The sequence below is a fragment of the Streptomyces inhibens genome (genome assembly GCF_022221585.1).
Taxonomy (GTDB): Bacteria; Actinomycetota; Actinomycetes; order Streptomycetales; family Streptomycetaceae; genus Streptomyces; species Streptomyces inhibens.
This window is the reverse complement of record NZ_CP084681.1, coordinates 57,672-288,357: the sequence shown is the minus strand read 5'-3', so window position 1 is coordinate 288,357 and position 230,686 is coordinate 57,672. Positions and strand designations below refer to the sequence as shown.

The following is a 230,686-nucleotide window of genomic DNA, read 5'->3' as shown; positions in this document are numbered from 1 at the left end:
CTGGATGCGGGTGCCGTTGGCGGACGGGGTCACGCTGATGTCGGTGGGTTTGCCCGCCGCGACGGTCCGTACGGAGGACGTGACGCGGTAGGGCGCGACTTTCGGGCGCCACTCCAGGCGGGCGGGGGCGCCCGCCTTGTCGCCGGGGGAGGTCAGCAGATCGATGACGTTGTCGTTGATGATCAGCGGTGTGGGGGTCGGGTCGAGTACCGGGTCCGGCTGGAAGAGCCGCGCATCGACGATCACGTCGCCGTCGACGCGTCGGATGCCGGAGTCGCGCACCTGCCGCGCCAGGTGGTCGATGCCCGCCAGCGGGTTCTGCGGGGTGAGGGTGGCTCCCGGAATGATGTTGGCGTAGGTGTGGTCGACGGTGGTGAAGGCGACGCTGCCGTCCTTGCGTGTTCTGCCGCCGAGGGTCAGATCACCCTGTGCGACCAGATCCAGATCGCCCTGGAGAGCGTTCTGCCGTAGCCGTCCGACGGCGCGCACCGGCGTGACGAAACGGTGGTCGCCGCCAAGGGTGTGCCATGCGCCGCTGACGCCGAACAGCTTGGCCACCGACCCGGGGACGAAGAACTGGTCGGCGTAACGGGACCGGATCACCTCACCCGTCTCCGGGTTCTGTTGGAACAGCCCCCACTGGGCGTGCCGGTAGTCGGGCTTCCGCATGATCGCGGTGATGCGCGGATCGAGGCCGTCCTCCGGCTTTGACGGCGCCAGCTGGACGAGACCGATGACGACGATGCCGACGACCAGCAGAAGGCCCAGGGTGCCGACGACGCGGCGTCGCTCCCACCTTCGCGTGACGGATGGTGACATGCGGACTCCACCGATGGTGTGTTCCACCAGGTATGTGGTGGGATGCGCCTCTGAAGCTACTGCTCACCGCCACGGGACGGGCATGGCACGTCCGATGGGTCCCTCGGACGCCACAGCGCCGGAGCGCCATAGCGCGACGTCAGCAAAAGTAGACAACCAGACGGACGTTGTCGTCGCCGTGCAACCCGGCCAGCGTGCGCATCACCGAGAAGACGGGCTCCCACTTGTCCGAGTCCTCGAAGACGAGCCGGCGCGGGGTGAACACCACGGGTCGGTACACGTATGCGCCCCACTCGATCTCGGCGCCCTCCGGCCAGTCGTGGGGAGCCGTCCTGTCCTCGCCGAAGCGGTCCGCCGCCGCGTCATGGACGTCGATCGGTGGCCATGCGAACGCGTCGAAGTCGAGCGTGCCGTCGGGGCGGCGGCGCCATCGCTCCAGGTGGTAGAAGGCGGCCCGGCCGTTCTCCATGCACGGCTCGTCCCAGTCGACCGCCGCGATTTCGGCCCAGGTGGCGTAGGAGTGGCTGTGTTCGGCGGATTCCGGGTCCTCGGCGTCCAGGCGGAGCTGTGATGTGGCGTCGGCGGGAAGGCCACGCCGGCCGAAGAGCGGCACGATGTCTTCGGTGGAGGAGTACCCGAAGAGACAGTCCCAGGAGAGCTCGTCGCCTCGGCCGTGACGGAGCTCGTAGAGCGACAGGATCACCTGCCACGGCGAAGCGCTCGCCCACGACTCCTTGCCCCACAGCCGGCACTCGATGACTCCGTGTATGTCCACTCCCATGAGCACCGACTCTATTGGGGCAGTCGGTGCTCCTACGGGTGTTGTCGGTGACGCGGGCCTTGTGACTGCCGCCCGCCGGCGGTGCTTGCCCGCCGGCGGTGGGGCGAGCCGTTCAGCGCCCGGCGACCGCCGCCGCGAGGGCGAGGATCCGGCGGGCGTCCTCGACGTGCAGGTTCTCGATCATCCGGCCGTCGACGGTGACGACTCCGCGGCCTTCGCGGGTGGCCTCGTCGAAGGCGTCAATGATCTTTCGTGCGCGTTCGACCTGCTGTTCCGACGGGGCGAACACCCGGTTGCACGGTGCGACTTGCGAGGGGTGGATGAGCGTTTTCCCGTCGAAGCCGAACTGGCGGCCCTGAACGCACTCGGCCTCGAACCCTTCGAGGTCCTGCACATCGTTGTAGACCCCGTCCAAGATCACCTTGCCGGTTTCGCGGGCCGCCAGCAGCGCCAGCGACAGACCGGTCAGCAGCGGCGCACGGCCGGGGACGTGCTCGGCGTGCAGCTCCTTCGCCAGATCGTTGGTGCCCATCACCAGCACGGTGAGCCGTTCGCTCGCGCCGGCCACCGCGCGGGCGTCCAGCATCGCCCGCGGGGTTTCGACCATCGCCCAGATGGCCGTACGGTCCGGGGCGCCGGCCGCCTCGAGCGCCCGCTCGATCTCCCGTACGGTCTCGGCCGAGTCCACCTTGGGTACGACCACCGCGTCCGGGCCGGCTTCGGCCGCGGCCCTCAGATCGTCGGCGTGCCAGGCGGTACCGGGCCCGTTGACCCGGATGGTCACCTCGCGGTGGCCGTACTCACCCGAGGCCGCCGCGGCGGCGACCCGCTTGCGGGCGTCGGCCTTCGCGTCGGGGGCGACCGCGTCCTCCAGGTCGAGGATGAGCGCGTCGGCCGGGAGGGACTTGGCCTTCTCCAGGGCGCGTTCGTTGGCACCCGGCATGTACAGCACGGAGCGGCGGGGCCGCAGGATCGGGTCGGGCACGGAACTTACTCCTTCTCGGCAGCGTTGTAGGCGTCGCGCAGTTCGGGGTCGCGTGCGGCAAGGGTGTCCGCGAGCTGGGCGACCACCTGGCACTGCTTGTAGGTGGCGTCGTCCTGCATCTTGCCGTCGATCATCACGGCGCCGGTGCCGTCGCCCATCGCCTCGATGACCCGGCGGGCCCAGGCCACATCGGCGGGCGAGGGCGAGAAGACCTTCTTGGCGATGGCGATCTGCACCGGGTGCAGGCTCCATGCGCCGACGCAGCCGAGCAGGAACGCGTTACGGAACTGGTCCTCGCAGGCGGTGGTGTCCTTGATGTCGCCGAACGGCCCGTAGTACGGCAGGATTCCGTGCGCCGCGCAGGCGTCCACCATGCGCGCGATGGTGTAGTGCCACAGATCCTGCTGGAAGGTGGCCCGCGGCGCGTCGGCGTCCTGGGTGTGCGGGTCCTCGCGGACGAGATATCCGGGATGGCCGCCGCCCACCCGCGTGGTCTTCATCCGCCGGCTGGCGGCCAGGTCGGCGGGGCCGAGGGAGATGCCCTGCATACGGGGGCTGGCCCCGGCGATCTCCTCCACGTTGGCGACGCCGCTCGCGGTCTCCAGGATGGCGTGCACCAGGATCGGCCGCTGGATCCCGGCCTTTGCCTCCAGCTGCGCGAGGAGCCGGTCGATGTAGTGGATGTCCTCGGCGCCCTCCACCTTGGGCACCATGATCACATCCAGCTTGTCGCCGATCTCGGTGACCAGCGTCAGCAGGTCGTCCAGCGCCCAGGGCGAGTCCAGGCTGTTGATCCGGGTCCACAGCTGCGTGTCACCGAAGTCGGTGGCCTTGGCGATCTTCACCAGCCCCGACCGGGCGGCCTCCTTGCGGTCGGCGGCGACCGCGTCCTCCAGATTGCCGAGCAGTACGTCAACAGTGGGGGCGATGGACGGCACCTTCGCCGCCATCTTCTCGTTGCCCGGGTCGAAGAAATGGATCATCCGCGACGGCCGGAACGGAACGTCATGCACCGGGGTCGGTGCCCCGACGGCCAGCGGGCGGAAGAAGTCCTTCGGAGAGCGCATGCAGTCTCCCTGATCGGATCGGATCGGAGGGGCGGGAGCCACCGCCGGGCATCCGGCGGGGTCACCGGCGATCACTCTAGAGGTGCGGGACGGTGACGCTACCGGCCAGTACATGTGCTGTTGGTCACCGAGGGCGAGGAAGTCGGCGGACATCGGACCGGTCGGGTGAAGAGCTGCGCACCGAGCCGCGTCCGCATGCCGTGCCGGTGGGCGGTCCCGTCGAGGGTGACCGTACGTCCAATGTGCGGTCACCTCTGGGCGCCTTTGGACGCCGTTTCCTATGGCGGCCCTGCGTCTCGTTGAAAGCGCCCGGCGGCCCGGGAGCAGGCCGAGCGCGGCTGTCAGGGCCATGAGGATTCTGGAGCCGCCTGTAGCCGATGAGTGCTGCGGCTATGCCGACGAAGGCCAGGAAGCGCTCGGCTGTGCGTAGGCTCGACCCGCGTACGTGGGCGTGCCGGGCCCGGCCCTTCGATCCGTCAGAAGGATCGGACCCGCGCCGTGTCGGTACCTCCGCCCGCCCGACCAGGCTCCGCAGGCGCCCGCTTCCTCCTGCAGCCGTAGTCATCACGGAAGAGCGGCCAGAACCCGATGGATGGCCGGTGAGCGATGGAGACGCTGGTCCATGTCGATCGTTGCTCGGGTGGTGCCCGACCGGGTCAGGCCCGATGGACGAGGAGTTCGGTGTTGCGGTCCACCGGGGCGCCCGCCATTACTTCGTGGACGCCGGAGGACATGCCGGCGGCGAGGCCGGGGGCGTTGTAGGACAGCTCGCGGTAGAGGGAGGCGAGGCCGACGGCCGACAGGTCGTCGAAGTCGGTGCGGTGCGGGGCGGCGGACTCGATGAGGGTGGTGAACAGGGACAGGGTCCCGTCGTGGTTGTCGACCAGTTCGATGAGTCGCGCGTGCTGCGGATAGTCCACGTGCGAGGCGGTGTTGACCTCCCAGAAGGAGCGGGCCGCGGTCGGGTGCGGGTGCGGGGTGATGCGGTTGACGTGGCTGTGGCCGTTGATCCATGCCACGACGTTCGGGAACCGGCTCAGCAGGGCGATGACCTCTTCGCCGTCGTGGCGCTTCTCATCCGTGCGCGCGGCATCGGGGCGCCGGGTCATGCTCGGACTGTGGTGGTGGCTGAAGACCAGGATGTGCGCGTCATCGGCCCCGGCGTTGCGTATCAGGCGGCCGTCCGCGTCGTAATGACGGGAACTGTGCGCGGCCAACGTCCGCTCCAGCCATGCGAGTTGCTCACTGCCCAGCGAGCCCTCGAAGTGGCCGCTGCGGTAGGTGGTGTCGATACTGATACCGAGGACGCCCTCCGCGACGGTGAAGGAGTAGTACATCCGGTCGTCGTCCAGGTGGTTCTCGGAGTATCCGTGACCGACCGGCCCCGCTCCGGCGAACGCCGGGTTGAGGTGCGCGCGCAGATAGTCGTGCGGCGTGGCCATCCGTCGGCGCTCGTCGGCCGTCACGGCCCGTGCTCCGGCCTTGTTGCGGTTCAGGATCTCTTTGAGGACGGTGCTCTTGGGGTCGCCGCCCGTCTTCAGCACCTGGGCGAAGGCGGCCGCGTCGGCATCCGGTACGGAGAAGATTTTGCGCGCCCCGGTGATGTATTCCGCCAGCACGGGGTCGTGCGGGGTCAGGCAGCCACCGGGCAGGTCGTCGTGGTTGCCGGGCGTCGAGTACCAGGGAATGCGCAGGCCGGGACTGACCACCGGGCGTATCGCGGCTTGGAGGTAGCCGGGTATCCGCGGCAGGCCACGCCTCTTGTCCTGGTCGCGCAGGGCGTCGTCCGGGTGCCAGTAGAGCGGGAGGCCGGAGCTCTGTACACCTTCGTACGACCCCGGGTCACCGGTGTTGGGGGTGATCCGGCCGCCGCTCATGAGGGTGAGGAACCACTCCAGCTCCACCATGGAGTTGTTGTCGATGTTGTCGCCCGTGGACATCACGAACGCCGCCGGCCGCCCGGTGTGGGGCCCGCCGCCGAGCGCGTTGACCTGCTCCACCAGCGAGACCGCACCGGCCACCGACAACGCCTCCTGCCCCCGCCACGACCCCGGCGACAGACTGCGCAGATACTCCGTACGCAAAGGGCTCTGGACATCGGACACATGGAGGTCGGTGAACTGGACGAAGCACGCCAGGGCGGTCCGCCGGTCCTGTCGTCCGGCCCCGGCGCGGGCGAGTTCGGGCCGGACGACCAGGGGCCATCCGGGACCGGAGGTGAGGCGCCGGTAGGCACCGCTGCCGGCGAGGCGGGCCGCCGTCTGCAGCGTCGTGGTGCCGTACGGTGCCGCCCGCCCGACGTTCGGCCGGGGGGCGGCCGGAGCGGGATCGGCGGCCGGTGGCGCGCTGCTGCGGCGCTGGCCCGGCAGTGCCCACGCGGCAGTGGTTCCGGCAAAAGCGGCACCGGAGGTGAGGAGGAATCGACGACGGTTGGTGGTGGTTTCAATACCGGCCATAAGGCCCTCCGTGCAGGGGTCGGCATGCCCGACCGCAGCGGTGTCACCAAACGGAATTTCTCATTCCGAAGCTTGTCCGGTGAGCGTGGCCAGAAGTTGAACGGGGCCGGAACCCGCAACACCCATCGCCCGTCGGTACGGTCCGCCGGCCGGGCCGCCCCCGGTCGGCAGGGTTTGCGCAACGACAGCACCGTTGCGTCCTGTTCTTGCAATACGGGACGCGGTTCCCGCCGGCCCGGCCCTGGAGCAGGGGCGATGGCACTCACCCCGCCCTGGTAGCGGTGTCGCAACGCTGCGTAACGCCCGCAACGCCTGCGCAACACCTTGCAAGCCCTCCATGCTGGGCACGCCGGTGTTCGCCGGTGGAGCACCGCACACTGCGGTCGGAGCAAAAGGGGCCCGTTGTGAAACGGTCATTGCTGTCGCTGAGGGCAGCCGTCGTGTTGTCGCTCGGCATGGTGGGCGGCGTCGGCGCCGGCACCCTGTCGCTGCTCGCCGGTCACCCGACGGCGGACAGTGCGCTGTGTGCCCTGGCCGGCGCGGGAGCCGTGATCAGCTTCCTCGACCGCGTCATCGCGGCCGACAGGGAAACCACCCCCGAACGCGCCGTGCCCGGCCCGGACGGATCGGAGCAGAGCCGGCGCCATGTCTGAGATGAACCCGCTCCCCGAAGAGCTGAGCGAGGAAGCGCGGGCTCTGGCAACGGCCCTGCGGGAGCTCTTCCAGGGGCTGAATGTGTCCTTGCGCCGCTACTCCAGCAGACGGCACCGCAACGCCGCCACCTTCTCGCGCTACTTCAGCGGCAGGGCCGTCCCGCCCTGGGACGTGGTGATGGACCTCCTGACGGACCTCGCCGAACACCGCGGCAAGCCCACGACACAAGAAGCGATGGACCTGCTGCGCCGTCTGCACCAAGCGGCCATCGCCACATCCTCCTCGCCCAAGCACGCGGTGGAGATCCTCGAACGGCAGCTCGCGGACGCCGATCGCACCGCGCGCAGCACGACCGCGCACAGCGACGTCATCGGCGAAGCGCTCCTGGACCGCCAGCACCGCATCGCCGACCTCGAAGTGCGCCTCACCCACCTGGAGTCCGAATGGAGCGCGGAGCGGGCGCGCGCCGACGCCCTGGAGGCCCACGCCCCCGATATCGCCAATCTGCTGCGCGAACGTGACGCCCTCAGCTCCGAAGTCGCCAGGCTCGCCAAGGAACTCGAACAGGTGCAGGCCCGGCACACCCAGGCCGAGGAGCGCTGCCAGCTGCTGGAGCGACAGATCGACAGCATCGAGGAACAGCGGCGGGCCACCATCGTGATCACCACGGACAAGCCCAGCTCGCCGTGTCTTCCCAAGGTGCTCGTCGTCGACGACCAGGCGGAGAACCTGCTCGCCATGACAGCGGTGCTGGACGGCTTCGACCAGGAGATCGTCGCCGTTTCCAGCGGACGGGAAGCCCTCAAGGCTCTGCTCGACCACGATGACTTCGCCGTGGTGCTCCTGGACGTCCAGATGCCCGAAATGGACGGCTACGAGACGGCGGCGCAGATCAAACGGCGCGCCCGCCACCGCGACCTGCCCATCATCTTCCTCACCGCGATGAACATCGACGCCGACCACTCCGCCCGCGCCTACGCGGCGGGAGCGGTCGACTACATCGCCAAGCCCTTCGACCCTTGGGCACTGCGGGCCAAAGTTGCCGTCTTCACCGAGATCTTTCAGGAGCGACGACGACGGGAACGCTGAGACGGCCGGCGCCCCGACTGCGGCGGAGGCGCCGACCGGGCGCTCCGTGAGTGCGGCGTGGTGACGATCGGCATGACAGGTGGGGGCCGCCGACGCATGAGGTGCACATCGTGGCCAGGCTCGTCTCCGTCAACGTGGGCCTTCCCCAGGATGTCTCCTGGCACGGGCGGACCGTGCACACGGGCAGCTGGAAGCGCCCGGTCACCGGCCCCCGGATGGTCCGGCGGCTGTGGTGGCTGCACGGAGCACGCAACGGCGACAAATCTTCGGCGCCGGCCCCGCGCTCACCCCCGGCCCCGCGCTCACCCCCCCGCATCGCCCCGGCCGAGGCCCGACCGCCCCACCCGCCCGCGGGAGTTGCGGATCTGCTGCGCACGGCCCTGCCAGGACGTCGTCCTGGACCTGTGACGCACAACCGTGCTGCGGCGCAGTTCCCATCAGGGCGCGGTGCCCGTTGAATTACCACGCACATTGCCGCGGCCTCACCGGAGTTGACCGTTGAGGAGCGCGGCGGCCAGTTCGCGCCATTCGCGCTGCGGCGGGACGGCCGGATCGGCGGTGAGGACCTGCAGACAGACATGGTCGGCCCCGGCGTCGAGGTGCTGCTGAACGCGCCGGCGGATCGCTTCGACATCTCCGTAGGCGACGATCGCATCCACCAGCCGGCCGCTCGGACCTCCCACGATGTCGTCGTCGCCGAAGCCCAGCCGCCGCACATTCGCTTCCTGGTGCGCCGCCATGGAGACATAGCCGCCGACATGTGCCGTGGCCACCTCCCGGGCGCGGCCGAGGTCGGTGTCGAGCACCACGGCCTGCTCGACCGCGAGGAAGGCGTCCGGACCCATGATCTGGCGTGCCCGTGCGGTGTGTTCGACGGACACGAAGTACGGGTGGGCGCCCCAGGTGCGTTCGGCCGCGAGACGCAGCATCTTCGGGCCCAGCGCCGCCAACACCCGGCGCGGGGCCGGATCCGGGACGGGGCCGTGCGCGGGAACGGCGTCCATGGCCGCCAGATAGTCGCGCATCGTCGTCACGGCCCTGCCCCGGGCGGGCACGGGATAGCCGTCCACATGATGGATCGTGTCATCGACCCGGTGGCCGCCCAGGCCCAGCAGATAGCGCCCGGGGAACGCCTCGCCGAGCGTGCGCTCCGCGGTGGCCATGGCGATCGGGTCCCGGAAGGCGATGTTGGCGATGCCCGAGGCAATGGTGATGCGTCGGGTGGCCGACAGCAGCAACCATGCCTGCCCCACCGTGTCACGGCCGAACGCCTCCCCGAACCAGAGCGCCCCGTAACCGAGTTCTTCGATCTCCGCCGCCGCGTCGCGTACCTGCCCCGCAGGCAGCCCTTCGAAGGCGAACGTCCAGATGCCGACCCGGCCGAGATCTGCCCGCGCGTCGTCTCTCACCCATTGCTCCTCGGTCACAGAAATACGGAGAGGTTCTCCGTTTCGCGTTCGCTACGATACGGAGAGGTTCTCCGTTTGGCTACCTGCTCCGGAAGAGAGATCGAGGTCGGGATGATGACGGCAATACACGGCGGCATCCCCGGGGAGCGGCGCCAGCGCAATGACGTACGGCGCAATCGCGAGCGCCTCATCGCGGCGGCCCAGGAGACATTCGCCGAAGCCGGACCCGAGGCGTCCCTGAACGAAATCGCACGCCGAGCGGGCGTGGGGCCGGGGACCCTCTACCGGCATTTCCCCACCCGATCCGCCTTGCTGGCGGCGGTGCTCAGCGACCGGGTCCGGACTCTCTGCGGAACGGCGGAGAGGCTGCGGGCCGCCGAATCCGCCGACGACGCCCTGGACACCTGGCTGCGGGCGTTCCTGGCGCATGCCCGGACGAACCAAGGCCTGGGTGGCGCCGCGCTACTCGAGGGGGCCAATGCGCTGGACCTCGACTGCCATCGCCTGATCCTGGAGGCGGCGGCCGGTCTGCTCACCCGCGCCCAACGGCAGGGCACGGCGCGGGCCGACCTGACGCCCGAGGACCTCATCCAACTCGTCGTCGGGATCGCGCTGTCCACGGCCCGCAACGACGACGCCGAGCAATCCGACCGGCTGCTGGGTCTGGTGCTCGACGCCGTGCACGGTGCGCGGGGAGGCGGGCGCGGGTGAGCAGTGGATTCGGTGGGGCAGGAGCGTCGGTGAGTCCGTTCCTACCGACAGCTGCAACTGCCTGCAGCTCGCTCAGGCGGGGGTCTACCGCCTGAGGGCTCGCTGCCTTTCGGCCGGCATCCGGTACACCACACTCCGGCGCAGCGGCCCGTCGGGCACCGTCGGATCGTCGAAGTCGTCGGCCGGATCGTAGGTCATACCGATCCGGCGCATCACCGCCTGTGACCGGAGATTGGTGGCAGCCGTCACCGCGAGGATCTCCGGCAGTTCGAGGGATGCGAAGCCGAAGGCCAAAGCGGCGGTGGCAGCCTCGGTGGCATAGCCGTACCCCCAGGCCGGACGGGCCAGTCGCCAGCCGGCCTCCACTCCGGTGAACGGCATGTCCTCATCCACCGGATCCAGCCCGGTGAACCCGATGAACTCGCCGGTGGCGAGCACCTCAACCGCCCACCATCCCCAGCCCCGCTGGTCGAGATCGTCCTGGAATGCGGCCACGGACGCCTCGCTCTGCTCCCGCGTGAGCACGTCCGGGAAGTACGCGCGGACCTCGGGGTCGGCATTCATCGCCGCCCAGGGTTCGAGGTCGGCCTCCCGCCACCCACGGAGCACAAGACGAGCGGTGCGCAGCTCAGCCATCTCAGACATCGCGCCAACCTAGCCTGCTCGCGCTCCCGCGGCGATCGAATTCTCCACGGTGTTCCGCTGCTTATGGGCAGTCTTGTCAAGGCGCGTCGTCCGACGCCTTGGCGGCCTCGGCGTTGGGAGAAACGGCCTGGCCCCCGGAGCCCGAACGATCCCGTGTTAGCGAGGCGTTAGTCGATCATCAGCGGCGGTGATCAGGGTGTGTTCCGAGGAAACGAACAGGAACTCACCGGCTGGACCCGCTGTCCGGCTCGCCCGTTCCGAGGCGGCCCGAGCGGCCGGCCGGCGGGGGAGCCGACGGGGCGGGCCGGGGGTATTGCACCGACGTTTCTCCGGACAGCCGGAGAAAAGGGAGTTGATGAATTGATGACCATGCCTGGTCTGCGTACCGCGGTCACCGTCACCGCCGCTGCCGCGCTCGCTGTCGGAGCGAGTGCGGGAATGGCGTCCGCCGTATCTGCCGCAGGGGCCGGTGCGGCGGCCGGCTCGTGCCGACCGGGGACGCTGAAGGTCACCACCACCGACGCGGGTTCGAGCCAGGTCGGAATGAGCCACGAGGGTACCTATCTGCGGGTGACCAACACCGGCAGCAGCAGCTGCACGATAAGCGGCTACGCGGGGCTTGCCCTGGAGGGCGCGGGCCACACCGCACTCAAGACCACCGCACGCCATGGTGACACCTACTTCGCCAAGGACCCGGGAGCTCACCCGGTGACCCTGAAGCCGGGCAAGAGCGCCTTCGCCGATCTGGTCTGGACGCACGCCGACGCTTCCCCCGCGCCCGCCAAGTACCTGCAGGTCTCCCCGACGGGCAGCAACGCGCACAGCGTCGTGGCGTTCGACCACGGCGTCGACAACGCCACGCTGTCCGTGACCGCCTGGTCGGCGACCCTGCCGGGCGCCTCCTGACACCCTGACAGTGGCATCCCCCGAAGGCCGGCGCACCCGCGCCGGCCTTCGGGCAGCCCCGGGGCGTCCACCGGAGATCCAGCCGACCCGTGCCCCGGCGAACTCAGCCGGTCTTGCCACCCTTGCGCCCCGCCACCGGCACGTCCAGGGGGCGGGCGATACCCACCACCCCCTCATCGAGGCGCTGGAGATGCCGCAGCACACGGGAGGTGACGGTGCCCGGCTGCCGAGCCGCCGAGCCGTCCGCTTCCAGCATCGAGGCGATGCTGGCGCCGGACTCGACCTCGCCCTCGGCGTTCTCCTCCGTCACCCGCGCGACGATCACATCGATGTTGTGCGCGATGCGCCGCCCGGCCCGCTCCAGTCGTGGATCGGCCGCGACGGTCTTGCTGTACGGCACGAGTTCGGCGGTCGCCGCCAGGGAACGGGCGTGGTAGGCGGAGGTCTCCAGAAGTGCCACCAGATAGCGGGCGGTCTGCCGCCGTACCCGCAACGGGGTGATCGGATGCGTCAACGGCTGGATGGAGGCCCGCAGATCGTCCAGCGCCGTGTCCAGATCGCGCGCTCTGCCCAGCAGATCGACGGCGGGCCCGCCGCTGAGCTGCTCCACCGCCGCGGACACGACCTCTCGCAACCGGACCAGCACCGTGCCCAGTTGCTCGTCCGTACGGCGATCCGTGTGCACCGGCAGCACCAGCACGGCGGCGATGATCCCGCAGGCTGCGCCCAGCGCGGTCTCCTCGATGCGCAGCACCAGCACGGAGAAGCTGTAGGTGTTGAGCAGCGTGTAGAGCAGCCCGAGCATCGCGGTGACGAAGAAGGACATCAGCGCGTACGACAACGGTGCGGTGAAGAACATCCCGAAGATGCACAGCAGAACCAGGGCGAACGCGATCCAGGTGTTGTTGCCGACCACCCCGGCAAGAGCGACACCGGCGACCACACCGAGGACCGTGCCCACCAGCCGGCGGTAGCCCTTGACCAGGATCTCGCCCGTGGACGCGGTGTTGAGGAACACCACCCAGCAGGTCAGCACCGCCCAGTACCAGCGCTGGCTGGACAGGAACTCGCCACCGATGATGGCCAGTGTCGAGCCCACCGCGACCTGGAACGCGGCGCGGGTGGTGGGCCGTTGGAGCCCGGTGCGGTCCTCCTCGGTCTCCTCGCGCTCCTCGGACCCGACGATCGCGAGGTCCTCGGCATCGAACTCTTCGCGTGAGCGTGTGGTAGCCGGTGAGTCGTCGGACTCGTCCTGCGGCCCGTCCAGCGCCAGCCGCAGGCCGAGGACGGAACGCGCGGCCTCGCCGAGACCGCGGAAGGCGTCCTGTACGGCCGGCGAGGCGCGCGGCAGGTTGTCCTCGTCCCGGTAGCCGAGCAGCCTGTTCCGTACGTGCGCGAGCGCCGTGCCGCGATCGTCGGGCGCCCGTCGGGCGACCAGCAGGCTCAGCGCCTGGAGGTCCCGGCGCAGGGTGACGATCGCCTCGTCCTCGGTCTGCGGGCGGTGCACCGTGGCCGGTACCGGCGCATCCGGCAGATGCAGCGTGAGCGTATCCGTGCGCTCGGCGGTGCGGGCATTGAGCAACAGCATCCCCAGCCGTTCGGCGGCGATCTCGGCGTCCGCGATGCGGCGTTGCACCAGTCCCGCCGTGGCCGCGTCACGGGTGCCCTCCTCCAGGCGGCCCTGAATCATCAGTGCCGCCTCGTGCAGCCGGAAGGTACGCCGCCGCAGGTCGTCGAGGACGCTCTCCAGTTCCTGGGGGCCCGCATCCATCAGCTCGACATGGGTCGCCACCAGCTGCGCGAGCCGCGCCCGGAAAGCCTTGCGCAGCCGGCCCAGGGTTCGACGGGGCGTTTCCGGGACGACGGTGAAGCGTACGACCGCGCTGCACACGAAGGCGATGGCCAGGGTCAGAAACAGCTCGGGCAGGGTCGGCACGGTGGCGTGCACGAAGAGCGAGACGAAGTAGACCTGAAAGCCGATCAGCCCGAGTGCCATGCCCCGGTCGCCGAAGCGGCGGGAGTAGACGGCGCCGAAAATCAGGGCGACGAAGAACATGTCACCGGCGATGATCCGGTCGTTGAGCAGTGCGCCCAGCGACATCGCGGCGAGTGCGACGGGCAGGCCGAGCGCGAGCGTGATCGCCTGGCCGCGTACCTGCTTCTCCGTGATCGCGAAGGTCGCGGCCATGGCCGCCATGGCGCCCGCGACCATCAGGGGGATGCTGGTGTGGAGCAGCGCGAGGACGACGAGGGTGAGCACAATCGCCCCGACCGTCCTCAGCCCCGCCATCAGCCGCAGTAGCCCGGGATCGGATGCCGCGAAGCGGTCCCAGGTGCCGGTCCCGGCCCGTCGTATCGCTGCCCTCACGCTGATGTACGCTCCCCATTCTTGCCATCCGCCGGGACGCCCCAGCATCGCACGACCACAATTCCCAGCTCACAGGCGGTCGGGGGAGGGGCCGGGAGCACGAGCCGGAGGGGGCCGGTGATCGCATACGGGCCTGGCACCGGCGGGAGCTTCCGGTCGCACAGGCGCAGCGATGGCAGGGGAGGCAGGAGTCGAACCTGCGGCATCCGGTTTTGGAGACCGGCGCTCTGGCCTCTGAGCTACACCCCTTTGACGTAAGTGAGCTTCGCAGAGTGGCGATCAGGGATCCACTGCTTTTCACAGCGATGAGTAGCCGCCGCCCGCGGAGCGAATCCCGTGCCGTACGGGGCGCCGTAAGATCCGCAGCAAGAGCAGATCCGCGGTCGCCCGCACAAAGAACGGAATGCCCCGTGATCTGTCTGTCAGCGCGAGGAGAAGACGATGACTGACGTGTCCCTTGATGCGTCACCCGCGTCTCTCCACGATCCGGCCGACTTCGCACCGCGCATGGCCGCCGCCTGGGACTGGTTCGGCCTTGCGATCGATGCCCAGCAGGAGGGGGACTGGGTTCTCGACGACGTCGAACGCCAGGTTCTCGCCGACCTCGTAGTGGCGGCCAATCCTCTGCACGGTGGTCGCCTGCCGCCGCACACGCAGGATTCCTTGTATGTGCGAGTGGGGCGCATCAACAAATGGGCCGGCGTGCTGCGCTTGGCGGCGCGTGCCGGAGGCTGGGAACTCTTCCCCGTCGCCGGTGAGGACCCGTCGGTTCTCACCCGTCCCGTCGGTATGGCCGACATGCTGTCAGGCTTTTACGCACTGGCGGAACAAGGCGAGCGCTGGCAGAAACTGATCCTGGCCACCGCCGAAATGCTCAATGCCGATACCGACGGATCTCTGAGGCAGGGACGAACCCTTGAGCAGGTGATCCGTGACCGCAACCCACGTTTCGAGAACGACCTGGCCGCAGCCGAGGCATTCTTCACCGGCCCCGGTTCGCTGGACGACCTGCCCCAGTTCTTCTCTTGATGCCGCTTGGCCTCGTGACGGGCGGACGGCTCAGCCGGGGGACTGTTCGCCGCGCAGGAAGGTTCGTCCGCCGCGCACGCGCCGTACGAGGTCGTCGGCGGCCTCCGGCCACTGGGGGTGGTCGAAGGCGAAGCCCGCTTCGAGCAGGCGGCCGGGCACGACGCGGCGGCTCTTCAGCAGGAGCTCGGTGTCGGAGCGCAGCGCGAACGCGCCGAGTTCGGCCATCCACTTCGTTGCCGGCAGGCCCACCGGGACGCCCCGGGCAGCCCGCAGCGCGCGCATGAACGCGCGCTGCGGCAGGGGAGCGGGGGCGGCGAGATTCACCGGCCCGGTGAGGTCGTCCCTGCCGATCAGGAACTCGACCGCGCGGACGAAATCGCCGTCATGGATCCAGGACACATACTGTGCGCCGCCCGCGACCGGGCCGCCGAGTCCGAGCCGCGCCAGCCACAACAGGACGTCGAAGGCGCCGCCACGATCGGGGCTCATCACCATGGCGGAGCGCAGTGCGACCTTGCGGGTGTGCGGAGTCTCGGCCTGCTCCTGCGCCCGCTCCCAGGATGTGGTGATCTCGACGCTGTAGGCCCAGTGGTCCGGGACGCCGGGTTCGGTGCCGCCGAGCACGCCGGTCGCCTCGTCGTTGGGCGCGTCGAAGCGGTGGGCGTAGAGGGTGGCGGTGCTCATCTGGAGCCAGACGCGGGGAGGCCGGCCGGCGGCCGCGATCGCTTCTCCCACGACTCGGGTGGAGTCCACCCGCGAGTCCATCATGGCCTGCAGATTGGCTGCGGTGTAGCGGCAACTGACGCTGCGTCCGGCCAGGTTGATCACGACATCGCTGCCGTCGAGCGCTTCTGCCCAGGGGCCCGGCGTCTTGCCGTCCCAGCGAACGTCACCGTCGCGCACCGGCCGTCTGGTCAGCACCACGACCTCATGGCCTGCGGCGGTCAGCGCACGCCGCAGAATCCCGCCTACCTGACCGGTCCCCCCGGGTATCACGATCTTCATCAGGCCCCCTCGGTGCAGCGGAACGAGCCTAAGGGCTGTCCCGTAATCCCTGGTGGATCAGCGCACGGCGTCAGATGCACTGCGTTCTCCCCCACGCCTTAAGGGCGCAGGAGGGGCCCCCACCGCTCACTCCGTCTCGGCTCTTCATTCGCTGTACGGATGCCGAGCTGCATCGCAAGGCGGAGGGACGTCCGGATACTGGGTGTATCCGGATGTTCCGACAACGCGGCGTGGGGGCACCTCCCAGCGTTAGCTGGGGGAGTGCCGTAGCTGTCGTCGTGCGCCCGCCAGGGATTACGGGACAGCCCTTAGCCTCCCCGTTCCGCTCGCGGTCGGGCGAGGGGGCCGACCGCTCCCCGGAAGATGCTGAGCCCCCGCCCCTCCTCACCCCGCGTGAACGCTCCGATGGACCAGCCCCGACTGCACCGCACCTTGACCGGTAGTAGGACGGGAGACGACGGGTGCAGCGGTGGGGGGATTCGGCGCGGGTGGCAGAAGTGGTCAGGAGTGGCACGGGATGAACGTCGTCGTTGACCTCAATCGCTGCCAGGGCTATGCCCAGTGCGCGTTCCTCGCCCCTCAGGTGTTCACGATGCATGGCGAGGAGAGCCTGTTGTACACCCCGGTCATCACGGAAGATCAGGACGAACGTGTCCGACGGGCCGCGGCAGCATGCCCCGTGCAGGCCATCCTCGTGGGCAAGGAGGCGGGCCCCGGTGCGCGGTGAACCACGCGACGGCCGGATCGTCATCGTCGGCGCCTCGCTCGCCGGGCTGCGGGCGGCCGAGAAGCTGCGTGCGGAGGGTTTCGCCGGCTCGCTGACCCTCGTCGGAGAAGAACCGCATCCGCCCTATGACAGGCCACCGCTGTCCAAGCAGGTGTTGCTCGGAAAGGTCCCGGCGGAGAACACCGGGCTGCCGCAGCGCCGTGAGGTGGACGCGGAGTGGAGACTCGGGGTGCGTGCCACCGGGCTCGATCCGTTCGGGAAACGGGTACTTCTCGCCGATGGTGAGGAGGTGTCCTTCGACCGGCTGCTGATCGCCACCGGAACCCGTGCCCGGCCCTGGCCGAACCCGGCCGAGGCCGCCTTGGACGGGGTGTTCACCCTCCGCACGAGCGATGACGCGGGCCGTCTCGCCGAGCGTCTCGACGCCGGGCCGCGACGGGTCCTGGTCATCGGTGCCGGATTCACCGGTTCGGAGATCGCCTCCGCCTGTCGGGAGCGCGGTCTTGAGGTGACGGTCGCGGAGCGGGGGCCGGCGCCTCTTGTCGGCGCGCTCGGCGGAACGCTGGGCACGCTGGCCGCGAGGTTGCAGCGCGCGCACGGGGTCGACCTGCGCTGTGGGGTGACGGTCACCGCCCTGGAGGGCAACGGCCGGCTCACCGGCGCGCAGTTCTCCGACGGCACGCGGATCGATGCCGACGTTGCCGTGGTCGCCCTGGGCGCGGTCCGCAACACCGAGTGGCTGGCCGAATCGGGCCTCGCCGCGGGCCCACGCGGGGTGACCTGTGACGCGGGGTGCCGCGCCTTCGACATGTACGGGATCGTCACCGACGACATCTTCGCCGCCGGCGACGTGGCCCGCTTCCCGCACCCGCTCTTCGAATATCAGCTGCTGTCCCTGGAGCACTGGGGCAACGCGGTCGCGCAGGCCGAGGTGGCGGCCCACAACATGGTCAACCCCGGACCGCGCAGACGCCCGCATCTGACCGTTCCGGCCTTCTGGTCGAGCCAGTTCGGCCTCAACATCAAGTCTGTCGGCGTGCCCACCTTCTCCGATCAGGTCGTCATCGCCCAGGGCTCGCTGAGGGACGCCCGTCTGGTCGCCGTCTACGGCTACCGGGGGCGCGTCACCGCGGCGGTGAGCGTGAACCAGGCCAAGTGGCTGGAGTACTACCAGCGCCTGATCGAGACGGCAGCGCCGTTTCCGCCCGTGCCGGGGGCCGCCGACCGGCCCGAGTCGCCGGCCCCCGTCCCCTCCGACGTACCGGATCCGAAGATGCTCTCGCACGGTCCGACCGTCGCGCTCACCGGTCACCTGCCGGACCGTCGTCTGACCGTGGTGCAACCGGCCCGCTGAGACCACCGCCACTCCATCGCGATGAGGAGGCTCCGCCCATGGCTGCGGACACCCTGTTCCGTCGGATCACCGACTACGCCCACCGCGCCGACCCCTATCCGCTCTACGCCGAGCTCCGCGAGGCCGGAGTGGTACGGCAGGAGGACGGCAGCTACCTGGTCGGGACGTACCACGAGATCGCGGCGCTGCTCCACGACCCACGGATCAGTTCGGACCGCCGCAACCGCGCCGTACCGGACGAGACCGCGGCCGGCGAGCAGGGGCTTCCGCCGTCCTTCATCGGGCTCGACGACCCCGAACACCACCGGCTGCGCCGCCTCGCCATGCGCTCCTTCGGCCCGCCTCACACCCCGGGCCGGATCGACGCCATGGAGGGCGAGATCACCCGGATCGTCAAGGACCTCATCACCGGCTTCGAGGGCACGAAGCGGATCGACATCGTCGACGACTTCGCCTACCCGCTCCCCGTCACGGTGATCTGCCGGCTGCTGGGCGTACCGACCGAGGACGAGCCACGGTTCCGCCTCTGGTCGGACACGATCGTCGCCGGGTTCGACCCCACCCCCGGGGAGGACCCCGCCGAGCGTCAACGCGCGGGCTCGGAAGCCCGGAAGGCGATGGGCCTGTATCTGGGAGAACTCGCCGAGAAGCGCCGTAACCGCCCCTCCGACGACATGCTCTCCGCCTTCGTCAACGACGAAAGCCCCGACGGCCGTCTCACCCAGCTCGAAATCATGACCACCGCTGTCCTGCTGCTCATCGCCGGGCACGAGACAACCGTCAACCTGATCACCAACGGCATTCTCACCTTGCTGCGCCACCCCGACGAGCTGGACAGACTCCGCAGCGAACCGGCGTTGATGCCGAAGGCGGTGGAGGAGCTGCTGCGCTACGAGCCACCGGTGCAGATGCTGCCGCAGCGCACCCCGCTGGCCGACATCGAGGTCTTGGGCGTCACCATCCCCAAGGGCGCCCCGCTCATCCTGATGCTCGCCTCCGGCAACCGTGACCCCCAGCGGTTCCGTGACCCGGACCGCTTCGACCCGACCCGCGAGGACAACCAGCACCTCGGGTTCGGCAGCGGCATCCACAGCTGCTTCGGTGCGCCACTGGCCCGGATGGAGACACAGCTCGCCCTGACCGCGCTCATCCAGCACCTCGACAAACCGCGCCTGGTCGAGGACCCGCCTCCGTATCGGCGCAGCCCGGTGCTCCGCGGGCCTCGCCACTTGCTGATCGAAGACGACCGGGCGGGCGCGTGAGGCGCGGCTGTGTCGCGGAGGGCCGAGCGCCGATGAGGCCCCCGGCCGGATTCCGGTCGAGGGCCTCATATGCCTGGTGCGCGGGTGTGGAGGATACGGGAGAGGATGCGAAATCCGGCAGGAGAGCTGAGGGCCGAATTCGTTGTGCCCGTTATCGGGCCGTTCCGAAGTCCTGCGTCCAGTAATCGCCGGGCTGTGCGAGGCCGACGCCGATCTCCTTGAAGGAGCAGTCAAGGATGTTGCGCTTGTGGCCGGGGCTGGACATCCAGCCCGCCATCACGCTCTCGGGAGTGGAGTAGCCGTAGGCGACATTCTCGCCGTAAGCGCTCCAGTTGTAGCCGGCACGCGTGATCCGGTCGTCCGGAGATGACCCGTCGGAGCCCGTGTGCGACATATTCCGATGGTCGGCCATGTCCTTGCTGTGAGCTTGGGCGGCCTTTGTCAGTTTTGCGTTCACGGTCAGCGGTGAACAGCCGGCCTTGCTTCGCTCTTTGTTGACGAGTTCCACCACGCGGGCCGCGGTCTTGGACGCCGGGGCGGCGCTCGCCGAAGCACTGGGCGACGCGGCGGGTGCCTTTGACGCTCCCGCGGTCGGCTTCGAGCTCCATCCGCCCTTTGCCGCCCAGTGATGGGAAGAGGCGTGCTTCCAGTGGCCGTAGGAGTGACCGCCCTTGTTCTCCTGGTGTCCGTCGTCCAGACAGGCCATGGCGACGGAGGGGACGCCCACGGCGCCTATGGCGAAGGCGGCGATGGTTATCTGCCGGTAATGCCTCTTCCTGCGATGCTTCCTCATGCGTGACCTCACTCGGTAATTGCGAAGCGCCCCTGGTATGGCTGGCACGGCACGATCCCTGCGTCTGAGCTGCGGAGATGCCCTGCGGGTCGTCATTCTTGGGCGGCTGCGCACGCACTGCAATGAAGATCGGTACTACCTCGCCTCGTAGTACCGGACGGCTCTTGTCATGTGTGCACGGGCATGCTGGTCCGGATTGTGAAAGATCCGGGAATTCCTGTTGCTCCGTCAGGAGCCCCTATGTGCTGAATGCGCGAGCGAAAATGCCGAGCGGATCGAATGCCGCCCGCCCCCGTGCGAGGTATTCGTTGACCAAGACGGACAAATCCCATATGTCCGCAGGCCGCCATCTACTATCCGGCCTCGTACATGCCGAGGCCGATATGACGGATATCACGAGGCTGCGGCTTGCGGTGGGCGTAGGCCCTTCCGGTGACCCGTCGGCGCCCCGGTCGGCCTCCCCGAGCCCCTGAACCCGGGTCGCCGCCACTGCCCCATAAGGCCTGCCGGCCACTTCCCTCCCCGGGGCGGCATGCGCTCGACTGGCACCTGATCGATCTCCCCCCGCCCTGGAGGTTCGCCGGTGTCCCCCTTAGGCCCGATCCGCCGCACCGCTGATGCCCAGGCCGATGACGCATATCTCCGTGAACTCGGCTACGAACCGGTACTGACCCGCCGCATGGGGTCGTTCGGCAACTTCGCCATCAGCTTCTCCGTGATCTCCGTCCTGAGCGGCTGTATGACCCTGTACGGCTTCGGGCTGGGTACCGGCGGTCCGGCCGTGATGATGTGGGGCTGGCTCGGTGTCGGCCTGATGGTGATGTCCGTCGGCGCGGGGCTGGCGGAAGTGACATCCGCCTATCCCACGTCAGGGGCGCTGTACTTCCAGGCGGAGCAGCTCGGCGGACGCAGATGGGGCTGGTACACCGGCTGGCTGAACCTTCTGGGACTGCTCGGCGCGATCGCCGGCATCGACTACGGCGCGGCGCTGTTCACCGGCGCCTTCCTCAACCTGCAGTTCGGTTTCGTGCCGACCCCGGGCACGATCATGGTGATCTATCTGTGCATCCTCACCCTGCACGCGACCCTGAACCTCTTCGGTGTCCGGTTCGTCAGCATTCTCAACAGCATCAGCGTCTGGTGGCATCTCTGTGGTGTCGCGCTGATCGTCGGCGTCCTGGTCGTCGTGCCCGCGCACCACCGGTCCGCCGCCTTCGTCTTCGGTGCGTTCGTGAACTCCACCGGCTGGTCGTCCTCGGTGTACGTGGTGATGATCGGGCTGCTGCTCGCCCAGTACACGTTCTGCGGCTACGACGCGAGCGCCCATCTGTCGGAGGAGACCACCAACGCGCAGGTGTCCGCGGCCCGTGGCATCATGCGGGCGATCGGCTGGTCGTGGGTGGCGGGATTCGTGCTGCTGGCCGGGCTGACGTTCGCCATCCAGGACTACGCCGCCACTCGCGCCACGGCATCCGGCGTCCCGCCGGCGCAGATCTTCCTCGATGCGCTCGGCGCGGCCGGTGCGAAGGCGCTGCTGCTGGTCGTGATCGCGGCACAGCTGTTCTGCGGCAATGCCGAGACGGCCGCGGCGTCCCGGATGGTGTTCGCGTTCAGCCGGGACGGCGCCCTGCCGGGCTCGGGCCTGTGGCGGCGGGTGCACCCGCGCACCGGCACGCCACGGAACGCCGTATGGCTGTCCGCCGGCTCCGCGGCCCTGCTGGCACTGCCAAGCCTGTACAGCTCGACGGCGTACGCCGCGATCACCAGCATCAATGTCATCGGCATCACCCCGGCCTACGCGATCCCCATCTATCTGCGGATCAAGCACCGCGACCGCTTCCGGCCCGGCCCCTGGAACCTCGGCCGGTGGGGTGTGACCGTCGGCTGCATCGCCGTGACCTGGGTGGCCCTTGTGACGGTGCTGTTCTGCCTGCCGCAGACCCGCCCGGAGACGGGACTGCTCTCCCTCACCACGTTCAACTACGCCCCGGTCGCCCTGCTTTCGGTGCTCGCACTGGCCTGGATCTGGTGGCGGATCGCCGGAAGGCGCACCTACGAGGTTCCTGCCGTCGGCCTGCCGGCCGGCTCACCCCCGGCCGGCAGCGGCAACGGGGCACCGTAGGGCGGAGAGAGACGGTGCCGCCGGCCGCTCCCGGCGCGCTCACGGGTGACGACTTCAGGGACCGGCCGTGGCGAGCGGTGCGTCACCGGATATCGGTCGGCGCCAGCCGCTTTTCGACAAACACCGCTCCACGCAGGCACATCCGTTGACGCCGTGGATGCCGCGGTGTGATGGTACGGCCGCTCGGGTCATGAACATGCCGCCTCCTGCCATGCAACGCACCGGATCGCCGGAGCCGGCAGGACGGCAATCCGCTGCCATGATCCGGCGCTCCACCAGAACCTCCGTCGGCAGAACTCGCTACCCCCTCAAGGAGCCATGGTGTTACGAAGACTCGCGGTGACCGGCGCACTTCTCGCCGTCACCCTCGGAGCGGCTGCGCTGCCCGCAGCCCCCACGGCCGCAGCCACGCCGCAAGCGGATCCGCCCCCCAAACCGCTCGCCCGCGTGCTCCCGGCGGCCGACCATGCCCGCATACCCGTCCCGCACAAGGCGGCGAGCACCATCGCGGCCCCGGACATCGATGTGGCCAAGGTCCAGGCGCATCTGACCGAGCTGAACAACATCGCCACCCGCAACGGCGGTACCCGCAGGTCCAGCGGGCAGGGCTACCGGGACTCCGTCGCCTACGTCAGGAGCAAGCTCCAGGCCGCCGGATACACCGTCACGGAGCAGCCCTGCACCTCCGGTTGTGCCACCGGGGCCGGCCCCAATCTGATCGCCGAATGGCCTCAGGGCGATGCCACCATGGTGTACATGTTCGGCGCTCACCTCGACAGCGTCGGGGCGGGCCCGGGCATCAACGACAACGGCTCCGGCTCGGCCGCGCTGCTGGAGACGGCCCTCACGTTGGCGGAGCAGAATCCCGCCATGGCCGCCCGGGTCAGGTTCGGTTGGTGGACGGACGAGGAGCAGGGCCTCAACGGCTCGGACTTCTACGTCGGTTCCCTCTCGTCCGCCGACCGGTCGAAGATCAAGGCGTACTACAACTTCGACATGATCGCCTCGACCAACGGCGGCTACTTCATCAACCACCTCAACTCCACCGCCGCACAGCCCATGAAGGAGTACTGGGACTCCCTCAGCCTCCAGCCGGAGGAGAACACCGAGGGCGCCGGGCGCTCCGACGACTACTCCTTCGAGCAGGCGGGCATCCCGACCTCCGGATACGCGATGGGCGCCGGCGCCAGAAAGACCTCGGCCCAGGCCACCAAGTGGGGCGGCACCGCCAACCGTGCCTACGACTCCTGCTACCACCAGTCCTGTGACACCACTGGCAACATCAATGCCACCGGACTGAACCGCAGCGTCGACGGCATCGCCTACACCCTCTGGAAGCTCGCCGTCACCAACTCCACCCCGGCGAACGACTTCTCGCTGGCCGTCAGCCCCGCCACCGGCAGCGTCGATCCGGGCACCTCGGCCACCGCGACGGTCTCGACGGCAACCACCGGCGGGTCCGCCCAGACGGTGAAACTGTCGGCCTCGGGCGCTCCGGCCGGTGTCACCGTCTCCTTCAGCCCCACCACGGTGACCTCCGGCAGCAGCTCCACCATGACGGTCGGCACATCGTCGAGCGCGGCACCGGGCACGTACACCCTCACCGTCACCGGCACCGGGTCCGTCACCCACACCACGACCTACACCCTGACGGTCAAGGGAGCCGGCGGCTGCACCGGCCAACAGCTGCTCGTCAACGGCGGGTTCGAGAACGGCACCTCACCGTGGACGGGCAACACCGGAGCGATCGGCGCCTACACGGGCCAGTCCGCCCACAGCGGCAGCAGATTCGCCTGGCTCGGCGGCTACGGCTCCTCCGCCACTGACTCTCTCGGCCAGACCGTGACCGTGCCGTCCGGATGCGGCAAAGCCACCCTGACCTACTGGCTGCACATCGACACCGAGGAAACCCAGAACGTCGCCTACGACACCTTCAAGGTCAAGGTGGGTAACAGCACTCTGGCGACCCTGTCCAACACGGACGCCTCGAACGGCTACACCCAGCGCACCCTGGACCTGAGCCCCTACATCGGACAACGCATCACACTGACCTTCACCGCCACCGAGGACGCCAGCCTCCAGACCAGCTTCGTCGTCGACGACGCCGCCCTGCAGACCGGCTGACACCTCGTGGGCCGCGGCCCACAGCCGCGCAGTTACTCTCGCGCGACACAGAAATACCCCGGACCGAATTGGCGGCCGGGGTATTTCTCTGCGTATATTGGGGGTTTCTATGTCTCAATGCCTAAAAGACATAGTCCCGTTCTTCATTTCGAAGAGTATCGGAGCGGAGTCGAATTGTCAAACGAGGAATTGCGGAATGAGCAGGAATTCATTGATCTGCTCTACGAGCGCCTCGCCGAACTGCGGGCCGGAGTCGAGACGGCGGTGCGCAAAGCCCTGCCACAGGAGGGGAGCAACTTCCAGGCACGACTGGAACGCGATGTGCTGGTGACCGAGCGGTCCCGTCTGTTGGCAGCCTTCGACGCCGGTGAGAACGGCCTGTGCTTCGGCCGGCTCGCATTTCGCGACGGCCGCGATCACCACATCGGCCGTATCGGTATCCGGCGCGATGACGCGGACCGTACGCCGCTTGTCATCGACTGGCGGGCCGAGGTCGCCCGCCCCTTCTATCTCGCGACCGGGCACACTCCGATGGGCCTGCGTCGCAGGCGTCACCTCACCACCGAGGGCCGGCGGGTCACCGCACTGCACGACGAGATCCTGGACCTCGCCGATACCGTACGCACCGGCCACGAGGGAGCCGACGCGGACGCCGTGTTGCTGGCCGCGCTGGACGCGGCGCGCACCGGCCGGATGCACGACATCGTGCAGACCATCCAGGCCGAGCAGGACAGGATCATCCGCGCTCCGCACCACGGCATCCTCGTCGTGGAGGGCGGCCCCGGCACCGGCAAGACCGTCGTCGCACTGCACCGCGCCGCCTATCTGCTCTACGCGCACCGCGAGCAGCTGGCCCGCCGTGCCGTGCTGATCGTCGGTCCCAACCCGGCATTCCTCGGCTATATCGCGGAGGTGCTGCCCTCGCTCGGCGAGACCGGGGTCCTGCTCGCCACACCCGGCGAGCTCTTCCCGGGCGTGACCGCGACCGGGACGGACACCGCCAGGGCCGCCGAGGTCAAGGGCAGTGCTGCGATGGCGGAAGCCCTGGCGCGCTTCGTACGGGACCGGCAGACCCTGCCCGACCCCGTGACCGTCATCGACCACGAGGACGGTGAACTGCGGCTGGACGCGGACACGGCGTACGAGGCACGGCGCCTGGCTCGGGAGACCGGACTGCCGCACAACCTGGCACGCCCTCACTTCGCGTTCCGCGTCATCGACGCGCTCACCGCCCAGCTGGCCGACCGGATCGGCGCGGACCCCTACGGCGGGCCGAACCTCCTGGGCCCCGACGACATCGCCCAGCTCGGCAAGGGCGTGGCCACCAGCCCCGAAGTGCACCGCGCCATCGAGGAGTTGTGGCCTGACCGCACGCCACAGCAGCTGGTCGCCGACTTCCTCGCCGACCCTGTCCACCTCCCGGAGGCCGACGCGGACGCGATCCGCCGCACGGACGGTGACTGGACCCCCGCGGACATTCCCCTGCTGGACGAGGCCGCCGAACTCCTCGGTGAGGACGACTCGGCGGCCCGCGCCGCCGCCGAGGCGCAACGCCAGGAGCGGATCGCGTACGCACAGGGCGTGCTCGACCTCTCCTACGGCTCCCGCACCCAGGAGTTCGAGGACCGGGACGATGAGGATTCCGAGGTGCTGGCCGCGCACGACCTGGTCGACGCCGAACGGCTCGCCGACCGGCACGAGGAGGCCGACCACCGCAGCGCCGCCGAACGCGCCGCCGCCGACCGCACCTGGGCCTTCGGCCACATCATCGTGGACGAGGCGCAGGAGCTCTCCGCGATGATGTGGCGCCTGCTGATGCGTCGCTGCCCGACCCGCTCGATGACGCTGGTCGGCGACCCGGCGCAGACCGCGGAGCCGGGCGGCTGCGGCGCGTGGGAGACGATCCTCGCGCCCTACGTCGACGACCGCTGGCAGCACGTCAGGCTCGGTGTCAACTACCGCACACCGACCGAGATCATGGAAATCGCGGCCCAGGTGCCTCGGGCCACGGACCCCTCCTTCGAACCGCCGCGCTCGATCCGCTCCACGGGCATACGCCCATGGGCGCGCCGTGCCGACGACGTGGCGCGCGCGGTCGCCGAGGCCGTCGCGGGGGAGACCCGCAACGAAGGCCGCCTCGCGGTGATCGCCGCACGCTCCCGCCACGAGGCCCTGTCCGCCGCCCTTCCGGCCGCCTCCACCGGCCCTGCCCCGGATCTGACCGGCCCGGTGGTGCTGATCGACCCGCGGCAGGCCAAGGGCCTGGAATTCGACGCGGTGATCGTCGTGGAACCGCAGGAACTCGGGGACAGCGACCTGTACGTCGCGCTCACCCGGGCGACGCAACGGCTTGGCGTGGTCCATGCGCGGCCGCTGCCGGCGGGCCTGACGACGCTGTCGGCGCCGGACGCCGTCCCGTCCGACCGGTGACGGCCGGATGCGGGGCGCCGCACGACCACATGCGGCGCCCCGCACCCGAGGGCGGGCCGACATCGTCGCCGCGGGCGGGCGTCCTCCAGGAGCTGAGGCCGGAGTCACCCGTTCGGCACAGCGTTCCGGACTGCCATTCGCCGAGAGCGCGGCCTTGGATGCACCCATCTGCCCCGCATCACATGGCACCGTCCGCCGAAGAGCGCAAAATAATCAAAAGTGGGTTGATAACACACATTTGGCGGCAGAGTGGCCGCTTCGTTCCGCCGTGCCGTGATCGTGTCCGCGCGCCCCACGAGAGGGCGCCACCGTCAGAAGGAAGCAATGATGCATGAGGACGGGCAGTACGAACGCTACGCCGGTGGAACGCCCGAGACCGAGCGGCTGCTCGTCGAGCGGCTTGTCCGCGACCTGATGCGGGTGCAGACCAAGATCAAGAAACGGAGCGGGGCGACCGACCTCGCCCGGACCTTCCACGCGAAGGCCGTCCTCGGCGTCGAGAACGCCCGGCTGACGATCCATGACGAGCTGCCCGACGACCTGCGGACAGGTTTCGTCCGGCCCGGCGCCGAGTACCCCGTCACCGTTCGGCTCTCCAATGCCAGCGGCGCAAGCCAGCCCGACTCCACACCCGACCTGCGCGGTGTGGCGCTGCGGATCCAGACGGGGTCCGACGAGGCCCATGACCTCCTCATGACGAGCTTTCCGGTCTCCCACGCCCGCAACGCACACGAGTTCGTCGCGTTCGCGAAAGCCATGGCGGGTGCCGACTCGATGCCCCGCAAGGCGTTCGCGCTGTTCGTCAAGTTGCCCCTCGCGGTCGGCCGGCCCACGGCCGCGCGCATGCGGCGCAACGTACGCGCCGGATCGCGGCGCGAGGTGCGCAGCCTCGCGCTCGAAACGTACTGGAGCCGCGGCGCCGTCCTGTGGGGCGATGCCGGACCGGTGCGTTACCAGCTCCGCCCCGCCGGGGGCGCGCCCCCGGCCCCGTCCCCTTCCCGCTCCCGCAACGACCCCGACCGCCTGCGCAGCGAGCTCGCGCAGCGCCTGGGCGCGGCGGACATCGTCTTCGAGCTGTGCGTACAGCGCTACGTGGACAGCAGGCGCACGCCCATCGAGGACGGGGCCGTCGAGTGGAAGGAGAGCGATACGCCGGTGATCCGGGTGGCAACGCTGACCATCCCGCGCCAGGACGTGAACACCGCCACGGCACGCGCCGCCGCCCTGCGGGTCGAGCAGCTCGCCTTCAACCCGTGGAACACCACCGAGGAGTTCCGCCCCCTGGGCAACCTCAACCGGGCCCGCAAAGCCGCGTATGAGGCCAGCAGCGCCCTGCGCCAGGGGCACCGCTTCCTCACCGAGGAGCCACGCCGCAACGTCGTGCTCGGCATCCCGCTGCGTGCCGGATTCCGTGCTCTCAACCGGTTCGTCCCCTGGCATCGGCTGCCCACGCGGCTGAGCCTGCTCAACCTCGTGGCCCTCCGGCAGGCGCTGCGCCGGGACAACCTGATCGATACCGAGATCCCCGAGGCCCCGCCGAAGACGCAGTCGGTGCCCGAGCCCGTCGATGAGCGACTGCGGGTGGCACGCAGCTACGACGGCACCTACAACGACCTGTCCGCGCCGAAGATGGGCGCCGTCGGTGCCACGTTCGGGCGTAACCTCCCACCGGTCTACCGCCCCGACCAGTTCGACAGCCCCAATCCCGTCACCGTCAGCAAGCAGCTGCTGCACCGTGACACGTTCCTGCCCGCCCGGTCGCTGAACGTCCTGGCCGCCGCGTGGATCCAGTTCCAGGTGCACGACTGGGTCAATCACCAGCGCTACCCGGTCGGCACGAAGAGCGTGGAGGTGCCGCTGCCGCCCGGCTCCACCTGGCGTAATACCCCTGGCGGGCCGTCCGAAAAGGTGATGCGCTTCGCCGAAAACAAGGGCGTGCACGCGCCCGGCAGCCTCGGGCCGCCCGCCCTGTTCGCCGACACCGCCTCCCATTGGTGGGACGGTTCGGAGGTCTACGGCAACGACCGGCAGCTGGCGATGTCCCTGCGGGAGCCGGACGGCGGCGCCGCGCTGCGCCTGGAAGAGGGGCATCTGCCGCTCGGCCCCAACGGCCTCCCGCTGACCGGCTTCAACGAGAGCTGGTGGCTCGGCCTCAGCGTTATGCAGACCCTCTTCGCGCGCGAACACAACGCCGTGTGCGAGGAGTTGAGGCAGGCGTACCCGCATATGGACCAGGACCGGGTCTATCACACGGCGCGGCTCGTCGTCTCCGCCCTCATCGCCAAGATCCACACCATCGACTGGACCCCCGCCATCCTGGCCACCGAGGCGCTGGAGATCGCCTTGACGACCAATTGGCAGGGGCCGCCGAAGAACTGGCTCACCCAGCTGGGCATGTGGCTGATCGAGGCGCAGGCGCTCACCGGCATCCCCAAGAGTCTCCCGGATCAGTACGGCGTGCCGTACTCCCTCACCGAGGACTTCGTCACCGTCTACCGGATGCATCCGCTGATCCCGGACGACTTCGAGATCGTCGACCACCGGTTCGGTCACCGCATCGACACCCTGGGCTTCCGTGATGTGCAGGGCGCCGCCGCGGAACCCCTGATGCGCAAGACCGGCCTGGCGAACTCGCTGTACTCACTCGGCATTGCCAACCCCGGAGCGATCAAGCTGCACAACTTCCCGCGCGCGCTCCAGGAGTTCGAACGGGACGGCGAGGTGATCGACCTGTCCGTGGTCGACCTGGTGCGCACCCGGCGCCGCGGCGTTCCGCGCTACAACGACTTCCGTAGCGGCCTGCACAAATCGCGCATCCGGCGCTTCGAGGACGTGTCCTCCGACAAGGAGACCGTCGCACGGCTCAAGGACGTCTACCGCTCGGTCGACGACATCGACACCATGGTCGGCCTTTTCGCCGAGAATCCGCCCGAGGGATTCGGCTTCAGCGACACCGCATTCCGCATCTTCATCCTGATGGCCACCCGGCGGCTGCGGAGCGACCGCTTCCTCACCGTCGACTTCCGGCCCGAGGTCTACACACCGCTCGGCATGGACTGGATCGAACACAACAACATGACGAGCGTCCTGCTGCGGCACTGCCCCGAGCTGGCGAGCTTCGTGCCGCGCACGGCCAGCGTGTTCGTACCCTGGCGCCCGATCCTGCCGACCCGCAACAACTCCGGGGCCGGCCGCGGCTGACGCTCGCACACCGCCCGTCCGTCAACCGGCGGTGTGCCAGTGGCGATCGTGCATCTGATGGGCCTCGGTCAGCCCGTCGCGGAAGAACCGCTCGTAGTAGCCGTTCTCGACGTGATGGGCCTGCAGCCAGACCCCTGGCGCGTGGATCGTGTCGCAGTGTGCGGGAAAGCGTCCGTGGGTCTCGTAGATGTAGGTGCAGATGTCGCGCGTGCAGGCGATGACATCGGCGGAGTAGTCGCTGGCCTGGCGCAGATACTGGGCGCCGAACTCGCCTCGGTAGATGCGTTCGAACAGCCCCTCGTCGTTGTAGATGCCCATCGGTCCGAACTTGTCCGCTACGACGGCGTCGACCGCGTCACCCATGGTGTCGTAGTTCGGCGGGCACATCGCCTTGATCAGATGCTCCCCGTTGTGACGCAGGCCGACCGTGGTCGCCCGCAGGTCGGCGTAGCGCGGCAAGGGCACCTGCCACCGCAGGAGGTCGGCAGGCCTCCACCGGGGCGTGGTCCAGTCGAAGCCGAGCATCGCACCGTAGGTGGCGCGGAACTTCGGATCGCCCAGCATGATCGGCGGGGCGAGCGAGGCATGGATCCACGCCCCGAGTCCCATGGCATCCGCGGTGAGCATGAGGTTCTGCAGCAGCAGGTCGGCCTCGATCTGCGTGCGCATCGCCCAGATGGTGCCGAGCGGGAGCTTGATGTCCTTGTTCACGAATCCCGACGTCATCCACTTCTTCACGCCCGCGGGGCGGTAGAAGTTCCGGTCGTCGACGATGGTCGGCCGTGCTCCGTCGGGCTGGGTCAGCAGGTACATCATGCCGTTGATGTACTGCCGGGACAGGTCCACCACCGGGAACAGCACGGTGGTGCCCGGCAGGTTCGACAGGAACCGGTTGGAGTCGAGGTAGGCCGGGAAGTCCCGGTTCCCGTGCGGTACGTCGATGCGATGGTCGAGCAGCTGCACCTTCGCCTCGGCGGCGCGTGCGCACAGGGTCTCCACGTCGAACACCGTCGGTGAACCGTCGATGGGAGGCGGCAACTTGCGCAGGAAGTAGGTGCCGGTGTCGTTGATCAGAAAGAAGTGTGTGCCTTGGGCGTTGTCGGGGCTTCCCGCGGTCCGTCCGGCCATGTTGAGGTTGGGTTTGGCCATGATCGGCTTGCCGTTGCGGGGGTCGGCGAACGGACGGTCCGGCATGGTGAGGCCGGTGCACCCTGTCATGGCGATGAGCAGGGCCTCTTCCAGTTCCGTCAGGGGCGTACGCGGTTCGGAGGAGGTCCAGCTCATCGAGCCGGCCTCGACGGAACTGCCGCGGCTGACCCGGTGGGTGCGGCGACGCCAGATCGAGGTGAGCAGTGGGTGGTTCATGAGGGCGTCGAGCCCGGCATGGTGGTGAGTGCGCATCTGGTCGGTCATGCGTATGTCCCTTCACGGCGGCAGCTCAGCCGGCGTGCCCTGGCCCGGGCGGGCACTCGGTCGTCGGCCGGAGCTGGGACGAGGTGGTGGGCTACCGGTCGCGCAAGCGTGCTTCGAGGGTCTCGACGAGACCGGCGATCACGCCGTCGGGCGAGGGGCTGTAGTGCGGGACGGCCCATCGCGTGATCTTGGCGTCGATGACGCTGGGCCGGCCGGAAGCCAATGCCGTACGGAAGGCATCCTCGAACTCGTCGAGCGTCTCGACGCGGTAGCCGTCAGCGCCGCACGCGCGCGCGTACGACGCGAAGTCCGGGTTCTGGAACTCGACGAGACCGGTCTGCCCGTATGTCGTGATCTGAAAAAGCTTGATCAACTTGAACTCCTGGTCGTCGAAGATGACCCAGATCACGGGGATCTCGTGCTCGACGGCCGTCATCAGCTCAAAACCGGACAGCGAGTAGCACCCGTCGCCGCAGCCGACGACGACGGTCCGTTCCGGGTGCGCGACCTTCAGGCCGATGGCGCCGTTGACGTGCCCGGCCATCGGTCCGAACGAACCGGCCTTACGGAAGTTCTGCCCCTCCTCAAGCTCCACGTAGTAGCCGAGCCAGGCCAGATGGGCGCCCGCGTCGGCGAGCAGAACACCTTGCGGCGGCAGCATCCGGCCGATCGCCTGGGCAAGCTCTCCGGGGTGGATGTTCCCGGTCAGATGGGTGATGTGCCGGGCCTCGTAGTCCCGGCCGTCGACCTCGACCGCCGGGACCTCGCCGACTTTCTTCTCCAGCGCCTCGATGAGTGCCGCCACCGCCGGACGCGCATCGGACAGGAGCGGGTAGTCGGGCCGGTAGGCCTTGTGGAACTCGGTCTCGGAGATGTTCACATGGATGAGCAGCTTGTTCTTGAACAGGTCTTCTCGGTAATTGAATGTGGCGTGCTGGTTGAGGGAATTCCCGATGCACAGCACGACGTCGGCCTCGCGGAAGGCCTTCCAAGCGCTTGAGTGACCACTGTCGGCAAAGACGCCCACCGAGAGCGGGTGCCCCTCGGACACGATGCCCTTGCCGTCCAGCGTGGTCAGCAGCGGAATCTGGAACCGTTCGATCAACCGCTTGATCTCCGTCCCCGCTCCACTGCGAACAGCGCCGAATCCGACGAGTGCCACGATCCGCTGCCCCTGTGCGAGGGCGTCCGCCAGCACCGATGCGATCTCCTCCACGCGTGCCGGGTCGGGCAGCACCGGCGCGATGTCGAGCCGGATGGGCCGGAAATTCGTCACCTCGACGCCGTGATGGGTCAAATCCTCGGGCACATGGATGTGCACCGGACCGGGCCTGCCCTCGAAGGCGATATTCACCGCTTCCTCAAGGACGTCGCAGGTGTCGGCGACGTCGGTGAGCAGGAAGGACTTCTTGGTCGTTGCCGCGAACATGGCCTGGGAGTCGGGCGTGCGGTTCATGCCCGAGGTCTCGTTCAGCGAGCCCCAGCCCCGCCAGTTCCGCGCCGCGTATCCCGAGACGGCGAGCACCGGATAGGAGTCGGACATCGCCACGGCCAGCCCGGAGAACAGGTTGAATGCGCCGGGCCCGGCCGTTGCGAAGCAGAAGCCCAGCCGGTTGGTGTACATCGCGTCACCACAGGCCATGAACGACGCGGCCTGCTCGTGTCGCGTGATGACCGGCCGGATCTGCCGCGAATGCTTCAGCGCCAGCATCAGGCCGGCGGCGTTCTCCCCGGCACCACCGAAAGCGGCCTGCACGCCGACGCCTTCCAGCCCCTTGACGATGGCCTCGTAGACTCTCATCGGCACTCCCTCATCCGTGCCCTTCATATGTCCCCGAGGTTCCGGTGTCGCGACCGGTGCGGTGGCCCGCCGCGGCGTTGCCGGTTCCCTCACCCGTGACGGAACCGGTCCTCAAGTGCCTCCCAGATGCCGGGGACCACGCCTTTCGGCGACGAGCTGTAGTGCGGAAGAGCCCACCGGGTGATCTTGGCGTCGATCACTGTCGGTCTGCCCGACGTGAGTGCCGTCTCGAATGCCGCCTCGAACTCCTCCAACGTCTCCACCCGGTGGCCGTCGGCACCGCAGGCCTTGGCGTACGCAGCGAAGTCCGGGTTCTGGAAGTCCACCAAGCCCGATTCGCCGTACGTCGCCACCTGATACAGCTTCACGAGCTTGTACTCGTCGTCGTTGAAGATCACCCAGATCACCGGCACGTCGTTCTGAACGGCGGTCATCAACTCGAAGCCGGACAGCGAGTAGCAGCCGTCGCCGCACCCGACGACGACCGTCCGGTCGGGCTGGGCCAACTTCACGCCGATCGCGCCGTTGACGTGCGCGGCCATCGGCCCGAAGGTGCCCGTCTTACGGAAGTTCTGGCCCTTCTCCAGGTCCACGTAGTAGCCCAGCCACGCCAGATGCGCCCCGGCATCGGCGAGCACCACACCGCGCTCCGGCAACATACGGCCGATCGCCTGCGCCAACCGGCCCGGATGGATCGCGTGGGGATGGCGCGGTATGCGTCGTGCCTCGTAGTCCTGGCCCACGACATCGACGGGCTCGACCGCGCCGACCTTCTTCTCCAGGGCTTCGGTGATCGCCTCGACCGCCAGACGCGCGTCGGAGACGAGTGCGTGCGCAGGGGCGTAGGTCTTGCCGATCTCGCTCGCCGCGATATTGACCTGGATGAGTACCTTCCCGTCGAACAGATCCTTGCGCAGTCCGAACGTCGCATGCTGATTCAGTGAGTTGCCGACGGCCAGGACGACGTCGGCCTCGCGGAACACCTTCCAGGCGCTCGCGTGGCCGCTCTCCGAAAAGACCCCCACCGCCAGCGGGTGGGTTTCGGCGATAACACCTTTGCCGTCCATGGTGGTGACGAGCGGAATCTGGAAACGCTCGACAAAGCGCTGCACCGCCGCCTCCGCGTGACTGCGGATCGTGCCGAAACCGGCGAGGACGACGATCCGGCGCCGGTCCCGCAAGGCGTCCGCCAGCACCCCGGCGATCACCTCGACCTGCTCCGGCTCGGGCCGCACCTGCGCCACGTCCACCCTGACGTCGTGGTAATCGTCCACGGTCACGCCGCGGTACGTGAGGTTCTGCGGAACGTGAATGTGGACCGGACCCGGCCGCCCTTCGAAAGCGAGGTTCACGGCCTCTTCCAGCACATCGCAGGTATCGGCGACATCGGTGATCAGATAGGACCCCTTGGTCGTCGCGGCGAACATCGCCTGCGAGTCGGGCGTACGGTTCACACCGGAGGTGTCGTTCACCGCACCACGCCCGCGCCAGTCGAGAGCGACGAAACCGGTAAGGGCCAACACCGGATAGGAATCCGAGAGTGCGACCGCAAGGCCGGAGAACAGATTGAACGCGCCGGGACCGACGGTCGCGAAGCAGACCCCCAGCCGGTTCGTGTACATCGCGTAGCCACACGCCATGAACGACGCGGCCTGCTCATGCCGGGTCATGATCGGCCGGATCTTCCGCGAATGCTTGAGCGCCAGCATCAAGCTGGCGATGTTCTCACCATTGCCGCCGAAAGCTGTATCGACCCCCGCGCTTTCGAGCCCCTTGACGACAGCCTCGTAGACCTTCATGGCACTCCCATCGATTCACGCCTCCCGCGTCGCCTCGGGGCAGCCCATCGACATTCGGTCCCAGAAACGGAAAAAGCGACACGAGGTCGGAAAGTTATCGGAGCTGTCGGTGCCGTCCGGCTTCTTTATGCATCCGGCCTTGTGCGATGCGCATCAGACGCGCCCGGAGAAGAACCACTCGGGCAATCCCGGAGGGTAACTGGTCATCCCCAAACCTTTCGTGCCCTGCCTGGCCTATCACGGCTGCTCCCAGTGTCGGCCCGGCCTGCTGGGCACGCAATTCGGCTCGGTGGCGGCATTGACAGCCGGTGGTGGCGCTACCGGCGGGCAGCAGACGGCGGGCGCCGGGCAGGGGTTGAAGTACCACTGCCCGGCGCCCTGATCCGCACGGTGCCGACGTCCCCGACTGCCGGCGCTACCCCCCCCGTCCAGCGCCGTGTTGCGTCGGGCGTATCGGTTCGCGGTTGCCGCTGACGACGTCAGCAGTTGTCGCCGGTGTGCGCGAGATACACCGACTTGACGCCGCTGTGGGCGTAGGAATTCCTGGAGTGACCGTCGACGCAGGTCTTGCCGCCGGAACCTCCGCTGCCGGGCGCGACCGCCGCGTCGTCGCCGCGGTTGTCGTAGTACGAGAACGCCTGGGCCGGCAGGTTCTGCCAACGACCCGCGTCGCGATACTGCATCTTGCGCCCCGAGAAGTTCTTGCCGGTCCACAGACACATCCAGCCCTGACCGCAGTCGTTGATGCTGGACGGCTGGGCGTCGGCGGATGCGGTGGGCGTCAGCAGCAGGCCCGCGCTCAGTGCCACGGTGGCGGAAGCCACGGCCAGTCGCCTGATTCCTCGCATGTTCGTGATCCCTTCTTCCTGGTGGTACGGCTCTCCGGCCGGCTCGGCCGGCGAGAAGGCAGGCACCGTCGGGCCGTTGGCGGCTTCGCGGTGCGATGGGGTGGCCTTACGAGGAGCGTGGCACCGGACCACGGGGATCCCGACCTGATTCGGTCTGGCCCGAACAACGACATTCGGGAAGAATTGCCAGGAGCTGTTCAGCATGGGGGGATCGTGGTCTACCGCATCCACTTCACCAGCCACGATCTGGCGCGCACGCGGCTGGCTGAGGCGCCGATGCCGTTGTCGGAGTTGAGCATGGCGGCACGGGTGCTGCAGGACCGTGGTCAGTCCCGGCTGCTGGATACCTGGCGGCGACGCTCGCGCGCGCAGCTGTCAGCCCGTGCGCGGATGGCTCTGTCCCTGATCCCGCCGGTCGGTTGGTCGCCGACCTTCCTCACCCCCGCGCAGGCGGGAGGGCCGGAGGAACTCCTGGAACAGGTGCGCGCCACGCCACGCAAGCTGATCCACGCGGAGATGGCCGTGATCGCAGAGAACCAGCCCGTCCCCGCGTGGGCCCGCCGGCTGTCGGACGACGCGGAGCTCCGGGAGGAGCTCTACGACGGCCTCGGCGACCTCTACACGCAGTTGATGAGCTCCTACTGGACTCAGATCATCGGCCGGTTCACAGCCGATCGAACCGTGCGTGTGCGCCAATTCCTCAGTGGCGGCGTCGAGCGCTTGCTCTGCCAGGCCAATCCGCAATGGGTGCGGTGGAACCCGCCGGTGCTGGAAATCCGGAACAGAATCGAGCACGACCTGCACTTGGAGGGGCAGGGCATTGTGCTGGTGCCGTCGCTGTTCGCCACACGTTCCATCGTCGCCGACGACACCCATGCCCAGTCTCAGCCCACCGTCACCTACCCGGTGGCCCATGACCAGCCCCTGCGCCGGCTCTTCCTCCTTACGGCCAAGCCGACCACGTCGAGTTCCGCGGTCGCACTCTCGGCGCTTCTGGGAAACACCAGAGCGGCGGTGCTGAACGCCATCGCCGAACACCCCGGGTGCTCCACCAAAGAACTCGCCGCTCTCACCGGCATCGCCCCGCCCAGCGCCAGCGAACACGCCACGGTTCTGCGCGAGGCCGGACTGATCAGCACCGTTCGGCATCGCAACACCGCGCTGCACAGCCCCACCAGCCTCGGAATCGCGCTCGTGAACACTGCCGACAGTCCGTCCTGCTGGATCTCCTCAACCAGCCCTGGAAATGACGGCTCCTCAGGAAAATTATTCACTGGCTGACCTACCTGGGCAAACGGCTGGGATCGCGCAAAAAGCAGAACAATTGACTAAGGAATGCAATCTGTGCAGGTGAAGGGGAAGGGCATCGTGGTGGCAGTCGCGGGGGCGGCGCTCACGATGGTTCTGGTGGGGTGCGGCGGCGAGTCCTATCGCGGTGGTGCGAGTCGGGGTAAGAACGAGGCGGACGGCAGGCGGACGGACGCCCGCGCTGTGCTCATGGCGGCGGCCAAGAAGACGGGGAAGCAGACCTCTTACAAGACGGTTCAGACGGGGGAGGGCGGCTCGGACAGGTCCGAGATGCTCTTCCAGAAGGAGCCGGCCGCCACGGTCATCAAGGCGTGGGGAAAGAAATCCCCGATCAACCCCAGCGGTTTCCACCACATGATTTTCCTGGGCGGCGCGACCTATGTGAAGTCGGACAAGGTCCCCGGCAAGAGCTGGTACACCATGGATCTCGGTGGCGACAGCGACTCCAGCGATTCACGGGCGGCGGGATACATCCGTGAGTTCGCCGGTGCACTCGCCGCGACCGAGTCCACCAAGTGGGTCGGCGAGGAAAAGGTCGGCGGCCACCCGGCCGACCACTACCGCGGCACGGTTGTTCTCGATGAGCTGGCCAAGTACACCGGGCCCGCCATCAAGAAGGACGTGCGTGACTACTACGTCGAGCTGGCCAAGAAGCAGGGTATGAACTCGGTCGTCATCGATATGTGGGTCGGCAAGGACGATCTCGTCCTCAAGTCCCAGGAGTCCGGTAAGGGCAAGAAGGGGCAGGAGGCCCTGGTCGAGGAGTACTCGGACTTCGGTGCCGTCCCGAAGATCACGGCGCCTCCTGCGAAGACCGTGGCCACCTGGGACGGGGGTTGAGGAACATCGGAACGAAAACCGGCGCTAAGCCTCGATCGACCCTGGTGGACGGCTGACGGATCGTCGGCGGCCGGACCTGTCTGAAGTCTTCCCGCAGATAACGCCCTATTATCTGTGCCATCGCTGATCGCGGCCTGCGGCGACGTCTGCGGGGCCGTGCACGAAGCGACCCTGTTATCTGTGGCAAGGGGGAAGCGGTGCCCGCCGTCGTACGACCGCCCGCCGGGAAGGCGCTGACCGTACGGACCGCCGCAGACACGTTCCTCGACCCGCTCGACAACCCGAACACCCTCCGCAGCTACAGCACCGGGATCGGCAAGACCGCCGAACGCCTCGGCGAGAACCGGCCGCTCGCGACGATCGCGGATGACGAGATCGGCGAGGCCCTGGAACAGTTGTGGGGCAGCGCGGCGGTCAACACCTGGAACGCCCGTCGCGCGGCGGTGCTTTCCTGGCTTGGCTGGTGCGCCGAACGCGGCTACGACGGCCCTGTGGTCCCGGCCTGGACGAAGCGGCTGCCCCCACCGGACTCCGACACCCCGGCCAGGTCAAAGATGGCGATCGACCGGCTGATCGCCCGCCGTGACGTCCATCTTCGGGAGAAGACTCTGTGGCGGATGCTGTATGAGACGTGCGCGCGGGCGGAGGAGGTCCTCGGCGTCAACATTGAGGAGCTGGACCTGGCCGGCCGCCGAGCCCCGGTGAAGTCGAAGGGCGCCCGGCCTCGCACCCGGCGCCGGGGCGCCCCGCGCGAGGACTTCGTGCTGGAGACTGTGTTCTGGGACGCCGGCACCGCCCGTCTTCTGCCCCGCCTGATCAAGGGCCGCACCCGCGGGCCGGTGTTCGTCACCCACCGCAAGCCGGGCCCCGGCAAGGTCGTCAGCCCGCGCGACGTCTGCCCGGACACCGGACTCGCGCGGCTGTCGTACGGGCAGGCTCGCGCCATGCTCGACGCTCATACGGCACTCGCCGGCGTGCAGGGCGCGGGCTGGGACCTGCACGAATGGCGCCACTCCGGGCTCACTCATCTCGGCGAGGCCGGAGCCAGCCTGCCGATGCTTATGGCCAAGTCACGGCACAAGAAACCGGAGAACGTACGGCGCTATTTCCACCCCTCGGCGGAGGCAATCGCCGAGGTCACCAGCTTGCTTGCCCCTGGAGACAGTCGGCGCTGACCTCGTCAGCGGCAGTCAAGTTGAGCTTCAGTGAAGATCCGACTGGACCTCGGTCAGTCGATGCCTTCGACGATGCGGAAGTCGCGCTCGACGCCGTCGGAGAGGGCGACCAGCGCCTCCTGGTAGGCCGCACTCTCGCGCGCCGCGACGGCCTGCTCGAAGCTGTCGAACTCGACCAGGACGGTGCGCTCGGGCTCGGCGATTCCGGCGTCATGCGCCACGACCCGACCGCCACGGACGAGGGTCCGACCGCCCCCGGCCCGGACGGCCGGACCGGCCAGCTTGTCGTAAGCAGCCAGCTTCTCAGGGTCTGAAATGGTGCGGTAGACGCTGACCCAGTAGCCCTTGGGCATGGAACCTCCAGTGTTGGGATGAGTGCATCTGACTTACGAGTTGGTCTCGGACGAGCGTCGGCGGGCGAGAGCGAGGCTTGTCAGCGTCGTGATCGCCATGGCGCCGATGCCGACCAGCGCCGCGGTGGTGTAGGCGCTGTCGTCGGGGAAGAGGTGGCCGGGGCCGGTGCCCGCGGCGAGGATCAGGCCGCCGATGGCGCTGCCCAGGGAGTACCCGACGCTGCGGACGACGTAGTTGAAGCTCATGGCGCTCGACGTCTCGCTCTTGGGGGTGACGGCCAGGATGACGCCGGGCATCGCGGCCGAGAAGCCGCCGACGCCGAAGCCGAGCACGCCCATCGCCGCGAACAGTTCGGCCAGGTCCGACCGGGCCGCCGCGAACAGGGCGAACCCGCCGCCGACCACGACGGCGCTGCCGGCCAGGAGCAGGGGGTCGGTGATCCGCGTCCGGACCCGCGGCGTGAGCTTGCCGGCGACGAACCCCAGCACCGAGAACGGGATGAGGACCAGCCCGGCGACGAAGGTCGTCAGCCCGAAGCCGTAGCCGGCGCCGTGCGGCGTCTGCGCGTACCGGGTGATGAGCGTGAGCAGGAGGTACATGCCGATCCCGCCGACGAACATGGCGAGGTTCGCCCCGGCGACCGCCGGGTGCCGCACCGCCCGCAGATCGACCAGGGGCGTCGTGCTGCGCAGCTCGATGACGGCCCAGACGCAGAGCAGCACCACCGCGACGACGGCGAGGCCCGCCGCCACGGCGAGGTGCCGGCTCCACAGATTCCGTTCGCCGGCGAGGAACAGCACCAGGAGCAGCGCAGCGGCCAGGACGACCGCGCCTGCCACGTCCACGTGGGCGGAGCGGCCTTCGGGGGCTTCGGGCATGGAGCGCCACGCGGTCAGGAGGGCGGCGGCGGTGACGACCAGGCCGAGGCCGTAGGCGGCCCGTACCCCGCCGAGCTCGGCGAGCAGTGCGGCCAGCGGGTAGCCGACGCCGGCCCCGATGATCGAGACCACCGAGATCAGGGCGATCACGGCCGCGCTGCGCTCCTCGGGGAGGTGGTCCCGGGCCACGCCCATCATCAGCGCCGTCAGCCCGAGCCCGACGCCCTGGGCCGCCCTGCCGGCCAGCAGCCACGCGAACGGCAGCGGCAGCACGGTGAGCGCGCTGCCGGCGACGACGACCGCCAGCGTGGCGAGGATCGTGGCCCGCCGGTGCGGGCCGGCTCCGAGCCGGCCCAGGACCGGCGTGGCGACGGCGCCGCTGAGCAGCGCGACGGTCAGCGTCCACTGCGCGCTGCCGAGCGAGACGTGGAACGAGGTCGCCACGCTGGTGATGAGCGGCGCCCCGAGGCTGGCGACCGCCGCCACGACCAGAGCGATGAACATCAGGGCGGGGACCAGCAGCCGCGCCTCGGAACGCGCCACCGGGAACGCCTTCACCGCGACCCCGCCGACCGGCTGCCCGGTCACTGCTTCGGCCCTTCGCGGTCCTGGCTTTCGAGCTCTGCCAGATGCTTCAGCGCCGGAAGGGCCGCCACCAGCGCCTCGACCTCGTCGCCGGTGAGCTCGCCGATCAACCGCTCGAACGCGTGGACGCCCGCCTGGCGCCGCGTCCGGACATAGGAGGCGCCGGCCTCGGTCAGGCACACCAGCGTGACCCGCTTGTCGGACGCGTCGCCCCGCCGCTCGACCAGGCCGGACTCCTCCATCACCCGGACCAGGGCGGTCATCGCGGGCTGGGTGACGCCCTCGACCGCGGCCAGATCGGTGATGCGCCGCGGGCCGGTCCGGTCCAGGGTGGCCAGGGTGGCGGCGGACGTCAGGCTCATGTCCCGGGGCAGGCGTCGCGCGGCCCTGGTGGCCAGGCCGTAGAGGGCTGCCCCGATGGCGGCGGACGCGCCAGGAGCGGTGTCTTGACGACTCATGCTCGAAGCATAGCACTTTTATATTCATAGTTTATGGAAATGGCCGACTGGCGCGGGCGGCCTCGATCCGCACCCGCGACGGCGGCCGGCCATCGCGCTCGGTGCGCGGCCGGAACCTGCCGCGCCCGTCGACCAGGAAGTGCTCGTCCAGCACCCCCGGCGCGTGGTGGGCCATGGCCGTCTCAGTGCCCGGCGATAGATTGGCGGCCCGCGCGCCCGCCCACGGCGTTCCAGCAGTACCTCGACAAACGAGGACTGCCCCGGCCCCTGTGGTGGAGGCAGGGTGAATGACCCCGAACCTCAAGATTCCCGACAGAGTCGTGGCCCGCGCCCGCGGTTGCGGCCGGCGGATGGGCTCCGGGGCCGGACGGCGCGGCGCGGGAGCGGGCTCGGCGAACACCGTGGCCGCCGGCCCCCACCCGTCGACCGCCGCCGAACCCCGTGCCGGCCTGATGATGGCGGGGACGCTGCTCGTGGGCTGCGCGGGCGCGGCCACGATCGCGCTGGTGCCTACCCTGTGGCTCGCCGTGGTGCTGGCTGCGGTCATCGGACTGTGTGCGGGAGTCTTCGGCAGTCTGGACAACGCCCTCATACAGACGGCGGCGGACCCGGCCTATCTTGGCCGGGTCACCTCCGTCGTCATGCTCACCATGGTCGGTCTCGCCCCCCTCAGCTACCCGCTGGTCGGCGCCGCTATAGGAGGCTGGGGGGCCGCCCCGGTGTTCGTCGGCTGCGACATCTTCGCCAGCCTGGGCGTGGGCATCGCCCTGGCCTCCGAGGCGGTGCGGCACGCCGAACTGCCCCGGCGCCAGCCAGGCGTGACCACCTAAGCAACCCCAACCGCAGCCCCGCCGACCAGCCCGCAGCAGGGGCTGGTCGGCGTCTCCCGATGCGCGGCGGTCACTCGCCGTCTACGGCATCCGGATCACGCAGTGGTCGCACGCCTCCGGGCAGGTCGGGGAGCTGGAAGGAGTACCGGCCGAGCATGTTGATGTGGTGCCGCACGAATGGCGAGAGGCGGGCCACGTCCTCGTCGCGGACGTCGAAGCCGTCCGCGCGCAGCTGGTTTACTGCGGCGTCCGTGTACCGCGTCGTGAACAGCACGAGGGCGTTGAGGGCCAGGCCGAGCGCGCCGAGCTGGTCTTCCATGCCGTCCTGGTAGCGCTGGTAGAGCTGCCCCGAGCGGCCGTGGAAGATCTTCCGGGCGAGGGAGTGGCGGCCCTCCTGGAGGTTGGCCTGCACCTTGATCTGGCGGCGGTAGCCGGGCTCGTCGGCCAGGCGCAGGATGTGCAGGGACTTGGCGATCCGCCCGTAGTGCGCGATCGCGTCGCCGAGCGGGGTGGGGCGCCCGTCGCGCGACAGCATCCGGATCACGTCGTAAGCGCGCACCGCGCCGGTGTGGATCGAGCCGATGATCCGCAGGATGTCCTCCCAGTGCCGCTCGATGCGGGCGAGGTCGACCCGGCCGCGGGCCGCGTCCTGGAAGGCGCCGTAGTCGGCGCTGCGGTCGATGCGCCACATCTTCTGGTCGGGCAGGTCCGCGAGCTGCGGCGCGTACGCGAATCCGGCGAGGGTGAGCAGGCCGAACACGATGTCGCTGTAAGAGGCGGTGTCGGTGACGATCGTCTCGGGGCGCTTGCCGCCGTCGCGATCGTAGAGGACGTCCAGCACGTACAGGGAGTCGCGCGGGGTGCCGGCCGCCACCTTCCCGCCCAGCCCCGCCGCCTGGTCATTGATCATGTTGAGCCAGGTGGCGCCGCGCCGGCGCCCGAAGTACTTCGGGTTCGGCCGCGCGTACACGCTCGGCACTGGCACGACGAACCGCATGCCGTCCACGGAGGCCACCAGCCCGCCGCCCCACGCCTGCGCGAGCGGGATCGACGTCTGGTAGTCGATCAGCGCCGCATTCGCGGCCCGGTACGTCGCCAGCCGCAGACAGGTCTGGTCGACGTGGGACAGGCGCCCGTACTTCAGCGCGTCCGCGGAGCCGAAGACCGGGGTGTAGCCGACGTTGCACGCGTGCGCCACCAGCAGCGCGGCGATCGTCACGTTCAGGTCCTTCAGTCGCGCCTCGCCGCCGGTGACGGACGTGAATGCCTGGTCGGCACCGGTCCACGAGAACTCCTCCAGCAGCACCTCCGGCAGGTCGACGCGGGGCAGCATCGCCTCCACTGCCTCCCGCAGAGCTCGCAGGGAGGCCGGTTCCGGCTCCGGCTCCAGGGCGGCGAAGTGCAGCCGTCCGTCGTCGTCGAACACGATCTGAGAGTTCGCCGGTACCCGCCCCGCAACCTCGCGGTAGGTGCCGTCCAGCAGCGCAGCCCGCGCGGACAGATGCTCCCCGGCCTCGGCGGGCAAGTTGAGGGAGGCGAGCACGGTGGGCTTGGTCTGCTCCCACGCCTCGCCCGCGAGGAGCTTGGCCCGCGGGTCGCCCCACTTGGAGGAGTTCTTCGCGAACAACTCCCGCCGGCGCAGCATCCGGTGCAACTGCTCCAGCACGCAGAACGCGTACGCCTTCCAGTCCACCGTGCCCGGTTCCAGGTGCGGCGCCGACAACACGAGGCGCCGCCAGGACCCGGCGAGCAGGCCGGTGTCGATCTCGGCGGGGCCGACCTTCTTCCTGCCCATCAGGTCCGGCAGGGTCTTCAGCGCCTTCAGGACCGGCAGGCCCTCCGGGGTGGCACCGAAGTCGACCACCGTCACCAGGAGTCCCAGGAACGGCCGCACGGTGCCGAACCGGGTCAGGAGCTGGCTCCGCCAAGCCTCGTCCGCGTCGGAGTCGAGCGGCGGGGTCGGCTCGAACAGCGCGGCGAGTGCGGCGGCCAGCTCGTCACGCGGCACGACCTGCTCGATCTCCGCCCACATCGCCTCCAGGGTCTCCACCTTCGGTGGGGTGATCTCCCCGCTGTCGGTGTCGACTTGCTCGCTCGTGGTGTCGAACACGACCTGGAACGCGGCGGCCAGTTTCGCGCCGGCCCGCTCCACCCGCGGCAGCGTCTTCAGCTTCTCCTTCGCTGTCTCCCGCTCCGCCCTGGCCAGCAGCTTCGTCGCGATGAGCACCTCCAATAGGTCCAGGGCGTCGTCGACCGCGCGGGTCGTCAGGTAAACCGCGGTGGCCAGCAGCGTGGCCAGGCGCCGAGAGTCGCCGTGTCGGCGCAGCAGCGACGCCTTGCCGTCCACCCCGTACCGCGACAGCTCCGCCAACCGCCGCGGCGGTATCGCGGACACATCCACCTCGGCCATTCCGAAATCGGCGATCTCCGCCGCCCGCGCGAGCGCCCACTTCATCTGGGGCCCGGAGATCCTGACCGGGCCCCGCCGCAGCCGGTCCAACTCCGACACCCGCGCCCCCGGCGGCACGGTCAGCAGGGAATCGAGCACGGCCCGCTGACCGGTGCTCAGCAGCCCGTAGAGGGTGTCCCACAGCCGCTGGTTCGCCGCCTCCCGCACCGAGGCGACCAGCCGGGCCAGCGTCGTCACACCGGGCAGCAGCACCCGCCGCCCCCGCAGCCACCCCACCGACGCATCGAACAGCGCCTTCGGGCCCTCCCCGGTCGTCCAGGCCCGCGCGTCCACCCACACCCGCAGCTCCGCCTCCGCCTCGGCGAACTCCGTGTACTCCAGGACCCGCCGCAGCTCACGGACGTGATCGAGCCGAGTGTTCTCCCGATCGCCGTACGTCTTCAGCACCGACGCGTCCGCGATACCGAGCTGCTCGGCGAGATAGTCGGCCACCTCCGCCGGCACGTCGGTCGGGTCGTCCAGGAACACCCCGAGATACCGCGCGGTCGTGAGCTGGGCCGCGAAGCCCAGCCGGTTGTGCGCCCGCCGCTTCGGCTCGATCAGCGCTCGGTCCGCGTCGTCCAGGAAGAAGAACCGCTCCAACTCCGTACGGGACGGTGCCCCGTCGTACGCCGCAGCCTGCGAATCCGTCAGAAACTCGACCGGCACCCTGGACCTCCGGACAGTCAATGATCACCACGACTGCCGAAGGCTCCGCCCCCGTAGAGCCCCAGGTCAAAGCGCTCTCAGGCCCGCGAAGGGCTTAGCGCCGGTTTTCGTTCCGATGTTCCTCGACCCCCGGGACGAGTTCATCGCCGGCAAGGCAAAGGCATAGTGGCCGTCCGCAAGGACGTGAGAGCTCGCAGGCGCGAGCTCGGGAAGGAGAGGGGGCGCTCCCGGTCCGGGAGCGCCCCCTCCGGCTTGCTCCGGGGCGCCGCCCGGTCCCGCGGCTCACTCGGATCACCACGACAGAACATACATTCGAATACGTGGGTACCCTGTAAGCATGTCCATGCATCTTCAGGGCTCGCTCTTCGATCAGGCCGAGGACGTCCGCCTCGGTCCGCTGCGCGGCGTGCGCAGGACCGAGCTGGGCGACGGGGCCTGGATCGATCTGCTGCCCGGGTGGCTGAGCGGCGCCGATGCCCTGTTCGTGCGGCTCGCCGCCGAGGTTCCCTGGCAGGCCGAGCGCCGGCAGATGTACGAGCATGTGGTGGACGTACCGCGGCTGCTCGCCTTCTACCGGTCCGACGACGCACTGCCGCACCCCGTCCTGGAGGAGGCGAGGGACACACTCTCCGCCCACTACGCCGCCGAGCTCGGCGAACCGTTCACCACCGCCGGGCTCTGCTACTACCGGGACGGCCGGGACAGCGTGGCGTGGCACGGCGACCGGATCGGCCGCGGCAGTCGCGAGGACACCATGGTCGCCATCCTGTCCGTGGGGGCGCCGCGCGACCTGCTGCTGCGCCCTTGTGGGGGCGGCGGCACCGTGCGGCGGCCGCTCGGGCACGGGGATCTGATCGTGATGGGCGGATCCTGCCAGCGGACCTGGGAACACGCGATCCCCAAGAGCACACGGGCGGCGGGACCGCGGATCAGCATCCAGTTCCGGCCGCAGGGCGTGCGCTGACGGCAGGCACGCACGCTCCGTTCGATGCGTGAGCGGTGTTCGTGCCCAGGTGCCCAGGTGCTAGGCGGCAGGCGTGGAGCTCTTGCGGCGCTTGCGGAGCGGGCTGAGCAGGGTCGTCCCGCAACACAACCCATGTGAGGGCTCAGATGTCTCCTTGTGCACATGGAATTCAGGAGTCCGCCACATTGGCGGCTCCCAGCACAAGGGGGACCTCCAGATGCGCACAATGCGCCAGACACGCCGGTTGCGCCCGACGAGCGGTGCGGTGCGAATGCTGTCCGCGGTGGCTTGTTCGGGGCTGCTGACCGTCGGACTGGTGTCGGCGGACGCGGGGGTGGCGGCCGCGGCGCCGTCCGGGCCGCGCGGCGACTTCAACGGCGACGGATACGGCGATGTGGTGGCCGCCTCGGACGGCGGCGCCGGGCGGATCACGGTGCTGTACGGGGAGGCGGGCGGCCTCGGCGGCAAGCGGACCGTTATCGACCAGGAGTCGCCCGGGGTGCCGGGGCACAACGAGGACGGGGACGGCTTCGGCCGGGCGCTTACCGCGGCGGACTTCGACGGCGACGGATACGGCGACCTCGCGGTGGGCATCCCGCACGAGGTGACGGGAACGGCCCCGTGGGCGGCCGGCTCGGTGACGATCCTGTGGGGCGGGCCCTCCGGGCTCTCCGGCGGCACCTCGCTGCCGACCGGCGCGCCGGACCCCGAGGGCCCGTACAGCGCGGTCGGGGCGACGCTCGCCGCGGCGGACTTCACCGGCGACGGACACCCGGATCTGGCCGTCGGCCACGAGGGCGGGGTGCGGTTGCTCAAGGGCCCGTTCACCCGCGCCGGGGCGAACGGCGGAGTGACGGTGCACCGGCTCCCCCAGGGGAACGAGTGGATCGACGCCGTCCGGGCCGCCGATGTGAACGGTGACGGCCGCGCCGACCTGCTCGCCGAGGCCAACCCGCAGCCCGAGGACGGCTCCGACACCTCCACCGGCATCTGGTGGTTCGCCGGGGCACCGAGCGGCCTCGCCGAGGGAGTGGTGGTCGACGGGCTGCCCGAGAGCGCGCATTTCGCCGGGGGCAAGGCGTTCGCGGCGGGTGACCTCGACGGCGACGGGCGAGCCGAACTGGCGGTCGGCAGCGGCGGGGGAGTGACGGTCGTGTACGGCGCGGCCGCCGGCCCCGGCACCGGGCGGCCGACCGTCGGCCTGGACCAGAACGCCGAAGGTGTGCCGGGGACGTCCGAACCCGAGGACGTGTTCGGCGCGGCGTTGGCCATCGGCGATGTGGACGGCGACCACTTCGGCGATCTGACGGTCGGTGCCCCGGGCGAAACGCTCGGCTCCGGGCAGACGTCCGTCAAGTCGGCCGGCGCGGTGACCGTGATACGCGGTTCACGGGACGGCGTCACGGCGGCAGGCGCGCAGATGTTCACCCAGGACAGCGCGGGCGTACCAGGTGCCGCCGAGAGCGGCGACCGCTTCGGTGCGGCACTCCTGCTCAGTGACACCGACAAGGACGGTCGGGCGGACCTCGCGGTGGCCGCCGACGGCGAGAACGGTACGGGCATGGTCTGGCGGCTGCCGGGCAGCGCGAACGGTCTGACCGGCACCGGCTCGGAGTTCTTCGGCGCCCCGACGGCCGCCCTGCGCTTCGGACGGCCGCTGGAAGGCTGACAGACGCGGCGGCCGGGCGCGACGATGGCGGCGGACCGGGCGGCTGGCCGTCCGCCCGGCTGGCCGTCCGCCCGGCCGCCGCGAAGAGCCGAGCGAAGTCGGTCCATCGACGATCAACGGCTTCCTTTTCACGACAACTTCACCACCTCAGTGGCCAAATGCCGACAGGCACACAACGCGCTCGCGCGCCCGCTCGTCCTACCGCACGCATCTGAACTCACTTCTTCTTTTGGGGATAAATCATGCGAAGGTTGGGAACAGCGGCCGCGGTGATCGTGCTCGCGGGCGCCGGGCTGGCGAGTACGGCCGGCGTGGCCACCGCCGCGACCGGCCCGGCGGGCAAGGCCAGCCCGGCCGCGGCCTGCTCGACCGTCTGGGGCAGCGCCGACAAGTCCGCCACGGACCCGGGAGGCAAGCCGCTGAAGAACATCAAGACCAGCCAGAGCGCGTGTTACGACCGTATGGTCTTCGATGTCAGCGGTGGCACCGGCAAGTTCGGCTACCACGTCGGCTACGTCGACGCGTTCCATCAGGACGGCTCCGGCGACCGGATACCGGTCAACGGCGGCGCGATCCTCCAGGTCTACGTGTCCGCGCCCAGCTACGACCCGGCGACCGGAAAGCCGTCCTATGCGGGGAAGGCCGGGAAGTCGCTGCCGGGCGTGAACATCGCCGGATACAAGACGTTCAAGGACACCAAGTTCGGGGCGAGTTTCGAAGGACAGACCCAGGTCGCCCTGGGCGTCCGCGCCAAGCTGCCGTTCCGGGTCTTCCAGTCCGGTCATGAGCTGATCGTGGACGTCGCGCACACCTGGTGACACGGCGGACAAGGCCAAGTGCCGCCCCGTCCGCGCCTCTTGGGTGCCGACGGGCGGCACAAGGCCCCGCCGTCTGCCGAGGGTGCACCCGGCCGCGCACCCGTGGACACGGTCATCGCCGCATCGGCGCGGTGAGCAGGCCCTTGAGGTCGGCTTCCGTGGCCGGTCCGAGTGTCGACAGGATGTGCCGGGCGGCGGTCAGTTCGGCGCGGGAGCCTTTCATGGTCACCGTGTGGACCAGCCCGTTGCGCCGCAGCCGCAACTCCTGCCGCTCGTAATCGCCCTCGTAGGCGACCAGCTGGCGCCCCTCGCCGTCGTCCCTACAGTGAATCGTCTCGCCGAAGGGGACGGGGCAGCCGCGGGCATCGGCGCGCCGGGTGTCGTGGCCGATGCGTGCCACATCGAGGTGGAGCGCTGCCGAGCCGGTCCGCTCGTAGTCGGCGCCGAAGCCGTCCCCGCTGGCTCCCAAGGCTCTGAGGGTGTAGCCGGAAGGCGGGTCGCCGACGCGCAGCAGGGCGCGGTCCACGCCGTTGGCGGTGAGCCATTCATCAACGGTGGGTGGCTGCGCGGCCTCCCAGGCGGCGTACGTCGCCCCGGCGGCGAAGACGGCCGCGGCCCCAAGTGCGGCCAGCCGGGCCCGGGCGCCCGGCAGGAAGAACGCGGCGGCCACCGCGTAGCAGACCCCGCCGGACGGGTAGAGCAGGACGCTGCTCTTCAGGCCGTCGGCCTGCTGAAGCACCGCGACGGCCCCGAGGATGCCGGCCGTACCCAGCGCGTACACACCCGCCGCCCACCCCCACAACCCACGCGCCCGCCGGGTGAGCGGCACGACCGGCCGAGCGGTAGCCCCCACGCCCGCGAACAGCGCCACCGACAGCGACACTGCGATGAAGAGCACCGCTGCCGTCGTCGGCGCCCCGCCGGCGAACAGCGCGATCAGGGCTGCCTGGAACTGGACCGCGGTGAGGACACAGCCGACGCACCAGATCGCTGCCAGGTGGGCGACCACAGGGCCCACTTCATTCCTTGGGATCATGTCTCCTGATCACGTGAGGGCGCCGGCCGCGGTTCCCGCACCCGGTTCGGCCGAGCCCATGCACTCGCCCCGAGCGGTGACGTACACCGGGCCGGCGTACGTCGTGTAGTTGCCGGAGTCCACCACCCCGGGGGCCCCACGACCGGCATCGATGTTGAGCGAGACAGCCATCCACACCGGAGCGCCGGGAGTGTTGCGGAGCGTCACGGCGGAGGGTGCGACAGTCGTGGTCGCCCGGGCGCGGCAGATGCGGGTGCGGCGCACGCGGCCACACCGCCGACGGTAACGGTGGCCGGCGTGGCGGCCGTGGCCACGCGACGAGTGAGCTTCATGACGTTCCCTCATGGTGGATGCTCAACCGGTGCTTGCTGCATACGTGTGGTCAGACAAGACGGGCTGGGGGTTGGTTGTGCTCCCTTGTCATGGTTCTGTGACTGCCTACGAGGGCCCTGAGTCGGATGGTCCCTTCAGATCCCGGCCTGCCGCCGCGTGGCGCTCAGCGTGCCGAGCAGAGCGAGCGCGTGTGCGCTGGTGCTGCCCGGTTCGGCCTGGTAGACCACGAGTTGCTGGCCAGGCGCGCCACGTACATCGAAGCTCTGATACGTCAGCGACAGCGCACCGACCTCTGGATGCACCAGTTCCTTGGCGTCCTGGGTCTTCCCGCACTCGCCATGAGTGCGCCAGAGTTCGTCAAAACCCGTGCCGGTCGCGCTCAACTCCCGTACGAGCGCCAGCAGTCGAGGTTCCCGCGGCTCAAAACCTGCCGCCTGTCGCAGACTGGCTACGGTGGCCCGCGCCGCCTGGTCCCAGCGCGCGTGGAACCGCCGGGCCGCCGGGTCGAGGACCAAGGTCATCGAGGCCGAGTCCTCCTACGCCGCCATGCAGCACCACCTCCTCAACATGTCCTTCGAGGTCGAGGGGGACCACGCGACGGGCGTCGGCTACCTGTGGTTCGTCGCCGTTTCCCACCGGAACGGCCCGGGTGAGCCCTACGCCATGGGCGGCCCCTACACATGGGACTACATCAGGAGCACGAACGGCGGCTGGCTCCTGACCCGGCAGCGGCTGGGCGTCTCATGGCACAGCGGGCAAGACGCCACGAGCGCCTTCGACCAGGGCGTGTCCGATGGGTCACGTGACCGTCTTGGATTCTGGTCGTTCCGGTCGGCGTGGGGCGGGGTGACGTGTCGAACGAGGAATGGGCCCGGCTGAGGCCATACTTGCCGAAGAACGTTGGTCGGGGCGGACGTGGGAAGAACCACTGCCAGGTGATCAACGGGATCCTGTTCCGCCAGCGGACCGGCATCCCGTGGCGGGATCTCCCTACTCGGTTCGGCAAGTGGAAGACGGCATACGACAGGCATCGCCGCTGGTCAGCGGATGGCACGCGGGACAGGATCCTGGAGGGGGCCGTCCAGTCCGATGCCGACGCGGAGGGCCGGGTCGACCGGTCCATGGTGAGCGTGGACTCCACCGTATGCCGTGCTCACCAGCACGCTGCCGGCGCCCGCAAGCAGGCGCCACGGAAACCCGGCAAGCGCACCCGCCCTGCCCAACACCATCCCGATGAAGCCCTCGGCCGTACACGCGGCGGGCTGAGCACGAAGGGCGTCGACGCCAAATCGGCCACACCATTCCAGAGCCGGAGAACCAGCGAGCCAAGGCGCCGGCGCCGCGCGAGTGCGGGCGGTCGGCCCGCCGGGTTCGACCCGGCGCGGTACGCCTGTAGGAACGAAGTCGAGCGGCTCATCAACAGGCTGAAGATCAACCGGACCGGGCTGTGGCCACCCGCTTCGACAAGAGGGCATACGTCTTTCAGGGGACGGTGACCGTCGCTGCGATCCGGCTGTGGCGGTGAGTGCGAGCGACAGTCTGACGCCGAAGCCGGGCAGGGCGCCGGTATCAGTAGACGATGGACACGATCTGGCAGGCGGCTTCGGCCAGTTGCCGGTCGCCGTCGACGTGGGCGCGGGCGAGCGCGGTGGCCGGTGTGATGCCGCGGGTGCACAGCCGCCACGCAGATTCCGCGTCCATCTGGACGCGAGCAGCGGTCTGTCCGGCATTCGGCTCGGCCAGCGACCAGCAGTCCCCGGCAGCGGTGACGGTCCAGGTGCCACCGGCCGGGCCGTCGACGCTCACCTGGATCTGCGTGCCGACGGGCGCAGCCGTGTGCCGCAGAGTGTGGGGCAGGGCCCGCATGACGGTGTCCAGGACCACCGAGAGAAGCCGTGGTTCCAGGTCGGTTTCCTGGCCGACGGCGTGACGGATCTGCTGACGGTGGGTCCAGAACTCGGTCAGGTCGCGGGCGCAGTCCAGCCACATCGGCGCCGGGTCGATGCCGGCCCACGACACCCCGAGCGAGGGAGCGCCGGGGTCAGTGGTCTCGAAGAACCGGGCGACCTGCCCGCCGACCAGATCCAAGGTGTCCGTGAGGGCGGCGGGGCTTACCCGCGCCAAGGCGTCGACCCACTCCTGGTTGATGCGGTGGATGAACGCCTCCAGCGTTTCACCCGGCGCGAAGCCGGGCCCTTCCTGGTGGCCGTCACGGTCGCGGGCAAGGCGCCCGTAGAAGTCACCGAGGATGTGCGCGGCGAGAGCGCGCACGGTCCAGCCCGGCACCGCCTCCTTGCTCCAGTCGGCCGGCTCCAGGCCACGCAGCACGGCCATCAGCGCCGCTTGCTCAACAACGAACAAGGGACGGGCGTCGATCGGGGCACCGAGCCAGGAATAGCCCGGATCATGGGCGAGCTGGGGATTCATGGCCAAAGAATTCCAAGCGAATGCCCGACCGGTCACGGAATATCCAATTCAGGCCGTATGCGGCGACAGTAGTCACCCAAAGGAACCGGACTTCGTGATTCGTCGGACACCCCCCAGGCCGGTGCCGGGGTAACCGCCGTCGCCGATTGTCGTCGTGGCGCCGACGGCGGCTTTGGCGCCGGATTCCTCCCACGCTTTGCAGTCATTGCGGTTGCCGGGCACGGGTTGGCCGACCACGACGACGAGACGGGTATCGGCGTCGATGACGACCTGGTGGTTGGTGGAGTACCGATAGTTCTTGGAATGCTCGGCCACCGTGTGGTCGCGGGTGGGCACGAGGGTGCTGTCAACGATCAGCACGGTGCCTCTTCCGAACCGCTTGCGGGGCTCAAGCGCGAGCTTCGGGCCAGGGAAAGACTCCACGGCCGCCCCCGCGGACCTCGTCCGCGTCCGCACGCCCCAACACGGTCACACCTCGGCGCGAACTGGCGCGGGCTCAGTCCGGTGAACGGGGCTGACCAGGACGGCTCCGACGCCGTGATCACACCAGCCACACCGTGATCATCCCACTGCGGTCGATCCGTCCGGACGGGTCCCGGACGCGAAGCCCAGGATGTCGGGGACGGCTTCGCGCAGGCTTCCGAAGTGACGGTGCACGCCAGCCACCCTGATCGGAGCGTTCACCCCCCACACCGTCATGCCGGCCCGCAGTCCTGCCTCGACTCCGGACGGGGCGTCCTCAATGACCAGGCAGTCCTCGGGCTTCGCGCCGAGCTGCTCGGCGGCCAGCAGGTAGGGCACGGGCGACGGTTTGCCCTCCTCCACCGCTGCGGCGTCCACGATGACACGCGGGAACGGCAGGCCCGTTCGAGCAAATCGCCCACGCACCCGGTGCTCGTAGTTCGAGGTCACCAGCGCCCACGACCCTGACGGCAGGGCTTCCAGCAGCTCGGACGCACCGGCGAAGGACGCATAGACGCCCGACCGGACGTCCTCGTCCTCAAGTTCGTGCAGCGCAGCCAGGCACTGCGTTGGATCTTGGTCCGGAGCTACCTGCGCGAAGGTCTCCATCGGCCGCGTCCGCAGCGCCACCCGGTAGATCTCATCCGCGTCCAGCCCGTATCGCTCCGCCCACGTTCTCCAGACCCGGCGCTGGTTGTCCGCGGCGTCGATCAACGTACCGTCGACATCGAAGAGGACGAACTTCCTGGGGCCGGGCTGCACAAGCTCACTGGTCACGACGTGATCATGCCAGGAAGCCTTGAAGGTCATTTACGGGACAGCCCCTGGTCCCGCTGTGCGGGCCCGAGGGCGGGTGGCCATTGGTGGTCCCCGGAGGGGCCGACGTCGCCGTTCTTCCACTCGGGGTCGTAGGCGCAGGGCACGGTGGCGCCGCCGGTGAAGTACTCCCGGTCCGAGAACCAGGTGAAGGACATCCGCTCGGCCCCGTCGTCCCGCTGGACGAACAGGTCCCAGTCCTTGCCCTTCGCGCCCTCACGGTAGGACGTGACCTCCCAGCCGTTGTCCTTGAGGTGCTGGTGCAGTCGGCGGAGGCCGGAGACGGCCCGGCTCGCGGGCACGTGGTCCAGCGCCCAGCTGTGGCTCATCCGGTAGGCGCCGTCGACGGTCTTGTCCTCCAGCCCCAGCAGGCCCCCGTCGTAGCAGAAGCCGGAGCTGAACGTGTTCTCCGTACTGACGCCGATGTCCTCGACTCCTGGTTCTACGGTGCGCTTGAACCCCACGACGTCGTACGCCTCCTGGGAACGCTGGAAGGCGCGGCTCGCCATGTCCTCGGGCGCGACGCGGGGAAAGTCCGTCGACCCCCATGAGCTCCATACGAGCTGGACGACCAGAACGAGTACGACGACGAGCGCGGCGCAGCCGCATCCGCGGGCCCCGAGGATGGAAGAGGGGTACCTGGACCCGGTCGGGGCGGGGGTGGTGTTGGTTGGTGGGGTCTCCTCGGGCATAGGGGGACGGTATGTCAGTGGGGGAGCGCGGCGGATGGGCGCGGTTACCTGGCAAGGAGTGGGTACGCGTACTCAATCTGGGGCGTGATGGAGATGTGATCACAGTGCCTGGCGTAGCAAGGCGAGTCGGACGGTGGCTTCGTAGCGGACGGCGAGTTTCCCGTAACGCGTCGCGAAGCCCCGGACCTGTTTCAGCAGGCTGATCCGGCACACGACGCTGTGCCTGCGTCGGTACATTTCCCGGTCGAAGCCGGGTGGACGACCTCCGGCCGAACCACGGCGGAGGCGGTGTCCGGCCTGGTCACGCTTCTCCGGGATGGTGTGCGGGATCTGCCGTCGGCGCAGAGCTTCGCGGCGACCCGGTCGTCAGTGACCTCTTCGTTCATCGATGATCCGTCGCCGGCCAAGTGGTTCCAGCGGATCCACTGTTCGTCGAAGAGTACGTACGCGCTTCCCTGGTCGGGCTGTTCGCGGGAGGATGTCCTCACGCGTCGTCGGCATGGCCCGCGTTCGCGGGGTGCGGGTGGCCGAGGGGGAGTGGCGTCGCGTGCTGACGGAGACGGTGTTCCGGAGCGAGGATGTACCGGCAGCCGACCGGTTCGAGTGCTGGCGTGACCTGCTGCGTCAGCTGCACGCGCCGCTGGACCTGGACAGTGAGCACCGCTCGGATTTCCGGGCCGAGCAGCGTGTCCTGGAACTGGGCGAGGTGTCTGTGTGGCCGACACGGTTCCAGCCGGTGCGCTTCCTGCGGACCCCGAAGCTGATCCGGCAGTCCGACCCCGAGGGCGTCCACCTCTCCCTGCCCCTGGACGGAGTGCTGCGGGTCACGCGTGGTGACCGGGAGACCGCCTATGGGCCGGACAGCCTGTGCCTCGTGGACACCTCGCGCCCCTTGGACCTGCGCGCGGGTGACGGCTTCAGCCCCCGCCCGCACATCGGGGTGGGCCTCGAAGTTCCCAAGGCGCTGCTCCCTTTGACGTGGGACAGGATCGACCGGCTGACCGCCTGCCGGCTGTCGGCCCGCGAGGGGTTCGGTGGCCTGCTGGCGCAGCTCCTGCACCAGCTCGCCGAGGGTACCGCCGCCTACCGACCGGACGACGGGCCCCGGCTCGGCACGATCGTCGTGGACCTGCTCTCTTCGCTCTTCGCGCACGCCGTCGACGCCGAAGCCTCCCTGACTCCGGAGACCCGGCGCCGGGCCCTGCTGCTGCGCATCCGGGCCTTCGCCCTGGCGCACCTGGGCGACCCTGGCCTCACCCCTTCCGCGCTCGCCGCCGCCCACCACATCTCCATCGGTCACCTGCACCGCCTCTTCCGGGATGAACCCCGCACACCCGCCGCCTGGATCCGGCACCAGCGTCTTGAACACGCCCGCCGCGACCTCGCCGACCCGGCCCAGCACGCCACGCCCGTCCATGTCATCGCGGCCCGCTGGGGCTTTCTCCGTGCCGCCGACTTCACCCGTGCCTTCCGCGCCGCCTACGGCAGCCCTCCCAGGGACTACCGCCACGCATCCAGCTGTGGTGGCAGCGCCGGCCGCACCAGGTAGTGATCAGCGGTCAAGAACCGTACGGGCGGCGGCGACTTGACGCTGTTTCGACTCGGCCAGCTTCTTGAAGTAGCCGGAGTGTTCCCGTATCGCCGCGCGCTGGAGGCCGGCCTCCGCCTCGAGCCACACCTTCACCAGGGCAGTGCGCTGCTTGCAGCGGACGTCCGCCACCGCTACGCCAATCTCCTTCTTGGATGGGCGATCGCTGCCCTTGCTCCACCACCGGTCATCGTTCACGGCCTGACGTGGGGTCGCGTAGCCAAAACCCTTGCGCCGCATGCATTCACCCCACTTTCGCAATGCCTGGGCCACGTCCGGAACCTTCTGTGAATTGGCCATGGCCTGGTCGCCGAGGGCATTGAGCATCTTCGTGCCGACCTCCGCCTCGGCGTCCTTCGCAAGTTTCTTGGAAGCCTTGATGGCGCACCCCGTGTCAGGAGAGTTGGCGGCCCGGGCTTCCTCGGACGACAGTCCCCTGTCCCTGGCCCTTCCCTTCCCGCTGATACCGGAAGGGTCCAAAAGCTCGTCGTTTGCGTGGTAGCCAAACCGTTCGGCCACCGGAATTTCGATGATGCCGTAACGGCGACGGTTCCTCGCCTCGTCCAACTCGGCCGGCCGATTGATGATCTCCCAGTCGAAACCGCTATTACGCATGCACGTGCGGGTGAGTATGTCCCGGGCGTTGGAGACGGTGTAGTAGTCGCTGAGGGAGAGCTCGTAACCGTCAAAAGGAAGAACGATCTCCCGCGCTTGGCGAGAGGGGGGAGGAACGGCCGGGGCGCCGCTGCCCTGGTTCGTGGTCGAAGCGGAACATCCCGCGACGAGCAACAAGAGCAGGATCCGGAGTGAACGGTGGCCTGACACGTGTGAGGTCCCCCTTATCTGACGGTGCGGGGGTACCGGTAGCGCTACCGGTACCCCCGCGAGGTCGGCTGTGCTCAGAGGAACTTGAGCGACTGGGCCAGGTTGTCGAAACCGTTGTTCGTCAGGTCCCCGTCGCTCGAATTGGCCGTGGCGAAATACGTCCTACCGGTGTATCCCCTGTCCGAGTACAGCACGATGTCGTGCGAGGTCTGATTGTTCATCGAGCTGGCACCATCGCTGCACGCGCCGCTGTTGTTCGTCCAGTAGTTGTCGTCGAGGTTGTCGTCACTGTCGGTGAAGGTGCACCAGCCACCTGTGTAGTCGTCGTCGTGATAGATCGTGAATTCCTCGGACTGGACCTTGGTCGTGCTGGAGTCAGCCGCGAGAGCGGACGGAGCAACGATCGCCAAAGCGACGCCCGCTACGACCGTGACACTGAGCGCGGAAAAGATGCTGCGCTTCACGCAATTCCCCCTCGTGTGAAGGGACGCCGGTCTCCTAACGCCCCTCTGGCACCTGACTGCCAGGCACCTTCCTTCAGAATGCCGGGACGCCTCGCGGGCGTCGTTAGCAGAAAGTCATCGGTTCCTTAGCAATGCGTACATACGACGAAGCACGCACCAGCCGTGACAAACAACGCGGCCGTAGCCCATAGAACTACCCCCCGTCATCACGAAGACCGCGGCAGTGCCAGGGCCTGTCCGGTGGGTCGAGTGGCTCATGCCCGGACCTGTCGGGACACGGGCGGAGGTGTATCCGTGTCAAGGCGGGGTCGATGGCGCCTTTCGTTCGTTTTGGCTCTCTATTCCAGGCTTGTGGATGTCCAGGTGGGTGTGGCGTGCGTAGCGTCGTGCTCCGGCCCGGGCCGCTGGGGCGGGCCTTTGGTAGAAGGGCAGGACGTTCATGGCCAGTGGGGATACGACTCCGGAGGAGCGCCTGGAGGGCTGCGGGGGCTGTTAACGGGCACGCGGCGCGACTCCCGCGCGGCGCGGGTGGCCCGGGCAGTCCGAGAAGACGAACGTGCTCTTCGGGGCGGCGTTGCATGCCGCGGACCGGCTGCGGGAGGGGAAGACGGCGACTGACCTGGAGCAGAAGCTGCACGCGGTGCTGAGGTCGGCACTGTCGGACCAGGAGATCAGGGACTGGGGGCGGGGCTGTCGAACCGGGCGCAGCGCGCAGAGGCCGGCGAGGAGACCGAGGCCGGTGAGGGACAGCGGGCTGAGCCCGCCGTGTTCAGGGTGAAGCTGGAGGCGGATTCCTTCCTCGTCAAGCGGGCGGTCGGCGACCAGGGCGGGGGAAGGACGAGATCTACTGGTGTGTTTCGTCCAGCAGCGACAAGAAACCGGGCGACACCGTCTTCCACTCGCAGGAGTTCGGGGCGGCTACGGCGGGCAAGACCTTCACCTTCAGCGCGCCGAAGCGGACGCTCTTCGAGGGGCCGGCGAGCAACGGTGTGGCGCTGGGGTCTACTGCTGGGAAGCCGACCAAAGCACCAGTATGTGGTACGACGCGCTCCACAGAATCCTGCAAGAGCTGAACGACCTTCTGTTCGACACCTCGATGTGGGAGCTGATCACCGGGATCGGCGATGCCGGGCTGATCGGCTATGTCGTCGAGGTCGTCGAGCTCGGCATCTTCTTGATGGATCACCTGCGTAATGAGGACGACCTGTCCTGTTGCCGCGGGCTCTTCATGGACCAGTACGAGTTGGTCATCCTCTCGCACCGCGGAACGAGCGACTATCACTTCAACGGCGACGCCCACCATGTGCTGAAGGTGAAGTCCACCGGCGAGGAGGTGCCCTTCCCGACCGGCACCCTGGAGTACGTCGTGCGCACCGGCGACACGTGGGGAGTGCCGATCGCCATGGAGTGGGAGTCCATGACGCCCCCGGCTCTGGCCTCCTACAACGGCAAGCTCTATGCCGCGTTCGTCCGCCCCGGCGAGAAGGCTGTGATGTGGACCCGCCTGGAGGGGCAGGTTTGGAGCAGCCCGCAGGCGCTCAGCGGCGATCACAGCTACTACGCGCCTGCCCTGGCCGTGGGACTCGGCAAGCTGTTCTACGCTTTCACCGGCGGAGACGGCGGGCTGTACTGGCGCACCTGCACCGAGAGCGGAGGCTGGACGGACAGGGGGTAGTTCCCGAACACATACGAGCCGGAGTTTGCGCCGGCCCTGGCGGAGCACTCGGACCGGATGTGGCTGACGCACCTCGGTGTCAACGAAAAGCTCTGTCTCAACACCCACAACGGCCAAGCCTGGAGCAATAGCACTTCCAACAACCTCGGCTGGCGGGTGCGAAACCCTGTCGCCATGGCTCCCAACAACGGCGGGCTGTGGCGGGTCGCCCGCGGGCAGAACAGCGAGATCTACAACAGCCTGTGGTTCAACAGCTCCTGGCTGCGTGCGGAAACCCCGGCAGGCTGGCGCTCTACCCATGGCCTGGGCCTCGCCGCCCATGAAGGCAAACCATGGACCTTCCTGCGCGGCGAAGACCGTCTTCTGCACACGGCGAGCTACCTGGGGCAGTGGAGCAACGCCACTCTGGTCAGCGGACAGGCAGCCAAACCGATGGACGAGCCGACCGCTGCCTCCCACAAATACAAGCTGTACGTGATGTACCGCGCCGCTAGGGACTGACCGTCCGGCGAGTCAGGTGCGGAGCCATAGGCGTACGGCAGCAACGGTCACGGTGCCCTGGAAGACGTACGCCCTTTTGCCGAAGCGTGTGGCCACGGCCCCCGGTAGACCTTCAACCGGTTGATCAGCCGCTCGACTTCGTTCCTGCGTACGTAGCGTGCCGGGTTGAAGCCGGCGGGCCTGCCGCCGTTGCTGCCACGGCGTTGGCGGTGGTCCTGTTGGTCACGGCGTTCGGGGGTGGTGTGCTTGATCTGCCGGCGCCGCAGGTAACGGCGGTTGCGTCGGGATGAGTACGCTTTGTCGCCGCTCAGGTGATCGGGCCGGGTGCGAGGATGGCCGCCGGCCGGACGGGGCACGCGAATGCGTTCCAGGACCGGGTTCATCTGCGGGGCATCGCCCCACTGCCCAGGCGTGACCAGTATGGCCAACGGCCGCAGTCCGCCCTCACCCGCCAAGTGGATCTTTGTCGTCAGCCCGCCGCGTGAACGGCCGAGGGCTTCATCTGGACGGTGCTGGGCGGGCCAAGTGCGCTTGCCGGGCTTCCTCGGCACCTGCGTGCGTGCGCCGGCGGCATGCTGGTGAGCACGGCACACGGTGGAGTCCACACTCACCATGGACCAGTCGATGCGGCCTTCCGCGTCGGCATCAGCCTGTGTGACGATTCATCGGACAGGCCCTAACAGAATGCGGCCGGAGGCCAAGCCGCCGTACGCCTCGTACAGCTGGGCTATGCCACCGCCGTTCAGGAGCTTGTTGCCGACGACGGCCGGTCGTGGTGGGCCAGCAGCACGTACTGGACCCCTCACGGGTCCCGCCGGGCCGCGCCGCGCTCTGGGTGCAGCTCCAGGAGGTTCCGTTCGCGCCGTCGTCCGATGCCGCGGGCGAGCTGGACGTCTCGGCGGGTTGGGACGACGAGCGGCTGGTCGCGGGCTATGTGGAGCGGGTGCTCGGCCGGATCGAGGTGCATGCCCCGGGCCTGCGCGCCCTGGTAACCCGGTGGAGTGCGGTCAGTCCGGCGGGGATCGCCGCAGCCAACCGCAACGCCGTCCGCGGCGACCCCTACGGCGGCTCCGCCGAGCTCGACCCGAACCTGATCTGGCGGCCGGGGCCGTCGTCGAGCCGCCACCGCACCGCGGTACCCGGACTCTGGCACATCGGTGCCTCGACTCATCCCGGCCCCGGTCTCTCCGGGGGTTCCGGACGCCTGGTCGCCCGGCAGCTGCTCGGCCGTGCCGCACAGCTCCGGGGCCTGATCGCCGCAGGGCGAACGGTCCTGCGGCGATCCCGCGCCCGGGCACGGTTCGACCGGTCGGCGGCAAGGGCCCGGGCTGCTCTAAGGGCCACCCCGGGAACGAGGCGTGCGGACGCTACCGTCCGGTGTAGGTGAACTCGTCGGCCGGGCTGGTGGGAGAGGTGGCCTTGCCGACCGTCACGGTGATGTTCACCGTCTGGTGGTCGTCGAGCTGACCGGGCGCGGTTGCGGTGATCTGGCCGGTGGAGACGAACTTGACCGAATCGGATGCCTTGTCCTTGAAGTGCACGGTGGCGCCAGCGGCGAAGCCCGAGCCGCTGATGGTGACCGGGGTGCCGACCTTTCCGCTGGTCGGGCTGACCGCACTGACCACCACAGGTGCGGGTCCGCCATAGGCGAACTGCCCCATCGCGACGGCCGGGGAGGTGCCGAGGGTGTTGGTGACGCGGACGTGGACGACGCCGGTTCCGTTGGGGACCTGAGCGGTGATCCTGATGCCGGAGGGGTCGATGTCGCGCGTGGTGCAGGCGAACTGGCCGAAGTCGACCATGCTGTCCCGACTGAAACCGGTGCCGTTGATGGTCACCGTGGCGCCTGGTGCGCCGAAGGTGGGGGTCACGTCGGTCACCACCGGCCCGGAAGGGACGGCAGGCGCCCCCACCAGGTCCAGGTAGGTGGAGTTGGCGTGCTGGAAGGCGACCTGCCCGAGGAAGTCCTGGGTGGTCTTGTTGACCAGGTTCTTGGCAAGGCTCGTGTATCCGGTGTTCATCAGGGAGAGCGTGCCGGGCTGGACGTAGACGTTGCCCCTGGTGCGCTTGGAGATCGCCCCGATGAGCAGCTTCACTTCTTCGGTCGCCTGCGGTCCCGGGCTCGGGTACCAGCCGGCGGTGGTGTCGAGATCGGCCCACGCGTGCGGTACCAGGTCGTAGGCGTTGTTCTGGCGCTCGTCGATGACCCACGGCACGGAGTCGAAGTAGTCGACGAAGCTCTGCGTGCCGGCGGTGGGAGCGGCATAGGTGATCACCGCGAACTTCGGCTGTTTCGGCCAGGTCTGTGCCTGCAGGTACGGCGCGAGCATGGTGGCGATGCAACCGCCCAGGCTGTGACCGGTCAGATAGACGGTCGGCTGCGGCGAGGAGGGCGCCGCCTTGAGCGCGACGGCGAGCGCCTGAGCGAGCGTGACGTTCGGGGAGGGTGAGGCGATCGAGCGGGCGTTGACAACCCGTTTGAACGCATCCATCGCCCCCTTGGAAACGGCGATGGGCTTCGGCGATCCGCTTTCGGGGAACGGGACGACTGTGCCGACCTCGAGGTCCTCGAGGATGTCGGTCAGATCGGCGTCCGTTCCGCGAGCGACCACGGCGAACTCGTTCGAGCCGTTGGTGCTCCGTGCGATGTAGGCCATATTGGCGTTGGCCTCGCTCAGGGCGAGCCACACCAGCTTCCACGCGCCCTGCGTCGCAAGGCTGAGATCGCTCAGTTGCGCGTCGATGCCGGTGATGATTCGTTCGGTCTGATGCTCCGGGGTTTCCCCGGACGGACGCGGGGTAGCCCCGGTGGCTGCAAGGGCAGCCAGGGTCATGGTCACCTGGGCGATTGTCGGATCGGGTGCCATCGTCGTTCCTGCTCCTCGGATATTTTGCCGGTGCGGAGTCGGGACGGCCTTTCGGCAGCATCAGGGCAGATCTGTGCCGAACCGACCGTCAGATTGGATCGCGCACAATCAGACCTCCCCTCTGCGTTGTCCGGTGCTTTTCCTGCCTTCAGGTTGACCAGGTTCACCTTGTTGGCCCTTCGTCATACGTGTGTGCGGTACGCCGAGCCACGTGATGCTGAGGCTTTCCACGCCGCCTATCCGCGCGGGCTCATAGTTGGCCAGTTGAGCATGTCTCTCAAGCGGATGCGTGCTCTCAAGGCGCAGGTCAAGCTTGAGCAAGGATTTGGGCCCTTTGACGGCCGTACTGTGCGACCGCTCGCGGCACGTCGTCGAAGTACTCTTCCCAGAACCCAAGTCGTTGCCACTCAGGGGGCGCCAGCGTCAACCGTCCGTCGTCGAGCTGGGCAACCCAGCAGTTCGGAACGCGGTCCACCACGACCGTGAACATGGCCGCGTCCCAAAGCCCGGGACTCTCTCTGGATCCCCCGTTGTAACCCTGCTCTGGAAGTCGCAGGAGGCACCGACCTGCTGTGGTGATGATCTCCAGAACCGGATACTCCTCTCCGATTCGTATGCCGGGATGCTCCGGCACGGTCTCACCACTGGTGGGGCTGATGATCTGGGCGCAGCGAACTATCACAGCCGGAGAGTACGGGGCATTGCTCCGGAACGCTCAGCTGGCCAGATGTCGCGCTCACTGGCCAATTGAAGTAGTCAGCCACAGCGGCTTGTGGCTTTCGCCCTCCGACAAGTACTAGCTGTAGTCGAGCTCCACGTAGTCGATGTCGCTGAACTCGACCAGGAGGCCGTCGGCGCGGCGGCCGCGGTTTTTGAAGTAGATCTCCTGGAGTCCTTCGGCGGCGATGTTCTGCAGCTGCTGCTCGGTGGCGCCGGCGGCTTGGGCGTCGAAGGGCCGGGCCGCGAACTGCGGGGGCAGGTGCTGGCTGATCAGCCGGATCCGCCCGTCATCGGTGGTGACGAGGGCTGCGGTGAAGCCGAAGTGGGCCCGGGCCTCGATGATGATGCCGCCGGTGGACGCGGCGCGCTGCTGAGCCTTCTGGCGCACAAGGTCCACGACGGGACGCCGTGCACGCCCCACCCCGTTAGGGCCTGTGTGATGTCGTGATCAATCTTGCGATCCGGATCCGCCCGGAAGGCGGATCCGGTAGGAAGGCGGTCGTGACGCGTAGCCAACTCACCGACGAGCAGTGGAAGTTGATCGAGCCGTTCCTGCCGATAGGCGAGTACGGCCCGTACCCCGGGCGGCTGCGGGAGCAGTTCGAGGGGGTGATCTGGCGGTTCCGCACCAGCAGTCAGTGGCGGGAGATGCCGCATGAGTTCGGCCCGTGGTCGACGGTCTACGGCCGCTTTCGGGTGTGGAGGGACGCCGGTGTCTTCACCGCACTGCTGGAAGGCGTGATCGCCGAGGCCGCCCGCCAGGGGAAGACGGACTTGTCCCTGGTCAGCGTGGACTCCACTGCCGCCCGCGCCCACCACGACGCCGCCGGGATGCGCATCGGCAAGGAGGTCATGGACGCCCTTGAGGAAGCCGCCGCCGAGCAGGAGCGGGCCCGGCAAAAGGGGGCCGCCGGCCAGAACAGAACGGGCAGGACGGCAATGACGACCCCGAGCAGGAAGAGCGGCGGCGCATCAGGCGACGGCGCAAGCTCCGCTTGAAGGAAGCCCAGCTCGGCAGATCCCGTGGTGGGCTGACGAGCAAGATTCATCTTGCCGCAGACCGCAAGTGCCGTCCGTTGTCACTCGTCCTGACCGCAGGACAGGCCGCCGACAGCCCCCAGTTCGTCCCCGTGCTGCAAAAGGTGAGGGTCCGTCTGCCTGTCGGCCGTCCCCGGACCCGGCCTGCCGCTGTCGCCGCGGACAAAGCCTACTCATCCCGCGCCAACCGCTCCTACCTGCGGAAACGCAACATCAAGGCAGTCATCCCGGAGAAGAAGGACCAAGCCGCCAACCGGAAGAAGAAAGGCAGCCGGGGCGGCCGGCCCACACGCCACAACGCCGATCTCTACAAGGAACGGAATACCGTCGAGCGCCTGATCAACAAGCTGAAGGCCTGGCGGGGCATCGCGACTCGATACGACAAGACGCCCGAGAGCTACCTCGCCGGCCTCCACCTCCGCGCCTCGATGATCTGGATCAACGACCTCCTGAAGCCAACTGGTTGATCACAACATCACACAGGCCCTAGCACGGAGTCGAGAGGACAGATGCATCGCCACCATGCTGGACGGCTGGTTCGATGTGACGCGCCGCTGCTGCCGATGCGGGGCGTGGGCATCGATTCAGGCACTGCAGGAAGACTGGAGCTGCGTGTGCGGACCGTACAGCGTGAACGGTTCCGCCAGCGGTCCTTATGTGGCGGCAAACATGACGCACGCGGATGTCATCCCATTCGTTCTCATCGCAGTGCCCGGATTGCCTCAGCGAGCAGCCTACGAGTCTCATCGATTGGCAGCGCATCGACGGTCAGGCGATCGAAGATAATTCTCCAAGAGTCCGTATCGCGCTGGTTGGTAATAAATTGCGCCGAGCGGGCGGGTCTCCCGCCGTGGCAGATCCGGGCATCGTGCTATGGCGGCTGCGCCCGCAATCCGGCAAGATCCGGCGCCATGGATCAGGGGATGCTGCGGTCTTAGCCGCGAGTGTTGCCGGCATCACAGGTGCTGTCGGTGCGGCTGCCGGAGCTGCGCTCGCCGGACGCGCAACGCGGAATCAGGTGATCAAGGAGTACGCGGCGCAAAGAGCAGCCAGGCTCGAAGAGCAGATACGGCTCGCCTGCGATTCGTTCCACGAGCGGGGAATGGCCGCGCTTCAAGCGGCAAAGGCGTTGGAGGAAGCGATCTGCAATGCACGCAGCGACCGCGTGGAGGAGCAATCCTTCGCGGAGGCCATCAGCGCCGCCCTCGCGGCAACTTCCGCCGTGAGGCGGTGCCTTCCCGAACTCGAACTTCCTGCCCGCGAGTGGTGCGTAGCCATCAAACCAGCAGCAGATGCGGCCCGCGCACTTCGCAGCGATCCAGAGGCAGCGGGTAACCCTCACTCCCCCTGAACCTCCATCGGAAGTCGGCATGGGCCCGCGAAGACTGCGCTCTTCAGGCCTTCTGGAAGCACGTACACGACGCAAAAAAATGATCTGCCTTAGCGCCTGTCTGACGGGTTAGAGACGACGGGGGCGAGGACTCGTTCCAGGGCGTGTGGGGCGGGGTGATCTCAATGACGCGGAGTGGGCCAGGCTGAAGCCGCACTTGCCCAGGAACGTTGGTCGGGGCGGGCGTTGGAAGTGTCACCGCAGAGTGATCAACGGGATTCTGTTCCGGTTACGGACCGGTATCCCGTGGCGCGACCTGCCCGCCCGATTCGGTAAGTGGCAGACGGTATACGACCGGCATCGCCGCTGGTCGGCGGACGGCACGTGGGAGAGGATCCTGCGGGCCGTCCGAGCCGATGCCGATGCCCAAGGGAGAATCGACTGGTCGATGGCGAGCGTGGACTCGACGGTCTGCCGGGCCCACCAGCACGCTGAGGGCGCCCGCCATCAGCCCCCGAAATGGGCGGGCAAGCGAGCCCGGCCTGCCCGCCACCGGGACGACGAAGGGCTCGGCCGATCCCGCGGCGGACTCACCACGAAGATCCACCTAGTTGGGGAAGGCGGCCTGCGGGCCTTGGCCCGGTTGATCACTCCAGGTCAGTGGGGCGACGCACCCCAGATGATTCCGGTCCTGGACGGCATCCGCGTCCCCCGCCCCAACGGCGGGCACCCGCGTACCCGCCCAAACCACCTCAGCGGCGACCGGGCCTACAGCTCTCGGCACAATCGTCGCTACCTGCGGCGCCGTCAGATCAAGCACACCATCCCCGAGCCGAGGAACCGGCAGGCCAACCGCCTGCGGCGTGGCAGCCGTGGCGGTCGGCCCACCGGCTTCCACGAGGCCCGCTATGTCCGCAGGAACGAAGTGGAACGGCTGATCGGGAAATTGAAGATCAACCGGGCGGTTGCCACGAGGTTCGGCAAACGGGCTTATGTCTTTCACGGCCCCGTGACCGTTGCCGCAATTCGCCTGTGGTTTCGTGCAAGACCCGTCAGACGGAACCTAGGGGGCTGCTGCCGTCGGGCCGCGACGGCAGCAGCCCTCCCCGCAGGTTTCACCCCTTGCGGGGGTAGAAACCGCCGCCGGCGTCGCCGTGGGCCGTGCAGTCCATGTCGCGGTAGCGGTCGATGAAGGTGCCGGTGAGGCCGGTGAACGCGTCGTACGTCTGGTCCAGGGGCAGGTCTTTACTCACCCTGAACCGCAGCTGCACGTGGACGGACTCGCGGGGCTTCAGCGTCTTCGGGCCGGGGATGGTGCCGCGGGCGTTTCCATCGGCCTGGCGCAGCGTCTTCCAGGCGCGCTGCGAGGTGTCCCAGTACTGCAGATCGCCGTACGGGCTCAGGTCGCGCTCGCCCTCGTTGTAGACATAACTGCCCAGCTTGGCGCTGAGTTCGAACGACTTCAGCTCCTTCGCCGAGGCGTTGGTGAGCGTGGCGGTGTAGGTCGTCCAGTGAGTGCCGAGAGTGATCGACTTGGGTATGCCGAACGAGCGGCCCGCGAAGGTGTTGTTGTGGTACTGCCCGTAGGCGGTGTCGAGGTCGTAGCACGTCGGGATTTCCGCGGCAGGGGCCGCCTGGGAGGCGGGCGCGGCGGCCACCGCCACGGGGAGCAGGGCGGCCGTCGCGGCCGAGACCGACAGGGCGCGGCGCAGTTTCATGAAGATCTCATTCCTGGCTCTTCGGACCCTTGGAGCCTTTGTTTCCAGCGTCATTGAGCTCTAAGGCCATGGATCCTTGGGTTATCAGGTTCTTAGAGAAATGGTTGGGCTTACACGGTGACGTCCGTGGCGTCCGGACCGGCCACGCCCTTCCGGCGGCGCACGCCGATGACCGCACCCGCGCCGACCACGATCGCGGCTCCGCCGGCGAGAGCGAACGCCGGGAGCGCGGACGAGGAGCCGGTCGCGGCGAGGTGGGCGCCGCCCTGCGGGCTGAGGCCACCGGTGGAATCGGAACCACCCCTACCGCCACCGGACGCGGCGCTCTGGCTGGGCTCGGCCGTGCCACCCGGCTTGCCCGGCTCACTCGGCTTGGTGGTCGGGGGCTGCGTCGGCTTCGCGCCCGCGGGGAGGATGGTGAAGTCGTACCAGGCTTCCTTGGCCGAACCACAGGAACCGCCGCGATTGCGGTAGTCGCCGGCGGCGAGCGCGTACCCGGCGCCGGGCTTGGCGTCCTTGACCACGCGGGTGCGCAGTTGGAGCGTGATGGTGCTGCGCGGACCGACGGCGAAGAAGCCGAACAGGTCGTCGGGCGCCGCGTCATGGAAGGTCTTCCACCGCCCCGTCTTGGCGTCGCGGTACTCGGTCTCCAGCTCCCAGTACGGCCGGTCGACATCTTCGGCGGAGGATACGAGCAGGAAGGGCTGGACCTCCCCCAGGGGCTTGCCGGTGGTGTTGGTGAGCGTCATGGAGAAGGGGGTCCAGGCGCCGCCCGCAGTCAGCTGGGGCGGCAGCCCGTGGACTGCCACGTGCAACTGGTCGGACTCGAACGCGCAGGACTGACCCGCACCATCGGAATCACCGGCGTCCTTGCCTCCACCGGCGGCACCACCCGCGCCGGTGGTCCCCTGAGTGGTCCCTTCGGCGGTCCCGGCGGCTTTCGGCGGCTTCCCTGGGGCGGGACGGGCGGCCCCATCGCGGTCCTGGGATGCTAAGCCACCGGCAGCGGCTTCGCCCGGGCGCCGCGGCTCGTCCGGGTTACCCGTTCCGCCGCCGCTCGTTGCGGAATCCGCTGGCCGGTCCGCCGGTGTTGCGGCATCGGGGGAGTCGGGAGAGGCGGGCGTGCGGGGACCGGCCTCGGACACCGGCTCCGTTGCGAACGCGGCGGCAGGCGCGGCCAGTACGGCGGCGGGCGCTATCACGGCAGCCGCTGCGGCGGCCGTCAGTACACGGCGAATCTTCATCCAGCAGACCTCTCGGATCATCCCAAGTGCCGCCTGGGCGACACAGGTTGACGTTCGTCATGTTCAGGCCATGCATGACGCATGGTGTGCGTGAGTGCGCAGAACGCTTCCGTCTCTGTGGCGGTGGGGCTGCCCCGCCGGCGGTGGCTGCACCGCCACAGCCGGGCGGGTCTTTACTTGTGGGCGCTGATCACACCGCCGGCGCTGAGCACGATGTACACGCCGTTGGCGTCGACCCCCACGTCGTGCCCGTTCGTCTCCAGCGTGGCGGCCACGCCCTCGGAGCCGATGATCTGCGCGCGGTACCGCAGCTCGCCGACCTTCGTGACCTTGGCCGTCCAGCCGCCCGCGAGCTTGAAAGTGCCCGGTCCCTGGTGCTCGCCGCCCATCCAGGAGTGGACCTCGCCGCCCATCGTGAGCACGACGTACATGCCGTTGGCATCGAGCCCGGCGTCGGCGTTCTGCCCCGTCGTCTCCATCGTGGCCACGACCGAACCGTCGCTGACGATCTCGGCGCGGTAGCGCTGGGAGCCGAGGTCGTAGATCTTGGCCGTGCTGCCGTCCACCAGGGTCTGGGTGCGGACCGGGGATCCCGTCTTGGCCCTGGCGGACTGCGCGCCGCCCGACTGCTTGCCCGCAGCGACCGACTTGGTGCCGATCTTGGCATCGGGGCTCGCCTTGCCATCAGAGCTCTGAATTCCGGACCAGCCCGAGGCGGTGGACTTGGCGGCGGCAGAGTTCGTGCTCGTGTGGCCCGCGGACTTCGCGTCGGCGGCGTCCGAGCCGGAGCAGGCGGTCAGGGTGAGGCCGGCGGCTGCGGTCAGGGCCACGGCGGCAATGCGCAGGGTGCGGCGACGGGCGGTGCGGGCAGTGGTGCTGGAGCTCATTTCAGGTCCCCCCGGGGGCAGTCGGTGTCGTTGTCTCCTCGGTACGTCACCCACTCTGGTCTGGGCCACTATCGAGAAGCTGCCGCTCCGCTAACAACCGGCTAACACGGGTGTGAGTGGGGGAAGAGGCCACGCGACCCATCGGACACGTCCAATGGCCTGTCCGGCGGATCTTGTGACCGTCGTGGTCCCGGATCGTTGGCATGGTCATGAGGCGGGGAGATCTGACGAACGCGGAGTGGGTTCGACTCAGGCCACGTCTGCCGAAATCCGGGCAGCGTGGTGGCCGTTGAGCCAGTCATCGCAGGCTCATCAACGGGATCTTGTGCCGGGTTCGCGCCGGGATGCCATGGCGGGATCTGCCTGCACGTTTCGGTCCGTGGAAGGCCGTGTACGAGCGACACAGACGCTGGTCGGCAGACGGCACGTGGGACAAGATCTTCGCGGCCGTCCTGGCCGACGCCGACGCTGAAGGCCGGATCGACTGGTCGATGGTGAACGTCGATTCGACCACCTGCCGGGCCCACCAGCACGCCGCCGGGGCCCGCAGGAGCGTTCCGCGAGTGCCGGGAAAAGACGCACGCCCCGGGAGCACCGCCCCGACGAGGGACTCGGACGCTCCCGGGGCGGCCTGACCTGCAAGATCCATCTCGTCGGTGAGGGCGGGCGCAGCCCGCTGGCCCTGCTGGTCACCCTGGGCCAGTGGGGCGAGGCCCCGCAGCTCATCCCGGTCATGGAACGCATCCGCGTCGGCCGGCCGGGCGGCGGACACCCGCGCACCAGGCCGGACCACCTCGGCGGCGATAGGGCGTACTCGTCCCGCCGCAACCGTCGCCACCTGAGACGACGCCAGATCAAGCACACCATCCCCGAGCCGAAGACGCAGCGGGCCAACCGGCAAGCCCGCGGCAGAAAGGGCGGCCGACCCGTCGGCTTCGACAAGACGATCTACAAGCGCAGGAACGAAGTGGAGCGGACAATCAACACCCTGAAGAACTTCCGGGCAGCGGCCACGAGGTTCGACAAACGCGCCTACATCTTCCACGGCACCGTCATCGTCGCCTCGATCCGACTCCGGCTCCGCTCGTGATCCGCCACTGGCTAGTCGTCAGAGCCGGTAGTCGACGGCGGTACCTCGACGACGAAGAACAGGAAGTTGGGTTTGGTCGAAAGGTCATGGAAGCCGTCGGGGAACAGTTCACAGGCGGCCGGGTCGGGCTGCGGCTCGCTGATGACGGCAAGGCGGAAGCCAGCGGCGGTGAAGGCATCGGTCATCGCGTGCAACGGCCTGCGCCAGAACCTCATCGGGACGGACTGTCCGTTGAACGTCCAGTCGAAGGTATGGCTGGTGGTCGCGAAATAGTCGGGCCGAGGATCCTGGAACGTGTAAGCCGCAACAGGGTGGTCCACCGAAGCGATCAGCCGGCCGCCGGGCCTGAGCACTCGCCGTAGCTCGGCCAGCGTCGGCCCCCAGTCCTCCAGGTAGTGCAGGACCAGCGACGCGACCACGTCGTCGAACGCACCGTCGGCGAACGGCAGGCGGTCGCTCAGGTCGACCACGTGCAGGGCTACGTCGTCACCGAGCCGCCGCCTGGCCAACGCCAGCATCCCGGCGCTGGCGTCGATGCCGGTGACGACCGCACCGCGATCGCGCAGTGCAGCGGACAGGGGGCCTGAGCCACAGCCGGCGTCCAGGATCCGACGGCCGGCCACGTCTCCGGCGAGGGCTAATATCGCGGGCCGCGCGTAGTGCGCGTTCACGAGGTTGTTCTCGGTTTCCGCCGAGTACGCCTCGGCGAAGCTGTCGTAGTCATTCGCCTGGTCCGGATCTGCGGGCTGGGCGAAGCTCTCGGGCACATCGGTTACTCGGTCCGTCGTGGCAGCCTAGTAGTCACATGATCTGCCGGACAGAACCTATCTAGTCCCTGGCTTCCGCCGCCGGTGGCCACGATGATCGACGAACGGGATGAAATTCGCTTGCTTGGTGAACTGTCGCCGTCGAGGAACGGGCCGTACCGGGCGGCGATTCTGGTGCAATCGAGCCGGGGCTCCACGTGTCGGTTGCTACGGAAGCGCAGGTCAGCGGTGGCTCCAAGGCCGGTGGACGCGCTCCGGAAGCCTTCCGGCTGACCACGACTGCGAGCCGCGCCCGTCAGACGGTGACAGCCATGGTCAATGGAGTGGTGTGCTTCGCTGGGCTGTTCACGGTACTGGCCCTGCCGCTCATTATTCTCCATCCCAAACATAGCGTACAGGCGGGCATTAATTTCGCCGGGGATATTCTTTTCGGTACTCCAATTTTCTGAGGGCTACTCATTATCGCCATTGTGGATTTGTTCACCGGAGATGCATTCGACGGTCGCGACCGATTCACGGTGAACGAGCAAGGAATTACTGTCGTAGACGAAAGAAGTATGCGCTGGCAGGACAACTCGTTCTCGCTTACGTGGGAGCGCCTGGAACAGGTCAGCGTAAGTGCCGGCGGCGCCTTCTTCCCTCAATCACGCCGCGATGATCCCGCGGCTTCGTTCTACGTTGGCGAATTTTGGCGGCACCATTTACAGAGAGGAGAGCGAGAGCCGCCGGAGTTCCTCGTAGCCACTGGATCAACAGAGGCAGCCACCGCGTGCGGGCGCGAAGAGTACCGGTAGAGCCTGGCTGGCTCGGCGTCCACGCCGCCCCGCCTGGTCAAGCCGTCGAAACGGAACACTCAGCGGCCAACGCGAACGCTCACTGGCCAGCTGAAGTGCTCATGTCCTGTGACACCGGACTTTGAGCGTGTGCCATCGAAGTCTGAGCGACCGGAGTCACGACGGTGTGAAGGGCTGGTGAGCTAGGGCCTGTCCGATGGGTCGGTGACGGCTTGCATCGTGGACCGTTCGCGGTCGTATGGAGCGGGGTGAGCTGTCCGATGCAGAGTGGGCTCGGTTGAAGCCGCACCTGCCGAACGTCGGGCGGGACAAGGGATGTCAGACCCATGTGCTGTTGTTGGCGGAGTGACGTTCGACGATGTTCGACGCGAAAGGGAAGCGCATGAACCGCGAGCAGTGGCAGCCGTTCCTCAAACTCTGGAGCGAGGAGTGGATCGCCGGGCACGATCCCGAGCGCGACGCGCCCTTGGATGAGGGGGCTGTGCGCAACGGCTGGCTCGGATTCGCCCCGGCGAGTGTGGATGAGGTCGCGGCAGCCGAGGCCCGCCTGGGCCGGGCATTGCCGCCCTCGCTCCGCGAGTTCCTGCTGACCACCAACGGCTGGCGGGAAGCGGGGAACTTCATCTACCGGCTCGCGGGCAGCTCTGAGCTCGCCTGGCTGGCCGATACCGATGACTCCGGCTGGATCGAGGCATACAGCGACACCGAGTTCGCCGACGAGGACGACGAGGACGACGAGGACGACGAGGACGACGAGGACGACGAGGACGACGAGGACGACGAGGACATAGAGCCCGAGGGCGAGATCCTCGCCCGTTCCCTGCGCCTCTCTCTCGAGGGCGACGCCGCCGTCATGCTCCTCGACCCCAAGGACGTCGACGAGCGCGGCGAATGGGCCGGATACTGGCTCGCCTCGTGGTCAGGGATGGGACCGGAACGCTTCGACTCCTTCTACGACCTGATGTACGACCAGTACACCGGGTTCCACAACCTCCGCGAGGGGAGAGGCGAGAGCGCGTCATGAGCGGAGCCAGAGCCGAACCGCAGCCACAGTTACGGTGCCGTGGAAGACATAGGCCCGCTCATCGAATCGGGTCGCTACGGCGCGGAAGCCTTTAAGCGCGTGGATTGTTCGTTCGGCCTCGTTTCTGCGCGTATAGCGGGCCCTGTCGAAACCGGCGGGCCGACCGCCGCGGCCGCCACGCCGCCTGCGGTTGGCCCGCTGGTCCCTCCGCTTGGGAATGGTGTGTCGGATCTGTCTACCGCTTCGTCGGGCCGATGCGGAACGGGTCGGCTGCGTAGTCCCGGTATCCGGTCCGGCCGGTGAAGGGCACCAGCGGCATGCTGGTGGGCACGGCAGATTGTGGAGTCCACGCTCACTACACTCCAGTCGATGCGGCCCTCCACGTCGGCGTCGGCCTGGACGGCCCGCAGAATCCTGTCCCACGTGCCGTCCGCTGACCATCTGCGATGCCTGTCATGAACCGTCTTCCACTTCCCGAACCGCGTCGGCAGATCCCGCCACGGGATGCCGGTCCGCTGACGGAACAGGATTCCGTTGATCACCCGACGGTGGTTCTTCCAACGCCCGCCGCGTCCAACGTCCTTCGGCAAGTGAGGCCCGAGACGGGCCCATTCCTCGTTCGACAGATCACCGCGCCCCACGCCGACCGGAACGATCGCAACGTAGGTCAGTCACGCGGACCCGTCGGACAGGCCCGGGCCGGTCGACGGCGTCCAGGGGGCGGCCTACGCTGAAACGGCGTGCTGGAGCCTCGCCGGCCTCGCGTCGCGCAGTCGCAGCACGCCCCGGGCCGTACAGCCGTGCTCGGGGCCCGGAGCCGGCGTTCCCGCAGTCCGGCCGGGTGCCGGACCCGTCGCACACCCGATTCGCCGACCGGCTCCCCACACCCGATTCGCCGACCGGCTCCTCCCACAACCGATCCGCCGTAGCGACGAGGTGATCTTCATGTCCACCATGCACGCTGTCCGAGCGCACACCCGCGGTGGTCCCGAGCAGCTGGTCTACGAGGCTTCCTCGCGTCCCGAGCCCGGCCGCGGGGAGGCCCTCGTAGCCGTCCGCGCCGCCTCCATCACCGCCGGCGAACTCACCTGGCCCGCCACCTGGACCGACAGCCTCGACGGGAGCGGCCGCGACCGGACCCCGACCATCCCCTCCCATGAGATGTCGGGGGTCGTGGCCGGACTCGGACCCGGGGTGACCACACCTGTGGTCGGCGACGCCGTGTACGGGCTCATCCCGTTCGTGCACGACGGGGCCGCCGCCGAGTACGTCAGCGTGCCGGCGGACATCCTGGCCGCCAAGCCGAAGACCTTGGACCACACCGAGGCCGCAGCCGTACCGCTGGCCGCGCTCACCGTCTGGCAGGCGCTGGTCGACCATGCCGCTCTGGAACCCGGGCAGCAGGTGCTGATCCAGGGTGGTGCCGGAGGGGTCGGCTCGTTCGCCGTGCAGATCGCCGCCGCCTTGGGCGCACGCGTCACCGCGACCGCGTCCACCCGCGACCTCGACTTCGTCGCCCGCCTGGGCGCCGACGAGGTCATCGACTACACGGCCCAACGCTTCGAGGACCACGTCAGAGACGTCGATGTGGTCATCGACCTGGTGGGCGGCGAGACCCAGACGCGCTCATGGAACGTGTTGCGGCCGGGCGGAGTCCTGGTGGGCATCGCCGCCCCGCCGGACCCGGAACAGGCCGCCGCACGGGGAGCCCGCGGAGTCTTCTTCATCGTGGAGCCCTACCGCGACCAGCTGGAAAAGATCACCGAGCTGATCGACGGGGGGAAGCTGCGGCCGATGGTCGACCGGGTGGTCCCGCTGCCCCGTACCCGTGCGGCATACGAGGCCCTGGAGAAGGAGCACCCGCGCGGGAAGATGGTCATCGACATCGCACCGTAGCGAGTCCCGGAGTCCCGGAGTCCCGGAGTCCCGGAGTCCCGGAGTCCCGGAGTCCCTGAGCTCTCGCCGAGATCGCGTCAGCTTGCCCCGGCGCCTACGGCCACAGGGTTCAGATACGACCACCAGGGGACGGGCGGTGGCCCGGCTCCTGTAAAGACAGCTCACACGGACTTCGGAACGCACCACCCTGCGCCACGCCGCGTGTCATGAACGCGTGCTGGACACCACATGGCCCACCTTGAACGAGAGCCCGAGTCCGCAGACCTCGTCACGCGCCTTCTGCGCGACGTCCCCTGCGGGACATTCCCTGTTGCACGCCCCACAGTTGCCCGTAAAGGGTAGACGCGAACTTCTCCCCACCACTCAGAGGAGGAACCGCCATGCCCGATCGGCACACCGCCGACTTCTGGTTCGACCCTTCCTGCCCTTACACCTGGCTCACCTCCCGATGGCTGATAGAGGCGACGAAAGTGCGCCCCCTGGAGGTGAATTGGCGGGTCATGAGCTTGTCCGTGCTCAACGAGGACCGCGATGACGATCCCGAGGGCGACGTGGACGGCTACCTGTGGAGACCGGTGCGCGTCTGCGCGGCGGTTGCGGAGGCGTACGGGCAGGCCGCGTTGGGCCGGCTGTTCACGGCGCTGGGGACGCGACTCCATGAGCGCGGGGAGTGGGGCGCCGTCGAGTCCGCGCTCGACGACGCCGGCCTGCCGGCAGAGCTGGCGCGGGTGGCCGATGCCACGGCGTACGACGCGGCCGTACGCGCCTCGCACGAGGAGGCCATGCGCCTGGTCGGTCCGGAAGTGGGCAGCCCGGTCATCGCCGTTGGGGGTGTGGACAGCGAGCGGGTCGCGTTCTTCGGGCCGGTCGTCGCACCCGTACCCCGCGGTGAGCAGGCCGGCCGATTGTGGGACGGCGCGTTGGCGCTGGCCGCCGTACCCGGCTTCTACGAGCTGAAGCGGTCCCGTCCCCAGCAACCGCCCACCGACGGCAACACCGGAGGAACCCAGCTCGAGGGCCCGACCGCGTAAGGTACGGCTGACCGGACAGGACATGGGCAAGGGCTGTCTGCGCTTCCGCCGGCCCGGCGGCGTCGACTTCGGCCTTGTACGGGATCTGCTGAGGGCTGCCACGGCCGGTCCGGGGCCATCTGCTGAGGGACGCGGGCGCGACGGCGCAGGGGGTTGGGGGCGGCACTTACGGATCAAGGCCGTGGAACGACCCGGGGATAGGGTTTCCGTGTGGATCAGGAGCCGGGATCAGTCGACGGGGAGTTCAGGCCGTCCGCGCGGGCGGCCCGGGCGCTGCGGGTGGTGTCCGCGCTGGTGGTGCTCGGGGTGGCCGGGCCGTCGGTCCTGGTCGTCGGCACCGAGGCGGACTCGGGAGCCGGCCGGCTGACCTTCGCACTGGTGCTCGTCGTGGCGCAGGCCGTGGCACTGTGGTGGGTCATCCGCCGCCCGGCCACCGTGCTGGCGGCGACCGCGGTGATGGGCCTCGCGATGTGGTCGCTGTTCCCGGCGGTAAGTCTGAGCGGGGCGTTGCTGGCGGCGCAGTTCGCCCTCTGCGTGCTGTCGACCGTGCGCCCGGCGCGGGTGTCGCGGTGGTGGCTGCTGGGGGTGCTCGCGCTCGCGCCGCTCGCCCTGGTGGGCGGCGGCACGTTGAGCGTGCCGACGTATGTGCTGGCGGTGACGCTCGCCTGGACCGCCGGCCAGTGGCGCCGGGCCCAGCACGACCGGCTCGTCGCCGAGACCCGCCGCGCGGTGGCGGAGGAGCGCGCCCGTATTGCCCGTGAGGTGCACGATGTGGTCGCCCACACGGTGTCGGTGATGGTGATCCAGGCGGGCGCCGCCGAGGACGTCTTCACCGAGAACCCCGAGCAGGCCCGGCAGGCGCTGCGCGCCATCGACGACGCGGGCCGGTCCGCACTGAGCGAACTGCGGGTACTACTGCACTCGGTCCGCCCTGACCCTGTCGACGACGGGCGGCAGCCGCCGCGCGGTATGGCGCAGCTCGACGAGCTGGCGGCGCCGGTCCGCGCCGCCGGGGTCAGCGTGGAGATCCGCCAGGAGGGGCGGACCGCCGCGCCGGCGGCCGCGGTGGACCTGGCGGGGTATCGGATTGTGCAGGAAGCCCTGACGAACACCCTGCGTCATGCGGTGGACGCCACGGAGGTGCGGGTCTCGGTGTCCTACGATCCCGAGTACGTCCATATCGCGGTGGTCGACAACGGGCGGTGGCCCCCGGGCCGTTCACCGCACTCGGCGGGCGCCGGGCGCGGCCTGATGGGGATGCGGGAGCGGGCGTCGCTGCTCGGCGGGAACCTGGCGGCCGGACCGGGGGAGACCGGCGGTTTCGAGGTACGGGCGGAGCTACCGATAGGCTACGCGCCGTGACGATCCGGGTGGTGGTGGCCGACGATCAGGCGCTGGTTCGCGGCGGATTCCGCATGATCATCGATGCCAGAGACGATCTCGAAGTGGTGGGCGAGGCGGCCGATGGGCAGCACGCGGTGCGGCTGGTACGGCAGATGAGACCTGACGTGGTGTTGATGGATGTCCGGATGCCCGTCATGGACGGCATCGACGCGACCCGGGAGATCGTCGCTTCCGGCAGCGCCGCCCGGGTTCTTGTGCTGACCACCTTCGACCTCGACGAGCATGTGCTGGACGCGCTGCGAGCCGGGGCCAGCGGATTTCTGCTCAAGGACATCAGGCCGGGCGAACTGGCCGACGCCATCCGGGTCACGGCGCGCGGCGACGCCCTGCTGGCCCCGAGCGTGACCCGGCGGATGCTGGACCGCTTCGTGCGCACCGCGGCGCCCGCCGCCCGTCCCGCGCCGGCCGCCCTTGCCGAGCTCTCGGAGCGCGAGATCGAGGTCCTCACCCTCATCGGGCAGGCGCTGTCCAACGCGGAGATCGCCCGGCAGCTGGTGCTGTCGGAGGCGACGGTCAAGAGCCATGTGTCGGCGGTGCTGCGCAAGCTGCAGTTGCGCGACCGGGTGCAGGCGGCGGTCGCCGCGTACGACCACGGGCTGGTCCGCCCGCGCCACGTCTGACGCCGGCGGCACGGAGCGGCTGCTCGCCTGGGCGCCACCACTCATCCTTCAGGATGAGTGGTGACCGTGATCATCCTTTCTGCCCAGTGAGGGTCCATCCGCTGGACGGATCAGCTCTCGGCACGACCGCCGTAGCGTCGTCGTCATGACCGAACCACTGCACCACTGCATGTATCTGACCGCCTACGACACCGCTGCTCAGAACCTCTTCGACCGGCCCCGCACAGGCTTCCTGCTGCGCGCCGCAGTGCTCACTGAACTGGCGATACGCGGTCACCTCACCGAAGTGGAAGGAGCTGCGGCGGTGGCGGCAGCCGGCTCCACGGGAGATTCCGTCCTGGACAAGGCGCTGGGAGACGTCGGGGCGCACCGACGCAGCTGGAAGGCGTGGCTGCGATACGACCGCAAGGAGACTCTGGAAGCGGTCGAGCACCAGCTCGCAGCCCTGGGCGTGCTCACGATCGAGGAGAAGGAGAAATCGTCCTTCGGCCGGGGTTCCAAGAGGCAGCTGACGGTGACGGACCCGGTGGCCGTCAAAGCCCTTCAGGACGGGGCGTCCGCCATCCTCCATGCCCGGGATCCTGCCGATCGGCTCGCTCCTGCCGATGCCGCGCTGTTGGCGCTGGCCGCGGCGGGCGGCATCCCGGCGGTCCTCTCGCGCAAGGACAGCAGGGACCACAAGGACCGCATCGAGGCACTGACGGACCGGCTGGGCGATATCGCACCCGGACTGGACAAGGCGGTTCACTCCCTCCGGATCACCATGATCGCCGCCCAAGGCGGAATGGGGGGTAGCTGAGATGAGGCGTCATACGTCGGCATGGGCGGGCTTAGCGACAGCATTGGCAGGCGCGCTGGCGGTGTCGCTGGCCCTTCCAGCCCAAGCCAGGACCGACACGGCTCCCGTCGTACGGATACAGAGCGGGCAGGCGCGAGGCTCCGCACACACCGGCTACCGAAACTTCAACGGCATTCCCTACGCGGCGCCACCGGTCGGCGCGCTGCGCTGGGCCGCGCCGCGACCGGCCGCCCCTTGGACCGGGGTACGCGACGCGACACGCACCGCGAGCCCCTGCCCCCAGCCGGCCGGTGAGGTCCCGGGCGGCAGCACCAACGAGGACTGTCTATATCTGAACGTCACCACCCCCTCCACACCAACAGGTCACCCACACAAGCCTGTTGTGGTCTGGTTGCACGGCGGCGGCTTCACCACCGGCGCCGGGAGTTCCTACGACCCGCACCGCATGGCCACGGCCGGCGACGTCGTCGTGGTCACCGTCAACTACCGACTCGGAACACTGGGGTTCCTCGGAAACGCGCGGCTCGCGGGTTCCGGCACCTTCGGTCTGGCCGACCAGCAAGCGGCGCTGCGCTGGGTCCGCGCCAACATCGGAGCGTTCGGCGGAGACCCCGGAAATGTCACGCTGGCCGGCCAGTCCGCAGGCGCGTTCAGCGTCTGCGCACAGCTCGCCTCGCCATCGGCCGCGGGCCTGTTCCACCGCGCGATCATCGAAAGCGGAGCGTGCACGGGCCGTCCGGAACATCCCTTCGCCCCCTCGGCGGCCCCACGGTCGACGACGGAGCAGGCAAGCGCGAAACTCGCCACCCGTGTGGGCTGCGGCCACGCCGCGGATGTCGTTGCCTGCCTGCGACGGGTCAAGGTACCCCGGCTGCTCGCCGCACAATCCGTGGACCAACAGCCCTCATACGGAACGCCATTGCTGCCCGAGGACCCCGGCGCGGCCCTCGCCGCGGGCCGGATCCACCGGGTACCGGTACTGATAGGCAACAACCACGACGAGGGCAATGCCTGGTCCGCCGGCATCATCGAAGCAGGAACCAGCATCACCCCCGCGACCTGGCCGGACGTGGCGAAAACCTTCATCCCCGACCCGACAAGAGCCGATGAGGTGGTCCACACCTACCCAGTCACCGAGACAGACGGCGGACCGGTCTTCGGAGCCGTCATCGGAGACTCGAACTTCGCCTGTCCGACCCTGCGCACCGGCTCCCTGCTCGCCGCCCGGACACCGGCCTGGCGCTACGAGTTCGCAGACCCGCACGCCCCTCGCCCCAGCCCGGCCACCCCGCCCTTCCCACTCGGCGCGACACACGCCGCCGAGCTGACCTACCTGTTCGACCTGGGAGGCAAACCCCGAGACATGACACCAGACCAGAAACGACTGGCCGCCACCATGATCGACTACTGGACTCGATTCGCCCGCACAGGCAACCCCAACGGCAGCGACACACCCCACTGGCCACGATCAACGGTCCAATCCCTGGCCCCCGACCACATAGGCCCGACGTACCCCAGCCCAACTCACCACTGCGCACTGTGGTCAACCATGCCGTGACCGAAGGACAACCGAACTCGGCGGCACCCGAAGGACCATGAATCCTCCGAGTCTCATTCCGTAATGAGGCGACTTCTTAGTGCAGACTCATGCCGTTACTGCCGATGATTACGTCGTAGGAGCCTTGCAGGCCGCCGTCGCCGACGTAGCAACGGTATCCACTGGGCTTGTCGACCGGGACCAAGCGGACGGCGGGGATGTCATCGCACCGCAGCGAGTCTCGTGTCTTTCCCCCGAGAGCGCCGTACTGCTTCCAGGCCACGGCGTGCACGCCTTCGCGAGTGACGACTCCGCCCTTGGTCGGCGTGGCTGTGTACTGGATCATGATGAAGCCGCCCTTTGTCTCCACGCGGAAGGGCACTTCGATTCCCATGTACTTGACGGTGCACGTGAACTTCTGCGGCTTGTCGCCGACCGCGTCGGTGTCGCAGGAACTGCTGGTCGGCTTCGGGACCATGCCGCCCATGCGGAGGACTCTGGTTTCCAGGTCGTACTTGATCTTGTCCAACACGGGCGCCTTGTCGCCGGGCGCGGGATGCTGGGGCGAGATCCTCTCGAGTGGTGACGCCGTCGGGCTCGACACTGGTGTGCCCTTGGTCAGCTGCGGGTCCGGCCCGCAGGCGCTGGCCGCCGACACCGCCAGAGCCACTATCGCTGCCACACGCATCCACTTCTTGGAACTCACTGCCGTTTCCCCGTTTCACACTAACTATGGAACGGTTGATCATAGGTTTCCGTCCTGAGTCCGGTCGAACGGGTGTGACTGAGGGCCTTGGAGCCGGGGGACGTCCTCCGGATCGACTGTGCCGGTGAGTTGTTTGTGCCCAACGGAGCGAGCAATGCTCAAGACCTGTGGATCGGCCTCGGGTTGAATGCGAAGGGCGTACCTTCCCGAGTGATCGATTGATGGTCATCGAGTAGGCGGGTGCTGCGAACACCGGTTGGGAAGGCACGCCCGTGCTCAGCGTAGTCAACGCCGACGGCACCACCGCCAATGGCTCCTCGCTTGTCGACGAGATCGTCCGGGAGGGCGCGAGGCGGATGCTCGCGGCCGCTCTGGAGGGCGAAGCCGATGCCTATATAGCTGAGTTGGCTGATGGGAAGGACGAACGTGGGCGGCGGCTCGTGGTCCGCAACGGCCACCACCAGCCCCGGACGGTTACCACCGCTGCCGGGACCGTCGAGGTCAAGGCTCTGCGCGTCAACGACAAGCGCATCGACGAGGCCACCGGCGAGCGCAAGAAGTTCTCCTCGACGATCCTGCCGCCCTGGGCGCGGAAGTCCCCGAAGATCGGCGAGGTGCTGCCACTGCTCTACCTCCACGGCCTGTCCAGCGGGGACTTCGTGCCCGCGCTCGAGCAGTTCCTCGGCTCCTCGGCCGGCCCGTCTGCGGCCACGGTGACCCGGCTCACCCAGCAGTGGCAGGGCGACCACAAGGCGTTCGGCGAGCGCGACCTGTCCGCCACCGACTACGTCTACGTCTGGGCCGACGGCATCCACCTGCGGATACGTCTGCAGGAAGCGAAGGCCGCCGTCCTGGTCGTGATGGGCGTGCGGGCGGACGGCACCAAGGAGCTGATCGCGATGGCGGACGGCTACCGCGAGTCCTCGGAGTCCTGGGCGGGTCTGCTGCGGGACTGCCAGCGCCGCGGTATGCGCGCTCCCGTCCTCGCCGTCGGCGACGGCGCCCTCGGCTTCTGGAACGCGCTCAACGAAGTCTTCCCCGAAACCCGCCACCAAAGGTGCTGGGTTCACAAAACGGCCAACTGCCTCGACGGCCTCCCGAAGTCGGCCCAGCCCGCGGCGAAGAAGGCCATCCAGGACATCTACAACGCCGAAGACAAGGAGCACGCGGCCGCCGCGGTCAAGGCGTTCGCCAAGCAGTACGGCGCGAAGTTCCCCAAGGCAGTCAAGAAGATCGTCGATGACGGGGACGAGCTGCTGGCGTTCTACGACTTCCACGCCGAGCACTGGATCCACTTGCACACCACGAACCCGATCGAGTCGACCTTCGCCACCGTCCGTCTGCGGACCAAGGTCACCAAGGGAGCGGGCAGCCGAGCCGCCGCCCTGGCGATGGTCTTCAAGCTCGTCGAGGCCGCCCAGGCCCGCTGGCGAGCCGTGAACGCACCTCACCTCGTCGCCGTGGTCCGCGCCGGAGCTCGCTTCGAACGCGGTCAGCTCGTCGAGCGGCCCGAGCTCACTGCCGTCTGATGGCACGCCCCCGGCTGGCCCCTGGACCCGTAAGCAGGGCTGGCCGGGTGCGGCGGTGTCAGCCGGTGCCTGCTGCGGGGACGAAGGGTCCGGCCAGGGCAGCCCACTGCAGGAGCAGGATGGTTTTGCCGTCGGTGATGCGTCCGTCGTGGACCATGGCGAGGGCGTCGGCGAAAGGCAGTTCGAGCACTTCGATGTCTTCGCCGTCCTCCTCCAGCCCACCGCCGTTGCCGGTGCGGTCGGCCGGAGTGTAGGGGGCCGCGTAGAAGTGCAGGCGCTCGGTGACCGAGCCAGGGCTCATGTAGGCGTCGAGGACGCGGGTGAGCGGGCCGAGCGTGACGCCGAGTTCCTCGGCGCTCTCGCGCCGGATGGCGGTGGGCGGGTCGTCCGAGTCGAGCAGCCCTGCGGCGGCTTCGATGAGCATGCCGTCCGGGTGGCCATTGACGTAGGCCGGGTAGCGGAACTGGCGGGTGAGCAGTACACGTCCGCGCTCGGCGTCGTACGGCAGGACGACCGCGCCGTTGCCGCGGTCATACGTCTCGCGCTGCTGGGTGACCCAGCGTCCGTCGCGGCGCCGGTAGTCGAAGGTGGTGCGACGCAGTACGTGCCAGCCCTGGGAGGTGAGCTCCACGTCGCGGACCACGACGTTCGGGTTGCGGTCCAGGTCGCGTCCGGCCTGGTCGAGGCCGGTGCGGCCGCGATGGTCGGGGGTGTCGATGCCGGGGCGGGGTGTCACGCGGTCTCCTGCGGGGTGCGATGCGGGATCTCGTCCACGTCGTGGTAGACGGGCAGGCCGCGGCGGCGGGCGGTGGCGACGTCCTGGTCGGCTCCGGCGGAGTCGCCGGGCAGGCGCAGCACGGCGTCGCAATGGGCGAGCAGGCGGTCGGCGGTCGGGTAAAGCACCTGGTCGGCGAGGGGGGCGGTGGGGCCCGCACCGGCGGAGCGCAGGACGGGCAGGGCGATCCATTCCCCGATCACGGGGAGGTGGCCGGCGGCGAAGACCGGCCAGGCGGCGGCTTCGAGGCGGGCGAGGTTGGCGGCCATGGCCTGCGGGTCGCCGCTGGTGCCGGAGCGGTAAGGGCCGGCGATCAGGATGAGCATGGGCTTGTCGGTCATGAGGCGCTACGATACATGCAGAAACGTGCAAGAACAGGAGAGAGTGTGCATGCTGGCTGCTGAACGGCGCGACCACCTGCTCGGTCTGCTCGCTCGCGAGGGCAAGATCGTCGCCAAGGACGTCGCCGCCGAACTGGGGATCTCCGAGGACAGCGTGCGGCGCGACCTGCGTGATCTCGCCTCCGAGGGACTGTGCCAGCGGGTCTACGGCGGCGCGCTGCCGGTTTCGCCGGCGGTGGTCGGCTATGCCGCCCGGCAGACCGTGGCCCCGGACGGCAAGCGGAAGGTCGCCTCGGTGGCCGCCGGGCTGGTGCGGCCGGGCGGTGCGCTGATTCTCGACGGTGGAACCACCGCCCTCGCCGTCGCCCACGAGCTTCCGCGGGACCTCGTCTGCACGGTGATCACCCACAGCCCGACGATCGCCGCGGCTCTGCTCGACCATCCACAGGCGGAGCTCTACCTGCTCGGGGGCCGCGTCTTCAAGCACTCGGCGGTCACCTGCGGTGCCGCTGCGGTCGAGGCAGCACAGAACGTCTCCGCCGACTTCTGCCTGCTCGGCGTCACCGGCGTGCACCCCGAGGCGGGACTGACCACCGGCGACGCCGAGGAGGCCGCGATGAAGCGCGCCCTGGCCGCGCGGGCCGCGGACACCTACATCCTCGCCTCCTCCGAGAAGATCGGCACGGCTTCACGATTCCGCGTCCTGCCCTGGGAGGAGATCAGCGGACTGATCACCGACGCCGACCCCCACGACACGGTCGTCGAGCAGCTCAAGGCCCTCGGCGTGGAGGTCCTGACAGCCGACTGAAACCTACTGGCTGAACATGAGATCACAGGAGACTCAAGGCGCCAGCCCGCCACCGCGGTTCAGTCATCCACAGGAATTGACAATTGCTCCAACGGCGACGGCGCTCCGCTCCCCCCAAAAAAAGGAGATGCACTCGCGCAAAACCTCGAGTCGTCCGGCCGTAGACCGGTGCTGATCCCGGAGTGACCTCGTTGATCAAGACGTGCACCTCTGCACCCCACGTTGGCCGTTGGACAGGCGTCCGGCGTCCGGCGTCCTGCGGCCGGCGTCCGAGGGCGGATCGGCCCGTTCATCGAGATCGAGAGAGTCGCGAAGTGATTGAAGTCAGCCGGGCAGTCGGGCGTCGTTCTCCTCGTCACCGGGCGCCCCACCTGCCTGTGGTAGCACTGTTCCCATGGACGACAAGCCCGTCGAACGCGCCGGTTACCACCATGGCTCTCTCCCGGACGCCCTCACCGCGGCCGCGCTAGAGCTCCTTGACGAGCGTGGCCCGGAGCAGGTGACCGTGCGCGAAGTCGCGCGCCGCGCCGGAGTGTCGCCGGGGGCGCCGTTCCGACACTTCGCCGACCGGCAGGCGTTGCTGACGGCGGTCGTCGGGCGCATTCTGGCCGACTTCGAGCAGTGGCAGCTCACCGCGGTCGCGGAAGATGAGGGACCGGCGATGCGCGCCTTCGGCCTCGGTTTCGTGCGGTACGCGATCCGTCACCCACACCGCTTCGAGCTGATCAGATCCAAGGTGTTCGGCTCTCGCCAGCCGGCTGAGTTGCGCCAGCGCCTCTCCGGTCTCGAGCAGGCCCTGACCGGCATCATCGTCGCGGGCCAGCAGGCGGGGGAGTTGCGCGCAGGTGACCCCGCGGTGGTGGGCCTCGCCGGGCAGGCGTTGGTCTACGGCCTGTCCCAGATGATCGTCGACGGGTATCTGCCGCCGGAGCAGGCGGAGCAGTTGGCCGAGCAGGTCCTGGACACCTGCGGCCTGGGCATCGTCAACTCCGCCAACTTTCAGGGGCCTTGACCCTCGCACTCTCCGCTGATGTAATCAGTGATTACATCAGCGGAGAGGACCCCGATGCGTATACCGCGATTCCCGGACGCCGCGGCCACCGGCACGGTGACCATCCGGGTGTCCCCGGCCGAGGCGTACCGGATCATCAGCGACCCTCCCGTCATGATCGGCTTCGCCGAGGAGGTCCACCGCGCCCGCTGGCTGGGCGGCGCCAAGGTCGCGGCGGTAGGCGCCCGCTTCCGTGGCTACAACCGCAACGGCCTCCGCCGTTGGGTCACGAACTGCCGCGTCACGGACGCTGACCCCGGCCGGCGCTTCGCGTACGAGGTGGTGGCGCCGCTCAAGATCCCCATATCCCGCTGGCAGTACGACATCGAGCCCACCGCCGAGGGCTGTGCCGTCACCGAGACCAACTGGCTGCGGGTCCCGCTGTGGTTCATCCCGTTCGCCATGCTGATCACCGGCGTCTTCGACCGCATCGGCACCAACGACGCCAACATCAGCACCACACTGCATCGCCTCAAGGCGCACTTGGAGACGGCTCCCGCCCAGCGTCCCGATCCGGAAATTCTGGCGCCCTAGCGGCTGTTGGCCTTGATGATCCGGTCGATGGCTCTTGGTTCATGTGAACGGCTCGGAGTTGTTGTGCGTGAGCGGCGGAACGATCTCCTACCGAATTCTCCCGGACGTCAGTCGGTCAAGGGCGGCGTGGCGCTGTTGGGCGTCCCCTTCGTCATCGGACCGGGGCTGGTGCTGGTGTGGATGTCGCAGCGCGGCGGGGATGCCAACGCGATGTGCGACGGCAAGTCGATGAGTGCCGGCGATATCTGCGGCATCTGGCACGGCGCCTTGGTCCACCACGACAGCTAGGGCCTGTGTGATGTTGTGATCAACCAGTTGGCTTCAGGAGGTCGTTGATCCAGATCATCGAGGCGCGGAGGTGGAGGCCGGCGAGGTAGCTCTCGGGCGTCTTGTCGTATCGAGTCGCGATGCCCCGCCAGGCCTTCAGCTTGTTGATCAGGCGCTCGACGGTATTCCGTTCCTTGTAGAGATCGGCGTTGTGGCGTGTGGGCCGGCCGCCCCGGCTGCCTTTCTTCTTCCGGTTGGCGGCTTGGTCCTTCTTCTCCGGGATGACTGCCTTGATGTTGCGTTTCCGCAGGTAGGAGCGGTTGGCGCGGGATGAGTAGGCTTTGTCCGCGGCGACAGCGGCAGGCCGGGTCCGGGGACGGCCGACAGGCAGACGGACCCTCACCTTTTGCAGCACGGGGACGAACTGGGGGCTGTCGGCGGCCTGTCCTGCGGTCAGGACGAGTGACAACGGACGGCACTTGCGGTCTGCGGCAAGATGAATCTTGCTCGTCAGCCCACCACGGGATCTGCCGAGCTGGGCTTCCTTCAAGCGGAGCTTGCGCCGTCGCCTGATGCGCCGCCGCTCTTCCTGCTCGGGGTCGTCATTGCCGTCCTGCCCGTTCTGTTCTGGCCGGCGGCCCCCTTTTGCCGGGCCCGCTCCTGCTCGGCGGCGGCTTCCTCAAGGGCGTCCATGACCTCCTTGCCGATGCGCATCCCGGCGGCGTCGTGGTGGGCGCGGGCGGCAGTGGAGTCCACGCTGACCAGGGACAAGTCCGTCTTCCCCTGGCGGGCGGCCTCGGCGATCACGCCTTCCAGCAGTGCGGTGAAGACACCGGCGTCCCTCCACACCCGAAAGCGGCCGTAGACCGTCGACCACGGGCCGAACTCATGCGGCATCTCCCGCCACTGACTGCTGGTGCGGAACCGCCAGATCACCCCCTCGAACTGCTCCCGCAGCCGCCCGGGGTACGGGCCGTACTCGCCTATCGGCAGGAACGGCTCGATCAACTTCCACTGCTCGTCGGTGAGTTGGCTACGCGTCACGACCGCCTTCCTACCGGATCCGCCTTCCGGGCGGATCCGGATCGCAAGATTGATCACGACATCACACAGGCCCTAGGACTCCGTTAGGTCGGTGTGGGTCTTGGCGGGCGGCGTCTGCCCGATCGTCTGGGCAGGGGGCGCTGGCAGGTGGTTGCAGATACCGGTCCAGCAGTTCAGCAGGCTCTGGGGGGTGTTGAGAACCTGGTAGAGCGTGAGGCCGGTGTGCGGGCTTTTGGGGAGAGGCGGTGTTCGGTGAGGAAGGCGTGGGCGGCAGTGACCAGGGTGACGTGATGGTGCCAGCCGTTCCAGGAGCGGCCCTCGAAGTGGTCCAGGCCGAGGCCGTGCTTGAGTTCCCGGTAGTCGTGCTCGATTCGCCAGCGGCGGGCGGCGAGGTCCTGCCCACCGATTTGGGGATCGCGGTCAACCAGACCGACCCCGGAGTGACCGACCCCGGACTGACCGACTCCGGGGCGGTCATCGGCTCGGCTGGATACATCTCGCTGGAGCGGGCACGCGGCGAGAAGGGACAGGCCCTGGGGGACCTCTCTTCTCGCTCGGGGCGACACTGTACGAGGCTGTCGAAGGTGTCTCGCCGTTCCTCCGTGAAACCCCGGTCGGATCGCTTCACGCGGTCGCGTACGACGAGGCCTCGACGCCGTGGCGCGCGGGACGGCTCGCGCCACGGATCATGAAACTGCTGGCCAAGGATCCGGACGAGCGCCCGACGATCCCTGAGGCGCTCGCCTTGCTCAACTCGCCGGAGTCCACCAAGCCGCAGCCGGTCACCAAGCCCAAGGCGCCCCCCAGGCCCACGTCGGTCAGCAAACCCAAGCCGGTCACCACGCCCAAGTCCGTCGACCCGTCGGCGACGCCGAAGCGGCCCTCCGTCACGGAACCGGCAACGTCGCCGGTGCGGAGCACGCCGGCGAAAGAGGGTGCGGATCAATCAACCGGCTACGGGGGCCTGATCGTCGTTGCTGCCCGGATAGCCGTGTTGCTGTACGGCTACAACCGGCCCTTCGTCGACTGGGTGAGCGAAGGCCTCAACGGCGAGATCTCGACCGCGCAGGTGGGCGACTGCGTGTCGTATGTCTACCCCCAGGGCAACCCGCCGGCTCGGTGGGTCAAGGCTCCGTGCTGGTCGGCGGCCACCGAATACGCCGTCCTCGACCGGTTGGTTCCTGTCGCCATCGCGTCCTCGTCCTCGTTCTCGTCCTCGAGTTACAGCTGCACCACTCACGACCTGGGGTGGAAGAACACCCCCGGCCGCCAGCAGGTCAACTTCCTCAACGCCAGCGATCGGTCCGCCATCCTGTGCGTCGTGCCGAGGTGAGGAGCCGGCTCGCCAGGGGATACGCCTGTCGGCCCCTGCTGAGGCTGCCGTGCAGGGGGCCCGTGAAACGCCCGACCGGATCCTCCGCATCAGGGCATGCCGCGGATGCATCCAGGGCAAATGGTCCGACGACTGTCCCGCCGCCCCACCGGCGCCCTACTGCCCATCCCCCCCAGCCGACCAAGATGAGGGCATACGGCTGCACGCCCAGGCTCGCCCGCCCGCCGCCCGCCGCCCGCCGCCCGCCGCCCGCCGCCCGCCGCCCCCCGCCCGCCGCCGCCCGCCGAGCCGCTGTTCGCCACGCGCAGTAGCGCTCCACCTGCCGAACGTCATACTTCTTCCCGGGTTCGGACGGGTGTCCGGGAGATGCGGTCACACGGGCTATGGTGGCCGCCGCGATTCTTGAGCGGTGGTACGAGTAAGGGGTTCGACGTGTCCGATCCGGGGGGTCTTCTGGTCGGCCGCTACAGGCTGGCCGAGCGCGTGGGTCGGGGCGGCATGGGAACGGTTTGGCGGGCCGAGGACGTGCTTCTGGGCCGCGATGTCGCGGTCAAGAAGCTGATTGTTCCCCCGCACCTGGACGACGACGAGGTCCGGATCCTGCACGAGCGGATGCGCCGCGAGGCCCGCAGCGCTGCGCGGATCACGCATCCCAACGTGGTCGTCGTCCACGATGTCGTCGACGACGACGGCCTGCCGTGCATTGTCATGGAGTACATCCCCTCGATCACTCTGGGTGATGCGATCAAGGAACGTGGTCCGCTCGGGCCCGGCGAAGCCGCACGCATCGGGTGCGCCGTGGCCGCCGCGCTGCGTGCGGCGCACGATGCCGGAGTCCTCCACCGGGACGTCAAGCCCGCCAACGTCCTGCTCGGGCATGACGGCCGGGTCATCCTCACCGACTTCGGGATCGCTCTGGCGGCCGGGACGCCCTCTCTGACCACAACCGGCGAGTGGGTCGGGTCGATGGACTACGTCGCTCCCGAGCGCCTCACGAGCAGGGCGGGTGATCCGGGCCCCGCCTCCGACCTGTGGGCCCTGGGCGCGACCTTGTACCAAGCCGTGGAGGGGCGCCCCCCGTTCAGGCGGGCCACGCCCTTCGCCACCGCGCACGCCATCGCGTTCGACGAGCTCGAGCCCCCGCGCGGGGCAGGGGAGCTCTCCCGAGTGATCGAGGGCCTGCTGGCCAAGGAGCCTGGTGCGCGCATGGACGCCCCTCAGGTCGAACGCCTCTTGGCCCAGGCGGTCGGGGAACAGACCGCACCCAGTGGGCCGCCTCCCTTGGCGGTCGACGCCGCGTCACGTACAGCGTCGAATACACACACGGTTCCCAGGGCACCTACGGCCGCGAAACCGGGCCGCGGTCGGCAGGTGGCGCTGGTCTCCCTGGCGGCCGTCGCCGTCGCTGCCGCGGTGGCCGGCGGGCCCCTGCTCGTCAACGGCTACGGCGGCTCCGACGAGCCGAAGGACCCCGCCTCCGGCAGCTCTACGGCCGGTCCGCACAGCTCACCTCCTCCCTCACCCTCGCCCGTTCCCGCCGGCTACCGTCTCCGCAAGGAGGACATGGGCCTGTCGGTTCCGGTCCCGGACGGCTGGCGCCGGACGACCACCAACAACGGCGAGGTCGCGTATGTGGACCCGTCCAGCCTGGTAGGGCTGCGGCTCACCGCCGAACGGTTCGCCGGCTCCGATGCGCTGCGGCACTGGCGAGAGGTCGAGGAGGCCCAGACACGCCGGGACAACCCGGGGTACGAGCGGGTGCGTATGAGCGCGACGAAATTCCGGGGCAATCCTGCCGGATACTGGGAATTCACATTCAAGGGCAGAACGCGGGACTTCCGGGCAGTGGAACTGGCCTTTACGGGCTCCGACGGCACCCAGTACGTGATCTATCTCAGCGCTCCCACGGCGCAGTGGACCACATACCGCCCGGTCTTCGACAACGCCGTCAACGGAATCCGTTTTCAGGGATAACGGCCCGTGCGCGCGATCGGCGGTCGACTTTGCCGAGCCGCCGAGCCGCCGAGCCGCCGAGCCGCCGAGCCGCCGAGCCGCCGAGCCGCCGATCGCGCGAGATAGCGCCCATCAGGAGCGCCAGATCGAATACGCCGACCCCGACCGTTTTGCGCACTCTCCTTCCACGTCCCGGCCGGGTGGGCGAAACCGCCGGTCACATAGGCAGCGATAGCAAGCGCACGGGCCCCTCGGGCCAGCTGGCGCCGTCGTGCAACGGCGTCCACATGGTCCGCAGCGGCATGACCACGGGACCTTCGGGCTGTTCAACGTGTACGTCCTGTTGGAGCGTTCGCCACCCGAGCCGCTGATACAGGGGGACGAGAGGCGGTCGGCAGAAGAGCAGCCCGTGCTGCGGCCCCATCGTGCGGGCGTGTGTCAGGGCGGCCGTGACGACCATCCGCGCCAGGCCATGCCCCCGCAACTCCGGTGTGACGGCGACCCCGCCGAGGCCTACGACCTTGGTCTCGACCCCGCCGATCGAAAGGGGCACCATCAACAGACCGGCGTGCGCCACGAGGCGGCCATCGCGCCTGATGCCGAAATGCTCCTCCTTGGGCAGCCAGCTCAGGCCGGCCTCCGCGACGCCGAACGGGTCGTCGCCGTCTCCCAGAATCTCGCTGAAATCCGTCTTCGTATACTGCGCGAGCCGCACCACGGCCGGCCACGCGGAAAGTGAGTTCCCAGTCATCCCTGCATGATGCTGCCCGAGCCGACTGCCGTCCAAGTGAGGTGCTTGCGGTTGCCGGTTGAAGGGTCCCGCCACATCGCTGCGGCGTTGTTTCCTGCGCCTCTGTCCAAAGGCTGTCCCGTAACTGGCGACTGACCAGGATCCCAGAGGGGACGACCCTGGCTGTCAGGGCGGGCGGGTAGTTTGCGCGTGATGCGAAGCAGAGTGCGCCGGCCTCGCGGTATATGCCTCGGCTCGAGTCTCCTGCGGGCAAGGACGTGTTGCAGCTGGTCTGGTGCCCACTGATCCATCCCGAGGATCCGGCCGGCGCTGCGCTGCCGAGGCTGTACTGGCGCAACGAGGCGGAGACCGTCGACGCCGGGCTGCTGCGGGACATACCGGAGCCGGGCGAGGGCGAGTACGAGGAGGACTTCATGCCCCGCCCGTGCACGGTCTCCCCGACCCCGGCGGTGGGGTACCCGAAGTGGGACCTGCCGGAGGAGCTCAGGCAGGCTCTGCTTCCGCGCCTGCGGGTAGCTCGAGGATCGCTTCGGGTACTGGTACACCGAGGTGGCCAGCGCCCTGCAGAACAAGGTCGGCGGATACCCGGCCTGGACCCAGCCCCCGAAGTGGCCGCACCGCGCCCGCGGCCGTCGTATGGAGCATCTCCTCAGCGTCACCTGGGAGCCGGGTTACGGCCGCTGGCTACCACTGGACGAGCACCGCCCTGGGGGCACGCAGCCCCTGTGGCAGTCCCCGGCGATCCAGCAGTCCTTGAAGGCGGGCGATGCCAAGTGGTGTTGCCGACCGCGGTCCTGGCGCCGGATTTTTCCCAGCATGTGCATCCGTTGGCGGTGGTCGCACTCTCGACGTGCGGCAACGGCACGTTCAGGAGCCGGTCAGGGTGCCGCGGCGAACACGCGCGTCAGTTCCTCGGTGACGACCCGCGCACCCGGCGAGAACCAGCGTCTGCGGTGCCGGACGAGCTGGACGGGCACAGGCTCGGCGTCGGGGCCGTTCACCACCGCCAACCGGCCTTCGTTCAGGTGTCGTTCGACCGTCACATGGGGGAGCAGGGTCAGGCCGAGACCGGCCGCGACGCACGACCGGGCGGCGTCGATGCTGCCGAAGCGGGTGATCCGGGGGCGGGCCCCGGGCAGACCCAGCAATGTCCGCACGAGCCGGTCACTGTACGAGCAGCCCTCCTCGTGCAGGAAGAAGCATTCGTGGGCCAACTCGTCCCAGTCGGCCGCCCGTCCGGCCAGCGGATGATCGGGTGCCGCCACGTACGCCAGTGGCTCGCTCGCTATCTTGCGGGCCAGCAGATCGTTCTCGGCGACGTCGGGCTCCAGCATCAACGCGATGTCGAGTCGGCCCGTGCGAAGTCCGTCCACCGCCGCGGCCGTGCTGACGGCGTCCAGATGGACATCCAGTCGGGGGTGACTGCGCCGCAAGGAGGCGATCACCGCGGGCAGCCGCGAGGAACACAGCGAATCACCCGCACCGACGGCGACCTCACCCTCGACCGTCCCACTCTCCGCGTCACCGTGGGCAGCCGATGCCGCCGCGCGAAGCCTGGCCACCGCGTCGAGCACCTCTTCGGCCTCTTCCAGCAGCCGCAGTCCGGCACGGGTCGGGATCGTCCCCGACGGCATCCGGTCGAACAAGGGGGTCCCCAACTCCTTCTCCAGGGTGCGGATCTGGACGGTGACCGTGGATTGCGCGAGATGGAGCGAGCGGGCGGCGGCGGTGAAGCTCCCTGCTCTTGCGAGAGTCACGAACGTACGCAGAAGTCTGGTGTCCACTCCCGCACGCTATCGCGTCAGTCGATGGAGCCGAGCAAGAACCATCGTTGGACGCGATGGCCGCGGAGTGACAACGTGGACGCATGACCACACAGACATCCGCCGCCGGTGCGAGCCCGCTCCCGGACACCACCCTCGCCGCTTCCGACACGATCGACGTACTGCGCTACTCCGCCTTCACCGCCGACCCCGCGGGCGGCAATCCGGCCGGCGTGGTGCTCGACGCCGAAGCCCTGGACGATCAGCAGATGCTCGCCGTGGCCGCCAGGGTCGGGTACTCGGAGACCGCGTTCGTGACGGCAGGCGACACCGAGGCCCGCCGTTACCGGCTGCGGTACTTCAGCCCCCGCGATGAAGTCGCCTTCTGCGGACACGCCACGATCGCCACGGCCGTCGCCCTCGCCTCCCGTACGGGAACCGGCGAGCTGGTGTTCGACACGCCGGCGGGGGAGATCCGGGTCGGCACCACGACCGAGGGCGGGCTGATCCGCGCCACGCTCACCAGCGTGCCCACCCACTCCCACCCGGCCGAGGAAGCCCTGGTCGAGTCGGTGCTGCGTGCCTTGCGCTGGAGCCGGGACGAGCTGGACGCCGATCTGCCGCCCCACGTCGCCTTCGGGGGCAACGACCACCTTGTCCTGGCGGTCAGGAGCAGGGAGCGGCTCGCCGCCCTCGACTACGACTTCGACGCGTTGCACGACATCATGCGGCACCACGGCTGGACCACCGTGCACCTCGTCCACCGCCAGGCCCCGGACCGCCTCGACTTCCACGCCCGTGACCCCTTCCCGGTCGGCGGCGTCGTGGAAGACCCGGCGACCGGCGCCGCGGCCGCGGCGTTCGGCGGCTACCTGCGTGCCCTGGGCCTGGTCACAGAGCCCTTGAGGGTGCATATCCGGCAGGGCGAGGACATGGGCCGCCCCAGCGACCTTTATATCGACCTCCGCCCCGACGACCCGCGGGTACGGGTGACGGGCCAGGCCGTCGCCATTCCGGATCCGGGGCAGTGAGAACCGGTTGAGCGATGGCGGAGTTGACCAGCCGGCGCCCGCCGTACCCGGGTGCCGTCCGGGGCAGGCGCAGGCCGGCGCCTGGAGGCCTATACGAGCCCGGTCTGTGCCTTGCTGAACAGCTCGCCCTCGGAGTAGAAGAACACCGCGTTACTGCTTCCGTCGGCGCCGAAGCATGTCCAGGTGGCCGCGTCGCTGTGGGCGGGTTCGGCTTCGCCGTCCTGTTGGCAGGTGCTGGCGTACTGGAGCAGGGTCTTCTCGCTGCTGCCGGCCTTGATCTTGTCGAATTCGGCGAGAGTCAGGGGGTCGTTGGTAGCGGCGCTGACTTTGCAGGCGCCGACGATGATGAGCAGGCCGAGAATGCAGCCGCCGGCTATGGCGCTCTTCTTCACTGGTGGAGTGTTTCCTTTTGCGGGTGTTGGGGGGTGGACCGGCGGGCGCGGGTCTAGCTGTGGGGGCGGCGAGTTCTGTCTGGGCGGGTACGAGTTGGGTCTTTCGGGCCGCGCCAGCGTACGCGGTGCATCAGGGGCAGGCCCAGCTCACCGAACGCCCATGGGATGTGGCCGGTGCCCTGGTACTGGTCATGGGAAGTTGGCGGCGTCTACGACGTCGGCGAGGGGGATGGCGCGGGTGCCGCCGTGGACGGCGGTGTTACGCACTGGTCGGGCATGGCGGTGCCTTTCTGCGGGTGGTGCCGGCGGACGAACCGGCAGGGAAGGAAGTCTATTTGGCGCGCCCTCGCCACTCGGGGGAGGCCGAGGCATGCCGACGGCCCCCGCCGGGAGAGGGGCGGGGGCCGTAGTGGTGACTGATCGACCGACCGGGGGGGCTCCTCCTATGACGCGCGCGCCGCACGGCAATTCGGATGCCCACGCGTGGGGCCTGGGTGCCGGGTCGTACCCGTGAAGAGGGTGGGAACAGGGGGCGGCAAAGACCCCGCGGATCGGCCGGCGTGGCAGGCGGCCCGGGCTACACCTTGAAGTAGTCGTTCCAGGCGTCCACGAGCATCTGCCGCACGGACTGATCGGCCTGTTGGGCGGCCTGATTGAATGTGCCGGTTACGCCGTAGTAGTAATAGGCGCCGTCGTTCGTTGCCATGTGGTCGTCGCTGGGATTGTCGACGTGGCGGCTGAAATGGAGATTCGCAAACGCTTGGACGGCGGTGCAAATGTAGTACACCCAGTTTCCCGTGCGGTTCTCCATGGCGTTCGTGATACGCCAGTTCTGCATGGGCACTACGTTCCCCCTCTTTCGTGTCCGATGCCTTTTGCGCGTCCGATACCTCGGATCAGACTGCTGACAGGGAGATGTCGCCCGTGTTGCTGACCGTCATCCGGTAGTCCTGCGGGCTGCTCTGGACGCTGGCGAGGATGAACTCCCCCTTGCCGTCGTCCCACTGGCCCTTCACCTTCCAGTCGTCGTCCCAGATGATGCACCGTCCCCGCCCGGTCTGCACGCTCAGCGGACTCTCTTTGTGCTGCGAGATCCAGGCGTACGCATCGCTGTACGACCTCGGGTTCACGGACTCACTGTCCCCGGCGTGCTCTTCGTTGACGAATGACACGTAGGAGTTCGATTGGTTGTCGCAGCCCTTGATTCCAGTGGTCATGCGGGTTTCCTTTCACTGGTGCATGGCGCTCCCGGGCTGTGATGGCCCAGGACCCTCTACGTACCGCCGCTTTCGGCTGACTCCGTTATGGGAGCTGAAAGGAAACTACCGGCTCGTCGGAGTTGTTGTGGGAAAACGATGGGCATTGGCTGGAATGTTGATGCTGGCCGGATGGGGGCTCTTGCGGAAGGGGCACAGTAAGTAAGGAAGTCGGCCGGCCATAGATGCGGTGGTGATGGGATAGGACCGGAGTAAACGAGAGTGTATGGGAGGGGCTGGATGTCATACTGTGGTGCGGTGGCATTGCGTCAACCCGAATCCGCCGAATTGCATAAGAAATTGATGCGTGAGACGTCCTGCTGATGCGTGAGGTGTCCCGCGTGAGGGCGGGGGCCGGTCGTACGGGCGCCGCCAGCGATTACGTCGGGCACAGCGGCGGGTGCGGTCCTCGGATGTCACCGGGTGACCGGCGTCGTCGTAATGTGCCGCCTGCGCCGGGAGTTCTCCGTACGGGCGCAGACGGCGGATTGCAGGTGACAGATGTCCGGTTACGGAGCTGTCGTCGGTTGTCAGTTGTCAGTTGTCAGTTTCCGGAGTTGTCGGCGTTGCCGTTCGCGTCCGCCGAGTCGGCAGCGTGCTCGGCGTCGTCGACCTTCTGTTGCATCTGCGCGAGCTGGTCCGGAGCGACCGAGGGACTGCTGCTGGCGGGCGGGGCCGCGTCCTTCGGCGTGGCGGAGTGCGAGCAAGCCGTGGTGGCCAGGAGGGGCACCGCGAGCGCAGCCGTCACGACAAGCGAAAGGCGTCGGCGGCGGTTCATGACGCGGGGCTCGCGGTGGCCTTCGCGCCGTTCTCGTTCGCGGTGCACCAGGTGGCGACGTCCTTGAGGTCGGGCTGCTTCGCCTTGAGCGACGTCAGAAGCGTCTTGCGGGTGGTGAGCCGGTCGCCGAGGAATGTCGCGATGGCGGAGTGGTGGGCCTTCTTGGCGTTGGCGATGCGCTGCTCCAGGAACTTGATCGAGCCAGGCGTGCCGACCGTGCCCTCCATCCGCTTGATCCGCCGCTCGATCCGGCGCTCCAGCTTCGGCACCCGGCGGCACAACTTCTTCGCGCCATCGCCCTTCGGACCCTTGGCGTGCCGGGAGGCGTGCTGGGGGTCCTTGGCGTGTGTGGCGACCGAGGCCGGCGGCGCGGCGGGTGCGCTGTCCGCCGCGTAGGAGGGGATGGCTACGGCCATCATCCCGGTGAGGACGAGGCCCGAGAAGGTCGCTGTCAGGGTCGCCTTGCGACGCTGCATGAGGAGTCTCCCATCTGTGTGCCGCTGCTGGGAAACAGCGGCAGGTGTGTGCCATGCGAGCGCGAAGCTAGGAGCCGTTCTTGTGGTTTCTTTGTGAGTCCGGGTAGATCACCTGCCGGGCGGATCGCCCTGCGGGCCGGATCACCTGCCGGGCGGTTCAGTCGTCCGTCCGACCGCGTCCGTGGGATTCACCGCAGCAGGAGCGGTGGTACTCGTGCCGGGGCCCGCTCTGCGCACCCCGCTGCCGTCCGCGGTGACCAGGGCGACGCAGACGAGGGTGGCCACGGCGAGACCGGCTGCTGCCAGCCCGGCGATCCACCCATCGCGGGCCCTGCCGCGGCGAGTTCGCGGCACGGGCGGCACGGGCGGCACGCGACGGTGGACGGCCCCTTCCGCCACTACTGCGGCGTGGTATCGGGGGCGCCCGTGCACAACGTCTTCGCACAGGCAGCTTCGGGAGCACCGGCCCACAGTGGGGGAGCATCGGCCGAGGAGCGATACGCGGCGGCGGCCTGCCACGGCGATTTCCGCGTCCCCGAACAGGGCTGCGGCGTTACTTATGCGCATGGTGTCCTCCCTTCGCGCGACGCGGGCGCTGCGCCCGTCCGCGCGGGGAGGAAGCTACGCACGTTCTCTGTGGAATTCCTGTCGCTGCTGGTCGGTGTCCGACAGCCAGTCCCGGTGCACCGGCACCGCCGCGCCGGGCCGGTCCGCGGGTGTGAGGGGAAAAGTGATCTCGAAGCGGGCTCCCTGGCCGCCGGGGCCGTTCAGCACGCGTAGGTGTGCGCGGTGCAGGGCGATCTGCTGGGCGACCAGGGTGAGGCCCAGGCCGGAGCCGGGGCTGTCCGAGCGACGGTGAAAGCGCTCGAAGATCGTCTGCCATTGCTCCGGTGGCACGCCGGGCCCCTGGTCATCCACGGTGAGCACGGCCGTCGGGGCGTCGATGTCTCCGGCAGCCCGCAGGGTCACGGCGATATGCGCTCTGCCGTCGGCGGACCGGCCGTGCGCCAGGCAGTTGGCAAGGAGATTGTCCAGCAGCGAACGCAGCCCAGGCTGCCATCCGTGGACCGTCAGGCCCGGGGCGCTGTCGAGCGTCACCGCGGCCTCGTGACGGGTGCGGCGCAGGTCGGACACGGACGCGTCCGCGAGGTCGGCCAGATCGACGGGCGCGAATGCGTCGGCCTCGACCAGGTCTCCCTGGGCGAGCGCCCGCAGCATCACCAACAACCCCAGCAGGCGGGCATGTCCGCGCCGCAGGTCGTCCACCGTCTCCGCACGGTCCGCTGGGTCGAGATCCTGGAAGGCGTCGAGAATGTCGAGGTTGGTCTGCATGCTCATCAGCGGTGTGCGCAACTCGTGGGATGCGGCGGCGGAGAAGGAGCGTGCGGTGGCCAGGGCCTCGGCGGTGCGGGTGGCCTGTTCGTCGTAGCGGGCAAGGAACGTCTGCAGGGTGTGTGCGAGGTCGTCGACCTCGGTGATCCTGGTCCTTGTGTGCTCCAGGCGGGCCGTGGTCGTGTGCGGGTCGAGGCCGCTGGTGCGCTGCTGAAGGCGACGCAGTGGCCGGGCCGCGCGAGCCGCCAGCGCCCAGGCCAGGGCAGCGGATACCGGTGCGGCGAGCGCCGCGACGGTGATCACCCGGCTGCGCACGAGCTGGATCTGCGCCTGGCTCGCGGTGTCCGGAGAGAACAGCCACAGTGTCCCGTTCACCCCGGCCTGACTGCCGTTCACCGGGACCCGCAAGGCACGCCAGGTCTTTCCGTGCGACCGGACAGTGACCGGGTGCTCGGTCCGGGCGGGCAGCCGCACGGCGGGGCCGGGCTGGGGGCCGTCCATGACGGTGCCGTACGGGCCGGTCAGGCGGAAGCCGACATCGAGGGCGGAGGAGAAGAGCTTGCGCTGGTGGGCCTGTTCGGCGCGCGGACGGCCAAGGGAAGTCGCGCGCAGCAGACCGCGGGCCGCCGTGGCCACGGTCCGGGCGCGTTCGTCCAGCCGCTGATCGGCCTGGGCACGCAGATCCCTGGTGACCAGGCCGACCAGCACCCAGCCGGAAGCCACCACCAGCAGCGGTACGACAGCGCCTACCACGATCGCGATCCGGGTGGAGAGCCTCACGGCCGGCGCCCCGTTTCGCCGCTCGCGTCGTCGCGCAGCACGAAGCCGACGCCGCGCACCGTATGCACGATCCTGGACCGTCCGCCCGCTTCCAGCTTGCGGCGCAGATAGCTGACGAAGGTGTCCACCGCGTCGGTACGGACCTCGAAGTCGTATCCCCACACCCGGTCCAGCAACTGGTCGCGGGTCAGGACCAGGCCCTCGTTGCGGGCCAGGACCTCGAGCAGCTCGAACTCGCGCCGGGTCAGCTCCACCGTCCTGCCGTCGAGACGGGCGGTGCGCGCAGCCGCGTCGAGCACCAGACCCCCGACCCGTACGGCGTCGGTGTCTGCCGGCGGGCGCCGGCGCAGCAGCGCGTGCAGGCGCAGCACCAGCTCGTCGAGGGCGAAGGGCTTGACCAGGTAGTCGTCCGCGCCCGCCTGCAGGCCGGCCACCCGGTCGGCGACCTCGTCGAGCGCGGAGAGCATCAACACCGGTATGTCCTTGCCGTCGGACCGCAGGCGCCGGCACACCGCGATGCCGTCGAGGTCGGGCATCGAGATGTCCAGGACCACCACGTCGGGCGACTCGTCCGCCACCTTCGCCAGCGCGCCGAGGCCGCCGTCCGCCAGATCGACGGCGAACCCGTTCAACCTCAGCCCGCGCCCCAGCGACCGCCGGATCGCGGCATCGTCGTCCACCAACAAGACCCGCCCCTGACCGGCCCTCACACCCATTCCCGCCTCCACCGTGACCTGCGTCGAACTCGGCCATCATGCGCTACCGCCTACCGCCTACCGCCTACCGCCTACCGCCCACCGCCTGCGGCCCGGCAGCGGGCGCCACCGGCCGGCCGTCTCACCGGATGCCGGTCACTCCGTCCGACCATCGCCCGTCCGCCCGCCGGTCACAGTCGTGATCCGCGAAGGCGGGATACCTCGGCAGCGCGCCCACGTCCCATCTGCCGGCAACCTCCCGCAGCAGCAGCCGCATCGTCTCCGCGAGTGCCGGAAAATCCTCCAGCGCGCTCGCCGACTCCCAGCGATACCTCAGCACCTGCCGTCTTGTCGGGACCGACCGTAAAGCCGGGTGAAGCGGCCCGTCCTCCCCGGTGTGCGGCAGGAGACACACCGTCGCGTCGACCGTCCAGACCGCGATCGCCCGCCGCATCCCGGCCTCCCACACCGCATCCTCACCCAGCGCCGGATACGCCGCCACGACCCCCGCGCGAAAGGCCTGCTCGATCTCCTCCGCCAACCAGGCCGGCAGGCTGAAGACACCCCAGCAGTTGGCGAACGGCATCCGGCAGTACGCGGCCGTCAGGAAGACCGACTGGAAGCGGGCGGATTCGAAGTCGACCAGCTGCAACCCGTCCGGGGTGAGAAGTGCGTTGTAAGGGCAGGTGTCGCCCGGAGTGAACGCTGGGTACTCCTCGCCGCCCACCGTCCCGATCCGGGCCAACTCTCCGGCCAGATCCCGCGGCACCGCGATTCCGGCGCCGGCGAGCAATGCGAGCAGGTCGGTGGCGTTCCGCTCGATCCACGGCTCGTCCTCCCAGGACACCATGCCCTTGTCGTACTGGGTCCGCAGCTGCGCGAGGTCGGCGCGCCTGTGCACCGATGCGGCGGCCAATTCTCCGAGCCCGCGGCCCCAGGCCAGCAATCCCTCCTGTGCGGCCTTCGGATCGTCCCCGAGCAGTACGTCCGCCAGCGTCGGCGCACCTCCGAGATCCTCCATCACCAGCAGCGGTACCGAGGCGTCCACGCCGAGCAGCGCAGGACCGGCCAGCTGAAGCGAGAGCCCGGCCGCCTCAGAGGTGAAGGAGCGAAGTCCCTCAGGCTCATTGGTGAACGCTTTGACGATCACGCTGCCGCCGGCTGCCGTCCGGCAGCGGAGCACGGTGTTGCCCTCGCTGCCACCCAGATCGACCGGGTCCGACAGCTCGGTACCCAGCAAGTCTCCCGCGGCCCACAGTGTCACGTTCATCTCGGCATCCTGGCACTGCTGCTTCGGGCGCCCCTTCTGACCGGCCAATCGCCATACCGACTGCCCTTGCCGTCGCAACGATGCGGGTCCGCAGGCCGGCCGAGGTCAGTGCTCACGGAGCGGAAATGCCCGGGCACCATGGTGGCGAGGTATGCCACGATGACACCCGTTGATCTTGCAGCGAGGGACAGCCAGGAGTGTGTGATGAAGTACGTCGATCTCGACGCGCAGGTCGGCGGCCTGACCGGAGTCATCGACCCCACCCACTACCTGGGCCGGCTGCCCGAGCTCAGCGGGAGCCTGCCTCCCGGGGCTCTGGCCTTCGCCACCGACCCGCATCACTACAGCTTCAGCGGGAAGCGGTGCGTCAAGGACCTGACGCTGCAGCAGGTGAGCTTTCTCGGCAACGACGGACAGGACATCGAGGCCTGCTTCCGGCACAACTGCTGGAAGCACGATGAAGACCTGGTGATCCGCTGGACGGGGGTCGTCGACGTCCGGATCGAGACGCCGGACGGTACTTCCTGGTCCGATCTCGAAACTGTGATCCTGGACGAAATCCTCCCGCACGACCACGGCTGCTCTCACGAGATGGCCTTCCGACCCGGAACCCTGATGATCACCTGTCGTGATATCACCGCCACTTGGGTCGAGACGGACTGCCCTGACGCCCGCCAAGGTCAAGGAACAAGCTGAGCCACCGCCCCCTCAGCGCCGAGTGCTTGTTGGCGGCGGGGCCAGAGTCCGTTGCACTTGCCGCTCTGAGGGAGGCCTGCGTACGCACGCCGCTCCCATGGGGGTCGCCTTGCGCTGCCGTACTCCTCAGCCACCCTCCGGCTCAGTCAGGGAATGACCGGATGGCGACAGGGCACTGATCGACGGCGGCCCCGGTTACTCGCTCACCTACTCGGCAAACATGCGTTTCTCACGGGTTCCTCGTGACAGTCATGACTGTTTCCGGCCCCGCTGGCGTGACAGCGTCGTGGTGTCACCAGCCGAGGGAGTGGGATGAACAAGGGTTATGCCGTCTTCTGCGACGCAGACCGGCAGTTCTACGACGCTCCCCATCGGCTGCCGACGAGCGGCAAGGGCCGTGGCGCGCCGTACGCGACGCTCAGCCGGGATCTGCCGGAGGGCTGGCAGCGCCACCGCTCCGGTGACTGGCTGGCGTTCCGTCCCCTGGACCGTGAACTCCCCAGCCAGGGCTGGAAGATCCATATCTCCGCCTGCCTGGACAACGCCGAGCAGGTGCTGGCGAAGGTCTGGGAGTACTGCGTGCCGCGCTCGGTGGCCTTCAAGTGCATGCCCAGCCGCTATCTGCTGCACATCCGCAACGCCAAGTACGCCGATCGCGGCGCCAGCGGAAAGTTCATCACGGTCTACCCGCCCGACGAGGAGCGATGTCGCATCATCGCCGAGGAGCTGGACGAGCTGCTCACCGGCGAACCGGGCCCGTACATCCTCAGCGATCTGCGCTGGGGCGCCGGTCCGGTGTACCTGCGCTACGGCAGCTTCACCGAGCGGCACTGCTACGACGACAAGGGCGAACTCCGCCCCGCCATCGAGGACGACCGCGGTCAGCTGGTCCCAGACCGCAGGGAACCCGCCTTCCGTGTCCCGGAGTGGGTCACCCTCCCGGAGTTCCTGGAGCCGCACCTCGCCGCCCGCTCCGCGACCACCGTCACCGAGCTGCCGTACGCGATCGAGCAGGCGCTGCACTTCTCCAACGGCGGCGGTGTCTACGTCGGCCGGGATCTGCGCACCGGTCAGCGGGTGGTGCTCAAGGAGGCGCGTCCGCACGCCGGTCTGGCGGCGGATGAAGCGGACGCAGTGGCCCGGCTGGCGCGTGAGCGGGACGCCCTGAAACGGCTGTCCGGGCTCGGCTGCGCCCCTGAGGTACACGACTGGTTCACCCTCGGCGACCACACCTTCCTGGTGCTGGAGTTCATCGAGGGCCGGCCGTTGAACAGCTTCTTCGCCCACCGCCACCCGCTGATCGAGGCCGACCCGAGTCCCCAGCGCCTCGCGGAGTACACCGAGTGGGCCATGCGCGTCCACGAGCTGGTGGCGGACGCGGTGAAGGCGATCCACTCACGGGGCGTGGTCTTCAACGACCTGCACCTCTTCAACATCATGATGTCCGAGGACGAATCCTCCGTCGTGCTCCTGGACTTCGAAGCCGCCGCCGTCGATGACGAATCCAGCCGCCAGGTGATCGCCAACCCGGGCTTCGTCGCCCCCGCGGACCGCCGGGGCTTCGATGTCGACCACTACGCCCTCGCCTGCCTGCGTCTGGCGCTGTTCCTCCCGCTCACCAGCCTGTTCGCCGTGGACCGCGGCAAGGCGGCACACCTGGCACAGATCGCCGCGGAACAGTTCCCGGTGCCCCGCGACTACCTCGATGAAGCGGTGACCGAGATCCTGCGGGGCCATCGGCCCACGAGCGCACCTGAGCACCCGGACCGGCGCGGGGGAGCGGACTACTTACCCGTGTCCCTCGGCGACTGGCCACACAGCCGCGATTCCATGGTCCGCGCCATCCTCGCCTCGGCCACTCCTGACCGGGAGGACCGCTTCTTCCCCGGTGACATCGCCCAGTTCGCCACGGCAGGCGGCGGCACCTGCTTCGCCTACGGGGCAGCCGGCGTGCTCTACGCCCTGGCCGAAACCGGAGCGGAGCGTTGCCCGGAGGCGGAGGAGTGGCTTCTGCAGAGGACAAAGACCCCCGCGTCCGGCAGCCCGCTCGGCTTCTACGACGGACTCTCCGGCGTCGCCTGGGTCCTGGACCGGCTCGGACACCGGGATCGGGCCCTGGATCTCATCGACACCCTCACCGCGCAGAGCTGGCAGGACATCGCCCCGGATCTGCACAGCGGACTGGCCGGCCTCGGCCTGGCGCTCGACTCCCTGGCCGGTTCCACCGGCGAGCGCTCCCTCGGAGATCGTGCCCTGCACTGTGCCCAGCTGGTGGCCGACAAACTCCAGGCCGGCGCGCCAGCAGCAGCTGGCGGCGCCACCACCCGCGCCGGGCTGCTGCACGGCGACAGCGGAGCGGCACTGCTCTTCCTGCGCCTGTACGAGCGCACCGACGACCCGGCACTGCTCGATCTGGCCGCCGACGCCCTGCGCCGGGACCTGGCGCGTTGCGTACGCGGCGCGGGGGGCGCCCTCCAGGTCAACGAGGGCTGGCGGACCATGCCCTACCTCGGCGCCGGCAGCGTCGGGATCGGCATGGTGCTCGACGACTATCTCGCCCATCGTCCGGACGCCGAGTTCGAACGGGCGCGGGGCGAGATCGTGCAGGCCGCCCAGGCCAAGTTCTATGCCCAGCCCGGCCTGTTCCGCGGTGCGGCGGGCATGGTGCTCCACCTCAGCCGCACCACGGCAGGCGGCCCCGGCACCTTCGCCGCCGACCTACGCCGCCAGATCGACTCCCTGTCCTGGGGCGCCATCCCGTACCGCGGGCATCTGGCCTTCGCCGGGGAGCAGATGATGCGTCTCTCCATGGACCTGAGCACCGGCACCGCCGGATGCCTGCTCGCCCTGGGCAGCGCGCTGCACGAGATACCCGTGCACCTGCCCTTCCTCCCGCCGCCACGGCGGCCCTGAAGCCGGCCCCAGCCGGGGCCGATCATGAAACACCCCGTCCCCATTGATGAGAGGAACCACCATGACCCTTCTCGACCTGCAGACGATGGAAACCCCCAAGGCCGAGGCCACCGAGGAGCTCCACACCGGCAGCCGCGCGAGCCTGCTGCTCTGCGGCGACAGCAGCCTGAGCGTCACCACCTGTAACTGACTCCTCGTTGCCGCGGAGCCTCGGCTTCCGTAGCGAGAAGGTCACGGCGAGCCCCGGGTGGCAACACCGCCCGGGGCCTGCCGCCCGTGCCCGTACCCATCCCCTGGAGGCGAGGTCCCTACCCGCATGTCTCGTACACCCGGGCCCTCCTCGTCCCCGCCACCTGCGTCCCTGCCGGCCTCGCCCCCACGGCCCTCGGCCACCCGGCGCGGGCCGGACGCCGCCCTCGGCCCCGTCCTGACCGGAGCCCTCCGGCACAGCTCGGTACTCACCACCGCCGCCTGCCTCTTCAGCGTGGCGTCCGCCGGCGCCGCGGTCGCTCTGCCCGCCGTACTCGGCCACACCCTCGATCTCGTACTCGACTCGCGGCCGGGCGGCCAGGCCGCCATCGCGCTGTGTGCCGTACTGCTGATCGCGGAAGTGCTCCTCGACGCCCTGGTGGCTCTGACCGGCGGCGTCACGACCGCCCGCAGTACCGCGTGGCTCCGCCGACGCGGCATCGACCACCTGATGTCCCTCGCGCCGCATCGCGTCGCCGACCACTTCACCCCCGGCGACCTGGTCACCCGGCTCACCGGGAACGCCGCCGACGCCGGCACCGCACCCACCACCGTGGCCACCGGCCTCGCCGCGCTCATCACCCCGATCGGCGCCCTGATCGCCCTGGCGCTCACCGACATCTGGCTCGCCGCCGTGTTCCTCGCCGGGCTACCGCTCCTGACCTGGCTGCTGCGCACCTTCGCCCGCGGCTCCTCCGACAGCGTCCGGCGCTATCAGCGGGTGCAGGCGGATATCGCCACCCGGCTCGTCGAGGCGCTCGGCGGCGCCCGGACGATCGCCGCAGCGGGCACCGAGCGCCGCGAGCGCACCCGCGTCCTCACGCCGCTGCGCGAACTGGGCGCGCAGGGACGGCACATGTGGCAGATCTACGGACGCGCCGTGGTCAGCAGCAGCATCCTGGTGCCGCTGCTGACCACCGCGGTCCTCGCCGTCGGCGGGATACGACTGGCGCACGGCAGCCTGACCGTCGGCGAGCTGCTGGCGGCTTCCCGGTACGCCGCCCTCACCGCCGGTCTGGGCGGGGTGGTCGGCCAGCTCAACGCCCTGGTGCGCAGCCGCGCCGCGGCCCACCGCACCGGCGAACTGCTCGCCCTGCCCCCGGTGCCGCACGGCTCCCGCCCGCTGCCCGCCGACGGCCGTGGTCGGCTCGAACTGCGTGCGGTCACCGTTGTACGAGGCGGCGCCGCCGTGCTGCGTGGTGTCGACCTGGTGGTGCCCGGGGGAGTGACGATGGCTGTCGTCGGGCACTCCGGGGCGGGCAAGTCGCTGCTCGCCGCCGTCGCCGGCCGGCTGACCGACCCCGATAGCGGGCAGGTGCTGCTGGACGGCGTACCGCTGAGCGAGGCCGATCCGGCCCAGCTGCGCCGCGAGATCGGCTACGCCTTCGAACGGCCGGTCCTGTTCGGCGAAACCGTCGGGGAAGCCATCGGCTTCGGTCCCTACGAGCCCCCGGCCCACGAGATCGAGGCCGCCTCCCGCGCGGCCGGCGCGGACTCTTTCCTCAGGCTCCTGCCGGACGGATGCGCCGCACCGCTCACCCGGGCCCCGCTCTCGGGAGGAGAGGTACAACGCCTGGGCCTGGCAAGGGCGTTCGCCCACGCCGGCCGTCTGCTCGTGCTCGATGACGCCACCTCCAGCCTGGACAGCGTCACCGAACTCCACGTCAGCCGGGCGCTGGTGCACGACGTTCGCACGGGCAGCAGGTTGCTGATCGCCCATCGTGTCTCCTCCGCCGCCCGCGCCGATCTGGTCGCGTGGATGGAGCACGGCCGGATCCGCGCGGTGGCCCCCCACGACCGTCTCTGGGCGGACCCCGACTACCGAGCGGTGTTCGCCCATAGCGGCGACGAGGACACCCGGGCCGCCTCATGAAGACGTCAACGGCACGACTCGTGCCCCGGGCGATGCGCTTTCTGCGCCGCCGTACCCGCGTACTGCTGCTTCTGGCCGGCTGGTCACTGCTGGAGTCCGCGCACACCTTCCTCGGCGGCTACGGGGTGGCCAAGGCCCTCGACGACGGCTTCCTGACCGGCCATACCGGCATCGGCCTGGCCTGGCTCGCCGTCACCGCACTGGCCGTCGTTATCGGCGGGCTGGCCGGCCGGGGAGTCTTCCGCGGGCTGGCCGACCTCGTCGAGCCGCTGCGCGACAGTCTGGTACGGCAAGTGGTCGCGCGGTCACTGACGCAGGCGGTGGCGAAACCGGCTCACGCGGCGGACAGCGCCGTGGTCTCGCGGCTGACCAACCAGACGGAGATCGCCAGAGACAGCTTCGCCGGACTCGTCCTGGTCGCCCGTTCCTTCCTCTTCACCGCCGCCGGAGCACTGCTCGGACTCCTTTCCCTGGCACCGCAGTTGCTGCTGATCGTCGTGCCCCCACTCGTCGCCGGGCTGCTGCTCTTTCTGGCCACGCTCCGGCCGATGGCGGCCCGCCAGCGCACCTTCCTGGAGGCGGACGAGGCCCTGTCGACGCGGTTCGGTGCCGTCGCAGAGGGACTGCGCGATGTGGTGGCCTGTGGTGCGCAGGAGCAGACCGCGGCGCGGGCGTACGGCCTGATCGAGGACGAGGCACGAGCGGCACGCCACCTGGCGGGCTGGGCCGCCGTCCGTTGTCTCGCGCTCGGCCTGGCAGGCCAACTGCCGATCCTGCTGTTGCTGGTCACCGCGCCCTGGCTGCTCCGGCAAGGAATCACCGCCGGCGTCGTGCTGGGCGCACTGACCTATCTGACCCAGTCACTGCTCCCCGCCCTCCACACCCTGATGAACGCGCTCGGATCCGCCGGCACCCGGCTGCTCGTGGTCCTGGACCGACTCACAACCGACTTCGGCCACGAGCCGGCGACCACCTCCCACTCCGCGCCGACCACCACCCCCACCACCCCCACCACACTGGCACCCGCACCCGCACCCGCACCGGCACCCATCGCCCCCACCCCGCCCAACGGCCCCCGCGTCGAACTGCGCGCGGTGACCTTCGCCTACGGTCCCGGCGCCCAACCCGTACTGCACGACCTCGACTTGACCGTCCAACCGGGCGAGCACCTCGTCGCGGTGGGCCCGAGCGGCATCGGAAAGTCGACCCTGACCGCTCTGATCGCAGGCCTCCTCGCACCGGACCACGGCGAGATACGCATCGACGGCCGTCCCGTCCGCGCCCCGTCCGGACCCGATCCGTCCCTCCAGCGGGTGCTCATCCCGCAACAGGCCTACGTCTTCTCCGGCACGCTCCGCGAGAACCTGCTCTACCTGTGCCCCGACGGCGCATCCACATCGGCGCTGGAATCATCGTCCGAAGCCGTCGGTCTGGGCCCGCTGGTCCACAGGCTCGGCGGCTTCGACGCGCGCATCGCCCCGGGCTCACTGTCACAGGGCGAGCGCCAGCTCATCGCGCTGGGCCGGGCCCACCTGTCTCCCGCCCCGCTCATCCTCCTCGACGAAGCAACCTGCCACCTCGACCCGGCAGCCGAACTGCGGGCCGAGCGCGCCTTCGCCGACCGCCCCGGCACCCTGATCATCGTGGCACACCGCATCACCTCGGCCCGCCGAGCCGACCGCATCCTGCTGCTCGACGGCACCCGAGCCACCTGCGGCACCCACGACGAGCTGCTCGCACGCTCGCCGCTCTATCGCGACCTGGCAGGAAGCTGGCAGCCACAGGCACTGGGACGCGGCTAGTCCTGTGACCGCATAAGTTCGCCGGGGCGGTGGTAGCAGCGGTGCCGGATGTGCGGTGATGACCTCCCCGACCGCTGGAGGCGCGGTGGTGGGGGAGCCTGTCCATGTACGCGAGTGGATGGGAGGCCGTCCGCGCCTGCTCAGCCTTGACGACGAGGACTTCGTCATGCAGACGGCCAGCACTCGACCAGCGGCCCCAACCTGGCGAACCTGTGCGGCCACAGCACTGGATGAATGAGACCGATGTTTGTGCCGGCCGCGACTATGGCGAAGGGCGCCCGTTGGCTCGTGTGTGCCGACAAACCTGGACGCCCTTCTGAACCGCATTGGAGTTGTCGGAGTCGTTCGCGGGTGGTTCGGGCTTGGTCCCGGTCTATGACCACACCGGACGCCGCCGACCTCGGCGCCCGTGACCGCCACTTGGCCGACAGCGTGCTGCAACTGCTCGACCGGTCTGCGCCCGACACCCGGATCGTGGTCACTGCTCACAACGCCCATATCCAGCGCACCGTCAACCGCACCGTCAACCCTGAGGGTGGCTCCCTTGCTCGGGTGCCCATGGGGCACCCGCTCGTCAAGGAGTTGGGAGCGGAGTATGTGTCGGTGGCGTTGACCAGCGACGGTGGCCGGACCGTGACGAACGTACCGGACCCGGCGCACCTGGCGGGGATGCGCCAGTCCGCTGCAGATGCTCCTCAGGCACCGCCTGACAGCGTGGAGGCCCTGTTCGTGGGCGTGCCGGAAGCGCCGGCGATGGTCGAGACCCGCGCACTGCGCACGCACGCCCCACGACACGGTCTGCCGGAGCCGACCCGCATCCGCATGGACGACGGCTTCCTGCCGGTGCCTGCCCTCGGACGTCTATGACGCGGTGGTGAGCGTCCCGCGCACCACGCTCAGCGCGGACTTGGCCGAGTTGGCCCCTTACCGCCAGGGGCCCATCGCCGCACCGGCCTGTAGGGGATGGCCGTACGGGATGGCTGTACGGGCCCACCGGTCGTGGGGACATTGCCGAAGCCCGAACCTGCGAGGTCTTTACCAACCGCGGCCGACCAGGCGCGCGGCGGTAACACTGTTTCCGTTGCGCTACAGTGTTGCTCATGAGCACGCTCTATCAAGACGCGCTACGCGCCGGCCAGGACGCCGTGCGCACCACGATCCTCGATTGCGCCATCAACCTGCTGGTCACGGACGGGCCCGCCGCATTGACCATGCGGCGGATCGCCACCGACATCGGCTCCTCGACCAAGGTCCTCTACACCATGTTCGGCGGCAAGGAAGGGCTGATCGATGCGCTGTACCGGGAGGGCTTCGCGCGGCTGCGCCGGGTTCAGGAACAAGTACCTCGTACGGAAGACCCGTTGACGCACCTTACCCATCTCGGGGCGGCCTATCGGGAGCACGCGCTCGCCGAACCGGCCTACTACCGGGTCATGTTCGAGCAGACCGTACCGGGCTTCCGGCCTAGCGCGGAGGCCCTCGCCATCGCCGAGACCGCCTTCGACACCTCGGCCGCCGCCGTGGCCGCCTGCATGGAGGCCGGGGTCTTCCAGCCGGGCGATGCCCGTGAGGTGTCAAAGATCTTCTGGGCGGCATCGCACGGCGCGGTGAGTTTGGAGATCGCCGGACATTTCACGCCGGAGGACGGTGGTCGGCGCTATGACGCGCTGATGGCGGCCGTGGCACGGGCGTTCAGCACCCAGCACGAGTCGAAGAACGAAGGGCAAGGAACATGACCACCACGCGCAACCGCTACCTGTCGGGGAATTTCGCCCCGGTCACCGAGGAAGTCACCGCCTACGACCTGCCCGTGACCGGGCGGATTCCGACCCATCTCAACGGCCGCTATCTCCGCAACGGCCCCAACCCACTGGGCATCGAGGACGCCGCCGCGCACATCTGGACCCTCGGCGCGGGCATGGTCCACGGGGTGCGCATACGGGACGGGCGCGCCGAGTGGTACCGCAACCGCTGGGTTCGTTCCGGCACGGTCGCCGACCACCTCGGCGAGCCGCGCCGCGGCACCCCGATCGACGAACAGTTGGACATCTCGCCGAACGTGCAGGTCGTGGGCTTCGCGGGCAGTACCTTCGCACTCATCGAGGGCGGCATCCGCCCCTACGAACTCACCTACGAGCTGGAGACGGTGGGGCCCTGCGCCTTAGGGGCGACCCCGGAGGGGTACAGCGCCAACGCCCACTCCCTCTTCGACCCGCGCACCCGCGAACTGCACTCGCTCGCCTTCCGCTACGGCTCCGACAACGTCCAGCACATCGTGATGAACGACTCCGGCACGGTGCGGCGGACCACCACCATCCCGGTCCCCGGTAACCCGTACATGCACGATTTCGCGCTGACCGACCACTACGTGCTGCTCTTCGACTCACCCGTGGTGTTCAGCCCCGCGCATCTGTCCACCGGGGTGCCGTTCACCTGGGATGACCGCCGTGGGGCGCGCGTGGGGGTACTGCCGCGCGAGGGTGGCGAGGTGCGCTGGTTCGGGCTCACACCGAGCCTGGTGGGGCACACCCTCAACGCGTACGAGAGGCCGCACGAGGACCTGCGCGGGTCGGGCACGGGCGGTTGTGACATCGTCGTCGACGTGATCCGGCATCCCGAAGGGTTCGACATCAGGGACGTCGGGTCCAGCCGGCCCACACTGGACCGGTGGACGATCGACCTGACGGCGGGGACGGTCCGGGAAGAACGCCTCGATGACCGGGTCCAGGAATTCCCCCGCCTCAACTCCCGCTATACGGGCCGACCTTACCGGTACGGCTACGCCGCAGCGGTCGAGCTCTACGCCCCGCCCACCGGCCCGGAAGACGACCGGCCGGACGAGGGGTTCAGCAATGCGCTGCTCAAACACGATCTGAGCAGGGGAACGACGGAAGCGCACGAGTTCGGGCGGGACGCGGCCGTGGGGGAGGGGGTGTTCGTCGCGGCGGAGTCGCCGGCGGCGGAGGATGACGGGTACGTCATGGCGTACGTCTTCAACCCGGAGCGGTCCGCATCCGACCTGGTGATCCTCCCGGCACAGGACTTCAGCGGCGAACCGATCGCCCGGATCCACCTGCCGGTGCGGGTGCCGTTGGGTCTGCACGGGAGCTGGGTTCCGGGGGAAGACCGGTGAACGGGGACCGTCGACCGGGCTGCCTGGCCTGGCCGTAGCGCCCGGAACGAGGGGTTGTAGGTCGTCTGGGAGCCGCTTGTAGTTGCCGGATGAGGCCGCGTCGTCGCCTGGGGCGGACCTGCCCGCGTACCCGCCCACGTACGTGACGGCGGCGACAAGGCTGCACCTGCTCAGCGGTCATGCTCAGTGCTCGGTGGTCAGGGGTGCAGGACGCTTCAGGGCGCTGCCTGCCCCGGCCCTGGGGGCCTAGACGAATGAGTCCGATGTTTGTGCTGGTCGCGACCACGGCGAAGGGCGCCAAGCAAGTGCCCACCTGGCACGACAACCTACGGCTGAGCGACTCCACCCCACTGCCCTGCGCCGCCTCCCGGGAAACAGTCAAACGCTCCGACCTGGCCGGCCACGCAGGCTATGGCTACTGCCGCAGCCATTCCCGCTACTTCTGGGGATTCCGGCTCTACCTGGTGACAACAGCCGAGGGCATGCCTGTCACATGGTGCCTGGCCCACCCAGGGCTCGGCGAACGAGAGGTGATGACCCCACTGCTGGAACGCGACCGCCACCTCGTCCATTCCGGCCAGGTGATCCTCGCGGACAAGGGCTTCGCCGCCGGGAGTTCGAGGCATTCCTCGCCGAGCGCCTGCGCGTCCATCTGGTGCGGCCGGGCCTGAGGAACGAGCCTGTACGAAACGGACGCCTGGCCCAAGTCCGCCAGTGGATCGAGGCCGTCTTCGACACCCTCAAAGGCCAGCTCAGCCTGGAACAACACGGGGCCGAACACCTGCTGGTGTCTTCGCTCGCCCCGCCCAACGCCTCCTGGCCCTCGCAGCCGGCATCTGGCACAACTGGACCACCAACGCCCCCGTCAAGCGATCACTGATCGCATACGACCACTGACGACATCGGACTCACTCATCCAGGGGCTGTCCGATGGGACGTTGGCGACTCACCGGACACCCCCTACGGCGAAGACCATTGGTCTCCTCCGTCCGCAACTCGCGTGCGACATCGGATCGTTCCTCAAGGACTGCATCCGCGACAAGCCCGTGAGGTGTCCGCACACCCCTGCTCGGCGCTCGGCGTCCGTTCGGCCGGGGCGGCGCAGCGGCAGGGGGCCGGCCCGTGAGGGCAGGCCCCCTGCGGTAGGAGTTCTTCGGGAGGCTCGCGGCCGGATGATCAGCCGTAGAGGACAACAACGGCGATTCCGTAGTTGCCGTAGCCGTAGCCGAATCCGTAGTCGTCGAAGCCGTAGTGGCTGTAGCCCCCATAACCGCCGTCGAAGCAGTCCGAGCCTCGGTTCCAGTCGTTGCAGCTCCAGGCGCTGGAAGGTGCGGCTGCCGGTGTGGCGGCGGGAGCTGCGCTTGCGGCGCCGGCCCCGGCCAGCACAAGGAAGGGCACTGCGCACAGCGCTGCGACGATGCGGTGCGTCCTGGTCTTCGCGCGCATGATCGTCCCCTCTCGGGGTTGATGCGTTGCCGATTTATCGGCGTATCAATATGGAGTTCTCCTGGCCTCACCGCTGTGCGCCGGGAACGCGCGAGGCCCTGGCGCACCGGGGCGACTTCGCAGGACTCCGACCTGCTTCGCTGACATAGTTGCAATCTCAATGCAACCTCAATCAGACGTCGCTTTCGAGCGTAGGCACGGCGCCCCGGGAAGGTCAAACATTGCTCTCCGCACAGGCCTGGCCACGGTGCGGGGCCGCCCGGCGGGCCGCCCAGGACACGCCCCAAGGACTGCCCGGCGGGTAAAGGCTGCCCGGCGGGTATCGACTGTCCGGTGGATATGGACGGAGCCAGAGCCGGGGGCGGCAACGGCGACGGTGCCGTGAAATGTGTAGGCACGCTTGTCGAAGCGGGTCGCTATCGCTCGGAAGGTCTTGAGCAGGCTGATTGTCCGCTCGGCTTCGTTCCTGCGAGCGTTTCGCGGCTGGCCGAACCCGGCCGGTGGGCCGCCCTGATCCCACGCCGCTGGCGGTGGGCCCGCTGATCCCTGCGCTCGGGAACCGTGTGTCGGATCTGGCGTCGTTGCAGATGTTGCCGGTTGCGGCGGGAGCTGTACGCCTTGTTATCGCACAGGTGGTCCGGTCGGGTCCGTGGGTGCTCTCCGGCCGGGCGGGGTGGCCGGATGCGGTCCAGAACCGGGATCAGCTGCGGTGCTCGCCTGCCCTTCCGGTGCTCGCCCGGTATTTTCGATCGATGCAGGCTTCGTCGATTGTCCAGGCTCGATTCCCTGGTGGGGCGACCGAGCCGTCCGATTCCATTTCCCACCCGCTGACCGACCCGGCGCCGGCCTCAGTGGAATTTCCGCACCGGGAATCGAGGGCAACGCGGCATTTCGAAAGCGGGCGGGTGAGCGTCTGGGACTGCCCCCGAACGCGCAGATGGCCGTGCGAAGATCCAGGGACCGTGCACGGCCACCATGGAGGACGAGAATGTTCGCGATATCGCTGGGTGAAGGGGCTGAGCTGCGCCCACTGGAGCCCTGGCAGGCCGAGGAATTCCTCGCCCACATGGACCGCGGCCGCGAATACATAGGCCAGCACGTCGGGCTCCCCGACGTCGCAGCCGACCTCGACTCCGCGCGGAGCTGGCTCCAGTCGTACGCCGACAAGACCGCTGCCGACACCGGCCGGCTCTACGGCATCTGGCTCGACGGACTCCTCGTCGGCGGCGTCCTCTTCAGGGTCTTCGACGCAGCTGCGGGCAACTGCGAGGCCGGCTGTTGGCTGGAACCGGCCGCTGCCGGACGCGGTCTGGTGACCCGCGCGGCATGCGTCATCATCGACTGGGCGGTCCAGGAACGCGGAATGCACCGTGTGGAGTGGCTGGTGTCCTCCGAGAACACTTCGAGCATCAATGTGGCCAAGCGGCTCGGCATGCGCTGCGACGGGGTCCTGCGCGAGAACTCCCCCTACCGGGGCGTACGGCAGAACACCGAGGTCTGGTCGGTGCTCGCACCCGAGTGGCGTTCCGCGCACAGCACCCGTTAGGGGGACTCTCGCATTCGCCCCTTGGTGATGTGACCGGGAAGGTTCGCCGGTTCGGCGGTCACGCTGCGGTGAGGAGGGGGCGTCCGCCTCGGGTGGATGCCAGGGGCGGGCGTCGCGCTCGTGCCGCGTCTGGTGCAGCCGCTGCACCGGCCCGCCCTGGTACTCCGCGCTCCCGAAGGGGAACCGCTTACCCGCCATGTCTTTGCGGCAGTGCAGGCGGTCGCCGAGAATGACCTTGTGCTGACCGCTGTCCTGGAACGGCTGACCGCGGCAGGCAGGCAGGCAGGCAGGCAGGCAGGCGGGCGGAGGCGGGGCGGATGCCCAACGCGCGGCGACCTTGAATGCGTGATCACCGAGCAAGCCGGCCACACCCGCCCTGGTCCTCGCGCAATCTCGGTGCCGACGGCGACGTGCTGACCGTGGACGTGGACGAGACCGGTTTCCTGATCCTCAGCAGCGGATCACAACGGATACCGAGGCGTTCGAGCACGCAGGTCGGGGCGTCGGCGACCCACTCGCCGACCGCCAGCAGTGAGGTGGCTCCGGTCAGTACGGCACACGCGCTCAGCGCGAGCACGGCGGCCAGGGCGTGGCGCACTCCGCGCGGGTCACGCGGGTCGGGCACTTCAGCCAGCCGCTCAGCAGCCCCGGGATCTCCTCGGGGCGGGGTTCGGGCTGCTCGCGGAGTTGGTCAAGAGCAGCCGGGATCGGGGATGATGCGTCGGCAGGCACGGTCTTCCACTCGGATCACAGGGCGTCGAGAACTCCATGATCTTCGAAGCCCGTGCGCGGGCTGGCCCCAGCTCCGGTGACGCGCAGCGCGCACCTGCGCGAGCTGCCCGGCCTCCCTCGACGAACAGCGCTGTGGGCAGGTCGGACAACGCCTGGATCCGCACCTAACCGAGTGCCGGAGGGTGCTCGGCTGGACGGCGTCCCCAGGCCGAGATCAGCGGCGCGAGTGTCAGGTCGAGTTTGCCCGCGTGGATGGCGGCCAGGTGCGCGTCGATCTCGGCGTCGTCGGCCAGGCCGGCCGCGAGCAGCTCGCCGCGCACGTGCCGGATGGTCGCCGCCTCCAGCCGGTCGCAGGCCAGCCCGCCGACCGGGAAAGAGCCCGCCGCGGCGACATCTACCAAGCCGGCCTCACGCAATGCCCGCGGCAGTGTCCGGCCGTAGCGCAGGTCCGCGCCGCGGCGCGTCAGCAGCTCCCGGACCGCGTCGCGCAGCCGGTTGGCCCGCCGCTGCGCAGGGCCGCTGTCGTCCAGGCATGCCAGTGGCTGCAGAGCGGTATCGGCGTCCTCGACCAGCAGCCAGCCGCCGGGCCGTAGCGCTGCCGCCATCGTGGCCAACGCGCGAGCCCGGTCGGGTACATGGACCAGCACGAGCCGGGCGTGCACCAGATCGAACGTCCCCGGCTCCGGGGGCGGATCAGCGGCGACGTCGTGCTGGCGCACCTCGTACCCGTCGCCTGCCTTCAGCCACGACGGGGCGATGTCCGTGGCCAGCACGTGCCCGGTCGGACCGACGGCCGCCGCGAGCGCCTCCGGGATTCTGGGGCCACCGGCCCCCACTTCCCAGCAGCGCGAGCCAGCCCTGACCCCCAGTCGATCGAAGTGCCCGCGCGTCACACCGTCGAACAGCTCGGCCAGCCAAACGAATCGCTCGCCCGCCTCGGCGCGCGCGTTGTCCAGCAGGTACCCGCGGGCGGGAGCGGACTCTCCACCGAGCGCGGTAGTCCCGCCTATCGGATCTGGTCGGCCACCAACGTGCGGCGGGCGGGGCGAGGAGGTCATGACTACATGGTCAACCTTCCCGGGCCACCAGCGCCACGACGACGGGAGAGGGATGTCTCACACAGCCAGCGAACCCCGCACGTCCTACAGCACGGTTCTGCACCGTGACGCGCCGGAAGGAGTACATGTATTCGGCCCCCACAGCCAGCGCACCAGGCGCGGGACAGCGCGCTGACCGGACTGTCGGCTATGGCGGGTTCGACCTCGTACCGGACGCCTTCGATCACGACGTAAAGTCGGGGCCAGCGGATCCAGCAGATGCACGTCCCCGTTCGTGACGGGTGGTACCTCTTCTCCAGTTCGGGATCCGGGGCTGAGACCACACACCGACACTGTCTTACTCCCAGGGCTTCCCACCCGACAGACCGTCATGAACCGGACACCATCCGACTACGCCGAAGCCCTGCTGCGGTAGTACGCCAGCAGCCATAAGCATGAGCGTCAGACATCAGCATCAGCGATCAGCCATCAGAAACCAGCCCCGGCCCGGAGCGCGTCAGTTGCATCCGCACCGCCGCCCCGGCCTAGACCCAGCCGGCCCCCTGGGATATTCGTATCGCATCCACCCGGTTCCGGGCTCCGGTTTTTCGATTGATTGCCGCCATGTAATTGCGCACCGTACCGCTGCTCAGATGCAGTTCGCGGGCGATCTCGGGGACGGAGGCACCTTCCGCGGCGAGCGACAGCACGCTCAACTCACGTGGGGTGAGCGGCATGTCGGCGGCCTCGAGAAAATCCGGTGTGAGCGAATGGTCGACATAGCGCTTGCCGGCCGCCACCAGATTTATGGCGTGCAGCAGCCGGGCGGGAGGCGCGTCCTTGTCCACAAACCCCCGCGCCTTGGCGGCGATGGCGCGCCGAAGGGTGCCGGGCCGACAGGCGCTGGCCAAAACCAGCAGCGCGCATCCCGGGCCGCCCGGATGGTCCGGTGCCGGTACCGGACCCGCGCAGTCCCCGTCCACGACGCACACCTGCGGTCGGAAGGCACGAGCGCGGTCCGGGGCGCTTCCCCAGCAGGCGGCGACAGCGTCGATTCCTTCCTCGTCGCGCAACAGCGCGGTGAGCGCCGAGCGCAGCAGCCGCGTCTCGTGAACAACCAAGACCCGGATCACGTTCGCCCCCTCATGTCTACAACAGCACTGTCAGCCCCCGTTGTCGCACCAGTCCCTTCGGGAACAACCGGCGGTGCGGCGACAGCTACCCTTCTGAGCCACTGCCACAGCACACGGTTTCGGCCCCGAACGGTGCCCGCTGAATTGTCACGGCTGCTATTCCTGCCAGATGGTGTTTTGCGGGATGTGACTGGAAACAGCGTGAGCATGCACGCCTGCTGCTGCGCTCATTTGCTGCGGGGATGGCGGAACTCCACAATCTGCAACGGCGGACTGTAACCGGTGGTACACCCGCTTGCGAGTGCGAAGACGAAGTGGATCACGCCCGCCTTGGGCATCGCCCGGAGTGCGGCGGCATCGTAGGAACTTCACACACCAGCGGGCCGGTTTCCGGAAAGAGGGCTGCGCGACCACCAGGGAATTCCCGCCATCTCGGCGATCGGCTGCTGAGTGGGCCGCTTCCGCTCCTGTTACGGATGTGATCTGAGTGTCAGGTGGTTGCTGTGGGGGCAGGGAGCATCGCGGCGCGATATCGACATGCCCCTGTCTCCACCGGCGACGATCGCCGACACGGTCCGACTCGGCGGTCCGCAACTCGGTAGCCCCGCCGGCCACGGCAATGGGACGTGTCGATCGGGGCGTTGGCGGTGCTGGCCTGGTGCCTGAAACAGCTGTGAAACCGCGGTGAAACTCGCGGTGGCAGGCTCGGTGAGGTCGTGGCCTGCGGGCCTTTTGCACCACTGGGAGTCACCATGCATCGGCACGCGCAGGAACACGAGACGGCCGTTGATGGCGTACCGCCGTTGGGGCGTCTGCACGAGGTCGGAGGGCGGCGGCTGATGGTTCACCGCTCGGGCAGCGGCGGCCCGACCGTGGTGTTCGCGGCCGGGGCCACGCCGTCGGCCTGGATTACCTGAACCTGCACAACCGGGTCTCCGAGTTCACCACGTCCGTGCTCTACGACCGTGCTGGAACGGGTTGGAGCGACGAGATAGAGCTGCCCCGTACCGCCACCGAGGACGCCGACGAGCTCAGGAGTCTGCTGCGGGCGGTCGGTGTGCCCGTTCCGTATCTGCTGGTTGGCCACTCGCTGGGTGGCGCCTACGTACGCCGCTTCGCGCAGCTGTTCCCGGACGAGGTGGCCGGCTTGCTGCTGTTGGAGCCCTCCCACGAGGACTGGGACGCCTACCTGCCGGAGCAGCTGCAGCCGCGGAAGCGCAGGGGTGTCGGGGCAACCGTGGCCCAGAGGTCGCGGCGATGGCGCTGGCGGCGAGATTGCCGAAGGACTGGACGGTGGCGAGCATCCCGAAGGCCGAACCGCGCAAGTCCTTGGGGGGTCTTGCGGATCGCGTAGATGATCGCGGCGGCGGCCAGCAGGCCCGGGATGACGGAAAAGCCGACGATGCGCGCCGCGCAATGGCGATGCTGCTCATCGCCTGCCGCCGGGTCACCGCCGTCGTCTTCGACAAGACGGTCACCCTCACCTTCGGGCGGCCGCTGGTCGCGAGCGTGGTTTCGCTGAGCGCCGGCTACACCGCCGACGAGGTGCTGAGCCTGGCCGCCTCCGGCGAGCTGCACGCCCGTCACCCGCTGGCTCAGGCCATTGCTGGTCTCCGTCCGGCCGGGTGACTTGGCTTGGGGCCCTCGAACGAGGGCCGGGCCGGTAACCGCCGTCCCTCAGCCCAGCCCAGGGATACCGGAGATCAACAGATCGATGAGTTTGATGCCGATGAACGGGGCTACCAGGCCGCCGAGTCCGTAGCGGGTGAGGTTGCGGCGCAGCAGGTCGTGGGCGGAGGAGGGGGTGTAGCGCACGCCGCGCAGGGCGAGCGGGATCAGCGCGATGATGATGAGCGCGTTGAAGATGATGGCGGAGGTGATCGCTGAAGTCGGACTGTGCAGCCCCATGATGTTCAGCGCCGCCAGGCCGGGGTAGGCCCCGGCGAACATGGCCGGGATGATCGCGAAGTACTTGGCGACGTCGTTGGTGATCGAGAAGGTGGTCAACGCGCCCCGGGTGATCAGGAGTTGCTTGCCGATCTCGACGATCTCGATGAGCTTGGTCGGGTTGGAGTCCAGGTCCACCATGTTCCCGGCCTCCTTGGCGGCCGAGGTTCCGGTGTTCATGGCCACGCCCACGTCCGCCTGCGCCAGCGCGGGGGCGTCGTTCGTGCCGTCACCGGTCATCGCGACGAGTTTGCCGCCCTCCTGTTCCTGTGCGATCAGGGCGAGTTTGTCCTCGGGGGTGGCCTCGGCGAGATAGTCGTCCACGCCCGCCTCCCGGGCGATGGCCTTGGCCGTCAGTGCGTTGTCGCCGGTGATCATCACCGTACGGATGCCCATCCGCCGCAGTTCGGCGAAGCGTTCGCGGATGCCGTCCTTGACGACGTCCTTGAGGTGGATGACGCCCAGGACCCGCGCCGTGTACCGGTCGTGCACCGCCACCAGCAGCGGGGTCCCGCCGGACGCGGCGATCGAGTCGGTGAACAGCCTTGCTTCGGCGGGCACTTGGCCGCCGCGCAGGGCAACCCAGTCGATGACCTGGGCGGCCGCACCCTTGCGGATGGCGTAGCCCGCACCCCCGGACCAGCGCAGATTGACGCCGCTCATCCGGGTCTGCGCGCTGAACTCCACGTATTCGGTGTGTTGCAGTTCCCCCTCGGCCGGCTCACGCAGCCCGTACTTCTCCTTGGCGAGGATGACGATCGAGCGGCCCTCCGGGGTCTCGTCGGCCAGGGAGGAGAGCTGGGCGGTGTCCGCGAGCTGGAGTTCGTCGATGCCGGACATCGGGACGAAGGCGACTGCCTCGCGGTTGCCGAGGGTGATGGTGCCGGTCTTGTCGAGCAGCAGGGTGTTGATGTCGCCGGCCGCCTCGACCGCGCGGCCCGACATGGCCAGGACATTGCGCTGGACGAGGCGGTCCATGCCGGCGATGCCGATCGCGGAGAGCAGTGCGCCGATCGTCGTGGGGATGAGCGTGACGAGCAGGGCGACCAGCACCGTCGTCGACTGGGCCGCGCCGGCGTAGGAGGCCATCGGCTGCACGGTGACCACGACCAGGATGAAGACGATGGTGAGCGCGGCGAGCAGGATGTGCAGCGCGATCTCATTGGGAGTGCGCTGCCGGGTCGCGCCCTCGACCAGGGCGATCATCCGGTCCAGGAAGGACTGGCCGGGGCGGGAGTTGACCCGTACGACGAGGCGGTCGGACAGCACCGTCGTGCCGCCGGTGACGCCCGAGCGGTCGCCACCCGACTCGCGGATGACCGGTGCCGATTCGCCGGTGACCGCTGACTCGTCGACCGCGGCGACACCGTCGACCACGTCTCCGTCGGCCGGGATCACCTCGCCCGCCCCGACCAGCACGAAGTCGAACGGCTGCAGATCGGCGGCCGCGACGGACTCGGTCTCGGCGTCGCGGAGGTCGATGCCGACCCGCCAGTTGTTGCGCAGCCGCCGGGCGACGATGTCGGTACGCGCCTTGCGCAACGAATCGGCCTGCGCCTTGCCGCGGCCCTCGGCGACCGCCTCCGCAAGGTTGGCGAAGATCACCGTCAGCCAGAGCCAGCCGCTGATCACCCACGCGAAGACGGACGGGCTGAGCAGCGCGGAGAGCGTGGTGAGGACGGAGCCGCAGGCCACCACGAACAGCACGGGATTGCCGGCCAGCGCCCGTGGATGCAGCTTGCGCAGCGCCTCGGGGAAGGACGTCAGCAGCGCCCTTGGGTCGAACAGCCCGCCGGGCTCGCGACGTCGTCGCCGTCGGCCCCCGTGCGACGGACCGTCCTGGGCAGGCGTGGTTGCCGTCGGGTCCGTCGAGGTCGTCGGCGCCGTCGGAGCATGGGGCGGGGCGGGATACATGGGGAAACCTTCTGGGAGACCGGCCCCCTACCGGGCCGGGAGGTCTGATGGCTTGGTGCCAGGTCGTGGCCAGGTCGTGGTGTGGTGGCCGGGCGTTCGATGGGCGAACCGGGCTGATCGGGAACCGCCAGGGGCAGGCGGGCTCGTTCTCCGGCAGCCGCGGCCGAATCTACGGCTCAGCGGTCGGGCAGATGCCCCACTGCACAGCGGATTTGCGGCTCTCTTACGGGCGGCCCGGCCCCCGCGTCACGAAGGCGTCAACAGCGCCGTCAAGGGCGTCAACAGCGCATCAATGCAGGCCCAACGCGGGCGCGCCGGACGCAGAATCGTGAGTACGGGTGCAGGCGACCGGCCGTGCTGTGCCCAGGGCGGGCGAGTGGTCACCGCCGCCGGAACAGTGCGCAGTACCGAAGCGGGGCCTGGCCGCCGCCGAGTCACGACACGGAAGCGTCGCGAGCCGTGCCGCCCTGCCCCTCGCCCTGCGCCTGCCGAGCCAGGGGGTGGCGCATGACCGGATACGGATACCCGCCGCGGGACCGGATCGCGTTGCTCGACGGCAGATTCCTGCTCGACCCCTGTCCGGGCCCCGTGCCCTCGCTGCCCGCGCGCCGCGTCGCGGTGACCCTGGCCGGCCAAGCGGGCGCGGCACTCGACACGGCCGGGCCGATGGCGAAGGACGGCTGACACCCCCGCCGCGAAGCAACCGCGCCCCACACAGACACCGTGAGCCCGCGACCCAACCCATGCGCACACAGACATACCTGCGTGCGTACGCGCATACGCAATCTTGACGCCGAACTCGTGTGCGAGACGAAGCCGAACGCCCCCACCCCGGCACTCTTGACGGTGTGACATCAACTCTCCACCTTCGTACGGGACTTGGGCAGCGCTCCCAGCACATGGTGATCTGCGGCGACGACGGGCTCGCACACCGGCTCGCGGTGACCTTGGACGCCGTGTGCGGCGAGGCCGTCACCGTCGTGCTGCCCTCCCGGCGCGAGGGACACGCGCCGGAGATCGCCGCCCTGCACCGTGATCCGCACTCGCCGATCGAACTGCTGGTGGCCATGCGCCCGGACGAACAGACGCTGCGCGCCGCCAGGGTGGAGCGGGCCGCCGCGCTCGCCCTCACCTACCGCGACGACCAGGTCAATATGACCGCCGCGCTGCTGGCCCGCAGCCTCAACCCGTCCATACGCCTGGTCATCCGGATGTTCCACCGCGAGCGCGGCCGCCACCTCGAACGCCTCCTGGACCGGGCCGTGGCGGCGCTCGGCCGCAGCGACGACGCCTCGTTGGACATGTCCACCACCGTGCTGTCCGACACCGATACCGCGGTCCCCGAGCTGGTGGCCGCCGCGGCGGTCGGTCAGGGACACACCCTCCAGGTCGAGGGCCAGGTCTTCCGCGGCGTCGTCCGCCCCGCCCGCACACCGCCCCAGCCCGCCGACCTGGCGACGCTGGCCGTACTGTCCGGCGCCCATCAGGACGACCCGGCGAGCGAGGACAGCGCCGAGACCCCCGGCGAGGAGGGCACCCAGCTGCTGCCCGACACGGTCACCTCGTACCACCGGCAGTTCACCCACGGCCGGCTGATGCTGGAGGAGGTCACTCACCACCACGCGCCCGACGCCCCCGCGCATCGCCGCCGAGGCTCCGGGGCCTGGCTGCGGGACCGGCTGGCGCATCTGCCGTGGAAGGTGTTCCTCTCCCGCGAGGTCATCGCCGTCTTCGGGGCGCTGGCCGCGATCGTGGTGGCGCTGGCCGCCGCGACCGCGCTCGTCGAGCCCGGTCCACTGTGGAAGTCCGTCTACCTGCCGCTGCTGGACATCTTCACGATGGGCGACCCGGCGACGAACGAGTCCCCCGCCCGCCGGGTTCTCCAGCTCATCGCCGGATTCGTCGGCCTGGCCGTTCTGCCGCTCGTCGTGGCCGCGACCGTGAACGCCACCGAGGCACTCCGCGCCGCCTCGGTGGGCCAGCCGCCCGCCGCCGACCTGGCCGACCACATCGTGCTGGTCGGCCTCGGCAAGGTCGGCACCCGGGTACTGGCCCAACTGTGCACCACCGAGCACCGGGTGGTCGTTGTGGAACGCGATCCGCACGCCCGTGGCGTCGCCCTCCCGCGAGCTGGGTGTGCCCCTGCTGCTGGAGGACGCCTCCGCCCCCGGTGTCCTGGACCGGGCCCGTATCCGCCAGAGCAAGTCACTGCTGGTGCTCACCCGCGACGACGGTGAGAACCTCGACATCGTGATGGCCGCCCGGGAGGCGAACCCACAGGTACGCGTGGTGATGCGGCTCTACGACGACGACTTCGCCGCCACCGTCTCCCGCACCCTGCGCGCCTCCTATCCCGACGCCACCACCCGCAGCCGCAGCGTCTCGGCGCTGGCCGCGCCGTCCTTCGCGGCCGCCATGATGGGTCGTCATGTCCTGGGCGTCATGCCCGTCGAACGCGGCTCCCTCCTCTTCACCACCGTCGATGTCGCCGGCCACCCGGAGCTGGAAGGCCGCTCCATCCACCAGGCCTTCCGCCAGCACCAATGGCGCGTCCTGGCCGTAGGCGCCGTGGCCCCGCCACCGTCCTCCACCTCGACCGACACACTCGGCGGCCTCCACCTCGACCGCCCCGGCTTCGACTGGCGCCCACCACACGGCCGGATCCTGCATGCGGGCGACCGCGTGGTCCTGGCGTCGACCCGGCGCGGCCTGGACTTCCTGCTGACGGGGGTGCAGCCTCATCCGACGCAACCGGGTACCTGAGGGGCCGCGACGCAACGGAACGCTCCGCACATCGCCTGCCCGTGGGCTGAGCCAAAGGCCTTTTTCGGCCACGCCAAAGCCATCCCCCGCGTTGACGTGCCCTTACGCTCGCCCGCGTGGCCAAAATCGTGGATGCAGTCAAGCGGATACTGATCGGCCGGGCGCTGCCCAGTGAAGGGCTCCACGAGACCCTGCTGCCCAAACGGCTGGCACTGCCGATCTTCGCCTCCGACCCGCTGTCGTCCGTCGCGTACGCCACGCAGGAAATCCTGCTGGTACTGACGCTGGCCGGCCTGACCTATCTGCATCTGGCCACCTGGGCGGCGGTCGCAGTGGTGTGCCTGCTGGCCGTGGTGGTGCTGTCCTACCGTCAGGTCGTGTACGCCTACCCGTCGGGCGGCGGCTCGTACGAGGTCGTCTCCACCAACCTCGGACCGTCGGCGGGACTGGTGGTCGCCGCGTCCCTGCTGGTCGACTACGTGATGACGGTCGCGGTCTCGGTGGCGTCCGGTGTGGACAACATCATCTCCGCGTTTCCGTCGATCAACGAGTACCGGACGGTGATGGCGGTCGCGTTCGTCGCGCTGCTCGCGACGGTGAACCTGCGCGGTATGCGCGAATCGGGGCGCGCATTCGCGGCTCCCACCTATCTGTTCATCGCCGGGGTGCTCATCATGTCCACCACGGGGCTGTTCCGCTGGATCGTCGGCGACGCTCCGGTGGCCGAATCCGCCGCGTACGGCATCGAGCCGGCCCCCGGGGACGCCCACCTGGCCGGTCTTGCCCTCTTGATGCTGGGGCTGCGCGCGTTCTCCAGCGGCTGTACCGCGCTGACGGGCGTCGAGGCCATCTCCAACGGCGTCCCGGCCTTCCGCAAACCCAAGTCGAAGAACGCCGCGACCACGATGAGCGCGATGGGCCTGATCGCGATCCTGATGTTCTCCGGCATCACCGCCCTCGCGCTGATCGCGAACGTCCACATCACCGACGACACCTGCCGCCTCACCGGCTTCACCGGCAACTGCGAGACCACACCCCAGCGCACCGTCATCGCCCAGCTCGCCGCCGCGATCTTCGGCGGCCCCCAGAGCGTCGGGTTCTTCTACATCCAGGCCGCCACCGCCCTGGTCCTCGTCCTCGCCGCCAACACCGCCTTCAACGGCTTCCCTCTCCTGGCGTCCATCCTGGCCCAGCACCGCTACCTGCCGCGCCAGCTGCACACCCGCGGCGACCGACTGGCCTTCTCCAACGGCATCGTCGCCCTCGCCGTGGTCGCCGGCGCCCTGCTGTGGGCGTTCCACGCCTCCGTCACCAACCTCATCCACCTCTACATCCTCGGCGTCTTCACCTCCTTCACGCTCTCCCAAACCGGCATGGTCCGGCACTGGAACCGCGTCCTGCGTGCCGAGCCGGATCCGGCCCGGCGCCGGCACCACCACATCGCCCGCGTCATCAACGCCTTGGGCGCCGTGGTCACCGGCCTGGTGCTGGTCATCGTGCTGCTGACGAAGTTCACCCAGGGCGCTTATCTCGCGGTGATCGCGGCCGTCGTCCTGTGGCTGATGATGCGTGGCATCCGACGCCACTACGACCTCACCGCGGCCGAACTCACCGTCGCCGACCCGCGGGCCGAGATCGTGCTGCCCTCCCGCATCCATGCCATCGTCCTGGTCTCCAAGATCCACAAACCCACGCTGCGGGCTCTGGCGTATGCCCGCGCCACCCACCCCGACGTCCTGGAAGCCCTCACCGTCGCCGTCGACCGCGACGAGGTCCAGGACCTGAAAACGCAGTGGGATGCGGCCGGCTTCGAGACGCCGTTGAAGACGCTGGCCTCCCCTTACCGTGAGGTCACCCGCCCGGTCCTCGAGTACGTACGCTCCATCGGCCGCACCAGCCCCCGCGACGTGATCAGCGTCTTCATCCCCGAATACGTCGTCGGGCGCTGGTGGGAGAACCTCCTGCACAACCAGTCCGCCCTCTGGCTCAAGAGCCGATTGCTCTTCGCCCCGGGCGTCATGGTCACCAGCGTCCCCTGGCAACTCAGCTCCTCGGAACGCAGACCCCCGCGCCCCAGCGTCCGCGCCCCGGGTTCCGTCCGCCGCGGCGAGCCCGCCCTGACACCCTTGACGACGAAGGACGGCCGTGGACCGGGATCGGACTCGCCGCCCCCGGGACCTGAACGGCGATGAGGGACCTGAACGCCGACGAGGGCGGCGCCCCGGCCGAGCCCTGGCGGACGTTGTCCGATACCTGACGTCACACCGGCGTCTCCCTGACGTCCTACCAGCGTGAGAGCGTGAAACGTCGACGAAGGAGCAAGGCGTATGAGCGGTATCTACCGGGACCGATGGATCGAGTGCACGTCCGACTCCGTCCGGATTCGCGCCTATTACTTCCCCTGGGGGACCAAGACGATCCCGTACCGCTCACTACGCTCGGTCCGCTCCGTGGAGATGGGCCTCTTCAGCGGGCAGGCGCGCATCTGGGGGACCGCGAACCCGCGCTACTGGGCGAGCTTGGACCCGGGACGTCCCTCGAAGAAGGTCGGACTGATCCTCGACCTCGGACGGTTCGTCCACCCGTTCATCACCCCGGACGACCCCGAAGCCGTGAAAGCCGTCATCCGGGAGCGTGCGAATCTCGGCCCAACGGGCGACGACAGCACCCGAGGCCCCGCCCTCTGAGCTGCTGAGCGCCTCGGCCGGCCCGACGCCGGCTGGCCCGACGCCGGCTGGCCCGACGCCGGCTGGCCCGACGCCGGCTGGCCCGGGTCGCGACGGCATCGCGACCCGGGCCAGGGCATGACGAAACGGAGGTGCTGTGCGGGGTCAGCTGTTGAGGCTGGTGTGGTTCCACCAGGCCTGGCGGCCGACCGTGAAGTCGATCGTCGTGCTGGTCCCGTTGATCTTGCCCTGGTACTGCTGCCCCTTCTTCAGCGGGCTCTCGATCAGCTTGTCGTGGGCGTCCTGGATCGAGTCGATGATGAGGGTCGGGACCTTCTTCAGCGTCGCCGCGTCGATGGCCTGCTTGGTGGTGATGGTGATGGCCTCGTCCCAGTTCGGGCGTGCCGCGATCTGGTGTGCGATGTGGATCTCGTCGCCCTCACCGAAGATCAGGTAGGTGAGGTACTCGGGGTAGGGCAGATTTCCGAGCTTGCGGAAGGAGATGACGTCTTCCTTCTTGCACTCCACCGTGGTCTCGGCCGTCGTCATCTGCTCGAACTTCCGCTCGCCGTTCGGCTGAACGATGACCCGCTCCAGATGGACCCTGAACTCCTTGCCGTGCTGCAGCTCCGGGAGCTCGAAGTGGTGCGGACAGCGCAGCGAGTAGAAGACCCGCTCGTTCTCGTGCTGCGCCCGATCCTTCAGGTACATCTCACGCAGTTCACCGTTGTCCTTGATGGTGAAGGTGAACACCGCCTGGTAGTTGTGGCCGGACTGCTCGTTGAACAGCGCCAGGTGGTAGAAGAACAGCTTCTTCTTGCCCATCACCAGGAAGCGGTGGATGTGCTCGTGTCCGTCGGCGTGGGCGGATTCGCGGGTGGTCATGGTGAGGTCCTGCCTTTCGATGGGTGGGGGTTCGGGTGGGTGTGCCGCTGGCGCCGGGCCCAGAACGGGCGGTCGGCCCAGCGGGTCTCCCGGGCGTGCACGGCACGGTGGCCGTGCTGGTAGGTGGTGCGGGCCGTGGCGACCTTCGCCGCGTAGTCGGCCAGGGCCGTCCGGTCGCCGCGCAACCGCGCGTCGACCGCCTGGCCCGCGCTCAGCCCGGTGTAGAGGGCGGTGAGGATGCCCTGGGAGCTGAGCGGGTCGAAAGCGGCCGCCGCGTCTCCGGCGGCCGTCCAGCCGTTGCCGTGCACCCGGTCCAGATGTGCGCTGTGCGCGGGGGCGCGACGGGGCGGCGGCAGGATGGTGAGCCCGTGTGGGCGGGCCCGGCGGGATACGTGCCGGGTGGCCAGCAGTCCGTCGCGGAACCGCTCGGCGCCGCGTCCGGTGGCGACGGGCAGGTCGGGGTCGGTGAAGTAGGCGACCAGGCGCTGCCGGGAGGGCAGCAGGGCGGTGTACCACCAGCCGTCCTGGTCGGACTCGACCAGTGAACGGCCGTCGGTGGTGCTCTGCGGGGCCGGGTCAAGGACGAGATGGAGGGCGGTCAGCCGGTCGCCCGTGCGCCGCCGGGCGCCGGAGCGGACGGCGATCGCGGCGCCCCGCCCAGTGGCGTCCACCACCCAGCGGCAGCGGACCGTACGCTCCCCGCCACCGGAGCGGTCGCGGAGAACCAGCCGCCAGCTGCCGTCCCGTTGCCGTGAAGGGCGCCGTACGGCCGTGCGCTCGGCGACCTCGGCACCCGCCGCGCGGGCGGCGGCGCGCAGCCGCCGGTCGAAGAGCGGACGGTCGAGGTGCCAGCCGTGGCCGTACGGGTCGTTGATGAAGTCCACGGCGTGCAGTTCGGACGAGCCCCAGGCGGACAGGTTGCCGTGGCAGGGCAGATGCCCGGTGCCCAGGACCGGCCGGTCGACGCCGAGGTCGGCCAGGAGCAGCCGCCCCATGGACACCAGTGCCTCGCCGGCCTTGGGCGGGCCGGTGCCGGCGTCGGCCAGCAGGACCGTACGCCCGGCCCGTACGAGGGCGAGCGCGGCGGCGCAGCCGGCCGGGCCACCACCCGCGACCACGACGTCGTAGGGGGCCGCGGGGCTCACTGGGTGCCGTGGAGGGGGTCGAGCTTCTCCAGGTATCCGGCGGCGATCGCCGCCTCGTCCCGGCCGGTCGCTTCCTTGATCTCCTGTACTGCCTGCTGCACGAGATCTGCCTCGACAGACTCGGCCGGGATGCTCCCGGTCCAGGTGCCGGCCGCGGCGGCCAGTTGGGGTACTCCCGCCTCGGGTACGTGGATGTTGATGAGGTTGGCGTCGTCGGGGGCCGGTGGGTATCCGGGGTCGGACTCCACCTGGATGTACTTCGGGAACTTCCCGTCGCCCACGGTGTATTCGTGTGTCTCGACGATGCCGAACTTGTACCAGTCGTCGATCATCTGCCGGCGCTGCATATTGAAGTCCGTACCGTTGAGGCCGCGCAGCCACACCGCCCGGTTCTCGAAGGCCTTCTCCCTGGCACTGTCGTCGGAGCCGCCGGTCGGCTTGGTGTTGACGGTGGTGAAGTCCGCTTTCTTGAGCACGTGGTTGGGCATCTGGGCGGGCCAGAAGGTCGGCAGATAAGGGCTGTAGCGGGGGCCGAGCCCGGCGCGTACCTCATATCCGGAGCGGCAGCTCGCCGTGTCGCACTGCCAGGGGGCGGCCATCCAGCGGGTGAGGTCGCCCGGCCCCTGCGCGAACAGCGGGCCGTTCTTGCCCAGGGCGTCCTGGAGGCTGAGGACATCGCCGTAGTCGCGTTCCGGGTTCTCCGGCGTGCGGTGCAGGATGCGGAAGGGCTCGGAGTACATGGTCTTGTGCCGCATCGGCCAGGTGACCTCGCAGCCCGGGTGGAACGCGTCGGCGGCGCAGTTCTCCAGCGCGGCCCGGTCCAGCAGGCCCGGCTGTTCGGCGGGGGGTGCCTGGTCCACGTTCGGGTGGCCGGTGCGGGGCGGGCCGGAGGTGAAGTGGCCGTCGGCCCACAGGGCCAGCATCCGGTCCTGGGTGGCGGAGAGCGTGATGTGCTGCCGCACGGAGTTGGGCCTGCTGGACATGGCGTCGCCGTAGAGCCACGGCCAGGGCACCGGGGACATCCCGTCCCGCGCGTAGTCGCGCATCTGGACGTAGACCTGCCGGCGGAGTTCGCGGCTGGCCTTGCCCGGGTCGGCGAGCCGCTTGCGCATGGCCGGGTCGCGGAAGTGGTGCGGGCCGTTCCAGCCGAACTGGGTGGCAAAGCCGTGGTTGACCCACTGCAGGTCGCAGAACCGGGTCAGCAGCGGTTCGATGTGGTCCGGGTACGAGACCGTCGGCTCGACGGGCAGCGTCTGCTCGGTGACGAACACATCGTGGAGCAGGTCGTAGAGGGTACGGACGGTCTTCACGCCGGGTGCGTAGTGCGGCGGGCCGACCACGACCCAGGCCGGGCTCGCGGTCTTCGTGGCGCCCCCGATGGTGACCTCCGCCGTGACCGGGCCGTCGGAGACGTCGTCGTACCAGGTGTCATTGTTGGCCACGCCGGAGATCGGCTTCTCGGGTCTGGCGAAGGAGGCCGATTTACCGACGCCGCCGACGACCAGCAGACGGCCGTCGTTCTGGGTGGATGCCGAGCCCAGGGGGACCGGCAGGTCCATGATCTTCCCGGCGAAGGTGGCGGTCTCGTGCTTGGAGGCGTGGATGGTCTGGATGCCGGGGTCGTTGACGAGTTTCTTCCGCGCCGCATCCTTGATGTCGAGGTTCCGTCGGTGCCGCTGGTCGTCCTGCAGGCCGGCGGCCTCGGGGATGTCGAGCGGAATATGGAACTGGTACCAGGCGGCCTTCTTGTTGGCCAGGTGCACCGACCACTTGATCTCGGTAACGCCCTCTTCGCCCAGCTTGAGTTCCCTGACGACCTGGCCCGCCTTGTTGTAGCCGTAGACCCGGAAACGGGCGGCCTGCCGGATGACCTTCCCCGAGCTGTCCTTGTACGAGCCGGGCGGCAACGGCGGCTCGTCCGGAGACTCCGGTCCGATGAAAGGCTCATTGCCGCTGTTGCCGACCCGGGCGATGCCTATGGCGGGGTGGATCTTCACCTGTGCGATCTGCTTGTCCATCGAGGAGCCTTTCACTGGGCAGGTGTGGATGCCCCCGAAGGCCTCAAATGTAGGATCATCACAGTTCACGTTGCGAAGTCCGCGCGTCACAACGGGTGAATGAATTCACCCGTTTGGGCTGATCTGCACCCGGATCCGTTCCCTAACTGTTCACGGGGCGTGATGACGGAGACGGATGGTGGCTTGGTGGAGGGGGCGGTTCGGGCCTCAAGTCTCGACGGCGCGACGGTGATGAGTCCCTTGGCGCCTACGGACCGGAAGCAGCCGGCATCAACGGCTCGATCCGGCTGAACATTGCCTCGGTGATCGCTAACGGGACAGATGTACCCGATCGACCGCTCAGAGCGTCAATCTGCGCATTCCGGAGGCATGCTCCAGCCGCCGGAAACGAGGCCGGCGTTTTCGGAGCGAAGGCGCGACCACGATCGAGCAATGGTCGAACAGGCTCTCCCCGACATCGGCGCGATGGGCGGCTGGCAGGGCTGGCAGGGCTGGCAGGGCTGGCAGGGCGTGAGCGGCCACATCACCACTGCGGACGGGCACCTCAATTGCCCGAGTCCGCAGCAGGGCAAAGGAAAGTGGTTCGGCCACGACTGCTTGGGCGTTGGGTCGTGTCGCTGGGCGGTCGCGGCGTCAGCCCGGCACGCCGGTCAGGGCGCGGGTGAGTACGGCGGCGAACTGGTCGTGGGGGGCTTCGTCGGGTGAGGTGACGGCAAGCAGGGCGGCGATGCGTGGGTGGTTGCCAGCGGTGGCCACGTGGTGCAGGTAGGCGGATTCGCGCTGGGCGCCGGGGTTCGTGGCGGCCGATTCGTTCTGGACGGACAGCGCGGTCAGGGCGTTGAGCAAGGCGAAGGCTTCGAGTTTACGAGCGGGCTCGGCCGGATGGTCGGCGAGTACGTCGAGTAGGTGCTCGAGCAGGTCGATTCCGTTCGGGCCGAGCGTGGGGCGGGTGATGACCAGGGTCGGCAACCAGGGGTGGCGTCGCATGATCCGCTGGGCTTGGCGGGCGATTTCGAGCAGGTCGGCCACCTGCTGCCAGCCGCCGCCGGAAGCCGTCGCCGACCTGGCCGGAGCCGTGGTGACCAGCGACGCGATGCACACCCGGCGCGAGCACGCCGAGTACCTGCTGGGACGCAAGGCCCACCACATCGTGATCGCGAAAGGCCATCGGAAGAAACCGCGCAAGCAGCTCAAGTCCCTGCCGTGGAGCCAGATCCCGCTCCTGGACCGCACCCTCGACACCACCCTCGCGAGGACGCCTCCCAACTGCGGACCGGCAACTCGCCCCGCACGGTGGCAACCTGACGCGACCTGGCCATCGGCGCACTCCGACCGGCCGGGGCCATCAACATCGCCGCAGCCCTCCGCCGCACTGCGCGCGACCCCCGCCGGCCCCTCGCGCTCCTCGGACTCACGTGTTCACAAAACGGGCAACGCGCCGCTTTGTCGAGGCCCTGATCAGTACCCCTCGCTGTCAGCAGGGCCGGCGCTGTTGCCGATACGTAGGGGACGAGGTGGAGTCGTCCTACCGAGCGGCAACGCGTCCGGCTCGGCAACCCGGGCGCGATCGTCGCCCGAAGACCGCCCCACCTATTGCGCAAGGGATACCGGTTACGTAAAAGATCCGGCTGTCGCCCGCTCCTACAGGCGACAGCCGGACAGCAAGCCGAAGGCCAGACTCAGACCTTGGTGAAGCACAACGTGTAGTCGGCGCCCCGACGGCTTGAGAACTGAATGCCGTAGTCGAACTTCGACCCGCATTCCTTGTCGGGGCCATAGAGCCTGTCGCCCGTTTTGTACTCGGCCTCGGTGGAGCCGCAGTCGACGATCTCTGGCAGTGGATCGCCGTGGGGGTCCTGGACCTTGACGCAGTCGCCGATCTGCGGATCGTGCTTCTTGTTCTCCGCGGCCCGCGCGGCTCGCGAGGCCTCCGCCTTGGCCTTGCCACCGTTGGGATTGGTGTTGTAATCCCAGACGTACCAGGCCCCGCCGCCGAAGATCGCCAAGACGATGACGGCGGTGATCAGCCCCCGCAACGGACTCCGCTGAGGACGCTGCGGCCCGCGCGGCTGCTGCGGGTACCCGTAAGACTGCGGCTGCTGAGGCTGCTGCTGCGGGTACCCATAGGGCTGCTGCGGTTGCTGCTGCGGATAGCCGTAGGGCTGCTGTGGCGGCTGATTCTGATACGGCGGCGGTGCGGACACGGCTGAGGTCCCCCATGATTGGCTGCTGAACGAAGGTCAACGCGAGGTTGACCGATGCAGGCTACCCTCCTGTGCCTGTCCGCCGATCAGCAGTCCGGTGCGCGGCATCCCGCCTGTTCCCTTGAGCCTTGCGCTGACCGGGGCAACCGCCCGCTGGGCGGCTGAAGTGTTCTGTCGCAGTGACGTGGCCGGGTAACCGATCACGGCAATGTGACCCGGCTACCCGGCTACCCGGCACAAGCGACCGCGGCCGCGCACTTCAGTCGGCTCTGACCTCAGCTGGATCCGACCGCGTTTGCGTGATCCCTACGGCCGGCTGGATGAGGATGCGGGTCCGACGAGCAAGGCGGTTCCGGCTGCCTTTGTCGACGAACCCGGCATCGTCGAGGGGCAAGGTCAGGAATGCGGACGGCGAGGTTGATCGCCCTGCTCCGCATTCTTCTCCTTGATGCGCGCCGCTTCCTTCCGGACCTCGGCCTGGGTGGCGCGTTCCCGCTGCAGCCAGTCGGGGTTTTCCTTCTTCAAAGCATCGATCTGCTCCGTGGTGAGGGCTTCGGTGACTCCGCCCCGCGCGAGACCTGAGATCGAGATGCCCAGCTTCGCCGCGACCACCGGCCGGGGATGCGGGCCGTTGCGTCGCAGTTCCTGCAGCCACTCGGGCGGATCGGCCTGCAGGGCATTCAACTCGGAGCGCGAGACGACACCCTCCTGGAACTCGGCGGGGGTGGCTTCGAGGTACACACCCAGCTTCTTCGCCGCGGTTGCGGGCTTCATCGTCTGGGTGGTCTGGTGCGACGTCATGGTGTCAAGAGTATCGAGCGTGTGCGCTACCTCCGACCACGACCGGTAACCTGGCGGAGTGACAGGCTCGGAAGTATCCCCTTCGTTCCGGCTCGCGTATGTCCCGGGAGTGACGCCCAGCAAGTGGGTGCGGATCTGGAACGAGCGGCTGCCCGACGTCCCGCTGACCCTCATCGCGGTATCCGCCGCGGAAGCCTCCGAGGTGTTGCTGGGCGGCGGCGCCGACGCGGGCTTCTTGCGGTTGCCGGTCGACCGGACGGCCCTCAGCGCGATCCCCCTGTACACCGAGACGACGGTGGTCGTGATCCCGAAGGACCACGTCGTGGCAGCGGTCGACGAGGTGTCCGCCGAGGATCTGGCCGACGAGATCATGCTGCATCCCCTCGATGACACCCTCGACTGGGAGCGACCGCCGGGACAGCCCGCGATCGAGCGCCCAGCCACAACGGCGGACGCCATCGAACTGGTGGCGGCAGGAGTGGGACTCCTCGTCGTCCCGCAGTCACTCGCCCGCCTGCACCACCGCAAGGACCTCACCTACCGGCCGGTCTCGGACGTCCCCGAGTCGCGCGTCGCGCTGTCGTGGCCCGAGGACGCCACCACCGATCTGGTGGAGGATTTCATCGGGATCGTCCGCGGGCGGACCGTCAACAGCTCACGGGGTCGCGCTCAGCCCCCGGCGCAGCCGCAGCGTAAGCGTCCCGACACGGGCGGTGCGCGGCGGAAGCCCACAGTCGGCAAGGCGACCGGCAAGAGCCCACGGAGCGGTTCCGGCGGCCCCAAGGGCGGAAAGCGCGGCAAACCTCGCCGCCGGTCGTAGCTCCGGCGTCGCGCACCGTGACGGCAAGGGGCGGCGTCCTCGGCGCCCTGGGGACTGAGTTCTGCCTGCTCGCAGTGGATATCGGCACGTCCATGGCGCTACGTGGGCGGGCTCTCCCACGCGGTCGGCCGAACTCGGCGGACGGACCGTCGCAGCTCAACCGTGAGCAATCGTCGAGACCGGTGGGGGAGCGTGGTCGAGGGTCATCCGGGCCTTCTGGTGATGCCGGCTTTGGCTGTGTTCCGGATGCGCTTGGTGCGGCCGTGCTCGGCGAGTAGCGCGAGTGCGTCGGGGGCGTCCAGGTCGTCGGCGATCTTGCGCTGTAGCCAGTCGGATGCGTCGGTCAACGCGCTGGGCGTCCACGGCTGCGCCAGTGAGATCGCCCTGAACAGTGACCACTCGTGGAGTCGCTGGACCAGGAACGGATGGCGGGCGATCACCTCGGCCATCGACCGGGCCCACGGCTCATACGCATGATCAGGGCAGAGGCCGGCTGCCCGCCTGTCCAGGTGTCTGGCGACGGCGGATTGGGCCATCGTCTGGTCCGGGTCCGTGAGGACCGTGCTGACCAGGTCGGGTTCCTCGGTGACGGTTACTTGTGCCAGTGCTTGGAGGTGGACGGCGAACCGCACGTGCTCCGAAGGTTCGTCCTCGCTGCACGCCTCAACGTTCATGCCGCCTGCTTCTGACGCTCGATCAGCGACCCATGCTCGAAGCGGGTGCCGACGGGGACCATGGGGACGAGGTGGGCGCCGTTCAGCGAGCCGCCGTTCAGCGAGCGTCGGCGGGCCTGAGCGGCCTTGATCGGATTCGTGGTCAGCGGAGGGATCCAGTGCTCGGCGGGGTAGTCGTGGAACGGCAGTATCGCGTCCTGGTCATGGGCGATCTTCGCGACTGCTGGGACAACGTGGGTCCGTAGAGGTTGGTGAACGTCTCGACGGCCTGCTCGCCGTGTTCGCGGTCCAGGCATTGTAGATGTGGTGCAGGGCCTTCTCCGGTGCTGTCTGGGCTGATGCGGGCGGCAGTTGAGAACGTTCGCGGTGTTGTGGATCCCCGGAGCGCCGTTTCGCGTGTGCTGGGGGAGGCCTCTGTGCTGGGGGAGACCTCGCGCGGGCCTTCCAGAAGCCACTCGACGATCAACCGCGGGACATGCGCGTCCACGACGACCGTGAGGTTGGGCGCGTTACAGAGCGCTCCATGACCCAACGGCCGTGCTTGGCGTCAGCGTCAGATCAACCAGCGACCTGGCGGCCCCATCAGTACATAGCAGGGCGCTACGCACGGTGCCTCCCGAGCGGAAGCAAGGGGTCTCTCAGGAGGCTGCGGCGATACGGGTGATGGCTTCGGTGAGAGTCTGTGGTGAGCAGCCGAAGTTCAGCCTCGCGAATCCGATGCCGGCAGAGCCGTAGCGGTGGCCGGCGTTGAGGGCGACCCGAGCGGTGGTGAGGAGGTGTTCGGCGGGGTCGTCGCCCCAGCCGAGCTCGCGGAAGTCGATCCAGGCCAGAAAGCCCGACTGCGGCTGGCGGTAGTGAACTCCGGGGAGCAGCTTCACCAGCAGATCGTCCAGCAGTCCCCGGTTGTGGTCGAGGGCGTCCAGGACGTCGGCGAGCCATTGATCGCCGTCGTTGAACGCGGCCACCGTGGCGATTACTCCGAGATGCCCGGTGCGGTAGAGCGAGTGTGGCGACAGGCGGTCGACGTACCGCTTAGGCGCCGGGTGGGCGGTGACGACGGTGGCTGCTTTGAGCCCGGCCAGATTCCAGCCCTTGCTGGCGGACAGGAACGCGAACCCCCAGCGTCTCGCCTCGTCCGACACCGACAGGAACGGGACGAACTCGGCCCCTGGCAGGACGAGCGGGGCGTGGATTTCATCGGACAGCACGTAGACGCCGTACTTTTCGGCCAGCTTGGCGACCGCGGCCAGGTCCTCGCGCCGGTGTACGAGGCCTATGGGGTTGTGCGGGTTGCACAGCACATACGCCGTGGCATGGTCGGCGAAGGCCCGTTCCAGGGCGTCCAGGTCGAGCCGCCATCCCAGCGGTCCGTCGGCCAGCGGTGCCTCGACGACATGGGCTCCGACCTCACGTACCCACCAGGAGAACGGCTCGTAGACCGGCGGGCTGATCACCACGCGGTCTCCCGCGCTGACGATGCGGCGCAGCACTTCGACGATGCCGATTCCGACGTCGGCGACGGTGCGTACATCGTCGGCATCGATCCGCCAGTCCCAGGTGCGCCGGGCGTAGTTGCTCACCGCTTCCGCAAGGTCGCAGGTCGGTGCCGCGTAACCGGTGTCCGACCGGTCGACCGCTTCGTGGAGAGCCTTGGCGACCGGTTCTGCCAGCGGGAAGTCCATCTCCGCGACAGGAAGGGGGAGGACGTCCTCCGGGAAAGTCCGCCATTTCGCGCTCCGGCGCTTCCTCAGCTCTGTAAGAGGGGGGATCGAGAGATTGCCCATGGTGGGGACTCCTGAATGTCTTTCCAGGGATGTGGTGGCGGTAGTCGCAGACGGCGTCATTTGAGGCATTCGTCTGCGCGTTGACGGGATCTCCAGCCCTGGAACTCCACCGGTCTTCCGGGCAGCCGTCCGGAAGTGAATCCGGCGCGCCCGCATGACCGACAAGCGATCCCATGGGCCTGGTCTGCCGTCACTCTTCGATGGTCGATGCCGCAGGGATCATTCCGCTTCCGATAAAATGCCAAGTAATGTCGAAAATCCGCCATGCTTCGCGTGTGACGACAGGCCTCCGCGCCCTGCCCGCCGGTACCGGAGTCGACGCTCACCGGCACGACGAGAACCAGATCGTCTACGCCGGCCGCGGCGTGCTCTCGGTCGCCACCGACGCCGGCAACTGGATCGCCCCTGCCACCCGGGCGATCTGGATCCCGGCCGGAACCGTGCATGAGCATCGCGCCTATGGCGACACCGATCTCTACCTGGTGGGACTGCCGGTGAAGGACAACCCGCTGCGCCTGGACCAGCCCGCGGTCATCAGGGTCGGCCCGCTGCTGCGCGAGCTGATCATCGCCTACGCCGGGCAACCCGCCGACCTCACCGCCGAACGTCGCCGCCTACGGGCCGTCCTGCTCGACCAGCTCCGTCACTCGGCCCAGCAGCCCGTCCACGTGCCCGCGGCCAGTGACCCGCGTCTGGTCGCGGTGTGTGCCATCCTTCGCGACAACCCGGCCGACGACCGAACCCTGGCGCAACTCGGCGCCGTAGCCGGTGTCAGCGACCGCACCCTCACCCGGCTCTGCAGGGCCGAATTCGGTATGAGCTTCCCGCAATGGCGCACTCAACTGCGCTTGCACCACGCCCTACGCCTGCTGGCCGAGGACACCCCGGTCACAGTCGTCGCGCACCAATGCGGCTGGGCATCCAGCAGTGCCTTCATCGACGTGTTCCGCCGAGCCTTCGGGCACACCCCCGGCACCCACCGCGCACGCTACTGACCACCGAGACATCCCGAGATGTGCGTGCGCCTTGCGCCAAGCCCTCGGCCCGGCCAGGTACTCATCTGGGCCCGGCTGGCGGTTGGTCAGGCATCAGGCTCCTACGAATCGTCAATCACGGTTGACGTAGCCCGGCCATGTCAACTTACATTGACGGTATGAGTGACCGAGTGCAATCACGCCTGGGAATGAGCGGCCGTGGCCCTTCAGCGGGATTGCGGCCGCTGCTGATCTGCGGGGTGGCCGGCGGTCCGTTGTTCACTGTCGCCTACCTCGCTGAAGGCTCCACGCGCGCCCACTACAACGCGTGGCGTCATCCGCTCAGTTCGCTGGCCCTTGGTGATCACGGCTGGACGCAGACGCTCAACTTCATCGTCGCGGGCCTTCTCGCGCTGGCGTTCGCCGTCGGGCTACGGCGTGCGCTCCGGCCCTCGGGGGGCTCGATCTGGGGGCCGATGTTCATCGGGCTGTGGGCGATCGGGCTGATCGGCGCCGGGATCTTCCTGGCCGACCCGGTCAGGGGCTACCCTCCCGGAACGCCCGACCGGTTGCCCAACCCCACCGCGTATGGCGCCCTCCACGACCTCGTGTCGCTGGCCGGCTTCGTTGCGCTGACCGCCGCCTGCTTCGCATTCACCCGGTACTTCGCCCGCTCGGGCGAGCGAGGGTGGGCTCTCTACTCAGCTGTCACGGGCTTCGCCTTCGCAGTGACCATGGGACTGTCCAGCGCCGCTTTCGACAGCGCCGCTGGAGACCTGGCCGACCTGGGCGGCCTGATCCAGCGCATCGCGCTCACGGTGGGCTGGACTTGGCAGGTCCTGCTCGCACTTCACCTGTGGCGAGCTGCTCCCGGCAGGTACGAACAGCCTGGTGGCTCCCACGCGGCATGATGCGACCGCAGGCCCTTCAGACCCAGCAGGGTCCGGAGGGAGGTTGGTCCGGTCCCTTCGCCGGGGACACGGTTGGCGTCTGGCGCCGTGGTCCGGATCCAGCGCAGGCGGTGCCGGCAGGCCCGGCAAACGCCGGGACGGCGCTGCGCGAGTGCCTCTGCGCGGTGCTGGCTTGCGATGAAGAGGGGCTGCGGCTGCTCCAGTTGTCCGTCGCCGTCATCGGGTCGAGCCGCCTGGCGCGGTCGGCAAGGGAAGGTCAGGCGGTTGCCGGGACTGGTCGCTCTTGGGGATCTGTTCGACCTGTCGGCGTGCGCCTGGGCGTGGGCGTCCTGCACGGGCAGCAGTTGTTCGAGGGTTTCCCCGGACCGCCTCGCCGGTGTCGCCGGCCTGGCGCCGGTCCCAAGGGACTCCGGGCGGATCAGCGGCAACATACGCAGACCTCGTCGCTACTGCCGACACCGGCTGCGGGTCTTCTACATGTCATCAATGGTGGCCGCTCGGTCGTGCCCCACGTCGAAGGCGTTCTACGAACGCAAGAGGGCTGAGGGCAAGAACCACAAGCAGGCCGTCATCGCTCTCGCACGACGCCGACTGAATGTTCTGTGGGCTCTCATACGCGACGGGCGCACCTTTGAAATCACCTCACCGCCGGGTCTCCTCGCGCTGGGCCAACCCACTCACACCGAGTCACCAAGAAGGCTTGACAACTTCATTGGGAATCCTCTGGTCCGCCGGTGATCCATACGAACCGATTAACCCCAGGTGAGCGGGTCGAGATGGAGGTAGAAGCGCAGGCGGTCGTGGTCCAGGGCGATGCCGTACCTCTCGGCGAACGCCACGTCCGCGGCCTGTGCCTGCTCCTCGTCCGTCCATGTCTCTCGCGCGTTGGCGAATAGCAGTGCCAAGTCGGCGTAGCGGTCGGCCAGCCCGAGGCGGCCCAGGTCGATGAAGCCCGACACGTCCAGGGTCTGCGGATCGAGGATGATGTTGGGCAGGCACAGATCCCCGTGGCAGATGACCATGTCGGCGACCTCCTGATCCCGTCGCCGAGGGACCTGCCGGGTGAGCAGGGTCAGCAGCTCTGTGGGGGGCATGTGCTGCTGCTCTACGGGGAGGAACTCTGGGTTCACGGCGTCACGGGCCACGACGTCGCGTGCCACGGCGACCATGGCGTCCAGGCCCCGGCGGAATGGGCACTCCGACACGGGCACCTCGTGCAGCCGACGGACCGCGTCCGCGATGCGTTCCCAGGAGGCTCGCAGGTCCTCAGCGGGCACCTGATCAGCGGGTATGCCGGAGACGGCACTGGTCACCAAGCAGGCGCCCGCGTCACCGGAGTACCAGTCGAGCACCCGGGGGCCCGGTACGCCCTGCCCGCTCAGCCATGAGATCCGGTCGCGCTCGGCCATCAGGTCGGCTGCGTCCGCAGCGGGTACGCACTTGGCATACCGGGAGGCGCCCGCACTGCGAAAGACGGAGGCTCCCGACTCGCCCGCGGTGACAGGCAGCCAGTCGCCGCCACCCATGCCGAGCAGCGCCGGCGATACGGCCTGAGGTGCGGAGTGATCGCTCATAGCGGCAACTCTAGCCAGCCCGGCATTCCCAGCTCGGGGCCGTAGGATCCCCGCCCCTGCCACGACCCCGCGTGTGGCAGGGCGTGATCCGAACGAAACGGCCTGGCGCGGTGAGACGCAGTGTCTGTGCGGAATGGGCTCGTCGTGCCGGCGGCGGATGGCCGCTGTGCCGCACATGGTGATGGCGACGACCGCGTCGCTGGAGACGTTCTTCGAGCGCCCCGTGTCGCCTGGGGTGGGCTGCTGACCGCTCGACCGGACCGTCGCGTACGCACAGCCGTCGCGTACGCACAGCCGCCGCGTACACACAGCTGACAAGAAGTCGTCACACAAGAGCCGGAATGCATGGCCAACTGCCGTTGGTTTGCGTTGACATGACTGTGGGAGTAGCACTCAACGCGACCGACGCCGACAACCAGATCGACGCCACCGTACGGCTCGCCGAGGAGGCCGCGGCCGCGGGCCTCCGGTCCGCCTGGTTCGGGCAGACCTTCGGCGCCGACTCGCCTCAGCTCGCGGCGATCGTGGGACGTGAAGTACCCGGGCTGCACGTGGGCACCTCCGCGATTCCCGTCTTCGGACGCCACCCGTTGCTCGTCTCCAGCCAGGCCCAGACCGCGCAAGCCGCCACGCACGGCCGTTACCACCTCGGACTCGCGCTCGGCACCAAGCTCCTGACCGAGGCGGGCTTCGGCATCCCCTACGAACGGCCCATCGCCCGCCTGCGTGAATTCCTCACCGCTCTACGGCAGTTGACCGAGACCGGCGCCGCCGACTTCCACGGCCAGTTGCTCACCGCGGCCACGCCGATCCCCGCACGCGTGCCGGGCGCCGAGGCCGGGGTGCCGCTGCTCGTCGCCGCGATGGGCCCGCAGGCGCTGCGTGTCAGTGGTGAGCTGGCGGACGGGATCCTGCCTTATCTCGCCGGGCCTCGCGCCCTGGACGAGCACATCGTCCCGGCAGTCACCGCGGCGGCCGAGGCCGCCGGGCGTCCTGCGCCCCGAATCGTGGCGCTCGTGCACGGCGTGGTCACCGACGACGTCGAGTCCGTGCGCGAGAGGGTCACCGAACAGCTCGCGTTCTACGAGCAGATCCCGTCCTACGCGCGGGTCATCGAACTCTCCGGCGGCAAACGCGCCGCAGACGTGGCCGTGATCGGCGATGAGAGGAAGGTCGCCGCCGAGGTGCGGCGCTACCGGGATGCCGGGGCGACGGAGGTGGTGTTCTCGGGGACCGAGGTCGCCGGGGATGTTGACCGGCGCCGTACCTGGGCACTCTTGGGGGAGCTGGCGGGTTGAACGCCTGCCCCGGACGGCGTCGACAAGGCTGTCATCGGCCCGGAGGCGGTGAGCAGGCGGGGTGGGAGCGGGGGCGCCAAGGAGCTCGGTGGCCGTCGCCCAACTGCACGCTTCTAGAAATGGCGCAGCACAGAGGTCGCGTCACCACTGAGGCTGACGGGGCGTCGTTGTGCCATCAGTCGGACGGGAGCGCTACGGGCACCGGCCTATTTTGCCCGTCCCACTGGACGAATACTTCGCGGAGACGGGGATGAGTAAACGTCGGCGCCATCACGAAGTGCACGCACTCGTGAGGGAGAACTGTCGCGTTCTCAGGAAGGTTTCGCGCGATGCCCGGCTCTGGCGACCCAGGGCCTGGGTCAGGGACAATTTTGACGTGGAGTGCGGGAACTGATCCGACATTGCAGAGCGCAAATCCGTACTTCATGTTCTCAATGCGTTCAACCTTCCAATGCACGCGGCTGCCATCGGCCGTTGGGGGTGGCTCCGTCGCGGTCGATGGCGATGCAGGTTGCTCCGCCATATCCGTTGCAGATTTCTCCGCCCCTCGGGCGGAAGATCGCTCTGCGAGGAGGCGTAGCCCTGTACTGAGAGCGTCCTCAACTGCGATTGCTCGCCGCTCGGCCGCTTCCGCCTGTTTGTGGCTGATCTCGTTGGCTTCCCTGCCAATCCGGATTTGCCTGCGTGAGTCGAGCCAGCCGCCAATCGAAATAAGCAATGTGACGCCTACGCCGGCCCATGTGGCGATATTCCCTACTTCCATGCCAGGACCCTAACCGGCACCTCCTTCGCTGCACGTTGCGGCACGACTGGCCATAGCCCATCACGGCGACGCGTGCCGGCAGAACGGCGACCCCGACGGGGTTTCAAATGATTGAGAGGCGATCACCCCCGGTCGCTACCACTTCGGTGGGCACGCCGCGGGGTCGTCATCGTCCCTGGGAGGGGTACGAACGTGTGGGAGAAAGGCTGCGGCGTCACTGAACTCGAACTCGGGGCATCGGCCGGACCAGTTGGTCCGGCTTATGGGAGTGCGGCCGTCGTCGGCGACGAAGGTAGCGGCTTGACCACCGATGGCCGTGCCTGAGGTGCTCAGTTCGTACGGTCCGGACTCCACTCGTAGACCATGGGAGCGGTCTCGATGACCTCGCTTGGCCAGACCTGCCGAAGTCGGTCCAACCGGGCTCGGTGGTCCTGGATCCAGTCGTCCTGTGGCTGGATCCAGACAAATGTGGAGAGCCGGTCGGGGTCGTGGATCGTCACGCACACGGACTGATCTTCGTTGAGTCGAATGCCGAGCTCCAGACCCCGGCCGCCGCCGATTCCCGCGTTGCCACCCGGTACCAGCCCTTCGAGCTCGTGTTCCCAGGCGGAGAGATCCCGCTGGAAGAGGTAGAGCTCCAGGCGTGCGTCGAGGAAGCTGGTGGACACCAGGACATCGGCGCGCAGGGTGTCATGACCGGCCAGAATGCCGGGCTGATCACGCCCAGTGACACGGACGATGCAGCGATCGCCGTCTGCGTCTGCCAGGTGAATCAGGTCGACTGGTTCCGGCTCTCCCACAGTGCCCCTCCGCATGGCCTAGCTGGTGCGAGTAGCGTGCATCCTCTCTCATGGGGTGCGTGCGGACGAACGAGACCCCCGGCAAACATTCGACGACGTGATCAGTGGTCCGGGACGGTGCGGGCGGCGATGTCCGCGCGGAGGGCGGGATCCTCGGACTTGGGCACCATCACCGGGCAGCAGCCGTGGCGGGCCGTCGCGGCCAAGCCGTCCTGGAATCAAGGAGTTCCGGATGGGTTGATCCGGAGAATGGCGCGGTTGCCCTGGGCGAACCACACGGCGGCGCTGTCGCGGGCTCTGGGCTCTGGGCTCTCCTTCGTACGGGGAGGGTCCCAACTCCGGGCCGGCGCAGGGGAACCCGCCGCGTCGGACGAGGAAGACAGGGCCTAGGCCACAATGCAGTCATGACTGATCAGACCCCCACCCCCGCCCGTCCTCTGCTGCGCCGTCCCCAGGACGGTGAACTCATCGACGTCGCCGGTGTCGAGCACTTTTTCCGGCTCACCGGTGAGCACACAGGCGGGCACTTCGCCTTCGAGGAGTTCAACCTCGCCCCCGGCACCATTGGCGCCAGGCCACACGTGCACGATGGACACGACGAGTACTTCTATGTCCTCGAGGGCCAGCTGACGCTCCACACCGGAGACGGCGAGGTGACGGCCGGCCCCGGGCATCTGCTCGCCGCCACCCGCGGCACGCCGCACGGCTTCCGCAATGCGGGTCTGATACCCGTACGCGCCCTGTGTCTCTACACTCCCGCCGGCTACGAGAACTACTTCCGCGACGTCCACGCCGCCGTGAGCGCCGGGGCCGAGGCGACCGATGAGCTCCTGGCCGAGTTCCGCAGCCGTTACCGGACGAGTTCCTATCAGACTGCCTCGGACACACCGCAGTAGTCCGTCCGCTGGGCAGGCTTGTGACCGGGCGCGTGCACCGGGCTCGCGTTCAGGCCGACCGGATGAAGGGGCTGCCGCCCCAGCGGATGCCCTTCTCAGGGTGCATGCGGGGTGGTCCGCGCCGATGGGCGGGCTCACCGGCAGGGTGGAACAGGCGGCCGCGGCGCGGGGGCGGTGTGCCGGGTGCCGAACCGCTTGAGCTGGCCTCGGACCCGTTCCGCGTACGTCCTCGGGCAGCCCGGCGGTGGCCCAGGCCCTGCTCCCGGGCGACCGGGTCTCTGTCCCGCCACCCTCCGGTGCCCGCCGGGAGAGCGCATCGCGGGCTACTCCACGACAGCCGGCCTGGACAGCGTTGGCCGGCAAAGCGATGACCAGCGCTTTGCCGCAGGGGCGTACGAGGGGGGCACACCGCCGCCACCCGCCACCCCGGTCACCTGGCTGGAGCCAGCTCCGACCAGCAGTGATCGCATTCCGACGGCCCTGTCCGCCGCCATGCGACTCGTCCCCGCCGGCCCCTCCCTGCCGGACCCGCGCGGGGCTTCGGCCGCTGCACCCACCCGGTGCTGCCAAGGAGGAGTGATGCGGCCGGCGCTGTCGTAGCGGGCGTCTGCGCTGAGTGGACCGTAGCGTGAGGGGGCGGGGCGGACCGGCAGTGGAGGGACAGGCAGGGAGACGGGACGGTGTCAGAGATCGATTACGCGGCGCTGTTCGCCGCCACGCCGAGTCCCTACCTGGTGCTGGGGCCGGACCTGGCGATCGTGGAGGTCAATCAGGCATACCTCGACGCAACCCGGCGGACCAGGCAAGACCTGATCGGGCAGCACGTCTTCGACGCCTTCCCGGACAACCCCGCCGACCCCGAGGCCGACGGGGTGCGGAACCTGAACGCCTCGCTGCACCGGGTCCTGACCTCGCGGGAGCCCGACACGATGGCTCTGCAGAAGTACGACATCCCCCTCATGGGCCGGCCCGGGGCGTTCGAGGAGCGGTGGTGGTCACCGGTCAACACGCCGATCCTCGGACCGGACGGGACGGTGGCGTGGATCATCCACCGGGTGGAGGACGTGACCGCGTTCGTGCAGGCCCACGTCGCAGGTGGTCAGCTGCCGGCCAAGCAGCTCACCGAGCGCGAAGCCCTGGAGGCCGAGCTGTACGCGCGTGCGCGCGAGCTGCAGCGGCTGAACGAGGAGCTGCGGCAGGCCCATACCCGCGAGCGCCAGGTGGCCGTCACCCTCCAGGAGGCCATGCTCCAGGCACCGGACCTGGCTCGGCACCGGGACGTCGCGGTGCGCTACCTGCCCGCCACGGGATCGCTGAACGTGTGCGGCGACTGGTACGACATGGTCGACCTGCCGGACGGCCGCTTCGCGGTGGCGGTCGGCGACGTCGTCGGCCACGGCCTGGAGGCGGCCGCCGTCATGGGGATGCTCCGCAGCGCCCTGAGCGCCGCCATCCGCGCTCTGGAGCGGCCTGCCCAGGCACTGGAAGTGCTGGGCCTGTACGCCCGGTCGGTCGAGGGCGCACTGAACACCACCGCCGTCAAAGCGATGGTGGACCCCCGCAGCCGCTTGATCATCTACAGCAACGCCGGCCACCCGCCACCGGTCCTGGTTCACCCGGACGGCAGCTTTGAGCTGCTGGACCAGGCCACCGACCCGCCGCTGGGCGCCCGGCCCCAGCACGTCCCCCGCCCCCAGGCCGGTCACGCGTACCGCCCCGGGGACACCCTCGTGCTCTACACGGACGGGCTGATCGAACGCCGCAGTGAGGACATCGAAGCAGGTCTGGCCCGCCTGACCGACGCCCTGGGCCGCTACATCGCCCTCAGCCCGGAACGCCTGGCCGACGCCCTGCTGGCCCACCTCGGCCTCGCCGGCGGCGCCCGTGACGACATCGCCCTGATCATCGTCCGACTGTGACGCAGGTACCCACTCGGTCGAAGTCTGGCGACCACAGGGGAACGACGGAGGCCTGCCGGGCCGGGCGTACTCCGCTGTGGGTTCCTCGGCGGATGTGACTACGGCAGCCACGGGTCGTGGAGGGCGGCTGGTGTGGCATCGCTTCGCCGATGCCCGGGGAACCGTAAGGCACGGCGCCGGCTCGTCCTGGTGATCATCTCAGCGGGGCTACTGCTGATCTCGCTATGTCTTGATCAATGGCCCTCAGCCTAAAGCGGGGGAGCTCATCCCGAGCATGACCTCAGAGGCGATCACTGCCGCTGCATCAGGTACTTGGAAAATCGGCGACTTGGAGATCAACCGGATCGGTTTCGGCGCGATGCGTCTGACGCAGAACGGCGAGGCGTTCGCGGCCGATGCCGCTCCGAGCGATCGTGGCCGGGCAATCAGCGTGCTGCGCCGTGCCGTTGAGCTCGGTGTGAACCACATCGACACGGCCGCGTTCTACTTCTCGCCGCGGCGATCCGCCAACGAACTGATCAACCGCGCACTGGCCCCCTATCCGGATGATCTCGTCATCACCACCAAGGTCGGGCCGGGCCGCGACCCGTCGGGTGAGTGGTTGCCACATGCCACCTCGCAGCAGCTGCGCGCTCAGCTGGAGGAGAACCTGCGCAGGGTGTTGCGTTCGTGCCGTTCTACGCCATCGCCGGACGAGTTGCTCGCCGTCGCGCGGGCACATGAGGCGAGCGCGGCGCAGGTGCGACTGGCGTGGACCCTGCATCGTGGGCCACATGTGCTGGCCATCCCGGGTACCGGCAACCCGGATCACCTGGTCGCAAACGTGGCGGCCGACACACTGCGCCTTACCCAGGACGAACTGGCCGTACTGGACCGCCTCCACCAGGGCGGGGCGTCAGCCTAAGAATCCGACCACCAACGGGCCCCGCGTTCGCACGCATCGGTCGTGGCTGTCCGAGAGTGAATCTTGAACGGACCCGGGCGGCCATGGTGCGCTGTTGTGTGTCGCCCGATGCCTGCGCACACTGGCGGGCATGACGATCCCCACCCCGCCCCAGCACGGCTCCTGGGACGCTGCGGACTCTGCCGAGGTCGTTGTCATCTCCTTTCCCAAGTGTGGTCGCACCTGGCTGCGGGTCATGATGGCGAAGGCCATCTCGGCCGAGTGGGGGCTGCCGATGGAACTGTGCGAGGACCTGCGGCTCACCGCGTTCTCCGAGGTCGAGCCGCGCATTCCGCGGATCACCTTCTGGCACGACGACCGGGTCGCCTGGCGCTCCCCGGCCGAGCTCTCCAGGGACAAGAGCTGGTACCGCGGCCGCAAGGTCGTCTTCCTCACCAGGGATCTTCGGGACACGATCGTCTCGCACTACTTCCAGCGCACCCGGCGACCGGGCAACCCGTACGAGGGAGAGCTGGGCGACTTCCTGGCGGCCGACGAGGGCAGTCTTCGCACCTGCGTCGAGTTCTGGAACATCTGGCATGCCAGCCGCGGCGTTCCCGAGGGCTTCCTGCTGACCTCCTACGAGCGGCTGGCCGCGGACACCGCCGCAGAGCTGGCTCGGGTCCTGGAGTTCTGCGGTCTGCCGAGTCCCGCCGCCGGGACGCTGCGTCAGGCGGTGGAGTTCGGCAGTTTCGACCGGATGCGTGCCATGGAGCTTGCCGACGCCTTTCACTCGGAAAAGCTGCGTCCCGGAAGCCCGGACGACCGCGAGTCGTACAAGACCCGGCGCGGGATCATCGGCGGCTACCGCGACTACCTGACCCGCCAGCAGATCGCGTGGGCCGATGCGCAGATCGCCGGCCGGCTGGTGCCGGACTGGCAACCGCTGGCGTTGGCCGCTGACCTGGCCGGCTAGGGCCTGTCTTTCGGATCATGCGGGGCTCGCGGGGGCTGGCACGCACGCCCAAGGTCTCTCGGGACCAGAGAGACCCCCACGGCGTTGTCGTCACTCCTTCCCCGGCTCTCGGCTTCGCTTGAGCGGGGGAGACCCCATCGGTTCCGTGTCGGTTGCCTCCTTGGCCGTGCAGCCAGTGGGTCGGCCGGTGTATGCGCCTGCCGGGTGCTCGGGCGTCAGCCGCCTTCGCGGTAGAGGTCGGTGAGCAGGGCGACGGCGGCGTGGGTGGCGGGGTGGGGGTCGTGCCGTCGCCAGATGAGGTGGACGGGGACGGGCTCGCCATCGCGGAGGGGGCGGTAGGTGATGCCGTCGCGGCGGTACTGGGTGGCGGTTGCCTGCGGGGTGACGCCGACGCAGCGGCCGGTGGCGATGGCGGCGAGCCAGTCGTCGATGTCGTGGGTGTACTCCACGGCGGGGCGGGCGCCTTGGGGCCACAGGTCCAGGGTGGTGGTGCCGGTGCGGCGGTCCACCACGAGCGTGCGGTCGCGGATCTCCGTCAGGCGGATGCTGCGGCGCTTGGCCCATGGGTCGTCGGAGGCGAGGGCGAGACAGCGGCGCTCGTGGCCGACGAGGGCGTGGGCGCAGCGGCGGGTGTCGATGGTGGTGCGGACGACGGCCATGTCGCACAGTCCCTCGGCGAGGCCGCCGGTGGGGGTGTTGTGGCGGATCAGATGGAGTTCGACGTCCGGGTAGCGGTCGTGCCAGCGGCGCTGGAACTCGGCGGTGTGGCGGCCCATCGCGGACCAGGCGTGGCCGATCCGCAGCCGGGTGTGGCCGGTGGTGGCCTGGTGGACCAGTTCGTCCGCATCGGCGAGCAGATGGCGGGCGCGGGCGAGGACCTGCACGCCGGCGGTGGTGGGGGTGACGGTGCGGCTGGTGCGGTGCAGCAGCCGTACACCGAGGATCCGTTCCAGCGCGAGCAGTGTGCGGGAGACTGCCGCCTGGGAGACGCCCAGCTCGATCGCTGCGTCGGTGAAGCTGCCGGTGTCGACGATCGCGATCAGGCAGCGCAAGTGCCGCAGCTCCAGCTCTGTACGACCATCCATGCGTCCATCGTATAGATGGCGCGTCGGATGCATTTTGCGTATGTGGTGGCTTGGCGGACGGTCGTGCCATGGCAATCGAAGTTCGCGCAGAGAATACGGCGGCGGCCGCCACATACAGGGCGGTTTCGCCCCGGTGGCCCGGACTGGCGCTGATGCTGGGCAGTGGTCTGTCCAATCAGATCGGGGCGTCGGTCGCCGCGCTCGCCTTCCCGGTCCTCGGGCCGATGGGAGTGGTGGCGGTGCGCCAGTGGGTGGCCGCCGTGGTGCTGCTGAGCGCCGGCCGGCCCAAGCTGCGCTCGTTCACCGCCGCGCAGTGGCGTCCGGTGCTGGGGCTGGCCGCGGTGTTCGCGACGATGAACCTCACGCTGTACACGGCGATCGACCGGATCGGACTCGGTCTCGCGGTCACCCTGGAGTTCCTCGGTCCGCTCACCGTGGCGCTGGTGAGCTCCCGCCGCCGTACCGACCTGGGCTGCGCGCTGGCCGCCGCGGCGGCCGTGGTGGTCCTGACCCGCCCGCGGCCCAGCACCGACTACCTCGGCATCGGCCTGGCGCTGCTCGCCGCCATCTGCTGGGGCTGCTACATACTGCTCAACCGCACCGTGGGCGAGCGCCTGCCCGGCTTGCAGGGATCGGCCGCCGCCGCGGCCGTCTCCGGCCTGCTCTATCTTCCCGTCGGCGCCGCCGTCCTGTGGCTCCACCGGCCCACCGCCGGCGCCCTGCTGTGTGCGCTGGCCGCCGGCGTGCTGTCGTCCGCGGTGCCGTTCCTCGCCGACCTGCTCGCGCTGCGCCGGGTCCCCGCGCGCTTCTTCGGGATCTTCATGAGCGTCAACCCGGTGTTCGCAGCCTTGATCGGCCTGTTCGTCCTCGGCCAGCACCTCGACCTGGCGTCGTGGCTGGCCATCACCGCGATCGTCGCCGCGAACGCCGTCGCCGTGGGAACCGCCGCCAACCGCTCGCGGTGGAAGGCTGGCGTGAACGCCGACGACTTCGCCGACGCCCGGCCCGACCCCGCTGTGCCGCACGCGGACGTCGAGCGGTACGGGCCCTTGCGGCACGAGTAATTCCGCGCGGGGGCATACATCGCGGTCATCGTCACTCTGAACGTCACCAGTGCCCATGACCACATGGAAATGCTCATCCGATGCTCATGGTCACCTGGAATCGCTCGCGGAATCGCGGGTCCTACGTGATCCGTACGACCCGCCTAACGGTGCTGGGACAACCGGTAGAGCTCGGCGAAGAGCCCGCCGCGGTGGAGCAGTCCGTCGAAGGTTCCCTCGTCCTCGATGCGGCCCTGGTTCAGGACGATGATGCGGTCGGCGATGCGGTGTTGGTGAGATTGTGGGTGACGAAGAGTGCGATGCAGCCGGTGGCGAGTGTCTTGAAGCGGCCCCAGCTGACCGTGCCGCCGGTGGGCAGATAGAGGCTGGTGAGCAGGCGGGCGAGGGTGGTCTTGCCGGAGCCGTTCTACCAGTGCGATGAGTTCGCCGCTGCGCAGGGTGAGGCTGACCTGGTCCACGGCGTGCCGGTCCGGCGGGGCGCCCAGGTGACGGAAGCACACTGGCGCAGGAACGGGGCCTGCGATACATGCCGGCGGCCGGCCGCACCGGTGCCCGGCAGGCCCCTGGGTGAAGGAATACCCACGGGCGATGGACCTGGACTTGGCAGATCAAAAACGGGGGAACGGCTCGTCGGGGATCGGCACGCCGAGGAAGGGGGCAAGACGCTCGTACCCCTGGCCGCCGACGATGTCGAGGATCAGCAAGTCGCCCTCCCGGCCGTCGAAGTAGCGCCGCACCTGCTCGACGTGCCGGCGGTGGACCCGGGCGAAACGAGCGGCGTCGAACTCGTGGCACCCGTAGACGGCGGCCCGCAGGAAGCGCTGGAGCTGAACGTAGAGCGAGTCCGGGTCGGCCTTGCTCGCGATAGGGCGTTCCCAGTGGTACGCGCAGGAGCGCAGCCAGCTCCGCTCCTCACGGACCGTCAGGATGAACTTGGCGCCGGGCCAGGCGAGATCGAGCTCCTCGTAGTAGGGCGCGACGGTGATGTCGGTGATCCCGTCGCGCTCCGCAAGCAGCGGGAAGCGCGCCGTGCCGTCCACCAGGGCCTGGTAGGTACCCGGATCGCACGGGTAGTGCGCGACGTCGAAGCCCAGGGTGTGCAGGGCGGTGGTGAGGGAGCGGGTACCGGTGCGGGACAGCCCCAGGCCGAAGACCTTCGGCCGGAGGGGCCGGCCGTCAGCCATCCAGGCACCTCCAGGCCGTCGTGTGCCGGACCATCGCGGCCAGCCCGTCGTACAGGTCCGTCCGTGGACGATAGCCGAACTCGCGGGCGGCCAGCGTGATGTCGGCCCCGGTGTGCCGCGCCTCGCCGGGACCGCCCGGCCGTGGTTCGAGGGTGACCGGCCCGACCAGCTGCTCGACCGTCGCGACCGCCTGCTTCATCGAGACCGGGCAGCCGCCGCCGAGGTTGGCCACGCCGGTGAAGCCGGCACAGGCCGCGGCGCGCATGGCGGTGACCACGTCCCGCACATAGGTGAAGTCGCGGGTCTGCTCGCCGTCGCCGTACAGCGGGAACGGCTCGCCGGTCAGCGCGGCATCGATCAGGCGGGCGAAGGCCATGTCGGGGCGCTGCCGGGGGCCGTAGACCGTGAACAGCCGCAGCGAGACGCTGGGCAGTCCGTAGGAGATGCGGTACAGCTCGCATACGTGCTCGGCCGCCAGCTTGGTGACCCCGTACGGCGAGACGGGCCGGGGGCAGACCGTCTCGGGGGTGAGGAAGGTCGGCGCGTTGCCGTACACCGAGGAACTGGAGGCGTAGACGAATTTGCGCAGCCGGAGGTGCCGGGCGGCCTCGACCAGAGCCTGGGTGGCGAGCAGGTTGCGGTCGGCGTAGCGGGTGAACTCCGGTCCCCAGGACGGGCGGACGCCTGGCTGGCCGGCCAGGTGGTAGATGACCTCCGCCCCGTCGAGGAGGGGGCCGAGGTCGGCCTCCAGCAGATCGGCCCGGTGCCAGATGAAGGCCGGGTGGGGCACCAGCTCGCTCAGGTTGCGCGATTTGAGGGCCGGGTCGTAGTAGTCGGTGAGTGCGTCGAGGCCGACGACGGTGTCTCCGGCGCCCAGCAGGTGCGCGCACAGATGGGAGCCGATGAACCCGGCCGCGCCGGTCACCACCGCCCGCATCAGCGGCTCCCCGGCCCGGCGGCTGCCTGGACAGCGGGCAGTATCCGGTCCGCGCGAGCCCGCCAGGTGTACCGCTCGGTCAGCTGCCGCCGGGCCTCGGCGCCCAGGGCCTCACGCAGGGACGTGTCTTCGGCCAGCCGTTTGACCGCCTTCGCCCAGTCCGCAACGGAGTCGGGCGGGCAGAGCAGGCAGTTGACCCCGTCGGCCAGCACCTCCCGCAGCACGGGCAGGTCCGAGGCGATGACGGCCTTGCCGTACGACATGTACTCGAACAGCTTCATCGGTGACACCCAGCGGCTGATCTCGCCGACGCCTCCGACGCAGTACGCCCGCCGCTGGTACGGCGCCAGGACGATGTCGAACGCCCGGTAAAAGGGGGCGAGTTCGGCAGGAGGGTGATGGCCGTGGAAGTACACGTTGGGCTGCCGGCAGCGGCCCTGCCAGTGTGCGCGGTCCGTCGCGGTGCCGCCGACCAGATGGAAATCGGCGTCGGGTAGGTGCTCGGCGAGCTCCAGGATGACGTCAGTGCCCCGGCCGGGGTAGAGGTGCCCGATGTAGCCGATCCGCAAGGCCCCCTCCCGGCCGGGCAAGGGGGCCACCGGGCCGTCGGCCGGCACCGGATCGGCGCAGTCGTGGGCGGTGACCAGGTCGGCGTGCCGGAGAGCGGTGAGCTCCGGGAAGGCCGCGCGGTAGTCGTCGGCGAGCGCCTGGGACACGAACACCACCCGGCGCAGGTTCCGTCTGCGCAGCAGCAACCGTTCCACCGCCCGCACGCCCCACCTGGGCCACAGCAGGTGTGTCTCGTACGCCACCGGGGCCAGATCCGAGCAGGCGAGCAGCGTATACGGGTCCCGTCCGTACAGCAGATCGGGCACACCACGGCGGCGGAGCTCGGCCCGGACCCGCCATACCCGGATCCACCTGCCCAGCCCCGGCACCGCCGGGTGCGCCAGGGTGCGCACCTCGAAGCGATTGCGGGTGCCGTAATAGGCGTGGATGTCGTCGGCGGGGGCGGTACCGGCCAGGGCGTGGAGCACGACCTCGTGGCCCGCGTCGGTGAGCGCGTCGCACATCCGCATGACGTGCACGCCGTTGGCGTAGACGGAGGGGATGCTGCCGCTGTGCAGATAGGCGATCCGCATGGCTGATGGACCTCCGGGCGTCGTGGTGACGGGCGCCCATGCTTCCCAGCACCCCCTTCGACCACAACAGGGCCTCCCGAGCGGCCGGTGGCACGTCGGGGCGCACAACGGCGCATGGCCGCTCGGCCCGGTGCCGATATCAGCCAGATCCAGGAGTCACTGGTGTCCCACCACTCCCGCCCGGCCCGGGCGTCTCCCACCCAGCGGCGAACCGGCCGACGGTGCGCCTGTCCTGTGGCCCGCTCCAGGGCTTCCGGCGCACGGGAGACCGCCGGCGTCCGGTTTCCGTACGACAGCTCGACGCACGTATGGCCTGCCGATCGGGGCCACCGTACGTTCGGCCTGGGCGTCAGTTGACGCTCGTTGAGGTGCGCGACCAGAGACGGAAGGACTGACATGGAGCACGAGGACATCGAGCAGGTCACCGAGGAGCTCCCCGACTACGCACTCATGGTCGACTTTCCGGACCAGGACTGATCCAGGTCGGCCGCCGGCTACCCGCCGCGCTCGTTCCCGAGCCAGAGGTCCGGTCCTCGATGGTCCGATCGAAGGTCCGATCCTCAGAGGTCCCGATCCCAGAGGTGGAGTGTGAACTCGGTGGAGGTGAACCGGTGCTGCGGGTAGCACCCGATGCGCTTGAGGCCACCCGTGACGAAGAGGCCGTACGGCGGGTGGCGCAGGGTGTGTTGGCGGCAGCCGGGGTCCGGACCGCCGCAGCGGCGGGTCCTGTGATCGTGGCCGCCGCCTTCGCCGTCCAGGCCGGGCTTCGAGTGGAGATGACGGAGAGCCAGAACACCGCCACGCGTGAGCCGCTGGAGCCCGTCGGACCCGCGCCCTATCTGGCTCGGTCGGTGGCACGTGCCCTGGCCACGCGGCCCGACGGCGCCGAAGCCACGGGCGGGTCGCAGCTGACCGGCTGGCAGCGTGCCGACCATGCCATATTGGACCGTTGCCGTGCCGCGCTTGCTGCTGCCTGGCCGGAGATGCTTGCTGAACTGCGTGTTTGTGTGGCGCAGGTGGCTCTGTTGGAGGGCCGGGCGATCGACGGCTTCACCGACTTCGCCACCCACGGCGCCCTCTACATCAACCGCGCCCGACTGGGTGCGAGCCCCCTCGGCCTGCCCGGCCCGGTCCGGTTCGCCGAGGCGCTGGTCCACGAGGGCACCCATACCCGCTGCAACGCCGCCCAGTTGAGCAACCCGTTCCTCACCCCCGCGGCCGGCGGTGCCGATCTCGTCCGAACCCCGCTGCGGTCCGATCCGCGCCCCCTCGCGGGGCTCTTCCAGCAGGCGGTTGTGCTGGTCCGCTGTACGGCGCTGTACCGACGCCTGCTGAACACGGAGAGCACCGCCACCGCCGCTCTGACGGCACGCCATGACCGCTTGTCGGACGGTGCCCGACAGGCAATCGGCACACTGCGGCAGCACTCGGCCACGCTCACCGAGCACGGACTCGCCGTCCTGGGGGAGTGCGACGCACTCCTGCGCCCGACCGCCGTCTGACCACCACCCCCGGGAGCCCGTCTGTGCCGCCCTCTGCTGCCCGCGCCGTTCCGACCACCTGGCATCCCCAGGTCTTCGAACCGTTCCCCGGCGAGTCCCGGTTGCTGTTCGGCCGGGTCGCCGCCCGTAGCCCGCAGTTCGACGCCACCGCGAGCGCCGGCGGGCAGCGGGTGCTGATCGGCAGCGCGGCGGGCACCGAGGCTGCCGAGGTGGCGGTGCGGGCCAGGGGTGAGTTGCTGGAGCGGCTGGGCAATGTGCTGGCCGGCCGTGCGGCGGAGGCATCGGCGGCACTCGTCGCCACGTACGCCGCACTACGGCGCAGACGGGCGCCCGCGCTGGATCCGGCGCCCTGGTCGGGGCCCGAGGGCCGCACGGCATGCCAACTCTGGGTCACCGGGCGGTCCTTGCTCTCCGGCACGGAGATCCTGGTCCCGGCTGCACTGGCTTTCCTCCAGCACCGCCCGCCCGCCGGCTGCACCGCTCCGGTACGCGTCGGCTCCACAGGCCTGGCGGCCCACCCGGACCGGTCCACGGCCGTCGAGCACGCGGCCTGGGAGATCCTGGAACGTGACCTGCTGCGCCGCAGCTGGCAGGCCCCCGCCGAGCATCCGCCCGCCGCCGCCGGAGTGCGCGGCGAAGTCCCCCTGCCGCTGGGCCGCGTGTGCGAGCGCCTCGGCCTGCTCGCCACCGCGCTGACTCTGCCCGCGCCGGGTGCCTGCGTCGTCGCCGTCTGCCTGCACGCCCCGGACGGCCGCGAGCAGACCTTCGGCGCCCGCTGCGGCCCGGCGACCGACCGTGCCGATCTCCTCGCCCGGGCCGTGTACGAGGCACTGATGGTGCGCTGGAGCATGAGCACCCCGGCGGCCCACCGCGCCTATCAGCGGCTGGCGTTGACGGGCGCGCCGGCCTCCGCCGTCGAGCACGCGCTGTGGACGTACCACGGGGGTCAGGACGCCTTGGCGCGCTGGCTGCAGCACGACGTACCCGCTCCAGAGGCGCCGGGCGTGGAGGACCCCATGGCCTCCGTGGACCCCATGGCCTCCGTGGACCCCGTGGCGGCCGTGGATCCGGTGCGTCTGCTCGCCGAGCACACCGCAGACGACGTCCTCGCCCTCGACACGGCCCCCGCCGAGCTCCGCGAGCAGCACGTGGCGGTCGTCCGCCTGCTCTCTCCAGGCGCCCGCCCGCTGCCCTCCGTGGCCACCCCCGGCACCCCGCCGCACCCCTTCGGCTGACCCCTTCGGCTGATCCCTTCCGGTTGACCTCTCCGGCTGACCTTCCCAAGGAGCACGATGACGACGGTCCCCCGCTACGCCACCGACTTCGCCGACCGCTACGACGACTGGTTCACCCCGCCCGCCGCCAGCACCCGAGCCACCGTGGACCTGCTGGCGCAGCTGGCCCGCAGCGCGCCGCCGGGCCCGTTGCTCGAACTCGGGATCGGTACGGGCCGGGTGGCCCTGCCGCTGGCCGAGCGCGGGCACCAGGTCCATGGCATCGACGCCGCGAAGACCATGGTCGACCAACTCCGGGCCAAGCCCGGCGGCGAACAACTCACCATCAGCATCGGTGACTTCGCCGAAGTGGACCACGACGGCGAGTTCGCCATGGTCTATGTCGCCAATGGCTCCTTCTTCGAACTTGCCTCCCAGCAGGACCAGCTGCGCTGCTTCGCGCGGGTGGCGCGACGCCTGCTGCCCGGCGGGCTGTTCGTCCTGGACGCCCACCTGCCCGAGGCACTGGCGGCCAACACCGGCGCGGGCGCTCAGCCCGTGGAGAGCGCGAACGGCGACCCGGTGTTGCGCACCCGCCGGCTCCACCCCGCCTCCCAGCGCTACATCTCCGACTACCTGGTGCTCGACGAGGGCATGTTCCGGCACGTACGGGTGGCCTTCCGTTACGCCGCCCCGGGCGAGCTCGACCTGATGGCGGCGGCCGCCGGTCTGCGGTTGCGTGAGCGGTTCGGCGACTGGTCCGGCGGTGCCTTCAACGACAGCAGCAGCGGGCACATCAGCGTCTACGAGCTGCCGGCATGACGGCGCCGAGCAGGCCGAGCGGGCTGCGCGACCCGCAGACGTATCTGAGGAACAATCGCGAGATGTGGCGGCAGTGGACGCCGCTGAAGGCCGCCTCCGCCCAGTACGACCTGGCCGGGTTCCGGGCCGGCGGCTGCCGGATGCGGGCGCTGGAGTGTGCCGAGGTCGGCGAGGTGCGCGGCCGCTCACTGCTCCACCTGCAGTGTCACGTCGGGCTGGACACGCTCTCCTGGGCGCGACTGGGCGCGCGGGTGACCGGTGTGGACTTCTGCGCCGAGGGCGTGGCCACCGCCCGCTCCCTGGCCGCGGACGTCGCCCCTTCGGCCGTCTTCGTGGAGGCGGACGTGCTCGACCTCCCGTCCCATCTCGACGGCGTCTTCGACATCGTCTACACCTCGCACGGAGTGCTCGGCTGGCTGCCGGACCTGCGCCGCTGGGCGGAGGTCGTCGCGCACTTCACCGCGCCCGGCGGCTTCCTCTACGTCTTCGAGTCGCACCCGGCGGCCTGGATGCTCGACAACAAGGTCGAGCACCCCGAACTGAAACTGCGGTACTCCTACTTCGGCGAGCCCGAGCCGCTGGCTTTCGAGTACCGCAGCCCGATCGCGGTGCCCGACGCGGAGCTGCCCGGCGTGGAGTACGCCTGGGGACACTCTCTCGGCGATGTCGTGAGCGCCCTCGCGGCTGCCGGGCTGCGGGTCGAGTTCCTGCACGAGTGGCCGTTCGTGGCCTGGCGGATGCTGCCGTTCATGCCCCAGGACCAGGACGGCTGGTGGCGGCTGCCGGACGGCCTGCCGCCCCTGCCACTGTCCTTCTCACTGCGCGCGACCAAGCCGTCCACCTGAGGAGGGAACGTGGCACTGGCGCCCCTGCACGAGTCACTCCTCGGCGAGCTGCACCTGCGCCAGGTGCTGGAGGGCCGACTGGTCGTGGTCCGCGGCGCGTTGGACCAGCTCACAGGCCGCGATACGGTCCGCCGCGCGGCGCTCGCGTCCGTCACGTCGGCCGTCTCACCACAGGCGGCCGACCGGCTGGCGGAGCAGGGCCTGGAACACCTGCACCGCGTCGCCGGCGCCGAACAGATCCGGGCGGTCCGCGACGAGCTGGACCGCCGCCTGCGCCCGACCGCCCAGCGGCTGCTGCTCCGCTTCGCCCAAGCGCTGCCGCCGCAGGGGCGCCGGCTGTATGTGAGCGACCACCTGGGCGTGCGGATCATGCCGCCGCAGGCCGCCGTCCGTGGCCGGGAGGAGGAACTGAGCAACTTCACGGGCTTCCTGCTCCCGAGCCAGGCGCACACGGACTCCTGGTTCAACACGGCCGTCAACTCGGTCAACCTCTGGATGGCCCTCAGCCGCGTACGTCGCGACAACGGCCTGACCCTCTGGCCGCAGGCCTACCGGCGCCCACTGCGGCACGAGGGGGTGCGACTGCTGCCCGACCAGCCGATCGGCGACCCGGTGGAGGTCGAACTGGAACCGGGCGACCTGCTGCTCTTCGCCGGCGACCACCTCCACGCCACCCACCCGAACACCGGCCCGCAGACCCGCTGGGTGGTCACCAAACGGCTCTGCTGGGGCCCGCCGCGCTACCACCCGCGCGCCACCGGCTGGGTCCCCTACCGCGACCCCCGCCTGCTCGACACCCCCCTGCACGCCCTGGCCCCCCTGCGATCAGCCCTCACCCTCGGCCGCCTTCGTCAACTCGCCCGCGACACAGACCGGTTACTCACGAGGCTGCGCCACTGACCTGCCCCGGCGCAGCTGTGGCCCCGGTCTGCTGCCCGTCTTCCACCGCCCGACCGAAGCCTTCGACGCTCGACATAAGCAGGCAGCAACGGCAAGCGCGTTCGCCTCGCCGTGCGGCACGCCCCAGGGATGCCGCCCTCGGGCGTATTCGGGATCACGGTGGGGTGGCGGAGTGGCTTGGCGCGTGGGCCAGTTGATCACTACGGCACACACACGCCTGCCCTGGCCAACTGTTTCCGCGAGGAGCCCCCAAGTGACCCCCACGGCATCCACCGACCGTGCAGCTCAGATCCTGTCCCGACCGGTCTCGCTGAACGGCCTGACCGTTGCGAACCGGATCACGATGGCACCTATGACCCGGCAGTTCTCCCCGGGCGGGATCCCGGGCGACGACGTGGCGTCGTATTACGCGCGCCGAGCCGCCGCGGGCGTCGGCCTGATCGTCACCGAAGGCACCTACGTGGGTCATGAGTCGGCCGGGGACCGTGACCAGGTTCCGCGCTTCCACGGCGAGGAGCAACTGGCGGGCTGGGCGGAGGTCGCCGAGGCCGTGCACGCGGTGGGCGGGGCGATCGTGCCGCAGCTGTGGCACGTCGGCATGGTCCGCAGCGCCGGCTGGCCCCCGTTCCCGGGCGCCCCGGCGCTCGGCCCGTCCGGCATCGGCGTCGACGGCACCGAGGGCGCCGGCAACGCGATGACGCAGCAGGACCTCGACGACGTGATAGCGGCGTTCGCCGCGGCCGCGGCCGCGGCGGAGCGCATCGGCTTCGACGGGGTCGAGCTGCACGGTGCCCACGGCTACCTCGTCGACCAGTTCCTGTGGTCGACGACCAACCGGCGTACGGACGCGTACGGCGGTGACCTGGTGGCCCGTACGAAGTTCGCGACGGAGGTCGTGGCCGCGGTGCGCGCGGCGGTCTCGCCGTCATTCCCGGTGATCTTCCGCTACTCGCAGTGGAAGATGGCGGCGTATAACGCGAGGCTCGCGGGGACTCCGGAGGAACTGGAGGCCATCCTGACCCCGCTGGCCGAGGCGGGGGTGGACGCCTTCCACGCCTCGACGCGCCGCAACTGGCTCCCCGCGTTCGACGGCTCCGACCTCAACCTCGCCGGCTGGACGAAGAAGCTGACCGGCAAGCCGGTCATCACTGTCGGCTCGGTCGGCCTGGACGGCGAATTCCTCCGCAGCTTCCAGGGCGAGGGTTCCCAGATCAAGGACATCGACGACCTTCTTGACCGCCTGGAACGCGAGGAGTTCGACCTGGTAGCCGTGGGCCGTGCGCTGCTCCAGGATCCGGAGTGGGCGGCAAAGGTGCTGGGAGGGCGGTTCGGGGAGCTGGCGGCGTACGATCCGGCGGCGCTGCGGACGCTCAGCTGACCGGGTGGGGGAGCCTTACTTTCCCGGGCGGTGGCGCGTGTGGGGTGCGGGTTGTCGCTGCGCCGGATCAGTGAGTGCGGGTGGACCGGTGTCGGGGCCGGTCACCTCCATGGTGAGCCCGAACGCGGCGCCGAGGTCGTCGTAGTAGACGGCCCTGCTGGCCGGCATCACCAGCCCCCGCACCGCAATCGCGATGGCCGGTCTCCTCATCCTGACAACCCCGCTCCTGCTACCCCGCCACGACCACGCGCCGCAACACGAGCGGGAACTGGCCCGGAGTCAGGCCTGACACACCACGACTCGGCCCTGACCTCTGGAGGCAGACTGCGGCTGATCCGTTGACCCGCTGGTCCGCTGGTCCGCTGGTGCGAGTCGTAGCCAGAGCCACGACCAGGTTCACCGTCGCCGCAGTTAGCTGCTTCGGCAGTTGTTGACGAGCAACCTGCATCGGTCACTGCCCGAGGCGGAAGCCTCGGCAAGCCGGCTGCCCTTGGGGCTGGTCAGGGCTGGGTGGGACCGGTGAGGTGGGCTTGGGCGGCGGTGCGGAAGGCGGTGACCAGGCGGCTGTGGTCATCGGCGCGGGTGGCGAGCACGACGTGCCCGGGGTCGACTCCTTCCAGAGGGATCGTCGTCAGGTCGGGGCGGCTGTGGGTGGCCACGGCCCCGGCTGGTACGACGGCGACGGCGTCCCCGGCGGCGACGAATTCGAGTTTGTCCTCCATCGTCTGTGCCAGGGGCCCGTCGGGTGCGCGGCGTCCGTCGGGCCGGGGGTCGATGCGCCAGTAGGTGTTCCATGCGGTGTCGCGCAGGCGGGGGGTGGGTTCGTCGGCGATGTCGTCGAGGGTGACGGACTCCTTGCCGACCAGGCGGTGGTCGACGGGCACCAGCAGCAGCCGCGGCTCGTCGTACAGGACGGTCACGCGCAGCTGGTCGGTCGTGAACGGCAGCCGGGCCACCACCACGTCCGCCCGGTGGTCCAGCAGGGCGTCGCGGGGTTCGTTCCACGACAGGTGCAGGGTGTGGACGTCGGCATCCGGGTGGCGTCGGCGCAGTGCCCGCACGGCGGGGGTGATGATCAGGCCGGTGGTGTAGCCGACGGTCAGCCGCGTCGGCCGGGCCGCGGCCCGCGTCTGCGCCGCGGCTTGGGCTGCCGAGCGCAGCAGTGCCTTGGCGCAGGGCAGGAACACCGCTCCGGCCTCGGTGAGCTCCGCTCCCTGCGGTGTGCGGTCCAGCAAGCGGGCGTCCAACCGCTGCTCCAAGCGCCGTATCTGCCGGCTCAGGGAGGGCTGGGCGAGGTGCAGGGCCGCGGCGGCACGGCCGAAGTGGCGGTGCTCGGCGACGACGGTGAAGTAGCGCACCAGCCGCAGATCCAGATCCGCACTGTCATCGGGCATGTCAGGCATCTTCCGACTGTACTGCCACCTGCCCGGTGAATGCCGTCCTTTATGGCCTCTGACCTGGGATGATGCTGATTTTTCATCGCTTCTTGCGGAACAGGTCTTGGACGGCGGACCCGCCCGGCCCGCACGGTGAATACGTCGGCCCCGCAGCCGCCCCGGCGCGGGCGGGGCGCCATCGGACCCATCGGAGGAAGCGCGCCATGTTCGTGATCACGGGAGCCAACGGCCAGACCGGCGGAGCCGTCGCCCGCACCCTGCTCCAGCAGAACCAGCCTGTCCGTGTGGTGCTGCGCCCCGGCCGCAGCGGCGAGGAGTGGCAGAGCCAGGGCGCGGAGGTCGCCCACGCCGACGTACAGGACAAGACCGCGCTGACCGACGCCTTCACCGGCGCCCGCGCGGCGTACGTCATGAACCCGCCGGCCTATGCGGTCGACGACATGCTGGTCTCGGCACGCGCCGTCGCCGACGCCTACCGCGCGGCGTTGGAGGCCGGTGGCGCCCGGGCGGTGGCGCTGTCCTCGTTCGGTTCCCAGCATGCCGAGGGCACCGGCAACATCCTCACCACCTACGTACTGGAGCAGGCCCTGAGCCCGCTGGGCGCGAGCTTCGTGCGGCCAGGCGGCTTCATGACCAACTGGCTGCCCAGCCTGCCGACCATGCGCAACGGTGTGCTGCCCAGCTTCTACGCGCCGCTCGACCGGCCGATCCCGCAGGTGGCCGTGGCGGACATCGCCGACACGGTGGTGCGCGAGCTGCAGCGCAGCGACAGCCGCACCATCGAACTCGCCGGCCCCGCCGACTACGCACCGACCGACGTCGCCGCCGCCTTCTCCGTGGCGCTCGGCCGGCCCGTCACGGCGCAGGCCATCGAACGCGACCAGTGGCCGCAGGCACTGGCACAGTTCGGGCTGCCGCCCGCGGCGATCCACAGCTGGATGGAGATGTGGGAGGGCCTCAACTCCGGACACATCCGCTTCGAGGGCACCCCCGAGCGCGGACAGATGACCATCGAGGACTTCGCGAAGGCAAGCGTCGCCGGGGCACAGGCGCGAGCATGACCAACTGGACGGTGCCGATCACCGGAGCCGGACCGTGGAGCACTTCGGCGCCCTGGGCGCCGCCATCGCCAACGCCACTATCGCCAACGCCGCCATCGCCACCGCGGGCTTCACCTGCGCCGACCACCTGCGCACCTCCGGTACCGCGATCACTGGCGGTGCCCCTGCCCGGTGGCCGCCGGTGATCCTCACCAACCTCCTGAGCCCGGCCCTGCTGGCTGTGCCACGCCGCCCCACCACCTTCGCCACGCCCACCGAGCCTGTGGCCAAGGCCATCGGCTTCGCCCTCGACCAGCCCGTCGGCGTCGACGTCAACACCTCACCATCCGACCGATCGGACAACCGAAATGACCACCACCGCCCCCACGACCGCCGACCGTGACCCCTTCAGCGACATCAAAATCGCCACACTGGCCCATCTGAAGCAGCACGGGTGCGGCTGCTACCCCTATTCCGACGGCAGCCTGTTGGCCACCCTCACCGCAGCCACCAAGGCAACGACCGTGGTGGAGCTCGGCACCGCCCTGGGATACTCGGCCGCCTGGTTCGCCGGCACCGGCGCCCACGTCCACACCATCGACCGCGACCCCGTCCATAGCCGGCGCGCGTATGACCACCTGGCCCGTCACAACCTGGCCGACCGCGTCTCCCGCCACACCGGAGAGGGCACCCACATCCTGCCCACCCTCGCCCTGACCGGCACGGACATCGCCTTCTTCGACGGCTACGCGCCCACCGCCGCCGCCATTAGGGCGCTCACCGCAACCCTGCGCCCAGGAGGGCTTCTCATCGCCGGAAACATGACCCTGGGCGGCCAGGCCGACCAGATCCGCGACCAGCTCGCCACCTGGCAGCACACCGACCTCGGCGAAACGCTCCTGGCCGTCAAGCCGCAGTGATCCAGCGACCCTCGAAGCCTGGGCCCAGGCACGCACACACCACCATGACGCCCAGCCGTCATCAGCCCCGACGACGAGACTCTCGTCGGGGCCCTTCCACAGCGGATGGTGTGCGCTTGCTCTGGCGCATGTCCCCAGCAAGCTTGTTGCGGTACTCCTGGACGGCCAGCTGCCGGACTGATGCTGCGTCGGCCCTCAATGCCCCGTTCGCGGCGCATCCTGGGGCCAGCCCCACCATCGACGTAGTGGCTGCCGGATGGGCAGCAGCGCATGGCTCAACAACCCTTGAGCCATGACGACTTACACCCACAGAGCGCTGCTCCTGACCCTCTCCGCCGCGGCCGTCGCCACGACCCTCACCACCACTGCCCCGGTGGCCCGTGCCGAAGCCGCCACCGCGGTACCCGCCCTCACCTGGCGGCCCTGCGCCGAGCCGGGCGGCCTCGCCGGGAAGGAGTGCGCCGAGCTGCCCGTACCACTCGACTACCGCGACCCGGACGGCCCGCAGCTCACCCTCGCCGTCTCACGGGTGCGCAGCGAGCGGCCCGCCGCGCGGCGGGGAAGCCTGCTGATGATCGCCGGCGGGCCGGGCACCTCAGGAGTGCGGCGGCTGGAGCAGAAGGGAGAGGCGCTGCGCAAGGAGATGGCCGGCGCGTACGACCTCGTCAGCTTCGACCCGCGCGGGGTGGGCGGCAGTACGACCGCGAGCTGTGAACTCGACGCCGACGACAGGCAGTTGGTGACCCTCCGCTCCTGGCCGGGGCCGAACGGCGAGATCGCGGAGAACGTCGCCCGGTCCCGGCGGATCGCCGCCGCCTGCGGACGTCATGGCGGTGCCGTGCTGCGCAGTTTCACCACCGCGAACGAGGTGCGCGACATCGACCGCCTCCGCCAGGCGCTGGGCGAGCGGAAACTGTCGGCATGGGGGGTCTCGTACGGCACCTACGTAGGGGCTGTCTACGCGCAGAAGTACCCGCAGCACACCGACCGTTGGGTGCTGGACAGCAGTGGCGACCCCGACCCGTCCCGGGTCGCGCGCGGGTGGCTGAGGAACATGTCGGCGGCCGCCGACGACCGGTTCCCCGATTTCGCGGCCTGGGCGGCGGACCCGGCCCGGGAAAGCCAGGGGCTGCGGCTGGCCCAACGGGCCGAGGACGTCCGGCCGCTGGTCCTCGCGCTGGCGCGGTCACTGGACCGCAAGCCCAAGGAGTCGACCACGGTGGGTGTCCCGCTGACCGGGAACCGGCTGCGGCAGGCGCTGCAGAGCGCCCTGTACGGCAACGAGGACTCCTTCACGCAACTCGCCCGCCTCATCCGGGCGGCCCAGGACCCGGCCGCACGGCCCGTACTGCCCGCCGACCTCGCCCAGCCGCTGCGCAACCAGGACGCTGCGGTCGTGGTGGCGACCATCTGCAACGACGTGCGCTGGCCGCGGTCGATCTCCGCGTACAAGCGGGCGGTGACCGCCGACCGTTCCCGGCACCCGCTCACCGCCGGATTGCCGGCCAACGTCACGGCCTGCACCTTCTGGAAGGACGCGCCGACGGAGCAGCCCACCCGGATCACCGACGACGGCCCGTCCAACATCCTGATGGTCCAGAACCTCCGGGACCCCTCCACCCCGTACTTCGGCGCGTTGAAGATGCGTTCGGCGCTCGCCGACCGGGCCCGCTTGGTGACACTCGACCACGGCGGTCACGGCGCCTACCTCGCCAACGGCAACGCCTGCGGCGACCGCACCGTCACCACCTTCCTCACCTCAGGGCGGCGCCCGCAGCACGACGTATCCTGCACGGACTGAGTCGGCGCGGGAGTGGCGCACGGCGCAGGAGTGGTCTCTGGGGCGAGCAGCCACGGCGCACCCTCTTTGCGGCACGGTCTGCCGACTGCACAGCCGTCTCCACGGACCTTGCGGGCATGGATTCGACCACGCGCGCCGTGATCGCGGCAGGATTTCGTCCGACCACCGAGCTGATCGCGCACCCCGACGGCATCACCGACGGCGGCGACAGCACCTACGCCCCCAACCCCCTTCAGGGACGTGAAGGTACGTCTGCTCAGGCCATTACCGCTTCTTCGACACGGAGGTGGTGAATGAGCGAGGCCCACGGCCCGGGGCGCGTCCGCCGCCGAGGTCAGCGTGGCCACCTCAGCTTGGCCACCTCAGCGTGGCCACCGAGGACCAGCTGCGGGTGCTGAAGGAGGGCGGCCCGGAGGTGGTGCACCACCACACCGCCCTCTACCGGCCGCACGGGCCGGGCGTGGCCGAGCAGCACCTCTACGTCCACTACGTCCACGCCCGCCGCCTCTCCTGACCCCGGCGGTATCAGGGCTACCGCTCCCCGGCCTCCTCCTCGTAGGGGAACCGGGCGAGCGGGGCCTCACGCTGGAAGAAGGTCTTGGCGCGGATCGTCGCCCGCTCGTCGTCCCGCACCTGGCCAGGCCGAGAGCCGTTGCCGAACAGCACCCCGCCGAATCGCATCCGCAGGTACGCCGCTGTGTGGTTGAGGGTGGTCACCAGCCCGTCGGCGACGACCTCGTCGTGGTCCGCCATGACCGTCACCCCCCACAGGGTCCGGCCCGCCATCCGCTCCTTGAAGTCCGAGCCGGGCACCGACAGCCAGCCCGACCAGTAGTCGAGGTAGCGCTTGGTGTGCGCGGAGAGGGTGTACCAGTACAGGGGCGAGGCGATGACGATGTCGGTGGCCTCCAGAGTGGCCTGCCGCAGCGCCTCCTCGTTCTCCCCGGCCGGCCAGGTGTCGGTCTCGTGCCGCCCGTCCTGGAAGTCGGGCAACGGCAGCCGGGCCAGGTCCACCCAACGCTGCGGGATACCGGCGGGCAACTGCTCGGCTGCGGCCCGTGCGAGGATCTCGGTGTTGCCGTCAGGGCGGGAGCTGCCGAGGACGAAGAGGAACGAGCGGTCCGTGGCACGGGGCGTGTCGGTGGTCATGTCTGCTCCGGTCTCAGACCCCCGGGCGCGGACACCGAAGGGTCGTGACGCCGACCGCCGCCCAGGGGAATCGGTGAGTTCCTCGCTTCCAACTCCCTTACCCCGGGGGATATTCCGAGACAGTTGACCGATCCGTCAGGTGTGCTGTCCGGCTCGCCAGCGCCAGCGCCAGCGCCAGCGCCAGGGCACGGGCCACCCGCCAAGCGGGACGCGGCGGGCTGAGCCCACCCGCCCTTCCTCGGTGGGTGAGAGCGTCCTTGTCATGAACGTACTGTTCGGGTCGGGCTGGTAGTCCGCGAATGGTTCGCAGTACTGGAACCCGAACCTCTCGTACAACCCTCAGACGGTCAGGAAGAACTGGCGGCGCCGGTCTCCAGGTTCAACCGTGCGAACCCCGTGTGTCTGGCCTCGGCGATGATGCGCTCCAGCCGCTGGGATGCGATTCCGCTCCTCGGTCGCGTCGGCTTGGACCGTGTCCTATGTGGTGAGGCGGACCAGGCGTTTGTAGCAACACAAGGCTGCGGCAAGTCCGAGAAAATCCAGGTAGTTGGGGGGACGTTCGTAGCGGGGGCTGAGTCTGCGGTAGCCGGAGAGCCAGGACATCGTGCGCTCGACCACCCAACGGTAGCGCCCCAGACGCTGGCTCGACTCGATTCCTTTGCGGGCGATCCGCACGCCAATCCGCTTGCCACGGACCCAATTACGCAGGTCGGGCTGGTCGTTCACCTTTTCGGCAGCACAGTACATAGGGTCAGAGTGCTCAGCAGGATGAGATCCGGAGACGTCGGCGTGAAGGGCAGTCGTTCAGCTTGATGGGGGCAGGCGCTCGGGGCGCCGATGCACCACGTTCGCCGGTCCGCAATCGCAACTGGCCGAGGGAGTAGGAGCTGTCGCTGTCAGGGCACACGCTGCCCGGGCTGCGCGACCGACGCCTGAGGCGGGGGTGGGGGCGCGATCCGCCGAGGGCGGGACCATCGGCGCATCACCGGCTGCTCGACCAGGACATGCAGGAGCCAGGCAGCGGCCAAAGTCAGAGCGGCAGATAGCCCAACCAACGCCACAGCCGCGGCTGGACTCCACAGCTTCCCCGATCCCGCGGCGAGCGGCCCGTGTCGGAGGACCAGCAGATGCACCATGTAGAACGCGAAAGAGAGCTCCCCCAACCGCACCATCGTGCGGCCTCCCATCCATGATCGGCCGGTGAGGTCGGCGCTCGCGCTCGCCATCACCACCAGGGCCAAGGGGATCGCCGTCGGCCACACCATGCCATAGGCGTCCGGCAGTGCCACCATCACGGCGTAGCCGGGTATGAGCAGCAGCGCCGCCGTTCCCGGGCGGAGCGAGGGCTGCTTTCCCAGCGCGACAACCCGGGATATGACCATGCCGAGCAAGAATTCCGGCAGCCGGCTCACCGGCACGATGTAGACGAACCAGTAGTGCCACCAGGACATCCCCTCACACGCACTGACCTCGCAGGACGGCCCTTGGTAATAGGTCATCAGTGGCTGCTCGGGAAGCAGCTGCGCCACCACCGGGATGAGGGCGAGCACCAGGACGAGCACACCGGCAACCTTCCACAGCCAGCCGGCCGGGATCCGGTTGACCAGCGGCAGCAGCCAAGGGCAGAGCAGATAGAACACCAGCTCCGCACACAGGGACCAACTGGGGTCATTGGGGCCGAAGGTGACAGCGGGGATCGGGAACCATGCCTGGATCAGCCCGAGGGAGGGCAACACCCCGAACACGGTGACGGTGCCGGCCGTGGCCAGGAACGCGGTTCCGGCGACCCAGGTCACCAGGTGGTTGGGGTATACCTTCGCAAGCCGTCGGCGGATGAAGAGACGCGGAGTGTCCCCGGCGCGGGCGGTCCACGTCAGCACGAATCCACTGAGGATGAAGAAGAAGGACACCCCGACCCAGCCGAGCTGGGCGGCATTCTCGGCGAAAGACCGATTGAGGCCGGGCGCGTTTACGAGCTGCGATGTCGCCACATGGCACATAAAGACGAGCAGGGCCGCCAGGAATCTCATCCCGGTCAGCGACGGCAGCCGCGCGCTCGGCGGGCTGGGCGGAATTGCGGTCACGTGAGCACGCTCCAGGGTGGGCGAGGCAGCGGCTGCGCCGCTGGAAGCATCGGATATGACATATTCCTGGTGCACGGTGAGATCTGGCACCGATCTGCACAGTGACAACGGCCGAACCGCGGCCGCTGTCCGCACTACATATGAGAAGCCGCGACGAAGAGCGATCGCCGGGGACTCCGGCCGATGATCTCTTCTATTTGCCTGACTTTGCGGCGAGCGGAAGCCCCCGGGGCGGCCATCAAAAGGCGCCCGCAGAATTGCTTCGACGGGTAGTGAAAACTAACAGGTGCTCAGCGCGGGTGCATGCCTCGGAGTGCCTCGCCTGGGACGTACCGTGCGCGAGCGATGGTGCGACGGTTCAGGTGATGCTTGAGCGCTGCTCCGCAAGGCTGCGGCGCTTCTCAGCGGATCGGCGATCAGTCAAAACGTAGATCGCAAGTACGCGCCCCTCGGTCGAATGGCACGCAATCCGGGACATTTCTGTCTCTACTCCATGTTCCATTTCATCAACTTCGCTGGATCGTAAGCCTGCGGGAATGCGGAAAACGTTGTCACCATTTGCAGGTGCTCGTAATTTCCCTTGAATTCCACGTGGGTTGTCTGCGGGACACGTATACTTGAATACCTATTTCTTGGCGGCTGTGACACCTGGTCCGAGTGCTGGTGCAGTGTAAATGGCTGGTTATATCGGCCCCTGTTCCACCCTCGCAAGAATTTGAATTCTAATGCCAAGGGGATGCGTCGGTTCAATTTCCGCAAGCTGAGGTGTGAAAACATGTTCACGATTGAATGAAATTCATTTACGCTGCGGCACTAAATGGATCTCCTGGATGTGAACAATGCTACAAGTCCGAAAGGCTTCGCAGTAACCGTGATCAACGTTACGTTTAAGGTGTAACTTAAGCTGCATGGTGAGGTGTATGATCATTTCGCCAGGGTGTGAGTAAAATGGAGTCTAGCCTTCCGGGCGGTTTCTGGAGGTATTTGAGTGTTCCTGGCGCAAAATATCCTCGTGGTGCATGCTTTTGCGTCATCCAGGATCTGCTTCGATGCGCCCGCTAAGACCGAGCCCTATGTGGTGAGGCGGACCAGGCGCTTGTGGCAACACAAGGCTGCGGCAAGTCCGAGAAGACCCAGGTAGTTGCGGGGGTGGCGCCAGTCACGGGTACTCGCACCGAGCAGCCGCCCCACAGAAGGTGAACCAGAGCCACAACTCGCAAATAAAGCCACAACCCGCAACCCTTGGGATGAGCCGCCGCAATTCACGACCTGTGACTGTCCGGCGCGGCACACTCTGCGGCGAGGCCCACCTCGTACTCGACCAGGTCGTGGTCCGGCGCACAGCACGGGCCGGGACGGCGAGCGACACTGTGGTCCCGCAGATCCTGTATGATCACAATGTAACTCCGGTGCACCACACGGAGTCACGCGTCTGTGGTCCAAGGAAAGACGCCCGCCAGCCGGTGGGAAATGCAGGTGCAAGGCCTGCCGGGCGCTCCATGCAAGGGCTCCTGTCTCTCACGAGACAGGAGCCCTTCACCATTCACACTCACTTTTCGACGCACCGGGCCAGCGCAGCCTGCGGGGTGGAGCCAGTGGGGTGTTACGGCGGGACGCGAGGGCCTCCTGCCATCGGAATGGACGTCGCAATCCACACGGACGCAGAGATTCCTCACCTCGTTCGAGCACCACAGGCATGTCAGCCGACACCAACATCCCGGGACAGCGCACCTGGGGCGTGTCTTTGGATCAGTGTGCTGACCGGATGAAGATGCCGACGAGGTGAAGTACTTGTCCGCCATGACCACGTCGGGTGTGGTCCGGTGCCGGCCGACGGGCCTGGGCACCCGTGCGGGCCATGGCCTGCTCGAAGGCTGGGGCGTCCCCGGCCTGCCCCGGGGCGAGGACGAAAGCGAGCGGCTGCGCGGTCGGCGGAGCTGCGGGCCGCGCTCGACGGCATCCGCGATATCCGGCGCCTCACCAACTCCGGTCCAGACCCGCAGGCGCACCCTGCCGAGTGGGAGCGGCGCCGCCGCTGCGCGCGGTGGGCCTGCTGCTGGAGGCCGAAGGCATACCCTCCCCTCAACCGCCGGTGGGAACGGCGAGCCGGTGCGGACCGGCTACCACACCAGTGAAAGGGACCGTATTGGGCGGGTGTTGGTGTGCTGGGCCGGGCCGCGGGGGAGTGGTGCGCGTGCTACCAGGAACAAGAGCATCTGCGACGGTGCCAGGAGGTACGGGGCAACCGGGGCTTCGAGGCGTTGGAGTTCCGAGGCCCTGGCGGCCGCCGCTGCCTGGAGGCCGAAGCGAGTCTTGGCCGAAGGCGGCCGGCCGCAGTTGTCTGCCATCGGCCCACGAACTTGCCACAGCCGGCACCGACGCACCGGCTGCGTCAGGCTCAGCAGCCCACGCCGGGCGTCACCTTCGCCACGCTGCGGCCGAATTCCGCCCTCCGCCAACAGACGCGGCGCCGAACTCGTCTACCCGAACTCCGCTACAGCCTCGGCGATCTCAAACGCTGGGGCTGTCACCCTCCCGGCGCCACCAGCGGTCCCCAGACGTGATGTGTCACCGGGCCGGGCCGGACCGCATGGCGAACGCGCACCCGACACCCGTTGCCGTTGCCGTTGCCGCTGCCGCTGCCGCTGCCGCTGCCGCGAGGATGAACTGTCATGTTCGGGAGATCGATTTCCGCACCTGTATGAACATGGTCAAATAAACTGCGCCCCGGTCACCGATCGGGGCCGCGGGCGATCAGGGGGACGCGCATGGGGCGCATGGGGCCGAGACAAGTGTGTATCACGGTGCTGGGACTGGGCGGGGGGATCTTCCTCGCCGCAACGGGCGTGCTGCGCGCGGACACCCAGTTGACGGGCCTGGCGGGGGAGTTTCGCGCCGAGCGTTGCGAGGTCTCGCACTCCCGCCACGGTGACGACGGCTGGCTGTGTAGCGGAACCTTCGAGGCCGGCGACCACAGTTTCCGCACCGCTCGAGTCGAGGTGGACACCGTGTTCGACCAACGGCCCACCGGCCCGGTTGCCGCACTCGTCGACGAGCCGTCGTCGACCACGGCTGTGCGGGACGACGCCCGCGGCTGGCTGCTGCCGGGCGGCACGGGACTGCTGTGCCTCGGCGTGGCCGGATGGAACATCCGGTCCGCCTTCAGGCGCCCCCGCCAGGCATGACGTTGCGTTGGGTCTCAACGCAGCCGCTGGTGATGCTCGGCGCGACCTCCTGGCCTTCGGTGCCGTTGTCGCTGTCCCGCTGCCCTCGGCTCGGCCACCCCCGCACCGAGTAGCCCAAAGTCGTCACCCAGGCCCACGCAGACCACTCCACACTCTCCACACTCTCCGCGCGGACGCGGTCCCGCCGCTCTCACCCCGGCGCGGAGGGCAGCACGCGACCAGCCTTCGAGCAACACCCGACCAGGATGGTGGTAGTCCATGGCAGATCATGACCTGACCGGTTTCGACCGTGGCACCTTCACCCACGACGGCATCACCCGCCGGATTCTGCGGCGTGGAACGGGGCCCGCGGTGATCGTGATGGCGGAAATACCGGGCATCACGCCCAAGGTCTTGGAGTTCGCGGAACGCGTGGCCGCAATCGGCTGCACCGCCGTGCTCCCGGTGCTCTTCGGTACGCCCGGCCGCGATGCCGACCCCGCATACCGCGGCCGGCTGAATTCCGGACTCTATACGGCCTCGTCACTGTGGAAAGTGTGCGTGAGTCGGGAATTCACCCTGCTGGCCACCGGGAAATCCTCACCCGTGGTGACCTGGCTGCGGGCCCTGGCCGCACACGAGCATCAGCGCTGCGGCGGTCCCGGCGTCGGGGCCGTCGGCATGTGTATCACCGGTGGCTTCGCCCTGGCCATGGCCGCCGATGAGCGCCTTGTGGCCCCCGTCCTGTCCCAGCCGTCCCTGCCGCTGGCCCTCACCAAGAGCCGGGCCGGCGGCATCGATATTTCCGCCGAAGACCTCGCCGCCGTCCGGGGCCGCTGCGAGCGCGACGGTCTTCGGGTCATGGCGCTGCGCTTCCGCGGGGACCGGCTGGTACCGGGCGACCGGTTCGCCTTTCTGCGCCGCGAACTCGGTGATGCCTTCACGGCCGTCGAACTGGACGACTCCGCGGCGAACCCCGATGCGGCGCTGCCGCCGCACTCCGTGCTGACCGAGCACCTCATCGACGAACCCGGCCAACCGACCCGCGCGGCGCTGGACGAGGTCCTCGACCTCTTCCGTACGCGTCTGCTCGAGCAGCAACACGGCACGGCCGCAGAAACGCCGACCACTCCGGGAGGGGCGTGATCCCAGGGGCTCCGCGCCGCAGGCGTGAACAGTGGGCGGTTCTCGGCGACCACTTCCGGGCAGAGCCAGGCCGGCCAGGAGTGAGATCAGGGGACAGGTAGCGGCGTATCCAGCGCAAGTAATTCGGCAACGAACTGAAGAGCCCTCAGCTGATCGTCGCCTCCCGGTCCCCGACAGCTTCAAGAGCGAGAGCGGACCGGCCGACCGGAAGCCGACCAACACGCCTTCCGGTGCACCTACGCCAAGGACGACACCCCCCGTGAAGTTCGTTCGGAAGCTCCCCACAACCGAGAGGGAGAAGAGCGCGCTGTCCTCCATGCTCGTCGACACCTGCACCAACTGATCCCGGCGGCGCGGTCGGCCGGCTCGAGACCGCTCTCCCCGGCGCCCGCTCCAGCCGGCTGCTCCGCGTCGTACCGGCCCCTGAACAGACGGGCGGTGTACGTCGCGGCATGATCGGTGCCCTCGACTTCTACGCCCAAGTGGCAGCCTGACCGGATCCCCGCACCTGCACATGCATGCTGGTGCGGGGATCAGTGCAGACAGGTGGCTCCTCGCGCCGCCCCGGACGAGCGGCAACTTCAGCGTGGACGTTGTCCATGGGCCGAGTGGCGCTACCGAGGTGTTGGTCGCCGAGCAGAGGCATGTGGGGGTGCGTCGCGGGGTCGGAGCTGGGGGTAACGGCAGGCGGCCGCCATATGGTTCCGGTGTTGAGCTGGGCGGCAACTGATGCCTCTTGGACCGCAGTCGGGGCGCACGGTGCGGTCCGCGGGTTGCTCAGCCGAGTGCGTACTCGAACCACACGCGATGCGTGCCGTCGGACTCCACGGTCAGTCCGCCGGTGCCGGTTATCCCGTCCAGTTCGCCGGTGCCGCTCGACGGCACGATGGTGAAGAATTCGCCGGTGCGGTCGCTGCCGGAGGTCGTCGCCGAGTGCGCGAAGTTGAAGGTCCCCTCGTGGCCGTGCAAGGAGCCTACGAAGGACTCCATGGCAACGTAGGTGCCGACGCCGGTCGCCTGGTCGAACGCCGCGGTGAACAAGGTCGCGGAGCGACCGACGACCTCTCCCTCGAAGTCTTTCTCCATCGTCGCTACGCCCACCGGCAACCCGGTCGGGACGGCCGGGGCCGGTACACCTTCGATCGGGACGAAGGCTCTGACGGTGAACGTTCCAGAAGCTCTCATGGCGCCAAGGGTAGGTGTGGGGTCTGACAACGTACGGTCGCCACAAGCCCGATCATCGGGCCGCTCCTGGTTGGCCCTTGCCTGAACCGTGGACAGAGGGGAAGGCCCGTCAGTCCGAAGCCGAGCCGGCCGCATCGCGGTGGACGCCGGTGAGGGGAGTGAGCAGGGCGGGGGCAAGGGAGGTGACCGCCTGTCCCACCTTGCCCGTGGGGTCGAGAGTGTGCAGCTTGCCCAACTCCTCGTCCACGCTGAAATTGAGCGGGCCGTCGGCGGGCATGGCGTGTGCCGTGGGGGTGACGAGGGCCGTGGCCCCGACGGCGAGGATCAGGGCGGCGAGGGTGCGGTGCGTCGTGGTCATGCCGTACTCAACGACGTGCCGGGGACATGGCAACGTGGTGGCGCACGGGTGGCGGAGCGCGGAGGACGGAGAGCCGGCCGAGCCCGTGGCCCGCCGCGTGGCCGCGGGGGCATCGGCGGGGCTCGGTGTCGTCTACTCCTCGATGGCTCCGCCGATGCGCCGCAGATGCCGTCGGAACGTGTATGCCGGATCGGCTTCCCGCTGTGCCAGGAAGTCGTCGAAGGCCGTCTGCCGGCGCAGCGTCTCGCCCGTTCGGATCCTGCGGGCCTGTTCACGTTCCGTCTGCCGGATCTGACGTGCCGTTTCCAGTACCTCGTCGACGTGCGCGGCGGCGAGGAACAGGACGCCGTCGTCATCGCCGAGGACGATGTCGTCGCTGTTGACCAGGTGTGGCCCGAACCGTGCCGTCCGCAGGGCGTCGGGCTCCCGCTCGTCCAGGCGCACCGGGCCGGGCGGGTAGGTGCCGTAGCTGAACACCGGCAGGTCGATCTCCACCAGCTCCGGGGTGTCACGGTGGAGTCCCCACACCACCAGGCCCGCCACCCCTGCCGCCTCGGCTTCCAGCACCACCAGATCGCCGATACACGCCTCGTCCGACCGTCCGCCGTTGTCGATGACCAGGACGTCACCTTGCTCAGCCTGGCTGAACGCCTCCAGGAACACATCCACACTGCCGTAGTGCCGCACCGGCAACGCGCGTCCGGCGACCCGGTGTCCGGGGACGACGGCTGCGATGCCGGCCGGCGCCGCGCGCAGCGGGACGTCGCAGCGGATGCAGGCGTCGGCCACCACAGGCGTGGACAGATCGCCGAAGGAACTCAGCATGATCTTCTCCCTGGCCCGTTCTGTCACGGTCGGTGAGTTACAGGTGCGGCGGGCCGTGCCGGGATCCTACGGGCAGCGAGAGCAACGCGTCAGACTCCGAACCAACGCGTCGGACTCAGCATCAACGCGTCAGGCTCAGCAGATCAGTCCCACCACGATCTTGCGGGCCGGGCGTTCTCAGCGCCCTGGCCCCGCCAGCACGCGGGCCAAGTCGACGACGTCTTCGGCGACGAGGTCGACCCCGGCAGGGGGATCGACCGGGGCGGCGTCCGGGCCCCACTCCAACGGGCGCGGAATGTAGGCGGTCCGGAGTCCGGCCCTGGCCGCGGCTTCGAGATCGTTGGGATGGCAGGCCACCATGAGCAGCTGCTGCGGCTCCACTTCGAGGAGCTCGGCAGCCAGCAGGTAGACCCGCGGATCGGGCTTGTAGGACCTGGCCAACTCGGCCGACAGGACGCAGTCGAAGCGGAGCCCGGCCTGTTTGGTGAGGCGTGCGAGCAGGCCGACTCCTCCGTTGGAGAGCGTCGCGGTGACCACGGGGGTGTTATGGAGCAGCTCCAGGCCGGGCGCGGCATCGGGCCACGGACGCAGGTGATGCCAGGCCCGTACGAGAGAGTCCCGCTCAGCCTCGCCGAGGGCGTTGAGTCCGTGTTCGGTCAGGACCTCGTCGAGCATCAGCCGATGTAAATCGTCCAAGGGCCGCCAGGGCAGCTGACCGTTCGCGACCTTGCCGACGGTTACGCCGTAACGGAGCCGCCAGGCGTCCGCGACAGCGGCCCAGTCGGCACGCAGCCCGGCCGCACCACCGACCCCAACCAGTGCGTCGGTCACGCTCGACCGCCAGTCGGTCATCGTCCCGAAAACATCGAACACCACCGCGTCAACGGCATCAACGCCCATGGGCAGTTCCCACCCCTCCACTCGACACTGTCGCCCGTGGCCTTGAAAAACGCCCTGAGCGCTCATCACGATACGAAGCGCCGGCGCCCTCCCGCCGAGAATTGTCGCGAGCAATGCGCCGGCGGCTGACCGGACTTGCGTCGGCAGGGTGAGAATCAGCCGACACCGGCCGGTCAGGGGTGGGGGAGTGAGCCGTGACCGCGGATCACGCGCCCGCTGTGCCGTGCTCGCCGTGCCGCGTGCCCGGAGAGCAGCCCGTGGCCACCCTCAAAACCTGTGACTCATCCGGAAGTTGCGGTGCAGCACCACCCGCAGCACCACCCGCATCACCGGCCTCGTCCAAGCGGTCATCGCCCTCCACCTCAACGCCGCCGCGCAGTGATGCCGGACGGAGCTGAATTGAGCCATCGCAAAACTCTTGCTATTGCAAGTAATATGCAACAAGCTTGACCGGCCCTTACAGCCTGCCCAGGACGCGGAGCCACGTCATGCCCCACCTGATGCCGGATGCTGGACCCCAGCGCACCATCGCCACCTCGAACTTCGTCTATACCGTCGGCAGCGGTCTCTACCTGACCGCCGGGGTGCTGTACTTCACTCAGGCGGTTCACCTTCCGGCAAGCCGGGTGGGGCTCGGACTGGGCATCGCCGGTGTCGTCTCGCTGGCCGTGGGCATCGCCGTCGGCCATCTCGCGGACAGGCACGGAGCACGTGGCGTCTACGCGACCACTCTTGTCGTCCAGGCGCTGGCAACGGCCGGCTTCGTGCTGGCGGACAGCTTCTGGCCGTTCGTCCTCGCGGTATGCACAGCTACCGGGGCGCGGGCGGCCGGACTCGCCGCACGCAGTCCGCTCATCAGGCACTACGGAGGGGACCGGCCGCAGGAATTCCGTGCCTATCTCCGGGCTGTCACCAACATCGGCATCTCCCTCGGTGCCTTGCTGGCAGGCTGGGCCGTCCAGGTGGGCACCCTCCCCGCCTACCAGCTTCTGGTCATCGGCAACGCGATCGCCTTCGCAGCCTCCGCGGCCGTCCTGGTCTTTCTGCCGCCGGTCACGCCCGGGCCCCCCGTCGGCGGCCCTCGCTGGATCGCCCTACGGGACCGGCCTTACCTTCTGATCACCGCCCTCGACGGCATCATGGCCATACAGTTCAAGGTGCTCACGGTGGCCATTCCACTCTGGCTGGTGGAGGCAACCACCGCACCGCGCTGGCTCGTTTCGGGCGCCATGCTCTTCAATACCGTCATCGTCATCGCGCTTCAGGTACGAGCCAGCCGCAACATTGATTCCCCCGTGGCTGGTGGAGCCGCCTATCGCCGATCAGGCGTGGCCTTCCTTGTCTCCTGCTCGCTGATCTCGCTGTCCGCAGGGATACCGGCGTGGGCTGCCGTAACGCTGCTCATGACCGCGGTGTTGATCCATACGGTCGGTGAGCTGTGGCACTCCGCCGGGGGCTTCGAAGTGTCCTTCGCCCTCGCCCCGGAGCGCGCCACCGGCCAGTACCTCGGCGTGTTCGGCCTGGGTGCCGGCCTGGCCGACGCCGTCGGGCCAACCCTGCTCATCTCGCTCTGCATTACCTGGGGCCGCCCTGGGTGGTACGTCGTAGGAGCACTGTTCGCTCTGACGGGCCTGACAGCACCCTTCGCAGTCCGCTGGGCACAACGACATCAGCAGGCTCGGCAGATACGCCCAGAAGCTGCACGGAAGGAGCCGGCCGTCTGAAGGGCGAGGTGTCGGCACCGAAGCCCAAGTGGTCGGCTCCGGAAGTCCTTAGGGGGTTGAACGGGCAGTCAAGCGGGCGTGCAGGTTCGGCACACGGGCGGCCTTGGCCGGGAAGCAGGCATCGCAGACGGGGTGACCGAATCTTCCGGAGCGGGTACGCGGTGATGGGGCTCCCGCGGGTGTGGCGGCCGCGGGCTCAGGTGGCGGGCGGGGCTGTCGCGTGGCGCGTCTGCTGGATCAGGACGGTGGTGGCGCGTTCCAGAAGTTCGCAGAGTGCGGCGTGTTCGGAGGGCGTGAACGCGTCGGTGAGTGCGCGCTCAAGGATGATCACCTCCTGGTAGGCGCGGTCCAGCAGCACCTGGCCCTCATCGGTGAGGGTGGCGATCTGCACCTTGGCGTGCACCGGGGACGTCTCGCGGCGGATGAGTTCCTTGTTCTCCATATTGGTCAGCACGCTGCTCATGCTCTGCTGCGTCACCCCGCAGGAGCGGGCCAGTTGGGCGCCGGACATGCCGCCTTCGCGCGAGAGGATCAAGAGCACGGTGTACTGAGTCATGGTCAGCCCGTAGGCGCGCAGCACTGCCTCGTGGTGCGCCATCAGCGCCTGCTCCGACCGCCTGATCCGGGTGCAGAGGTCGTTCTCGATCGGGGCTTCCACCGCGTACTCCCACTCCATTGACAGGTTCATGGGTTGACTCAGGAACCTTATATACCTACCGTTCTCGACTGTAAGGATACTGAGTCAACACAGGGGGCTGTAACCATGAAGGCTGTCCTTCTCGACGCCGATGGCCACTACCGGGTGGCCGAACTCGATGAGCCCGCCCCCGGCCCCGGCCAGGTGGCGATCCGCGTCGCCTATGCCGGCATCCAGTGGGGCGACACCATGGTCCGGGACGGCCACTTCCCCGTGCGGCGTCCCCTCGTCCCCGGCTTCGAGGCGTCCGGCCACGTTGCCGCGGTCGGCGAGGGCGTCGACGCAAGCCGTGTCGGTGAGACCGTCACTGCGCTGACCACGGCAGGTGCCTACGCCGAGATGGTCCTGGCGCCCGCCGTTCTCGCGTTGGGCATCGGCGACATGCCGCTGCGGACGGCCGCAGGTCTCGGGTGGGGCGCACCGACCGCCTATGACCTGATCAACACCGCCGCGCATGTGCGGCCTCGCGAGAGCGTGCTGATCCACGCAGCCGCCGGCGGAGTGGGCACGCTCGCCGCCCAGTTCGCCCGACTGGCCGGGGCCGGCCGGATCGTCGGCGTGGTCGGCAATGACCTCAGGGCCGACTACGCCGCCCAGTTCGGCTATGACCAGCTTCTGCTGCGCGAGGAATTCCCGACCGAGCTCGGCGACGAGAAGTTCGACGTGATCCTCGACCCGGTCGGAGGCTCCACCCGCCACACCAGCCTCAAGCGGCTGGCAGAGCACGGCCGACTGGTGGCATACGGCAACCTCAGCACTTACGAACCTGTTCTGGCCAACACCAACGACCTGCTCATGCACGGCAAATCGCTGGTGACCTACAACAGCAACCTGCTCGGGCAGACCCACCCCGAGCGGCTCGCCGACAGTGTGCGCCGTGCACTCGGCCTCGTCGCCGACGGCCAGGTGCGCGTGGACATCACCGCAGAGTACGACCTGGCAGACCTGGCCCTCGCCGTGCAGCGCCTCGCCGAGGGCACGACCCATGGCAAGAGCATCCTCCGCGTCGCCTGACAACACGCGGAAAGCGCCGACCACGAGCCGGCTCCCCCGTTGAGCACGGCCCCTCGGACGCGGGGAGCGACCCCGTATGCCCCTTATCAGTGCTGGGCAGCGGCCTTGGCCACTGCCCAGCCTGCCGTGCCCCACACGGCCGGGTTGAAAGGCTCAGTGGCCCGCACTGGCCAGCGGTGGAGGCCCGAGTGCGATCCCGATCTGATCGAGGATCACGGCCTGCCTCATGACGGCGATGACGATCGTCACGATGCTGCTCGGAAACGAGCCGATCGCGCGGGCCCCGCTGCTCGCGCCGTTGTGCCGGACAAACGGTTTTGAGCCTCACCCAACTCGGTGTCTTGATAACTGCTTTGTCCGTGCGGTCTCGTTCTCCGGCGGTGTGGGATGACCGGGCCGGCACCCCGGCAGCCTGCCGTCGGCGTGCACCGTACGGCGGCTATGGGACGGTCCTCAGGTGGTGCACGGTTCGCCGTACGGGGAACGGGAATTGCCGATGCCGATCGACCGTTCGCGCTTGCGGCGTTGAACTGCTCACTCACTGGTTCGCCTGCCGATGACATCCCGTGACCGGGTCGTTTCGGCGGACCCGGGGGCGGTGTCGCGGATCGGGGCAGCCGCGAGATCGTGCGAAAACCCGAGCCGCGTAGGGCCACCAGGCGGACAGGCGGCTATCCGCCCATGGCGCCGATCTCCAGGAGGGGCGGAAATGTCGGCGAAAGTGGGGCCATTGCCGAGCGTCCTTTTTCCGAACCGGTGACACCGCAAGCCGGAACAGGGGGGTACGGCGTGTGGTCAACGCCGGTCGACGTCATCGGTGGGCCAGAACTGCGGCACCGTCGAATTCGCCCGGTTCCAGGGCTGCTTCGCCGACCGGAACTTCTGCCTGGCGTAGAGGTCTCGCGCACCTTCTGCACTCCTGCCGACAGGGAAGAGCCGAGGCTCCGACCAGCGTGCGATCACACAGGCCCGGTCCGGGACCGCTTCCGTCGATGATGCCGTAGATCTCGGACCTGGCAGTGCCCCAGGCGTGGCCTGCCGAGCATTTCCTGATACCGGGTAAGTGTCGACGATCTCTGGCCGATTTTTCTGAGGGGGCGAGATCTCGAAGAATTCAGGCGGAATGAAGGACTCCGTCTTCCGAGGGCGGTGCCATGCCCATGGGAGGGAGGAGGTGCTCGGGGTTGATACCACCTCCTTCTCGACAGCAAAGGGGCGTCGGGGCGTTGTGCCCGGTATCGTCGGAGGCATCTCGCGCGACCTCCAACATTTCCGTCTTGCCGGGCATCTCGCGGCAATAGAATTTCTTCGCATCCGTCCATCCGTCCATCCGTCCGCCAATACGTCATTGCGGGTGCTGTAATTGATAGTTGGATGGTCCATTGCCGGCCACCAGCGGACGTGAACGGCGCTCACATGGCTCTGAATTGCCGGCCGTGGCGCGCCTCGCGAGCGTGCAAGCCGAGCCTCGGTGGCCCCGGTCCCGGCCCCGTCTGCGTCAGTGCGACCCCGGAGCGCGCAAGCATCCCGTTCCTGGGCACCTGGGCCCAAAACGAACATTGCCTCCATTGCACGGTGCTATTGCCCGACGCTATCGCGGGCGGCGTGAGTTACTTCACAGTACGAACCATTCGGTGGGGGTGCATGGAGCGATGGGTGAAGAGTCTGGCGGTCAGTGGTCCGGCCCGAAGTGGGCGCCTGGCGGGCGTGAATAGCTATGTTGATGAGTGAGAGTGAAATTGAGGGGTAGGAGTGCGGCCCTCGCGCCGCCTCCTTTGCCTCCGTCATCGGGTCGAGAAGGCGCTGGCAAGAGGCTGGCCGATCTTTCTGTTCTCATTCGCGGGTAGATGGTTACACTCACGCTCCATGCGAACCGCTACCCCCCACAGCATTCGCCCCGGTAAGCAACGGAATCGTCCCGTATTTGTCGACAGCTCAGGCAGACGTCGACGCTTCCTGGGGCGCGCAGCGTTGACCGTAGGGTGCATGTGCACCGGATATCTCGTGCTCCTCGCCGTCGTGTTCGGCGGCCTCCTGCAACCGGACGCAAAGCCGGCGCCGGGAAAGGCCGACCCGCTCCCGGAGCGCGCCGGACACCATGAACCCGGCAGTCCGGGCGGCTCCCGTCGACCGGCGCCATCCGGAGCCCCTGGGCCGGCTGTGCCCGTAGGACATCACGCCTCCCGGGCCCCCGCCCCCGCCCACACCACCCCTGCCCCGTGAGAAACGCCGAACCGGTGAGCTCCACCCACTGGGTGTGAAGCCTCTCCGGTACTGCCCCGAGGCGTTGTTCGCCCGCGCTTGACGCCATGCCGCGCTTGACGCCATGCCGTGCTTGCGCGGGCGCACGCCTCGCACAAGGCATGACTCCTCGACAGAAAGGGCCCACTGTGGCGTTGTCAGGGCAGGGGCGGCACGCACTGCGTCACCCCCCACGCCAGCACTGGTTATTACTGCTGCTGATCCTCCCCATCATCGCTGTCTCACTGCTCTTCGAAGGCTGGACCACCCACGAGGTCGACGGGGCACGGACACGGCGTGCCTGCACCAGCCCCATACCGAAATCCGCGGACAACGGGGCCCCGGTGCTGCGCGTCACCGGCGGCAGCGCCGAGACCGCGCAGATGCCGCACCGGACCGCCGCGCTCACCTTCGACGGGGGACCCGACCCCGTATGGACACCGCGGCTGCTCGACCTGCTGCGCGAACACCACGCGCATGCGACCTTCTTCCTCTACGGAACCCAGGCGGCCCGCCATCCGGACCTGGTGCGGCGGATCCGCGACGAGGGCCACGAGATCGGCTCGTACACTTACACCGGCGGCGACTTGGGCAGCGCCTCGCTCATCCGCTCGCAGCTGGAGCTCTCCCTCACCCAGACCGCCCTGGCGGGGGCCGCGGCCGTCAACACCCGGCTGCTGAGGCTGCCGCACACCACCACCGCCGACACCATGTGTGGGGCTGAATGGTCGGCCGCGCGACGCGCCTCCGACCAGGGGTACCTGCTCGTCGCCGCCACCGGCCACTCCCGTAAACCACCACAGGGCGTGGTGCGGCAATACAGCCACACCTCTCTGGGATACCAGGAGGCGGCGAAGCTGCTGGCCGATCCGGAGGTGGGACGGTTCACCACCGTCACGGGCGGGCTCGGGCGGCCCTCGCTCACCACGCCGGCCTCCCTGCCCGAGCGTGTCCAGGGCAGGGCGCTGATCTGGACGCAGTCCATCGGGCACACCTTCGCGCGCTCGATGACCTGGGCGCTGGGAATCGCGGGCGGGCTGGGAATACTCCGGCTGGTGCTGCTCGCCTGCCTCGCCCGCGTTCATGTGCGACGCCGGCACCGGCATCGATCCGGCGCGCCCTGGCTGCGCGAGGTGACCGACCCGGTGACGGTGCTGGTTCCCGCGTACAACGAAGAGGCCGGCATCGAGGCCACCGTGCGCTCACTGCTCGCCTCCACACACCGGGACCTGCAGATCATCGTCATCGACGACGGCTCGACGGACCGGACCGCGGAGATCGCTCGCGGCATCGGCGACCCGCGGGTGACCACGGTGCAACAGCCCAACTCCGGTAAGCCCGGGGCGCTCAGCACGGGCCTGAGCTACGCGCGTTGCGACATCATCGTCATGATCGACGCGGATACGGTCTTCGAGCCGGATGCCCTCCACCGGCTCATCCAGCCGCTCGCCGACCCCACGATCGGTGCAGTCAGTGGGAACACCAAGGTGGGCAACAGGCGGCGTCTGCTGGGCAGATGGCAGCACCTCGAGTACGTCCTCGGGTTCAACCTGGACCGGCGTATGTTCGAGGTGCTCGAGTGCATGCCGACGGTCCCCGGCGCCATCGGCGCCTTCCGCCGGGACGCGCTGATGGCCATCGGCGGCATCAGTGACGACACCCTCGCCGAGGACACCGACCTCACCATGGCGTTGTGGCGGGTGGGCCGGCGAGTGGTCTACGAGGAGACGGCCATCGCCTGGACCGAAGTGCCAAGTACCGTCCGCCAGTTGTGGCGGCAGCGCTATCGCTGGTGCTACGGCACCCTTCAGTCGATGTGGAAGCACCGCCACGCTGTGCTCGAAGTCGGACCGGCCGGCCGCTTCGGCCGCCGCGGGCTCACCTATCTCGCCCTGTTCCAGATCGTCCTGCCGCTGTTCGCGCCGGTCGTCGACGTCTTCGCCCTGTACGGGGTGTGCTTCGGCGACACCGCACAGGCCATCGGGGTCTGGCTGGGCTTCCTCGCCGTTCAGCTGGTCACCGCGGGGTACGCGCTGCGGCTGGACCACGAAAGGCTCCGTGCGCTGTGGGCCTTGCCGCTCCAGCTGTTCGTCTACCGGCAGCTGCTGTACCTCGTGGTCATCCAGTCCGTGGTCACCGCACTGCTGGGCACCCGGCTCAAATGGCATCGCATGCACCGCTCCGGCACCGCCAACCAGCAGCTGCTCAAGGAGCCCGTCCCGTACCCGAGCAGCCTGTCGTCGAAGTGACCGAGGAGAGTGAGCATATGAGCAGCACGCTGGGCCGTGAGGCCGGCGACACATCCGCACCAGGACCGGGCGGACCTGCCGGGCACTCGGCATACGGGGCGGACGGAGCAGAGCGAGGGACGAGCGAGGCCTGGCAGCAGTACGACCGACCGGGCGCAAACCGCCATCCCACTACCGGAGCCGACGCAGGCGGCCGCCGTACGAAATCCGGCCCGGGCGACAGCCGTACCGCCCCCGACCCCGCCCCCGACGCAGGCGGCAGCGCTTCCGGTCACCCCCCGAGGCGTCGGACCCACCGCTCCCGACGGAAGCGGCCACTGCGGCGCATAGCCGTAGCACTGCTCGTCACGCTCCTGGCCATCCCCGTCGGCACCGTCGCCTGGGCCGATGGCCGGCTCAACAACAAGGTCGATCTCGGTACGCCAGGACAGCGTCCCCCCACCGGCAAGGGCACCAATTACCTCCTCGTCGGGTCGGACAGCCGCGACGGCCTCACCGACCGCGAGAAGGAGGATCTGCACACCGGATCGGCCGGCGGCCGACGCACGGACTCGATGATCCTGCTGCACACCGGCTCGGGCGGCACCACGATGGTGAGCCTGCCACGCGACTCATGGCTGACCATCCCGGGCTATACCAGCCCCATGACCGGCAAACATCACGGCCCGGCGAAGAACAAACTGAACGCCGCGTTCGCGCTCGGGGGCCCCAAGATGCTCGTGAACACCATCGAGCACAACACCGGCCTGACGATCGACCACTACGTGGAGGTCGGCTTCGCGGGCTTCGTCAATCTCGTCGACGCGGTTGGTGGAGTCCCGATGTGCCTGGAACGGGACCTGATCGACAAGAAGTCGGGTGCCGACCTCAGAAAGGGCTGCCAAACCCTCGACGGCAGCGCAGCGCTCGCCTTCGTCCGCCAGCGCCACCAGGAGGCCAAGGGCGACCTGGGCCGCACCCGCAATCAGCAGAAGTTCCTCTCCGCCCTCGCCCACCGGGCAGGGTCGCCCGGCACGATGCTCAACCCGTACGCGTTGTACTCCGCCCTGAACGCCGGGCTGGACACGCTCGTTGTCGACCGGGACACCGGCTTGCTGGATCTCGTATCGATGTTCCGGGCGGTCCAGGGCGTCACCGGCGGCCGCGGCAGGCAGATCAACGTCCCCGTGGCCAGCCTTGGATTCCCCACCTCCAAGGGCAGCGCCGTGCTTTGGGACAGGGCGCGGGCGAGGCAGCTGTTCAGCGAGCTCCATGACGACCGAACGGTGAATCTCAAGGGCGGAGGGAACCGGTAAGGGCCGGCCGGTTGGGGTTCGGATCAGTCGACGTCCGCGGGCAGGGGCGGAAGGCGCAGGTGTGCGAGGTCTTCGGGGGGTGGGCTGGTGTGGGGCCACATGGGGGTGATGTCGGCGTCGGCTGTCGCAGGGGCATCGGTCAGGCGCATGCGCTCACGCAGCCTGCCGTAGAAGTCGGTCGGTCCGAGCCGCACGACGCGCAGGCGCTGGGGAGCCGCGTAGACGCCGACCCAGTCCCCCGGATCCAGGACGCCGCGCAACTGGCCGTCGACGCTCACCGCCGCGCGGCCGGAGTGTCCCAGGACGCGCAGGGCGACGGCCTCGTCGGGTGCGGCGACCACCGAACGGTTGAAGGTCATGTGCGGGGCAACGGGGGTGAAGACGATCGCGTCGGCCGCGGGGGAGATGACCGGGCCGCCGGCGGCGAAGCTGTAGGCGGTGGAACCGGTGGGTGTGGCGACCAGGACGGCGTCGGCGGAGTAGGAGGCGAGCAGTCGGCCCGAGAGATAGACGCCGAGGGAGACCTGCCGGTCGCGTGCCAGTTTCTCCAGGACGATGTCGTTGAGGGCTGTCACGTTCAGAGCCACACCCCAGTCCAGGGCGACGGCACACTCGGGACGCACCAGCGGAGGCGGGAGCGCGGGACCCCGGCCGTAGCGCAGGAGGGCCTCCATTCCCTCGGGGAGTCCCAGCGGCCGGGACGCCCGCATCGTCAGCATCAGGCGGGTCTCGACATTCACTTGACCGCGATGGATGGTGTCCAGTGCGGACTCGACGTCGTCGGCCGGGACCTCGGTCAGGAAGCCGAGGGTGCCCAGGTCGACCCCGAGGACCAGCGCGTCGTTCTGTGCGGCCAGGCGTGCTCCGCGGAGGAAGGTGCCGTCCCCTCCGAGCGTGACGATCAGGTCGGGGCCGCCGGCCGCGTCGACCTCCTCCCGCGCGTCCCGCCGTTGTTCGTCCTGGCTCCATACGTCGATGGCGACACATCCGACACCCTGGCGTTCGCACCACCGTCGGACGACGTCGGCGGCCGCCACGGCGCCGGGACGGCCCCCGTGGACGACGATGCCCACCCGTTGCACGCTCACGCAGCGTCCTCTCCCTCTGGATGCCCTGTTCCCACACCGGCGTTCCCACACCGGCGTTCCCACACCGGCGTTCCCACACCGGCGTTCCCACACCGGCGTTCCCACACCGGCGTGGGACCACGGACCACCCGGTCCGAAAGGCCGCGGGCGTCCCGGCACCGACCAGACGCCATGAACGCCGTGACCGCACCCGGCCGGCGAGGAGTGCACACTCCGCCCGAGCGGACCCGGCTGCGACGCCCTGTGCGGGACAGCGCCAGTGAGCCAAGGGGCGATTGTGCCCTGTATAGGGGTATCTGTGTGCATTCCCGAGGCATCTTAGCGGGCGACGTGCTCTCCATCGGGTGTGGCAGCCCGCAACAAGGGGCGAAATTTCCGGGTTGGAAAACCCACCGGGCAGGGGCCACTCTTCGGCGCCCGCATGGGAAAGGGCGTACACGGTGGTTCGGGACCGCGGCCGGCCAGGCGACTCGGATGCCGGCCGTCACCTGCGGCCCGCGGTCGGCGTCGACTTCCCGGCCAGGCCGGAGACGGTGACGGCCGCGGGGGCACGGTGCCGGCGGCAGGACGGTCTTCGAAGCGGTCGGCACGTAGGGCCCGTACCGTTCACGCGGTCGTAGTCGGCTCCGTGTGGGCAGCGTCCCAGGCCGCATGGGAGGCAGCGATGGCCGGGCGGTGGGCGATCGACCAGTCCGCCAGGGCTTTGACGAGGTGGGTGAGGCTGTGCCCCATCTCTGTCAGCTCGTACTCGACCTGCGGCGGGACAGTGGGGTACACGGTCCGCTTCACCAGCCCGTCGCGCTCCAGGCGCCGGACGGTGAGCGTGAGCATGCGCTGCGAGATGTTGCCGGGGATGGCGCGCTGAAGCTCCTTGAAACGCCGTATGCCCGAGGCGAGTTCGACCACCACGTACACGGACCACTTGTCGCCGAGCCGGTCCAGCACGTCCCTCACCCCGCACTCGTCCTGCGGCGTCTCGCAGACGATGACGGGTTCGCCCGGCACGGGGGTGGTTATCGCGGTGTGCCCTGCTGACATCAATGTGCCTCCTTACGCGATCGAGATTCGCTCCCGATTATGGAAACACACAGCTCAGGAGGGATATCTCATGATTCTGATCACCGGTGCAGGCGGCGCGCTCGGACGGCTCGTCGCCGACGAACTGGCCGGGCGGGACGACGTCGTCCTCGGCACCCGCACCCCCCGTTCCGCCGCCGAGCGGCACATCGACTTCGACAATCCGTCCTCGCTCGACTTCACCGGGGTGGACACCCTGCTGCTCATCTCCGCCGGGTACGGCGAGGACGATGTCGTCATCGCCCGTCATGACGCGGCGATATCGGCGGCCGAGAAAGCGGGCGTGCGACACCTCGTCTACACCAGCCTCAGCGGCGACGGCGACCACCTGACGTACGCGCTCGCCCACCGCTGGACCGAACGACGCCTCCGGCGTGGCCCGTTGGCGTGGACGGTCCTGCGCAACGGGCTCTACGCCGAGTTCCTCGCCGGCATCGCGGCCCCTGGACCCGACGGGACGATCGCGGCGCCGCTGGGCGAGGGCCGCCTGGCCGCGGTGGCCCGCGCGGACCTCGCGGCAGTGGCAGCCCGGGTAGCCGGTGCGCCGGAGCCGCACGCCGGGCGGGTGTACGAGCTCGTCGGCGAGCAGCCTCTGGGCGGCGCCGACCTGGCGGACGCGATCGGCGGCTCGTACGAACCCGGCTCGCTCGGCGCGGCCCGCGCGGCGATCATCGGCGCCGGCGAGGCGCTGCCCTACCAGGTGCCGATGCTGCTGAGCACATACTCGGCGATCGCCGGCGGCTTCCTGGACGGCAGTGGCATCGAGGACAACGCCCTGCGCACGCTCCTGGGCCGCGAGCCCCGGCCGGCGCTCGACGTGTACAAGGCCGCGGTCGCTGCGGCGCGACCGGCCGCGTAGGCGGGGGACTGCTGCGCCTGACGCGCTGGGTGTGCAGCCGTACTTGGTCAGTCGCAGTGCAAGCGTGGCGATCAGCGCGCAGAGGGTCATGCCGAGGAACAGCGGCACGACGGTGTGCCCGCCCGCGACGCCCATCAGGGGAGCAACGGCCGCGCCGAGGGCACTCTGAAGCGTGCCGAGCACCGCCGAGCCGGTGCCGGCCGCGTGCGGGACGCGCTCGAGGGCGAGCGCGGTGGCGGTGGCGAAGACCTGACCGAGGCCGAGGAAGCCGATGCCGACCAGGCCCAGGGCCCACACACGGTTGAGCTGTCCGGAGGCGGTGATGAGCAGGGCGACGACGCTGGATGCCAGCAGCAGAGCCAGTCCGAGGTGCAGCAGGAGTCGGGGGTCGCGTCCCGATTCCCCCTCAGCGTCCACGAGGTCCGACAACTCCAGCCGGTATAAAGAATTCGCGGCCGGCGGCGAGCCGGTGCCAGAAGTGCACCGGCGTCGCCCGCCTCTCCGCGCGACGGCCGGTTCACTGCGTTCTGCCCGCCGGTGCTGCCCTGGGCGATCCGGCCGCCAGCCTCTCCAAAGGTCGTTCGATGAACGTCGTACGTTTCAGCTGTGATCTCTGGTGGCGGCTTCCCTGCCATGTCCCGCGAGGACAGCCCGTATCCCTTGAGCCACTTCAGTTCTGCGAGTCCGAGATGGTTGAGCGCCGACTGGAGGACCCTGAGTTCGCCCGTCCCTTTCGGCGTGCGTGTAGTCGATCGCCTGCGCCGTGAACGATGGATCGGGCCAACTTGCGTGGCGGCTGTACGGGATCTTGAACTCAACCTCGAAGACGGGGTTTTCGTCGCGAACTCCCGCTCGTAGGCGAAGGGAGGGAAGAGGGCGAAGCGCCGGAAGCGGGCGAACCGCGGGCCCGGCCAGGTCCAGGTGAGCCGGAGGAGCAACCGCAGCCACCGCGGTCCGCGGTCCGGGACCGGCACCGGCCGGTCCGTCGCGATCAACTCCCGTACCACCACGGTCGCTTCGAGCTCATTGTCGAGGACCTTGCGGTAGTAGGGCCAGAACTCCTCGATGGTCTGCGGCATATCACGGTTGCGGATGCCGAGGTTCCGGCCGACCTGGAGCCACTCCGTGTCGTACAGCGCTCGCTCCTGCGCCTCGGTGAAGGGGTGGCTCCTCGGCCGCGCCCTCGCCCCCGTGCACCCACAGCTGCATGGGTCATCGGGCGGGCGGCGAAATGTACATCTTCGCTCGGTACCCCGCTGCGTGCCACGCCAATGTCACTCTGACTCGATGGTGATATTAGCCCGTAAGAGTGATTTTGCCATGAGATGGACCCTCTGAGCTGGGTTGATTGGATCGCCGTTTTTCCACATCGGGCGCAGATGGTGACAACGGCGTCACGGAACGCGACACTCGCGATATCTGTCCGAACCACCCAAAAGGAGCATCTGATGCACTGCCCTCCCCCTCCGATTGACGCCCGCAAGGCTCTCGACTTCCTGAGGACGAGCGGACTCGTCGACCTCAGCGTTCCGCTCGAGCAAGTCGTCGATCAGGTCAGCCAACTCGACGACGTGGCCGGCTACGTGCTCGCCTGGGAGCGATACGTCCTTGTGGTCGCCAACCAGGTCGCGGACCCCGACGACTCCACTGCGGGCAACTGAGCCATTGACTGCGCCGATCGCCGGGAGGCATCCGATGGACATGACGCAACCCGGTGACGGATCGTCACAAAGGCGCGCGGTGGAGACCCGGTCGGTCGCCTGGCTCGCTGCGCGCCGCAATCTGATCGATCCGGCCGAAGCCGCCACGGACCGGGTGCTGTTCGCCCGCAAAGCCCTCATCGAAACCGCTTTCCTCGTGGGGCTGCGGGCGCGCCTCGACCCGGAACCGCTGGACGACGACTACGCGGCTCTCCTCGATCAGGTCGAGGGGATCGCGGCCCGCCCCTCCTACCAGGAGCTGATCGCCCGGGACGAAGCCGCCCTCCTGCTGTACGCGGGGACCTATGCGGCACTCCGACTCTGCGGACGCGAGGCCCCGGAGTTCCGGCGAGTCATCGCTCAGGCCGCGGCCGGAGGATATGCGGCGGTCTTCGAGCGGATCCCGTACCGGCAGCTAGATCTGCTGCACACCCTGGAGCTGTGCGGCGTCCAGCACACGCTGCCGGCCATGGACGATGTCCTGCCGTTCACCCTGCTCTGCAACAGCCCGAATGTCGTCAAGCTCGCCGACCGCGACATCTACGCCATCACCCACACGATCTTCTACGCCACGGACTTCGGTCTCCGCGAGCCCCACTGGCCACGAGACTTCGATCCGGGTGCGGCGGTGGAACTGCTCGAAGCGCTCCTCGATCTCACCCTTGGCCAAGAGAATGCCGACTTGGTGGGGGAACTTCTGTGCTGCCTGCTGTGCCTCGGAGCGAGAGACTCCGAGGAAGCCCGCCGGGCATGGGAGTTCCTGGCGGCGGCACAAGAGGCCGACGGGCGGGTCAACGGGCCGCCTGGTGTGGTTCACCCCGGACTCGCCGACGGCGACGACGCGTACCGACACTGGGCCACCGGCTACCACACCACCATCGTCGCGGCCCTGGCCGCGCTCCTGGACCGCAGTCCCAGGGTGGTGCGGAGGCGTCGGCCGTCCATGCCGGAGGTCCGCCCGACCGTGGAGCAGCCGCTGCGGCGGGCAGTGGTGTGGCTGGCCGGCACGAGCCGGCGCCACGACCCGGCCACGTGCCTGCCGGCCGCAGCGGCCGTCGCGTATGCAGCCGAGGCGCTGGGTGAACCCGAGCTTGCTCGTCCCCTGCTCCTCGACTTCTCCGAACGACTCGCGGACGCGGACGTGGGCGTGTGGCAGGGACACGGGATGGAGGTCGTGGGTGAGTTCGCGTTCGGTCTGCGGGCTCACGGGATCACATGCTCGTCACTCGACATGTTCCTCAAGTCCACCGCCGCCGCGGTCGAACTCCTGGACAGGGTGCCGCCGCAGGCGGCGTACAACGTCCAACGCCTCGTCGGTCTGGGGCTGATCTCCCCTCGGCGTGCGGCCGCACTGATTGACGAGGGAGCCGACGCGCCGCACTCAGCGCCGGGGACGGCTGCCGCCGACTTGCCCGCTGCCTGGAAGAACTATCACCTGGGGCACATTGCCGGCATCGTCCGGGACTCCGCTCGCGCCGGGCGGGCGCAGCACCGCATCACCCGCGACGCCGTCGCGTTTCTCCTCGCCCAGCAGAGCTCTTGCGGTGCCTTCGGCCGCCCGGCCTGCGACGATCCGGCAATTCGGGAACGAACAATGCTGTCGTGGACCCAGAGTGTCATCACCGCCCTGGCCGCCGTGCACACGGCCTGCGGCACGGCCCTCACGGCCCCGCGGTCGCACCCCTGACCCGGACCGCAGGGCACCGAGGAACGCAATGAGACGCTGCGTGCGGAGAGCGAAGCCCGAGACGGATGACGATTGCCCGTGATCAAGCTCGGGACACCGTTCGACACCGGAGGCTGAAAGGCAAGCCAAGGGTCTCTCACCCAAAATGCAGGTTCTCTCGCAACCTGCAGCCTTGCAGGTGAAGGACCCCAACATCGATCACAGCGGCAACCCCACTGCGCCAACACAACCTGCGGCTGTGGCCGGGCGGTTCAGTTCCCGTCGGCTCACCACTTGCCGAACGGGCGCTGTCAGTGTGCGCTCGTACAGTGTCCGCATGGTTCCTGAGATACAGCCGGAGAGCTCCCCGCAGCATCTGCTTCAGAAATGGATCGCCGATCTGCCGTATCAGCTGCTGCTGTTGGAGAAGGTGCTCCTTGGTGAGGATTTCCCCTTCGATTACTCGCCCAAGTCGCTTGACGCTCTGGAGGCTCGCCTGCTGGAGCACCACGACTCCGTCCAAGACGCCGAGAAGCAGAAGGAGTTCGTGGAGAGTGCGATCGCCTATCTCGGTGAAGTCCTGCTCGGCATCGCGGGCGGCGCCTGGGGCTGGAACACTCGGCCGGTCGATGATCTCCCGGGGCAGCCTGTCGTCTGGCCGGACCCGGAACTGGAACTCTCGCCCGTCGCACCGAAGCTGCTGATCTCATACGCCCTCCGAGTCCGCACCGGGACCGCGTTCGCCGAGGAGATCGAGCGGCTGCGGCAGGCCGTGACGGCCCGGCAGCACGCGGTTCCGGTGTGGGAGGCGGTCAAGGAGCACACGCCGCATGTGGACCCCACGGCACCGCTGCCGGAGGATCCGGTGCTGACGGCGTGGCTGGCCGAGCGGAGGGAAGCGCTCCAGGCCTGGGCCGAGGACGCGTTCGACGGAGCGTGGAGGTGGAATTTCCACCCCGGCACGTTGGACTGGTTGGAAGCCGTCGTGAGGCAGCGATTCACCACGGTGGAGGAATTCGACGCCTCGCGGAACGAGCCGTTCGTGCAGGGCGCCTGCTGGTATATGGGCGAGGTGATCCGGCGGAACAAGGGGGCGGTGTGGCAGTACATCCCGTTCGATCCGGACACCGAGCCCGGGGCCCCGGGATCACGGGAAAGCGTGTGGACCGAGGTGCCGTTCGTGGATCAGCCGGACAAGCGGGTCGGGGGCGCGGCGATTCCCCTGGGGTGCCTGCGTGAGCTGCTCTTCGGGGAGGAGGTGGACGGGAAGCGGGAGGAAGGCGAAAGTCTGTGGGACGTGCTGTTCTGGTTCAGGTCGTCCTCGTACGCACACGTGGGAGCGCTCCTGACGCGGATGGGCATGGCGTCTCGGGAGAAGGTCGACAGCGTGCTCGCGAAGTACGCCGAGTTCGCGCACGATGAGCTGCCACCCCATGAAGTGCCCGACGCGCTCGAAGCGTTCGGTGTGGCGATCTCGGCCCACGGGGATGATGTCGACGATCTGGAGGAGAGCTACAGGGGCATTCTGGAGGAGGCCGCGGCACTCACCGACGGCGCGGTCACCATCACCGACGTCAGGCTGCACGGTGGCGAGTACGGCGAGGTCCTGGAGTTCGCCCGCAACGGCGTCTTGGTGACCCAACAGACCGAGCACCAGTCGGATGAGTACCTCGACCACCTGGCGATCATGGAATTCATCGGCCATGTCGATCCCGACCCCGGCGACGACACGCGCCGATTTCACCTGGTCCAGTTCGTGCATCTCAGGGACGCCAACTACGAGAGCTACTTCGTTTTTGCCACGCCCGAACAGGCGACCGTGCTGGAGAAGGAACTCGGCCTGGAACTGCGCTGAGCGAACCGAGCGGATCGGTGATCGGCCCCGGCGCGGGGTGGGGCCGCACATCGGCCCTAGATGTCACCAAGATCGGCTCAGTTGGCTGCGGGCATCTGCCGGACGGCCAGTGACCTCGCTTCGCTCCACAATTGCCGGCCGCGGCAACACGGCTTGCTCCTCCCGTAACGTGAGGCCCTACGGTCCTGAGTCATGAAGATTGTTGTGCACGACACCGCGTCCGCCATGCTCGATCTCCTGCAGCGACCGTTGGAGGAGCGGCCCGACGCCCTACGAGAAATGCTCAGCCCGCTCCAGAGCGCGATGTCCATAGTGGGTGATATGGACCTGGTCCAGATGCACCGTCAGGGCAACAGTGGCTTCCGACTCGACCGTGAGGACCCACGCTACTTGCCCGCCCTGCGTCAGATGCAGGACGCGGGGGTGTGGAACCAGATCGAGGACTCTCTCGCCACCGCGTGGCAGCGGATCAGCGGTGCGGTTCCCGGCATCAAGCACGCCGAGACCGTGCACGTCGTCCTGGTGCTCGGCGACCCCGACGACGACCATCTGATGGTCCGCAGTGCCGGCTACTTCGGTATGGGCGGGTTCCCGGGTGCGATCCATCTGGTGATGTGGCCTACCGACACGAGCCTGAAGAAGATCGGCCACTGCGCCGCGCACGAGCTCCACCACAACGTGCGCTATGCGAATGTGGTCTGGAACCCGATGACCGTCACGGTGGGAGAACATGTCGTCGCCGAGGGACTGGCGGAGGCGTTCGTGCGGGAGCTGGCCGGCGAGCAGGCCATGGGCCCGTGGTCGAAGGCGCTGACCGGTGCCGGACTGGACAGCGCTTACGAAAAGATCACTGCCGACATCGACGTGGCCGGGATGCAGAACCTGCTCGCGTATGTGCTGGGCGATGCCACCGCGCAGCGCATGGGGCAGCAGCCCGTGGGACTGCCGGACTTCGCCGGGTACGGGGCTGGACTGCGGATCGTGGACGCCCACCTGGCGGCCTCCGGTCTGACCGCCGCCCAGAGCACCGCCCTGTCGGCGCGCGAGATACTCGTCAACGCGGGCGTGCCGACCAGCGCGTGACCCCCCCGGCAGTCGCGCCCAGAAGGGCGCGGTGTCCGGGGCCCGTTGAGAACGCGAGCAAGGCCGGCCCGTCGTGTAGGCGCGTGCCAGGTGTGGACCGGTGCAGAGAACTCGGCCAGCCACCGCCGAAGACTGGCGCAACCCCAGCTCAGAGCGGTGCCCAGGGGTTGAGGCGGTTTCGGACGGTCTTGGCCAAGTGGTCGACGTTGGCGGCCGCGAGGTTGCCGATGCCGTGCTTGACCAGGGCCCAGATGCCTTCCTGCGGGTTGAGATCGGGGGCGTAGGAGGGCAGCTGGAAGACGGTCGGCCAGTCCTTGTTCCGCTGCGACGAACTCCTTCATCGGCGGCATCAGGTGAGTCATCAGGCGGCGCGGGGAGGGCGGCGCCTGGTGACCACCAGGATGGCCATGTCGTCCTCGTGTTCCCCCTCGGTCCAGCGGTCGACGTCTTTGGCGAGGGCATCCACCAGCGCATCGGGGTCCCTGAACCGCCTGTGCATGCGCCCTGAGGAGACCGGATCATAGAAAGTCCCCCGCTTGTCCCGCGCCTCGGTGACACCGTCAGTCACCAGTAGCAGCGAGGCCCCCGGGGGCAGCCGCACCACATCGACAGGCACGGAGACCGCAGGGGCGATATCGCCCAGCCCCACCCCGAGGGGTAGCTGCGGGGCGGTCGGGTCGAGCCGTACGAACTGTCCGTCGTGCACCAGGTACGGAGGCGGATGCCCACGGTTCACCAGGCTCAGTACCTCGCCTTCGGCGGAGACCTCGGCCAGTACGGCGGTGGTGAAGCCCTCCGTGGAGATCACCGGGCCGCTCCGGGCCGCTGCTCTGGCCAGCGCCTCGTCCATCCGCTGTCCCAGCGTGACCAAGGTGGGAGCGTACTCGGCCTCCTGACGGAACGCTCCGATCGCGACCGACACGGCTGCGACAGCCGCAATACCTTTGCCCCGCACATCGCCAATGATCATCCGCACCCCGAACGGCGTCTCCTGCACCACGAAGAAATCACCGCCGATCCGCGCCTCGGCCTGCGCCGCCGTATACCCCGCAGCCACGGCCAGCGGCCCGGCCTCCCTCGGCGGGTCCGGGAGCACCGCCCGCTGGACCGCCTCTGCGACATCCCTGGCCAGCGCCAGATCGCGCCCTTGCCGCACAATGAGCCGGTTGACCGCGAGAGCCAGCACGCCGATCAGGCCGACCACGGCCAGATCGACGAACAATGGCGTCGCCGGACGTCCGCGTTCGATATCCACCGCCACCGAGACCACGCACGTGACACATACGACGGCGAGCGCGGAGCGGAAGGAGAGCGTGGCGCCCGCGACGAGCGGTGCGGCGGCCAGCAGCGGGAGGCCCGTGTACGGCTGTGGCGCGAAAAGGTCCAGCAGGACGCCGGCCACGAGGGCCAGCGCCGCGAGTATCCACGGCACCTTCGCCAGCGTGGGTTGCAGGACTTTCACAGTGCATCTCCTGCTGCCGGGCCACGCTCGCAACCCGGAATGAACGGAGCCACCGCACGGTTTGGATTACCGCACCCTGTTAGTACTTCCAATGGCTTCACATATACGCCTTGTGAGCCAGACGTGCTCGTTGCAGGCGCACTCCCACCCGTGGCCAAGGGCGGTTCACCCGCACTTTTCCCGTCATCGGCCGGTCATCGGACTCCACCGGGTCGGGCTTCACGGCCAGGCCGGGCCGGGCCGGGCCAGGCCAGGCCAGGGCGGGACGAGGCGGGCCAGGGCGGGACGAGGCGGCGCGATCCTGAGGTGATCGTGGGCAGGGAGCCGCTCCGGCACATCCGTTCGACACGATCGGTGAACCGTCGGTCACGCGATGCATACGCGTGGCGATGAGCGGTCCGGCAGCGCGGCCATTCGACGACGAACGTCGGCCTCGCCCTGACGGCCCAGGAGAGCACCGCTCGCCGAGCTGGTCGCGGTAGCTGCCGGTGATGAGCTGGTGCGCCGACCTCACCGCCCTGCGCGCCCGATGGCAGCACCACGCCGCATTCAGACGGGATGGAACGGATCGCTGCTCCGCCCACCATGAGGCGCTGAACGTCCAGCGAGGGGTGCATGTCCCGGATATACGCGCAGCGATGTGAGGTCGGTTGTTGCCGCCGGCGTGGCAGCACCAGGGGCTGGCCGGTGGGGTACAGCTCGCGGTTGAAGCCGGCGGGCCCACCACCTGCGCTGCCACGGTTGTGGCGGTGGGCCTGTGCCGCTTGAACGGGGAACGCGGATGCGATCGAGGACCGTGATCATCTGCGGGCCGTCACCCCACTGACCTGGGGTCACCAGCAGGGCTACAGGGGGTCGGCCGCCCTCACCGGCCAGGTGGATCTTCGTCGTCAGGCCGCCCCGGGAGCGTCCCGGAGCCTCATCCGGGCGATGCCCCGCGGGGCGGGTTCGCTTGCCCGCGAAGCGCGGTGCACGTCTTCGCGCACCGGCAGCATGCTGGTGAGCACGGCAAACGGTCGAGTCCAGGGCGGCCCGCGGTGGCGGACGGGGATCCGGTGCCGCGGTCCGGCCCCGGACAGTGCCGCGATCAGGTCCCTGTCACGGCATATGTCAGGGACCTGTCATGCATAATTGTAGAACTTGGTGTGGTCCAGCAGGTCCGCCGGGGTGACGTCGTTCCATGGCTTCATCGTGTCGTGGAGGTCGACGACATCGGGTGTGTCGCCGGTCGGCAGATACCCCGACTTGGGGTGCATCCTCTGCCATTCGGCCCAGAGCTTGTCGATGAAGCAGTGGTGCAGCCAGAAGACCGGGTCGTTGGGCGAGGCGCCGGTGGTCATCTGCCCGCCGACCCAGACGTGCACCCGGTTGTGCAGATTCGGACCGCGCCAGCCCTCGACGTTGTTGCGGAAGCCGTCGGACGAGCTGTTCCAGGGGGCGGCGTCGTAGACGGTCATGGCGAGCACCCGGTCGACCTCGGCTCGGGTCGGCAGTTCGCGGACCCCGGTGCCGAGCGAGCGGCGCAGGAACGTCCGGCCGTCCACCCGTATGTTCATCGGCCAGTTGCCGTTGCCGAAGGCGAACGGCCCCGAGGTCACCCGGCCGTCGCCGCTCCGCCCGTCACCGCCGAGGAAGTCGTCGGCCCACAGGGGGCTGCGGGGTGTGCGGTCGGCGGTCCAGTCCCAGTAAGGCAGCATGACCGACGGCGTGATGCTCTGCAGGGCCTGTTCGAACTGCAGCAGGAACCTGCGGTGCCAGGGAAGGAATGACGGTGACCGGTGGCCGGTCCGCTCTCCGTCGTCGGTGTCACCGATGATGAAGGCGTTGTGGGTGCTGATGAACTCGTCGTAGCGGCCGGTGCGCTTGAGCTCCAGCACCGCATCGACGAAGTTCCGCTTTTCGGTGGCGGTGAGGTCCGCCTGGTTCTTCCGGACTGCCATGTCGAGGACTCCTCGGTGGGGGGACGGTCAGGGGGCAGGCCTCAGCCGGTTACGACGGGGACCAGAGCGGCGCCCTGGAGTTCACGAACGGCGGCGCGCGCCAAGGCGCGTGGCGTGGTGAACGTCTCGTAGTGGTTCACCAGGCTTATCCAGGTGCCGTCCGCGTTCCGCATCACATGGAGGTCGTCGTTGTCGATGCGGACGACGAAGTCCATGCCCTCGTGCGGGCCGGCCTGGCCGGCGTGGTGATCCCCATGGCCTCCGTTCTCCGAACCTCCCTCGTCTGCCGGCCAGCCCTCGATGTGGCGGCCCTGGTACATCTCGTCGAAGGGCTCCGGCATCTCGTGACCACCGGAGTGCCCGTGCCCCGCCAAGTGTCCGTGGCCGTCGGCGGGGCGGGCGGCAGCGGTGTTGGCGAAGGCGACCGGTGCGGCGAGCGCCGCCCCGGCCAGGGCCGCGGCGCTGCTGTGCAGCACCTGGCGTCGGGTGGGACGCGACATGTTCCACTCCTCTGTTCGTCTCGGCTCCTCTTCCGGGGCAGGGCCGCAGAAGATTCGGCTCTTCAAGCCGGCGCGCCGACAGTCGGCCCGCGCCGCCACATGCTGGCAGGGACGAACGGATCATCAAGTTGCACCGGCGAATCAGGCAACGAACGAGACAACACCTGGGCGAAGGTGCAGGATTCAACGGCGGCGATCGTGCTCATGCCCCGTCGCACATAGCCGCGGAACCGGATATTCCGCGATGGTGGCCGCCATCCGCCGCGGATTCTTTTCTCGCGCGATCGAAACCGTGAGACCCCGCACGGCCGGAACTCGGCGCGAATGCGGGGGGCTTCGGGCGCGCGGGGTTTGAGGCCCGCGCGCTGCTACGACGTGGCAGTGAACTGGCCCTTGAATCCTCACGTGTTGAGCCCTGCCGGCTCGGAACGGGAACTTGCGAGCAGGACCGCCGCGCCTACGTCTGGGACAACGACGGTGACACCGCGACCTGCGCAACAACCACCGCCGCATCGTGGACGCCAAGACCTGGGGCGCCACGGCCACTGGCCCTTGCAGGGCAGTCCGGTGAGGCCTGGTCACTCTCACCATGACCCATGGTGTGCCCTTCCTGGACCGGATCTGGATCAAGGCGGGGGTGGCCGTGGCACAGAGCACGCGACCGGGCCAGGTGATCGGCGGCCGCTATCGGCTGGTCTCCGAACTTGGCTCAGGGGGATTCGGACGGGTCTGGACGGCCCGCGACGAGGCCCTGCGCATCGACGTCGCGGTCAAGGAACTATGGCTGGTCCCGGTGATGTCCGAGACCGAGCAAGCCGAGCGGCTGGCCCGCGCCGCGCGTGAGGCCCGTAACGCCGCCCGGCTGCGCGACCGCTCTTTGCGTTGCCGGACTCCGCGGTGGGTTTCGGCGTCCTCTGGGTGTCCCACCGCGCGGCGGTCACTGTCGTCGAGGACGTATCGAGGACGTATGGGGACCGGTCGGCTGTCTCGTGATGATCGGACGGATCGGTCGGCTCACGCCTGGAACTCGGTGAGATCGATGGCGTGAACGCGCAGCGGAAAACCGTACACCGGGTGTTCCGTCTCGCGTTCCAGCACCATGCCGAGCTTGCGGATGACGTTCTCGGAGGCATCGTCACCCACCCGGCTGATGCTGATGACGCGGTCGAGGCCACGGTCCTGGAGCGCGAACTCCAGCGTGGCTTGAGCGGCTTCGGACGCGTATCCCTGGCCCCAGAACTGTGAGCCGAGCCGCCAGCTGATCGCCACGGCGGGCCCTACCTCGGGCAGGAACTCGGGCACGGACAGACCCGTGAAACCGGCCAGTTCCCCCGAGGCCAGCAGCTCGACGGCGAAGAGACCGAAGCCCTCCTCGTCCCACTCCTCCTCCCACCGCTCGATGTCCTCCGCCGTGTGGTCCAGGTCGAGCACCGAACCGTCGTCGATCCAGTGCATGACCCGCGGGTCAGCGTTGATGTCCGCCATAGGCGTGAGGTCGTCGTCATGCCAGCGACGGAGCAGGAGGCGGGGGGTGCGAATCTCGGTCATGGCGCCCATCCTGCCCAAGGCAAGAGCCTCAGCGGTAATCGGCACCTGCCGTGCTGCCGTTCCAGGCCCCCAAGACATCAGGCCGCCTGCAGCCCACACCGTGACGGGGGAACATCGAGTGCTGCGTGGATCGCTGCGCAGCTCATACCCGAAGGACAGGGCCCGCATCTGCCAGGCCCGGGCGGCGTGGATCTCAAGCTGTGCGAAGGCCGGCCGGAGGTGCGCGGCCTGGGATTTTCAGCCAGTCTGGGAGTGATCGTCTGTGCACTCCGCAGCAGTTGGCTGCTGCTGCGTCGTTCCTTCACTGAAGAGCTCCACGCCGTTTGGAAGCGGCGAGTCAGCTATCTGCCGGCGGCTGCGTTTGCTCTCTTCCTGGGGTCCTGTTGATCCTCGCCTTTGGCGGTGTTGCCGTCCTGGGACCCCGGGGAGATCCGCCGTATCTGACGGAGCATCAGGAGGATGTGACCTTCATGGAGGACTTCGCGAGCTGGAACGCCCGCGATGCGGGGCCCTCGCTTCCGTCCGCCGACAGGACGACCGTTCCCTTGGGCGTCACCACTGCGAGACGCCGGTGCCGTGAGGGCTTGATCTGTAAATCCGGCGGGCTCATCCGATAGTCCATCTCCAGGGCAGGACTCGAAGCGACCTTTGACTTGTTGTAGTGATAGTCGCTCGTGTGCTCACCGTAGTTGGCCAGGCCTGCGCCCTGGAAGGAATCCATCACCTTCTGAGGGCTGTCGCCGACAGGCCCGTCGGGGGTGTGGACGGAGAGAGTCACCTTCGCGTCCCCTGTCCCGGCCTCGATCTCGCATGCGTGTGAGAAGTGGAACCACGAGCTGCTGTCGTTGACCGGCTCGGTCCGCTTCGTCTTCCAGGGCTTCGCCACGTCGAACGTCACCGGCAGGGCACACGCCGAACCGGCACCCCCGATCGACGCGACTGCGGGGCCGTCCCCGCCCGCGCCGCTGTCCCCGCCCGCACAACCGAAGACTGCCCCCGCCAGCAGCGCGGCACCCAGCGCCCCTCGTATCTGCCTTCGCATCCGGAACCCGCGCGACGGGCCGGTACGTGGCGTGGGTGCCGCGTCTCAGCGCGGGGGCGCTGAGTGGCTGAGTTGGCCAGTGGTGCGCTGGGCACGATGCGCTGGCCGGGAGGGTGGCGGCGTCACGGTCGTACAGCGGTCACCGCACCCGGGGCAGGCCTGTCACAGCCATCATGAGTGAGTACAGCGAGGTCGTTGCCGTGATGAACAGCCGGTTGTTCTTCGGGCCGCCGAAGGCGATGTTGGAGACCGGCTCGGGCACGTGCAGCCTGCCGATGAGGGTGCCGTCGGGGTGGTAGCAGTGCACGCCGTCGTCGAACGCGGCGGCCCACAGTCGTCCTTCGTTGTCGAAGCGGATGTTGTCGAAGCCGCCGTCGGTGCGCTCGGCGAAGACCTTGCCGTCCGAGAGGGTGCGATCCTCGTGGACGTCGAAGACGCGGATGTGGCGGGCGCGCGTGTCGGCGACGTACAACTGCCTTTCGTCCGGCGAGAAGGCCAGGCCGTTCGGTCCGCCGAAACCGTCCGCGACCCGGCGGACCTCGCCTGTCACCGGGTCGATCCGATAGACGTCGCAGGTGCCGATCTCGCTCTCGGCGCGGTGTCCCTCGTAGTCGCTGGTGATCCCGAAGTCGGGGTCCGTGAACCAGACCGAGCCGTCGGAGCGTACGACTGCGTCGTTCGGGCTGTTGAGGCGCTTGCCCTCGAAGCGGTCGGCGAGCACGGTGACGCGGCCGTCGTGCTCGGTGCGGGTGACCCGCCGGTTGCCCTGCTCGCAGCTCACCAGCCGGCTCTCGCGGTCGAGGGTGTTGCCGTTGACGTGCCCGGCGGGGGAGCGGAAGACGCCGATCGCGCCCGTTGTCTCGTCCCAGCGCAACAGGCGGTCGTTGGGGATGTCGCTCCAGATCAGCTGCCGCCAGGCGGGCAGATAGAGCGGTCCCTCGGCCCAACGGCAGTCGGCGTGCAGCCGCTCAAGCCGTGCGTCGCCGTTGGTGCACCTCCCGGTGCGAAAGCGCTCGTCCAGGATCTCGTACAGATTGTTGAGTATCTCGCCGGACATGGTCCACCCCTACTCGATTGCAGCCGAATCGCATTCGCTGCGATCTTAGTGTGTTCGAACTGGATATGGTGGAGATATGGGTATGGTCAACGGGATCGTGGACGACGTCGACAGGGCGCTGATCGCGGAGCTTCAGCGCGACGCCACACAGGCCTACGCGGTGCTCGGCAAGGCGGTCGGCCTGTCGGCCGGCGCGGCTCATGACCGCGTACGCAAGCTGCGTGAACGCGGTGTCATCCGCCGTACGACCGTGGAGGCCGATCCGGCCGCCCTCGGGCGGGGCGTGCTCGCCTTCGTCATGGTCGACTCGTCGGCCTGGATGGGGGATTCGGCCGAATCCTTCGCCGCCATCCCGGAGATTCAGGAAGCCCACATCATCGCCGGCGCTGCCTCCGTCCTCGTCAAGGTGCGCACGGCCACCACCGAGCAACTGCAGGAGGTCCTGCGACGGCTGTACGCGATCGAGGGCGTGAACGGGACACAGGCGACGGTCGCGCTGGAGACCTTTTTCGAAAGGCCGGTTTGCGCCGGGTGATGCTGCGGGGCGCCGGGATGCGCCCTACCGTGAACGGCTTGGCCAGTCGTGTGTCCGGGACAGTGAGTCTTCGGTGTCCGGCCGCGGGCACGGTCTCGAGAAGGCTGGTTCGCCTGAGGTTATTTCCGGCTTGTTGTTATGGACGGTCACGGCCCGTCCACCTCCTGGGTGTTCACCGCAGGAGTCGCCCGAGGACGGCCGAGGCGAGTGCCGCGTCGAGTGCTCCGACGCCGGTGAGGTCGGCGACCGTGATCGCAGTGTCCGGCCGGTCGACGGGCGCTTTGAGCAGCAGGCCGGCTGCGATGTCGCCGTCCTGGGCGGCGGCCCCGGCGCGGACGGCGTGGCCGAAGTCACCGTGGTCGAGGCACTGGGCGTGGTCGTCGGTTGCGATGAGGCGTGCGCGACGAAAGAGCGCCGGCGGCAGCTCGTTCTTGTGCGGCATGTCCGTGCCGATGCCGGTCACGTGTGAGCCCTCGCGTACCTGGGCGGCATCCAGGACGGGGGCTGTTGCCGGAGTCGTGGTGATGATCATGTCGGCTTCGGCCGCCTCTTGCGCCGAAGCAGGCCGGGCGTTCAGGCCGCGTGCGTTGAGCTCGTCGCACAGGGCGTTGGCTTTGTGCGGGTTGCGGCCGTGTACCAGCACCATGCCGACCGGGCGGAGCTTGGCCAGCCAGGACGCCTGGAGGCGGGCCTGTTCGCCGGTGCCGAAGACGGCCAGCGTGGCGGCGGTGGGCCGAGCCATGGCATGGGTGATCAGCGCGCCCGCGGCGGCGGTGCGCCAAGCGGTCAGCAGACCCTGGTCGTCGAGGAGCGCGTGCACCTGTCCGGTGCGGGCGCTGACGACGCAGACCAGACCGTGGTTGGACGGAAGGCCGAGCCGGGGATTGCCGTAGAAGCCGGTCGCGATCTTGACGGTGAAGTCGGCGGCGCCGGTGATCCAGCCGGCTTTGACGTGGCAGTCCCCGTCGGCTTGAGGGAAGTCCATGTGCAGTGGCGGCGGCACACTGGTGCGGCCTTCGGCATGAGCGATCAGCGCGTCACGGATGGTGTCGAGGACCAGCTGTGGGGTGGCGGCCTTTTTGATGGCGGCAGTGTCGAAAGCGGGGAGGGTCACCGGTGCGCTCGCATCCAGTCGGCGAAGGCTGCCAGGCCCTCTTCCGGGTTGCGGCGGCCGATGCCGATGCGGAACCGGTCGGCGGGGGTGGCGGTGAGTTCGGAGTGGTAGATGCTCGCGGGCAGCAGCAGGACGCCGGCTTCCTCCACCAGGCGGGTGCAGAACTTCTCGACCCCGTCGGCGCCGAGGTAGCGGGGGTAGGCGACGCATCCGCCGTCCGGCGCCTGCCACTCGAAGTCGTCGGCGAACTCGGCGAAGAACTCGTCGAAAGCCGGCAGGTTGGCCGTGATCAGGGCCCGGTTGCGGTCCAGGATCGTCTCGCGGGCCTTCAGCGCGATGCGGGCCAGGACCTCGCTGGGCGCGGAGTTGCAGATGGTGGTGTAGTGCTTGGCCCGCTCCAGACGCGAGCGCAGCGCGCGGTCGCGGCAGGTGATCCAGCCGATGCGCAGCCCGGGCAGCCCCAGGGACTTCGAGGTCACGTTCAAGGACAGTGCGCGCTCGGAGAGGTCGGCGGCTTGCGGCAGGATACGGGCCGGGTCGCGCTCCAGGCCGCGGTAGACCTCGTCGCTGAAGAGGTGGATGCCGCGCTCGTCGCACAGGCGGGCCAGCGCGATGAAATCGGCGGCGTCGAGGACCTTGCCGGTGGGGTTGTTGGGGAAGTTCACCGAGACGACCCGGGTGTTCGGCCGGATCGCCGCCGCTACCTTGTCGAGGTCCAGGGCCCAGTCCCGGTCCGCATCGAGAGCCACGCCGGTGACCTCGCACAGCGCCAGCGGCACGGTCTCGGCGGCCTGGTAGTTCGGGGTCACCACCACCGCGTGGTCACCCGAGCCGAGCAGGACGTTCATCGCCAGGTAGAGGGCTTCCTCGGCGCCTGCGAAGCAGATGACGTCGTCTGCGTCGGCGTGCTCGTACGTCTGGGCGATCACCTCGCGCAGGGCCGGGTCGCCGAACGTCTCGGTGTAGCCCAGCGACAGGTTCTCGAAGGCATCGCGGTCCTTGTCGTCGGCCAGCGCGAGCAGTTCGCCGAGCGTCATGGTCTGGACGTCGGAGGCCGTGAGGTGGTGGCGGGCGGTGAACTCCCAGCGGGAGAAGTACGTTTCCAGGCGGAAGTCGGGCAGCCGGGTCATGGTCGTCAGTCCTTTGCGTTTGGTGTTCTGAACTCGGCCAGCAGGCCGTAGACGGTGGACCGGGACACCCGCAGGGCGCCGGCGACGACCGGGGCGGCGCGTCGCACAGCAAACACCCGGGCCTCGTCCAGTCGACCGAGGACGGCCAGGCGGTCCTGGCGGGTCATGCGTTCAACGGGGCGACCTGTTTCGCGGACGTAGCTGCCGATGATGTGCTGGATACGCTCGGACCAGTCCTGCTCGAACAACGGCTGGGGGCGCTGGACGGTCGGGGCTCCGAAGGCGGACAGAACGGCCGAGGCCTGTTCCAGTGGCGTGCGGTCGAGATTGATGCACAGCACCGCCGACGGCCGGTCCTGCGCATCCCGCAGGACCGCGCTCACCGATGACAGACGGCGGCCGTCCGCAAGCAGTTTCTCGTACGGCCCGAACACGTCCTGCGCCGACGGATCGAGCTCATCCAGTTCGCCGAGCAGCGAAGGATCCCCCGGGCCGCGGGAGGTCATCGGATTCCAGATCTCCAGGACCTGGTCGGTGTCCGGATCATGTAGGACGACCTCGGCGTACGGGCCGAGCAACAGCGCGACGGCTTGGCACACCGGCGCCCATTTCTGCACACGAGGGTCCCGGCCCTCTTTCGCGTTCCCCATGTTTGGACTGTACGTCCAGACTGGATAAAAAGTCCATGGCTGGATGTGGGCAGCGAGTGCAACGGCGCCGTGGGAATCGACGCCCAGGCCCGCCGCGCGCGTGCCCGGCGCTGGCGGTTCGCCGTGCGGTGGCCATCGGCGCCCCGTGATGTCGCCGCCTTCAACGGCTGCCGCGGGGATGTTCTGACGCGGGGATGTCGAGATCGCTGTACAGGCCGAACGGGTGCCCGTTCCGACTACATTGAGGGATTCGGTGCGCCCAGGGGTCGGTTGACGCCCTCGAAGGAGGCTCCCTAGAGTCCACTACGCAATCGTCATGCGGATTTCAAATTCCACATTGCGGACACCGCCGGGGGCGGGGGCGCCGCATCCGACAGGTATGCGAGGGCTGAGATGCACATGACCGAGGCGCTGGTCCCGATCACCGCGTCCACGGACCGATTCGTACAGACCGTCAAAGCGCTCAACGACACGGAGGTCGGCGGAACGACGCTGGTGCCGCCGTGGACGCGCGGCCATGTGATCACTCATGTGGCGCGCGCCGCCGACAGTCTCTGCAGGCTGCTGACCTGGGCCCGGACCGGCGTGGAGACTCCGCAGTACGCCAGCATGGACGCACGGGCCGCGGAGATCGAGGCCGGCGCCCGGCGCCCGGCCCACGAACTGGTGGCCGATGTCGTGACGAGCGCCGAGTGCTTCGACGAGGCCGTACGCTCCTTGCCGGACGCGGCGTGGAACTGTGAAGTCCGCATGCGCACAGGTGAACTGCGAACCCCGGGCACCCTGGTGCTTGCCCGGCTGCGCGAACTCGAAATCCATCACGCCGACTTGGCGGCCGGCTACGGATTCGCCGATGTGCCGCCCAAGGCCGCCCGCTGGATCATCGACGACTTCGTCGACGCACAGCGCCGGCGCGAAGGCGTCCCGCCTCTGCGCATCGAAGCGACGGACACCGACCTGACCCACGAACTGGGCACCGGAGGGCCGACCATCAGAGGCACCCAGGCCGACCTCCTCGGCTGGCTCACCGGCCGCACCATCGGGGCCACCCTTTCAACCTCCCAGCCCGGCCCGGTCCCCACTGCGCCGTACTGGATCTGAATCCGACGGCCTTTGCCCCGTACTCGTGGGGTGTCACGAGTCGTGCCGCCGCATGTACACGGTTCGGGAGGCTCCCGTTTCCATGGGTGGGTGATGTTCACGAGTTTCGGTTCGGGCTCAACTTCTGTGGTGACAGGGCCGGGGTCGGTCGGCTGGGCTGAGCGCGCACGGAATGGCAGGTCAGGTCCCGTCGCTGGGGACGTGCACAGGTGTGGGCATGCAGCTCCACAGAAGTTGAGCCAGAACCTGAGTTGTGACGGCAGTGGAGGGATTGCCAGGCTGGGGTTGGGATGTTCCCGATCGGTGGCGTGATCGCCGACGAGGGCGGTGATGCGCTCGCCGCGATCGGTGGCGGCCGGGCTGTCGGGGACGCTCGGCAGGCGGGCGGCGCTGTTGGTCAGGCCGTCGTTGATGCGGACGTACCGCACGCCGTCGGCGCAGTCGAGCCGGGCCGGCGCTCGGCCGCTGGTGCGTGCGATGTGGCACGATCTCGCAGGTGACCAGCAAACCCGCCGCGGCGCAGCGCCTGAGCGACCTCGCGCTGCTGCGCCGCGTTCGCGACCGGATCGACCGGGAGTACGCACAGCCGCTGGACGTCGAGGCGCTCGCTCGCGGCGTGAACATGTCAGCCGGGCACTTCAGCCGCCAGTTCCGGCTGGCCTACGGAGAGTCGCCGTACGCCTATCTGATGACGCGGCGCATCGAGCGCGCGATGGCGCTGCTGCGTCGTGGCGACCTCAGCGTCACCGAGGTCTGCTTCGCGGTCGGCTGTTCGTCGCTGGGCACCTTCAGCAGTCGCTTCACCGAGCTGGTCGGTGTGCCGCCCAGCGTCTATCGGCGCGAAGCGACGCGTGCGACGGCGGGGATGCCGTCGTGCGTGGCGAAACAGGTGACCAGACCGATCAGGAATCGAGAAGCGTCGGCCCCCGAGCCCATCTAGCGTGACTGCCATGGACATCACCATTCACGCGAGCTTCCTCCCGCATGACGACCCGGACGCGTCCCTGGCTTTCTACCGCGACGTCCTTGGCTTCGAGGTCCGCAGCGACGTCGGGCAGGGCAAGATGCGCTGGATCACGGTCGGCCCCGCCGGCCAGCCGAGCACGTCCATCCTCCTGGCGCCGCCGGCCGCCGACCCCGGGGTCACCGAGGACGAGCGCCGCACCATCACCGAGATGATGGCCAAGGGCACCTACGGCTGGATCCTGCTGGCCACCCAGGACCTCGACGGCACCTTCGAGAAGCTGCAGGCCGGCGACGCCGAGGTCGTCCAGGAGCCGACCGAGCAGCCGTACGGCATCCGCGACTGCGCCGTCCGCGACCCCGCGGGCAACCTGGTCCGCATCCAGGAGCTTCGCTGAGCCGTCCGGCGACCGCAGCCATGAGCAGCCATGACCTGCACAGACGGCACCGTGAAGGGGCCCGCGCGTGACGATGAGGGGACCTCCCTGCTCCAGCGAAGCCGAGAGCTTGGGGGAGGCGGCCGCCTGGTGGCTCCCGTCACCGCCCCCGATGGCAACGTCCCCAAGCTGCTTCACCACCGATGAGTGCCGCCCCCCGCTCCCGCGCTCAGCGCCGTCGCGACACCGAGCATCGGCTCACCCACGACAAAGAGGCCCCCGAGAGCGACGCGCTGCCGCAGGAGCGGGGTGACGGGTGACCGGTTCGCCGCGCACACCGGCTTCGACCCGCGTGCGCCGGCCACCCCGTACCGCTGGTTCCGCATCTCCCCGCGCCGCATCCAGGCTTGGCGCGAGGTGGACGAGGTGGACGAGGTGGACGAGGTGGACGAGGTGAACGAGATGCTCGAACGCGAGCTGATGCGCGACGACCGCTGGTCGGTCCGCCGCCTCGGCGGGCACGCCGCGTGGCCGGGGGGAGACAGCGGACCGTAGCCGCGACCGGGCCGACGAAAGAGGACCAGACGCTACGCTCGAAGCTGGTCAGATCGAGCCAGGCGACGCTGATGGAGCCCGCGAAGGCGGCCCCGCCCCACAGATGGAGACACGATGAGCATGGCCACGAGGACGGACACGCAGTCGCCTGCGCCGCACACTGCCGACAGCCACGATCTGATCCGCGTGCACGGCGCGCGCGAGAACAACCTCAAGGACGTCAGCATCGAGATACCGAAGCGCCGGCTGACGGTGTTCACCGGCGTCTCCGGCTCGGGCAAGAGCTCGCTGGTGTTCAACACGATCGCCGCCGAGTCACAGCGGCTGATCAACGAGACCTACAGCGCCTTCGTACAGGGCTTCATGCCGACGCTGGCGCGGCCCGAGGTCGACGTACTCGAAGGGCTGACGACCGCGATCATCGTCGACCAGCAGCGGATGGGTGCCGACCCCCGCTCCACGGTCGGCACCGCCACCGACGCCAACGCGATGCTGCGCATCGTCTTCAGCCGCCTTGCGCAGCCGCACATCGGCCCGCCCAGCGCGTACGCCTTCAACGTCCCCTCGGTCCGGGCGAGCGGTGCGATCACCGTCGAGCGTGGTGCCAAGAAGGCGGTGAAGGCGACCTTCACCCGCACCGGCGGCATGTGCACGCGTTGCGAAGCCCGGGGCACGGTCTCCGACATCGACCTCACCCAGCTCTACGACGACAGCAAGTCGCTCAACGAGGGCGCGCTCACGATCCCCGGCTACAGCATGGACGGCTGGTACGGCCGCATCTTCACCGGCTGCGGCTTCTTCGACCCGGACAAACCGATCCGCAAGTACACCAAGAAGGAGCTGAACGACCTCCTCTACAAGGAGCCGACCAAGATCAAGGTCGACGGCATCAACCTGACGTACGAGGGCCTGATCCCGAAGATCCAGAAGTCGATGCTGTCCAAGGACATCGACGCGCTGCAGCCGCACGTCCGCGCGTTCGTGGAGCGGGCGATGACGTTCGCCGTCTGCCCCGAGTGCGACGGCACCAGGCTCAGCGAGGCGGCCCGGTCGTCGAAGATCAAGGGGATCAGCATCGCTGACGCTTGCGCGATGCAGATCAGCGACCTGGTCGAATGGGTCCGCGGCCTCGACGAGCCGTCGGTGGCGCCGCTGCTCGCGAAGCTGCAGCACACCCTCCAGTCGTTCGTGGAGATCGGCCTCGGCTACCTCTCGCTCGACCGGCCGTCGGGCACGCTGTCGGGAGGCGAGGCACAGCGCGTCAAGATGATCCGCCACCTCGGCTCCTCGCTCACCGACACCACTTACGTCTTCGACGAGCCCACCATCGGCCTGCACCCGCATGACATCCAGCGGATGAACGACCTGCTGCTGCGGCTGCGGGACAAGGGCAACACGGTGCTCGTCGTGGAGCACAAGCCGGAGACGATCGCGATCGCCGACCACGTCGTCGACCTCGGCCCCGGCGCCGGTACGGCGGGCGGCTCCGTGTGCTTCGAGGGCACCGTCGAGGGGCTGCGGGCCAGCGGCACCATCACCGGCCGCCATTTCGACGACCGGGCCGTCCTCAAGGAGACGGTGCGCACCCCCACCGGCACGCTGGAGATCCGCGGCGCGACGACGCACAACCTGCAGGACGTTGACGTCGACATCCCGCTCGGAGTGCTCACCGTCGTCACGGGCGTCGCCGGTTCCGGCAAGAGCTCGCTCGTGCACGGGTCGATCCCTGCCGGTGAGGGTGTGGTGTCGATCGACCAGAGCCAGATCCGCGGCTCCAGGCGGAGCAACCCGGCGACGTACACCGGACTGCTCGACCCGATCCGCAAGGCGTTCGCGAAGGCCAACGGCGTGAAGCCGGCGCTGTTCAGCGCCAACTCCGAGGGCGCCTGCCCCACCTGCAACGGCGCCGGCGTCATCTACACCGACCTGGCGATGATGGCCGGCGTCGCCACCACCTGCGAGGAGTGCGAGGGGAAGCGCTTCCAGGCATCGGTGCTGGACCACCACCTCGGCGGCCGCGACATCAGCGAGGTGCTCGCGATGTCGGTGACGGAGGCCGAGGAGTTCTTCGGCGCCGGCGAGGCGCACACGCCGGCCGCGCACCGCATCCTCGGCCGGCTCGCCGACGTCGGGCTCGGCTACCTCAGCCTCGGCCAGCCGCTCACCACGCTGTCCGGCGGCGAGCGGCAGCGGCTCAAGCTGGCTACCCACATGGCCGAGAAGGGCGGCGTCTACGTCCTCGACGAGCCGACCGCCGGCCTGCATCTCGCCGACGTCGAGCAGCTGCTCGGCCTGCTCGACCGGCTCGTCGACTCCGGCAAGTCGGTGATCGTCGTCGAGCACCACCAGGCGGTCATGGCGCACGCCGACTGGATCATCGATCTCGGCCCCGGTGCCGGCCACGACGGCGGCAAGATCGTTTTCGAGGGCACACCCGCCGACCTCGTCGCCGCCGGCACCACCCTCACCGGCGAGCATCTCGCGGACTACGTCGGCACCTGACCGAGGCCCTCGCGGACACCGTGAGACGAGTTCTCTCATCTGTTTGGACTCGTCCCGACCGGTAAAGGGGCAGCGCACACCGGTGGCCGCCTCCATCAAGCGAGCCGTCCTCAGTACCGTCGCCGCCCCGACCGAAGTGCGAGGGCGCACTTCACATGGGCCTCCGGGGACGCGCTACTGTCCGCCTCTCCACGGCCGCCGTCCTCCAGCAGGACGGCACGCTCCTCGCGGACCACCCACCACCCCAACTCCCCGTCCCTGACCGCCCTGCGCGACTGGCTCACGGCCTGGGGGGACGCCGGGCGGCTGGCCCCTGAGACCTACACCCCCACCTCCATCCGTACGGTGGTGGGCAGGAACCTGCGGCTTTCCCGGTAGCGCCGGAGGTCCCACGAGTGCGAGCCCACGGCTGAGCCGCTTCACCGCCAGCCCGTTCGGCTGACGGACGGCTCCTGGAAGCCAGGATGCCCAGCCGTGAAGGAGCCGACGGCCGCGGTGATGGTGATGTCCACGTCGACATGCCTCCCCGGCTCCCTGAGGTGCTCTGACGGCCGCCACTCGTCGCCGCCAGGTCCTCCAACAGCTCCAGGAGCGACAGCAGCCCGGCCGCTTGGAGCGGACCAACCACACCTTGTGGTGCACCTACGTCGAGGGCTACACCCCCATGAAGTCTGTCTCTGGCGGCTGACAACCACCGGCAACAAGAAGACCGCCCTGACCTCCAGGCTTGATAACGTCCGCCGCCAGCCGTAATGATCAAGGAAGGACAACAACGCGCAGGAAGTGACGTGCCACAGCGTCAGTGAGCAGCGGATCGCCCAAGCCCTGGAGGACATCTACGGGCGGGCGTTCGGCCGCTGGCACTGGCTGAGCTACGGCGGCCTGTCCCTGAAGGGGCTTCAGGAGATGTGCGACGAACTCCTCGACCACGTCGCCGCACGCGCCCTGGAGGACCCCACGCTCTTTTCCGGACCAAAGAAGACGATCAAGGCCGGGTGAGTTTGGCGGCCACGGCATCGAGGACCCAGTCCAGGCCGGTCGCGAAGGATGCCTCGGCGTCCACGTCCGTGCCGTCGTACACGGCCTTGGTCAGCGCCGGGAAGCGGCCCGTGGCCAACATCCTCGTCACATGCGGGCCGGAGGCGCGCTGCCAGTCGCGCTTGGACAGGCCCGTGGCGCGCTCGGCCCGCAGGTTCGCGATCTCGCGCCTGATCGCGCCGGTGAAGTAGGCGCTGACAGTCTCCACAGCGCGCATGACGGTGTCGATGTCGGCGAGGCCGTCGAGGGCGGCCAGCGTGGCCTCGGTCACGGCGAGGCCGTTCGGGCCGAGGGTCGGGCGGCCGCCGAGCAGGTCGGCCAGCCATTCGTGACGGAGAGCGGCCTGCCTGGTGCGGTGGGCGAGGATGCGCAGCGCCTCCCGCCAGTCACCGGGCTGCTCCTCGGGGAGAATCTCGGCGTGGACCTCGTCCACCATGAGGTCGAACAGCTCCTGCTTGGTGGAGATGTATCCGTACAGCCGCATCGGGCCGGCGTTCAGCCGGGCGGCGACCTTGCGCAACGACACCGCCTCCAGCCCGCCCTCGTCGGCAAGCGCGATGGCGGCGACGACGATCCGCTCCCGGTCGAGCGGCACGGGGCGAGTCGGCGGCTCCGGCCGGTCCCACACAGTCATGGTCACACCGTTCTGTTGCGATGGATCGCAATGGGGAAATACAGTGTATCGATATGAGACATCGTATCGCTGTGGTCGGGAGCGGTCCTGCCGGCCTTACCTTCGCCCGTGTCCTGCACCGCCATGGCTACCCCGTCGCCGTCCTCGAACGCGATCCCGCCCCCGACGCCCGCCCCCCGGGCGGCACGCTGGACCTGCACGAAGGGCTGGGCCAGCTCGCGCTGGACAAGGCGGGGCTGCTGGCGGAGTTCCAGGCGCTGTCTCGCCCCGAGGGGCAGGCCATGCGCATCCTGGACGCGGACGGCACCGTCCTGCGCGATTGGCAACCCCGTCCAGATGACCGGGCCAATCCCGAGATCGACCGCGGGCAACTCCGTGACCTGCTGCTCGGCCCTCTCGACGTCCAGTGGGGGCGGGGGGTGACGCAGGTGGTGCCGGGGACCCGGGATGGCGTACTGGTCCACTTCGCGGACGGGCGGCAGGAGACGTTCGACCTCGTGGTCGGCGCGGACGGCGCCTGGTCCCGGATCCGCCCGGCGGTCTCGTCGGCGACACCGCACTACACCGGCGTCACCTATGTCGAGACCTCCCTCGACGACGTCGACACCCGCCACCCTGACCTCGCCCGGCTGATCGGCGACGGTTCCGTGGCTGTGTACGGCGTGAACCGAGCTCTCGTCGCCCAGCGCAACAGCGGCGGCCACGTCAAGGTGTACGCCCAGTTCCGCGCGCCGCTGGACTGGCACACGAACCTGGACCTGGCCGACGTCGAGGCCGTGCGATCGAGCCTGCTGGCTCTGTTCGACGGCTGGGCCGCTCCCGTCCTCGACCTCCTCCGCCACGGCACCGCTTTCGTCCACCGCCCCCTCTACGTCCTGCCCGTGTCCCACACCTGGACCCACGTCTTCGGGGTGACGCTACTGGGCGACGCCGCCCATCTGATGCCCCCATTGGGGGCGGGCGCGAACCTCGCGATGCTGGAAGGCGCCGAACTCGCCGAGTCCATCGCCACCGGCCCTGGAGATCTGGACGAGGCCGTCCGCGCCTTCGAGGAACAGATGTGGGCACGAGCCGGCAGGTGGGCGAAGATCACGATGGCCGGTCTGGAACGCCTTGTGAGCCCGGACCCCGCCGAAGCCCTCGCCCTCTTCGACCAACTCCAGCCATCCTGACTGCCAAGCGCGAGAGCACCAGCACTACTGACCTTGACGACATCACGCCAGCAAGGTCAGTAGACGAACGCACGGACGCCTGCACCGAACGCAGCCCTCAGCCCGATACCGCCAAAATCCGGTCCGCTCCTACCAGTCGAGGGCCGGTGCGCCGAGTGCGCCCGATGCCGAGCTACGTGTGGGCAGGTCATCGCTACTCTGGCGGCGGCATCGGAATCGTCACGAGGGGCGACATGGGAAGACTGTCGGAGCACGAGTTCGACACCATCGTGCAAGCCGTCGCGGGAAGCATATGGGGTCAAGGAGTCAAGGGCGTTTCCACGAGCGGCTTCACGGTTGAAGCAACGTTCCGAACCCGTTGTAGATCGCAGCGTCGAAGCTGACCTGGAGTCCTTCGACCTCGCCGAGCCAGCCGTTGGCGCGAGCTTCGCGGATGCGTTCGCGGAGGTTCTGGACGATCTCGATGAGGCGGGGCTTCTGGCGTGGGTCCATCTGGAGGACGGGGCAGCGGATGCAGGCGTGCTCGTGCTTGCAGGGCGTCCGGTAGGGCCGCCCGCAGGTACCGAGCGAGACCTTGCGGAGTTCGAAGTGCTGCTGGAAGTCGCGCCACTCCTGCGGGGGTGGGCTCCCGGTATTCCTCCTGGGGACGGGCTGCTCGGCGACGGTCGAGGAAGCGCGGTAGGTCCCGATCAGGTCGTCTTGAAAGACAGCAAGATATGCCTGGGTGGTGGTCAGGGTTTTGTGTCCGAGGATGCGTGCGGCGATGTGGACGGGCAAGCCACCGGTGACGGCCTCGGTCGCGAACATCCTGCGGAAGTCGTGGGGTGTGTAGCGCAGTGGCTCGCCTGCCTGGTCGCGCAGGCCGGTGCATTCCAGGGTGCGGTCGAGGAGACGCTTGACGGCGGCCTCGCTCAGGACCTGTGGCTGCCAGTAGGGGCAGCAGTCTCTCCTCGTTGCTCTTGGACGGCACGATCTGCAGCAGTCGGACGACCTCGCCCTTGTCCGGGAGCTGGTCGGGGAGTTTGTAGGAGACCAGCGCCAGGTGGGTCAATTCGGTGAGTTCTCCGGCTCGGACGCCGGTGTGCCGCAGGGTCTCGATGACGGCCCAGGCCCAGAAGGCGTCGTCCTCGGATCGTGCGTGGCTTGTAGAGGTCGTCCAAGTAGGGCTTCCTCGTGATCGTGTTGATCGTCCCTGCGGTCGCCGCCGACTACGTAAGCGGCGAGGTCCGCGGCTTCGTCGCGACGCGCAGCCACAGCACGGAGTCGCGGACCTCTGCCGAGGTTGCCCGGTCCCAGTCGACCTGGACCACCCGAAGCCACCGCCACCAGCGCAGCAGGTCAAAGGCGTGGCTGCGGACGCTGCCAGGCCGGTTGTCACGAGCGACGAAGTCGACCAGAAACCTGCGGATCGGCTCCACCGTTTTCGCCTCTTCATCGAAGACCAGCCAGGGCACCGCCCCTGCGTCTTCGGCCACCCGCCCCCAACGCGGCAAGCGGATCGACTGGATGTCACGAGATGCTGCGTCCAACTCTGTTGCGCTCCTTCGTCGTTCGGATGCGCAACGTCTACCGGCTAGGCCATGCGGGGGGTGTGCTCACCCTCGGCGTGTCGCCCGCTGGTCCGGTCAACAACTCAGCGCCGCCCCCTCACGCATGGTCCTGCGCACCGCGACGGAGTGCGCCCTCGGGGTGCTGAGCCTCGGCGCCTTCCCCAACGGCGACTTCGAGGTCCCCTTCCCTCTCATCGACGAGACGCTCAGCAGCGAGGACTTCAGTTTCGGGGACGCGGTGGAGGGCCAGGCGCCCACCACGAGGACCTGGCTGGACGCGTTCGCGCTGTGCCTGGTCAGTGGCGCGATCTGGGAGCGGGACCGGGTGATCGGTCTGCTGCTACGGGAGGACTGTGCGCCCGCGATCCGCGACGGGGTGCCGTACTCGCCGCTGGAGTCGCGGTCGGATCCGGCGGGCCTCGCGGAGATGGATGCGTTGCCCAGGCCCGGTGAACCATCGTTTTTCTGATGGCTTGCGAGTCCTGCGCGGGTGTTGGCAGACCAGACTCAGGTCGCCATGAATCGGCCCAGCTCGCGTGACTTCTGCTGAAGGGCGGCTGCCCACGCCCCCTCAGAGGAATCCGGGGCCGTCGGGACCTGAAGGTCCCTGAGCTCGCCACCCTCGGCAAAATCGACTGGCTGCCAGTTCACCTCGATGCCCGCCCTCTCCGCCAGGACCAGCACCGTGGCGACGAACCCCTCGGACAGGGCGGCCATGACGGCGTGGTTCGTTCTCCGGTGCCACGCGAGCAGGGCGTCGACGAACGCTTTGAATGTGGTGGGGTCGATCTGGCACTCGTCAGCCTTCATGGGGCCGATGCCGGACGGCAGACCCACTTCGGCTTGGTAGAGGTTTACCTGGCTCATGAACAGCCGGGAGGCCCCGTTGGACGGGTTCCACAGGGTCTGGTCGCCCATGTCGAAGTACTGGCTCACTGTGGCCTCTTCGTAGGCCGCTTCGTGGGCCGCTTAGTGCTGGTCATACAGGCCAGCGTAGTGAGCCACTGACATTACGGTCGGTCAGCCCTCCACGGAAAGTGAGCCAGAACCTGAGAACCGACAGCACCCACTGAGGGAGGCAGCAGCACGGTTGGGCGTCACACTTCCAGTCGTGCGCTTCAGTGAGTGGACCCGGCCTCACCTGAAGCCCGCGGTACCAAGAGCCTGGCAGCGCGGGCGGCGGGGGCTCGCACCCTCGGCTCGCCCCTGCCATGGGTGCGCGGGCTCCACGGTCGTCACCAAGGCGCTGTCGCCGATCCAGAGCGCGCGAACACGCTGGATATTCTCCCGGTATGAAGATCACGGTGGGGGGCCTCGCGGCCGGGTTGGGATTTGGGGCTGTTACCTCTCTCGTCAACGCGCTTTCGTCGCCGTACGTGGGGCTCGGGAGGCCGCTCGCCGGCACCGTCTGGGCCAAGGCCGCCAAGGTGCTCAGCCTGCTGATGGACGCCGGCTGGTCGTGGGCCGCGTTGGCGGTGGGGATGGGTTGGCTGGTCGGGACGCGCGCCCGAGGCGCGCTGGTCGGTGCCTTGGCGCTGATCGCGGCCTCGGTGGCGTATTACGTGACCGACGCCTTCGTTCTGGGGGCACCGCTGGCCTTGTTCGCGACGGAAACGTTCAAGTGGTCAGCGCTTGGCCTGCTGTTCGGGCTGGTCCTGGGTGTGGTGGGTGCAGCCATCAGGCGGCCTGGGCTGATCGGCTTGCTTGCCGCGTTGACGGTGCCGGTGGGTGCTGCGGTGCAGATGGTCGTGATGCCGCCCGGGCCCCACCTCACCGTGACCCCGGCAATTGTTCTCGCCGAGGTCATCGTCTGGACAGCCTCCGTGCTCGGTGCCGGCTGGGCTGTCCACCGTTTCTGGGCTGCGAAGCCTGCGGTCGGGGCCAGATAGCGAACCATCAGGGATACCCCCGTCATGGTCGTGGGTGAGCCGACCGCCGCACCTCTCAGGATCTCGGCTCACTTGCTGCCGAAACTCGTGAACAATCCGATGCCGCGGCAGCGTCTGGACGACTCCTGAACTGCTGTCGAGGTACTGCCCGATCTCTGGCCCGGCTCAACTTCTGTGGTGACAGGGCCGGGACCAGTCGGCTGGGGCTGAGCACGCACGGGATGGCAGGGCAGCTCTCGTCGCTGGGGACGTGCATGGGTGTGGGCTTGCAGCTCCACAGAAGTATCGATGCGCGGCCGCGTCCACGGCTCCGATCACGACGACCCCGCCCCTGGACCCCAACCCGCCCATACCTACCGGGAAGAGGGCGCTATCCCTTTCCTACAGGCATTGCGGCCGGCCCAGGGCAGGGCGCGGCTTGAGCTATCCCGAACACGCCGGCGCGGAAGATGCGGATACAGCCGAGGGCAGCCCCTGGGTCAGGTGTGCCCAGTGGTTGGCTCGGGCCAGTGCGCACAGGTGGGCGGCGGTTGTGTCCGCGTTGGTGTCCCAGAGCCGTACGGTTCCGTCGTACCCGCTGGTGGCGAGGGTGCGGCCGTCGGGGCTGAATGCCACTGTCGACACGGCGTCGGTGTGGCCGGTGAGGACGGCCGTCGTCCGGCGCGATGTCACGTCCCACAGGCGCACGGTCTTGTCGTAGCTGGCGGTGGCGAGGGTATGCCCGTCCGGGCTGAAAGCGGATGCGAGGACGGTGCTGGAGTGGCCAGCCAAGGTGGCGATGGTCCGGCGGGACGCCACGTCCCACAGGCGCACGACGCGGTCTATACCGGCGGTGACGAGGGTTTTGCTGTCAGGGGAGAAGGTGGCGGTGAGGATGCCTTGCGTGCGGGCGGGCAACGTGGCGATGACGCGGTGCGTCGCCACATCCCACAGGCGCAGGGTGCCGTCGTTGCTGTAGCCGTTGCCGGTGGTGGCCAGGGTGCGGCCGTCGGGGGAGAAGGCTACGGAGGACACCCCTCCGCCATTTCCTTTCAGGACGGCCACAGTTCGGTGCGAGGCCACGTCCCACAGGCGTACGGTGCCGTCGTTGCTGGCGGTGGCCAGGGTGTGACCGTCCGAGGAAACGCCTAATGCCAGGATGGGTTTGGTGTGGCCTTTGAGGGTGGCCACCGCTCGGCCTGAGGCAATGTTCCACAGCTTCACCGTGCGGTCGGTGTGCACAATGGCCAGGGAGCGCCCATCAAGAGTGAACGTCAGTCTCCGCGCTGATGTGCCCAAGGGGCCGAGCGTTGTGCGCTGCCGAAGGGGCTGGGCTGCCCAGAGGGTCACAGAGCCGTCGTCGGTGGCGAAGGTGCGGCCGTCTGGTGAGAACGCCACCGAAGTCACTTTGGCCCTATGGCCGACCAGTGTGGCCGTCAGCTGACGAGATGCCGTGTCCCACAGCCGTACGGTGCCCTCATCGTCCCTGCCGGGCGTGGCCAGAGTGCTCCCGTCCGGGGAGAAGGCAAGCGCATACGCTGCGTCTGTGTGCTTGATGATCTTGACTGAGGGGTGCCGGGAGGAGCGGGCCCACAGGCGCACCGTGCCATCTGCTCCAGCGGTGGCCAGGGTGTGGCCGTCCGGAGAGAACACCATCGACTTCGCCTGGTCCTTCTGCCCGGGGAGTTCGGCCGTGATGCGGCGGGAGGCCACGTCCCACAGCCTCAGCTTGCGGTCGTCACCAGCGGTGGCCAAGGTCCGGCCATCGGGACTGAAGGCAATCGCATAAGACCCGTCGGTGTGGCGGGTCAGGGGCAGGGTGGCGAGCAAACGGCGTTCTGCCGTGTTCCACAGTTTCACCGTGTGGTCGTTGCCGGCGGTGGCCAGAGTGCGCCCGTCCGGGGAGAACGCCACCGCCATCACGTTGCTGGTGTGGCCCGTAAGAATAACCCACCCGCCGAGCCATCGCCCGGTACGCCGGCCCGCCGGCCTCGTCGCGCAGCTTGCGTAACTCGTAGGCGAAACGCTGCACCGGACCGTCTTGCGGATCGATGGCCTTCTCCGGACGCCCCACTCGCCACTTCCCCCTCTTCTCCCCACCAGTGCTTCGCCACCCTAAAGACCAGGTCACCAAGCCCGCAACGACGACCGGCGCGGCAGCCGGGCGTTGGACGGATTGATCAGTGCAGCTCAGACGGGGTGCCAAACAACTCTGTGGCGGGTGAACTCGATGACGTCGGGCCGCTCAGCCGAGCGCGTTGGGGCGACTGGCGGGTCAGTCGGACAGGGGTGTCACCTACGGAGTGTCACCATCCGGCCGGTTCCGCGTCGTTGGTGCCGAGGCCACGGGGGTGCATCGGCAACTCAGAACCCCCAACGAAAGAAGCCCGCCGGCCGGGGATGTTGCCGTGCCGTGGGCCCGTCCGCGTGCAGGAAATCGAGATCATGGAAAGCGGGAAGAGGAAAGCGTGAAGAATTCGAAGGTGAAGCGCGTGTTTGCGGCTGTGGCTGTGAGCATTGGTGTGTTCGCTGTTCCGGCGGTGATGGCTGGAACGGCCGCAGCGGACAGCCATATGCCGGTTCCGTGACGAGACAAGTCTCAGGGGCCCACAACTCACCGGGGTGGGCCCCTGGCTGACGACTTCGACAACGAGCAACCAGCAGGGCTCGGGTTTCTTCGTCCAACTGTTGCTGTGGGGGGCACTGCCTCGACGGGGGATGAAGACCAGTAGCAGGCCCGGCTGACGGCCGAACACGCTGCTCGTTTCCCTGATGATTGGACGTGTTCAAGCGCCAGGGGAGAGGTCGGTTGAGCGAGTGGCGTGTGGTGTGGGTGCCCGGATCCCGGCAGTGGGGGACGCTGCCGGGGGAGGGTGTCCCGGGGGCCCAGGACTCGCCGGAGGCGGTGGCCGGGATCGGGCTGCGGCCCGGCGGTCCGGTGTGATGCGGCGCGCCGCCGCTTCGCGAGGAGGTCGTCCGTCCACAGCGGACGACAAAAGGCAAAGGCAAGGAGGGTACCCACTCCTTGCCACTCTCAACTTATAGCGCACCGGGGGGCTTGCGGCAAGGCCCCCGTCGTACCGCAGAATCTCCGGGCGAAGCCAGAATCTGCGGAATTAGAGGTTGTGAATGATCGACGTGATCGTTGCCGGCGGTGGACCGACCGGGTTGATGCTGGCCGGCGAGCTGCGGCTGGCCGGAGTGCACGTGGTCGTGCTGGAGAAGTTGACCGAGCCGGCGGGGCAGTCCCGCGGACGCGGCCTGCACGTGCGCAGCGTCGAGATGATGGACCAACGTGGCCTGCTGGACCGGTTCCTCGCGGTCAGCGAGCGGTTCACGGTCGGCGGTCACTTCGCCGGCATCGTCAATCTGCGAACGGACCTGTTGGACACCGCGCACCCGTTCGGCCTTGCCACTCCGCAGCCCGTCACCGAACGGCTGCTCACCGAGCGCGCCGTCGAACTCGGTGCCGAGATCCGGCGCGGCTGCGAACTGGTCGGAGTGAGCCAGGACGAGGACGGGGTGACCGTCGAGTTGGCCGACGGCACGCAGCTGCGCTCGCGCTACCTGGTCGGCTGCGACGGTGGCCGCAGTGCGGTGCGCAAGCTGCTCGGCGTCGGCTTCCCCGGTGAGCCCGCCAAGATCGAGACGCTGTTGGGCGATGTGGAGGTGACCGAGCAACCGGCGACGCTGGCCGCCGTCACAGCCGAAATCCGCAAGACCCACATACGGTTCGGCACCGTCCCCATCGGGGACGGGGTGTACCGCATCATCGTGCCCGCCGAAGGGGTGGCCGAGGACCGTGCGACCGCGCCGACCTTCGAGGAGTTCAAGCAGCGGCTGCGGGTGTTCGCCGGCACCGACTTCGGTGCGCACTCGCCGCGCTGGCTGTCCCGGGTCGGCGACGCCACCCGGCAGGCCGAGCGCTACCGGGTCGGCCGGGTGCTGCTGGCCGGCGACGCGGCGCACATCCACCCGCCGACCGGCGGGCAGGGGCTCAACCTCGGCGTCCAGGACGCGTTCAACCTCGGCTGGAAACTTGCCGCCGCGGTCAACGGCTGGGCACCGGAGGGTCTGCTGGACAGCTACCACGCCGAACGCCACCCGGTGGGCGCCCGCGTGCTGGCCAACACCCGCGCGCAGGGCGTGCTGCTGGAGACCGATGCGGGTGCAAAGGCGTTGGAGGAGTTGCTCTCGAAGCTGATGGACTTCGAGGAGGTGAACCGGTACGTGACCGAGATGATCACCGCGGTCGGGGTTCGCTACGACTTCGGCGACGGGCATGAATTGCTCGGAAAGCGGATGCGCGACATCGGCTTGAAGCGGGGCCGCCTCTACGAGTTGCTGCACGGCGGTCGCGGCCTGCTGCTCGACCAGACCGGCCGGCTCTCGGTGGAGGGCTGGGCAGATCGGGTCGACCACGTCGTCGACGTCAGCGAGGAACTGGACGTGCCCGCCGTGCTGCTGCGGCCGGACGGTCACGTGGCCTGGGCCGGCGAAGATCAGGCAGATCTGCTCAGCCAGATACCAAGGTGGTTCGGCGCGCCCGTCAACTGACCGCGGAGTCGCGGCCCGAAAGGGTGGGGCCTTGGTCGAGACGCTGGAGTGGCTGGTGGAGAGCTGCGAGCGCACGGCCGAGGCCCCGGACTTGCTGCCGGATGACTGCCTCGCCGAACCGGAGCCGGCGGTGGCCCGGCGGTCGATCCGTACCCACCACCGGCGCTGTTCCCGATTCCCGCCGTGACATTGGCAGCGGTTACTGGCCTGCTCGGTCGCTTGTCCTGGTGATTGCTTCCGTGGGTGCGGCAGCGGCAGCCAGCCGGCTTTACCAGCGAACACGGTCGGAGCGGCAACGGCGGCACGGCCCTCGTATCCGTTGGTGGTGGGTCGTGCTGGCCTTTGCGGGTGTGCTGGTCGCGGTGTGGGGCGAGCTTTTTCGTTCGACCTCAAGACGGGCGGCTGCGGGCTCATCGTCCCCGTGGGGATGCTGCTGATCAGCTGGCTTCTGCGGTGGCGGCGGCGCCATAACGGGATGCGGAGGGCCGCCGCGATTCTGGCGCCGCTCTCCCTCGGTGCGCTCTACGTCCTCTTCGACGTACTGCTCGCCCTGTCGTGAGAATCAGGGCCGTGAGGATCCGGGCCGTCCGGGCCGCCCGGCGCGGGCAGCCGGCCGCCTCTGCTGTCCGCGACGCGCAGGACGTTGCCGAGTGCGGCGGGTGGTGCGCACGAGCATCACGCAGAGCATGAGCGGGCCCGCCGTGTCATCGCGTAACGTCACCTGGCCGACCTGGCTGGCGGAACCGGAGCTTGAGACTGGTGGGCTCACACGTTGAGCCGCCGTTTCGTCCTCGGCTGTTGCACCTTTCCGGGTGTCATCGACTTCCGAGGCAGGTATGGCCGAGTGCACCTGCCAGCAAGACGCTGGGACATGTAGCCGAGACGGAAGGCTATTCTGCGGCTCATCCAATCTTCCTAGGGTTGAGGACATCAAGCAGGACGCAGAGCCGGACATCAACCGGACGAAACCCAGGGAGAGTTACCGTGCGCGCAGTAATCTAGAAGTCCTTCGGCGGCCCCGAGGTCCTCGAGGTCGTGGAGACCGAGCGGCCGAAGCCGCTGTCCGGTGAGGTCCTTGTCAAGGTCCACGCCAGTGCGGTCAACCCGGTGGACGTGGCCGTCAGGTCCGGGGCCTTCCCGCTGCTCGGCGAGCCGCCGTTCGGCGTGGGCTGGGACATCTCCGGGGTGGTCGAAGAGGCCGGCCCCGGTGCCAGGTTCGCGGTGGGCGACGAGGTGTACGGGATGCCGTTCTTCCCCCGCGCCGCCACCGGGTACGCCGAGTACGTCGCCGCTCCGTCCCGCCAGCTGGCCCGCAAGCCCGCCTCGATCGACCACGTGCACGCCGCCGCGATCCCCCTCGCGGCGCTCACGGCCTGGCAGGGCCTGGTGCAGGCGGCCGGCGTCAAGGAGGGCGACCGGGTACTGATCCAGCGGGCGGCCGGCGGCGTCGGCCACTTCGCGGTGCAGATCGCGAAGGCACGTGGCGCCCATGTGATCGCCATCGCCAGTGCGGCCCGGCACGATTTCGTCCGCGGCCTCGGGGCTGACGAGGTCATCGACTACCGGACCACCGACTTCACCGAGGCCGTCAAGGACGTCGACGTGGTCCTCGACTCCACGGCCCAGGGCGATCTCTCGCTCGGCGTGCTGCGCCCCGGCGGCGTACTCATCAGCATCCTGGAACACGGCAACCCGGAGCTCGCCGCACGTGTCGAGGCGGCCGGGCGGAGCTTCGCCGGCATCTCGGTCGAGCCGGACTACGCAGCGCTCGAAGCGATCGCCGAGCTGGTCGACGCGGACCTGATCCGCCCGTACGTCGAGGAGACCTTTCCGCTGGAGGAGGCCGGTAAGGCACATGAGCTGGTCGGCTCGGGACACGTACAGGGCAAGATTGTCCTGACGGTCTGACCACGAAGGGCCGCACCAGGGAGGGCGAGGCCGGATGGACATCCTCACCGAGGCGCTGGCCTCGATGCGCACCGGGCACCCGGCATCCGTACGGACCAACGGCCGAGCCCCCTGGGGCCTGCGGCTGCCACCGGTCGCAGGCGCCGGGTTCCATGTGGTGTTGTACGGGACCTGCTGGCTGATCCCTCTCGATGACACACCACCGCATCCGAGGCCGATCCCGCTGAGCCCCGGCGATGTGGTCTTCCTGCGCGACGGGCGGGGCCATATCCTCGCCGACCATCCCTCCACCCCGGCCGAGGAGCCCAAGGCGGAGCAGTTCCAAGGGGGTTCACCGATCGGCTCGGTCACGCTCGGTGGCAAGGGCCCCGAGACCAGCCTCCTGTGCGGCAACTACCACCTGGACCAGGCCCGCCCCCACCCCCTGGTGCGGCAACTTCCTGAGGTGATCCATCTGTCGACGCGGCACGGCCGCCATCCGGAGCTGAGCGCCGCCGTACAACTCCTCGGCTCCGAGCTGGAGAACCCGCGCATCGGCTCGGACGGCATCGTGCCCACCCTGATCGACTCGCTGCTCCTCTACATCCTGCGGGCCTGGCTGGACGATCAGCCCCCGGCCGCCGCCCAGGGGTGGGCCGCTGCCCTGGGTGACTCGGCGGTGGCGCCCGCTCTGTCGGCCATTCACGACGACCCCTCGGCTCAGTGGACGGTCGAATCGCTGGCCGAGCGGGCGGGGCTGTCCCGCGCCGCCTTCGCCCGGCGGTTCGCCTCGCTGGTGGGCGAACCGCCGATGGCCTATCTGACCCGCTGGCGCATGACGACCGCCGCCCGTCTGCTGCGCGAGTCCGACGTCCCGCTGACGACGGTCGCCGCCCGCACCGGATACGGCTCGGAGTTCGCCTTCGCCAAGGCCTTCAAGCGGGAGTACGGCCTGGCCCCGGGCGGCTACCGGCGCCAGACCAGGGCGGCTTAGTACTGCAACGGTGTTTGCCGTGACGGTTGGGCAGGCTGGTCGTTGGTCTGGTCATGGGTGGGGACCTTGCTGCTGTCAGGGCGTGGGCCGGTGAACTGGACGCTGTGCACGAGCGGTTCGTGCACAGGTTTTCCAGGACGGAGCCGCGGGAGTCGGCGCTTGCCTATATGCGGGGACTGATCGCCCCGCTTGAGCGGAAGAACGGCTGGACCCTGGCCGAACAGGCCGGTCATGCCGCTCCGGACCGTATCCATCGGCTGCTGAACCGGATCGAGTGGGAGGCCGATGAGGTCCTCGACGATGTGCGTGACTACGTCGTCGAGAACCTCGGCGACCCCGACGCGGTGCTCATCGTGGACGACACCGGCTTCCTGAAGAAGGGGACCCGTTCGGCAGGTGTGCAGCGGCAGTACTCCGGGACCGCGGGACGGACGGAGAACTGCCAGGTCGGCGTCTTCCTCGCCTATGCAGCTGGCGGTGGCCGGACGCTGATCGACCGCAGGTTGTATCTGCCCACCTCCTGGACAGACGACCGCGAGAGATGCCGCAGGGCCGGTATCGACGACGAGGTCGGCTTCGAGACCAAGGTCGTCATGGCCAAGAAGATGGTCCGCCGTGCGATCGCGGACAAGATCCCGTTCCGGTGGGTGACGGCGGATGCGGCCTACGGCTTCAGCAAGGGCTGGCGCCATGAGCTGGAGCAGGCCGATGTCTTCCACGTCATGGCCACCACCCGGCACGACACCGTGGTCACCCGCTGGGCCTTGGACCATCCCGTCCACGACCTGTTCACGGGCCTGCCGCGGCAGAAGTGGAAACGCCGCTCGTGTGGGAACGGCGCTCATGGGATGCGGGTGTTCGACTGGGCGCGTGTCGAAGTCCGTCCCTGGCACCGCGAGGACCGCCGCCACTGGGTTCTCGCCCGCCGCAGCGTCAGGCGACCCGAGGAAATCTCCTACTACATCGCCTACTGTCCCGCCGGCACCACTCTTGATGAGTTGATCCAGGTTGCGGGCAGCCGATGGGCAGTCGAGGAGTGCTTTCAGACCGCGAAGCAGGAGTGCGGCCTGGACGACTACCAAGTCCGCCGCTATCCCGGCTGGCACCGCCACATCACCCTGGCCATGGCCGCACACGCCTGCCTGACCGTCCTGCGGTCCCGTGAACTCAATGCCGGGAAAGCAGAAACGGATCCTCCCAGCTCATCCACCTCAGCCTCGCCGAGATCAGACGCCTGATCACCCGCCTCACCAACCGCCAACCCACACCCGTCGACCACATCCTGCACTGGTCACACTGGCGCCGAAAGCGACAACACCAGGCCCGCATCAGTCACTACACACGACGCGGACACAGCCCATAGAACTGCCCAGCCATCAGCACAAACACCGTTGCAGTATTAGGCTGTGGTGCCAAATGCCCTGCGCTTTCTCGCGCACAGCCGCGGCACATCATCGCCGGTGGAACTGCTTGTGCAGTACGGACTGGAAACGGACGGCTCACCCTCTCCGCAAGGTGATCGTGCTGCATCGCTGTGACCGTGACGGCTCCTGCGACCGCAGGTGCTCGGCCACAGCGTCGACGCGTACGTGGGTGAGGATTCAGTGGCGCCTGCCGGGTGCCCTACGGTGAGCCATTGCCACGGCTGGGGTGCGGGGTTGAGCGGTCCGCCGCGGTGTCAGGCCGATGTCGCGGACGAGATGGTCCGCGGGGCGCCGGGAGAGGGGCGGCCCATGCCCAGGCGCCGACCGATCCGGCTCATCGCCTGTGACATCCGGGACGGGAAAGCGTCGGGGGCAGGGATGGTCACCGGCCGCACGCGGCCGTTGTGGATGGCGGAGATCCGCCAGCCCTGCTCGGTGCGGACGACCACGAGGGTCTGCCGTGACAAGCGCCGTTTGGGCAGCTCGGACCGCCACGGCATCAGCACCGATGCCGTGCCGTGAACGACGGCGACCTCCGCGGTGATGTGACGGATCGCCTCCAGGTCGCCGACGAGCGCCGAGCCGGCCAACACGCCGCGGAAGAGCCGGTCGTGGTTGTCCTGGAGGGCTGGTCGGCCGGTCGCGTGGGTGCCGTCGTAGGAGACGTAGTCGGCGTCGGCGGTGAAGCAGGCGCCGAAGGCGGCGGCGTCATTGTCGGTCCACGCCTGCATGAACTGCTTGAACAACTGCGTGATCTGCTCGTCGCTGGTAGGCATGACGTCCTCCCGGAGCTATCATTTCGATTGTCGAATCGTACGCTAACAGAAAGCTTCGAATGTCGAAAGATGATGCTGTGGACGAGGTAGCCGTGCGGATGAGGATGCTCCAGCAGAGCTTCGACGCCTTCGACGAAGCAGCCGCGACCCTGCTAGGGCTGAACCGCACCGACCTGCGCTGCCTGGACCTGATCCTGGCCAAGGACCCGATGTCGGCCGGAGAGCTCACCACCGCCGCCAAGCTCAGCCCGGCGGCGACGACGACCGCCATCGACCGCCTCGAACGAGCGGGCTTCGTCACCCGCAACCGGGATGCCACCAACCGGCGGCGGGTTCTGGTCTCCGCCACTGAGGCTGCCCGCGCTGCCGAGCGCGAGGTGTACGGACCCGTCGGCGAGGCGGGAACCATGGCGCTCCGACGCTACGGCAAAGACCAGCTCGCCGTGATCATCGACTTCCTGGAGACATCTCACAGGGTCCAGGAAGAACAGACGGCGCGCCTCAAGGGGCTGCCGGTCCGTGAATGAACGCGGGCACCGTTGCGGCGCAGCACACGCACGGGTGAACCGTGACGTCGACCGATACTTGGCCGTCTCGATTGATAGTTGGCCATCAGGCCTATGCCGGTCAGTGGGCGCCGAGCCAGTCCGGCGGGACGACGTCATCAGTGCGTAACGGGCTGTGGAAGTGCTTCAGTGGATGTCCCCGCAGCTCAAGCCATGGGGGCAACTAGGGCCTGTGTGATGTCGTGATCAATCTTGCGATCCGGATCCGCCCGGAAGGCGGATCCGGTAGGAAGGCGGTCGTGACGCGTAGCCAACTCACCGACGAGCAGTGGAAGTTGATCGAGCCGTTCCTGCCGATAGGCGAGTACGGCCCGTACCCCGGGCGGCTGCGGGAGCAGTTCGAGGGGGTGATCTGGCGGTTCCGCACCAGCAGTCAGTGGCGGGAGATGCCGCATGAGTTCGGCCCGTGGTCGACGGTCTACGGCCGCTTTCGGGTGTGGAGGGACGCCGGTGTCTTCACCGCACTGCTGGAAGGCGTGATCGCCGAGGCCGCCCGCCAGGGGAAGACGGACTTGTCCCTGGTCAGCGTGGACTCCACTGCCGCCCGCGCCCACCACGACGCCGCCGGGATGCGCATCGGCAAGGAGGTCATGGACGCCCTTGAGGAAGCCGCCGCCGAGCAGGAGCGGGCCCGGCAAAAGGGGGCCGCCGGCCAGAACAGAACGGGCAGGACGGCAATGACGACCCCGAGCAGGAAGAGCGGCGGCGCATCAGGCGACGGCGCAAGCTCCGCTTGAAGGAAGCCCAGCTCGGCAGATCCCGTGGTGGGCTGACGAGCAAGATTCATCTTGCCGCAGACCGCAAGTGCCGTCCGTTGTCACTCGTCCTGACCGCAGGACAGGCCGCCGACAGCCCCCAGTTCGTCCCCGTGCTGCAAAAGGTGAGGGTCCGTCTGCCTGTCGGCCGTCCCCGGACCCGGCCTGCCGCTGTCGCCGCGGACAAAGCCTACTCATCCCGCGCCAACCGCTCCTACCTGCGGAAACGCAACATCAAGGCAGTCATCCCGGAGAAGAAGGACCAAGCCGCCAACCGGAAGAAGAAAGGCAGCCGGGGCGGCCGGCCCACACGCCACAACGCCGATCTCTACAAGGAACGGAATACCGTCGAGCGCCTGATCAACAAGCTGAAGGCCTGGCGGGGCATCGCGACTCGATACGACAAGACGCCCGAGAGCTACCTCGCCGGCCTCCACCTCCGCGCCTCGATGATCTGGATCAACGACCTCCTGAAGCCAACTGGTTGATCACAACATCACACAGGCCCTAGTGGCGTACCTCAACCGGCAGAGCAGATATGGCGGCTTCCGCGCGGGCCGCCCCGACGGGCCCTGTGGAAAACGGCTCGCGCGTGTGTCGGCGCGATTACGATGCGGAGGTGGCGGTCCGTTCGTTGAGGGGGGCAAATGGACTCGTTGACAGAGCCGTTGGGCGGGCAACCGGACCCGGGCACAGGGGTGTTGGTGCGGGACGTGGTCCGCACGGTCGTGACCGAGGCGGCACCGGACGAGCTGGTGCTGGTCGAAGGCCTGTGGCCGTACGACGACGAGAACGTCGTGGCGCGCCTGGCCGGCCGCCGCCGATCGCGTGAGCCGCTCGGGTTCGGCCTGCAGGAGGTCACCGCCCTGGTCACCCCGGTGGTGTGGATCGCGCTGGACGAGGCGGCCCGCAAAGTGGTGGGCGCCGCCGTCACCACCGCGACCGACCGGTCGAAGGCGTGGCTGCGCAGGATCTCCCGCAGGCCCGCGGCCGCCAGAGCGATCCCTCCGCTGGAGCCTGAGCAGTTGGCCGCGGTGCGCGCACGGATCCTGGAGCTGGGCGCGGAGAGCGGCCTGGAGCCGGGGACGGCCACCGCGCTCGCCGAGCGGGTGGTGGCGAGACTGGTGCTGCAGCCGCAGGGCCAACTGGCAGGCGAGGGCGGGAACGCCGACGCTGGAGAACCCGAGGCATAGGGGAGACGGGTGAGCGACACTACGGTTTCGCCGGCCCGCCCGGGCAATGTCGACGAACGCATCCTCGGCGTGGGCACCGGACTGCGCTTCGTGCTGCTGATAGTGCTGTTGCTGAGCAGCAGTGCCAGGGTAGTGACGCAGATCGTCGAGTCGCTGGCGGACCCGCGCAACATCCGCGTCGGGTGCGCGCTCGCGGCCGGTGCAAACCCGGACAGCGACTACCTGGGCATCGCCCTGGCGACGATGCGCGCCGGTGACGCGTATGCGGCCTGCCTGCGCCGCTTCGTCCCCTCCGCTGCGACATGGGTCCCCTTCGCCGCCCTCGCCGCCCTGGTGATCGTGGCCGGCGCGCTCTACTGGGTGCTGCCGCGCTGGAAGGGCCGCCGCGGCCGCGTCGTCCCGCTCCAAGCTGTGGACCCCAAGGGGGAGTTACGCGTTCTCTTGGACGAGCTGGTCGCCGTCGCAGGGCTTCCCCGGCCGCCGCGCTTCGTCGTCGCGCCGGCGGCGGCCACCGCCGGCGCGGTGGTCTTCGGACGTCTGCGCCGCTACTCGGTCTGCCTGCACGGCGGCCTGGTCGCCCGCAGACGCCAGGACCCCGAGAGCTTTCGCGCGGTGGTCCTCCATGAGCTCGCGCACATCCGCAACCGCGACATCGACGTCACCTACGCGACGGTCGCCCTCTGGCGCGTCTACCTGGTCACTGTGCTCCCGGCCTATCTGTTCTGGGTCGCGCTGGACCTCAAGGACTCCGCGGCATCAGCGGTCCTCGGCCCCGCCGAACGTCTC

At 69.0% G+C, this 230,686-nt stretch carries 202 protein-coding genes, 1 tRNA gene and 21 pseudogenes (2 of these 224 only partly in view); 120 read left to right on the top strand and 104 right to left on the bottom strand.

Translation table 11 applies throughout. The features are described 5' to 3' along the window. The 5 genes from dacB to KI385_RS01365 form a co-directional block, all read right to left on the bottom strand. Positions 1-819: the 5' portion of a D-alanyl-D-alanine carboxypeptidase/D-alanyl-D-alanine endopeptidase gene (dacB, locus tag KI385_RS01385; protein ID WP_238570405.1), read on the bottom strand. Its footprint begins 792 nt before the window's first position; only the first 819 of its 1,611 coding nucleotides appear in the window; it begins with the start codon at positions 817-819; its stop codon lies beyond the left edge, outside the window. Between the two features lie 139 nt (positions 820-958). Beyond that, positions 959-1,600 (bottom strand): hypothetical protein, encoded by a 642-nt coding sequence (locus KI385_RS01380; protein WP_238570404.1) that lies wholly within the window; start codon positions 1,598-1,600, stop codon positions 959-961. Between the two features lie 112 nt (positions 1,601-1,712). Further along, positions 1,713-2,585 carry an HpcH/HpaI aldolase/citrate lyase family protein gene (locus KI385_RS01375; protein WP_281066765.1) on the bottom strand — a complete coding sequence of 291 codons (873 nt, stop codon included), beginning with the start codon at positions 2,583-2,585 and terminating at the stop codon, positions 1,713-1,715. Positions 2,586-2,590: 5 nt separating this feature from the next. Then, a complete protein-coding gene (locus KI385_RS01370) occupies positions 2,591-3,652 on the bottom strand; it encodes an HpcH/HpaI aldolase/citrate lyase family protein (protein WP_238570403.1) in 1,062 nt (353 codons plus the stop codon). Positions 3,653-4,308: 656 nt separating this feature from the next. Next, the gene (locus KI385_RS01365) at positions 4,309-6,108 is read right to left on the bottom strand and encodes a TIGR03767 family metallophosphoesterase (RefSeq protein WP_238570402.1); all 1,800 of its coding nucleotides are present in this window, start codon (positions 6,106-6,108) and stop codon (positions 4,309-4,311) included. A gap of 404 nt (positions 6,109-6,512) precedes the next feature. Here KI385_RS01365 and KI385_RS01360 point away from each other — a divergent pair, with 404 nt between their 5' ends. Then, positions 6,513-6,761, top strand: coding sequence for a hypothetical protein (locus KI385_RS01360; RefSeq protein ID WP_238570401.1), 249 nt, complete (start codon positions 6,513-6,515; stop codon positions 6,759-6,761). Then, positions 6,754-7,851 (top strand): response regulator, encoded by a 1,098-nt coding sequence (locus tag KI385_RS01355; protein ID WP_238570400.1) that lies wholly within the window; start codon positions 6,754-6,756, stop codon positions 7,849-7,851. The genes KI385_RS01360 and KI385_RS01355 overlap by 8 nt, the downstream gene beginning before the upstream one ends. Before the next feature lie 482 nt (positions 7,852-8,333). On the opposite strand, the gene KI385_RS01350 is transcribed toward KI385_RS01355, so the two are convergent. Beyond that, on the bottom strand, positions 8,334-9,260 hold the full coding sequence (locus KI385_RS01350) for a TIGR03620 family F420-dependent LLM class oxidoreductase (protein WP_238570399.1): 927 nt from the start codon (positions 9,258-9,260) through the stop codon (positions 8,334-8,336). A 114-nt stretch (positions 9,261-9,374) separates the two neighbouring features. Here KI385_RS01350 and KI385_RS01345 point away from each other — a divergent pair, with 114 nt between their 5' ends. Then, positions 9,375-9,971 carry a TetR/AcrR family transcriptional regulator gene (locus KI385_RS01345; RefSeq protein WP_238570398.1) on the top strand — a complete coding sequence of 199 codons (597 nt, stop codon included), beginning with the start codon at positions 9,375-9,377 and terminating at the stop codon, positions 9,969-9,971. A gap of 84 nt (positions 9,972-10,055) precedes the next feature. On the opposite strand, the gene KI385_RS01340 is transcribed toward KI385_RS01345, so the two are convergent. Continuing rightward, positions 10,056-10,607 carry a GNAT family N-acetyltransferase gene (locus KI385_RS01340; protein ID WP_238577514.1) on the bottom strand — a complete coding sequence of 184 codons (552 nt, stop codon included), beginning with the start codon at positions 10,605-10,607 and terminating at the stop codon, positions 10,056-10,058. A 372-nt stretch (positions 10,608-10,979) separates the two neighbouring features. Here KI385_RS01340 and KI385_RS01335 point away from each other — a divergent pair, with 372 nt between their 5' ends. Next, a complete protein-coding gene (locus tag KI385_RS01335; protein ID WP_238570397.1) occupies positions 10,980-11,522 on the top strand; it encodes a DUF4232 domain-containing protein in 543 nt (180 codons plus the stop codon). Between the two features lie 103 nt (positions 11,523-11,625). Here the strand turns inward: KI385_RS01335 and KI385_RS01330 are convergent, their stop codons facing one another. Then, positions 11,626-13,812: an FUSC family protein gene (locus KI385_RS01330; RefSeq protein ID WP_238577513.1), complete on the bottom strand. Its 2,187-nt coding sequence runs from the start codon at positions 13,810-13,812 to the stop codon at positions 11,626-11,628. Between the two features lie 251 nt (positions 13,813-14,063). Then, positions 14,064-14,139 (bottom strand) — tRNA-Trp (locus KI385_RS01325). Between the two features lie 192 nt (positions 14,140-14,331). Here KI385_RS01325 and KI385_RS01320 point away from each other — a divergent pair. Further along, complete coding sequence (locus tag KI385_RS01320) at positions 14,332-14,919, top strand: hypothetical protein (protein ID WP_238570396.1); 588 nt, start codon at positions 14,332-14,334, stop codon at positions 14,917-14,919. Positions 14,920-14,949: 30 nt separating this feature from the next. Here KI385_RS01320 and KI385_RS01315 read toward each other — a convergent pair whose 3' ends face one another. Beyond that, positions 14,950-15,924, bottom strand: a complete 975-nt coding sequence (locus KI385_RS01315; protein ID WP_238570395.1) for a TIGR01777 family oxidoreductase — start codon at positions 15,922-15,924, stop codon at positions 14,950-14,952. Between the two features lie 517 nt (positions 15,925-16,441). Between KI385_RS01315 and KI385_RS01310 the strand changes: the two genes are divergently transcribed. The 3 genes from KI385_RS01310 to KI385_RS01300 are packed head-to-tail and all read left to right on the top strand — an operon-like array spanning position 16,442 to position 19,267. After that, positions 16,442-16,651 carry a ferredoxin gene (locus KI385_RS01310; protein WP_238570394.1) on the top strand — a complete coding sequence of 70 codons (210 nt, stop codon included), beginning with the start codon at positions 16,442-16,444 and terminating at the stop codon, positions 16,649-16,651. Next, positions 16,641-18,005: an NAD(P)/FAD-dependent oxidoreductase gene (locus KI385_RS01305; RefSeq protein WP_238570393.1), complete on the top strand. Its 1,365-nt coding sequence runs from the start codon at positions 16,641-16,643 to the stop codon at positions 18,003-18,005. Before KI385_RS01310 ends, KI385_RS01305 begins: the two co-directional genes overlap by 11 nt. 38 nt (positions 18,006-18,043) lie before the next feature. After that, positions 18,044-19,267, top strand: a complete 1,224-nt coding sequence (locus tag KI385_RS01300; RefSeq protein ID WP_238570392.1) for a cytochrome P450 — start codon at positions 18,044-18,046, stop codon at positions 19,265-19,267. A gap of 151 nt (positions 19,268-19,418) precedes the next feature. Here KI385_RS01300 and KI385_RS01295 read toward each other — a convergent pair whose 3' ends face one another. After that, the gene (locus tag KI385_RS01295; protein ID WP_238570391.1) at positions 19,419-20,060 is read right to left on the bottom strand and encodes a CAP domain-containing protein; all 642 of its coding nucleotides are present in this window, start codon (positions 20,058-20,060) and stop codon (positions 19,419-19,421) included. Between the two features lie 583 nt (positions 20,061-20,643). Here KI385_RS01295 and KI385_RS01290 point away from each other — a divergent pair. The 4 genes from KI385_RS01290 (at position 20,644) to KI385_RS01275 (ending at position 29,937) form a co-directional block, all read left to right on the top strand. Next, a complete protein-coding gene (locus KI385_RS01290) occupies positions 20,644-22,182 on the top strand; it encodes an amino acid permease (RefSeq protein ID WP_238570390.1) in 1,539 nt (512 codons plus the stop codon). Positions 22,183-22,500: 318 nt separating this feature from the next. Further along, the gene (locus KI385_RS01285) at positions 22,501-24,306 is read left to right on the top strand and encodes a M28 family peptidase (RefSeq protein WP_238570389.1); all 1,806 of its coding nucleotides are present in this window, start codon (positions 22,501-22,503) and stop codon (positions 24,304-24,306) included. Positions 24,307-24,495: 189 nt separating this feature from the next. Continuing rightward, positions 24,496-26,736: a HelD family protein gene (locus tag KI385_RS01280; RefSeq protein WP_238577512.1), complete on the top strand. Its 2,241-nt coding sequence runs from the start codon at positions 24,496-24,498 to the stop codon at positions 26,734-26,736. Positions 26,737-27,063: 327 nt separating this feature from the next. Then, positions 27,064-29,937: a peroxidase family protein gene (locus tag KI385_RS01275; protein ID WP_238570388.1), complete on the top strand. Its 2,874-nt coding sequence runs from the start codon at positions 27,064-27,066 to the stop codon at positions 29,935-29,937. Between the two features lie 21 nt (positions 29,938-29,958). Here KI385_RS01275 and KI385_RS01270 read toward each other — a convergent pair whose 3' ends face one another. The 4 genes from KI385_RS01270 to KI385_RS01255 form a co-directional block, all read right to left on the bottom strand. Further along, the gene (locus KI385_RS01270) at positions 29,959-31,350 is read right to left on the bottom strand and encodes a hypothetical protein (RefSeq protein WP_238570387.1); all 1,392 of its coding nucleotides are present in this window, start codon (positions 31,348-31,350) and stop codon (positions 29,959-29,961) included. Between the two features lie 91 nt (positions 31,351-31,441). After that, positions 31,442-33,178 (bottom strand): thiamine pyrophosphate-binding protein, encoded by a 1,737-nt coding sequence (locus tag KI385_RS01265; RefSeq protein WP_238570386.1) that lies wholly within the window; start codon positions 33,176-33,178, stop codon positions 31,442-31,444. A 62-nt stretch (positions 33,179-33,240) separates the two neighbouring features. Beyond that, entirely contained in the window at positions 33,241-34,950 is a 1,710-nt protein-coding gene (locus KI385_RS01260; protein ID WP_238570385.1) for a thiamine pyrophosphate-binding protein, read from the bottom strand. Between the two features lie 479 nt (positions 34,951-35,429). Further along, a complete protein-coding gene (locus tag KI385_RS01255; protein WP_238570384.1) occupies positions 35,430-35,798 on the bottom strand; it encodes a peptidase inhibitor family I36 protein in 369 nt (122 codons plus the stop codon). A gap of 117 nt (positions 35,799-35,915) precedes the next feature. Here KI385_RS01255 and KI385_RS01250 point away from each other — a divergent pair, with 117 nt between their 5' ends. From KI385_RS01250 to KI385_RS01240, 3 genes are all read left to right on the top strand, one after another. Next, positions 35,916-37,079, top strand: coding sequence for a winged helix-turn-helix domain-containing protein (locus tag KI385_RS01250; RefSeq protein WP_238570383.1), 1,164 nt, complete (start codon positions 35,916-35,918; stop codon positions 37,077-37,079). 63 nt (positions 37,080-37,142) lie between these two features. Continuing rightward, positions 37,143-37,946 carry an SCO4651 family lipoprotein gene (locus KI385_RS01245; RefSeq protein ID WP_238570382.1) on the top strand — a complete coding sequence of 268 codons (804 nt, stop codon included), beginning with the start codon at positions 37,143-37,145 and terminating at the stop codon, positions 37,944-37,946. Positions 37,947-38,143: 197 nt separating this feature from the next. Beyond that, on the top strand, positions 38,144-39,121 hold the full coding sequence (locus KI385_RS01240; protein ID WP_238570381.1) for a tyrosine-type recombinase/integrase: 978 nt from the start codon (positions 38,144-38,146) through the stop codon (positions 39,119-39,121). Positions 39,122-39,174: 53 nt separating this feature from the next. On the opposite strand, the gene KI385_RS01235 is transcribed toward KI385_RS01240, so the two are convergent. Genes KI385_RS01235 through KI385_RS01225 form a run of 3 tightly spaced genes read right to left on the bottom strand, consistent with a single transcriptional unit; the run spans position 39,175 to position 41,300 of the window. Then, positions 39,175-39,474, bottom strand: coding sequence for a DUF1330 domain-containing protein (locus KI385_RS01235; protein WP_238570380.1), 300 nt, complete (start codon positions 39,472-39,474; stop codon positions 39,175-39,177). A gap of 33 nt (positions 39,475-39,507) precedes the next feature. Beyond that, a complete protein-coding gene (locus tag KI385_RS01230; protein ID WP_238570379.1) occupies positions 39,508-40,941 on the bottom strand; it encodes an MFS transporter in 1,434 nt (477 codons plus the stop codon). Beyond that, positions 40,938-41,300, bottom strand: a complete 363-nt coding sequence (locus KI385_RS01225) for a MarR family winged helix-turn-helix transcriptional regulator (RefSeq protein ID WP_014173936.1) — start codon at positions 41,298-41,300, stop codon at positions 40,938-40,940. The genes KI385_RS01230 and KI385_RS01225 overlap by 4 nt, the downstream gene beginning before the upstream one ends. 530 nt (positions 41,301-41,830) lie before the next feature. Between KI385_RS01225 and KI385_RS01220 the strand changes: the two are divergent. Next, positions 41,831-42,226, top strand: a pseudogene (locus KI385_RS01220) (MFS transporter); the annotation flags it as partial. A gap of 70 nt (positions 42,227-42,296) precedes the next feature. Here KI385_RS01220 and KI385_RS01215 read toward each other — a convergent pair. Then, positions 42,297-45,344: a Tn3 family transposase gene (locus tag KI385_RS01215; protein ID WP_238570378.1), complete on the bottom strand. Its 3,048-nt coding sequence runs from the start codon at positions 45,342-45,344 to the stop codon at positions 42,297-42,299. 337 nt (positions 45,345-45,681) lie between these two features. Between KI385_RS01215 and KI385_RS01210 the strand changes: the two genes are divergently transcribed. The 3 genes from KI385_RS01210 to KI385_RS01200 all read left to right on the top strand — a co-directional run bounded on the left by KI385_RS01210 (position 45,682) and on the right by KI385_RS01200 (position 48,795). After that, positions 45,682-46,308, top strand: a complete 627-nt coding sequence (locus tag KI385_RS01210) for an alpha-ketoglutarate-dependent dioxygenase AlkB (protein ID WP_238570377.1) — start codon at positions 45,682-45,684, stop codon at positions 46,306-46,308. Between the two features lie 271 nt (positions 46,309-46,579). Continuing rightward, positions 46,580-47,977 (top strand): FG-GAP and VCBS repeat-containing protein, encoded by a 1,398-nt coding sequence (locus KI385_RS01205; RefSeq protein ID WP_238577511.1) that lies wholly within the window; start codon positions 46,580-46,582, stop codon positions 47,975-47,977. Between the two features lie 242 nt (positions 47,978-48,219). Then, positions 48,220-48,795 (top strand): AMIN-like domain-containing (lipo)protein, encoded by a 576-nt coding sequence (locus KI385_RS01200; RefSeq protein ID WP_238570376.1) that lies wholly within the window; start codon positions 48,220-48,222, stop codon positions 48,793-48,795. Positions 48,796-48,907: 112 nt separating this feature from the next. Here the strand turns inward: KI385_RS01200 and KI385_RS01195 are convergent, their stop codons facing one another. From KI385_RS01195 to KI385_RS01185, 3 genes are all read right to left on the bottom strand, one after another. Further along, positions 48,908-49,831 carry a hypothetical protein gene (locus KI385_RS01195; protein WP_238570375.1) on the bottom strand — a complete coding sequence of 308 codons (924 nt, stop codon included), beginning with the start codon at positions 49,829-49,831 and terminating at the stop codon, positions 48,908-48,910. 9 nt (positions 49,832-49,840) lie between these two features. Then, the gene (locus tag KI385_RS01190) at positions 49,841-50,095 is read right to left on the bottom strand and encodes a hypothetical protein (RefSeq protein ID WP_238570374.1); all 255 of its coding nucleotides are present in this window, start codon (positions 50,093-50,095) and stop codon (positions 49,841-49,843) included. 203 nt (positions 50,096-50,298) lie between these two features. Beyond that, complete coding sequence (locus KI385_RS01185) at positions 50,299-50,685, bottom strand: MmyB family transcriptional regulator (protein ID WP_342593418.1); 387 nt, start codon at positions 50,683-50,685, stop codon at positions 50,299-50,301. A 25-nt stretch (positions 50,686-50,710) separates the two neighbouring features. Here KI385_RS01185 and KI385_RS01180 point away from each other — a divergent pair, with 25 nt between their 5' ends. Then, on the top strand, positions 50,711-51,043 hold the full coding sequence (locus KI385_RS01180; protein WP_238570373.1) for a nuclear transport factor 2 family protein: 333 nt from the start codon (positions 50,711-50,713) through the stop codon (positions 51,041-51,043). After that, a pseudogene (locus KI385_RS01175) lies at positions 51,001-51,689 on the top strand (IS5 family transposase). The gene KI385_RS01180 and the pseudogene KI385_RS01175 overlap by 43 nt, the downstream one beginning before the upstream one ends. Before the next feature lie 44 nt (positions 51,690-51,733). Here the strand turns inward: KI385_RS01175 and KI385_RS01170 are convergent. The 4 genes and pseudogenes from KI385_RS01170 to KI385_RS01155 all read right to left on the bottom strand — a co-directional run bounded on the left by KI385_RS01170 (position 51,734) and on the right by KI385_RS01155 (position 54,561). Then, positions 51,734-52,591, bottom strand: coding sequence for a maleylpyruvate isomerase family mycothiol-dependent enzyme (locus KI385_RS01170; protein WP_238570372.1), 858 nt, complete (start codon positions 52,589-52,591; stop codon positions 51,734-51,736). 114 nt (positions 52,592-52,705) lie between these two features. Continuing rightward, a pseudogene (locus KI385_RS01165) lies at positions 52,706-53,145 on the bottom strand (transposase); the annotation flags it as partial. Positions 53,146-53,152: 7 nt separating this feature from the next. Continuing rightward, a complete protein-coding gene (locus KI385_RS01160) occupies positions 53,153-53,830 on the bottom strand; it encodes an HAD family hydrolase (RefSeq protein WP_238570371.1) in 678 nt (225 codons plus the stop codon). A gap of 29 nt (positions 53,831-53,859) precedes the next feature. Beyond that, positions 53,860-54,561, bottom strand: coding sequence for a hypothetical protein (locus KI385_RS01155; RefSeq protein WP_238570370.1), 702 nt, complete (start codon positions 54,559-54,561; stop codon positions 53,860-53,862). 547 nt (positions 54,562-55,108) lie between these two features. Here KI385_RS01155 and KI385_RS01145 point away from each other — a divergent pair. Further along, entirely contained in the window at positions 55,109-56,110 is a 1,002-nt protein-coding gene (locus KI385_RS01145; protein ID WP_238577509.1) for an AraC family transcriptional regulator, read from the top strand. Positions 56,111-56,113: 3 nt separating this feature from the next. On the opposite strand, the gene KI385_RS01140 is transcribed toward KI385_RS01145, so the two are convergent. Beyond that, on the bottom strand, positions 56,114-56,938 hold the full coding sequence (locus KI385_RS01140; protein ID WP_238570369.1) for a hypothetical protein: 825 nt from the start codon (positions 56,936-56,938) through the stop codon (positions 56,114-56,116). A gap of 110 nt (positions 56,939-57,048) precedes the next feature. Further along, positions 57,049-57,438, bottom strand: coding sequence for a peptidase inhibitor family I36 protein (locus KI385_RS01135; protein ID WP_238570368.1), 390 nt, complete (start codon positions 57,436-57,438; stop codon positions 57,049-57,051). Positions 57,439-58,471: 1,033 nt separating this feature from the next. Here KI385_RS01135 and KI385_RS01130 point away from each other — a divergent pair. Then, on the top strand, positions 58,472-59,113 hold the full coding sequence (locus tag KI385_RS01130) for a hypothetical protein (RefSeq protein ID WP_238570367.1): 642 nt from the start codon (positions 58,472-58,474) through the stop codon (positions 59,111-59,113). A 174-nt stretch (positions 59,114-59,287) separates the two neighbouring features. After that, positions 59,288-59,614 (top strand): hypothetical protein, encoded by a 327-nt coding sequence (locus tag KI385_RS01125; protein WP_238570366.1) that lies wholly within the window; start codon positions 59,288-59,290, stop codon positions 59,612-59,614. A 12-nt stretch (positions 59,615-59,626) separates the two neighbouring features. Here KI385_RS01125 and KI385_RS01120 read toward each other — a convergent pair. Next, positions 59,627-60,267, bottom strand: a pseudogene (locus tag KI385_RS01120) (IS5 family transposase); the annotation flags it as partial. Between the two features lie 119 nt (positions 60,268-60,386). Between KI385_RS01120 and KI385_RS01115 the strand changes: the two are divergent. Further along, positions 60,387-61,001 (top strand): phytoene desaturase family protein, encoded by a 615-nt coding sequence (locus KI385_RS01115; RefSeq protein ID WP_238570365.1) that lies wholly within the window; start codon positions 60,387-60,389, stop codon positions 60,999-61,001. Here KI385_RS01115 and KI385_RS01110 read toward each other — a convergent pair. Both KI385_RS01110 and tpg read right to left on the bottom strand, forming a co-directional pair. Beyond that, the gene (locus KI385_RS01110) at positions 60,982-62,448 is read right to left on the bottom strand and encodes an IPT/TIG domain-containing protein (protein ID WP_238577507.1); all 1,467 of its coding nucleotides are present in this window, start codon (positions 62,446-62,448) and stop codon (positions 60,982-60,984) included. The genes KI385_RS01115 and KI385_RS01110 overlap by 20 nt on opposite strands. 829 nt (positions 62,449-63,277) lie before the next feature. Next, positions 63,278-63,589 (bottom strand): annotated as a pseudogene (gene tpg / locus KI385_RS01105) (telomere-protecting terminal protein Tpg); the annotation flags it as partial. 113 nt (positions 63,590-63,702) lie between these two features. On the opposite strand from tpg, the pseudogene KI385_RS01100 reads away from it, so the two are divergent. From KI385_RS01100 to KI385_RS01090, 3 genes and pseudogenes are all read left to right on the top strand, one after another. Beyond that, positions 63,703-64,706 (top strand): annotated as a pseudogene (locus KI385_RS01100) (IS5 family transposase). 215 nt (positions 64,707-64,921) lie between these two features. Continuing rightward, positions 64,922-65,590 carry a hypothetical protein gene (locus tag KI385_RS01095; RefSeq protein ID WP_238570364.1) on the top strand — a complete coding sequence of 223 codons (669 nt, stop codon included), beginning with the start codon at positions 64,922-64,924 and terminating at the stop codon, positions 65,588-65,590. Between the two features lie 145 nt (positions 65,591-65,735). Next, a pseudogene (locus tag KI385_RS01090) lies at positions 65,736-66,611 on the top strand (IS5 family transposase); the annotation flags it as partial. Between the two features lie 73 nt (positions 66,612-66,684). Here KI385_RS01090 and KI385_RS01085 read toward each other — a convergent pair. The 3 genes from KI385_RS01085 to KI385_RS01075 all read right to left on the bottom strand — a co-directional run bounded on the left by KI385_RS01085 (position 66,685) and on the right by KI385_RS01075 (position 69,418). Next, positions 66,685-67,287 carry a hypothetical protein gene (locus KI385_RS01085; protein ID WP_238570363.1) on the bottom strand — a complete coding sequence of 201 codons (603 nt, stop codon included), beginning with the start codon at positions 67,285-67,287 and terminating at the stop codon, positions 66,685-66,687. Positions 67,288-67,397: 110 nt separating this feature from the next. Further along, positions 67,398-68,096, bottom strand: coding sequence for an LPXTG cell wall anchor domain-containing protein (locus KI385_RS01080; RefSeq protein ID WP_238570362.1), 699 nt, complete (start codon positions 68,094-68,096; stop codon positions 67,398-67,400). A 608-nt stretch (positions 68,097-68,704) separates the two neighbouring features. Further along, positions 68,705-69,418: a hypothetical protein gene (locus KI385_RS01075; RefSeq protein ID WP_238570361.1), complete on the bottom strand. Its 714-nt coding sequence runs from the start codon at positions 69,416-69,418 to the stop codon at positions 68,705-68,707. A 209-nt stretch (positions 69,419-69,627) separates the two neighbouring features. On the opposite strand from KI385_RS01075, the pseudogene KI385_RS01070 reads away from it, so the two are divergent. Beyond that, positions 69,628-70,508, top strand: a pseudogene (locus KI385_RS01070) (IS5 family transposase). 11 nt (positions 70,509-70,519) lie between these two features. On the opposite strand, the gene KI385_RS01065 reads toward KI385_RS01070, so the two are convergent. Then, positions 70,520-71,275, bottom strand: coding sequence for a class I SAM-dependent methyltransferase (locus tag KI385_RS01065; RefSeq protein WP_238570360.1), 756 nt, complete (start codon positions 71,273-71,275; stop codon positions 70,520-70,522). A 197-nt stretch (positions 71,276-71,472) separates the two neighbouring features. Between KI385_RS01065 and KI385_RS01060 the strand changes: the two genes are divergently transcribed. Both KI385_RS01060 and KI385_RS01055 read left to right on the top strand, forming a co-directional pair. Next, entirely contained in the window at positions 71,473-71,724 is a 252-nt protein-coding gene (locus KI385_RS01060) for a hypothetical protein (RefSeq protein WP_238570359.1), read from the top strand. A 727-nt stretch (positions 71,725-72,451) separates the two neighbouring features. Then, positions 72,452-73,093 carry an SMI1/KNR4 family protein gene (locus tag KI385_RS01055; RefSeq protein ID WP_238570358.1) on the top strand — a complete coding sequence of 214 codons (642 nt, stop codon included), beginning with the start codon at positions 72,452-72,454 and terminating at the stop codon, positions 73,091-73,093. Here KI385_RS01055 and KI385_RS01050 read toward each other — a convergent pair. Continuing rightward, a pseudogene (locus KI385_RS01050) lies at positions 73,088-73,734 on the bottom strand (IS5 family transposase). The gene KI385_RS01055 and the pseudogene KI385_RS01050 sit on opposite strands and share 6 nt — an antisense overlap. 304 nt (positions 73,735-74,038) lie before the next feature. Here KI385_RS01050 and KI385_RS01045 point away from each other — a divergent pair. The 7 genes and pseudogenes from KI385_RS01045 (at position 74,039) to KI385_RS01015 (ending at position 80,401) form a co-directional block, all read left to right on the top strand. Beyond that, positions 74,039-74,989, top strand: a complete 951-nt coding sequence (locus KI385_RS01045; protein ID WP_238570357.1) for an NADP-dependent oxidoreductase — start codon at positions 74,039-74,041, stop codon at positions 74,987-74,989. Positions 74,990-75,369: 380 nt separating this feature from the next. Continuing rightward, entirely contained in the window at positions 75,370-76,020 is a 651-nt protein-coding gene (locus tag KI385_RS01040; RefSeq protein WP_238570356.1) for a mycothiol-dependent nitroreductase Rv2466c family protein, read from the top strand. 4 nt (positions 76,021-76,024) lie between these two features. Then, positions 76,025-76,135, top strand: a pseudogene (locus KI385_RS01035) (DUF1801 domain-containing protein); the annotation flags it as partial. A 95-nt stretch (positions 76,136-76,230) separates the two neighbouring features. Next, positions 76,231-77,382, top strand: a complete 1,152-nt coding sequence (locus KI385_RS01030) for a sensor histidine kinase (RefSeq protein WP_238570355.1) — start codon at positions 76,231-76,233, stop codon at positions 77,380-77,382. Further along, the gene (locus tag KI385_RS01025; RefSeq protein WP_238570354.1) at positions 77,379-78,044 is read left to right on the top strand and encodes a response regulator; all 666 of its coding nucleotides are present in this window, start codon (positions 77,379-77,381) and stop codon (positions 78,042-78,044) included. The genes KI385_RS01030 and KI385_RS01025 overlap by 4 nt, the downstream gene beginning before the upstream one ends. A 145-nt stretch (positions 78,045-78,189) precedes the next feature. Beyond that, a complete protein-coding gene (locus KI385_RS01020; RefSeq protein ID WP_238570353.1) occupies positions 78,190-78,843 on the top strand; it encodes a GOLPH3/VPS74 family protein in 654 nt (217 codons plus the stop codon). A 43-nt stretch (positions 78,844-78,886) separates the two neighbouring features. After that, positions 78,887-80,401: a carboxylesterase/lipase family protein gene (locus KI385_RS01015; protein WP_238570352.1), complete on the top strand. Its 1,515-nt coding sequence runs from the start codon at positions 78,887-78,889 to the stop codon at positions 80,399-80,401. 76 nt (positions 80,402-80,477) lie between these two features. Here the strand turns inward: KI385_RS01015 and KI385_RS01010 are convergent, their stop codons facing one another. Next, entirely contained in the window at positions 80,478-81,086 is a 609-nt protein-coding gene (locus tag KI385_RS01010) for a hypothetical protein (RefSeq protein WP_238570351.1), read from the bottom strand. A 272-nt stretch (positions 81,087-81,358) separates the two neighbouring features. On the opposite strand from KI385_RS01010, the gene KI385_RS01005 reads away from it, so the two are divergent. Continuing rightward, the gene (locus KI385_RS01005; RefSeq protein ID WP_238570350.1) at positions 81,359-82,615 is read left to right on the top strand and encodes an IS256 family transposase; all 1,257 of its coding nucleotides are present in this window, start codon (positions 81,359-81,361) and stop codon (positions 82,613-82,615) included. Between the two features lie 58 nt (positions 82,616-82,673). On the opposite strand, the gene KI385_RS01000 is transcribed toward KI385_RS01005, so the two are convergent. Continuing rightward, a complete protein-coding gene (locus KI385_RS01000) occupies positions 82,674-83,351 on the bottom strand; it encodes an NUDIX domain-containing protein (protein ID WP_238570349.1) in 678 nt (225 codons plus the stop codon). Beyond that, positions 83,348-83,731 carry a DUF4406 domain-containing protein gene (locus tag KI385_RS00995; protein ID WP_238570348.1) on the bottom strand — a complete coding sequence of 128 codons (384 nt, stop codon included), beginning with the start codon at positions 83,729-83,731 and terminating at the stop codon, positions 83,348-83,350. The genes KI385_RS01000 and KI385_RS00995 overlap by 4 nt, the downstream gene beginning before the upstream one ends. A 49-nt stretch (positions 83,732-83,780) precedes the next feature. Between KI385_RS00995 and KI385_RS00990 the strand changes: the two genes are divergently transcribed. From KI385_RS00990 to KI385_RS00975, 4 genes are all read left to right on the top strand, one after another. Next, positions 83,781-84,539, top strand: coding sequence for a DeoR/GlpR family DNA-binding transcription regulator (locus KI385_RS00990; RefSeq protein ID WP_238570347.1), 759 nt, complete (start codon positions 83,781-83,783; stop codon positions 84,537-84,539). Positions 84,540-84,933: 394 nt separating this feature from the next. Then, entirely contained in the window at positions 84,934-85,551 is a 618-nt protein-coding gene (locus KI385_RS00985) for a TetR/AcrR family transcriptional regulator (protein WP_238570346.1), read from the top strand. A gap of 54 nt (positions 85,552-85,605) precedes the next feature. Continuing rightward, positions 85,606-86,124 (top strand): SRPBCC family protein, encoded by a 519-nt coding sequence (locus KI385_RS00980; RefSeq protein WP_238570345.1) that lies wholly within the window; start codon positions 85,606-85,608, stop codon positions 86,122-86,124. Between the two features lie 63 nt (positions 86,125-86,187). After that, positions 86,188-86,412, top strand: coding sequence for a hypothetical protein (locus KI385_RS00975; RefSeq protein ID WP_238570344.1), 225 nt, complete (start codon positions 86,188-86,190; stop codon positions 86,410-86,412). Between the two features lie 19 nt (positions 86,413-86,431). On the opposite strand, the pseudogene KI385_RS00970 reads toward KI385_RS00975, so the two are convergent. Further along, positions 86,432-87,435: pseudogene (locus KI385_RS00970) on the bottom strand (IS5 family transposase). A gap of 173 nt (positions 87,436-87,608) precedes the next feature. After that, positions 87,609-87,827: pseudogene (locus tag KI385_RS44405) on the bottom strand (transposase); the annotation flags it as partial. 296 nt (positions 87,828-88,123) lie between these two features. On the opposite strand from KI385_RS44405, the gene KI385_RS00960 reads away from it, so the two are divergent. Beyond that, positions 88,124-88,768, top strand: a complete 645-nt coding sequence (locus KI385_RS00960; protein WP_238570343.1) for a hypothetical protein — start codon at positions 88,124-88,126, stop codon at positions 88,766-88,768. A gap of 432 nt (positions 88,769-89,200) precedes the next feature. Beyond that, positions 89,201-90,742: a serine/threonine-protein kinase gene (locus tag KI385_RS00955; RefSeq protein WP_238570342.1), complete on the top strand. Its 1,542-nt coding sequence runs from the start codon at positions 89,201-89,203 to the stop codon at positions 90,740-90,742. 196 nt (positions 90,743-90,938) lie between these two features. On the opposite strand, the gene KI385_RS00950 is transcribed toward KI385_RS00955, so the two are convergent. Together KI385_RS00950 and KI385_RS00945 are read right to left on the bottom strand one after the other, a co-directional pair. After that, the gene (locus tag KI385_RS00950; RefSeq protein WP_238577506.1) at positions 90,939-91,472 is read right to left on the bottom strand and encodes a GNAT family N-acetyltransferase; all 534 of its coding nucleotides are present in this window, start codon (positions 91,470-91,472) and stop codon (positions 90,939-90,941) included. A gap of 878 nt (positions 91,473-92,350) precedes the next feature. Next, entirely contained in the window at positions 92,351-93,256 is a 906-nt protein-coding gene (locus KI385_RS00945; protein ID WP_238570341.1) for a LysR family transcriptional regulator, read from the bottom strand. Between the two features lie 83 nt (positions 93,257-93,339). Between KI385_RS00945 and KI385_RS00940 the strand changes: the two genes are divergently transcribed. Beyond that, positions 93,340-94,266, top strand: coding sequence for a PhzF family phenazine biosynthesis protein (locus KI385_RS00940; protein ID WP_238570340.1), 927 nt, complete (start codon positions 93,340-93,342; stop codon positions 94,264-94,266). A gap of 89 nt (positions 94,267-94,355) precedes the next feature. Here the strand turns inward: KI385_RS00940 and KI385_RS00935 are convergent, their stop codons facing one another. From KI385_RS00935 to KI385_RS00900, 8 genes are all read right to left on the bottom strand, one after another. Further along, the gene (locus tag KI385_RS00935) at positions 94,356-94,658 is read right to left on the bottom strand and encodes a hypothetical protein (RefSeq protein WP_238570339.1); all 303 of its coding nucleotides are present in this window, start codon (positions 94,656-94,658) and stop codon (positions 94,356-94,358) included. A 577-nt stretch (positions 94,659-95,235) separates the two neighbouring features. Beyond that, entirely contained in the window at positions 95,236-95,469 is a 234-nt protein-coding gene (locus KI385_RS00930) for a hypothetical protein (RefSeq protein ID WP_238570338.1), read from the bottom strand. Positions 95,470-95,554: 85 nt separating this feature from the next. Further along, a complete protein-coding gene (locus KI385_RS00925; protein WP_238570337.1) occupies positions 95,555-95,875 on the bottom strand; it encodes a hypothetical protein in 321 nt (106 codons plus the stop codon). Between the two features lie 583 nt (positions 95,876-96,458). Then, entirely contained in the window at positions 96,459-96,692 is a 234-nt protein-coding gene (locus KI385_RS00920; protein ID WP_238570336.1) for a hypothetical protein, read from the bottom strand. Further along, positions 96,689-97,168, bottom strand: coding sequence for a hypothetical protein (locus tag KI385_RS00915; protein ID WP_238570335.1), 480 nt, complete (start codon positions 97,166-97,168; stop codon positions 96,689-96,691). The genes KI385_RS00920 and KI385_RS00915 overlap by 4 nt, the downstream gene beginning before the upstream one ends. 621 nt (positions 97,169-97,789) lie before the next feature. Continuing rightward, complete coding sequence (locus KI385_RS00910) at positions 97,790-99,280, bottom strand: sensor histidine kinase (protein WP_238570334.1); 1,491 nt, start codon at positions 99,278-99,280, stop codon at positions 97,790-97,792. Next, positions 99,277-99,996: a response regulator transcription factor gene (locus KI385_RS00905; RefSeq protein WP_238570333.1), complete on the bottom strand. Its 720-nt coding sequence runs from the start codon at positions 99,994-99,996 to the stop codon at positions 99,277-99,279. Before KI385_RS00905 ends, KI385_RS00910 begins: the two co-directional genes overlap by 4 nt. Before the next feature lie 121 nt (positions 99,997-100,117). Beyond that, complete coding sequence (locus tag KI385_RS00900; protein WP_238570332.1) at positions 100,118-101,245, bottom strand: hypothetical protein; 1,128 nt, start codon at positions 101,243-101,245, stop codon at positions 100,118-100,120. A gap of 204 nt (positions 101,246-101,449) precedes the next feature. Here KI385_RS00900 and KI385_RS00895 point away from each other — a divergent pair, with 204 nt between their 5' ends. From KI385_RS00895 to KI385_RS00855, 9 genes and pseudogenes are all read left to right on the top strand, one after another. Beyond that, entirely contained in the window at positions 101,450-101,941 is a 492-nt protein-coding gene (locus tag KI385_RS00895) for a hypothetical protein (protein ID WP_238570331.1), read from the top strand. A gap of 312 nt (positions 101,942-102,253) precedes the next feature. Further along, positions 102,254-104,854 (top strand): class III lanthionine synthetase LanKC, encoded by a 2,601-nt coding sequence (lanKC, locus tag KI385_RS00890; RefSeq protein WP_238570330.1) that lies wholly within the window; start codon positions 102,254-102,256, stop codon positions 104,852-104,854. Between the two features lie 61 nt (positions 104,855-104,915). Further along, positions 104,916-105,044, top strand: coding sequence for a SapB/AmfS family lanthipeptide (locus KI385_RS00885; RefSeq protein ID WP_238570329.1), 129 nt, complete (start codon positions 104,916-104,918; stop codon positions 105,042-105,044). 126 nt (positions 105,045-105,170) lie between these two features. Continuing rightward, a complete protein-coding gene (locus KI385_RS00880; RefSeq protein WP_238570328.1) occupies positions 105,171-106,976 on the top strand; it encodes an ABC transporter ATP-binding protein in 1,806 nt (601 codons plus the stop codon). After that, the gene (locus KI385_RS00875; protein ID WP_238570327.1) at positions 106,973-108,778 is read left to right on the top strand and encodes an ATP-binding cassette domain-containing protein; all 1,806 of its coding nucleotides are present in this window, start codon (positions 106,973-106,975) and stop codon (positions 108,776-108,778) included. Before KI385_RS00880 ends, KI385_RS00875 begins: the two co-directional genes overlap by 4 nt. A gap of 234 nt (positions 108,779-109,012) precedes the next feature. Next, positions 109,013-109,645 carry an erythromycin esterase family protein gene (locus KI385_RS00870; protein ID WP_342593416.1) on the top strand — a complete coding sequence of 211 codons (633 nt, stop codon included), beginning with the start codon at positions 109,013-109,015 and terminating at the stop codon, positions 109,643-109,645. A gap of 233 nt (positions 109,646-109,878) precedes the next feature. Further along, on the top strand, positions 109,879-110,514 hold the full coding sequence (locus KI385_RS00865; RefSeq protein ID WP_238570326.1) for a TetR/AcrR family transcriptional regulator: 636 nt from the start codon (positions 109,879-109,881) through the stop codon (positions 110,512-110,514). Beyond that, positions 110,511-111,911: a carotenoid oxygenase family protein gene (locus KI385_RS00860; RefSeq protein ID WP_238570325.1), complete on the top strand. Its 1,401-nt coding sequence runs from the start codon at positions 110,511-110,513 to the stop codon at positions 111,909-111,911. Before KI385_RS00865 ends, KI385_RS00860 begins: the two co-directional genes overlap by 4 nt. A gap of 248 nt (positions 111,912-112,159) precedes the next feature. Then, positions 112,160-112,808: pseudogene (locus KI385_RS00855) on the top strand (transposase); the annotation flags it as partial. Between the two features lie 279 nt (positions 112,809-113,087). Here the strand turns inward: KI385_RS00855 and KI385_RS00850 are convergent. Beyond that, on the bottom strand, positions 113,088-113,357 hold the full coding sequence (locus KI385_RS00850) for a hypothetical protein (RefSeq protein ID WP_238570324.1): 270 nt from the start codon (positions 113,355-113,357) through the stop codon (positions 113,088-113,090). Between the two features lie 340 nt (positions 113,358-113,697). Then, positions 113,698-114,070, bottom strand: a pseudogene (locus KI385_RS00845) (transposase family protein); the annotation flags it as partial. Between the two features lie 275 nt (positions 114,071-114,345). Here KI385_RS00845 and KI385_RS00840 point away from each other — a divergent pair. Continuing rightward, a complete protein-coding gene (locus KI385_RS00840) occupies positions 114,346-114,903 on the top strand; it encodes a GNAT family N-acetyltransferase (protein ID WP_238570323.1) in 558 nt (185 codons plus the stop codon). A gap of 349 nt (positions 114,904-115,252) precedes the next feature. Here KI385_RS00840 and KI385_RS00835 read toward each other — a convergent pair whose 3' ends face one another. The 3 genes from KI385_RS00835 to KI385_RS00825 form a co-directional block, all read right to left on the bottom strand. Next, on the bottom strand, positions 115,253-115,528 hold the full coding sequence (locus tag KI385_RS00835) for a transposase family protein (RefSeq protein ID WP_238570322.1): 276 nt from the start codon (positions 115,526-115,528) through the stop codon (positions 115,253-115,255). A 271-nt stretch (positions 115,529-115,799) separates the two neighbouring features. Then, entirely contained in the window at positions 115,800-116,693 is an 894-nt protein-coding gene (locus KI385_RS00830; RefSeq protein ID WP_238570321.1) for a methyltransferase domain-containing protein, read from the bottom strand. Between the two features lie 524 nt (positions 116,694-117,217). After that, positions 117,218-117,805, bottom strand: coding sequence for a response regulator transcription factor (locus tag KI385_RS00825; protein WP_238570320.1), 588 nt, complete (start codon positions 117,803-117,805; stop codon positions 117,218-117,220). A gap of 752 nt (positions 117,806-118,557) precedes the next feature. Here KI385_RS00825 and KI385_RS00820 point away from each other — a divergent pair. From KI385_RS00820 to KI385_RS00810, 3 genes are read left to right on the top strand one after another with little or no spacing between them, the layout of a single operon-like run. Continuing rightward, positions 118,558-118,722 (top strand): hypothetical protein, encoded by a 165-nt coding sequence (locus KI385_RS00820; RefSeq protein WP_238570319.1) that lies wholly within the window; start codon positions 118,558-118,560, stop codon positions 118,720-118,722. Positions 118,723-118,757: 35 nt separating this feature from the next. After that, complete coding sequence (locus KI385_RS00815) at positions 118,758-119,159, top strand: alpha/beta fold hydrolase (RefSeq protein ID WP_238570318.1); 402 nt, start codon at positions 118,758-118,760, stop codon at positions 119,157-119,159. Beyond that, positions 119,063-119,434 carry a hypothetical protein gene (locus KI385_RS00810; protein ID WP_238578084.1) on the top strand — a complete coding sequence of 124 codons (372 nt, stop codon included), beginning with the start codon at positions 119,063-119,065 and terminating at the stop codon, positions 119,432-119,434. Before KI385_RS00815 ends, KI385_RS00810 begins: the two co-directional genes overlap by 97 nt. 48 nt (positions 119,435-119,482) lie before the next feature. On the opposite strand, the gene kdpB is transcribed toward KI385_RS00810, so the two are convergent. Beyond that, positions 119,483-121,666, bottom strand: a complete 2,184-nt coding sequence (gene kdpB, locus KI385_RS00805; protein ID WP_238570317.1) for a potassium-transporting ATPase subunit KdpB — start codon at positions 121,664-121,666, stop codon at positions 119,483-119,485. A gap of 507 nt (positions 121,667-122,173) precedes the next feature. Between kdpB and KI385_RS00800 the strand changes: the two genes are divergently transcribed. The 5 genes from KI385_RS00800 to KI385_RS00780 all read left to right on the top strand — a co-directional run bounded on the left by KI385_RS00800 (position 122,174) and on the right by KI385_RS00780 (position 127,116). Continuing rightward, complete coding sequence (locus KI385_RS00800) at positions 122,174-122,350, top strand: hypothetical protein (protein WP_238570316.1); 177 nt, start codon at positions 122,174-122,176, stop codon at positions 122,348-122,350. A gap of 164 nt (positions 122,351-122,514) precedes the next feature. Then, complete coding sequence (locus KI385_RS00795) at positions 122,515-123,903, top strand: NAD-binding protein (protein ID WP_238570315.1); 1,389 nt, start codon at positions 122,515-122,517, stop codon at positions 123,901-123,903. Further along, complete coding sequence (locus KI385_RS00790; protein WP_238570314.1) at positions 123,803-124,429, top strand: NAD-binding protein; 627 nt, start codon at positions 123,803-123,805, stop codon at positions 124,427-124,429. Before KI385_RS00795 ends, KI385_RS00790 begins: the two co-directional genes overlap by 101 nt. Before the next feature lie 116 nt (positions 124,430-124,545). Beyond that, positions 124,546-126,621, top strand: a complete 2,076-nt coding sequence (locus KI385_RS00785) for an APC family permease (protein ID WP_238570313.1) — start codon at positions 124,546-124,548, stop codon at positions 126,619-126,621. A gap of 135 nt (positions 126,622-126,756) precedes the next feature. Further along, positions 126,757-127,116: a PH domain-containing protein gene (locus KI385_RS00780; protein WP_238570312.1), complete on the top strand. Its 360-nt coding sequence runs from the start codon at positions 126,757-126,759 to the stop codon at positions 127,114-127,116. A gap of 144 nt (positions 127,117-127,260) precedes the next feature. Here KI385_RS00780 and KI385_RS00775 read toward each other — a convergent pair whose 3' ends face one another. The 6 genes from KI385_RS00775 to KI385_RS00750 all read right to left on the bottom strand — a co-directional run bounded on the left by KI385_RS00775 (position 127,261) and on the right by KI385_RS00750 (position 134,148). Further along, on the bottom strand, positions 127,261-127,980 hold the full coding sequence (locus KI385_RS00775; protein ID WP_238570311.1) for a hypothetical protein: 720 nt from the start codon (positions 127,978-127,980) through the stop codon (positions 127,261-127,263). Further along, positions 127,977-129,125, bottom strand: a complete 1,149-nt coding sequence (locus KI385_RS00770) for an NAD(P)/FAD-dependent oxidoreductase (protein ID WP_238570310.1) — start codon at positions 129,123-129,125, stop codon at positions 127,977-127,979. Before KI385_RS00770 ends, KI385_RS00775 begins: the two co-directional genes overlap by 4 nt. Beyond that, positions 129,122-131,143 carry a LodA/GoxA family CTQ-dependent oxidase gene (locus tag KI385_RS00765; RefSeq protein WP_238570309.1) on the bottom strand — a complete coding sequence of 674 codons (2,022 nt, stop codon included), beginning with the start codon at positions 131,141-131,143 and terminating at the stop codon, positions 129,122-129,124. The genes KI385_RS00770 and KI385_RS00765 overlap by 4 nt, the downstream gene beginning before the upstream one ends. Positions 131,144-131,776: 633 nt before the next feature. Then, positions 131,777-132,280: a TetR/AcrR family transcriptional regulator C-terminal domain-containing protein gene (locus tag KI385_RS00760; protein WP_238570308.1), complete on the bottom strand. Its 504-nt coding sequence runs from the start codon at positions 132,278-132,280 to the stop codon at positions 131,777-131,779. A gap of 542 nt (positions 132,281-132,822) precedes the next feature. Further along, positions 132,823-133,347 carry an LppU/SCO3897 family protein gene (locus KI385_RS00755; RefSeq protein WP_238570307.1) on the bottom strand — a complete coding sequence of 175 codons (525 nt, stop codon included), beginning with the start codon at positions 133,345-133,347 and terminating at the stop codon, positions 132,823-132,825. 396 nt (positions 133,348-133,743) lie between these two features. Beyond that, on the bottom strand, positions 133,744-134,148 hold the full coding sequence (locus KI385_RS00750; protein WP_238570306.1) for a DUF5997 family protein: 405 nt from the start codon (positions 134,146-134,148) through the stop codon (positions 133,744-133,746). Positions 134,149-134,206: 58 nt separating this feature from the next. On the opposite strand from KI385_RS00750, the gene KI385_RS00745 reads away from it, so the two are divergent. Next, the gene (locus KI385_RS00745) at positions 134,207-134,968 is read left to right on the top strand and encodes a LysR family substrate-binding domain-containing protein (protein ID WP_238570305.1); all 762 of its coding nucleotides are present in this window, start codon (positions 134,207-134,209) and stop codon (positions 134,966-134,968) included. Positions 134,969-135,171: 203 nt separating this feature from the next. On the opposite strand, the gene KI385_RS00740 is transcribed toward KI385_RS00745, so the two are convergent. From KI385_RS00740 to KI385_RS00730, 3 genes are all read right to left on the bottom strand, one after another. Next, positions 135,172-135,642, bottom strand: coding sequence for a hypothetical protein (locus tag KI385_RS00740; RefSeq protein ID WP_238570304.1), 471 nt, complete (start codon positions 135,640-135,642; stop codon positions 135,172-135,174). After that, complete coding sequence (locus KI385_RS00735; protein WP_238570303.1) at positions 135,639-135,938, bottom strand: hypothetical protein; 300 nt, start codon at positions 135,936-135,938, stop codon at positions 135,639-135,641. The genes KI385_RS00740 and KI385_RS00735 overlap by 4 nt, the downstream gene beginning before the upstream one ends. A gap of 342 nt (positions 135,939-136,280) precedes the next feature. Beyond that, positions 136,281-137,426: a MalY/PatB family protein gene (locus KI385_RS00730; RefSeq protein WP_238570302.1), complete on the bottom strand. Its 1,146-nt coding sequence runs from the start codon at positions 137,424-137,426 to the stop codon at positions 136,281-136,283. 248 nt (positions 137,427-137,674) lie between these two features. Here KI385_RS00730 and KI385_RS00725 point away from each other — a divergent pair, with 248 nt between their 5' ends. From KI385_RS00725 to KI385_RS44135, 3 genes and pseudogenes are all read left to right on the top strand, one after another. Next, on the top strand, positions 137,675-138,421 hold the full coding sequence (locus KI385_RS00725) for an AraC family transcriptional regulator (RefSeq protein WP_238570301.1): 747 nt from the start codon (positions 137,675-137,677) through the stop codon (positions 138,419-138,421). Between the two features lie 158 nt (positions 138,422-138,579). Continuing rightward, positions 138,580-139,311: a DUF998 domain-containing protein gene (locus KI385_RS00720; RefSeq protein WP_238570300.1), complete on the top strand. Its 732-nt coding sequence runs from the start codon at positions 138,580-138,582 to the stop codon at positions 139,309-139,311. Between the two features lie 324 nt (positions 139,312-139,635). Further along, positions 139,636-139,932: pseudogene (locus tag KI385_RS44135) on the top strand (transposase); the annotation flags it as partial. A 131-nt stretch (positions 139,933-140,063) separates the two neighbouring features. Here KI385_RS44135 and KI385_RS00710 read toward each other — a convergent pair. Beyond that, positions 140,064-140,885, bottom strand: coding sequence for an APH(3'') family aminoglycoside O-phosphotransferase (locus KI385_RS00710; RefSeq protein WP_238570299.1), 822 nt, complete (start codon positions 140,883-140,885; stop codon positions 140,064-140,066). Between the two features lie 374 nt (positions 140,886-141,259). Between KI385_RS00710 and KI385_RS00705 the strand changes: the two genes are divergently transcribed. After that, entirely contained in the window at positions 141,260-142,183 is a 924-nt protein-coding gene (locus tag KI385_RS00705) for an LLM class F420-dependent oxidoreductase (RefSeq protein WP_238570298.1), read from the top strand. Between the two features lie 1,092 nt (positions 142,184-143,275). Here KI385_RS00705 and KI385_RS00700 read toward each other — a convergent pair. Next, positions 143,276-143,761: a DUF5959 family protein gene (locus tag KI385_RS00700; protein WP_238570297.1), complete on the bottom strand. Its 486-nt coding sequence runs from the start codon at positions 143,759-143,761 to the stop codon at positions 143,276-143,278. 389 nt (positions 143,762-144,150) lie between these two features. On the opposite strand from KI385_RS00700, the gene KI385_RS00695 reads away from it, so the two are divergent. The 4 genes from KI385_RS00695 (at position 144,151) to KI385_RS00680 (ending at position 148,420) form a co-directional block, all read left to right on the top strand. Beyond that, positions 144,151-144,642 carry a cupin domain-containing protein gene (locus tag KI385_RS00695; protein ID WP_238570296.1) on the top strand — a complete coding sequence of 164 codons (492 nt, stop codon included), beginning with the start codon at positions 144,151-144,153 and terminating at the stop codon, positions 144,640-144,642. Between the two features lie 680 nt (positions 144,643-145,322). Further along, positions 145,323-146,561, top strand: coding sequence for a PP2C family protein-serine/threonine phosphatase (locus tag KI385_RS00690; protein WP_238570295.1), 1,239 nt, complete (start codon positions 145,323-145,325; stop codon positions 146,559-146,561). Positions 146,562-146,835: 274 nt separating this feature from the next. Then, positions 146,836-147,465, top strand: a complete 630-nt coding sequence (locus tag KI385_RS00685; protein WP_238570294.1) for an aldo/keto reductase — start codon at positions 146,836-146,838, stop codon at positions 147,463-147,465. 130 nt (positions 147,466-147,595) lie between these two features. Next, a complete protein-coding gene (locus KI385_RS00680; RefSeq protein ID WP_238570293.1) occupies positions 147,596-148,420 on the top strand; it encodes a sulfotransferase domain-containing protein in 825 nt (274 codons plus the stop codon). 215 nt (positions 148,421-148,635) lie between these two features. On the opposite strand, the gene KI385_RS00675 is transcribed toward KI385_RS00680, so the two are convergent. Continuing rightward, entirely contained in the window at positions 148,636-149,505 is an 870-nt protein-coding gene (locus KI385_RS00675; RefSeq protein ID WP_238570292.1) for a LysR family transcriptional regulator, read from the bottom strand. 152 nt (positions 149,506-149,657) lie between these two features. On the opposite strand from KI385_RS00675, the gene KI385_RS00670 reads away from it, so the two are divergent. Beyond that, the gene (locus KI385_RS00670) at positions 149,658-150,569 is read left to right on the top strand and encodes an EamA family transporter (protein WP_425357053.1); all 912 of its coding nucleotides are present in this window, start codon (positions 149,658-149,660) and stop codon (positions 150,567-150,569) included. 80 nt (positions 150,570-150,649) lie between these two features. Continuing rightward, complete coding sequence (locus tag KI385_RS00665; protein ID WP_238570290.1) at positions 150,650-150,931, top strand: hypothetical protein; 282 nt, start codon at positions 150,650-150,652, stop codon at positions 150,929-150,931. 246 nt (positions 150,932-151,177) lie between these two features. Here the strand turns inward: KI385_RS00665 and KI385_RS00660 are convergent, their stop codons facing one another. The 3 genes from KI385_RS00660 to KI385_RS00650 are packed head-to-tail and all read right to left on the bottom strand — an operon-like array spanning position 151,178 to position 153,832. Further along, on the bottom strand, positions 151,178-151,753 hold the full coding sequence (locus tag KI385_RS00660) for a sulfotransferase family protein (RefSeq protein ID WP_238570289.1): 576 nt from the start codon (positions 151,751-151,753) through the stop codon (positions 151,178-151,180). Continuing rightward, complete coding sequence (locus KI385_RS00655) at positions 151,746-152,690, bottom strand: NAD-dependent epimerase/dehydratase family protein (RefSeq protein ID WP_238570288.1); 945 nt, start codon at positions 152,688-152,690, stop codon at positions 151,746-151,748. The genes KI385_RS00660 and KI385_RS00655 overlap by 8 nt, the downstream gene beginning before the upstream one ends. Next, positions 152,690-153,832, bottom strand: a complete 1,143-nt coding sequence (locus KI385_RS00650) for a glycosyltransferase family 4 protein (RefSeq protein WP_238570287.1) — start codon at positions 153,830-153,832, stop codon at positions 152,690-152,692. The genes KI385_RS00655 and KI385_RS00650 overlap by 1 nt, the downstream gene beginning before the upstream one ends. Positions 153,833-154,443: 611 nt before the next feature. On the opposite strand from KI385_RS00650, the gene KI385_RS00645 reads away from it, so the two are divergent. The 6 genes from KI385_RS00645 to KI385_RS00620 all read left to right on the top strand — a co-directional run bounded on the left by KI385_RS00645 (position 154,444) and on the right by KI385_RS00620 (position 160,493). Beyond that, positions 154,444-155,334: an aKG-HExxH-type peptide beta-hydroxylase gene (locus tag KI385_RS00645; protein ID WP_238570286.1), complete on the top strand. Its 891-nt coding sequence runs from the start codon at positions 154,444-154,446 to the stop codon at positions 155,332-155,334. Positions 155,335-155,357: 23 nt separating this feature from the next. Next, positions 155,358-156,569: a YcaO-like family protein gene (locus KI385_RS00640; RefSeq protein WP_238570285.1), complete on the top strand. Its 1,212-nt coding sequence runs from the start codon at positions 155,358-155,360 to the stop codon at positions 156,567-156,569. A 57-nt stretch (positions 156,570-156,626) separates the two neighbouring features. Then, positions 156,627-157,370, top strand: coding sequence for a class I SAM-dependent DNA methyltransferase (locus tag KI385_RS00635; protein WP_238570284.1), 744 nt, complete (start codon positions 156,627-156,629; stop codon positions 157,368-157,370). Continuing rightward, on the top strand, positions 157,367-158,215 hold the full coding sequence (locus KI385_RS00630) for a class I SAM-dependent methyltransferase (protein WP_238570283.1): 849 nt from the start codon (positions 157,367-157,369) through the stop codon (positions 158,213-158,215). The genes KI385_RS00635 and KI385_RS00630 overlap by 4 nt, the downstream gene beginning before the upstream one ends. 9 nt (positions 158,216-158,224) lie before the next feature. Continuing rightward, complete coding sequence (locus KI385_RS00625) at positions 158,225-159,115, top strand: phytanoyl-CoA dioxygenase family protein (RefSeq protein ID WP_238570282.1); 891 nt, start codon at positions 158,225-158,227, stop codon at positions 159,113-159,115. A 253-nt stretch (positions 159,116-159,368) separates the two neighbouring features. After that, positions 159,369-160,493 carry an NADH:flavin oxidoreductase gene (locus KI385_RS00620; protein WP_238570281.1) on the top strand — a complete coding sequence of 375 codons (1,125 nt, stop codon included), beginning with the start codon at positions 159,369-159,371 and terminating at the stop codon, positions 160,491-160,493. Positions 160,494-160,508: 15 nt separating this feature from the next. On the opposite strand, the gene KI385_RS00615 is transcribed toward KI385_RS00620, so the two are convergent. Beyond that, complete coding sequence (locus tag KI385_RS00615; protein WP_238570280.1) at positions 160,509-160,703, bottom strand: hypothetical protein; 195 nt, start codon at positions 160,701-160,703, stop codon at positions 160,509-160,511. Positions 160,704-160,993: 290 nt separating this feature from the next. Continuing rightward, complete coding sequence (locus KI385_RS00605) at positions 160,994-161,896, bottom strand: LysR family transcriptional regulator (RefSeq protein WP_238570279.1); 903 nt, start codon at positions 161,894-161,896, stop codon at positions 160,994-160,996. Positions 161,897-162,093: 197 nt separating this feature from the next. Between KI385_RS00605 and KI385_RS00600 the strand changes: the two genes are divergently transcribed. The 6 genes from KI385_RS00600 to KI385_RS00575 all read left to right on the top strand — a co-directional run bounded on the left by KI385_RS00600 (position 162,094) and on the right by KI385_RS00575 (position 166,165). Beyond that, positions 162,094-162,951: an NmrA family NAD(P)-binding protein gene (locus tag KI385_RS00600; RefSeq protein ID WP_238570278.1), complete on the top strand. Its 858-nt coding sequence runs from the start codon at positions 162,094-162,096 to the stop codon at positions 162,949-162,951. Between the two features lie 34 nt (positions 162,952-162,985). Continuing rightward, entirely contained in the window at positions 162,986-163,333 is a 348-nt protein-coding gene (locus KI385_RS00595; protein ID WP_238570277.1) for a hypothetical protein, read from the top strand. Then, on the top strand, positions 163,299-163,850 hold the full coding sequence (locus KI385_RS00590) for an O-methyltransferase (protein WP_238570276.1): 552 nt from the start codon (positions 163,299-163,301) through the stop codon (positions 163,848-163,850). The genes KI385_RS00595 and KI385_RS00590 overlap by 35 nt, the downstream gene beginning before the upstream one ends. Before the next feature lie 292 nt (positions 163,851-164,142). Then, the gene (locus KI385_RS00585) at positions 164,143-165,651 is read left to right on the top strand and encodes an alpha/beta hydrolase (RefSeq protein WP_238570275.1); all 1,509 of its coding nucleotides are present in this window, start codon (positions 164,143-164,145) and stop codon (positions 165,649-165,651) included. A 116-nt stretch (positions 165,652-165,767) separates the two neighbouring features. After that, positions 165,768-165,944: a hypothetical protein gene (locus KI385_RS00580; protein ID WP_238570274.1), complete on the top strand. Its 177-nt coding sequence runs from the start codon at positions 165,768-165,770 to the stop codon at positions 165,942-165,944. Positions 165,945-166,018: 74 nt separating this feature from the next. After that, entirely contained in the window at positions 166,019-166,165 is a 147-nt protein-coding gene (locus KI385_RS00575; RefSeq protein WP_238570273.1) for a hypothetical protein, read from the top strand. Between the two features lie 17 nt (positions 166,166-166,182). Here KI385_RS00575 and KI385_RS00570 read toward each other — a convergent pair whose 3' ends face one another. The 4 genes and pseudogenes from KI385_RS00570 to KI385_RS44400 all read right to left on the bottom strand — a co-directional run. Then, positions 166,183-166,800: a flavodoxin family protein gene (locus tag KI385_RS00570; RefSeq protein ID WP_238570272.1), complete on the bottom strand. Its 618-nt coding sequence runs from the start codon at positions 166,798-166,800 to the stop codon at positions 166,183-166,185. 477 nt (positions 166,801-167,277) lie between these two features. Beyond that, a pseudogene (locus KI385_RS00560) lies at positions 167,278-167,523 on the bottom strand (IS5/IS1182 family transposase); the annotation flags it as partial. Positions 167,524-167,696: 173 nt separating this feature from the next. Beyond that, the gene (locus KI385_RS00555) at positions 167,697-168,884 is read right to left on the bottom strand and encodes an acyltransferase family protein (RefSeq protein WP_238570271.1); all 1,188 of its coding nucleotides are present in this window, start codon (positions 168,882-168,884) and stop codon (positions 167,697-167,699) included. Between the two features lie 1,071 nt (positions 168,885-169,955). Continuing rightward, a pseudogene (locus tag KI385_RS44400) lies at positions 169,956-170,054 on the bottom strand (IS5/IS1182 family transposase); the annotation flags it as partial. 1,622 nt (positions 170,055-171,676) lie between these two features. Between KI385_RS44400 and KI385_RS00550 the strand changes: the two are divergent. Together KI385_RS00550 and KI385_RS00545 are read left to right on the top strand one after the other, a co-directional pair. Beyond that, on the top strand, positions 171,677-172,069 hold the full coding sequence (locus KI385_RS00550; protein ID WP_238570270.1) for a hypothetical protein: 393 nt from the start codon (positions 171,677-171,679) through the stop codon (positions 172,067-172,069). 258 nt (positions 172,070-172,327) lie between these two features. Next, positions 172,328-173,194 (top strand): dienelactone hydrolase family protein, encoded by an 867-nt coding sequence (locus KI385_RS00545; RefSeq protein WP_238570269.1) that lies wholly within the window; start codon positions 172,328-172,330, stop codon positions 173,192-173,194. 777 nt (positions 173,195-173,971) lie between these two features. Here KI385_RS00545 and KI385_RS00540 read toward each other — a convergent pair. The 4 genes from KI385_RS00540 to KI385_RS00525 all read right to left on the bottom strand — a co-directional run bounded on the left by KI385_RS00540 (position 173,972) and on the right by KI385_RS00525 (position 176,462). After that, complete coding sequence (locus KI385_RS00540; protein ID WP_238570268.1) at positions 173,972-174,379, bottom strand: DUF3224 domain-containing protein; 408 nt, start codon at positions 174,377-174,379, stop codon at positions 173,972-173,974. A 109-nt stretch (positions 174,380-174,488) separates the two neighbouring features. After that, positions 174,489-174,737 carry a hypothetical protein gene (locus KI385_RS00535; RefSeq protein WP_238570267.1) on the bottom strand — a complete coding sequence of 83 codons (249 nt, stop codon included), beginning with the start codon at positions 174,735-174,737 and terminating at the stop codon, positions 174,489-174,491. A gap of 132 nt (positions 174,738-174,869) precedes the next feature. Further along, entirely contained in the window at positions 174,870-175,562 is a 693-nt protein-coding gene (locus KI385_RS00530; RefSeq protein ID WP_238570266.1) for an RraA family protein, read from the bottom strand. A gap of 177 nt (positions 175,563-175,739) precedes the next feature. Next, complete coding sequence (locus tag KI385_RS00525) at positions 175,740-176,462, bottom strand: haloacid dehalogenase type II (protein WP_238570265.1); 723 nt, start codon at positions 176,460-176,462, stop codon at positions 175,740-175,742. A 488-nt stretch (positions 176,463-176,950) separates the two neighbouring features. Here KI385_RS00525 and KI385_RS00520 point away from each other — a divergent pair, with 488 nt between their 5' ends. Next, a complete protein-coding gene (locus tag KI385_RS00520; RefSeq protein WP_238570264.1) occupies positions 176,951-178,186 on the top strand; it encodes an MFS transporter in 1,236 nt (411 codons plus the stop codon). Positions 178,187-178,382: 196 nt separating this feature from the next. Here the strand turns inward: KI385_RS00520 and KI385_RS00515 are convergent, their stop codons facing one another. Continuing rightward, entirely contained in the window at positions 178,383-178,874 is a 492-nt protein-coding gene (locus KI385_RS00515) for a MarR family winged helix-turn-helix transcriptional regulator (protein ID WP_238570263.1), read from the bottom strand. A gap of 75 nt (positions 178,875-178,949) precedes the next feature. Here KI385_RS00515 and KI385_RS00510 point away from each other — a divergent pair, with 75 nt between their 5' ends. The 3 genes from KI385_RS00510 (at position 178,950) to KI385_RS00500 (ending at position 185,682) form a co-directional block, all read left to right on the top strand. Beyond that, complete coding sequence (locus tag KI385_RS00510; protein ID WP_238570262.1) at positions 178,950-179,897, top strand: quinone oxidoreductase family protein; 948 nt, start codon at positions 178,950-178,952, stop codon at positions 179,895-179,897. Positions 179,898-182,260: 2,363 nt separating this feature from the next. Next, a complete protein-coding gene (locus KI385_RS00505; RefSeq protein WP_238570261.1) occupies positions 182,261-184,387 on the top strand; it encodes a bifunctional polysaccharide deacetylase/glycosyltransferase family 2 protein in 2,127 nt (708 codons plus the stop codon). Between the two features lie 17 nt (positions 184,388-184,404). Next, positions 184,405-185,682: an LCP family protein gene (locus KI385_RS00500; protein ID WP_238570260.1), complete on the top strand. Its 1,278-nt coding sequence runs from the start codon at positions 184,405-184,407 to the stop codon at positions 185,680-185,682. A gap of 23 nt (positions 185,683-185,705) precedes the next feature. On the opposite strand, the gene KI385_RS00495 is transcribed toward KI385_RS00500, so the two are convergent. Both KI385_RS00495 and KI385_RS00490 read right to left on the bottom strand, forming a co-directional pair. Continuing rightward, entirely contained in the window at positions 185,706-186,770 is a 1,065-nt protein-coding gene (locus tag KI385_RS00495) for an NAD(+)/NADH kinase (protein ID WP_238570259.1), read from the bottom strand. Between the two features lie 606 nt (positions 186,771-187,376). Continuing rightward, positions 187,377-187,808, bottom strand: a complete 432-nt coding sequence (locus KI385_RS00490; protein ID WP_238570258.1) for a winged helix-turn-helix transcriptional regulator — start codon at positions 187,806-187,808, stop codon at positions 187,377-187,379. Positions 187,809-187,878: 70 nt separating this feature from the next. Here KI385_RS00490 and KI385_RS00485 point away from each other — a divergent pair, with 70 nt between their 5' ends. Together KI385_RS00485 and KI385_RS00480 are read left to right on the top strand one after the other, a co-directional pair. Next, a complete protein-coding gene (locus KI385_RS00485) occupies positions 187,879-188,706 on the top strand; it encodes an NAD(P)H-binding protein (RefSeq protein ID WP_238570257.1) in 828 nt (275 codons plus the stop codon). A 204-nt stretch (positions 188,707-188,910) separates the two neighbouring features. Further along, positions 188,911-189,150: a hypothetical protein gene (locus tag KI385_RS00480; RefSeq protein ID WP_238570256.1), complete on the top strand. Its 240-nt coding sequence runs from the start codon at positions 188,911-188,913 to the stop codon at positions 189,148-189,150. Between the two features lie 413 nt (positions 189,151-189,563). On the opposite strand, the pseudogene KI385_RS00475 reads toward KI385_RS00480, so the two are convergent. Beyond that, positions 189,564-189,869: pseudogene (locus tag KI385_RS00475) on the bottom strand (oxygenase MpaB family protein); the annotation flags it as partial. Between the two features lie 285 nt (positions 189,870-190,154). Here KI385_RS00475 and KI385_RS00470 point away from each other — a divergent pair. From KI385_RS00470 to KI385_RS00455, 4 genes are all read left to right on the top strand, one after another. Next, on the top strand, positions 190,155-190,367 hold the full coding sequence (locus tag KI385_RS00470; RefSeq protein ID WP_238570255.1) for a hypothetical protein: 213 nt from the start codon (positions 190,155-190,157) through the stop codon (positions 190,365-190,367). Positions 190,368-190,401: 34 nt separating this feature from the next. Continuing rightward, positions 190,402-192,093 (top strand): DUF6895 family protein, encoded by a 1,692-nt coding sequence (locus KI385_RS00465; RefSeq protein ID WP_238570254.1) that lies wholly within the window; start codon positions 190,402-190,404, stop codon positions 192,091-192,093. 172 nt (positions 192,094-192,265) lie between these two features. Continuing rightward, the gene (locus KI385_RS00460) at positions 192,266-193,927 is read left to right on the top strand and encodes a hypothetical protein (RefSeq protein WP_238570253.1); all 1,662 of its coding nucleotides are present in this window, start codon (positions 192,266-192,268) and stop codon (positions 193,925-193,927) included. A gap of 192 nt (positions 193,928-194,119) precedes the next feature. Further along, entirely contained in the window at positions 194,120-195,010 is an 891-nt protein-coding gene (locus tag KI385_RS00455) for a DUF2268 domain-containing putative Zn-dependent protease (RefSeq protein ID WP_238570252.1), read from the top strand. 169 nt (positions 195,011-195,179) lie between these two features. On the opposite strand, the pseudogene KI385_RS44395 reads toward KI385_RS00455, so the two are convergent. From KI385_RS44395 to KI385_RS00415, 9 genes and pseudogenes are all read right to left on the bottom strand, one after another. Beyond that, positions 195,180-195,366: pseudogene (locus KI385_RS44395) on the bottom strand (transposase); the annotation flags it as partial. Between the two features lie 5 nt (positions 195,367-195,371). After that, the gene (locus KI385_RS00450) at positions 195,372-196,472 is read right to left on the bottom strand and encodes a PP2C family protein-serine/threonine phosphatase (protein ID WP_238570251.1); all 1,101 of its coding nucleotides are present in this window, start codon (positions 196,470-196,472) and stop codon (positions 195,372-195,374) included. 747 nt (positions 196,473-197,219) lie between these two features. Beyond that, positions 197,220-197,501 (bottom strand): annotated as a pseudogene (locus tag KI385_RS44390) (IS5/IS1182 family transposase); the annotation flags it as partial. 92 nt (positions 197,502-197,593) lie between these two features. Beyond that, positions 197,594-198,412: a tyrosinase MelC2 gene (gene melC2, locus KI385_RS00440; protein ID WP_238570250.1), complete on the bottom strand. Its 819-nt coding sequence runs from the start codon at positions 198,410-198,412 to the stop codon at positions 197,594-197,596. 41 nt (positions 198,413-198,453) lie between these two features. Further along, positions 198,454-198,912, bottom strand: coding sequence for an apotyrosinase chaperone MelC1 (melC1, locus tag KI385_RS00435; protein ID WP_238570249.1), 459 nt, complete (start codon positions 198,910-198,912; stop codon positions 198,454-198,456). 62 nt (positions 198,913-198,974) lie between these two features. Beyond that, positions 198,975-199,118 carry a hypothetical protein gene (locus KI385_RS00430; protein WP_238570248.1) on the bottom strand — a complete coding sequence of 48 codons (144 nt, stop codon included), beginning with the start codon at positions 199,116-199,118 and terminating at the stop codon, positions 198,975-198,977. An 808-nt stretch (positions 199,119-199,926) separates the two neighbouring features. Continuing rightward, the gene (locus KI385_RS00425) at positions 199,927-200,460 is read right to left on the bottom strand and encodes a GNAT family N-acetyltransferase (RefSeq protein WP_238570247.1); all 534 of its coding nucleotides are present in this window, start codon (positions 200,458-200,460) and stop codon (positions 199,927-199,929) included. A 451-nt stretch (positions 200,461-200,911) separates the two neighbouring features. Further along, complete coding sequence (locus KI385_RS00420; protein ID WP_238570246.1) at positions 200,912-201,502, bottom strand: lipoprotein; 591 nt, start codon at positions 201,500-201,502, stop codon at positions 200,912-200,914. 139 nt (positions 201,503-201,641) lie between these two features. Continuing rightward, on the bottom strand, positions 201,642-202,559 hold the full coding sequence (locus KI385_RS00415) for an SMP-30/gluconolactonase/LRE family protein (RefSeq protein ID WP_238570245.1): 918 nt from the start codon (positions 202,557-202,559) through the stop codon (positions 201,642-201,644). 97 nt (positions 202,560-202,656) lie between these two features. Between KI385_RS00415 and KI385_RS00410 the strand changes: the two genes are divergently transcribed. Continuing rightward, positions 202,657-203,094, top strand: a complete 438-nt coding sequence (locus KI385_RS00410) for an Lrp/AsnC family transcriptional regulator (protein ID WP_238577504.1) — start codon at positions 202,657-202,659, stop codon at positions 203,092-203,094. A gap of 172 nt (positions 203,095-203,266) precedes the next feature. Here the strand turns inward: KI385_RS00410 and KI385_RS00405 are convergent, their stop codons facing one another. Genes KI385_RS00405 through KI385_RS00395 form a run of 3 tightly spaced genes read right to left on the bottom strand, consistent with a single transcriptional unit; the run spans position 203,267 to position 205,988 of the window. Continuing rightward, a complete protein-coding gene (locus KI385_RS00405) occupies positions 203,267-204,208 on the bottom strand; it encodes an ornithine cyclodeaminase family protein (protein ID WP_238570244.1) in 942 nt (313 codons plus the stop codon). Further along, the gene (locus KI385_RS00400) at positions 204,205-205,338 is read right to left on the bottom strand and encodes an aminotransferase class I/II-fold pyridoxal phosphate-dependent enzyme (protein ID WP_238570243.1); all 1,134 of its coding nucleotides are present in this window, start codon (positions 205,336-205,338) and stop codon (positions 204,205-204,207) included. Before KI385_RS00400 ends, KI385_RS00405 begins: the two co-directional genes overlap by 4 nt. 5 nt (positions 205,339-205,343) lie before the next feature. Next, positions 205,344-205,988: a helix-turn-helix transcriptional regulator gene (locus tag KI385_RS00395; RefSeq protein WP_238570242.1), complete on the bottom strand. Its 645-nt coding sequence runs from the start codon at positions 205,986-205,988 to the stop codon at positions 205,344-205,346. A 399-nt stretch (positions 205,989-206,387) separates the two neighbouring features. Between KI385_RS00395 and KI385_RS00390 the strand changes: the two genes are divergently transcribed. The 6 genes from KI385_RS00390 to KI385_RS00365 all read left to right on the top strand — a co-directional run bounded on the left by KI385_RS00390 (position 206,388) and on the right by KI385_RS00365 (position 212,485). Next, complete coding sequence (locus KI385_RS00390) at positions 206,388-207,089, top strand: maleylpyruvate isomerase family mycothiol-dependent enzyme (RefSeq protein WP_238570241.1); 702 nt, start codon at positions 206,388-206,390, stop codon at positions 207,087-207,089. Positions 207,090-207,585: 496 nt separating this feature from the next. Further along, a complete protein-coding gene (locus KI385_RS00385; protein ID WP_238570240.1) occupies positions 207,586-208,029 on the top strand; it encodes a helix-turn-helix transcriptional regulator in 444 nt (147 codons plus the stop codon). 10 nt (positions 208,030-208,039) lie between these two features. Continuing rightward, complete coding sequence (locus KI385_RS00380; RefSeq protein ID WP_238570239.1) at positions 208,040-208,450, top strand: VOC family protein; 411 nt, start codon at positions 208,040-208,042, stop codon at positions 208,448-208,450. Positions 208,451-208,738: 288 nt separating this feature from the next. Then, complete coding sequence (locus KI385_RS00375) at positions 208,739-208,984, top strand: hypothetical protein (RefSeq protein ID WP_238570238.1); 246 nt, start codon at positions 208,739-208,741, stop codon at positions 208,982-208,984. Positions 208,985-209,098: 114 nt separating this feature from the next. Continuing rightward, a complete protein-coding gene (locus KI385_RS00370) occupies positions 209,099-211,486 on the top strand; it encodes an ATP-binding cassette domain-containing protein (protein ID WP_238570237.1) in 2,388 nt (795 codons plus the stop codon). Between the two features lie 783 nt (positions 211,487-212,269). Further along, positions 212,270-212,485, top strand: coding sequence for a hypothetical protein (locus KI385_RS00365; protein WP_238570236.1), 216 nt, complete (start codon positions 212,270-212,272; stop codon positions 212,483-212,485). Here KI385_RS00365 and KI385_RS00360 read toward each other — a convergent pair. Continuing rightward, positions 212,472-213,158: a TetR/AcrR family transcriptional regulator gene (locus KI385_RS00360; protein WP_238570235.1), complete on the bottom strand. Its 687-nt coding sequence runs from the start codon at positions 213,156-213,158 to the stop codon at positions 212,472-212,474. The two genes, KI385_RS00365 and KI385_RS00360, sit on opposite strands and share 14 nt — an antisense overlap. A 53-nt stretch (positions 213,159-213,211) precedes the next feature. On the opposite strand from KI385_RS00360, the gene KI385_RS00355 reads away from it, so the two are divergent. After that, positions 213,212-214,330, top strand: a complete 1,119-nt coding sequence (locus tag KI385_RS00355) for an FAD-dependent oxidoreductase (RefSeq protein ID WP_238570234.1) — start codon at positions 213,212-213,214, stop codon at positions 214,328-214,330. A 330-nt stretch (positions 214,331-214,660) separates the two neighbouring features. Here KI385_RS00355 and KI385_RS00350 read toward each other — a convergent pair whose 3' ends face one another. Further along, positions 214,661-215,191 (bottom strand): site-specific integrase, encoded by a 531-nt coding sequence (locus KI385_RS00350; RefSeq protein WP_238577503.1) that lies wholly within the window; start codon positions 215,189-215,191, stop codon positions 214,661-214,663. A gap of 347 nt (positions 215,192-215,538) precedes the next feature. Beyond that, positions 215,539-215,859 carry a hypothetical protein gene (locus tag KI385_RS00345; protein WP_238570233.1) on the bottom strand — a complete coding sequence of 107 codons (321 nt, stop codon included), beginning with the start codon at positions 215,857-215,859 and terminating at the stop codon, positions 215,539-215,541. Positions 215,860-215,983: 124 nt separating this feature from the next. Here KI385_RS00345 and KI385_RS00340 point away from each other — a divergent pair, with 124 nt between their 5' ends. Next, complete coding sequence (locus KI385_RS00340) at positions 215,984-216,349, top strand: hypothetical protein (protein WP_238570232.1); 366 nt, start codon at positions 215,984-215,986, stop codon at positions 216,347-216,349. Positions 216,350-216,387: 38 nt separating this feature from the next. On the opposite strand, the gene KI385_RS00335 is transcribed toward KI385_RS00340, so the two are convergent. Further along, positions 216,388-216,816: a DUF6086 family protein gene (locus KI385_RS00335; protein ID WP_238570231.1), complete on the bottom strand. Its 429-nt coding sequence runs from the start codon at positions 216,814-216,816 to the stop codon at positions 216,388-216,390. Between the two features lie 356 nt (positions 216,817-217,172). Here KI385_RS00335 and KI385_RS00330 point away from each other — a divergent pair, with 356 nt between their 5' ends. Then, positions 217,173-217,769, top strand: a complete 597-nt coding sequence (locus KI385_RS00330; protein ID WP_238570230.1) for a hypothetical protein — start codon at positions 217,173-217,175, stop codon at positions 217,767-217,769. Between the two features lie 423 nt (positions 217,770-218,192). Here the strand turns inward: KI385_RS00330 and KI385_RS00325 are convergent, their stop codons facing one another. Then, positions 218,193-219,662: a WD40 repeat domain-containing protein gene (locus KI385_RS00325; RefSeq protein ID WP_238570229.1), complete on the bottom strand. Its 1,470-nt coding sequence runs from the start codon at positions 219,660-219,662 to the stop codon at positions 218,193-218,195. 895 nt (positions 219,663-220,557) lie between these two features. Here KI385_RS00325 and KI385_RS43780 point away from each other — a divergent pair. The 7 genes from KI385_RS43780 to KI385_RS00295 all read left to right on the top strand — a co-directional run bounded on the left by KI385_RS43780 (position 220,558) and on the right by KI385_RS00295 (position 226,424). Then, a complete protein-coding gene (locus KI385_RS43780; protein ID WP_281066760.1) occupies positions 220,558-220,692 on the top strand; it encodes a hypothetical protein in 135 nt (44 codons plus the stop codon). A gap of 185 nt (positions 220,693-220,877) precedes the next feature. Beyond that, on the top strand, positions 220,878-222,305 hold the full coding sequence (rox, locus tag KI385_RS00320) for a rifampin monooxygenase (RefSeq protein WP_238570228.1): 1,428 nt from the start codon (positions 220,878-220,880) through the stop codon (positions 222,303-222,305). A gap of 31 nt (positions 222,306-222,336) precedes the next feature. Continuing rightward, positions 222,337-222,492 (top strand): hypothetical protein, encoded by a 156-nt coding sequence (locus KI385_RS00315; protein ID WP_238570227.1) that lies wholly within the window; start codon positions 222,337-222,339, stop codon positions 222,490-222,492. Between the two features lie 177 nt (positions 222,493-222,669). Then, positions 222,670-222,864, top strand: a complete 195-nt coding sequence (locus tag KI385_RS00310) for a hypothetical protein (protein ID WP_238570226.1) — start codon at positions 222,670-222,672, stop codon at positions 222,862-222,864. 476 nt (positions 222,865-223,340) lie between these two features. After that, the gene (locus KI385_RS00305; RefSeq protein WP_238570225.1) at positions 223,341-224,213 is read left to right on the top strand and encodes an NADP-dependent oxidoreductase; all 873 of its coding nucleotides are present in this window, start codon (positions 223,341-223,343) and stop codon (positions 224,211-224,213) included. 34 nt (positions 224,214-224,247) lie between these two features. Further along, positions 224,248-225,186, top strand: a complete 939-nt coding sequence (locus KI385_RS00300) for an AraC family transcriptional regulator (protein WP_238570224.1) — start codon at positions 224,248-224,250, stop codon at positions 225,184-225,186. Positions 225,187-225,239: 53 nt separating this feature from the next. Then, entirely contained in the window at positions 225,240-226,424 is a 1,185-nt protein-coding gene (locus KI385_RS00295; RefSeq protein ID WP_238570223.1) for an IS701 family transposase, read from the top strand. A gap of 440 nt (positions 226,425-226,864) precedes the next feature. On the opposite strand, the gene KI385_RS00290 is transcribed toward KI385_RS00295, so the two are convergent. Next, on the bottom strand, positions 226,865-227,386 hold the full coding sequence (locus tag KI385_RS00290) for an SgcJ/EcaC family oxidoreductase (protein ID WP_238570222.1): 522 nt from the start codon (positions 227,384-227,386) through the stop codon (positions 226,865-226,867). A gap of 77 nt (positions 227,387-227,463) precedes the next feature. Here KI385_RS00290 and KI385_RS00285 point away from each other — a divergent pair, with 77 nt between their 5' ends. From KI385_RS00285 to KI385_RS00270, 4 genes and pseudogenes are all read left to right on the top strand, one after another. Beyond that, positions 227,464-227,913, top strand: coding sequence for a MarR family winged helix-turn-helix transcriptional regulator (locus KI385_RS00285; RefSeq protein ID WP_238570221.1), 450 nt, complete (start codon positions 227,464-227,466; stop codon positions 227,911-227,913). Between the two features lie 278 nt (positions 227,914-228,191). Beyond that, positions 228,192-229,195: pseudogene (locus KI385_RS00280) on the top strand (IS5 family transposase). 159 nt (positions 229,196-229,354) lie between these two features. After that, positions 229,355-229,900 carry a hypothetical protein gene (locus KI385_RS00275; RefSeq protein WP_238570220.1) on the top strand — a complete coding sequence of 182 codons (546 nt, stop codon included), beginning with the start codon at positions 229,355-229,357 and terminating at the stop codon, positions 229,898-229,900. Positions 229,901-229,909: 9 nt separating this feature from the next. Next, positions 229,910-230,686: the 5' end (the start) of a M48 family metalloprotease gene (locus KI385_RS00270; RefSeq protein WP_238570219.1), read on the top strand. It continues 2,136 nt past the right edge of the window; only the first 777 of its 2,913 coding nucleotides appear in the window; it begins with the start codon at positions 229,910-229,912; its stop codon lies off the right edge, out of view.

Bases quoted from the DNA above. Each gene is read 5' to 3' on its own strand.
- KI385_RS00525 (WP_238570265.1), bottom strand. From the start codon at position 176,462: ATGGGCGTTGATGCCGTTGACGCGGTGGTGTTCGATGTTTTCGGGACG.
- KI385_RS01095 (WP_238570364.1), top strand. From the start codon at position 64,922: ATGTCATCCCATTCGTTCTCATCGCAGTGCCCGGATTGCCTCAGCGAG.
- KI385_RS01200 (WP_238570376.1), top strand. From the start codon at position 48,220: ATGCGAAGGTTGGGAACAGCGGCCGCGGTGATCGTGCTCGCGGGCGCC.
- KI385_RS00875 (WP_238570327.1), top strand. From the start codon at position 106,973: ATGAAGACGTCAACGGCACGACTCGTGCCCCGGGCGATGCGCTTTCTG.
- KI385_RS01355 (WP_238570400.1), top strand. From the start codon at position 6,754: ATGTCTGAGATGAACCCGCTCCCCGAAGAGCTGAGCGAGGAAGCGCGG.
- KI385_RS00500 (WP_238570260.1), top strand. From the start codon at position 184,405: ATGAGCAGCACGCTGGGCCGTGAGGCCGGCGACACATCCGCACCAGGA.
- KI385_RS00370 (WP_238570237.1), top strand. From the start codon at position 209,099: ATGAGCATGGCCACGAGGACGGACACGCAGTCGCCTGCGCCGCACACT.
- KI385_RS00380 (WP_238570239.1), top strand. From the start codon at position 208,040: ATGGACATCACCATTCACGCGAGCTTCCTCCCGCATGACGACCCGGAC.
- KI385_RS00905 (WP_238570333.1), bottom strand. From the start codon at position 99,996: ATGGGTGTGAGGGCCGGTCAGGGGCGGGTCTTGTTGGTGGACGACGAT.
- KI385_RS00765 (WP_238570309.1), bottom strand. From the start codon at position 131,143: ATGGACAAGCAGATCGCACAGGTGAAGATCCACCCCGCCATAGGCATC.
- KI385_RS00485 (WP_238570257.1), top strand. From the start codon at position 187,879: ATGATTCTGATCACCGGTGCAGGCGGCGCGCTCGGACGGCTCGTCGCC.
- KI385_RS00680 (WP_238570293.1), top strand. From the start codon at position 147,596: ATGACGATCCCCACCCCGCCCCAGCACGGCTCCTGGGACGCTGCGGAC.
- KI385_RS01045 (WP_238570357.1), top strand. From the start codon at position 74,039: ATGTCCACCATGCACGCTGTCCGAGCGCACACCCGCGGTGGTCCCGAG.
- KI385_RS00295 (WP_238570223.1), top strand. From the start codon at position 225,240: ATGGGTGGGGACCTTGCTGCTGTCAGGGCGTGGGCCGGTGAACTGGAC.
- KI385_RS01210 (WP_238570377.1), top strand. From the start codon at position 45,682: ATGTCCATGCATCTTCAGGGCTCGCTCTTCGATCAGGCCGAGGACGTC.
- KI385_RS00960 (WP_238570343.1), top strand. From the start codon at position 88,124: ATGAAACTGCTGGCCAAGGATCCGGACGAGCGCCCGACGATCCCTGAG.
- melC2 (WP_238570250.1), bottom strand. From the start codon at position 198,412: ATGGCAGTCCGGAAGAACCAGGCGGACCTCACCGCCACCGAAAAGCGG.
- KI385_RS00900 (WP_238570332.1), bottom strand. From the start codon at position 101,245: ATGAACGTGACACTGTGGGCCGCGGGAGACTTGCTGGGTACCGAGCTG.
- KI385_RS01270 (WP_238570387.1), bottom strand. From the start codon at position 31,350: ATGACCGACCAGATGCGCACTCACCACCATGCCGGGCTCGACGCCCTC.
- KI385_RS00290 (WP_238570222.1), bottom strand. From the start codon at position 227,386: ATGCCTACCAGCGACGAGCAGATCACGCAGTTGTTCAAGCAGTTCATG.
- KI385_RS00660 (WP_238570289.1), bottom strand. From the start codon at position 151,753: ATGGCTGACGGCCGGCCCCTCCGGCCGAAGGTCTTCGGCCTGGGGCTG.
- KI385_RS01370 (WP_238570403.1), bottom strand. From the start codon at position 3,652: ATGCGCTCTCCGAAGGACTTCTTCCGCCCGCTGGCCGTCGGGGCACCG.
- KI385_RS00630 (WP_238570283.1), top strand. From the start codon at position 157,367: ATGACGGCGCCGAGCAGGCCGAGCGGGCTGCGCGACCCGCAGACGTAT.
- KI385_RS00635 (WP_238570284.1), top strand. From the start codon at position 156,627: ATGACGACGGTCCCCCGCTACGCCACCGACTTCGCCGACCGCTACGAC.
- KI385_RS01345 (WP_238570398.1), top strand. From the start codon at position 9,375: ATGACGGCAATACACGGCGGCATCCCCGGGGAGCGGCGCCAGCGCAAT.
- KI385_RS00490 (WP_238570258.1), bottom strand. From the start codon at position 187,808: ATGTCAGCAGGGCACACCGCGATAACCACCCCCGTGCCGGGCGAACCC.
- KI385_RS01300 (WP_238570392.1), top strand. From the start codon at position 18,044: ATGGCTGCGGACACCCTGTTCCGTCGGATCACCGACTACGCCCACCGC.
- KI385_RS00780 (WP_238570312.1), top strand. From the start codon at position 126,757: ATGAGCGGTATCTACCGGGACCGATGGATCGAGTGCACGTCCGACTCC.
- KI385_RS00570 (WP_238570272.1), bottom strand. From the start codon at position 166,800: ATGACCACCGACACGCCCCGTGCCACGGACCGCTCGTTCCTCTTCGTC.
- KI385_RS00585 (WP_238570275.1), top strand. From the start codon at position 164,143: ATGACGACTTACACCCACAGAGCGCTGCTCCTGACCCTCTCCGCCGCG.
- KI385_RS00580 (WP_238570274.1), top strand. From the start codon at position 165,768: ATGGATTCGACCACGCGCGCCGTGATCGCGGCAGGATTTCGTCCGACC.
- KI385_RS00940 (WP_238570340.1), top strand. From the start codon at position 93,340: ATGACCACACAGACATCCGCCGCCGGTGCGAGCCCGCTCCCGGACACC.
- KI385_RS01085 (WP_238570363.1), bottom strand. From the start codon at position 67,287: ATGAAACTGCGCCGCGCCCTGTCGGTCTCGGCCGCGACGGCCGCCCTG.
- KI385_RS00870 (WP_342593416.1), top strand. From the start codon at position 109,013: ATGAGACCGATGTTTGTGCCGGCCGCGACTATGGCGAAGGGCGCCCGT.
- KI385_RS01330 (WP_238577513.1), bottom strand. From the start codon at position 13,812: ATGGCGGGGCTGAGGACGGTCGGGGCGATTGTGCTCACCCTCGTCGTC.
- KI385_RS01310 (WP_238570394.1), top strand. From the start codon at position 16,442: ATGAACGTCGTCGTTGACCTCAATCGCTGCCAGGGCTATGCCCAGTGC.
- KI385_RS00510 (WP_238570262.1), top strand. From the start codon at position 178,950: ATGAAGGCTGTCCTTCTCGACGCCGATGGCCACTACCGGGTGGCCGAA.
- KI385_RS00330 (WP_238570230.1), top strand. From the start codon at position 217,173: ATGAAGATCACGGTGGGGGGCCTCGCGGCCGGGTTGGGATTTGGGGCT.
- KI385_RS00950 (WP_238577506.1), bottom strand. From the start codon at position 91,472: ATGACTGGGAACTCACTTTCCGCGTGGCCGGCCGTGGTGCGGCTCGCG.
- KI385_RS00545 (WP_238570269.1), top strand. From the start codon at position 172,328: ATGGCAGATCATGACCTGACCGGTTTCGACCGTGGCACCTTCACCCAC.
- KI385_RS01260 (WP_238570385.1), bottom strand. From the start codon at position 34,950: ATGAAGGTCTACGAGGCTGTCGTCAAGGGGCTCGAAAGCGCGGGGGTC.
- KI385_RS00820 (WP_238570319.1), top strand. From the start codon at position 118,558: ATGCATCGGCACGCGCAGGAACACGAGACGGCCGTTGATGGCGTACCG.
- KI385_RS00600 (WP_238570278.1), top strand. From the start codon at position 162,094: ATGTTCGTGATCACGGGAGCCAACGGCCAGACCGGCGGAGCCGTCGCC.
- KI385_RS01180 (WP_238570373.1), top strand. From the start codon at position 50,711: ATGCAGCACCACCTCCTCAACATGTCCTTCGAGGTCGAGGGGGACCAC.
- KI385_RS00885 (WP_238570329.1), top strand. From the start codon at position 104,916: ATGACCCTTCTCGACCTGCAGACGATGGAAACCCCCAAGGCCGAGGCC.
- KI385_RS00395 (WP_238570242.1), bottom strand. From the start codon at position 205,988: ATGGGGAACGCGAAAGAGGGCCGGGACCCTCGTGTGCAGAAATGGGCG.
- KI385_RS00695 (WP_238570296.1), top strand. From the start codon at position 144,151: ATGACTGATCAGACCCCCACCCCCGCCCGTCCTCTGCTGCGCCGTCCC.
- KI385_RS01340 (WP_238577514.1), bottom strand. From the start codon at position 10,607: ATGGCTGAGCTGCGCACCGCTCGTCTTGTGCTCCGTGGGTGGCGGGAG.
- KI385_RS00915 (WP_238570335.1), bottom strand. From the start codon at position 97,168: ATGCAGCGTCGCAAGGCGACCCTGACAGCGACCTTCTCGGGCCTCGTC.
- KI385_RS00730 (WP_238570302.1), bottom strand. From the start codon at position 137,426: ATGGGCAATCTCTCGATCCCCCCTCTTACAGAGCTGAGGAAGCGCCGG.
- KI385_RS00455 (WP_238570252.1), top strand. From the start codon at position 194,120: ATGAAGATTGTTGTGCACGACACCGCGTCCGCCATGCTCGATCTCCTG.
- KI385_RS00520 (WP_238570264.1), top strand. From the start codon at position 176,951: ATGCCCCACCTGATGCCGGATGCTGGACCCCAGCGCACCATCGCCACC.
- KI385_RS01315 (WP_238570395.1), bottom strand. From the start codon at position 15,924: ATGAAGATCGTGATACCCGGGGGGACCGGTCAGGTAGGCGGGATTCTG.
- KI385_RS00670 (WP_425357053.1), top strand. From the start codon at position 149,658: ATGCTGGGCAGTGGTCTGTCCAATCAGATCGGGGCGTCGGTCGCCGCG.
- KI385_RS01125 (WP_238570366.1), top strand. From the start codon at position 59,288: ATGGCTCCCAACAACGGCGGGCTGTGGCGGGTCGCCCGCGGGCAGAAC.
- KI385_RS01225 (WP_014173936.1), bottom strand. From the start codon at position 41,300: ATGAGCCTGACGTCCGCCGCCACCCTGGCCACCCTGGACCGGACCGGC.
- KI385_RS00400 (WP_238570243.1), bottom strand. From the start codon at position 205,338: ATGACCCGGCTGCCCGACTTCCGCCTGGAAACGTACTTCTCCCGCTGG.
- melC1 (WP_238570249.1), bottom strand. From the start codon at position 198,912: ATGTCGCGTCCCACCCGACGCCAGGTGCTGCACAGCAGCGCCGCGGCC.
- KI385_RS01055 (WP_238570358.1), top strand. From the start codon at position 72,452: ATGAACCGCGAGCAGTGGCAGCCGTTCCTCAAACTCTGGAGCGAGGAG.
- KI385_RS00465 (WP_238570254.1), top strand. From the start codon at position 190,402: ATGGACATGACGCAACCCGGTGACGGATCGTCACAAAGGCGCGCGGTG.
- KI385_RS00735 (WP_238570303.1), bottom strand. From the start codon at position 135,938: ATGCCTGGACCGCGAACACGGCGAGCAGGCCGTCGAGACGTTCACCAA.
- KI385_RS00470 (WP_238570255.1), top strand. From the start codon at position 190,155: ATGCACTGCCCTCCCCCTCCGATTGACGCCCGCAAGGCTCTCGACTTC.
- KI385_RS00540 (WP_238570268.1), bottom strand. From the start codon at position 174,379: ATGAGAGCTTCTGGAACGTTCACCGTCAGAGCCTTCGTCCCGATCGAA.
- KI385_RS00390 (WP_238570241.1), top strand. From the start codon at position 206,388: ATGACCGAGGCGCTGGTCCCGATCACCGCGTCCACGGACCGATTCGTA.
- KI385_RS00810 (WP_238578084.1), top strand. From the start codon at position 119,063: ATGGCGCTGGCGGCGAGATTGCCGAAGGACTGGACGGTGGCGAGCATC.
- KI385_RS01380 (WP_238570404.1), bottom strand. From the start codon at position 1,600: ATGGGAGTGGACATACACGGAGTCATCGAGTGCCGGCTGTGGGGCAAG.
- KI385_RS00725 (WP_238570301.1), top strand. From the start codon at position 137,675: ATGTCGAAAATCCGCCATGCTTCGCGTGTGACGACAGGCCTCCGCGCC.
- KI385_RS00895 (WP_238570331.1), top strand. From the start codon at position 101,450: ATGAAGTACGTCGATCTCGACGCGCAGGTCGGCGGCCTGACCGGAGTC.
- KI385_RS00800 (WP_238570316.1), top strand. From the start codon at position 122,174: ATGACCGGATACGGATACCCGCCGCGGGACCGGATCGCGTTGCTCGAC.
- KI385_RS01075 (WP_238570361.1), bottom strand. From the start codon at position 69,418: ATGAGCTCCAGCACCACTGCCCGCACCGCCCGTCGCCGCACCCTGCGC.
- KI385_RS00355 (WP_238570234.1), top strand. From the start codon at position 213,212: ATGAGACATCGTATCGCTGTGGTCGGGAGCGGTCCTGCCGGCCTTACC.
- lanKC (WP_238570330.1), top strand. From the start codon at position 102,254: ATGAACAAGGGTTATGCCGTCTTCTGCGACGCAGACCGGCAGTTCTAC.
- KI385_RS01040 (WP_238570356.1), top strand. From the start codon at position 75,370: ATGCCCGATCGGCACACCGCCGACTTCTGGTTCGACCCTTCCTGCCCT.
- KI385_RS00925 (WP_238570337.1), bottom strand. From the start codon at position 95,875: ATGACCACTGGAATCAAGGGCTGCGACAACCAATCGAACTCCTACGTG.
- KI385_RS01170 (WP_238570372.1), bottom strand. From the start codon at position 52,591: ATGAATCCCCAGCTCGCCCATGATCCGGGCTATTCCTGGCTCGGTGCC.
- KI385_RS01195 (WP_238570375.1), bottom strand. From the start codon at position 49,831: ATGATCCCAAGGAATGAAGTGGGCCCTGTGGTCGCCCACCTGGCAGCG.
- KI385_RS00650 (WP_238570287.1), bottom strand. From the start codon at position 153,832: ATGCGGATCGCCTATCTGCACAGCGGCAGCATCCCCTCCGTCTACGCC.
- KI385_RS00920 (WP_238570336.1), bottom strand. From the start codon at position 96,692: ATGAACCGCCGCCGACGCCTTTCGCTTGTCGTGACGGCTGCGCTCGCG.
- KI385_RS00605 (WP_238570279.1), bottom strand. From the start codon at position 161,896: ATGCCTGACATGCCCGATGACAGTGCGGATCTGGATCTGCGGCTGGTG.
- KI385_RS01130 (WP_238570367.1), top strand. From the start codon at position 58,472: ATGTGGTACGACGCGCTCCACAGAATCCTGCAAGAGCTGAACGACCTT.
- KI385_RS00425 (WP_238570247.1), bottom strand. From the start codon at position 200,460: ATGACCGAGATTCGCACCCCCCGCCTCCTGCTCCGTCGCTGGCATGAC.
- KI385_RS00700 (WP_238570297.1), bottom strand. From the start codon at position 143,761: ATGCGGAGGGGCACTGTGGGAGAGCCGGAACCAGTCGACCTGATTCAC.
- KI385_RS00675 (WP_238570292.1), bottom strand. From the start codon at position 149,505: ATGGATGGTCGTACAGAGCTGGAGCTGCGGCACTTGCGCTGCCTGATC.
- KI385_RS01295 (WP_238570391.1), bottom strand. From the start codon at position 20,060: ATGAGGAAGCATCGCAGGAAGAGGCATTACCGGCAGATAACCATCGCC.
- KI385_RS01255 (WP_238570384.1), bottom strand. From the start codon at position 35,798: ATGCGAGGAATCAGGCGACTGGCCGTGGCTTCCGCCACCGTGGCACTG.
- KI385_RS01285 (WP_238570389.1), top strand. From the start codon at position 22,501: ATGGTGTTACGAAGACTCGCGGTGACCGGCGCACTTCTCGCCGTCACC.
- KI385_RS00615 (WP_238570280.1), bottom strand. From the start codon at position 160,703: ATGAGGAGACCGGCCATCGCGATTGCGGTGCGGGGGCTGGTGATGCCG.
- KI385_RS00655 (WP_238570288.1), bottom strand. From the start codon at position 152,690: ATGCGGGCGGTGGTGACCGGCGCGGCCGGGTTCATCGGCTCCCATCTG.
- KI385_RS00985 (WP_238570346.1), top strand. From the start codon at position 84,934: ATGGACGACAAGCCCGTCGAACGCGCCGGTTACCACCATGGCTCTCTC.
- KI385_RS00775 (WP_238570311.1), bottom strand. From the start codon at position 127,980: ATGACCACCCGCGAATCCGCCCACGCCGACGGACACGAGCACATCCAC.
- KI385_RS01265 (WP_238570386.1), bottom strand. From the start codon at position 33,178: ATGAAGGGCACGGATGAGGGAGTGCCGATGAGAGTCTACGAGGCCATC.
- KI385_RS00430 (WP_238570248.1), bottom strand. From the start codon at position 199,118: ATGAGCACGATCGCCGCCGTTGAATCCTGCACCTTCGCCCAGGTGTTG.
- KI385_RS00515 (WP_238570263.1), bottom strand. From the start codon at position 178,874: ATGAACCTGTCAATGGAGTGGGAGTACGCGGTGGAAGCCCCGATCGAG.
- KI385_RS01205 (WP_238577511.1), top strand. From the start codon at position 46,580: ATGCTGTCCGCGGTGGCTTGTTCGGGGCTGCTGACCGTCGGACTGGTG.
- KI385_RS01365 (WP_238570402.1), bottom strand. From the start codon at position 6,108: ATGGCCGGTATTGAAACCACCACCAACCGTCGTCGATTCCTCCTCACC.
- KI385_RS00720 (WP_238570300.1), top strand. From the start codon at position 138,580: ATGAGTGACCGAGTGCAATCACGCCTGGGAATGAGCGGCCGTGGCCCT.
- KI385_RS00860 (WP_238570325.1), top strand. From the start codon at position 110,511: ATGACCACCACGCGCAACCGCTACCTGTCGGGGAATTTCGCCCCGGTC.
- KI385_RS00980 (WP_238570345.1), top strand. From the start codon at position 85,606: ATGCGTATACCGCGATTCCCGGACGCCGCGGCCACCGGCACGGTGACC.
- KI385_RS00360 (WP_238570235.1), bottom strand. From the start codon at position 213,158: ATGACTGTGTGGGACCGGCCGGAGCCGCCGACTCGCCCCGTGCCGCTC.
- KI385_RS01020 (WP_238570353.1), top strand. From the start codon at position 78,190: ATGACCGAACCACTGCACCACTGCATGTATCTGACCGCCTACGACACC.
- KI385_RS00275 (WP_238570220.1), top strand. From the start codon at position 229,355: ATGGACTCGTTGACAGAGCCGTTGGGCGGGCAACCGGACCCGGGCACA.
- KI385_RS00930 (WP_238570338.1), bottom strand. From the start codon at position 95,469: ATGGAGAACCGCACGGGAAACTGGGTGTACTACATTTGCACCGCCGTC.
- KI385_RS01155 (WP_238570370.1), bottom strand. From the start codon at position 54,561: ATGCCCGAGGAGACCCCACCAACCAACACCACCCCCGCCCCGACCGGG.
- KI385_RS00420 (WP_238570246.1), bottom strand. From the start codon at position 201,502: ATGCGAAGGCAGATACGAGGGGCGCTGGGTGCCGCGCTGCTGGCGGGG.
- KI385_RS00750 (WP_238570306.1), bottom strand. From the start codon at position 134,148: ATGACGTCGCACCAGACCACCCAGACGATGAAGCCCGCAACCGCGGCG.
- KI385_RS01275 (WP_238570388.1), top strand. From the start codon at position 27,064: ATGCATGAGGACGGGCAGTACGAACGCTACGCCGGTGGAACGCCCGAG.
- KI385_RS00840 (WP_238570323.1), top strand. From the start codon at position 114,346: ATGTTCGCGATATCGCTGGGTGAAGGGGCTGAGCTGCGCCCACTGGAG.
- KI385_RS01235 (WP_238570380.1), bottom strand. From the start codon at position 39,474: ATGCCCAAGGGCTACTGGGTCAGCGTCTACCGCACCATTTCAGACCCT.
- KI385_RS00340 (WP_238570232.1), top strand. From the start codon at position 215,984: ATGGTCCTGCGCACCGCGACGGAGTGCGCCCTCGGGGTGCTGAGCCTC.
- rox (WP_238570228.1), top strand. From the start codon at position 220,878: ATGATCGACGTGATCGTTGCCGGCGGTGGACCGACCGGGTTGATGCTG.
- KI385_RS00505 (WP_238570261.1), top strand. From the start codon at position 182,261: ATGACTCCTCGACAGAAAGGGCCCACTGTGGCGTTGTCAGGGCAGGGG.
- KI385_RS00880 (WP_238570328.1), top strand. From the start codon at position 105,171: ATGTCTCGTACACCCGGGCCCTCCTCGTCCCCGCCACCTGCGTCCCTG.
- KI385_RS00990 (WP_238570347.1), top strand. From the start codon at position 83,781: ATGCTGGCTGCTGAACGGCGCGACCACCTGCTCGGTCTGCTCGCTCGC.
- KI385_RS00415 (WP_238570245.1), bottom strand. From the start codon at position 202,559: ATGTCCGGCGAGATACTCAACAATCTGTACGAGATCCTGGACGAGCGC.
- KI385_RS00740 (WP_238570304.1), bottom strand. From the start codon at position 135,642: ATGAACGTTGAGGCGTGCAGCGAGGACGAACCTTCGGAGCACGTGCGG.
- KI385_RS01335 (WP_238570397.1), top strand. From the start codon at position 10,980: ATGACCATGCCTGGTCTGCGTACCGCGGTCACCGTCACCGCCGCTGCC.
- KI385_RS00850 (WP_238570324.1), bottom strand. From the start codon at position 113,357: ATGCGCGCGAAGACCAGGACGCACCGCATCGTCGCAGCGCTGTGCGCA.
- KI385_RS00685 (WP_238570294.1), top strand. From the start codon at position 146,836: ATGACCTCAGAGGCGATCACTGCCGCTGCATCAGGTACTTGGAAAATC.
- KI385_RS00995 (WP_238570348.1), bottom strand. From the start codon at position 83,731: ATGACCGACAAGCCCATGCTCATCCTGATCGCCGGCCCTTACCGCTCC.
- KI385_RS01320 (WP_238570396.1), top strand. From the start codon at position 14,332: ATGACTGACGTGTCCCTTGATGCGTCACCCGCGTCTCTCCACGATCCG.
- KI385_RS00530 (WP_238570266.1), bottom strand. From the start codon at position 175,562: ATGCTGAGTTCCTTCGGCGATCTGTCCACGCCTGTGGTGGCCGACGCC.
- KI385_RS00535 (WP_238570267.1), bottom strand. From the start codon at position 174,737: ATGACCACGACGCACCGCACCCTCGCCGCCCTGATCCTCGCCGTCGGG.
- KI385_RS00865 (WP_238570326.1), top strand. From the start codon at position 109,879: ATGAGCACGCTCTATCAAGACGCGCTACGCGCCGGCCAGGACGCCGTG.
- KI385_RS00830 (WP_238570321.1), bottom strand. From the start codon at position 116,693: ATGACCTCCTCGCCCCGCCCGCCGCACGTTGGTGGCCGACCAGATCCG.
- KI385_RS01110 (WP_238577507.1), bottom strand. From the start codon at position 62,448: ATGACCCTGGCTGCCCTTGCAGCCACCGGGGCTACCCCGCGTCCGTCC.
- KI385_RS01185 (WP_342593418.1), bottom strand. From the start codon at position 50,685: ATGACCTTGGTCCTCGACCCGGCGGCCCGGCGGTTCCACGCGCGCTGG.
- kdpB (WP_238570317.1), bottom strand. From the start codon at position 121,666: ATGTATCCCGCCCCGCCCCATGCTCCGACGGCGCCGACGACCTCGACG.
- KI385_RS00710 (WP_238570299.1), bottom strand. From the start codon at position 140,885: ATGAGCGATCACTCCGCACCTCAGGCCGTATCGCCGGCGCTGCTCGGC.
- KI385_RS00705 (WP_238570298.1), top strand. From the start codon at position 141,260: ATGACTGTGGGAGTAGCACTCAACGCGACCGACGCCGACAACCAGATC.
- KI385_RS00300 (WP_238570224.1), top strand. From the start codon at position 224,248: ATGGACATCCTCACCGAGGCGCTGGCCTCGATGCGCACCGGGCACCCG.
- KI385_RS00590 (WP_238570276.1), top strand. From the start codon at position 163,299: ATGACCACCACCGCCCCCACGACCGCCGACCGTGACCCCTTCAGCGAC.
- KI385_RS00665 (WP_238570290.1), top strand. From the start codon at position 150,650: ATGCTCATGGTCACCTGGAATCGCTCGCGGAATCGCGGGTCCTACGTG.